At 73.4% G+C, this 226,156-nt stretch carries 215 protein-coding genes, 2 tRNA genes, 1 pseudogene and 1 riboswitch (2 of these 219 cut by a window edge); of the genes and pseudogenes, 130 read left to right on the top strand and 88 right to left on the bottom strand.

Translation table 11 applies throughout. The features are described from left to right. Window positions 1-1,119, bottom strand: the 5' portion of a protein-coding gene (locus tag MUK52_RS11385; protein WP_114053914.1) for a pyridoxal phosphate-dependent aminotransferase. It extends 93 nt beyond the left edge of the window; the window shows 1,119 of its 1,212 coding nt (coding positions 1-1,119); its start codon is at window positions 1,117-1,119; its stop codon lies beyond the left edge, outside the window. A gap of 351 nt (window positions 1,120-1,470) precedes the next feature. Here MUK52_RS11385 and MUK52_RS11380 point away from each other — a divergent pair, with 351 nt between their 5' ends. The 5 genes and pseudogenes from MUK52_RS11380 to MUK52_RS33290 all read left to right on the top strand — a co-directional run. Next, the gene (locus MUK52_RS11380; protein WP_284575869.1) at window positions 1,471-1,704 is read left to right on the top strand and encodes a hypothetical protein; all 234 of its coding nucleotides are present in this window, start codon (window positions 1,471-1,473) and stop codon (window positions 1,702-1,704) included. A 148-nt stretch (window positions 1,705-1,852) separates the two neighbouring features. Further along, window positions 1,853-2,473: a GNAT family N-acetyltransferase gene (locus MUK52_RS11375; RefSeq protein WP_284575868.1), complete on the top strand. Its 621-nt coding sequence runs from the start codon at window positions 1,853-1,855 to the stop codon at window positions 2,471-2,473. A 197-nt stretch (window positions 2,474-2,670) separates the two neighbouring features. Continuing rightward, window positions 2,671-4,611 (top strand): ABC transporter ATP-binding protein, encoded by a 1,941-nt coding sequence (locus tag MUK52_RS11370; RefSeq protein ID WP_284581693.1) that lies wholly within the window; start codon window positions 2,671-2,673, stop codon window positions 4,609-4,611. Then, window positions 4,608-5,039 carry a GNAT family N-acetyltransferase gene (locus MUK52_RS11365; RefSeq protein ID WP_114053917.1) on the top strand — a complete coding sequence of 144 codons (432 nt, stop codon included), beginning with the start codon at window positions 4,608-4,610 and terminating at the stop codon, window positions 5,037-5,039. Before MUK52_RS11370 ends, MUK52_RS11365 begins: the two co-directional genes overlap by 4 nt. A 62-nt stretch (window positions 5,040-5,101) precedes the next feature. Next, window positions 5,102-5,682 (top strand): annotated as a pseudogene (locus tag MUK52_RS33290) (IS5 family transposase); the annotation flags it as partial. Window positions 5,683-5,726: 44 nt separating this feature from the next. Here MUK52_RS33290 and MUK52_RS11355 read toward each other — a convergent pair. Continuing rightward, window positions 5,727-7,241 carry an RICIN domain-containing protein gene (locus MUK52_RS11355; protein ID WP_284575863.1) on the bottom strand — a complete coding sequence of 505 codons (1,515 nt, stop codon included), beginning with the start codon at window positions 7,239-7,241 and terminating at the stop codon, window positions 5,727-5,729. A 703-nt stretch (window positions 7,242-7,944) separates the two neighbouring features. Further along, the gene (locus tag MUK52_RS11350) at window positions 7,945-8,424 is read right to left on the bottom strand and encodes a nitroreductase/quinone reductase family protein (protein ID WP_284575861.1); all 480 of its coding nucleotides are present in this window, start codon (window positions 8,422-8,424) and stop codon (window positions 7,945-7,947) included. Window positions 8,425-8,534: 110 nt separating this feature from the next. On the opposite strand from MUK52_RS11350, the gene MUK52_RS11345 reads away from it, so the two are divergent. After that, window positions 8,535-9,464: a LysR family transcriptional regulator gene (locus MUK52_RS11345; protein ID WP_114053919.1), complete on the top strand. Its 930-nt coding sequence runs from the start codon at window positions 8,535-8,537 to the stop codon at window positions 9,462-9,464. 591 nt (window positions 9,465-10,055) lie between these two features. Here the strand turns inward: MUK52_RS11345 and MUK52_RS11340 are convergent. Then, window positions 10,056-10,250, bottom strand: coding sequence for a hypothetical protein (locus tag MUK52_RS11340; RefSeq protein WP_114053920.1), 195 nt, complete (start codon window positions 10,248-10,250; stop codon window positions 10,056-10,058). A gap of 204 nt (window positions 10,251-10,454) precedes the next feature. On the opposite strand from MUK52_RS11340, the gene MUK52_RS11335 reads away from it, so the two are divergent. Continuing rightward, entirely contained in the window at window positions 10,455-11,810 is a 1,356-nt protein-coding gene (locus tag MUK52_RS11335) for a carbohydrate-binding protein (RefSeq protein WP_284575856.1), read from the top strand. Between the two features lie 107 nt (window positions 11,811-11,917). On the opposite strand, the gene MUK52_RS11330 is transcribed toward MUK52_RS11335, so the two are convergent. From MUK52_RS11330 to MUK52_RS11310, 5 genes are all read right to left on the bottom strand, one after another. Then, a complete protein-coding gene (locus tag MUK52_RS11330; protein WP_114053922.1) occupies window positions 11,918-12,928 on the bottom strand; it encodes a YdcF family protein in 1,011 nt (336 codons plus the stop codon). Between the two features lie 20 nt (window positions 12,929-12,948). Beyond that, the gene (locus MUK52_RS11325; RefSeq protein ID WP_284575854.1) at window positions 12,949-14,520 is read right to left on the bottom strand and encodes an N-acyl-D-amino-acid deacylase family protein; all 1,572 of its coding nucleotides are present in this window, start codon (window positions 14,518-14,520) and stop codon (window positions 12,949-12,951) included. 47 nt (window positions 14,521-14,567) lie between these two features. Further along, the gene (locus tag MUK52_RS11320) at window positions 14,568-15,923 is read right to left on the bottom strand and encodes an alanine racemase (protein WP_284575853.1); all 1,356 of its coding nucleotides are present in this window, start codon (window positions 15,921-15,923) and stop codon (window positions 14,568-14,570) included. A gap of 217 nt (window positions 15,924-16,140) precedes the next feature. After that, entirely contained in the window at window positions 16,141-17,478 is a 1,338-nt protein-coding gene (locus MUK52_RS11315) for a M14 family metallopeptidase (protein ID WP_114053925.1), read from the bottom strand. Window positions 17,479-17,602: 124 nt separating this feature from the next. After that, complete coding sequence (locus MUK52_RS11310; RefSeq protein WP_284575850.1) at window positions 17,603-19,297, bottom strand: chitinase; 1,695 nt, start codon at window positions 19,295-19,297, stop codon at window positions 17,603-17,605. Window positions 19,298-19,681: 384 nt separating this feature from the next. Between MUK52_RS11310 and MUK52_RS11305 the strand changes: the two genes are divergently transcribed. From MUK52_RS11305 to MUK52_RS11245, 13 genes are all read left to right on the top strand, one after another. Beyond that, complete coding sequence (locus MUK52_RS11305; RefSeq protein WP_114058441.1) at window positions 19,682-20,665, top strand: hypothetical protein; 984 nt, start codon at window positions 19,682-19,684, stop codon at window positions 20,663-20,665. Between the two features lie 125 nt (window positions 20,666-20,790). Beyond that, entirely contained in the window at window positions 20,791-21,492 is a 702-nt protein-coding gene (cpaB, locus tag MUK52_RS11300) for a Flp pilus assembly protein CpaB (protein WP_114053927.1), read from the top strand. 7 nt (window positions 21,493-21,499) lie between these two features. Then, complete coding sequence (locus tag MUK52_RS11295; protein ID WP_284575848.1) at window positions 21,500-22,855, top strand: CpaE/TadZ family protein; 1,356 nt, start codon at window positions 21,500-21,502, stop codon at window positions 22,853-22,855. A 3-nt stretch (window positions 22,856-22,858) separates the two neighbouring features. After that, a complete protein-coding gene (locus MUK52_RS11290) occupies window positions 22,859-23,284 on the top strand; it encodes a TadE/TadG family type IV pilus assembly protein (protein WP_246042313.1) in 426 nt (141 codons plus the stop codon). Continuing rightward, window positions 23,285-23,683 (top strand): TadE/TadG family type IV pilus assembly protein, encoded by a 399-nt coding sequence (locus tag MUK52_RS11285; protein ID WP_284575847.1) that lies wholly within the window; start codon window positions 23,285-23,287, stop codon window positions 23,681-23,683. Then, on the top strand, window positions 23,680-25,017 hold the full coding sequence (locus MUK52_RS11280; RefSeq protein ID WP_114053930.1) for a TadA family conjugal transfer-associated ATPase: 1,338 nt from the start codon (window positions 23,680-23,682) through the stop codon (window positions 25,015-25,017). The genes MUK52_RS11285 and MUK52_RS11280 overlap by 4 nt, the downstream gene beginning before the upstream one ends. After that, the gene (locus MUK52_RS11275) at window positions 25,014-25,952 is read left to right on the top strand and encodes a type II secretion system F family protein (protein ID WP_114053931.1); all 939 of its coding nucleotides are present in this window, start codon (window positions 25,014-25,016) and stop codon (window positions 25,950-25,952) included. The genes MUK52_RS11280 and MUK52_RS11275 overlap by 4 nt, the downstream gene beginning before the upstream one ends. Window positions 25,953-25,968: 16 nt before the next feature. Beyond that, window positions 25,969-26,862 carry a DUF5936 domain-containing protein gene (locus tag MUK52_RS11270; protein WP_114053932.1) on the top strand — a complete coding sequence of 298 codons (894 nt, stop codon included), beginning with the start codon at window positions 25,969-25,971 and terminating at the stop codon, window positions 26,860-26,862. Continuing rightward, entirely contained in the window at window positions 26,862-27,548 is a 687-nt protein-coding gene (locus MUK52_RS11265) for a LuxR C-terminal-related transcriptional regulator (RefSeq protein WP_284575846.1), read from the top strand. The genes MUK52_RS11270 and MUK52_RS11265 overlap by 1 nt, the downstream gene beginning before the upstream one ends. Window positions 27,549-27,658: 110 nt before the next feature. Beyond that, window positions 27,659-27,859: a hypothetical protein gene (locus MUK52_RS11260; protein WP_284575845.1), complete on the top strand. Its 201-nt coding sequence runs from the start codon at window positions 27,659-27,661 to the stop codon at window positions 27,857-27,859. Further along, window positions 27,856-28,494 (top strand): pilus assembly protein TadG-related protein, encoded by a 639-nt coding sequence (locus tag MUK52_RS11255; RefSeq protein ID WP_284575844.1) that lies wholly within the window; start codon window positions 27,856-27,858, stop codon window positions 28,492-28,494. Before MUK52_RS11260 ends, MUK52_RS11255 begins: the two co-directional genes overlap by 4 nt. Window positions 28,495-28,523: 29 nt before the next feature. Beyond that, entirely contained in the window at window positions 28,524-29,105 is a 582-nt protein-coding gene (locus tag MUK52_RS11250) for a hypothetical protein (RefSeq protein ID WP_284575843.1), read from the top strand. Between the two features lie 4 nt (window positions 29,106-29,109). Beyond that, entirely contained in the window at window positions 29,110-29,772 is a 663-nt protein-coding gene (locus MUK52_RS11245) for an OmpA family protein (RefSeq protein ID WP_284575842.1), read from the top strand. Here MUK52_RS11245 and MUK52_RS11240 read toward each other — a convergent pair. Continuing rightward, window positions 29,769-30,332: a TetR/AcrR family transcriptional regulator gene (locus tag MUK52_RS11240; protein ID WP_284575841.1), complete on the bottom strand. Its 564-nt coding sequence runs from the start codon at window positions 30,330-30,332 to the stop codon at window positions 29,769-29,771. The two genes, MUK52_RS11245 and MUK52_RS11240, sit on opposite strands and share 4 nt — an antisense overlap. Before the next feature lie 150 nt (window positions 30,333-30,482). On the opposite strand from MUK52_RS11240, the gene MUK52_RS11235 reads away from it, so the two are divergent. Then, window positions 30,483-30,902 (top strand): nuclear transport factor 2 family protein, encoded by a 420-nt coding sequence (locus tag MUK52_RS11235; RefSeq protein WP_284575840.1) that lies wholly within the window; start codon window positions 30,483-30,485, stop codon window positions 30,900-30,902. Between the two features lie 211 nt (window positions 30,903-31,113). Beyond that, window positions 31,114-32,934: a CAP domain-containing protein gene (locus MUK52_RS11230; RefSeq protein WP_284575839.1), complete on the top strand. Its 1,821-nt coding sequence runs from the start codon at window positions 31,114-31,116 to the stop codon at window positions 32,932-32,934. Window positions 32,935-33,117: 183 nt separating this feature from the next. Here the strand turns inward: MUK52_RS11230 and MUK52_RS11225 are convergent, their stop codons facing one another. Continuing rightward, a complete protein-coding gene (locus tag MUK52_RS11225) occupies window positions 33,118-33,696 on the bottom strand; it encodes a TetR/AcrR family transcriptional regulator (protein ID WP_114053940.1) in 579 nt (192 codons plus the stop codon). A 159-nt stretch (window positions 33,697-33,855) separates the two neighbouring features. On the opposite strand from MUK52_RS11225, the gene MUK52_RS11220 reads away from it, so the two are divergent. The 4 genes from MUK52_RS11220 to MUK52_RS11205 all read left to right on the top strand — a co-directional run bounded on the left by MUK52_RS11220 (window position 33,856) and on the right by MUK52_RS11205 (window position 37,770). Then, window positions 33,856-35,454 carry an MDR family MFS transporter gene (locus MUK52_RS11220; RefSeq protein ID WP_284575838.1) on the top strand — a complete coding sequence of 533 codons (1,599 nt, stop codon included), beginning with the start codon at window positions 33,856-33,858 and terminating at the stop codon, window positions 35,452-35,454. Between the two features lie 259 nt (window positions 35,455-35,713). Further along, complete coding sequence (locus tag MUK52_RS11215; RefSeq protein WP_284575837.1) at window positions 35,714-36,562, top strand: polysaccharide deacetylase family protein; 849 nt, start codon at window positions 35,714-35,716, stop codon at window positions 36,560-36,562. Between the two features lie 137 nt (window positions 36,563-36,699). Continuing rightward, window positions 36,700-37,023, top strand: a complete 324-nt coding sequence (locus MUK52_RS11210) for a nuclear transport factor 2-like protein (RefSeq protein WP_125545552.1) — start codon at window positions 36,700-36,702, stop codon at window positions 37,021-37,023. Between the two features lie 126 nt (window positions 37,024-37,149). Continuing rightward, a complete protein-coding gene (locus MUK52_RS11205; RefSeq protein ID WP_114053943.1) occupies window positions 37,150-37,770 on the top strand; it encodes a hypothetical protein in 621 nt (206 codons plus the stop codon). Between the two features lie 25 nt (window positions 37,771-37,795). Here the strand turns inward: MUK52_RS11205 and MUK52_RS11200 are convergent, their stop codons facing one another. From MUK52_RS11200 to MUK52_RS11190, 3 genes are all read right to left on the bottom strand, one after another. Next, window positions 37,796-39,091, bottom strand: coding sequence for an extracellular solute-binding protein (locus MUK52_RS11200; RefSeq protein WP_284575834.1), 1,296 nt, complete (start codon window positions 39,089-39,091; stop codon window positions 37,796-37,798). 311 nt (window positions 39,092-39,402) lie between these two features. Continuing rightward, complete coding sequence (locus tag MUK52_RS11195) at window positions 39,403-40,020, bottom strand: SMI1/KNR4 family protein (protein WP_284575832.1); 618 nt, start codon at window positions 40,018-40,020, stop codon at window positions 39,403-39,405. An 89-nt stretch (window positions 40,021-40,109) separates the two neighbouring features. Next, a complete protein-coding gene (locus MUK52_RS11190) occupies window positions 40,110-40,493 on the bottom strand; it encodes a DUF192 domain-containing protein (protein ID WP_284575830.1) in 384 nt (127 codons plus the stop codon). An 87-nt stretch (window positions 40,494-40,580) separates the two neighbouring features. Here MUK52_RS11190 and MUK52_RS11185 point away from each other — a divergent pair, with 87 nt between their 5' ends. Further along, window positions 40,581-41,333: a prepilin peptidase gene (locus MUK52_RS11185; protein WP_284575828.1), complete on the top strand. Its 753-nt coding sequence runs from the start codon at window positions 40,581-40,583 to the stop codon at window positions 41,331-41,333. Window positions 41,334-41,471: 138 nt separating this feature from the next. Here MUK52_RS11185 and mgrA read toward each other — a convergent pair whose 3' ends face one another. After that, a complete protein-coding gene (gene mgrA / locus MUK52_RS11180; protein WP_114053948.1) occupies window positions 41,472-42,509 on the bottom strand; it encodes an L-glyceraldehyde 3-phosphate reductase in 1,038 nt (345 codons plus the stop codon). 128 nt (window positions 42,510-42,637) lie between these two features. On the opposite strand from mgrA, the gene MUK52_RS11175 reads away from it, so the two are divergent. From MUK52_RS11175 to MUK52_RS11155, 5 genes are all read left to right on the top strand, one after another. After that, the gene (locus tag MUK52_RS11175) at window positions 42,638-43,399 is read left to right on the top strand and encodes an isoprenyl transferase (protein WP_114053949.1); all 762 of its coding nucleotides are present in this window, start codon (window positions 42,638-42,640) and stop codon (window positions 43,397-43,399) included. A gap of 328 nt (window positions 43,400-43,727) precedes the next feature. After that, window positions 43,728-45,044 (top strand): RNA 5'-3' helicase PhoH2, encoded by a 1,317-nt coding sequence (phoH2, locus tag MUK52_RS11170; protein ID WP_114053950.1) that lies wholly within the window; start codon window positions 43,728-43,730, stop codon window positions 45,042-45,044. A gap of 415 nt (window positions 45,045-45,459) precedes the next feature. After that, window positions 45,460-46,158, top strand: coding sequence for an aggregation-promoting factor C-terminal-like domain-containing protein (locus MUK52_RS11165; protein ID WP_246042319.1), 699 nt, complete (start codon window positions 45,460-45,462; stop codon window positions 46,156-46,158). Between the two features lie 117 nt (window positions 46,159-46,275). Continuing rightward, window positions 46,276-47,652: an AI-2E family transporter gene (locus MUK52_RS11160; protein ID WP_114053952.1), complete on the top strand. Its 1,377-nt coding sequence runs from the start codon at window positions 46,276-46,278 to the stop codon at window positions 47,650-47,652. Then, window positions 47,636-48,355 carry a hypothetical protein gene (locus tag MUK52_RS11155; RefSeq protein WP_284575822.1) on the top strand — a complete coding sequence of 240 codons (720 nt, stop codon included), beginning with the start codon at window positions 47,636-47,638 and terminating at the stop codon, window positions 48,353-48,355. Before MUK52_RS11160 ends, MUK52_RS11155 begins: the two co-directional genes overlap by 17 nt. Window positions 48,356-48,438: 83 nt before the next feature. On the opposite strand, the gene MUK52_RS11150 is transcribed toward MUK52_RS11155, so the two are convergent. Both MUK52_RS11150 and MUK52_RS11145 read right to left on the bottom strand, forming a co-directional pair. Next, entirely contained in the window at window positions 48,439-48,975 is a 537-nt protein-coding gene (locus MUK52_RS11150; protein ID WP_114053954.1) for an alkyl hydroperoxide reductase, read from the bottom strand. Window positions 48,976-48,978: 3 nt separating this feature from the next. Continuing rightward, a complete protein-coding gene (locus MUK52_RS11145) occupies window positions 48,979-49,533 on the bottom strand; it encodes a peroxiredoxin (protein WP_114053955.1) in 555 nt (184 codons plus the stop codon). 135 nt (window positions 49,534-49,668) lie between these two features. On the opposite strand from MUK52_RS11145, the gene MUK52_RS11140 reads away from it, so the two are divergent. Both MUK52_RS11140 and MUK52_RS11135 read left to right on the top strand, forming a co-directional pair. After that, entirely contained in the window at window positions 49,669-50,616 is a 948-nt protein-coding gene (locus tag MUK52_RS11140) for a hydrogen peroxide-inducible genes activator (protein ID WP_114053956.1), read from the top strand. A gap of 153 nt (window positions 50,617-50,769) precedes the next feature. Next, window positions 50,770-52,272: a DUF2079 domain-containing protein gene (locus MUK52_RS11135; protein ID WP_114053957.1), complete on the top strand. Its 1,503-nt coding sequence runs from the start codon at window positions 50,770-50,772 to the stop codon at window positions 52,270-52,272. A 7-nt stretch (window positions 52,273-52,279) separates the two neighbouring features. Here the strand turns inward: MUK52_RS11135 and MUK52_RS11130 are convergent, their stop codons facing one another. Then, window positions 52,280-52,546 carry a type II toxin-antitoxin system antitoxin gene (locus MUK52_RS11130; RefSeq protein ID WP_284575818.1) on the bottom strand — a complete coding sequence of 89 codons (267 nt, stop codon included), beginning with the start codon at window positions 52,544-52,546 and terminating at the stop codon, window positions 52,280-52,282. Continuing rightward, window positions 52,543-53,451 carry an SPFH domain-containing protein gene (locus MUK52_RS11125; RefSeq protein WP_114053959.1) on the bottom strand — a complete coding sequence of 303 codons (909 nt, stop codon included), beginning with the start codon at window positions 53,449-53,451 and terminating at the stop codon, window positions 52,543-52,545. Before MUK52_RS11125 ends, MUK52_RS11130 begins: the two co-directional genes overlap by 4 nt. A gap of 232 nt (window positions 53,452-53,683) precedes the next feature. On the opposite strand from MUK52_RS11125, the gene MUK52_RS11120 reads away from it, so the two are divergent. Further along, window positions 53,684-55,948: a transglycosylase domain-containing protein gene (locus MUK52_RS11120; protein WP_284575817.1), complete on the top strand. Its 2,265-nt coding sequence runs from the start codon at window positions 53,684-53,686 to the stop codon at window positions 55,946-55,948. Window positions 55,949-56,036: 88 nt separating this feature from the next. Here the strand turns inward: MUK52_RS11120 and MUK52_RS11115 are convergent, their stop codons facing one another. The 3 genes from MUK52_RS11115 to MUK52_RS11105 all read right to left on the bottom strand — a co-directional run bounded on the left by MUK52_RS11115 (window position 56,037) and on the right by MUK52_RS11105 (window position 60,784). Continuing rightward, entirely contained in the window at window positions 56,037-57,962 is a 1,926-nt protein-coding gene (locus MUK52_RS11115) for a SpoIIE family protein phosphatase (RefSeq protein WP_502963624.1), read from the bottom strand. Between the two features lie 577 nt (window positions 57,963-58,539). Continuing rightward, the gene (fomD, locus tag MUK52_RS11110; RefSeq protein ID WP_114053962.1) at window positions 58,540-59,238 is read right to left on the bottom strand and encodes a cytidylyl-2-hydroxypropylphosphonate hydrolase; all 699 of its coding nucleotides are present in this window, start codon (window positions 59,236-59,238) and stop codon (window positions 58,540-58,542) included. Between the two features lie 112 nt (window positions 59,239-59,350). Then, on the bottom strand, window positions 59,351-60,784 hold the full coding sequence (locus MUK52_RS11105) for a class II fumarate hydratase (protein ID WP_284575811.1): 1,434 nt from the start codon (window positions 60,782-60,784) through the stop codon (window positions 59,351-59,353). 107 nt (window positions 60,785-60,891) lie between these two features. Between MUK52_RS11105 and MUK52_RS11100 the strand changes: the two genes are divergently transcribed. Continuing rightward, complete coding sequence (locus MUK52_RS11100) at window positions 60,892-62,451, top strand: ricin-type beta-trefoil lectin domain protein (RefSeq protein ID WP_114053964.1); 1,560 nt, start codon at window positions 60,892-60,894, stop codon at window positions 62,449-62,451. A gap of 28 nt (window positions 62,452-62,479) precedes the next feature. Here the strand turns inward: MUK52_RS11100 and MUK52_RS11095 are convergent, their stop codons facing one another. The 9 genes from MUK52_RS11095 to MUK52_RS11060 form a co-directional block, all read right to left on the bottom strand. Continuing rightward, on the bottom strand, window positions 62,480-63,247 hold the full coding sequence (locus MUK52_RS11095) for a glycerophosphodiester phosphodiesterase (protein ID WP_114053965.1): 768 nt from the start codon (window positions 63,245-63,247) through the stop codon (window positions 62,480-62,482). A gap of 105 nt (window positions 63,248-63,352) precedes the next feature. Then, a complete protein-coding gene (locus MUK52_RS11090; RefSeq protein ID WP_114053966.1) occupies window positions 63,353-63,781 on the bottom strand; it encodes a hypothetical protein in 429 nt (142 codons plus the stop codon). A gap of 103 nt (window positions 63,782-63,884) precedes the next feature. Further along, window positions 63,885-64,325 carry a UCP032817 domain-containing protein gene (locus MUK52_RS11085; protein WP_284575810.1) on the bottom strand — a complete coding sequence of 147 codons (441 nt, stop codon included), beginning with the start codon at window positions 64,323-64,325 and terminating at the stop codon, window positions 63,885-63,887. A gap of 168 nt (window positions 64,326-64,493) precedes the next feature. Beyond that, complete coding sequence (locus tag MUK52_RS33285) at window positions 64,494-64,730, bottom strand: DUF7848 domain-containing protein (protein ID WP_502963557.1); 237 nt, start codon at window positions 64,728-64,730, stop codon at window positions 64,494-64,496. Further along, window positions 64,727-64,915 carry a hypothetical protein gene (locus tag MUK52_RS11080; RefSeq protein ID WP_284575809.1) on the bottom strand — a complete coding sequence of 63 codons (189 nt, stop codon included), beginning with the start codon at window positions 64,913-64,915 and terminating at the stop codon, window positions 64,727-64,729. Before MUK52_RS11080 ends, MUK52_RS33285 begins: the two co-directional genes overlap by 4 nt. Before the next feature lie 91 nt (window positions 64,916-65,006). Further along, window positions 65,007-65,855, bottom strand: a complete 849-nt coding sequence (locus MUK52_RS11075; RefSeq protein ID WP_284575808.1) for a helix-turn-helix domain-containing protein — start codon at window positions 65,853-65,855, stop codon at window positions 65,007-65,009. A gap of 13 nt (window positions 65,856-65,868) precedes the next feature. Then, window positions 65,869-66,396 (bottom strand): DUF6879 family protein, encoded by a 528-nt coding sequence (locus tag MUK52_RS11070; RefSeq protein WP_284575806.1) that lies wholly within the window; start codon window positions 66,394-66,396, stop codon window positions 65,869-65,871. Next, a complete protein-coding gene (locus MUK52_RS11065) occupies window positions 66,374-66,601 on the bottom strand; it encodes a hypothetical protein (RefSeq protein ID WP_284575805.1) in 228 nt (75 codons plus the stop codon). Before MUK52_RS11065 ends, MUK52_RS11070 begins: the two co-directional genes overlap by 23 nt. A 233-nt stretch (window positions 66,602-66,834) precedes the next feature. Next, window positions 66,835-68,502: a fumarate hydratase gene (locus MUK52_RS11060; protein ID WP_114053969.1), complete on the bottom strand. Its 1,668-nt coding sequence runs from the start codon at window positions 68,500-68,502 to the stop codon at window positions 66,835-66,837. Window positions 68,503-68,648: 146 nt separating this feature from the next. Between MUK52_RS11060 and MUK52_RS11055 the strand changes: the two genes are divergently transcribed. Both MUK52_RS11055 and MUK52_RS11050 read left to right on the top strand, forming a co-directional pair. After that, window positions 68,649-69,362, top strand: a complete 714-nt coding sequence (locus MUK52_RS11055; protein ID WP_284575803.1) for a DUF1707 SHOCT-like domain-containing protein — start codon at window positions 68,649-68,651, stop codon at window positions 69,360-69,362. 170 nt (window positions 69,363-69,532) lie between these two features. Then, window positions 69,533-69,934: a WhiB family transcriptional regulator gene (locus MUK52_RS11050; protein WP_502963556.1), complete on the top strand. Its 402-nt coding sequence runs from the start codon at window positions 69,533-69,535 to the stop codon at window positions 69,932-69,934. 112 nt (window positions 69,935-70,046) lie between these two features. Here MUK52_RS11050 and glpX read toward each other — a convergent pair whose 3' ends face one another. Next, on the bottom strand, window positions 70,047-71,078 hold the full coding sequence (gene glpX, locus MUK52_RS11045; protein WP_114053972.1) for a class II fructose-bisphosphatase: 1,032 nt from the start codon (window positions 71,076-71,078) through the stop codon (window positions 70,047-70,049). Window positions 71,079-71,316: 238 nt separating this feature from the next. Between glpX and MUK52_RS11040 the strand changes: the two genes are divergently transcribed. Continuing rightward, a complete protein-coding gene (locus MUK52_RS11040; RefSeq protein ID WP_174250495.1) occupies window positions 71,317-71,862 on the top strand; it encodes a DUF4245 domain-containing protein in 546 nt (181 codons plus the stop codon). Window positions 71,863-71,964: 102 nt separating this feature from the next. Here the strand turns inward: MUK52_RS11040 and MUK52_RS11035 are convergent, their stop codons facing one another. From MUK52_RS11035 to xseA, 3 genes are all read right to left on the bottom strand, one after another. After that, on the bottom strand, window positions 71,965-72,555 hold the full coding sequence (locus MUK52_RS11035) for a malonic semialdehyde reductase (protein ID WP_114053974.1): 591 nt from the start codon (window positions 72,553-72,555) through the stop codon (window positions 71,965-71,967). 148 nt (window positions 72,556-72,703) lie between these two features. After that, window positions 72,704-72,940: an exodeoxyribonuclease VII small subunit gene (locus MUK52_RS11030; RefSeq protein WP_114053975.1), complete on the bottom strand. Its 237-nt coding sequence runs from the start codon at window positions 72,938-72,940 to the stop codon at window positions 72,704-72,706. A 145-nt stretch (window positions 72,941-73,085) separates the two neighbouring features. Further along, the gene (gene xseA, locus MUK52_RS11025) at window positions 73,086-74,315 is read right to left on the bottom strand and encodes an exodeoxyribonuclease VII large subunit (RefSeq protein WP_114053976.1); all 1,230 of its coding nucleotides are present in this window, start codon (window positions 74,313-74,315) and stop codon (window positions 73,086-73,088) included. A gap of 119 nt (window positions 74,316-74,434) precedes the next feature. Here xseA and MUK52_RS11020 point away from each other — a divergent pair, with 119 nt between their 5' ends. Then, window positions 74,435-75,442 carry a 4-hydroxy-3-methylbut-2-enyl diphosphate reductase gene (locus MUK52_RS11020; RefSeq protein WP_114053977.1) on the top strand — a complete coding sequence of 336 codons (1,008 nt, stop codon included), beginning with the start codon at window positions 74,435-74,437 and terminating at the stop codon, window positions 75,440-75,442. A gap of 21 nt (window positions 75,443-75,463) precedes the next feature. Continuing rightward, complete coding sequence (gene ppgK / locus MUK52_RS11015; protein WP_284575798.1) at window positions 75,464-76,213, top strand: polyphosphate--glucose phosphotransferase; 750 nt, start codon at window positions 75,464-75,466, stop codon at window positions 76,211-76,213. Between the two features lie 36 nt (window positions 76,214-76,249). On the opposite strand, the gene MUK52_RS11010 is transcribed toward ppgK, so the two are convergent. Then, window positions 76,250-76,780 carry a DUF6542 domain-containing protein gene (locus tag MUK52_RS11010; RefSeq protein ID WP_350205255.1) on the bottom strand — a complete coding sequence of 177 codons (531 nt, stop codon included), beginning with the start codon at window positions 76,778-76,780 and terminating at the stop codon, window positions 76,250-76,252. Window positions 76,781-76,915: 135 nt separating this feature from the next. Here MUK52_RS11010 and ychF point away from each other — a divergent pair, with 135 nt between their 5' ends. After that, the gene (gene ychF / locus MUK52_RS11005) at window positions 76,916-78,004 is read left to right on the top strand and encodes a redox-regulated ATPase YchF (RefSeq protein WP_114053980.1); all 1,089 of its coding nucleotides are present in this window, start codon (window positions 76,916-76,918) and stop codon (window positions 78,002-78,004) included. 134 nt (window positions 78,005-78,138) lie between these two features. Here the strand turns inward: ychF and MUK52_RS11000 are convergent, their stop codons facing one another. Both MUK52_RS11000 and MUK52_RS10995 read right to left on the bottom strand, forming a co-directional pair. Beyond that, complete coding sequence (locus MUK52_RS11000; RefSeq protein WP_284575796.1) at window positions 78,139-78,402, bottom strand: type II toxin-antitoxin system RelE family toxin; 264 nt, start codon at window positions 78,400-78,402, stop codon at window positions 78,139-78,141. Then, window positions 78,395-78,664 carry a type II toxin-antitoxin system Phd/YefM family antitoxin gene (locus tag MUK52_RS10995; RefSeq protein ID WP_114053981.1) on the bottom strand — a complete coding sequence of 90 codons (270 nt, stop codon included), beginning with the start codon at window positions 78,662-78,664 and terminating at the stop codon, window positions 78,395-78,397. Before MUK52_RS10995 ends, MUK52_RS11000 begins: the two co-directional genes overlap by 8 nt. Window positions 78,665-79,015: 351 nt before the next feature. Between MUK52_RS10995 and MUK52_RS10990 the strand changes: the two genes are divergently transcribed. After that, complete coding sequence (locus MUK52_RS10990) at window positions 79,016-80,155, top strand: Fic family protein (RefSeq protein WP_284575794.1); 1,140 nt, start codon at window positions 79,016-79,018, stop codon at window positions 80,153-80,155. A gap of 61 nt (window positions 80,156-80,216) precedes the next feature. Here MUK52_RS10990 and MUK52_RS10985 read toward each other — a convergent pair whose 3' ends face one another. The 3 genes from MUK52_RS10985 to MUK52_RS10975 are packed head-to-tail and all read right to left on the bottom strand — an operon-like array spanning window position 80,217 to window position 81,970. Beyond that, entirely contained in the window at window positions 80,217-80,852 is a 636-nt protein-coding gene (locus MUK52_RS10985) for a DUF6000 family protein (RefSeq protein WP_284575793.1), read from the bottom strand. A 3-nt stretch (window positions 80,853-80,855) separates the two neighbouring features. After that, entirely contained in the window at window positions 80,856-81,596 is a 741-nt protein-coding gene (locus tag MUK52_RS10980; protein WP_284575792.1) for a HEAT repeat domain-containing protein, read from the bottom strand. Beyond that, complete coding sequence (locus tag MUK52_RS10975; RefSeq protein ID WP_284575791.1) at window positions 81,593-81,970, bottom strand: CPCC family cysteine-rich protein; 378 nt, start codon at window positions 81,968-81,970, stop codon at window positions 81,593-81,595. The genes MUK52_RS10980 and MUK52_RS10975 overlap by 4 nt, the downstream gene beginning before the upstream one ends. Before the next feature lie 397 nt (window positions 81,971-82,367). Here MUK52_RS10975 and MUK52_RS10970 point away from each other — a divergent pair, with 397 nt between their 5' ends. Both MUK52_RS10970 and MUK52_RS10965 read left to right on the top strand, forming a co-directional pair. Continuing rightward, on the top strand, window positions 82,368-82,643 hold the full coding sequence (locus tag MUK52_RS10970) for a type II toxin-antitoxin system Phd/YefM family antitoxin (protein ID WP_284575789.1): 276 nt from the start codon (window positions 82,368-82,370) through the stop codon (window positions 82,641-82,643). Next, the gene (locus MUK52_RS10965; protein WP_284575788.1) at window positions 82,640-82,894 is read left to right on the top strand and encodes a Txe/YoeB family addiction module toxin; all 255 of its coding nucleotides are present in this window, start codon (window positions 82,640-82,642) and stop codon (window positions 82,892-82,894) included. The genes MUK52_RS10970 and MUK52_RS10965 overlap by 4 nt, the downstream gene beginning before the upstream one ends. A 291-nt stretch (window positions 82,895-83,185) precedes the next feature. On the opposite strand, the gene MUK52_RS10960 is transcribed toward MUK52_RS10965, so the two are convergent. Continuing rightward, on the bottom strand, window positions 83,186-84,196 hold the full coding sequence (locus MUK52_RS10960) for an SMP-30/gluconolactonase/LRE family protein (RefSeq protein ID WP_284575787.1): 1,011 nt from the start codon (window positions 84,194-84,196) through the stop codon (window positions 83,186-83,188). 77 nt (window positions 84,197-84,273) lie between these two features. On the opposite strand from MUK52_RS10960, the gene MUK52_RS10955 reads away from it, so the two are divergent. The 4 genes from MUK52_RS10955 to MUK52_RS10940 all read left to right on the top strand — a co-directional run bounded on the left by MUK52_RS10955 (window position 84,274) and on the right by MUK52_RS10940 (window position 88,354). Further along, on the top strand, window positions 84,274-84,711 hold the full coding sequence (locus MUK52_RS10955; RefSeq protein ID WP_174250342.1) for a MarR family winged helix-turn-helix transcriptional regulator: 438 nt from the start codon (window positions 84,274-84,276) through the stop codon (window positions 84,709-84,711). Window positions 84,712-84,863: 152 nt separating this feature from the next. Next, window positions 84,864-86,240, top strand: coding sequence for an alpha/beta hydrolase (locus MUK52_RS10950; protein WP_502963555.1), 1,377 nt, complete (start codon window positions 84,864-84,866; stop codon window positions 86,238-86,240). Between the two features lie 198 nt (window positions 86,241-86,438). Further along, window positions 86,439-87,548: an alpha/beta hydrolase gene (locus MUK52_RS10945; protein ID WP_284575785.1), complete on the top strand. Its 1,110-nt coding sequence runs from the start codon at window positions 86,439-86,441 to the stop codon at window positions 87,546-87,548. Between the two features lie 5 nt (window positions 87,549-87,553). Beyond that, window positions 87,554-88,354 (top strand): trypsin-like serine peptidase, encoded by an 801-nt coding sequence (locus MUK52_RS10940; RefSeq protein ID WP_246042322.1) that lies wholly within the window; start codon window positions 87,554-87,556, stop codon window positions 88,352-88,354. 44 nt (window positions 88,355-88,398) lie between these two features. Here MUK52_RS10940 and MUK52_RS10935 read toward each other — a convergent pair whose 3' ends face one another. Beyond that, window positions 88,399-89,208: an isocitrate lyase/PEP mutase family protein gene (locus tag MUK52_RS10935; protein ID WP_114053984.1), complete on the bottom strand. Its 810-nt coding sequence runs from the start codon at window positions 89,206-89,208 to the stop codon at window positions 88,399-88,401. Between the two features lie 139 nt (window positions 89,209-89,347). Next, on the bottom strand, window positions 89,348-90,460 hold the full coding sequence (locus MUK52_RS10930; protein ID WP_284575784.1) for a pyridoxal-phosphate dependent enzyme: 1,113 nt from the start codon (window positions 90,458-90,460) through the stop codon (window positions 89,348-89,350). A gap of 211 nt (window positions 90,461-90,671) precedes the next feature. Between MUK52_RS10930 and MUK52_RS10925 the strand changes: the two genes are divergently transcribed. The 7 genes from MUK52_RS10925 (at window position 90,672) to MUK52_RS10895 (ending at window position 98,932) form a co-directional block, all read left to right on the top strand. Continuing rightward, window positions 90,672-92,243 (top strand): S8 family peptidase, encoded by a 1,572-nt coding sequence (locus tag MUK52_RS10925; RefSeq protein ID WP_472913256.1) that lies wholly within the window; start codon window positions 90,672-90,674, stop codon window positions 92,241-92,243. A 160-nt stretch (window positions 92,244-92,403) separates the two neighbouring features. Continuing rightward, window positions 92,404-93,639, top strand: coding sequence for a DUF4190 domain-containing protein (locus tag MUK52_RS10920; RefSeq protein ID WP_114053987.1), 1,236 nt, complete (start codon window positions 92,404-92,406; stop codon window positions 93,637-93,639). A gap of 105 nt (window positions 93,640-93,744) precedes the next feature. Then, window positions 93,745-94,497, top strand: a complete 753-nt coding sequence (locus MUK52_RS10915; RefSeq protein ID WP_114053988.1) for a GntR family transcriptional regulator — start codon at window positions 93,745-93,747, stop codon at window positions 94,495-94,497. A gap of 386 nt (window positions 94,498-94,883) precedes the next feature. Next, window positions 94,884-95,069, top strand: coding sequence for an SPOR domain-containing protein (locus tag MUK52_RS10910; RefSeq protein ID WP_114053989.1), 186 nt, complete (start codon window positions 94,884-94,886; stop codon window positions 95,067-95,069). Window positions 95,070-95,098: 29 nt separating this feature from the next. Continuing rightward, a complete protein-coding gene (locus MUK52_RS10905; protein ID WP_114053990.1) occupies window positions 95,099-95,536 on the top strand; it encodes a (deoxy)nucleoside triphosphate pyrophosphohydrolase in 438 nt (145 codons plus the stop codon). Between the two features lie 196 nt (window positions 95,537-95,732). Then, a complete protein-coding gene (locus tag MUK52_RS10900; protein ID WP_114053991.1) occupies window positions 95,733-96,161 on the top strand; it encodes an ATP-binding protein in 429 nt (142 codons plus the stop codon). Window positions 96,162-96,310: 149 nt separating this feature from the next. After that, window positions 96,311-98,932 (top strand): SpoIIE family protein phosphatase, encoded by a 2,622-nt coding sequence (locus tag MUK52_RS10895; protein ID WP_428985388.1) that lies wholly within the window; start codon window positions 96,311-96,313, stop codon window positions 98,930-98,932. Between the two features lie 31 nt (window positions 98,933-98,963). Here MUK52_RS10895 and MUK52_RS10890 read toward each other — a convergent pair whose 3' ends face one another. The 6 genes from MUK52_RS10890 to MUK52_RS10865 form a co-directional block, all read right to left on the bottom strand. Continuing rightward, window positions 98,964-99,683 (bottom strand): PspA/IM30 family protein, encoded by a 720-nt coding sequence (locus MUK52_RS10890; RefSeq protein WP_114053993.1) that lies wholly within the window; start codon window positions 99,681-99,683, stop codon window positions 98,964-98,966. Between the two features lie 91 nt (window positions 99,684-99,774). Further along, window positions 99,775-101,919, bottom strand: a complete 2,145-nt coding sequence (locus MUK52_RS10885; protein WP_428985389.1) for a TPM domain-containing protein — start codon at window positions 101,917-101,919, stop codon at window positions 99,775-99,777. An 82-nt stretch (window positions 101,920-102,001) separates the two neighbouring features. Beyond that, window positions 102,002-102,781 carry a succinate dehydrogenase/fumarate reductase iron-sulfur subunit gene (locus tag MUK52_RS10880; RefSeq protein WP_114053994.1) on the bottom strand — a complete coding sequence of 260 codons (780 nt, stop codon included), beginning with the start codon at window positions 102,779-102,781 and terminating at the stop codon, window positions 102,002-102,004. Then, complete coding sequence (locus MUK52_RS10875) at window positions 102,778-104,679, bottom strand: fumarate reductase/succinate dehydrogenase flavoprotein subunit (RefSeq protein ID WP_284575779.1); 1,902 nt, start codon at window positions 104,677-104,679, stop codon at window positions 102,778-102,780. Before MUK52_RS10875 ends, MUK52_RS10880 begins: the two co-directional genes overlap by 4 nt. Before the next feature lies 1 nt (window position 104,680). After that, entirely contained in the window at window positions 104,681-105,502 is an 822-nt protein-coding gene (gene sdhC, locus MUK52_RS10870; protein WP_284575778.1) for a succinate dehydrogenase subunit SdhC, read from the bottom strand. Window positions 105,503-105,637: 135 nt separating this feature from the next. Beyond that, window positions 105,638-105,865 carry an Rv0250c family protein gene (locus MUK52_RS10865; protein WP_114053997.1) on the bottom strand — a complete coding sequence of 76 codons (228 nt, stop codon included), beginning with the start codon at window positions 105,863-105,865 and terminating at the stop codon, window positions 105,638-105,640. A gap of 363 nt (window positions 105,866-106,228) precedes the next feature. Between MUK52_RS10865 and MUK52_RS10860 the strand changes: the two genes are divergently transcribed. The 17 genes from MUK52_RS10860 (at window position 106,229) to MUK52_RS10780 (ending at window position 127,924) form a co-directional block, all read left to right on the top strand. Continuing rightward, a complete protein-coding gene (locus tag MUK52_RS10860) occupies window positions 106,229-108,541 on the top strand; it encodes an ABC transporter family substrate-binding protein (protein ID WP_284575777.1) in 2,313 nt (770 codons plus the stop codon). A gap of 314 nt (window positions 108,542-108,855) precedes the next feature. After that, a complete protein-coding gene (typA, locus tag MUK52_RS10855; RefSeq protein WP_114053999.1) occupies window positions 108,856-110,760 on the top strand; it encodes a translational GTPase TypA in 1,905 nt (634 codons plus the stop codon). 427 nt (window positions 110,761-111,187) lie between these two features. Beyond that, on the top strand, window positions 111,188-112,810 hold the full coding sequence (locus MUK52_RS10850) for a peptide ABC transporter substrate-binding protein (protein ID WP_284575776.1): 1,623 nt from the start codon (window positions 111,188-111,190) through the stop codon (window positions 112,808-112,810). Between the two features lie 98 nt (window positions 112,811-112,908). Continuing rightward, entirely contained in the window at window positions 112,909-113,850 is a 942-nt protein-coding gene (locus MUK52_RS10845; protein ID WP_114054001.1) for an ABC transporter permease, read from the top strand. Next, complete coding sequence (locus tag MUK52_RS10840) at window positions 113,843-114,811, top strand: ABC transporter permease (RefSeq protein WP_114054002.1); 969 nt, start codon at window positions 113,843-113,845, stop codon at window positions 114,809-114,811. Before MUK52_RS10845 ends, MUK52_RS10840 begins: the two co-directional genes overlap by 8 nt. Before the next feature lie 13 nt (window positions 114,812-114,824). Further along, window positions 114,825-115,880, top strand: coding sequence for an ABC transporter ATP-binding protein (locus MUK52_RS10835; protein ID WP_114054003.1), 1,056 nt, complete (start codon window positions 114,825-114,827; stop codon window positions 115,878-115,880). Beyond that, entirely contained in the window at window positions 115,873-116,919 is a 1,047-nt protein-coding gene (locus tag MUK52_RS10830) for an ABC transporter ATP-binding protein (RefSeq protein WP_114054004.1), read from the top strand. Before MUK52_RS10835 ends, MUK52_RS10830 begins: the two co-directional genes overlap by 8 nt. Window positions 116,920-117,049: 130 nt before the next feature. Further along, on the top strand, window positions 117,050-117,988 hold the full coding sequence (locus MUK52_RS10825) for a GNAT family N-acetyltransferase (protein ID WP_284575774.1): 939 nt from the start codon (window positions 117,050-117,052) through the stop codon (window positions 117,986-117,988). Between the two features lie 108 nt (window positions 117,989-118,096). Continuing rightward, on the top strand, window positions 118,097-119,719 hold the full coding sequence (locus MUK52_RS10820; protein WP_114054006.1) for a peptide ABC transporter substrate-binding protein: 1,623 nt from the start codon (window positions 118,097-118,099) through the stop codon (window positions 119,717-119,719). 45 nt (window positions 119,720-119,764) lie between these two features. After that, window positions 119,765-120,688 (top strand): ABC transporter permease, encoded by a 924-nt coding sequence (locus MUK52_RS10815; protein WP_114054007.1) that lies wholly within the window; start codon window positions 119,765-119,767, stop codon window positions 120,686-120,688. Next, window positions 120,681-121,676 (top strand): ABC transporter permease, encoded by a 996-nt coding sequence (locus MUK52_RS10810; protein WP_114054008.1) that lies wholly within the window; start codon window positions 120,681-120,683, stop codon window positions 121,674-121,676. The genes MUK52_RS10815 and MUK52_RS10810 overlap by 8 nt, the downstream gene beginning before the upstream one ends. Before the next feature lie 14 nt (window positions 121,677-121,690). Beyond that, window positions 121,691-122,674, top strand: a complete 984-nt coding sequence (locus tag MUK52_RS10805) for an ABC transporter ATP-binding protein (RefSeq protein WP_284575772.1) — start codon at window positions 121,691-121,693, stop codon at window positions 122,672-122,674. After that, window positions 122,667-123,737, top strand: a complete 1,071-nt coding sequence (locus tag MUK52_RS10800; RefSeq protein WP_114054010.1) for an ABC transporter ATP-binding protein — start codon at window positions 122,667-122,669, stop codon at window positions 123,735-123,737. The genes MUK52_RS10805 and MUK52_RS10800 overlap by 8 nt, the downstream gene beginning before the upstream one ends. 410 nt (window positions 123,738-124,147) lie before the next feature. Then, window positions 124,148-124,342 (top strand): hypothetical protein, encoded by a 195-nt coding sequence (locus MUK52_RS10795; RefSeq protein ID WP_114054011.1) that lies wholly within the window; start codon window positions 124,148-124,150, stop codon window positions 124,340-124,342. Between the two features lie 38 nt (window positions 124,343-124,380). After that, window positions 124,381-125,277: an N-acetyl-1-D-myo-inositol-2-amino-2-deoxy-alpha-D-glucopyranoside deacetylase gene (gene mshB, locus MUK52_RS10790; RefSeq protein ID WP_114054012.1), complete on the top strand. Its 897-nt coding sequence runs from the start codon at window positions 124,381-124,383 to the stop codon at window positions 125,275-125,277. Beyond that, window positions 125,274-125,657 carry a DUF6113 family protein gene (locus tag MUK52_RS10785; protein WP_114054013.1) on the top strand — a complete coding sequence of 128 codons (384 nt, stop codon included), beginning with the start codon at window positions 125,274-125,276 and terminating at the stop codon, window positions 125,655-125,657. The genes mshB and MUK52_RS10785 overlap by 4 nt, the downstream gene beginning before the upstream one ends. 206 nt (window positions 125,658-125,863) lie before the next feature. Further along, window positions 125,864-127,924, top strand: a complete 2,061-nt coding sequence (locus MUK52_RS10780; RefSeq protein ID WP_284575771.1) for a hypothetical protein — start codon at window positions 125,864-125,866, stop codon at window positions 127,922-127,924. A 105-nt stretch (window positions 127,925-128,029) separates the two neighbouring features. On the opposite strand, the gene MUK52_RS10775 is transcribed toward MUK52_RS10780, so the two are convergent. Both MUK52_RS10775 and MUK52_RS10770 read right to left on the bottom strand, forming a co-directional pair. Then, window positions 128,030-128,821 (bottom strand): transglutaminase-like domain-containing protein, encoded by a 792-nt coding sequence (locus MUK52_RS10775; protein ID WP_284575769.1) that lies wholly within the window; start codon window positions 128,819-128,821, stop codon window positions 128,030-128,032. Continuing rightward, window positions 128,818-129,801 (bottom strand): GNAT family N-acetyltransferase, encoded by a 984-nt coding sequence (locus MUK52_RS10770; RefSeq protein ID WP_284575767.1) that lies wholly within the window; start codon window positions 129,799-129,801, stop codon window positions 128,818-128,820. The genes MUK52_RS10775 and MUK52_RS10770 overlap by 4 nt, the downstream gene beginning before the upstream one ends. Window positions 129,802-129,918: 117 nt before the next feature. On the opposite strand from MUK52_RS10770, the gene fdxA reads away from it, so the two are divergent. Further along, a complete protein-coding gene (gene fdxA / locus MUK52_RS10765; RefSeq protein WP_114054017.1) occupies window positions 129,919-130,245 on the top strand; it encodes a ferredoxin in 327 nt (108 codons plus the stop codon). A gap of 110 nt (window positions 130,246-130,355) precedes the next feature. Beyond that, a complete protein-coding gene (dapC, locus tag MUK52_RS10760; RefSeq protein ID WP_114054018.1) occupies window positions 130,356-131,450 on the top strand; it encodes a succinyldiaminopimelate transaminase in 1,095 nt (364 codons plus the stop codon). Window positions 131,451-131,522: 72 nt separating this feature from the next. Here the strand turns inward: dapC and MUK52_RS10755 are convergent, their stop codons facing one another. Then, the gene (locus MUK52_RS10755) at window positions 131,523-131,909 is read right to left on the bottom strand and encodes an ATP-binding protein (protein WP_284575766.1); all 387 of its coding nucleotides are present in this window, start codon (window positions 131,907-131,909) and stop codon (window positions 131,523-131,525) included. Window positions 131,910-132,166: 257 nt separating this feature from the next. Continuing rightward, complete coding sequence (locus tag MUK52_RS10750; protein ID WP_284575765.1) at window positions 132,167-133,132, bottom strand: hypothetical protein; 966 nt, start codon at window positions 133,130-133,132, stop codon at window positions 132,167-132,169. 85 nt (window positions 133,133-133,217) lie between these two features. Between MUK52_RS10750 and dapE the strand changes: the two genes are divergently transcribed. Together dapE and MUK52_RS10740 are read left to right on the top strand one after the other, a co-directional pair. After that, on the top strand, window positions 133,218-134,297 hold the full coding sequence (gene dapE / locus MUK52_RS10745) for a succinyl-diaminopimelate desuccinylase (RefSeq protein ID WP_284575763.1): 1,080 nt from the start codon (window positions 133,218-133,220) through the stop codon (window positions 134,295-134,297). Window positions 134,298-134,361: 64 nt separating this feature from the next. Continuing rightward, window positions 134,362-135,126 (top strand): LOG family protein, encoded by a 765-nt coding sequence (locus MUK52_RS10740; RefSeq protein WP_114054022.1) that lies wholly within the window; start codon window positions 134,362-134,364, stop codon window positions 135,124-135,126. A 37-nt stretch (window positions 135,127-135,163) separates the two neighbouring features. Here MUK52_RS10740 and folP read toward each other — a convergent pair whose 3' ends face one another. After that, entirely contained in the window at window positions 135,164-136,024 is an 861-nt protein-coding gene (folP, locus tag MUK52_RS10735) for a dihydropteroate synthase (protein WP_114054023.1), read from the bottom strand. Window positions 136,025-136,140: 116 nt separating this feature from the next. On the opposite strand from folP, the gene MUK52_RS10730 reads away from it, so the two are divergent. Further along, window positions 136,141-136,602, top strand: coding sequence for a DivIVA domain-containing protein (locus tag MUK52_RS10730; RefSeq protein ID WP_428985390.1), 462 nt, complete (start codon window positions 136,141-136,143; stop codon window positions 136,600-136,602). Beyond that, entirely contained in the window at window positions 136,599-137,243 is a 645-nt protein-coding gene (locus tag MUK52_RS10725; RefSeq protein WP_114054025.1) for a DNA-3-methyladenine glycosylase I, read from the top strand. Before MUK52_RS10730 ends, MUK52_RS10725 begins: the two co-directional genes overlap by 4 nt. Here the strand turns inward: MUK52_RS10725 and chcB are convergent. After that, the gene (chcB, locus tag MUK52_RS10720; RefSeq protein ID WP_114054026.1) at window positions 137,228-138,031 is read right to left on the bottom strand and encodes a 2-cyclohexenylcarbonyl CoA isomerase; all 804 of its coding nucleotides are present in this window, start codon (window positions 138,029-138,031) and stop codon (window positions 137,228-137,230) included. The genes MUK52_RS10725 and chcB overlap by 16 nt on opposite strands. Before the next feature lie 332 nt (window positions 138,032-138,363). Between chcB and MUK52_RS10715 the strand changes: the two genes are divergently transcribed. Together MUK52_RS10715 and MUK52_RS10710 are read left to right on the top strand one after the other, a co-directional pair. Continuing rightward, window positions 138,364-138,531: a DUF3117 domain-containing protein gene (locus MUK52_RS10715; protein WP_003966491.1), complete on the top strand. Its 168-nt coding sequence runs from the start codon at window positions 138,364-138,366 to the stop codon at window positions 138,529-138,531. Between the two features lie 302 nt (window positions 138,532-138,833). Next, window positions 138,834-139,451: a hypothetical protein gene (locus MUK52_RS10710; RefSeq protein WP_284575724.1), complete on the top strand. Its 618-nt coding sequence runs from the start codon at window positions 138,834-138,836 to the stop codon at window positions 139,449-139,451. A 41-nt stretch (window positions 139,452-139,492) separates the two neighbouring features. Here MUK52_RS10710 and MUK52_RS10705 read toward each other — a convergent pair whose 3' ends face one another. Then, window positions 139,493-140,155 carry an O-methyltransferase gene (locus MUK52_RS10705; protein ID WP_114054028.1) on the bottom strand — a complete coding sequence of 221 codons (663 nt, stop codon included), beginning with the start codon at window positions 140,153-140,155 and terminating at the stop codon, window positions 139,493-139,495. 210 nt (window positions 140,156-140,365) lie between these two features. Here MUK52_RS10705 and sigE point away from each other — a divergent pair, with 210 nt between their 5' ends. The 5 genes from sigE (at window position 140,366) to MUK52_RS10680 (ending at window position 145,059) form a co-directional block, all read left to right on the top strand. Continuing rightward, window positions 140,366-141,145, top strand: coding sequence for an RNA polymerase sigma factor SigE (gene sigE, locus MUK52_RS10700; RefSeq protein WP_114054029.1), 780 nt, complete (start codon window positions 140,366-140,368; stop codon window positions 141,143-141,145). Then, window positions 141,142-141,801: an anti-sigma factor family protein gene (locus tag MUK52_RS10695; protein ID WP_284575723.1), complete on the top strand. Its 660-nt coding sequence runs from the start codon at window positions 141,142-141,144 to the stop codon at window positions 141,799-141,801. The genes sigE and MUK52_RS10695 overlap by 4 nt, the downstream gene beginning before the upstream one ends. A 320-nt stretch (window positions 141,802-142,121) precedes the next feature. Next, on the top strand, window positions 142,122-143,645 hold the full coding sequence (locus tag MUK52_RS10690; RefSeq protein ID WP_284575722.1) for a S1C family serine protease: 1,524 nt from the start codon (window positions 142,122-142,124) through the stop codon (window positions 143,643-143,645). A 104-nt stretch (window positions 143,646-143,749) separates the two neighbouring features. Further along, window positions 143,750-144,175 carry a sec-independent translocase gene (locus MUK52_RS10685; protein ID WP_284575721.1) on the top strand — a complete coding sequence of 142 codons (426 nt, stop codon included), beginning with the start codon at window positions 143,750-143,752 and terminating at the stop codon, window positions 144,173-144,175. Window positions 144,176-144,288: 113 nt separating this feature from the next. After that, on the top strand, window positions 144,289-145,059 hold the full coding sequence (locus tag MUK52_RS10680; RefSeq protein WP_114054032.1) for a hypothetical protein: 771 nt from the start codon (window positions 144,289-144,291) through the stop codon (window positions 145,057-145,059). Between the two features lie 61 nt (window positions 145,060-145,120). Here the strand turns inward: MUK52_RS10680 and MUK52_RS10675 are convergent, their stop codons facing one another. The 3 genes from MUK52_RS10675 to MUK52_RS10665 all read right to left on the bottom strand — a co-directional run bounded on the left by MUK52_RS10675 (window position 145,121) and on the right by MUK52_RS10665 (window position 148,274). Beyond that, window positions 145,121-146,281, bottom strand: a complete 1,161-nt coding sequence (locus MUK52_RS10675; RefSeq protein WP_284575720.1) for an Mrp/NBP35 family ATP-binding protein — start codon at window positions 146,279-146,281, stop codon at window positions 145,121-145,123. A gap of 42 nt (window positions 146,282-146,323) precedes the next feature. After that, window positions 146,324-146,902, bottom strand: coding sequence for a DUF1003 domain-containing protein (locus MUK52_RS10670; RefSeq protein ID WP_428985480.1), 579 nt, complete (start codon window positions 146,900-146,902; stop codon window positions 146,324-146,326). A gap of 100 nt (window positions 146,903-147,002) precedes the next feature. Further along, the gene (locus tag MUK52_RS10665; RefSeq protein WP_114054033.1) at window positions 147,003-148,274 is read right to left on the bottom strand and encodes a magnesium transporter MgtE N-terminal domain-containing protein; all 1,272 of its coding nucleotides are present in this window, start codon (window positions 148,272-148,274) and stop codon (window positions 147,003-147,005) included. Between the two features lie 205 nt (window positions 148,275-148,479). Here MUK52_RS10665 and MUK52_RS10660 point away from each other — a divergent pair, with 205 nt between their 5' ends. Next, window positions 148,480-149,274 carry a hypothetical protein gene (locus MUK52_RS10660; protein ID WP_114054034.1) on the top strand — a complete coding sequence of 265 codons (795 nt, stop codon included), beginning with the start codon at window positions 148,480-148,482 and terminating at the stop codon, window positions 149,272-149,274. A gap of 3 nt (window positions 149,275-149,277) precedes the next feature. Here the strand turns inward: MUK52_RS10660 and MUK52_RS10655 are convergent, their stop codons facing one another. Continuing rightward, complete coding sequence (locus tag MUK52_RS10655) at window positions 149,278-149,796, bottom strand: hypothetical protein (RefSeq protein ID WP_114054035.1); 519 nt, start codon at window positions 149,794-149,796, stop codon at window positions 149,278-149,280. A gap of 57 nt (window positions 149,797-149,853) precedes the next feature. Beyond that, window positions 149,854-150,969 (bottom strand): magnesium and cobalt transport protein CorA, encoded by a 1,116-nt coding sequence (locus MUK52_RS10650; RefSeq protein ID WP_114054036.1) that lies wholly within the window; start codon window positions 150,967-150,969, stop codon window positions 149,854-149,856. 390 nt (window positions 150,970-151,359) lie between these two features. On the opposite strand from MUK52_RS10650, the gene MUK52_RS10645 reads away from it, so the two are divergent. The 4 genes from MUK52_RS10645 (at window position 151,360) to MUK52_RS10630 (ending at window position 154,350) form a co-directional block, all read left to right on the top strand. After that, a complete protein-coding gene (locus tag MUK52_RS10645; RefSeq protein WP_114054037.1) occupies window positions 151,360-151,944 on the top strand; it encodes a suppressor of fused domain protein in 585 nt (194 codons plus the stop codon). A gap of 61 nt (window positions 151,945-152,005) precedes the next feature. After that, window positions 152,006-152,647 (top strand): DUF6758 family protein, encoded by a 642-nt coding sequence (locus MUK52_RS10640; protein WP_114054038.1) that lies wholly within the window; start codon window positions 152,006-152,008, stop codon window positions 152,645-152,647. A gap of 137 nt (window positions 152,648-152,784) precedes the next feature. Next, window positions 152,785-153,651: a PHP domain-containing protein gene (locus MUK52_RS10635; RefSeq protein WP_284581691.1), complete on the top strand. Its 867-nt coding sequence runs from the start codon at window positions 152,785-152,787 to the stop codon at window positions 153,649-153,651. Window positions 153,652-153,744: 93 nt separating this feature from the next. Continuing rightward, window positions 153,745-154,350 (top strand): MarC family protein, encoded by a 606-nt coding sequence (locus MUK52_RS10630; protein WP_114054039.1) that lies wholly within the window; start codon window positions 153,745-153,747, stop codon window positions 154,348-154,350. Window positions 154,351-154,425: 75 nt separating this feature from the next. On the opposite strand, the gene MUK52_RS10625 is transcribed toward MUK52_RS10630, so the two are convergent. From MUK52_RS10625 to MUK52_RS10615, 3 genes are all read right to left on the bottom strand, one after another. Then, window positions 154,426-154,578: a DUF8834 family protein gene (locus tag MUK52_RS10625; RefSeq protein ID WP_174250346.1), complete on the bottom strand. Its 153-nt coding sequence runs from the start codon at window positions 154,576-154,578 to the stop codon at window positions 154,426-154,428. 94 nt (window positions 154,579-154,672) lie between these two features. After that, window positions 154,673-155,533 carry an alpha/beta fold hydrolase gene (locus MUK52_RS10620; protein WP_284575719.1) on the bottom strand — a complete coding sequence of 287 codons (861 nt, stop codon included), beginning with the start codon at window positions 155,531-155,533 and terminating at the stop codon, window positions 154,673-154,675. A 120-nt stretch (window positions 155,534-155,653) separates the two neighbouring features. Then, window positions 155,654-157,600 carry a DEAD/DEAH box helicase gene (locus tag MUK52_RS10615; RefSeq protein WP_284575718.1) on the bottom strand — a complete coding sequence of 649 codons (1,947 nt, stop codon included), beginning with the start codon at window positions 157,598-157,600 and terminating at the stop codon, window positions 155,654-155,656. Between the two features lie 466 nt (window positions 157,601-158,066). Here MUK52_RS10615 and MUK52_RS10610 point away from each other — a divergent pair, with 466 nt between their 5' ends. Then, window positions 158,067-158,825 carry a ferritin-like fold-containing protein gene (locus MUK52_RS10610; RefSeq protein WP_114058456.1) on the top strand — a complete coding sequence of 253 codons (759 nt, stop codon included), beginning with the start codon at window positions 158,067-158,069 and terminating at the stop codon, window positions 158,823-158,825. 134 nt (window positions 158,826-158,959) lie between these two features. On the opposite strand, the gene MUK52_RS10605 is transcribed toward MUK52_RS10610, so the two are convergent. From MUK52_RS10605 to MUK52_RS10590, 4 genes are all read right to left on the bottom strand, one after another. Then, entirely contained in the window at window positions 158,960-159,259 is a 300-nt protein-coding gene (locus MUK52_RS10605) for a hypothetical protein (RefSeq protein ID WP_428985392.1), read from the bottom strand. A 140-nt stretch (window positions 159,260-159,399) separates the two neighbouring features. Next, window positions 159,400-159,627 carry a DUF3107 domain-containing protein gene (locus tag MUK52_RS10600; protein ID WP_216827122.1) on the bottom strand — a complete coding sequence of 76 codons (228 nt, stop codon included), beginning with the start codon at window positions 159,625-159,627 and terminating at the stop codon, window positions 159,400-159,402. Between the two features lie 166 nt (window positions 159,628-159,793). Continuing rightward, window positions 159,794-160,453, bottom strand: coding sequence for a TetR/AcrR family transcriptional regulator (locus MUK52_RS10595; RefSeq protein WP_114054042.1), 660 nt, complete (start codon window positions 160,451-160,453; stop codon window positions 159,794-159,796). A 176-nt stretch (window positions 160,454-160,629) separates the two neighbouring features. Next, window positions 160,630-160,857 carry an Rv3202a family protein gene (locus MUK52_RS10590; RefSeq protein WP_114054043.1) on the bottom strand — a complete coding sequence of 76 codons (228 nt, stop codon included), beginning with the start codon at window positions 160,855-160,857 and terminating at the stop codon, window positions 160,630-160,632. Window positions 160,858-160,998: 141 nt separating this feature from the next. On the opposite strand from MUK52_RS10590, the gene MUK52_RS10585 reads away from it, so the two are divergent. From MUK52_RS10585 to moeZ, 7 genes are all read left to right on the top strand, one after another. Next, entirely contained in the window at window positions 160,999-161,991 is a 993-nt protein-coding gene (locus MUK52_RS10585; protein WP_284575717.1) for an alpha/beta fold hydrolase, read from the top strand. Between the two features lie 5 nt (window positions 161,992-161,996). Further along, window positions 161,997-163,397, top strand: a complete 1,401-nt coding sequence (locus MUK52_RS10580; protein WP_284575716.1) for a DUF3152 domain-containing protein — start codon at window positions 161,997-161,999, stop codon at window positions 163,395-163,397. A gap of 278 nt (window positions 163,398-163,675) precedes the next feature. After that, on the top strand, window positions 163,676-165,325 hold the full coding sequence (locus MUK52_RS10575; protein WP_114054046.1) for a DUF3492 domain-containing protein: 1,650 nt from the start codon (window positions 163,676-163,678) through the stop codon (window positions 165,323-165,325). Then, on the top strand, window positions 165,322-166,227 hold the full coding sequence (locus MUK52_RS10570) for a hypothetical protein (RefSeq protein ID WP_284575715.1): 906 nt from the start codon (window positions 165,322-165,324) through the stop codon (window positions 166,225-166,227). The genes MUK52_RS10575 and MUK52_RS10570 overlap by 4 nt, the downstream gene beginning before the upstream one ends. A 123-nt stretch (window positions 166,228-166,350) precedes the next feature. Next, on the top strand, window positions 166,351-167,376 hold the full coding sequence (locus tag MUK52_RS10565) for an SDR family oxidoreductase (RefSeq protein ID WP_284575714.1): 1,026 nt from the start codon (window positions 166,351-166,353) through the stop codon (window positions 167,374-167,376). After that, window positions 167,364-168,113, top strand: coding sequence for a spherulation-specific family 4 protein (locus tag MUK52_RS10560; RefSeq protein WP_114054049.1), 750 nt, complete (start codon window positions 167,364-167,366; stop codon window positions 168,111-168,113). The genes MUK52_RS10565 and MUK52_RS10560 overlap by 13 nt, the downstream gene beginning before the upstream one ends. 63 nt (window positions 168,114-168,176) lie before the next feature. Continuing rightward, window positions 168,177-169,355 (top strand): adenylyltransferase/sulfurtransferase MoeZ, encoded by a 1,179-nt coding sequence (gene moeZ, locus MUK52_RS10555; protein ID WP_114054050.1) that lies wholly within the window; start codon window positions 168,177-168,179, stop codon window positions 169,353-169,355. Between the two features lie 91 nt (window positions 169,356-169,446). Here the strand turns inward: moeZ and MUK52_RS10550 are convergent, their stop codons facing one another. The 3 genes from MUK52_RS10550 to MUK52_RS10540 all read right to left on the bottom strand — a co-directional run bounded on the left by MUK52_RS10550 (window position 169,447) and on the right by MUK52_RS10540 (window position 174,510). Next, window positions 169,447-170,997: an alpha/beta hydrolase gene (locus MUK52_RS10550; RefSeq protein WP_284575713.1), complete on the bottom strand. Its 1,551-nt coding sequence runs from the start codon at window positions 170,995-170,997 to the stop codon at window positions 169,447-169,449. An 86-nt stretch (window positions 170,998-171,083) separates the two neighbouring features. Then, a complete protein-coding gene (locus MUK52_RS10545; protein ID WP_114054052.1) occupies window positions 171,084-171,536 on the bottom strand; it encodes an NUDIX hydrolase in 453 nt (150 codons plus the stop codon). Between the two features lie 181 nt (window positions 171,537-171,717). Then, window positions 171,718-174,510: a lysylphosphatidylglycerol synthase transmembrane domain-containing protein gene (locus tag MUK52_RS10540; RefSeq protein ID WP_502963554.1), complete on the bottom strand. Its 2,793-nt coding sequence runs from the start codon at window positions 174,508-174,510 to the stop codon at window positions 171,718-171,720. A 158-nt stretch (window positions 174,511-174,668) separates the two neighbouring features. Here MUK52_RS10540 and MUK52_RS10535 point away from each other — a divergent pair, with 158 nt between their 5' ends. The 5 genes from MUK52_RS10535 (at window position 174,669) to nudC (ending at window position 185,229) form a co-directional block, all read left to right on the top strand. After that, the gene (locus MUK52_RS10535; RefSeq protein WP_246042326.1) at window positions 174,669-175,025 is read left to right on the top strand and encodes an MGMT family protein; all 357 of its coding nucleotides are present in this window, start codon (window positions 174,669-174,671) and stop codon (window positions 175,023-175,025) included. A 327-nt stretch (window positions 175,026-175,352) separates the two neighbouring features. Further along, entirely contained in the window at window positions 175,353-178,736 is a 3,384-nt protein-coding gene (locus MUK52_RS10530) for an ATP-dependent helicase (RefSeq protein WP_284575712.1), read from the top strand. A 241-nt stretch (window positions 178,737-178,977) separates the two neighbouring features. Continuing rightward, on the top strand, window positions 178,978-182,748 hold the full coding sequence (locus MUK52_RS10525) for a UvrD-helicase domain-containing protein (RefSeq protein ID WP_284575711.1): 3,771 nt from the start codon (window positions 178,978-178,980) through the stop codon (window positions 182,746-182,748). Window positions 182,749-182,758: 10 nt separating this feature from the next. Beyond that, complete coding sequence (locus tag MUK52_RS10520) at window positions 182,759-184,165, top strand: dipeptidase (RefSeq protein ID WP_284575710.1); 1,407 nt, start codon at window positions 182,759-182,761, stop codon at window positions 184,163-184,165. 113 nt (window positions 184,166-184,278) lie between these two features. Continuing rightward, the gene (gene nudC / locus MUK52_RS10515) at window positions 184,279-185,229 is read left to right on the top strand and encodes an NAD(+) diphosphatase (protein WP_114054057.1); all 951 of its coding nucleotides are present in this window, start codon (window positions 184,279-184,281) and stop codon (window positions 185,227-185,229) included. Window positions 185,230-185,360: 131 nt separating this feature from the next. On the opposite strand, the gene MUK52_RS10510 is transcribed toward nudC, so the two are convergent. Next, window positions 185,361-185,621 (bottom strand): glutaredoxin family protein, encoded by a 261-nt coding sequence (locus MUK52_RS10510; protein WP_114054058.1) that lies wholly within the window; start codon window positions 185,619-185,621, stop codon window positions 185,361-185,363. 171 nt (window positions 185,622-185,792) lie between these two features. Between MUK52_RS10510 and MUK52_RS10505 the strand changes: the two genes are divergently transcribed. The 5 genes from MUK52_RS10505 to MUK52_RS10485 all read left to right on the top strand — a co-directional run bounded on the left by MUK52_RS10505 (window position 185,793) and on the right by MUK52_RS10485 (window position 189,722). Next, window positions 185,793-187,985 carry an ATP-dependent DNA helicase UvrD2 gene (locus tag MUK52_RS10505; protein ID WP_502963553.1) on the top strand — a complete coding sequence of 731 codons (2,193 nt, stop codon included), beginning with the start codon at window positions 185,793-185,795 and terminating at the stop codon, window positions 187,983-187,985. Between the two features lie 167 nt (window positions 187,986-188,152). Beyond that, window positions 188,153-188,485, top strand: coding sequence for a hypothetical protein (locus MUK52_RS10500; RefSeq protein ID WP_428985394.1), 333 nt, complete (start codon window positions 188,153-188,155; stop codon window positions 188,483-188,485). Window positions 188,486-188,669: 184 nt separating this feature from the next. Beyond that, a complete protein-coding gene (locus tag MUK52_RS10495; RefSeq protein WP_114054060.1) occupies window positions 188,670-189,041 on the top strand; it encodes a WhiB family transcriptional regulator in 372 nt (123 codons plus the stop codon). Then, window positions 189,038-189,367 (top strand): putative WhiB-interacting protein, encoded by a 330-nt coding sequence (locus MUK52_RS10490; protein ID WP_114054061.1) that lies wholly within the window; start codon window positions 189,038-189,040, stop codon window positions 189,365-189,367. The genes MUK52_RS10495 and MUK52_RS10490 overlap by 4 nt, the downstream gene beginning before the upstream one ends. 148 nt (window positions 189,368-189,515) lie before the next feature. After that, entirely contained in the window at window positions 189,516-189,722 is a 207-nt protein-coding gene (locus tag MUK52_RS10485; protein WP_114054062.1) for a hypothetical protein, read from the top strand. A 24-nt stretch (window positions 189,723-189,746) separates the two neighbouring features. Here MUK52_RS10485 and MUK52_RS10480 read toward each other — a convergent pair whose 3' ends face one another. Together MUK52_RS10480 and MUK52_RS10475 are read right to left on the bottom strand one after the other, a co-directional pair. Then, entirely contained in the window at window positions 189,747-191,075 is a 1,329-nt protein-coding gene (locus MUK52_RS10480; protein WP_284575709.1) for an ABC1 kinase family protein, read from the bottom strand. A 183-nt stretch (window positions 191,076-191,258) separates the two neighbouring features. After that, a complete protein-coding gene (locus tag MUK52_RS10475; protein ID WP_114054064.1) occupies window positions 191,259-192,365 on the bottom strand; it encodes a ThiF family adenylyltransferase in 1,107 nt (368 codons plus the stop codon). Between the two features lie 269 nt (window positions 192,366-192,634). Here MUK52_RS10475 and MUK52_RS10470 point away from each other — a divergent pair, with 269 nt between their 5' ends. The 4 genes from MUK52_RS10470 to MUK52_RS10455 all read left to right on the top strand — a co-directional run bounded on the left by MUK52_RS10470 (window position 192,635) and on the right by MUK52_RS10455 (window position 196,526). After that, on the top strand, window positions 192,635-193,174 hold the full coding sequence (locus MUK52_RS10470; protein WP_246042327.1) for a M48 metallopeptidase family protein: 540 nt from the start codon (window positions 192,635-192,637) through the stop codon (window positions 193,172-193,174). A 152-nt stretch (window positions 193,175-193,326) separates the two neighbouring features. Then, the gene (locus tag MUK52_RS10465; protein ID WP_284575708.1) at window positions 193,327-195,051 is read left to right on the top strand and encodes a TerD family protein; all 1,725 of its coding nucleotides are present in this window, start codon (window positions 193,327-193,329) and stop codon (window positions 195,049-195,051) included. Between the two features lie 20 nt (window positions 195,052-195,071). Further along, window positions 195,072-195,752: an AIM24 family protein gene (locus tag MUK52_RS10460; RefSeq protein WP_114054067.1), complete on the top strand. Its 681-nt coding sequence runs from the start codon at window positions 195,072-195,074 to the stop codon at window positions 195,750-195,752. Window positions 195,753-195,770: 18 nt separating this feature from the next. Further along, window positions 195,771-196,526 carry an AIM24 family protein gene (locus MUK52_RS10455; protein WP_114054068.1) on the top strand — a complete coding sequence of 252 codons (756 nt, stop codon included), beginning with the start codon at window positions 195,771-195,773 and terminating at the stop codon, window positions 196,524-196,526. 99 nt (window positions 196,527-196,625) lie between these two features. On the opposite strand, the gene MUK52_RS10450 is transcribed toward MUK52_RS10455, so the two are convergent. Together MUK52_RS10450 and MUK52_RS10445 are read right to left on the bottom strand one after the other, a co-directional pair. Beyond that, complete coding sequence (locus MUK52_RS10450) at window positions 196,626-197,162, bottom strand: NUDIX hydrolase (RefSeq protein WP_114054069.1); 537 nt, start codon at window positions 197,160-197,162, stop codon at window positions 196,626-196,628. After that, complete coding sequence (locus tag MUK52_RS10445; RefSeq protein ID WP_284575707.1) at window positions 197,159-198,655, bottom strand: zinc-dependent metalloprotease; 1,497 nt, start codon at window positions 198,653-198,655, stop codon at window positions 197,159-197,161. Before MUK52_RS10445 ends, MUK52_RS10450 begins: the two co-directional genes overlap by 4 nt. 194 nt (window positions 198,656-198,849) lie before the next feature. On the opposite strand from MUK52_RS10445, the gene MUK52_RS10440 reads away from it, so the two are divergent. The 4 genes from MUK52_RS10440 to MUK52_RS10425 all read left to right on the top strand — a co-directional run bounded on the left by MUK52_RS10440 (window position 198,850) and on the right by MUK52_RS10425 (window position 202,167). Further along, on the top strand, window positions 198,850-200,013 hold the full coding sequence (locus MUK52_RS10440; RefSeq protein ID WP_114054071.1) for an SDR family oxidoreductase: 1,164 nt from the start codon (window positions 198,850-198,852) through the stop codon (window positions 200,011-200,013). A 141-nt stretch (window positions 200,014-200,154) separates the two neighbouring features. Further along, window positions 200,155-200,616 carry a molybdenum cofactor biosynthesis protein MoaE gene (locus MUK52_RS10435; protein WP_114054072.1) on the top strand — a complete coding sequence of 154 codons (462 nt, stop codon included), beginning with the start codon at window positions 200,155-200,157 and terminating at the stop codon, window positions 200,614-200,616. Between the two features lie 171 nt (window positions 200,617-200,787). Then, entirely contained in the window at window positions 200,788-200,985 is a 198-nt protein-coding gene (locus MUK52_RS10430; protein ID WP_114054073.1) for a hypothetical protein, read from the top strand. A gap of 96 nt (window positions 200,986-201,081) precedes the next feature. Beyond that, the gene (locus MUK52_RS10425; protein WP_114054074.1) at window positions 201,082-202,167 is read left to right on the top strand and encodes a YlbL family protein; all 1,086 of its coding nucleotides are present in this window, start codon (window positions 201,082-201,084) and stop codon (window positions 202,165-202,167) included. 204 nt (window positions 202,168-202,371) lie between these two features. Here MUK52_RS10425 and MUK52_RS10420 read toward each other — a convergent pair whose 3' ends face one another. Next, window positions 202,372-202,941 carry a PPA1309 family protein gene (locus tag MUK52_RS10420; protein WP_284575706.1) on the bottom strand — a complete coding sequence of 190 codons (570 nt, stop codon included), beginning with the start codon at window positions 202,939-202,941 and terminating at the stop codon, window positions 202,372-202,374. Between the two features lie 140 nt (window positions 202,942-203,081). Here MUK52_RS10420 and MUK52_RS10415 point away from each other — a divergent pair, with 140 nt between their 5' ends. The 4 genes from MUK52_RS10415 (at window position 203,082) to MUK52_RS10400 (ending at window position 208,309) form a co-directional block, all read left to right on the top strand. Next, window positions 203,082-205,961 (top strand): UPF0182 family membrane protein, encoded by a 2,880-nt coding sequence (locus MUK52_RS10415; RefSeq protein WP_284581688.1) that lies wholly within the window; start codon window positions 203,082-203,084, stop codon window positions 205,959-205,961. Window positions 205,962-206,008: 47 nt separating this feature from the next. Continuing rightward, window positions 206,009-206,082 (top strand) — tRNA-Met (locus MUK52_RS10410). A 212-nt stretch (window positions 206,083-206,294) separates the two neighbouring features. After that, entirely contained in the window at window positions 206,295-208,142 is a 1,848-nt protein-coding gene (locus MUK52_RS10405; RefSeq protein ID WP_472912464.1) for an SEL1-like repeat protein, read from the top strand. Window positions 208,143-208,235: 93 nt separating this feature from the next. Further along, window positions 208,236-208,309 (top strand) — tRNA-Met (locus MUK52_RS10400). Between the two features lie 190 nt (window positions 208,310-208,499). Here the strand turns inward: MUK52_RS10400 and MUK52_RS10395 are convergent. Continuing rightward, on the bottom strand, window positions 208,500-208,916 hold the full coding sequence (locus MUK52_RS10395; protein ID WP_114054078.1) for a Fur family transcriptional regulator: 417 nt from the start codon (window positions 208,914-208,916) through the stop codon (window positions 208,500-208,502). 134 nt (window positions 208,917-209,050) lie between these two features. On the opposite strand from MUK52_RS10395, the gene MUK52_RS10390 reads away from it, so the two are divergent. Next, the gene (locus tag MUK52_RS10390; protein WP_284575704.1) at window positions 209,051-210,520 is read left to right on the top strand and encodes a catalase; all 1,470 of its coding nucleotides are present in this window, start codon (window positions 209,051-209,053) and stop codon (window positions 210,518-210,520) included. 102 nt (window positions 210,521-210,622) lie between these two features. On the opposite strand, the gene MUK52_RS10385 is transcribed toward MUK52_RS10390, so the two are convergent. Both MUK52_RS10385 and hisN read right to left on the bottom strand, forming a co-directional pair. Then, window positions 210,623-211,021: a CBS domain-containing protein gene (locus tag MUK52_RS10385; RefSeq protein WP_114054080.1), complete on the bottom strand. Its 399-nt coding sequence runs from the start codon at window positions 211,019-211,021 to the stop codon at window positions 210,623-210,625. A gap of 150 nt (window positions 211,022-211,171) precedes the next feature. After that, window positions 211,172-211,978, bottom strand: a complete 807-nt coding sequence (hisN, locus tag MUK52_RS10380; RefSeq protein ID WP_114054081.1) for a histidinol-phosphatase — start codon at window positions 211,976-211,978, stop codon at window positions 211,172-211,174. 126 nt (window positions 211,979-212,104) lie between these two features. Between hisN and MUK52_RS10375 the strand changes: the two genes are divergently transcribed. Beyond that, window positions 212,105-212,680, top strand: coding sequence for a TetR/AcrR family transcriptional regulator (locus MUK52_RS10375; protein WP_114054082.1), 576 nt, complete (start codon window positions 212,105-212,107; stop codon window positions 212,678-212,680). Here MUK52_RS10375 and MUK52_RS10370 read toward each other — a convergent pair. The 4 genes from MUK52_RS10370 to MUK52_RS10355 form a co-directional block, all read right to left on the bottom strand. After that, entirely contained in the window at window positions 212,646-212,969 is a 324-nt protein-coding gene (locus MUK52_RS10370; RefSeq protein ID WP_114054083.1) for a DMT family transporter, read from the bottom strand. The genes MUK52_RS10375 and MUK52_RS10370 overlap by 35 nt on opposite strands. 112 nt (window positions 212,970-213,081) lie before the next feature. Further along, window positions 213,082-214,092, bottom strand: coding sequence for a ribosome small subunit-dependent GTPase A (gene rsgA, locus MUK52_RS10365; protein ID WP_114054084.1), 1,011 nt, complete (start codon window positions 214,090-214,092; stop codon window positions 213,082-213,084). 9 nt (window positions 214,093-214,101) lie between these two features. Next, the gene (aroA, locus tag MUK52_RS10360) at window positions 214,102-215,439 is read right to left on the bottom strand and encodes a 3-phosphoshikimate 1-carboxyvinyltransferase (protein WP_114058460.1); all 1,338 of its coding nucleotides are present in this window, start codon (window positions 215,437-215,439) and stop codon (window positions 214,102-214,104) included. Between the two features lie 65 nt (window positions 215,440-215,504). Then, the gene (locus MUK52_RS10355) at window positions 215,505-216,218 is read right to left on the bottom strand and encodes a M50 family metallopeptidase (protein ID WP_114054085.1); all 714 of its coding nucleotides are present in this window, start codon (window positions 216,216-216,218) and stop codon (window positions 215,505-215,507) included. A 53-nt stretch (window positions 216,219-216,271) separates the two neighbouring features. On the opposite strand from MUK52_RS10355, the gene MUK52_RS10350 reads away from it, so the two are divergent. From MUK52_RS10350 to def, 6 genes are all read left to right on the top strand, one after another. Further along, window positions 216,272-217,090, top strand: a complete 819-nt coding sequence (locus tag MUK52_RS10350) for an SOS response-associated peptidase (RefSeq protein ID WP_114054086.1) — start codon at window positions 216,272-216,274, stop codon at window positions 217,088-217,090. Window positions 217,091-217,107: 17 nt separating this feature from the next. Further along, window positions 217,108-217,776, top strand: a complete 669-nt coding sequence (locus tag MUK52_RS10345) for an alpha/beta hydrolase family protein (protein ID WP_284575703.1) — start codon at window positions 217,108-217,110, stop codon at window positions 217,774-217,776. Between the two features lie 265 nt (window positions 217,777-218,041). Then, a complete protein-coding gene (locus MUK52_RS10340; RefSeq protein WP_174250349.1) occupies window positions 218,042-218,686 on the top strand; it encodes a sigma-70 family RNA polymerase sigma factor in 645 nt (214 codons plus the stop codon). Further along, window positions 218,683-218,985: a mycothiol system anti-sigma-R factor gene (rsrA, locus tag MUK52_RS10335; RefSeq protein ID WP_114054089.1), complete on the top strand. Its 303-nt coding sequence runs from the start codon at window positions 218,683-218,685 to the stop codon at window positions 218,983-218,985. The genes MUK52_RS10340 and rsrA overlap by 4 nt, the downstream gene beginning before the upstream one ends. 260 nt (window positions 218,986-219,245) lie before the next feature. Next, a complete protein-coding gene (locus tag MUK52_RS10330; RefSeq protein WP_114058461.1) occupies window positions 219,246-220,235 on the top strand; it encodes a tetratricopeptide repeat protein in 990 nt (329 codons plus the stop codon). Between the two features lie 67 nt (window positions 220,236-220,302). Next, window positions 220,303-220,938: a peptide deformylase gene (def, locus tag MUK52_RS10325; RefSeq protein WP_114054090.1), complete on the top strand. Its 636-nt coding sequence runs from the start codon at window positions 220,303-220,305 to the stop codon at window positions 220,936-220,938. Between the two features lie 44 nt (window positions 220,939-220,982). On the opposite strand, the gene MUK52_RS10320 is transcribed toward def, so the two are convergent. The 3 genes from MUK52_RS10320 to MUK52_RS10310 form a co-directional block, all read right to left on the bottom strand. Next, complete coding sequence (locus MUK52_RS10320) at window positions 220,983-221,954, bottom strand: helix-turn-helix domain-containing protein (RefSeq protein ID WP_284575701.1); 972 nt, start codon at window positions 221,952-221,954, stop codon at window positions 220,983-220,985. Between the two features lie 145 nt (window positions 221,955-222,099). Further along, on the bottom strand, window positions 222,100-223,107 hold the full coding sequence (locus MUK52_RS10315; RefSeq protein WP_114054091.1) for a ribonucleotide-diphosphate reductase subunit beta: 1,008 nt from the start codon (window positions 223,105-223,107) through the stop codon (window positions 222,100-222,102). 58 nt (window positions 223,108-223,165) lie between these two features. Continuing rightward, a complete protein-coding gene (locus MUK52_RS10310; RefSeq protein WP_114054092.1) occupies window positions 223,166-225,568 on the bottom strand; it encodes a ribonucleoside-diphosphate reductase subunit alpha in 2,403 nt (800 codons plus the stop codon). A gap of 147 nt (window positions 225,569-225,715) precedes the next feature. Beyond that, a riboswitch (cobalamin riboswitch) is annotated at window positions 225,716-225,838 on the bottom strand. Between the two features lie 176 nt (window positions 225,839-226,014). On the opposite strand from MUK52_RS10310, the gene MUK52_RS10305 reads away from it, so the two are divergent. Beyond that, on the top strand, window positions 226,015-226,156 hold the beginning of the coding sequence (locus MUK52_RS10305) for a Uma2 family endonuclease (protein WP_284575699.1). Its footprint extends 443 nt past the window's final position; only the first 142 of its 585 coding nucleotides appear in the window; the start codon lies at window positions 226,015-226,017; its stop codon lies off the right edge, out of view.

The following is a 226,156-nucleotide window of genomic DNA, read 5'->3' as shown; positions in this document are numbered from 1 at the left end:
GTCCGGCTCGGGCCAGTTGAAGCCCGTCCCGTGGACCACCATGATCTTCTCGGCCCGCAGCAGGTCGAGGACCATCTGCCGGTCGTCCTTGATCTTGTAGACGGCCGGGTCGAGCCGCGGGAACAGGTAGAGCGCCCCCTTCGGCTTCACGCAGGTGATGCCGGGGATCTGGGTCAGCAGGTCGTATGCGGTGTCGCGCTGCTCCAGCAGCCGCCCGCCCGGCAGCACCAGGTCCTGGATCGACTGCCGGCCGCCCAGGGCGGTCGCCACGGCGTGCTGCGAGGGCATGTTCGCGCACAGGCGCATGTTCGCCAGGATGGTCAGGCCCTCGATGTACGAGGCGGCGTGCTGCTTCGGGCCGCACACCGCCATCCAGCCGGCCCGGTAGCCGGCGACCCGGTAGTTCTTCGACAGGCCGTTGAAGGTGAGGGTCAGCAGGTCGGGCGCGATCGCCGCGGTGTTGGTGTGCGTGGCGCCGTCGTAGAGGATCCGGTCGTAGATCTCGTCCGAGCACACGATGAGGTTGTGGCGGCGCGCGATGTCGGTGAGGCCCCGCAGCATCTCGTCGTCGTAGACGGCGCCGGTGGGGTTGTTCGGGTTGATGATCACGATCGCGCGGGTGCGGTCGGTGACCTTCCGCTCGATGTCGGCCAGGTCCGGCATCCAGTCGGACTGCTCGTCGCAGCGGTAGTGCACGGCGGTACCGCCGGCCAGCGAGACGGACGCCGTCCACAGCGGGTAGTCCGGCGCGGGGACGAGGACCTCGTCGCCGTCGTCGAGCAGCGCCTGCATCGCCATCTGGATCAGCTCGGAGACGCCGTTGCCGAGGTAGATGTCCTCGACGTCCAGCTCGATGCCCTTGGTCTGGTAGTGCTGCATGACCGCGCGCCGCGCGGACAGCAGCCCCTTCGCGTCCCCGTAGCCGTGGGCGTCGCCCAGGTTGCGGAGCATGTCCTCCAGGATCTCCGGCGGGCACTCGAAGCCGAAGGCCGCGGGGTTGCCGGTGTTCAGCTTGAGGATGCGATGACCTGCCGCTTCGAGCCGCATCGCCTCTTCGAGGACGGGGCCGCGGATCTCGTAGCAGACATTGGCGAGTTTCGTTGACTGGATCACCTGCATGACGGGAGCTTACGGGCCCTGCGCCGGGCCCGCTGGGGATTCCGGCGCAGGATCGGAGGGGGGTATGTCCCGGTTCGCGCGATGGGAAGGGCGGGGGTGTGCTGGGCCTTGGAAACGGGGGCCGCGGCCGCGCTCCACCTGCGGAATCGGTGTGTCCGCATACGCCCGGCAGGGGTGGTGTTGCGCTCGTCACCCCGCTGCCGCGCGGGGCGCCGCCGGATGCGGGCACGGCTCCTGAGTACGGCTCCTGAGTACGCGCACTCATGCGGCCGGCCCGCGCCCTGGCGGAAGGTGTCCTTCCGGGAGCAGCGGGGACGGAGAGGCAGAGCAGTGGACTTCATAGTCGGCGACATGGCGATCACCACCGTGGGAACGGACGGGGACGACCGGGCGATCGAGTTCCTGGTACGGCCCCACCGCGACGGCCGCAGCGGCGGCCGGGTGCGCAGCGAGGGCTACTTCGCCATCTACCGCGAGCACGGCCAGGGCTGGGAGGGCGCCCGCCTCGCCGTCGACCCCCAGTCCGGGAGTGTCCCCGTCGCCGCGGTCGAATGGGCCGTGGAGTTCGCCCGCGAGTACCTCTAGAAGCCCGCCTGGCGCCGCGTCAGCTGACGCGGCGCCACTGTGGACGGCGGTGCGCCCGGGTCGGCGGGAACTTGCCCGGGGGGCCGGGGCGTTGTCCCGAACGGGTGGGTCCGACCCGGCCTGCGGAGGCCTGAAGGCGATGTGCAGAATGACCCGTATGTCGATAGCGAACATCCCGCAGGCGGCCACCGCCGCAGACGCCCCGGAGATCGGCCGCAACCTGGCCCGCGCCTTCGGTGACGACCCGATGATGTGCTGGTTCTTCCCCGACGCCGCCTCGCGCGAGGAGCGCCTGGCCCAGTACTTCACCACCCTCTTCACCCGGCACTACGTCCGGCACGGCGTCTGCGAGCGCACCGCCTCCGCAGCCGCCTTCTGGGTCGCCCCCGAGGCCGGCGAGCTGGGCGTGCCCGACGTGGAGACCCAGCAGGCCCTGCTGGAGGTGCTCGGCGACCGCGCCGGGCTGTTCCGCGACGCCATCGGCGCGGCCGCCGCCCACACCCCGCAGGAGCCGCACTGGTACCTCGCGGCCATCGGCGCCGACCCCGCCGCCCGCGGCCAGGGCCACGGCGCGGCCCTGCTGCGCTCCGGCCTCGCCAAGGCCGACGCGGCCGGCATGCCCGCGTACCTGGAGTCGTCCAAGGCGGACAACCTGCCCTTCTACGAGCACTTCGGCTTCACCGTCCGCGAGGAGATCGCCCTCCCCGGCGGCGGCCCCACCCTGTGGGCCATGTGGCGCGAGCCGCAGCAGGCGGCCGGCGCCGCCTGACCCCGCCGCGCCCCGGCGCACACGCGGGCGGCCCGGCGTCGCGTTCCGTAAACGCTTGGACGCGGAACGTGTCCCCACGGGACACTGCCTGTCTGCCCGCCCCCCGCACCGCCGCCCGGCACCGCGGGGCTTCCGGGGCGGCGGCCTCGCCCGGGAAGGCGGCCGGCGGGCTGCCGGTACGACACCCCGGGGTGGCGATGGGACCGTCCGCAACACGTTCCGCACCGCGCGGGGCGCCACCGGGCCGCGGCCCGGTGGCCCTCGCGCTCCGTTACTACGGCAGGGAGCTGGCCCGGCTCCGCCGGTTCGCGCTCCCCGCGATGCTGCTGCCGGCGCTCGGCAACATCGGCGTCAACTACCTGGCGCCGCTGGTCGTCGCCAAGCTCGTCGGCCGCATCGCCGACGGCGGCGCCGGCCTCTCCGCGAGCCTGCCCTACGTGCTCGGCTTCGCCGGCGTCCTGCTCCTCGCGGAAGCGCTCTGGCGGCTCGGCGTGCACTGCCTGAACCGGCTCGACGCCCTCGGCATCGAACGGCTCTACGTGATCGGCGTGGACGAGCTGTTCGCGAAGGACGCCGCCTTCTTCCACGACAACTTCGCCGGGTCGCTGACCAAGCGGGTCCTCGGCTTCGCCTCCCGCTTCGAGGAGTTCGTCGACACCCTCGCGTTCGCCGTCGTCGGCCGGTTCGTGCCGCTGCTGTTCGGGTCGGTCGTGCTGTGGCAGTACGAACCGCTGCTCGTCGCCGGGCTGCTGACGATGATCGCCGTCACCGCCCTGTGCGTGGCACCGCTCGTCCGCCGCCGGCAGGCGCTCGTCGACCGGCGCGAGGCGGCCATCGCCCGCGTCTCCGGGCACGTCTCCGACAGCCTGGCCAACATGGACACCGTCCGCGCGTTCGCCGCCGAGCGGCGCGAGGCCGAGGAGCACCGGTCGCGGGTCGCGGAATCGCGCCGGCTCACCCTGCGGGCCTGGGACTACGGCAACCTCCGCATCGACACGGTCGTCGCGCCGATGTCCGTCCTGACCAACGCCCTCGGCCTGCTCATCGCGGTCGCCGTCGTCGGCGGCAGCGTCGCCGCCGCGGGCGGCGGGGGCGGCACCGGACAGGGCGTGGAGGCCGTCGTCGTCGCCTTCACCTACTACAGCAACGCCACCCGCATCATGTTCGAGTTCAACCAGATCTACCGCCGCCTGGAGCGGTCGATGACGGAGGCCGCGCAGTTCACCGAGCTGCTGCGGGAGCCGCCGACCGTCCTCGACCCGGCGGAGCCCGAGCCGGCGCCGCCGCCGCGGGCCGCGGACGTCCGCTTCGAAGGCGTCACCTTCGCCCACAAGGGCGCCCGGCCGCTCTTCGAGGAACTCGACCTGGCCGTGCCCGGCGGCGCCAGGTTCGGGCTCGTCGGCCGGTCCGGCGGCGGCAAGAGCACCCTGACCAGGCTGCTGCTGCGGATGACGGACGTCGACGGCGGCCGCATCCTCGTCGGCGGCCGCGACATCAGCCGGCTGCGCCAGGCCGACCTGCGCAGCCTGATCGCGTACGTGCCGCAGGACCCGGCCATGTTCCACCGCACCCTCCGCGAGAACATCGCCTTCGCCCGCCCCGGCGCCACCGACGCGGAGGTCCGGCGCGCGGCCGAGGCCGCACACGTCACCGAGTTCGCCGACGTGCTGCCCGACGGCTTCGACACGCTCGTCGGCGAGCGCGGCGTCAAACTGTCCGGCGGGCAGCGGCAGCGGGTCGCGCTCGCCCGCGCCATCCTGCGCGACGCGCCGATCCTGCTGCTCGACGAGGCGACCAGCGCCCTCGACTCCGAGAGCGAGATCCTCGTCCAGGAAGCGCTGTGGCGGCTCATGGCCGGGCGCACGGCCCTCGTCGTCGCGCACCGGCTCAGCACCGTCGCCGCCATGGACCGGCTCATCGTCCTCGACCGCGGGCGGATCGTCGAACAGGGCCGCCACGAGGAGCTGCTCACCTCCGGCGGCGCCTACGCGCGGCTGTGGCGGCACCAGTCGGGAGGCTTCCTCGGCGGCGCGGACGGCGGCGGCGGTGGCGGCGGCCCGGAGGACCGCGGCCCGGCGGACGGCGGCCGCAGCGGCGCGGACGCCCCGGCCGACGGCCCGGGTACCGTGGGCCGATGAAGATCATCGACCTGGAGCCGGGCGACCCGCGGCTCACCGCCGACCTGCTGCCCGTACTGCGGGAGCTGCGCCCGCACCTGACCGCCGACCTCTTCGCCGAGATCCACGCCGAGGGCCACCCGCAGGGCCTGCGCTTCAGCGCGGCCTACGAGGACGGGGGCGCGTGTGTCGGCGCGGCCGGGTGGCGCATCGTCGCGAACACCGTCGACATCCGCCGCCTGTACGTCGACGACCTCGTCACCGCCGCCCGCGCCCGCTCCCGGGGCGTGGGCCGCGCCCTGCTCGCCCACCTGGAGGAGCGGGCCCGCGCGGCCGGCTGCCGCCTCCTGGACCTCGACTCGGGCACACACCGCACCGGGGCGCACCGCTTCTACCTCCGCGAGCGGTTCGACATCGTCGCGTTCCACTTCGCCAGGGAACTCGATTAGGGAGTGTCCTTCGGATCATCTGATCGTTGGTTGACGTGGGTCGTTGACGGACGCCCAGTGGGCACGGGCAGGTGATCGACGCGATCGCGTTCGCGTACCGCACCGGCACTCCGCGGATGGACCTGCCCGAGCACTTCGGGTCTTGGAAAGGCGCCCGTGACCGGCTGAGGAAGCGGGCCGCCGACGGCACCCGGGAGAAGGTCTTCACCGCCCTGCCCGCCCAGGCCGACGCCGAAGGCGACCTCGACCGGATCGTCTCGGTCGACTCCACCATCGTCCGGGCTCATCAGCACGCTGCCGGAGCCCGTCAAAAGGGGCCCTGGCCGGCGAGTCGAACGACCATGCCCTCGGCTCCCGCGGCGGGCTGACCACGAAGATCCACCTCGCCTCGGACAGACGATGTCGACCCCTGGCGTTTCTCCATACCCCGGGGCAGGCCGGTGACACACCGGCGTTTCCCGAGGCCATGGTCCGAGTGCGGGTGCCGCGGCAGATCGGCCGGCCCAGGACCACCCCGGAAATGGTCCTGGCCGACACGGCCTCTTCCTCTCGTGCGGTCCGCGCCCGTCTCCGCCGACGTGGGATCCGGGTGGTGATCCCGCGGCCTTCCGACCGGGCCGCGAACCGCAAACGGCGTGGCCGGTTCGCCGCCCTCTTCATCTGGTCAGCTGACCCGAAAGAACCGACCTAGGGGAGGATGGCCCAGCGCTGGGTCTTGTCGCTGCTGTCCGCCGACATGACGGTGGTCTGCGTGCCTCCCGGGCCGGTCACGGTGGTGAGGACGCGGCCGGTGGCCTGGCAGGTGAGGGTGAGGGTGCCGCTGTCGTTCTGGGCGAGCGTCCACTTCTGCCTCGCGTCCGCGGGGTCGATCGTCTGGACGGCCACCGCGTTGTACTGCCCGTAGGACGTCAGGGCCCGAGGGGTGGGGCAGCCGTCGGTGATCCGCACGGTGCCGTCCGCGTTGGCGTCCAGCTTCCAGCGCTGCTCGGGGACGGAGGTGTCGTAGGCGCTCATGTTCGTCCTGCTGGTGTTTCCCACCCAGCAGGGGTCCGCCCGTCGCAACGCGAGGTTGTTGCCGTTGGTCAGCCCGTGGTACTTGCCGTCGCCGACGACCGTCACGGCGTAGTGGATGGTGTGCCGGGCCGTCATGTGGAGCGCCGTGCCGGTGGTGGCGAGCGGCGGACTGGCGGCGGGGCGGACGTTCTTGAAGTACTCGGCGAAGGCGGCCGGCTTGTTGGCGGTCAGCGCCTTGATGGTGCCCTGCCATCCGCCGTCGACTTCCCGCCAGAGGCCGAGCAGCGCACCGGTCACGTTTCCGGGAACCTGGTCGCCGGTGTCCCAGCCGCCGCCGTAGACGTACTCGCTGCTGCTGCCGTCCGCCCAGACGTGGCGGTTGCCCCCGAGCAGGTAGGAGGCGGTGGCGTTGGCGAAGCCCTCGACCCACGCACAGGGCCGGGAACTGGCCTGCCAGATGATGTTCGGGGAGCAGACGCTGTTGGGCGGCATGGCACCGTTGTAGAGACGGTGCATGAGGAAGTGGCCGCCCTCGTGCAGGACGATGGTCTCGGAGTCGGGGTCGGTGTCGGGAAGGTAGACGGTGTTGTCGAGGCCGTAGCGCGGCCCGTCGGTCGAACCGGGGTACCACTTGACGGTGAGCTCGGTGCAGGACCAGTTGCTCGGCTCGTGAGCGCTCCAGCAATCGCTGACCGGGTTCTCGCGGTACCACCACAGCAGGTTGAGGGTGTCAAAGGCGTGCCAGGCCCGCGAGGTCTGCGACGGGGGTTTCAGGTCACCGACGGAGGTGCTCGCGGAGACGTTCTGCAGCACCGGCGAGTTCATGGTGTAGGTGGCGCCGTTGGCGTCCACGACCTTCCACAGCCGGGTGCTCTCGGCGTCGAACCGCACCCACATGCTGCTCATCGTGGTCGTGGTGACGGGCGTGTGGCAGAGGCTGAAGGAGCCGTCGTAGACCGAGGTGTAGTCCCAGGTCGTGCTGTTGAGCCGGCGCGCGGGATCGGTGGGCTTCTCGCGGCCCCACAGTTCGAGGTTGGCGTTGCGGACGGGCTTGGTGCGGGTGGGCTTGGACGGGCCCTCCTCGGCGGCCTGGTAGTCGTAGAGGAGCTTGCCGCTCAGACAGATCGGGTTGGCGGCGGCGGCGGGCGATGCCGTCAGCGGGACGGCCGCCACGGCGGCTAGGAGCACGGCGCCTAACGTGGCGATGCGGGTCAGGCGCGTGCGCGGGGGTGTGGCCAACACGGTCCTCTCGTAGGGGCCGTCGCCGCTGCCCGGAGCGGACTCCCGGCAGGTGCGGCGACGCGGGCGGGACGGGGCGTCGACAGGCAGGCCGGCGCCGCCGCTCGCCGGTGATCGTTCCGGCGGGCATGCTCATGGTCGGGGTGCGGTCCGGCTCGCGGGAGAGGCACGCGGGAGCATATGCAGGGCGCATGGGCGCAGCCGTCCCGCTGATCCAGGCGAAACACCCTAGGGCTCCTTGTGAGCGCCGCCTGGACATCTTGTCGAGGACGGGCAGGTAGTGGTCCTTCGGGACAATCCAGCACTCCCCGCGTAGGTCCCGCATCGGTTCTGTCCCCGTGTCCAACAGCTGCCCGATCGCCCTGACCTGCTCGTGTGACGGAGTCAGGGGCAGCCAGACCCGGACAGCGCCCGAAGCCGGCAGGGCAACCGATGCGAGATGCCCTGCTGCCAGGCGGGAAGCCAGACCGGCGCGGCCAGGGCCTCCGTGCGCGTGTCCGGCTCCGCAGCCGGCCTCTTCCGGGGGAGCCCGCCCATCGGCCGCAGGCAGCCCTTTCCCGACTTTGGGCAGGCGTGCAGTCGCACTGTCGGCCCCCGGCCCGGTCCGTCACGGCAGTCGACCGCGGCCCCTTCGCCGGGCGGGGCGGCAGACCTATCGCGGTGGCAGCGGGCCGGTGCGGCGGACGGGTTCCAGGATGACGAGCGGGATGGTGCGGGCCGGGCGGGCCCTGGCCTGGTAGTCCTCCAGAGCGGGCCAGAGGCCGGCCAGGGCCGGCCAGTAGACCTCGCGCTCGTCCGCTCCGGCCGTGCGGGCCAGGGCAGGCGCGATGTCCGGGCCGACCTGGACGCGGACCTCCGGGTGCGCGGCCAGGTTCCGGTACCAGTCCGGGTGCACGGGGGCGCCCCACGCGGCCGCGGCGACGACCAGGCGCGCCTCGTCCTCGGTGTAGATGAGGGGCGTGCGGGTGGTGCGGCCGGTGCGGCGGCCGACGGTGGTGAGCAGGAGCGTGGGCACGCCGTGCCAGAGCTGGCCGTCCTGGCCGCCGGTGGCCGCGTAGTCGCGGACGTGGTCGCGGACGGAGCCGGGGCGCGGATCGGCGGGGTGGTCCCAGTCGACGGTGATCGTCTGCATGCTGTGCCTCCGAGTAGCGGACCCCGGGAGCGTCAACGATCCTCCGGCGGATCCGGATACGGTCGTCCCACCCGTAGCGCAAGCGAGGTGGTCTGGACCAAGCTCTTTGCATGGATCTGGAGTTGAGGCATCTCAAGGTCATCCGGGCGGTCGCGGACGCCGGGAGTCTGACCCGCGCCGCGACCCGGCTCGGACTTGCCCAGCCGGCCCTCAGCACCCAGCTCAGACGGATCGAGCGGGCGCTCGGCGGGGCGCTGTTCGTCCGCGGACGGGACGGCGTACGGGCCACCGCGCTCGGCGAACTCGTCCTGGACCGGGCACGGGTCCTGCTGCCCGCGGTGTGCGAACTCCAGGAGGAGGCCACCCGGTTCGCCCGCCAGGGCACCGCCGGCCACCGCATCGGCGGGACGCACGGGCCGCTGCTCGGCGGGCTCGTCGACCGGCTCGCCCGGCAGGACCCCGGGGTGCCGGTGACGACCCACACCTCCTGGTCGGAGCGCGAGATCGCCGGATCCGTCGCCGACGGGCGGCTCGACTTCGCGCTGATCGGCGTGTGCGGGGAGAGCCCGCCGCCGGAGCCGGGGCGGCTCGCGTGGATGGAGGTCGCGCGGGACCCGGTGCACGTGATGCTCGCCGAGGACCACCCGCTGGCGCGGCGGGCCGAGATCGAGCTGACCGAGCTGGCGGCGGAGGCGTGGACCGACGTGCCGGGGGACGGGTGCTTCGGGGACTGCTTCGCCGCGGCGTGCGTGCGGGCCGGGTTCACGCCGGCCTGCGTGTACGAGGCGGACACCGCCTCCTGCGTGCATCTGGTGCAGGTGGGGCGGGCGGTGGGGTTGTGCCGGGCGACGTTCCCGGCGACCCCGGGGGTGGCCACCCGGCCGCTGGCCGGGACCCCGCTGGTGTGGCGGCACCTGCTGGGCTGGCACCCCGCCGGGCGGGCCGCGGCCCGCGCCGCCCACGTCCTGGCCCAGGCCCGCGCGGCCCACGCCGAGGCGATGACCCGCGCCTCGCCGACCCCCACGGCGGTGCACCCCTGATTCCGCCGCGGGATCCCGCACACCCCTGACCCCGGGAGGGCCCGGGCTCCTCCCGGTGCCGCGCCTCAAGCGCCGGCGGGGCTGGTCTTGGCGGCGGCGGGTCGGGGTCGGCCGGGTGCCGGGGTGTCGCGGGCTCTGCCCGGACCCGCGCCTCAAACGCCGGCGGGGCTGGGGTGGGTCGGCGTCGGCCGTTGACGTGGGACGGTGCCGGGTGTCGCGGGCTCTGGCCGGGCCGCGCCTCAGGCGCTGGCGGGGCTGGAGTCGGCCGGCGTCGGCCGTTGGCGTGGGCTGGGCGGCCTGCGGGGCCGGGTGCGGGGCGCGGCGCGGCGGGGTCCGTTGGTGCCGGGGGTGTGGGGGCTCCGGCCGGGGCCGCGCCTCAGGCGCCGGCGGGGCTGAGTCGGTCGGCGTCGGCCGTCGGCTTGTGTGTGGCCGAGGAGGCCGGAACCGCCTCGCGGGCTTCCGCGGCCGGGCGCGGCGACCTACGGCCCTGCCGGCGAGGGGGCCGCACGGGGTGGGTGTCGGGCCCGTTCCCCGGCTCGGGGCCGGTGGGCGGGCGGGGCCCGCCCCCGTGGGGGCGGGCCGGGGCCGCAGCTACGGGAGGTAGCGTTCGATGACCCTCGGGCCTTCCTTCTCGATCAGCTTCCGGGCCTTTTCGACCCGCTCCGGAGTCGGGTCGGCGCCCGTCGCCATGACGAGGTCCTCGGGGTCGTACGCCCGCTCCCCACCCGTGAACAGCTTCGACGAAGGGGTCACGGACTCACGCTGCTGGTCCGATTCTGTTCCCATCGGTTGCCTCCTAGGAGTACCTGCCTGGTGCCCCCATCCTCCGGCCGCACCCCCATGAACGCACGTCGGCGCCCGGCGCCCGCCCGGCGCCCGGCCCCGCCCGGCCGGGCATAACACCGGGGGAGGGGCCAACCGGCAGTACCCGCAAGCCTGTTGGGGTCCCTACGGTTTCCGCATCCCCGCCGAAGACCGAAGGGACCCCCCATGCCCAAGCGACACGCCCGGTCGGCGTGTACCGCCCTGGCCGCGGCCGGCCTGCTGCTCGCCGCAGCCGTCGGGACGGCCGCCGCCGAGCCGGCGGCCCGGACCGCCCCGGTGCCGACCGCCGCCGAGACCCTGCGCACCGCCGAGGCGCAGCCCGAGCTGCTGGCCGCCATGCAGCGCGACCTCGGGCTGAGCCCGGACCGGGCCAGGGCCCGCCTCGCGCACGAGGCCGAGGCCGGTGCCGCCGCCGCCCGCCTGCAGAGCCGCCTCGGCCCCGCCTTCGCCGGCGCCTGGGTCGACGGCTCGGACACGGCCGCCCTGTCCGTCGCCACGACCCGCGCCTCCGACACGGCCGCGATACGCGCCGCCGGCGCCCGGCCGGTCGTCGTCACCCGCTCCCTCGCCTCCCTCGACGCCGCGAAGGCCGCCCTCGACCGGGCCGCCACCCCCGGGACCCCGGTGCGCTACGTCGACCCCCGCACCAACACCCTCGTCGTCGAGGAGGCCGAGCCCGGCGCCGCGGCCCGCCTGCTCGCCGCGACCGGAACCGACACCTCCCTCGTCACCGTGGTGCCGACCGCGCAGGCCCCGCGCCCGCTGTACGACCTGCGCGGCGGCGACGCGTACTACATGAACGGCAGCGGCCGCTGCTCCGTCGGCTTCCCGGTGACCCGCGGCACCACCCACGGCTTCGCCACCGCCGGGCACTGCGGCCGGGCCGGGACGACGACGACCGGCTTCAACCGGGTCGCCCAGGGCTCCTTCCAGGCGTCGGTGTTCCCCGGCAGTGACATGGCCTGGGTCGCCGCGAACACGAACTGGACGGCCACCCCGTACGTCAAGGGCAGCGGCGGCGCGAACGTGCAGGTCACCGGCTCGGTCCTGCAGCCTGTCGGCGCGTCGGTCTGCCGCTCGGGCTCCACGACCGGCTGGCACTGCGGCACCATCCAGCAGCACAACACCAGCGTCACCTACCCCGAGGGCACCATCTCCGGCGTGACCCGCACGACGGTGTGCGCCGAGCCCGGCGACTCCGGAGGGTCCTACATCTCCGGCAGCCAGGCGCAGGGCGTCACCTCGGGCGGCTCCGGCAACTGCTCCAGCGGCGGCACCACCTTCTTCCAGCCGCTGAACCCGATCCTCTCCGCCTACGGGCTGACCCTGAAGACCACCGGCGGCGACCCGGGCCCCGGCCCCGGCGACCCCGAGCCGGGCGGCACCTGGAAGGCCGGCGCCGTCTACACGGCCGGCGCGACCGTCACGTACGGCGGCGCGAGCTACCGCTGCCTGCAGGGCCACCAGGCCCAGACGGGCTGGGAGCCGCCGAACGTCCCCGCGCTGTGGCAGCGCCTCTGACACGCCTCCCCGCGTGAGGACGGGGCGGGTGGCCCGCGGCTGCCAAGGGGGGAGCCGCGGTGCACCCGCCCCGTGCCCCCTTCTCCGCCCCGCTCCGCCCCCTCCCGCTACACCGCCAGCGCCGCCACCGCAGTCGCCGCCGCGATCGCCCCGCAGACCACCAGGTTGACCACCCGGTGCTCCCAGAAGACGGCGACGAACTCGCGGATGGTGGCGCTCGGCCAGAAGTAGCGGGCGGTCGGCGAACCGACCACCTGCCCGTTCACGCCCGCCTTCCGTGCCGTCATCGCGGCGCGGAAGGCGTGGAAGTTGTTGGTGACGACGACGCACCGGTAGTCCGGACCGGCCTCCGCCTCCATCACCTCCCGGCTGAAGGCGAGGTTCTCGTCCGTCGTCCGGGAGCGGTCCTCCAGCCGTACGAGCTCGGGCGCCGCGCCCTGGGCGAGCAGCCAGTCCGCCATCGCCCGCGCCTCGGGGACCTTCTCGTCCGGTCCCTGACCGCCCGACGCCAGCAGCAGCGGCACCCGCCCGCCGCGCGCCGCCTGCGCGGCCTGGAGCCGCAGGCCCTTCTCCAGGCGGGAGGCCAGCAGCGGCGGCACCCGCTCGCCGCCGAGCAGGCCGGATCCGAGGACCACCACGAAGTCGACGTCGCCGCGGACCGGGGTGCGCCCGTACAGGAAGGCGTACGCGAGGAAGCACACGAACAGGAACGAGACGTAGGCGACGAGCAGCACCAGCCCGCCGACGGCCGCGTCCATCGCGGGCGAGCCCCGGTCGGCGACGTACGCGACGAGCGCGATCAGCCCGAGGATCCCCGTCCCGGCGGCCAGCGACAGCAGGTTGGCGGGGCTGCGGCCCTCCCGCCGGAGCATCGTGATGCCGTTGCCGACGAGGAAGCCGGCGAGCGCGAGCGTGCCCAGCGCCGGCACCAGCAGGACCAGCGCCACCGCGACGACCCCCAGCAGCGGCGGCAGCGACGGGATCAGGAACAGCACCCCGATCGAGGCCCATATGAGGGTCAGGCCCAGCAGGACGGCGTTGCGGAAGCGCCGGCGGTCTGCCCACACACTCACCAGGAACAGCAGCAGCAGGACGGCCGCGGGCGCGAAAGCGATCATGCGCCCCAGCGTACGGCGCGTCAGCGCCCCCGGAACGGGGTGCGGCGCACCGCCCGCCCCGCCAGGACCCCGGTGCGCCGGCCCTCCCGCATCACGAACCGCCCGTCGACCAGGACGTGCGGGATTCCGGCGGGCAGCGCCCGCGGGTCCGCGTACGACGCGCCGGCGGCGACCGTCTCCGGGTCGAACAGCACCAGGTCGGCCCGGTACCCCGCCCGCACCAGCCCGCGGTCCGGCAGCCGCAGCCGGGCCGCCGGCCGGCCCGCCAGGTGCGCCACGCACTCCTCCAGCGACAGCACGCCCAGCTCGCGCACGTACCGGCCCAGGTAGTGCGGGAAGGTGCCGTACGCCCGCGGGTGCGGCTTCGCGCCCCGCAGGATGCCGTCGGAGCCGCCGGTGTGGACGCGGTGCCGCATGACCTCCCGCACGTTGCCCTCGTGTCCCACGTGCTGCAGGACGGTCGCCCCGAGCCGGTCGGCCAGCAGCAGCCGCCGCGCCTCCTCCCAGCCGCGCAGCCGCCGGCCCACCCACGCGCCGTTCGCCGGGTCCGCCGTCCCCGACACCTCCACCGCCGACCAGTCCACCGGCACGCCGTGGCAGCCGTCCGAGCCGTCGGCCTCCATCGTGTGCCGGATCCGCTCCGCCTCCGCGCCGTCGGCCAGCCGCGCCAGCAGCGCCCGCGGCCCGCCCGCGGCCGCCCAGCCCGGCAGGAGCGCGGCGAGCGTGGTGCAGCCCGGTGTGTACGGGTAGCTGTCGAGGGTGATGTCGGCGCCGCGGTCCAGCTCCGCGTCCAGCAGCGCCAGCAGCTCGGGCGCGCGGCCCGCGTTCTCCGGGAAGTTCATCACGGCGTGCGCCAGGTGCAGGGCGCAGCCCGCTTCCCGGGCCAGGGCGACGACCTCCGCGTACGCGTCGAGCGCGCCCCGCCCGTACGAGCGGTGGTGCGGGCACCAGTAGCCGCCGTACGCGGCGACGACCCGGCACAGTGCGGCCAGTTCGCCGGCGGAGGCGTACATGCCGGGCGCGTAGGTGAGCCCGGACGACATGCCGACCGCGCCCTGCGCGAGGCCCTCGGCGACCAGGGCGCGCATCCGGTCGAGCTCGGCGGGCGCGGCGGGCCGGTCCTCCCAGCCGACGGCGTACGCGCGCACGGTGCCCTGCGGGACGAGGTAGGCGGCGTTGACGGCGATGCCCGTGCGGTCGAGGCGGTCCAGGTAGCCGCCGACGGTGCGCCACGTGAAGTCGGCGTCCTCGCCGGGCCCGTTCCAGCCGGTGATCGCCGCCCGCACCTCGGCGAGGGTGCGGTCGTCGGCGGGTGCGTAGGAGAGGCCGTCCTGGCCGAGGACCTCCAGGGTGACGCCCTGGGCGGCCTTGGCGGTGTGGTCGGGGTCGTGGAGCAGCGCCAGGTCGCTGTGGGCGTGCATGTCGGTGAACCCGGGGGCCAGGGCCAGCCCGGCGGCGTCGACGGTCAGCCGGCCGCCGGACCGGATCCGGCCGATCCCGGCGATCCGGCCCCCGTGCACGGCGACGTCGGCCGTGTACGGGGGCCCGCCCGTGCCGTCGACGACGAGGGCCCCGCGGAACACCAGGTCCATGCCCTGCCCCCCCCGGGTGAGCGGATCGGGTGCGGTGGCGGCGCCGTTCAGAAGAAGGTGCGGACCAGTTCCGTGACGGTGCCGTCGGGCCCGGTCACCGGGATCAGCGGCCACTTCTCGAAGATCGTGCAGGGGTGCGCCATGCCGAGCGCGACGCGGTCGCCGACCTCCAGCCCGGTGCCGGGCGCCGTCTCCAGCCAGGCGTGCTGGTCGGACAGCTTCACGACGGTGATCCCGGTGCCGGGCCGCTCGGTGCCGTCGGCGCCGCGCACGGCGAGCACCTCGGGCAGGCCGAGGTCGTAGGCGATGTCGCGCTTGCCGGCGTTGACGAAGGCCTGGCCGGGGGTGGGCCGGGAGACGACCTGGGTCCACAGGCGGAAGGCCGGCAGCAGGCCGCCCTCCTCGGGGTGCCGGTTGAAGGGGGTGAGGCCGGAGTACCAGCCGTGGTCGTGCGAGACGTACGCGCCGGAGCGCAGCAGCCGCTGCACGGGCAGGGTGAGCTCGGGGATGCCGGCGAAGACCTCGGCGACCGCGTCGAACCACTCGCTGCCGCCGGCGCTGACGACGATCCGCTCCAGCCCGGTGCCCTTGAACAGCCCGGCGGCGTCGAAGTCGGCGGCGAGGGCGACGAGCCGGCGCAGCCACTCGCGGACGCTGTCGGCGTCGGCGCCGGGCATGGTGGCCTCGTAGCCGGCAACGCCGGCGAGCCGCAGGGTCGGCGCGGCGGCCACGGCGCGGGCGACCTCCAGGCACTCGGCCGCGGTGCGCACCCCGGTGCGGCCCTCGGCGCCGGCGCCGAGTTCCACGACGACGTCGACGGGGCGGGTGGTGCGGCCGGCGAGGGCGGCGTCCATGAGGGCGACCCCGCGGACGGAGTCGACGTACGCGACGAACTCGAACTCCGGGTCGGCGGCGAGCTCCGCGGCGACCCAGTGCAGGGCGGGGGCGTCGACGAGCTCGTTGGCGAGGAAGATCCGGCGGATGCCGAAGGCGCGGCAGACGCGGGCCTGGTGTGGCATGGCGACGGTGATGCCCCAGGCGCCCAGCTCCAGCTGCCGCTCGAAGAGGCGGGGGGCCATGCAGGTCTTGCCGTGCGGGGCGAACTCCAGGCCGTGCCGGTCGCAGAACGCGGCGAGCGCGGCCAGGTTGTGGTCCAGGGCCTCGCCGTCGAGGGTGAGGACGGGGGTGGTGAAGCCGCCGGTGTGCAGGTCGCGGTGCTGGGCGGCCAGCTCGCCGACGGTGAGCCCGGCGCCCGCGGCGTCCGGCGGGAGGCCCTTGAAGCGGTGGTCGACGCGTTCGCGGTCGAGTTCCCGCACCGCCTCCCGGACCGTCGTGCGGGCCGGCTGCCCGCCCGTTGCGGGGACCGGGTGCGGCTGCTGCCCGGCTGCCTCGGCGCTGGCCATGCGGATTCCTCCTCGCGCTGCGCCGGCCGCCGCGTCGGGCGGGCGGCCGGGGCGGCTGCTGTTCGGTGCTGTCTTACCTCCCCGAGGACGGCGGGGCAACGCCGGGCGGTTCCGGGCGCGGCGCGCGGGCGGCGGCGCGGCGCGGGCGCAGGCGCGGGCGGGGGCGTCCCGGTGAGGGGGTGCCCCCGCCCGCGCGGGGGCGGGGCGGGGGGCCGTGTCAGGCGGTGCAGTACTGCGCTTCCTTGCCGATGGAGCGGTACATGCAGTCGGCGTTCTCCAGGAGCTGGAGGACGGCGTCGCGGTTGCGGGAGGTCTCGCGGTCGATCACCTCGTCGGGCGGGTAGAAGCCGCCGCCGCCGAAGCCGGACGGGTACATCTCGAAGGTGTAGCCGAAGATCTTCTGGCTGCCCCACAGCCAGTCGTCGATCGAGCCGTCCGTGATGTAGAGGTCGCTGGACTGCTCGGGCGTGTAGCCGTTGCTGTTCGCCATGCGGGTGCCGACGGTCTTGAAGACGGCGTGGTCGTCGGCGGTCAGGCCGGGGGCGGTGTCGTTGTACGTCCACCCGTACGGCCAGAGCACGAGCTCGCTGTAGGTGTGGAAGTCGATGGCGGCCTTGATCTGCTGCTTGCCGCCGACGACGCGGCTGCGGACGAAGTCGGAGACGGCCTTCACCTCGGGTGCCGACTCGGGGGCGGAGCCGCGGTAGGTCTCGGAGCCCTTGCTGCCGCTGGAGCCGCCGCAGCAGCCCCACTTGTAGTTCCAGTTCCGGTTCTCGTCGGTGCCGACGTAGGAGGAGCCGGAGTTCGGCTGGCGGTTCTTGCGCCAGGAGCGGTAGGAGCCGGTGGCGATGTCGTACTCGCCGCCGTCGGGGTTGAGGTCCGGGATGATCCAGATCTCGCGGCTGTCGACCATGCGGGTGACGCGGGCGTCGGTCCCGTAGGTGGAGCCGAACTCCTTGAGCAGGTAGAGCGCCATCTCGACGGTGAGGTGCTCGCGGGCGTGCTGGTGGTGTGTGAAGAGGACCTCGGGCTCGTTCTCGTCGGCGGCGACGTTGTCGCTGATCTTGATGGCGACGATGTCGCGGCCCTGGTACGACCTGCCGATCACCCGCTTGCTCATGATGGCGGGGTACTGGGCGATGCGCTGGTCGATCTCGGCGCTCATCTCGGCGTAGTTGTGGTAGCGGGAGTCCGCGGACGGGAAGTCCGCCGGGCCCGCCTGGACGCCGCGCTCGGAGCGGTCGGGCGGGCCGCCGAGGGGGGTGAGCTCGTGGCCGAGGCGGCGCAGGGCCTTCGCCTGGAGGGGGTCGGCGCTGACGACGACCGAGCGGGCGTCGACCTCGTCGATGGAAACACCCGTACGGAGCAGGGCCGTTCGCTCGGCCGGAGTCGCCGGGCCCTTGATCTCGTACTGGGTGACGGACTCGTCGAGGGTGGCGGTGGAGGGGCTGGGCGGTGGGGCCGCCGTCGCGCTCATGCCGTAGGCGGGTGCGCCGAGCGCCAGGGCGAGCAGGGCCGCCGTGACGGCGGCCCTGCGTCGTGTGTGGAGCCGCATGCGTTCTCCTGGGTGGGGAGGTGGGGGTAGCCGTGCGGACGGGCACAGCGTGCTCTTGTGGCATGTCCAGGTCAAGAACCGGAAATCGGCCAGATTCCTTCGAAGCCACCCCCACTGGTACCGCCTACGGCAGACTGTGAACCTTCGGACCCACCGCGTTGGACCAGGCGTTGCCCGCCTTGGCGTCCCAGTTCGTCGACCAGGTCATCGCCCCGCGCAGCCCCGGGTACGTCTTCGACGGCTTGAAGGTCCCGCAGTTGGTGCCCCGGGTCAGGCAGTCCAGGGCGTTGTTGACGACCGTCGGCGAGACGTAGCCGCTGCCCGCTCCGCTCGGGGAGGCCGGCACGCCGATGCCGACCTGCGAGGGGTCGAGGCCGCCCTCCAGCTGGATGCAGGCCAGCGCGGTGAGGAAGTCGACCGAGCCCTGGGAGTACACCCTGCCGTCGCAGCCGTTCATCGAGCCGCTGTTGTAGTACTGCATGTTGACGACGGTGAGGATGTCCTTGATGTTCAGCGCCGTCCGGAAGTAGCTGCCCGAGGTGGACTGCATGTCGATGGTCTGCGGGGCCATCGTGATGACGAGCGAGGGCCCGGCCTTCGCCGACAGGGCGCGCATCGCCTGGGTCATGTAGGTGGGGTTGAGGCCGTTCTCCAGGTCGATGTCGATCCCGTTGAAGCCGTACTCCCGCATCAGGGCGTAGGCGGAGTCCGCCAGGTTCGCGGCGGAGGCCGCGTCGTTCACGGTGATCGTGCCCTTCTCGCCGCCGATGGAGAGGATCACCGACTTGCCGGCCGCCTTCTTCGCGGCGATGTCGGCCTTGAACCGGTCGACGGTGTAGCCGCCGAGGCCCGCGCTGTCCAGGTTGAAGGTGATCGCGCCGGGCGTCGCCGTGGCGTCGGCGAAGGAGACGGCGATGATGTCGTACTGCGGCGACACGTCGGAGAGCCGCTGGACAGCCGCGCCGTTGTCGAAGTTCTGCCAGTAGCCCGTCAGGGCGTGCCGCGGCACCGGCGGTCCGGGGGTGCCCGGGTCGCCGCCGGTCGTCGTGCCGGTCACCGGCGCCGACTGCGGCCCCTCCCCGGCCGCGTTGTACGCGCTCACCCGGAAGGAGTACGAGGTCGAGGCGGCGAGCCCGGTGATCTGCGCGGGCGGGCCGGAGACCGTCCGCACGCGGACGCCGTCCTGGTAGACGTGGTAGCCGGCGGCCCCGCCGACCGCGTCCCACGCCAGGGTGAGGGAGTTCGCGCTCTGGCCGGAAACGGCGGCCCCCGCCGGGGCGCCCGGCAGCGACGGGCCGGGGTCCGTCGGGCCGCCGCCGTCGGGGCCGACCACGCTGAACTCGTCGACGGCGTAGCCCGGCTGGCCGTACCAGCCGTGCGCGTACACGGTGACCTGCGTGGTGTTCGGGCCGGTGGTGAAAGTGGCCGACAGGCGCTGCCAGCCGCCGCCCGACCCGGGCGTCCAGGCCGACACGTCCTGCGTGCCGGTGCCGGAGGCGCCGACGTACACGTACGAGCCCTGGACCTGCGCGGCGATCGTGTACGTCGAGTTCGGCTTGACCGTGACGGTCTGGCTGCACCGGGCGTTGTCCAGGCCCGACGGCGCCGCGCGCAGCGCGGCGGCCCCGGTGTGGGCCGGGCCGGAGGCGGTGGCGCTGCTGCCGGGGCTGCAGGTCCAGTGTGTGAGCCCGGACTCGAAGCCGCCGTTGCGGGCGACGTCGACGTCTGCGGCCCGGGCGGTGCCGGCGGACAGGGCGGTCAGGCCGCCGGCGGTGAGGGTCGCGGCGCCCAGCAGGGCGAGTGCGCGTAAGCGGTTCACGAGGACTCCGTGGGGGGAGTAGGGGAGGTGAACAGGGATGCGGAAGGGGGCGCGGGAGGCCGTGGAGCGGCGGTGGGGGGCCGGCACTTCAACTTGGTCCAGACCAATCGTGCTGTCAATGGTCTTTGCAGTGTGGCTTGAACTGATCGGCCGCCCGATCCCGGTTGTCCGGGTTTCCGGCCACCTGCGACCGGTCCGCACCGCACGGGAATTCCCAAGGCCCTGCCCCGCCAGGGGAGACGCGGATATGGTGCTGGGGCACGGGGGAAAGCAGGTCGGCCGTTTGCGGTCGCGCAGGCCGCCGCGGCCGCCGCGGCCGTTCGGGGGCACCGTCCGGCGGAAGCCGGGGGAGGCGCGGTGCACGGGGTGAACAGGGGGATGCGCATGCCGGTCGCCATTGCCGTCACCAGCGCCGATCTGGTGCTGCCGGCCCCGGACCGGCACACCCCGCCGGCCGCCGTCCTCACCCCGCCCGACCGCATCGGCCTCGAAGACGCCCTCGCCGAGACCGCCTCCCTGCTGGAGCGGCACAGCCACGTCCTGGCCGTCGTACCGCCCTGGCTGCCGGCCGCGACCGTCCGCCGGCTGCGCACCGTCCGCGCCATCCTCGAAACCGACCGGATCGCGCTCCTCGACGTCGACCTGCCCCCGCTGGGCACCGCCCTGCTGGTCCGCCAGCTGCGCCAGCTCGCCGTCTGCGACTTCAGCCCCGGCGTCGTCGCCGCGGCCGCCCGCCTGCTCTCCCACTACGTCCACACCGGAGCCGTCCTCGGCTCCGTCGCCCGGCTCGACCGGGTCGACGTCAGCCTCAAGGCGCACGCCCGCTCCTGGTCCCCCGGCGCCCAGTTCGCCGTCCTCGCCCACCCCGTACCCCACCTGGCCCGCCTCGGCCAGGCCGCCGCCGCCGGATCCGGGAGCCGCCGGGCGCACGGCGCGGGCGGCCGCGGCCGGTCCCGCAAGGCCCCGGCCGCGGCGGGCGCCCTCCCCGAGGGCATGCCGCCCGGACCGGCCTACGCCACCCAGCTGACCTTCGCCCGCGGCCAGCTCTCCTCCGACTGGGTGACCGCCGCACTCGCCCCCGCCTGGCAGGTCCAGGGCGTCATGGAGAATCCGCTCCCGGCCGACTCGCCCGCCTGGTGGGGCACGCCGAAGCTCGTCGAGTTCGCCGCCGGCATCCCCGACCTGTCCGTCCTCTACCAACTCGTCGCCTCGGTACGCCGCGAGGAGTGCCGCTGGTGCGGCCTGGAGCTCATCGGCGACCGCTGCGGCTTCTGCGCCGCCCCGCTCCACGCACCGCCGCCGCCCGCCGCGGAGGCCGCCGCCCGCCCGGGCGCCCGTACGAGCGCCCGCACCGGCACCGCACGCTGAGCGGCCGGCCGCCCCGCCGGCCCCGCCGCCCGCCGAACCGCCGCCCCACCGGCACCGCACCACCGCCCCACCGCCCCACGACCGACCGGCCCGAACGAACGAAGAACGGCGAGGTAGTACGGCACATGAACTCACGCCAGCGCCGCGGCGTCATCCTGCTGCTCCTGTCGGTCCTGTGCGCCCTGGCGGCGTTCGGCGGGGTCCTCGTGGTGATCGGCGACGTCAACTCCAAGGTCGGCGCCGAAACCACCGCCTACCGCGCCAAGGCCGACATCGCGCCCTACAGCCCGCTGACCGCCGCCCAGTTCGAGGAGGTCAGCATCCCGAGGCGCTGGCTGTCCGAGACCGCCGTCGACGACCTCGCCACCCTCAAGGACAAGATCGCCCTGACCACCCTCAGGAAGGGCTCGCTGCTCCAGAGCGACATGTTCGTCGACAAACCCCAGCTGCAACCGGGGGAGCAGGAGATCGCCATCATGATCGACGCGGCGACCGGCGTCGCCGGCAAGATCTACTCCGGCGCCAAGGTCAACATCATCGCCACCTTCAAGGGCGCCAAGGAGGGCGACCCCTCCCGCTCCGTGATCATCGTGGCCAACGCCCGCGTCCTGAACGTCGGCAAGCTCACCCCCCTCGACAAGGACGCCGACCGCCGGGGCCCCGCCGAGGCCGTCCCCATCACCTTCGCGCTGAACACCAAGGACACCCAGCGCGTCGCGTACGCCGAGTCCTTCGCGGAGCACGTACGCCTGGCCCTCGTGGCGCCCGGCACCGACTCCGCGCCCGGCGCGGCCGACCGCACCTACACCCTCGACGGGGACAAGTGAGGCCCGGATGACCACCCGAATCCTCCCCGCCGCCGGCGACGCCGACGCCGCGCGCGCCCTCTCCGCCCTCCTCGGCCAGCTCCCGGACGCCGAGCCGGCCGCACCGCTCCCCGACTCCGGCGCGCTCCTCGACACCCTGGCCCGGCTGGCCGCCGGATCGGTCGACGAGCTGCCCGAGGTCGTCCTCGTCCACGAGCGCATCGGGCCCGTCCCCGCCCTCGACCTCATCCGCGAAGTCGCCCTCCGCTTCCCCGCCGTCGGTGTCGTGCTGCTCTCCTCCGACACCGGCCCCGCCCTCTTCTCCGCCGCCATGGACTCCGGCGCGCGCGGCCTGATCGGCCTCCCGCCCTCGTACGAGGAGCTCGCCGCACGCGTCCAGGCAGCCGCCCAGTGGTCCGCGGGCGTACGCCGCCACCTGGGCCGCCCCGCCGACGCGCCGGGCGGCCCCGGCGGGCGCGTCGTCACCGTCGCCGGAGCCAAGGGCGGCGTCGGCACCACCCTCGCCGCGGTCCAGTTCGCCCTCGCCGCGGCCGCCGCCGGGCGGCGCACCGTCCTCGTCGACATGGACCTCCAGGCCGGCGACGTCGGCTCGTACCTCGACGTGCAGTTCCGCCGCTCCATCGCCGACCTCGCCGGCATCCACGACATCTCCCCGCGCGTCCTCCAGGACGCCGTCTACGACGACCGGACCGGCCTCGCCCTGCTCCTCGCACCCGCCGAGGGCGAACGCGGCGAGGAGGTCGACGACCGGGCCGCCCGGCACGTCGTCACCGCCCTGTGCGGCCGCTACGAACTCGTCGTCGTCGACTGCGGCACCCAGGTGACCGGCGCGAACGCGGCCGTGGTGGAGATGGCGGACACCGCCGCGCTCGTCACCACCCCGGACGTGGTCTCCGTACGCGCCGCCAAGCGCATGGTCCGCATGTGGGAGCGGCTCCAGGTCCGCAAGGCCGAGGACACCGTGATGGTCGTCAACCGCTGGAGCAAGCACACCGAGATCCAGCCCTCCCTCATCGAGAAGATCACCAAGACGCGGGTGGCGAAGACGCCCGTGCCCGCGGCCTTCAAGGAGCTCCAGCCGGTCGTGGACGCGGGCCGCCTCCAGGACCTCGACAACCGGTCCGCCGTCAAACAGGCCCTGTGGACCGTCGCCGGCGAACTCGGCCTGCTCGCCGCCCCCGCCGACCCGGCAGGAGCCGACGGGCCGCAGGCCGCGCTCCCCGGCCGGGACACCGCGGGCGGCGGCCGGGCCTCCGGGGCCGCCCTCGCCGTGCGCGCCGCCGGCCCCGTCGCCCGGCTGCGCCGCGGCGGCGGCGACCGCGGCTCCCTCGGGCCCTGGCCGCGCCGCGGCCGGGAGGGCTGACCGGTGGCCGCGCGCAGACCGCCCGCCGGCCGCGGGCGCGGCCCCGGTTGCGGGCGCGGCGGTCCCGGCCGCATCCGCGCCGCGGCAGGCGACCGCGGGCAGGTCGCCGTCGAGTTCGCCGGGATGGTCCCGATGATCCTGCTGCTCGTCGCGGCGGTCTGGGAGTGCGTCCTCATCGGGTACGCCTTCTCCCTCGCCGGGAACGCGGCGGACGAGGCGGCCCGCGCGGGCGCCGTCAAGGGCGGCGCCGCGTGCGCGGCCGCCGCCGGCGAGCACATCGGCAGCGCCTGGGGCATGACAGCCGACTGCCGTGCGGAGGGCCGCCTGTACAAGGCGACCGTCAAGCTCGAAATCCCGGTGCTCCACCCGTCGCTGAGCTTCGGGTCCATCACCGGCGAGGCCGGCGCGGTGCGGGAGAAGGAGGACTAGATGCCCCGACCCCGACCCCGACCCGGGTTCCCACTCCGGCCCCCCCGGCCCGGCGACCGCGGGCAGGTCGCCCTGGAGTACATCGGGTTCATCCCGATCCTGCTGTTCGTCGCCCTGTGCGCGATCCAGCTCGGCTGGGTGGCGTACGTCCACGAGCAGGCCGACACCGCGGCGCGGACCGCCGCCCGCGCCGAGGCCCGCGAGCCCGGCACCGGGACCGCCGCCGGGGCGGCCGCCGTCCGGTCCGGGCTCGAACCGCGCGTCCAGGTCGCCGCCGACGCCGACGCCGTGACCGCCACCGTCACCATCCCGATCACGTCCCTCGTGCCCGGCCTGTCCCTCGACGACGCCCGGGCGACGGCCGTGATGCCCAACGACGACCCGGAGGTCGGACCATGAGCCTGCGTTCCCGGGTCGCCACACCCGACGACCGGCACGGCCCCCGCGAGGACGGCCTGCTGGTCTCCTCCTACCGCGCCAAGCTGCTGGAGGAGATCGACCTCGCCGAGATGTCCGCCCTCGCCCCCGCCGAGCGGCGGGGCCGGCTGGAGCGCGTCCTCGGCCACATCATCAGCCGCGAGGGGCCCGTCCTCTCCACCGCCGAACGGGCCCAGCTCATCCGCCGCGTCGTGGACGAGGCCCTCGGCCTCGGCGTCCTCGAACCGCTCCTGGAGGACCCGTCGATCTCCGAGATCATGGTCAACGGCCCCGACCAGATCTTCGTGGAGCGCGCCGGGCGGGTCGAGCAGCTCCCGCTCCGCTTCGCCTCGCACGAGCAGCTCATGCAGACCATCGAGCGCATCGTCTCCACCGTCAACCGGCGCGTGGACGAGGCCAACCCGATGGTCGACGCCCGCCTGCCCAGCGGGGAGCGCGTCAACGTCATCATCCCGCCGCTCTCCCTCACCGGCGCGACGCTGACCATCCGCCGCTTCCCGCGGGCCTTCACCCTGCACGAGATGATCTCCCTCGGCTCCCTCGACGAGCAGATGCTGATGCTGCTCGCCGGGCTGGTCCAGTCGAAGATGAACGTGATCGTCTCCGGCGCGACCGGCACCGGGAAGACCACCCTCCTCAACGCCCTCTCCGGCCTCATCCCGGACGGCGAGCGGATCATCACCATCGAGGACTCCGCCGAACTCCAGCTCCAGCAGGCACACGTCATCCGCCTGGAGTCCCGGCCCCCGAACGTCGAGGGCAAGGGCCAGATCACCATCCGCGACCTCGTACGCAACTCCCTGCGCATGCGCCCCGACCGCATCATCGTCGGCGAGGTCCGCGGCGGCGAGACCCTCGACATGCTCCAGGCCATGTCCACCGGCCACGACGGATCCCTCGCCACCGTCCACGCCAACAGCGCCGAGGACGCCCTCATGCGCCTGCAGACCCTCGCCTCCATGTCCGAGGTCGAGGTCCCCTTCGAGGCCCTCCAGGACCAGATCAACAGCGCCGTCGACATCGTCGTCCAGCTCACCCGCTTCGGCGACGGCTCCCGCCGCGTCACCGAGATCGCCGTCCTCGACTCGCACGGCCGCGAACCCTTCCGCATCACCACCGTCTGCCGCTTCGCGGCCCGGCCGATGGGCGCCGACGGCCGCGTCCACGGCTGGTTCGAGTACCACCCCCTGCCGCGCCGCGTCGCGGACCGCCTCTACATGAACAACCAGCCGATCCCGCAGGCCTTCGGCGTCGCCACGTCGGACGACCAGCTCGCCACCCGGACAGCCCTGTGAACCCACTCATCGCCGTCACGCTCGGCACCACCCTGCTGGCCTGCGTCCTCGTCATCGCGGGCGTCCACGTCTACCTCGCCGGCCGGGCCCAGCGCGCCGCCCTCATCGCCCGCCTCGCCTCCGACGGCGCCCCCGTGCCGGCCGGACGCCGCCGCCGCTTCCCCGGCGTCGACCGCCGACTGCGCGGGACGGCTCTCGGGCGGCGCATCGAGCGCAAGCTGGCCGTCACCGGCCTCGACCTCACCCCCGGCGAGTTCTTCGTCTACATGCTGATGTCCGTCGCCGGGATCTGGCTCCTCGCGGCGAGCTTGCTCGCCCCCTTCTTCGGCCCCGTCGCAGGCCTCGTCGGCCTGTGGGCGGCGGGCGCCTTCCTCGACTGGCAGCGCGCCCGGCGCACCGAGCGGTTCATCAACCAGCTTCCCGAACTCGCCCGCATCCTCGCCAACGCCACCCAGGCCGGACTCGCCCTGCGCACCGCCATCGCCATGGCCGCGGAGGAGCTCGAAGCGCCCGCCGGGGAGGAGCTGGCCCGCGTCGCCGACCGCCTCGCCGTCGGCCACTCCATCGAGGAGTCCCTCGGCGAGATCGCCGAACGGCTTCCCTCCCGCGAGCTCGTCGTCCTCGTCTCCACCCTGGTCCTCTCGGCCCGGGCCGGCGGCGCGCTCGTCGGCTCGCTGCGGAACCTGACGGTCACCCTGGAGCAGCGCAAGGAGACGCGGCGCGAGATCCGCACCCAGCTCTCCCAGGTCACCGTCACCGCCTACCTGGTCCCCGCGATCGGCCTGGGCTCCCTGCTGCTGGTGAACCTGATGATGCCCGGCGCACTGGACCGGATGACCGGCGCGTTCCTCGGCCAGAGCGCCGTGCTCGTCGCACTCGGCCTGTTCACCCTCGGGTTCGTGCTGATCCGCCGCCTATCGAAGATCGACGTGTGAGGGGGAGCGAGCCGACGTGACCGCCCTGCTGCTGGCCCTGGCCCTCGGAGCCTCCGTCCTCGGGATCTTCCACGGCATCCGGCTCTACCGGGCCGAGACGAAACTCCCGTCCGACCTGGCGCTCGCCCTGGAGGTCGGCGCCACCCGCACCACCGCCGTCGGCTCCGCCGTCGACCGGCTGGGCATCCGCTGGGCGCCGCTCGTGCTGCGCCTGATGGGGCCCGCCCGCGTGGCACGCAAACGCCGCCAGATCGACATGGCGGGCAACCCCGCCGGCCTCACCATCGACCGCTACGCGGCCCGCCGCGCCGTCTACGGCTTCCTCGGCGCCGTCGGCGCGTTCGCGATGCTGCTGAACGGGCAGCTCGTACCCGCGCTGCTGATGGTCGCCTTCGGCCTGTTCTGGATCGAGGCCGGACTGTGGTCGGCGATGCGGATGCGCCGCGACCACATCGAGCGGACCCTGCCCGACTTCCTCGACGTCCTCGCCGTCGTCGTCAGCGCCGGCCTCGGCTTCCGGCAGGCCCTGGAACGCGTCGCGGAGAAGTACGACGGCCCCTGGTCGGACGAGATCCGCATCACCCTCCAGCAGATGGACATGGGCGTCAGCCGCCGCCAGGCCTTCGACGAACTGCGCCGCCGCAACGACTCCGAACAGGTCGCCCAGTTCGTCACCGCCCTCCAGCAGGGCGAGGAACTCGGCTCCCCGATCGTGGACACCCTGATCGCCATCGCCGAGGACATGCGCCGCACCGACGCCCAGAACGCCCGCCGCCGCGCCGCCCGCGCCGTCCCCAAGGCCACCTTCGCGGTGACCATGTTCATGCTGCCCGGGACGCTGATCCTGCTCGTGTGCGGGTTCGTGTACGGGGCCGACGTCGACTTCGGCGCGCTGCTCGGAGGCGGCTGATGGCAGCGCTGAGCGTCCTCATCGCCGACGGCAACCCCGTCGTCCGCGCCGGCCTCGCCGCCCTCCTCAGCGCGGCGGGCGGCTTCGAGATCACCGCCGAGGCCGCCGACGGCCGCGAAGCCCTCAGCCTCACCCGCCGCCACGCCCCGGACGTCGTCCTGCTCGACGTCCGCATGCCCGGAGTCGACGGCATCTCGGCCCTCCCGCACCTGGTGCGGCTGGCGCCGGTGCTGATGCTGACGTACAGCTGCGAGGCCGAAATCATCCGGGAAACGCTCCTGCTGGGCGCCGGCGGCTACCTGGTGCACGGCGAATTCACGGCGGACGACCTGGTCCGGGCGGTCCGCGACGTCCGCGAGGGCCGCGCCCACTTCACGCCGACGGCCGCCGACGCGCTCCTCGCAGAACTCCGCGCCTCTTCGCAACCGCAACGAACTGTGGCACAGTTTCCGGAGCGGCTGCACAACTCTGTTCTGTTCGGGCTGAGTTCGCGGGAGGCGGAGATCATGGACCTGATCGCGTCCGGAATGAGCAACCAGCAGATCGCGGCCGCGTGCTTCATCAGCGAGAAGACGGTCAAGAACCACATCAACCGCATCTTCGCCAAGCTCCACAGCACCACCCGCAGCGAGGCGATAGCCCGCTGGCTGGGAACCGCCCGCCCGGGGGTGACGGGACGTGGCTAGACACCGCGCACAGTGGGTCCGCAATTGGGCCCCGGGACCCTTGGTGACGAACCGTAACGCGCCGTACGGTCCGCAGACCGACAGCGCCACCGGACCGGGAGGGACCCCTCATGATGCAGAGCACCCTGGCGCGGATGCGGAAGCGGTACACCACGCCCCGAACCCGCGACCGCGGCCAGACGGCCTTCGAGTACCTGGGAATCATCCTCGTGGTGGTGGTCATCATCGGCGCGATCGTGGGCACGGGCATCGGGCAGGACATCACCAACAAGATCAAGTCGCAGGTTGCAGGGATCACGGCGGGCAAGTGATCGCTTGGGGGCGTCGTGACCGTGGGCAGGCCTTCCCCATCTACATCGTGGTGATCACAGGGATGCTCTTCGCTTCCCTGGCCTTCTTCGTCGTGGGCAGGGGTGGGGTTGCCCGCAGCAATGCCCAGGGTGCGGCTGATGCTGCTGCACTTGCTGCCGCGGGCGAGGCGAGGGACCGCGTGTTCCTGGGCCTCGACTTATCCGGCCTGACGTTGGAGGGCTGGAGACAAGTCGCCCACGGGGATCTGCTCACGGGGCGCGGGGCTTGCGAGGAGGCGGTCGCTTTCGCTGCGCGGAACGGTGCCCGTGCGGACTGTCAAGCAGAGATCCCGCTCGTCACGGTCACCGCCACGACGGACGAAGCCATCGGTCAGTCGGTCGTTCCAGGTACGGAGGCCATGAGGGGCAAGGCAACAGCCAAGGCGCTCATCAAACCCCAATGCGAGTTGCGCTCCGCCCCGCAGCCAGCACCGACCTTGACGACACCCGGACCGACGCCCAGTCCAGGCCCCTCGCAGGGCGCGGGAAGCGTCAGCTTCATGTGCGACGGAAAGCTGCTCACCGTGGACCTCGCGAAACCGGGGTCGCTGACCCAACTGGCAAGGCGCCTCTTCACCGTGCGACTGGTCGACTGACAACGGACAACAGAGAAGGAAGCTGCAGGATGAGCATTCGGTACAGGGTGACGGTCCGCGGGGGAGCAGCCATCGCGGTTGCGGCGCTCTCCGCCCTGACGCTGGCCGGATGCGGGGGCAAGGGTGACGGCTCCGAGGGGGATCCCAAAGCGTCGGCCGCGCAGCCTCAGCCCGGCAGCTCACAAGGCAGTGCTCCCTCGGCCGCTGCCGACCCGGCGCAAGTCATCGCCACGGCGAACGGTGAGGGGGGTATGGTGCTTGCCATCAATTCGGCAATCCGTGAGTCCGGCGGCTTTCTGACCGTGAGCGGCCAACTGAAGAACACTGGCAACACTGCCTTCGTCAACACGACGGCGTGGCGGGGGAACGAACTCACAGCGAGCGGGACCTCTGTGGCCGGAGTGTCTCTCACTGACAAGGTCGGCAAGAAGCGGTATTACGTGCTTCGGGACACCGACGGACGGTGCCTCTGTACTACCGGGGTGTCCACCATCGAGGCCGGTCAGACGGTGCCGTTCTTCGCGCAGTTCCCGGCTCCGCCGGCCAGCACGACCGAGGTCGAGTTCAACCTCCCGACGTTCGCCTCGGCGACGATCAAGATTTCCGGGTGACCCCATGACGACACGCCACCGCGTCGCCGCGTCAGCAGCCCTGATCGGCATGCTCATGGCCGGATTCCAAGCCGCCGGCATCGGCGTCGGCACGGCCGCCGCCGACGACGTCAAGCCGTCCGTCCCGCCCGGCACGGAGCCCTCCGCCGCGGCCCCCGTCCCCATCGACTCCCAGGCCCCCGGCCTGAAGATCCCCCAGGGCGGGACGCTCGCGCCCGTCAAGGTGCTCGACATCGCCGAGGTCGTCGAGGACCTCGGCGGCGAGCAGCGCCGCCAGGAGACCAACCAGACCGTCATGATGGCCCTCCAGTCGGAGGTCCTCTTCCCCGAGAACAGCGCCGTCTTCAACGCGGCCGCCGCCGCCCGGATACAGGCCATCGCGCAGGAGATCAACACCCAGAAGGCCGTCCGCATCCGCGTCTTCGGCTTCACCGACGACCAGGGCAGTTACGAGCACGGCCAGGTGCTGTCCAAGCAGCGTGCGGACGCCGTGCAGGCCGAGCTGGCGAAGACGGTCACCGTCCCCGGCGTGGTCTACGACGTCCGCGGCTACAGCGAGGACTACCCGATCGCGGACAACAGCACGGAGGAAGGCCGCAAGAAGAACCGCCGGGTCGAGATCACCTTCCCCCGCAGCACCGGCTCCGGCGCCGTCACCGGCGGTTAGCCGGCACGGCCGTCCGCCGCCCGCAGGAGGGCCGCGGCGGTGGCAGCCGCGCGGCGGGCGGGTTCGGGGCCGGGAGCGAGGGCGGCCACCGCCGTCGCGCCCTCGACCAGGATCAGGAGCTGCTCGGTCAGCTCCCCGCGGTCCGGCCCTGGCGGGAGGGCGTCCGCCAGCAGCGCTCGCAGTTCCGCCTTGTGGCGGCGTACGGGGTTCAGGACCGCGGCCGGGCCGCCCGCGCCGAGTTCGCCGTACGCGTTCAGGAACGCGCACCCGCGGAACCCCGGCTCCGAGAACCATGCGGCCAGCCAGTCGAAGACGGCGGCCACCGGATCGGCGGGGGCCGCCGTGACCGCCGCCCGCAGGCTGCCGGTCCAGCGCCGGTCGCGCCGCTCCAGGTAGCCGGCGACCAGTGCCTCCTTCGCGGGGAACAGCCTGTAGAGCCGCTTCAGCGGTACCCCGGACTCCGCGCGGATGCGGTCCATGCCGACGGCCTGGATGCCCTCTGCGTAGAACAGCGCCTCCGCCGCGTCGAGCAGCCGGGTGCGGGCCTCTTCGTCGTCCATGGCGGCAGCGTAACCCAGTCCCCCTTGCGCTGAGAACGATCGTTCTCTAGCGTTGCGCCTGACTGAGAACGACCGTTCTCAGCTTTGTGTGCGCCCCTGCCCCGCGCCGGCGGCCTTCCGCTGCTGCGCCCTTGCCGAGAGGTGACCGCCGTGACCGACGCCGTCCGCCCGCCCCTGCCGCCCTTCACCGAGGAGTCCGCGCGCGCAAAGGTGCAGGCCGCCGAGGACGCCTGGAACAGCCGCGACCCCGAGCGGGTCGCCCTCGCCTATACGGAGGACTCCGTCTGGCGCAACCGCGACCGTTTCCTCACCGGCCGCGCCGAGATCCGCGCCTTCCTCGCGGACAAGTGGAGTCGAGAGCTCGACTACCGGCTCCGCAAGGAGCTGTGGGCGTACACGGGCAACCGGATCTCCGTCCGCTTCGAGTACGAGTGGCACGACGCCGACGGCCGCTGGTGGCGCAGCCACGGCAACGAGCAGTGGGAGTTCGACGCCAACGGCCTGATGTCCCGCCGCGAGGCCAGCATCAACGACGTCCCGATCCGCGAGGCGGACCGGCGCCTGCACTGAGTGCGCCTCGACAGGGGAGGGCGCGGGAGGGTGCGGGGGCATGCCGCAGAAGGTCGGCACATCCTCTGCGCCGAATTCACCCGAGTGGCGCAATGACGTTCTCGCCGGGCGGCCGATGTACGCCGAACGGGCGACGGTGGTCTCATCACCTGGAAGCGCGGTGACCTGCGCCCGGTGACCGGAGACCTCCACCGGAGTTCAGAGGTGCCCGATGAAACCGAACTCTTTCGCAACAGCGGCTGCACTCGCCTGCGGTCTGATCATGATGGGTCCGGCGTCGCCGCCCGCCTTCGGGCAGGGGGATCCGGCCCTTGGCCCCGTGGCCGGCACGGCCGGCACCGCCGGTGCCGTCCAGGCCAGGGGCGAGACCTGCCCGTCCTCCGACCCTCCGCCCGGTACGGGCTCGCAGATCAACGACGCCGATGCCGCTGCGATCGTCCGGGCCCACAACGACGCGCGCCGCGACGCCGCCCGGAAGTACAACCCCGGCCTCACCGCGACCCCCGTGGTCTGGGACGCCAAGGTCGCCTGCGACGCGCAGGCATGGGCCGACGATCCCGCCTCGAGCGCGGGCGGCGGGCTCCACCACAGCAGCCGCGCCACCAACGGCAACCAGGGGGAGAACCTGCTCAACTCCTCGCCGGGGCCGGCACGCCCCCTGGTTGCCTTCGACCCGTCGGTCTCCTTCAGCTGGATGGCGGAGAAGCCCGCGTTCGACGCCGACAACAACGCCCCGGTCAACAGCGGCGCGGCCGCCGGAACCAACTACAAGGCGTGGGGGCACTACTCGCAGATCGTGTGGATGAACCCGGCGTCGCCCACCACCAAGGTCGGCTGCGGGGTGAAGGAAGGCGTGCCGGTGGGGGACAGCGGCGCAACCGGCTGGATCCTGGTCTGCCGGTACCTCGCGGCAGGCAACATCGGCGGGCAGCAGGCCATCCCACCCGGCGGTGCCCCGGTCCCGCCGCCCCAGCAGCCGTCCACCGCCTTCTCCGGAGCGCGTCCGGCGATGGCGAAGCAGAACGACAACCTGTTGACCGCGCTCGCGGTGGACAGGGAGGGCTTTCTGAATGTGGCGTGGGTGGTGGGTACGCAGCCGTGGCATGCGCCGGTGCGGTTCGGTCCGGCGGTCTTCCCGCCGGGTGCGCCGGTGGCGATGGCGAAGCAGAACGACAACCTGTTGACCGCGCTCGCGGTGGACAGGGAGGGCTTTCTGAATGTGGCGTGGGTGGTGGGTACGCAGCCGTGGCATGCGCCGGTGCGGTTCGGTCCGGCGGTCTTCCCGCCGGGTGCGCCGGTGGCGATGGCGAAGCAGAACGACAACCTGTTGACCGCGCTCGCGGTGGACAGGGAGGGCTTTCTGAATGTGGCGTGGGTGGTGGGTACGCAGCCGTGGCACGCCCCGGTGCGGTTCGGCCCGGCGGTCTTCCCGCCCGGAGCCCCCGTCGCCATGGCGAACCAGGCGCGCGATCTGCTGACCGCGCTCGCCGTGGACAAGCAGGGCGCGCTGAACGTGGCCTGGGTGGTGGGTACGCAGCCGTGGCATGCGCCGGTGCGGTTCGGTCCGGCGGTCTTCCCGCCGGGTGCGCCGGTGGCGATGGCGAAGCAGAACGACAACCTGTTGACCGCGCTCGCGGTGGACAGGGAGGGCTTTCTGAATGTGGCGTGGGTGGTGGGTACGCAGCCGTGGCATGCGCCGGTGCGGTTCGGTCCGGCGGTCTTCCCGCCCGGTGCGCCGGTGGCCATGGCCAAGCAGCAGCCCAGCCTGCTGACCGCACTGGCGGTGGACGAGCAGGGCGCGCTGAATGTGGCGTGGGTGGTGGGTACGCAGCCGTGGCACGCCCCGGTGCGGTTCGGCCCGGCGGTCTTCCCGCCCGGAGCCCCCGTCGCCATGGCGAACCAGGCGCGCGATCTGCTGACCGCGCTCGCCGTGGACAAGCAGGGCGCGCTGAACGTGGCCTGGGTGGTCGGTACGCAGCCCTGGCACGCCCCGGTGCGCTTCGGTCCGGCGGTCTTCCCGGCATCGCCGTAGTACGCACCGTGGGCCGTACCGGTTCGCGCTCGCTTGCCGTCCCAGAGTGCCGGGGGCTGCGGCCAGTGCCCGGGTCGGCCGGATCCCGGTACGTACCGCGGCGCCGGCCTGCGGGCGGCTTCCCACAGGCCGGCGCCGCCCGAGCTGGCGGCCGAGCCCGCGGCTACGCCACCGTACGGCCCGTCAGGACGCGTGGTGGGCGCGGGTGATGAGGTCCGTGGCGACCTCCAGGGCCGCGACCCGGGTCTCCTCCGGGTCGCCCTCCACGTGCTGGAGGAACATCATCCCCGCGTGCAGGGTGAAGAGGGCGCTGACGCAGCGGACCTGGTCCGTCAGCGGGCCGTCGTCGTTGCGGAGCAGCTCGACCAGGGTGAACAGGCGGCGCTTGACCGTCTCGCCGATGCTCAGCTCCCGCATCGTCGCCTGGTTCTCCTGCATGAAGCGGTACAGCTGCGCGCCCGCCGCCATGGCCTCGCTGTAGCGGCGCAGCACCTCCCGCTTGGTCTCCAGGGTGCGCGGCTGCTGCTGCGCCCACTCGATCAGCTCGTCGATCGGGCGGGTGACGTCGTCGAAGACGCTGATGATGATGTCTTCCTTGGTCTTGAAGTGGTAGTACAGCGCCGCCTTCGTGACCTCCAGCCGCTCCGCGATCTCACGCAGCGACGTCTTCTCGTACCCCTGCTCGGCGAAGAGCTCCAGCGCGACGTCCTGGATGCGCTGGCGGGTGTTGCCTCGACGCCCCTGCGGACTGCTGCTGGACATGCCTCTCCCCACACTGCTTGCTTGACGCCCGGCTAGTGGCGGGCTTACCTTCCCCAGTGTAGTGAACTAGCCGGTCGGCAGGTAAGTACACCGCGTGCACGCAGGAGCGGGCCGCGCGGGACTGCCGTCCGGCAACCGGCATGCAACGGGGAGCGGATCATGGTCGACAATGCCACAGAGGCCGGGGCGGCGGCGGAGGGGGTGAAGCCGCGCAGCGTCCGGGTCGTCCTCATGGCGCTGATGATCGCCATGCTGCTGGCCATGCTCGACAACATGATCATCGGCACGGCGATGCCGACGATCGTCGGCGAGCTCGGCGGCCTGGAGCACCTGTCGTGGGTGGTCACCGCCTACACGCTGGCCACCGCCGCCTCCACCCCCATCTGGGGCAAGCTCGGCGACATGTACGGGCGCAAGGGCTCCTTCCTCGCCTCCATCGTGATCTTCCTGATCGGCTCCGCGCTCAGCGGCATGGCCCAGGACATGGGCCAGCTGATCGGCTTCCGCGCCGTCCAGGGCCTGGGCGCCGGCGGCCTGATGGTCGGCGTCATGGCGATCATCGGCGACCTGATCCCGCCCCGCGACCGCGGCAAGTACCAGGGCATGATGGCCGGCGTGATGGCCCTCGCCATGATCGGCGGCCCGCTGGTCGGCGGCACCATCACCGACCACATGGGCTGGCGCTGGTCCTTCTACATCAACCTGCCGCTCGGGGCCGTCGCGCTCGCCATGGTCACCGCCGTCCTGCACCTGCCGAAGAAGAAGGCCCAGGGCAGGATCGACTACCTGGGTGCGGCCCTGCTGACCGTCGCCATCACCTCCACCGTCCTCGTCACCACCTGGGGCGGCACCGAGTACGCCTGGGGCTCGGCCGAGATCGTCGGCCTGATCGCCGTCGGAGCGGTCTCCACGGCCGCGTTCCTGTTCGCCGAGACCAGGGCCGCCGAGCCCGTCATGCCGCTGCACATCTTCCGCAGCCGCAACTTCGCGCTCATGTCGGTGATCGGCTTCCTCGTCGGCTTCGCCATGTTCGGCGCCGTCCTCTACCTGCCGCTCTTCCAGCAGTCCGTGCAGGGGGCCTCCGCCACCAACTCCGGCCTGCTGCTCCTGCCCATGCTCCTGTCGATGATGGCCGTCTCGCTGATCGCGGGGCGCGTCACCACCAACAGCGGCAGGTACAAGGTGTTCCCCATCGCGGGCGGCGCCCTCATGGTCGCCGGGCTGTACCTGCTGGCGCAGATGGACACCGGCACCGGCCGCCTCCTCTCCGGCGTGTACATGGCCATCCTCGGCGCGGGCCTCGGCTTCCTCATGCAGATCACCATGCTGGTGGCGCAGAACAGCGTCGAGATGAAGGACATGGGCGTCGCCTCCTCGACGGCCACCCTCTTCCGCACCCTCGGCGGCTCGTTCGGCGTCGCACTCATGGGCTCCCTCTTCACCGGCCGGGTCACCGACGCGATGACCGAACGCCTCGGCCCCGAGGCCGCCGGCGCGGTCGGCTCCGCGCAGCTCGACGCGGCAAGCCTGGCGAAGCTGCCGGAGGCGGTGCGCGAGGCGTACCAGTACGCGGTCGCCGCCGGCACGCACTCCGCGTTCCTGCTCGGCGCGTTCGTCGCCGTACTGGGCTTCGCCGCGGCCTGGTTCGTCAAGGAGGTCCCGCTGCGCGGCTCCGGCCCCGCTCCGGCCGCCGATCCCGCGGGCGGCGCCCCCGGGTCGGCCCCCGCCGCGGCCCCGCAGGCGCCCGTCGCCCGCTGACCGGCCGCCGCCCGGCAGCCCGTACGACCCCGGCCCCGGCCCCCGCGGACCCCCGAGCGGGCCGGGGCCCTGCCGCAGGCGCCCCCTTCCCTCCGGCCCCGGCCGCCCCGCGGGGCGACAGGACTTTATTTCGTACGATCAAGGACCAAGGTCCTCTACCAGGCCTTTTGGGGCCATTGGTGGGAACCCCTCGCACGGGCGTGCACGTCCTGACCCACAGAAGGGCCGACGGGAACGCCGATCGGGGAGGGGACGCCTCATGGGCCTCAGGGAATTCACGGCACGAGCACGCCGGACGGGCGTGCGCACGCGGGTGGCCGTCGCGGCATCGGTCACGGCCGCGGCGATGACGGTGTGGGGGGTGGCCGCCTTCGCCGGCCCGGACCCCGCCGGCCCGGCCGGCACCGCCGAGGACGGCGCCAAGGGCGCTGCCGAAGACGGCGCCAAGGGCGGGCCCAAGGGCCCCGAGACCCCCGTACAGCGCATACCCGAGGACATAGCCCACGCCTCGGAAGGCGGCGCCGGCGCCGTCAACCTCACCATCGACGACGGCCCCGACCCCCGGTGGACCCCCCGCATCCTCGCCGTCCTGGAGCAGCACGGCGCCAAGGCCGTCTTCTGCATGGTCGGCCCCCGGGCCAAGGCCCACCCCGACCTCGTCAAGAAGGTCGTCGCCGGAGGCCACCGGCTCTGCAACCACGCCATGGACCACGACACGGCCATGGACCGCAAGCCCGTCGCCTACCAGGAGCAGCAGATCCTCGACGCGCAGAAGCTCATCGAGGAGGCGGCCGGCGAAGGCGCCCGCGTCGAGTACTACCGCGCCCCCGGCGGCGCGTTCACCCCCGACAGCCGGCGCATCGCCGCCGCAGCCGGAATGCGCCCCCTCGGCTGGAACGTCGACACCAAGGACTTCCGGAAGCCCGGAGCCCCCGCCATCGTCGGCACCGTCAAACGGGAGCTGGGCAACGGCCCGACCATCCTGCTCCACGACGGCGGCGGCGACCGCCGGCAGACCGTGGAGGCCCTCGGCCAGATCCTCGACTGGCTGGAGCAGCAGGGCCGCCCCACCGGCTTCCCCGTCCGCACCGCCCCCGACACGCCCTGACCCACCGGACCCTGACACACGCGGCCCCCTGACACGCCGCCGGGCGGCGAACGGGTGAGGATCGGCGGCGGCCGCGCCCGCCGGGTGTTCCCTGATCCTGCGCACACCCGTGCGCCCGCCCGACCAGGAGGTCCCCCGTGGCCATCGCGCCCGCCAAGCTGTCCGATCCCGTCGTCAGCGCCTTCGTCGCCGCCGTCAACGCACACGACAGGGACGCCTTCCTCGCCCTCCTCACCCCCGACGCAACCATGTCCGACGACGGCACCGACCGCGACCTGCACGAGTGGATCGACCGCGAGATCTTCGACTCCGGCGGCCACATGGACGTCCAGTCCGAGTCCGACGGCGGCCGCCGGCTCGTCGCCGACTACCGCAACGACACCTGGGGCGAGATGCGCACCGCCTGGCGCTTCACCGTCCAGGGCGACCGCATCAGCCGCTTCGAGACCGGCCAGGCGTAGCACGTCCCCGCCCGCGGCTCCGCCCCCGCGGGCGCGCGGACGGCGCCGCGGGCGTGCGGGCTCCCGTACGGGTGAAAGGGCGGCGGGCGTCGTTCCGGGCCGCCGCGGGGCCCCGTTGGACCGGGCATGAAGCGCACCCGTACCGCCGCCCTCACCGTCGCCGCCGCCGCGGCGGCCCTCGCGCCGCTCCTCGGCCAGGCCGCCACCGCCGCGCAGGGCACCTACCTCCAGGACCCGGCCGGCGCCGACAAGGCGATGAAGTCCCTGTGGACCAAGGACGAGATGCACAAGGTGGAGGCGCAGCTGCGCTTCTACCCCGGCATCCGGTACAAGACGGTGCCGCGCCCCGGCCACCCCGCCGCCCCCGACCACGAGCGGCGGACCGGCGACCCCAAGACCCTGGCGTGGGAGCCGGAGTTCGACTTCGGCTGGGCGGTGTCGGACTCGCTGCTGGTCAAGAAGGCCGTGACGACCAAGGACGGCCGGCACCCGATCGTGCTGCACGCCACCGTGCGCTCCGCTTCCCGCGGGACGGCCGTCGAGGTGCACCGGGAGCTCGCCGACCGGCCGGCGACGGGCCGCGAGAAGGTGCCCGGCGGCAAGCGGATCGCCTGCGACACCGGCGAGTACACGGTGGAGTGGTCCGTCACCCGGACCGGCTACGGGACCCTCCGGGGCTCCATGCCGTGGAACTCCAGCTGCGAGAACCACCGGACGGCGTTCTCGGCGGAGCACCGCGGGCACTGAGGGCGGGCCGCCGCCGGGGCGGCGGTCAGTTCCTCTTCCTGGCCTGGTACGTCTTCGCGGCGATCTCCTCCAGCACCGCCTTGGGGTCGCGGCCCGGCTCGACGGCCCGGCCTATGTTCCGCTTGATGGTGTCGCTGACCTCCACCCAGGCCGGGTCGTTCACCGGGTACAGCTGGGCGCCCCTCAGGGCCGTCAGGAACTGCTGGTCGTTGTCGTCGATCGCGCCGGCCGGGGTCCGCGTCGCCGACACCGTCGACGGCAGCAGGTGGTAGCGGCCCGCGAACTCCGACAGGTTCCTGTCCTGGTAGAGGAACTCCAGGAACCTGCCGATCGCGTCCCGCTTGCCGTTCTGCCGGAACGCCATGATCCAGTCGGCGACGCCCATGGTCGGCGGGGTCGCCCCGGAGGCCAGCGAGTCGGAGACCGGCATGGCGACGGCCCCGACGCCGATGCCCCGGGCGCGGGCCTCGTGGGCGAGCGAGGGGTAGCCGTTGAGCATGCCGACCTCGCCCCGCAGGAACGCGGCGAAGGCGTCCGCCCGGTTGAGCCCGGCCGGCGCCACCGGGCCCGTCAGGCCGGGGCCCACCAGGTTGTCCTGGATCCAGCGGAACGTCTCGATGTTCCGGTCCGAGGCCAGGCTGTAGTTGCCGGCGCTGTCGGAGTAGCCGCCGCCGTTGCTCAGCTCCCAGATCATCGCCTCGGCGTGCGCCTCCTCCGGGCCGAGCGGCATGGCGTACGGGAACTTCACGCCCTTGCTCTTCAGCGCCTTCGCCGCGTTCCTCAGCTCCGACCAGGTCTTCGGGGCGGCCGGCGCCCCCGAGGCGGTCGTCAGGCCCGCCTGCCTGAACAGGGCCTCGTTGTAGAAGAGCAGCCGGCTGCTCGCCACCCACGGCAGGCCGTACAGGGTGTTCCCGATCGAGCCGGCCTCGGCGAGCGGCGCGAGGAAGTTCGCCTCTGAGGCCACGGGGAGGATTTCGTCCGCGGAATACAGCCGGCCGTCCGCCGCGAAATCCGAATAGGAGCCCATGAGGGCGATGTCCGGCGCCTTTCCCTCCTTCACCATCCGCGACACCTCGCGGTCGACATCCGCCCACGGGAGAAGCCGAACCTCCACCGCGCTGCCGGGATGTGCGGCGGTGAACTCCTTCGCCACCCGGTCCCAGAAGGGCCTTGAGCTGGTGGCCTTGTCCCCGCCGTATTCCGCGGCGACCAGGCGGATCGTGCCGCTGTCGGAGCCGGCGCCGGATCCGCATCCGGCGAGCGGGGCCAGGAGTCCGAGCACGACTGCTGCCGCGCCCGCGCCGAAAGTTCTTCGTTGCACCGGTGTTCTTCCCTGAATTCTTCCGAGTTCCGTCGCTGCTTGCGGGGGCTCCGGACCGGGGTGTCCGCCGGTGGCCCGACGGCCGGAATTCTGCCCCGAGCCGGGCGGATTGGCCCCATGGGGGCGGAACTTGTGTCCATTGCTCCAAGCGCGGCTTTTACGGCTCGTATATTCCGCTGGCGGCCCGATTGTCCGGACGCGCGTAGAAATGTGGAAAGCCCGTTTCCGGCCGGTGCGGCCGGAAACGGGCTTCGGGTGCTGCGGGGGAGCGGATCAGGCCGCCGACGCCGGGGGCGCCGCGGGCCGCGCGGTCAGGGGCCGAACTCGCCGGCGTACGGGTCGGGGTCGCCGGTCTCCGGATTGCGGCCCTCCTGCCAGCGGCGCTGCGCCTTGCGCCAGTGGACGAAGCTCAGGTGCCCGCCGTCCCAGAAGGTCAGCCCGACGGGGCTCACGTCGAACTCGTCCGAGCACAGCCGGTAGAGGAACTCGGCCATCCCGTACGGGTACACCGCGAACGGCTCCGCGGTGTGCCGGCCGACGACCAGGACGGGCCACCGGTCCGGATCCGGGTCGCAGGCCAGCCAGCACAGGATGTCCGAACCGCCCGTGACCCCCCAGGCGATGATCGTGGCCGGGTCGGCGTCCAGCGCGGCCCGGCCGCCCGCGTCCCGCCACAACTGCCGGGCGTTCCCGGTCTCCTCGGCCATGCCCGGCGGGTCCCACTGCGGGCCGTGCTGGGGCAGCGGCGGCAGGATGCTCGCCTCGCCGTTGATGGAGCCCGCGCCGAAACGGCCCATGAACGCCACGAAATCCGCGGGGAAGCGGGTGTTCCAGAGGGCCTCCGCGGCCCGCCAGTCGATGTCCTCGTCGGCGCCGTGCGTCGCCGGCATGATCTGCTCCAGCGCCTTCACGCGCACGTTCTCCGTCATGCCGCTCCCCTGACACCCCAGCCCAACCGCCCCAACCTACCGCCGGCCGAGGCCGCGTCCCACCCCGGGCCGGGCGTCCGCGGGGGCGGCTACCCGGGCGCGGCAGGCCCCGGCTGCACCACCGCCACCCGCGTGCCGACCGCCAGCCCCCAGGCCGCCATGGCGCCCGCCTCCGCCTCCAGGACGTGCCGGGAGCGCAGCCGCGGCAGCCCCAGCCGGCCCGGCGCCATCGAGGCCAGTGCGAGCACCCGCAGGTCCCGGTCCAGGTAGGCCACGTCGATCGCGAACCGCATCCCGAAGGTGTGCACACTGCCCGCAGGGGTCAGGAGCAGCCCGCCCGCGATCCCGTCGCGGCCCAGCAGCCCGCGCGTCCGGGCCCGCCAGGACGCCGCCACCTCCAGCGGCACCCGCACGCCCCCGGCGCCGATCCGCAGCTCCGCCCCGCCGTCCGCCCACTGCCGCCCGCCCGCCATGCCGCCACAGTAGACCGGCCCGCCGGGCCGCCGGTTGGGTCCACGGGCCCATGCCCGGCGCGGGAGGCGGGGCCTACCTTCGGGCGGGTGGGCGTGGTCGTGATCATCGTTGCCGCCGGGTACGGGGCGGCCGCCGGGTGGCTGCTGCCGCGCGCCGCGTACCGGCTCTCCGTCGAGCCCGGCGCCTCCTGGCGCACCCACTGCCCGCAGGGGCACCCGCTGCGCGGGCGGCTCGGCCCCGCCCGCTGCCCCGGCCGCCCCGCCGGATCCGCCGCCGCGGGGGAGTGCGGGCTGCGCTACGGGGCGCGCAGCGGGACCACCGCGCTGGTCGCGGGCGGCGTCTGCGCCGCGCTCGCCGCCGCGGCCGGCCCGCGGCCGGAGGCCGCCGTCTTCGCGGGGCTGGCGCCCGTCCTCGTCCTGCTGGCCCTCGTCGACCTCGCCGTGCACCGGCTGCCCGACCTGCTGACCCTGCCGCTCGCCGCGGCCGCCGCGGCCGGGCTGGGAGCCGCCGCCCTCGCGCCGGGCGCCGCCGGCTCCTGGCGGCTCGCCCTGCTGGGCGGGGCCGCGCTGGGGGCGGCGTACCTGCTGCTGTTCCTGATCAACCCGGCCGGGATGGGCTTCGGGGACGTCAAGCTGGCGCTCGCCCTGGGCATCGCTCTTGGGTGGTACGGGTGGGGGGTATGGCTCTTCGGAGCCTTCCTGGGCTTCCTCTACGGCGCCCTGTACGGCCTCTTCCTGGTCCTGCGCAGCCCGAACGGGCGGAAGCAGGCCTTCCCCTTCGGGCCCTTCATGGCGGCCGGAGCCCTCACCGGATTGCTGCTGGGCGGTTTCGGAGCGTAATCGTCGGGCGCCGATGCACGCATCACGCTTTACGAAGGGTTATGGTGGAACCCCCTCGGGCCGGTCCGTATCCCCCCCACGGACCGGCCCGTTTTCCTTTTCCGGCCCCGCGACCGCCCCCCGCCGGAAAAGTGCAGGTCAGCCGCGCTGGGCCCAGATGTTCGTACCGGGCGTGGAGACCGCGAAGGAGTCGATCTCCGCCAGCTCCTCCCGCGTCAGAGGCGCACCGGCCAGCGCGGCCACGTTCTCCTCCAGCTGCCGGACGCTCGACGCGCCGATCAGCGCCGAGGTCATCCGCTCGTCCCGCAGCACCCACGTCAGCGCCAGCTGCGCCAGCGACTGCCCGCGCCGGTCCGCGATGCCCGCCAGGCCCTGCAGCCGCCGCAGCACGTCCTCCGAGAGCAGGCCCGGGTCGAGGGACTTGCCCTGCGAGGCGCGCGAGCCCTCCGGGATGCCCTGGAGGTACTTGCCCGTCAGGAGGCCCTGGGCGAGCGGCGCGAAGGCGATGCAGCCCATCCCCGCCGCCTCCAGGGTGTCGAGCAGGCCGTCCTCCTCCGTCCAGCGGTTGATCATGGAGTACGAGGGCTGGTGGATCAGCGCCGGCACGCCCATGCCGCGCAGGATCCGCGCCGCCTCCGCCGTCTGCTCCGCGGTGTAGGAGGAGACGCCGGCGTACAGCGCCTTGCCCTGGTGCACCGCGGACGCCAGGGCGCCCATGGTCTCCTCCAGCGGCGTCTGCGGATCGAAGCGGTGGGAGTAGAAGATGTCGACGTGGTCGGTGCCCATCCGCTTCAGCGAGGCGTCCAGCGAGTTCAGCAGGTACTTGCGGCTGCCCCACTCGCCGTACGGGCCGGGGTGCATGTAGTAGCCGGCCTTGGTCGAGATGACCAGCTCGTCCCGGTAGGGGGCGAAGTCCTGGGAAAGGATCTTGCCGAAGTTCAGTTCGGCCGAGCCGGGCGGCGGGCCGTAGTTGTTCGCCAGGTCGAAGTGGGTCACCCCGAGGTCGAAGGCCCGGCGGAGGATCGCCCGCTGGGTCTCCAGGGACTTGTCGTCGCCGAAGTTGTGCCAGAGGCCGAGGGAGATCGCGGGGAGCTTGAGGCCGCTGCGGCCCGTGCGCCGGTACTCCATGGCGTCGTAGCGCGTCGGCTCTGCCCGATAGGGATTGGTATCAGTCACGATGTCCTCCCTATCACGGACCTGTGACAGACCGAGTTGGGTACCCGATCCCGCCGCGCAGTAATGTGGCGGCCCGGGGGAGGGACCGCATTTCGCACGGGGGCACTGCACGGAGGGGCTGGAAGATCGTGAAGCTGCGCGACCTGGTGTACAGGCTGTACGCACGCCGGGTGGAAGGCCGCCTCGACCATGCCGCGTCGCCCAAGCACATCGGCGTGATCCTGGATGGCAACAGGCGCTGGGCGAAGGCGTCCGGCGGCACGACGGAGCAGGGCCACCAGGCGGGGGCCGACAAGATCTCCGAAATGCTCGGCTGGTGCACCGAGACCGACGTCGAGGTCGTCACCCTGTGGATGCTCTCCACGGACAACCTCGACCGGCCGGAGGTCGAGCTCCGCCCGCTCCTCCAGATCATCGAGAACACCGTCCTCGGCCTCGCCGCCGACGGCCGGTGGCGCGTCCACCACGTCGGCAACCTCGACATCCTCCCCGCGCAGACCCAGTCCGTGCTCAAGGAGGCCGAGCAGGCCACCCGCGACATCGACGGGATACTGGTCAACGTCGCCGTAGGCTACGGCGGCCGCCAGGAGATCACCGACGCCGTCCGCTCGCTGCTCCTGGAGCACGCCGAGAAGGGCACCACCATCGCGGAGCTCGCCGAGGTCCTCGACGTCGACCACATCGCCGAGCACCTCTACACCCGCGGCCAGCCCGACCCCGACCTCGTCATCCGCACCAGCGGCGAGCAGCGCCTGTCCGGATTCATGCTGTGGCAGAGCGCCCACTCCGAGTACTACTTCTGCGAGGTCTTCTGGCCGGCCTTCCGCAAGGTCGACTTCCTGCGCGCGCTGCGCGACTACGCAGCCCGCCACCGCCGCTACGGGGTCTGAGGCCGGGGGCTCCTGACGCCCCCTTACGCCCCCCTGCGCCCCCGCCGTCCGCCGCGAGGCTTTCACCTGGGGTTCACCGAGCGTCCGTCATATGCCAAGGCATGGCCGAGGCGGTTCGGGGAATACCCCTTTCAGGTCGACGCCCGATCCACGGGTGTCGAGTCTCAGCGGACGGCACGGGGTCGTCCGCCCGGGAGGCCCTTTGCACCAGGACGCGCGTGCGGCTCGCACGGACGGAACGGGAGGGCCGGAATTCGGCCCTCGCAGGGGTGCCGACGACCGGTCCGGTCTTCATGGCCCGACCTCTTCCGAGGGGGTACGTCCTTCCGTGGTGACCAGCACAAAGCGCCGCCTGCCCGACAGGCGGACCTACGTCCTCGACACCAGCGTCCTGCTGGCGGACCCCAACGCGGTCACGCGATTCGACGAGCACGAGGTCGTGCTCCCGATCGTCGTGATCACCGAGCTGGAGGCCAAGCGCCACCATCCGGAGCTCGGCTACTTCGCCCGCCAGGCCCTGCGCCTGCTGGACGACTTCCGCGTCCGCAACGGCCGCCTCGACGCCCCCCTCCCCGTCGGAGAGCTGGGCGGCACGCTGCGCGTCGAACTCAACCACTCCGACCCCGGCGTCCTCCCGGCCGGCTTCCGGCTGGGGGACAACGACTCGCGGATCCTCGCGGTCGCCCGGAACCTCCAGGCCGAGGGCTACGACGTCACGGTCGTCTCGAAGGACCTCCCGCTGCGCATCAAGGCCTCCTCCGTGGGGCTGCTCGCCGAGGAGTACCGCGCCGAGCTCGCCATCACCGACGGCGGCTGGACCGGCATGAGCGAGCTCGCCCTCTCCGGCGAACAGGTCGACCTCCTCTACTCCGAAGAGCGCCTGTACGTCCCCGAGGCCGCCGAACTGCCCGTGCACACCGGTCTCATCCTCCAGTCCGAGCGCGGCAAGGCGCTCGGCCGCATCACCGCCGACGGCAGCGTCCGCCTCGTGCGCGGCGACCGGGAGGCCTTCGGGCTGCACGGCCGCAGCGCCGAGCAGCGCGTCGCCCTCGACCTGCTGCTCGACCCCGAGGTCGGCATCATCTCCATGGGCGGCCGCGCCGGCACCGGCAAGTCGGCGCTGGCGCTGTGCGCGGGCCTGGAGGCGGTGCTGGAGCGCCGCCAGCACCGGAAGGTGATGGTCTTCCGGCCGCTGTACGCGGTCGGCGGGCAGGAACTCGGATACCTGCCCGGCGACCAGTCCGAGAAGATGAGCCCCTGGGCGCAGGCGGTCTTCGACACCCTCTCGGCGGTGGCCGGGCGGGAGGTCATCGAGGAGGTGCTGAACCGCGGGATGCTGGAGGTCCTGCCGCTCACGCACATCCGCGGCCGCTCCCTGCACGACGCGTTCGTCATCGTGGACGAGGCGCAGTCCCTCGAACGGAACGTGCTGCTGACCGTTCTGTCCCGGATCGGGGCCAACTCGCGGGTCGTCCTCACCCACGACGTGGCGCAGCGGGACAACCTGCGGGTCGGCCGGTACGACGGAGTCGTCGCCGTCGTCGAGAAACTGAAGGGCCATCCGCTCTTCGCGCACGTCACGCTCACCCGCTCGGAGCGCTCCCCGATCGCCGCCCTCGTCACGGAGATGCTGGAGACCCTGTAAGACACCGCGGGGCAAAACACCCATAGCGGCTGGCGGAGTTGGCGCCGCCCGGCAAAGGCACAGGAGCCTAGCCGGGCGGCGCCCCGCTGCACAGCCCTTCGTACGAAACAGCAGCGGTACGGCAGGTGTGACCTTTCCCACGCAACGCGGAATTGCCTTGCGGCGTCGGGGTCCGGCAGAGTCTGTTTTCCGTCAGGCCCCGCATACGGCACAGCCGTACCTCCTGTGAGGTGCGCGCGCAGCACCACAACTCCACAGTCGTTCCGCCGTATGCCGCCCGAGCATCACGCGGCAGCCCCCGCAGGGGAGTTGCCCACGGGTCCGCGCCTCCAGTGACCGAAGCTCCACGGAGGCCAGCGTCAAGGGGCACTCTTGCGCCCGCCCGGTCACGCGGACGCTGCTGGAAGGACATCGTGTGAGCCGGATCTCGGTCCGGGGGTTCGCAGTGGCCTCGGCCACCGCGGTCACCACCGTCGGCGCCGTCGTGGGCGTCGCCGCAGGCGACCCCGCCTCGAACGATCTCGAGACCACCGCGTCCGGGGCGACGCTCCTCACCGACATCCCGGTCGGCGAGCAGGCCCAGATCCAGAGCGGATCCCTGGCGCAGCAGGCCGACTCCCTCGCCCAGGGCGCCGACGCCGACGCCCGCCGCTCCGCCGAGGAGGCCGCCCGCCTCCAGGCAGCCGAGGACGCCAAGGCGAAGAAGGCCGAGGCGCAGAAGGCCGCGGACGAGAAGGCGAAGAAGGAGCGCGAGGAGAAGGAGCAGGCCGCGAGCCGCTCCGCGACCCGCAGCGCCTCGGACTTCGCACCGCAGAGCTCCTACACCGTGGCGCAGGTCAAGGAGATCGCCCGGCAGATCGTCCCGGCCGGCCAGTTCCAGTGCTTCTCCAACATCATCAACCAGGAGTCCACCTGGAACTACAAGGCCGTGAACCCGTCCTCGGGTGCCTACGGCCTGGTCCAGGCGCTCCCGGGGTCGAAGATGTCCTCGGTCGCCGACGACTGGCGCACCAACCCGGCCACCCAGATCCAGTGGGGCCTCAACTACATGAACGGCCGCTACGGCAGCCCCTGCGCGGCCTGGACCTTCCACCAGGCCAACGGCTGGTACTAGAGCCCGCAGCAGGGCGCGTACGCCCGGACCCCGGGGAGCCCCGCACCGTCCAACGGTGCGGGGCTCCCGCGTGTACGGTCGTTCGAGGCGTGTCCGAGGACGGGGGAGAGGAACGACATGGCGAAGAGGCCAGGCTGGCTGGGCCGGCTCGGGAGCAGACTGAGCCGGATGGAGGCGCGGCTCGAAGCGCGGCGCGCGTCCGTGGAGGCCGAGACCGCCGGTGTCGAGACGGTCGCCGCCCCCGCCCCTGCCGCCGCCCCCGCCGTGCCGCCCGCGCCCGCCGCCGTGCCGGACGCTCCCGCCGCTCACTGCGGCCACCCGGTCCGCCCCGGCCCGGACGGGCGGCCCCACCCCGCGGCGGTGATCCCGTGGGGGATGCGGGTCGCCGCCGAGGTGAGCTGGCGGCTGCTGCTGCTCGCCGGGATGCTGTGGGTGCTGATGAAGGTGATCAGCGAAGTCCGGCTGGTCGTCCTCGCGTTCGCCGCGGCCCTGCTCGTCACCGCGCTCCTCCAGCCGTTCGTCGTCCGGCTGCGCCGGCTCGGCCTGCCGCGCGGCCTCGCGACGTCGGTCACCGCGGTCCTGGGCTTCGTCGTCATCGGGCTCGTCGGCTGGTTCGTGGTCTGGCAGGTCATGGAGAACCTGGACGACCTCTCGGACCGGGTCCGCGACGGCATCGACGAGCTCAAACTCTGGGCGCTGGACAGTCCGTTCCACGTGACCGAGAAGCAGATCAACGACATTGCCAAGAACCTCAGCGAGACCATCGGCACCAACACCGAGCAGATCACCTCCGCCGGCCTCCAGGGCGTCACCGTCCTGGTGGAGGTGCTGACCGGGATCCTCCTCGCGATGTTCTCGACGCTGTTCCTGCTCTACGACGGCGGCCGGATCTGGACCTGGTCCCTGGGCCTGGTCCCGGCGGCCGCCCGCCCCGGCGTGGCCGGAGCCGGACCGCGCGCCTGGCGGACGCTGACCGCTTACGTGCGGGGCACGGTCCTCGTCGCGCTCATCGACGCCATCTTCATCGGCCTGGGCCTCTACGTCCTGAAGGTGCCGATGGCGGTGCCGCTCGCGGTGTTCATCTTCCTCTTCGCCTTCATCCCGCTCGTCGGCGCGGTCGTCTCCGGGGCGCTCGCGGTCGTCGTGGCCCTGGTGACGCAGGGCCCGGTCACCGCCCTGCTGGTGCTGGCCGTGGTGCTGGCCGTCCAGCAGATCGAGGGGCACGTCCTCCAGCCGTTCATCCTGGGCCGGGCCGTACGGGTCCACCCGCTCGCGGTGGTGCTGTCGGTGGCGGCGGGCGGCATGGTCGCCGGGATCGGCGGGGCGGTCGTCGCGGTCCCGCTGGTCGCGGTCACCAACACGGTCGTCGGCTACCTGAAGGCGTACTCGCGCGAGCAGCACCTGCTCGCGGCCGCCGCGATCGGCCCGGGGCCGCAGGGGGCGACGGCAGCGGAGCAGGCCGCCCCGGAGGCCGGCAGTGATCAGCGAGCCTGAGCTCGAAGGCGAGTGGGGCGCGGACCGGCCGGCCGGGCAGGCGGGGCGGCCCGCGCAGGCCCCGCCGGAGGAGGGCGACCGGGCCGGCGTACGCCGTCCGCGCGGGCCGTGGGCGTGGGCGCTGGCCGGGGCCGTGCTCGCGTCGGCGGGGTGGGCGGCCGTGCCGGAGCTGCGCGACCGCTACGCCACGACGCCCCGCATCGCGTACCGGCACGCGGAGAACCTGTGCCGGGAGACGGGCCTGGACACGCTGGTGAAGGCGACCGCGCCCGTGATGACCCGCCACCCCAGCCACCGGGAGGGCCCGGCCGTGGACTGGGCGCACTGCGAGTACTTCACGGAGTGGGAGGAGGGCGGCACCTCGTACCAGATGCAGGTCCTGGTCGAACTGCACAAGAAGGCGGACCCGGCGGTCGAGTTCGGCCAGGGCAGCGGCCTGTTCCCGGAGGCGCTGTCGGCGGCGGCGGCCGCGGAGGCGGCCGAGGTGCCGGGGCTCGGGGAACGGGCGCTGATGGTGGAGGCGCCCGCGTTCATCAGCGGGCCGAGGCTCCGGGTCCTCGACGGCGGGGCGGTGTTCACGCTGTCCGTGACCTGGCTGGGGGACGTCGACAAGAGAGGCGGCACACCCGGGCCCGACGAGGACGCCGTCAAGGCCGCGATGATCGAGGACATGCGCGCCCTGATGGGCGGCCTGCGGAAGTAGCTCCCGAACGCCAGGGGCCCCGCAGCCGGCGGACGGCTGCGGGGCCCCTCTCCCTGCACGGGTCTCCCTGCGCGGGGCGGCTGCTACTCGGCGGCGAGGGCGGCCTCCGCGTCGAGGGTGACCGCGACGGCCTGGATCACCGAGGCGATCTTGAAGGCCTCCTGGATCGTCTCGCGGTCGACGCCGGCCTTGCGCAGCACCTGCTCGTGCGAGTCGAGGCACTGGCCGCAGCCGTTGATCGCGGAGACCGCGAGCGACCACAGCTCGAAGTCGACCTTCTCCACGCCCGGGTTGCCGATGACGTTCATCCGCAGGCCGGCCCGCAGCGTGCCGTACTCCGGGTCGGAGAGCAGGTGGCGGGTGCGGTAGAAGACGTTGTTCATCGCCATGACGGCCGCGGCCGACTTGGCGGCCGTGTACGCCTCGGGCGACAGGGCGGCCTTCGCCTCCGGCTCCAGTTCACGCAGGACGCGCGGGGAGCGGGCGGCGATGGCGCAGGACAGGACCGTGCCCCACAGCTGCTGCTGCGGAAGGCCGCTGTTGCCGATGACCGAGCCCAGGTTGAGCTTCAGGTCCTTGGCGAAGTCCGGTATCGAGGCCTTCAGGGAGTCGAGGGACATCCGTCACTCACCGGCCAGGAGGGCGCCCGCGTCGAGGGTGTCCTCGCCCTTGGTCCAGTTGCAGGGGCACAGCTCGTCCGTCTGCAGGGCGTCGAGGACCCGCAGGACCTCCTTGGGGTTACGGCCGACGGAGCCGGCGGTCACCATGGAGAACTGGATCTCGTTGTTCTGGTCGACGATGAAGACGGCGCGCTGCGCGAAGCCGTCCGCACCCTGCACGCCGCAGGCCTGCATCAGCTCGTGCTTGGAGTCGGCCAGCATCGGGAAGGGCAGGTCGCGCAGGTCGGCGTGGTCCTTGCGCCAGGCGTGGTGGACGAACTCGGAGTCGCCGGAGACGCCGAGGACCTGGGCGTCGCGGTCGGCGAACTCGTCGTTCAGCTTGCCGAAGGCGGCGATCTCGGTCGGGCAGACGAAGGTGAAGTCCTTCGGCCAGAAGAACACCACGCGCCACTTGCCCTCGTAGGTCTTGTGGTCGATCTGCGCGAACTCCTTGCCGGCCTCGAGCGAGACGCAGGCGGTCAGATCGTAGGTGGGGAACTTGTCACCGACAGTGAGCACGTGCTCTCCTTGCAGCAGGAAAAACGCCCTTTCTGGGCGTCTTCCGAGGGGGTTGGACGTATCTCACATGCTGACACAGCTGCATTGATTGCAGAAATAGCTAGTCTTGTGCCGGGTGATCGGAGGTACCTATCAGTGGCGGTCAGTAATAAGGGGACCAAGCAGGCGACGCTCGCGCAGCTGCGCGCCTTCGCCGCCGTCGCCGAGCACCTGCACTTCCGCGACGCGGCCGCCGCCATCGGCATGAGCCAGCCCGCCCTCTCCGGCGCCGTCTCCGCGCTGGAGGAGGCCCTCGGCGTCCAGCTCCTGGAGCGCACCACCCGCAAGGTGCTCCTCTCCCCGGCCGGCGAGCGCATCGCCGCCCGCGCCCGCTCCGTCCTCGACGCCATGGGCGAGCTCCTGGAGGAGGCCGAGGCCGTACGCGCCCCCTTCACCGGGACTCTGCGCCTCGGCGTGATCCCCACCGTCGCCCCCTACCTGCTGCCGACCGTCCTGTCGCTGTTCCACCGGCGCTACCCCCGCATGGACCTCCAGGTCCACGAGGAGCAGACCTCCTCCCTCCTCGACGGCCTGGCCGCCGGCCGCCTGGACCTGCTGCTGCTCGCCGTCCCGCTGGGCGTCCCCGGCGTCACCGAACTGCCCCTCTTCGACGAGGACTTCGTCCTCCTCGCCCCCCGCGAGCACCCCCTCGCCGGGCGCCGCGACATCCCCCGCGAGGAGCTGCGCGGCCTCCAGCTGCTCCTGCTGGACGAGGGCCACTGCCTGCGCGACCAGGCCCTCGACATCTGCCGCGAGGCCGGGCGGACCGACGGGGCCGACGTCACCACGACCGCCGCCGGGCTCTCCACCCTCGTACAACTGGTCGCCGGGGGACTGGGCGTCACCCTGTTGCCGCGCACCGCGCTGCGCCTGGAGACCGCCCGCAACGAGCACCTGGCCACCGGCTGCTTCGCCGAGCCGGCCCCCTCCCGGCGGATCGCCCTCGCGATGCGGACCGGCACGGCCCGCCAGGAGGAGTTCCGGGCCGTCGCCGCCGCCCTGCGCGAGGCGGTCCGCCCGCTGCCGGTCTGGCCCGCCGAATAGGGGGTGCTGCTCCGGCCGCCGGCCGGCGCGGGGGAGAGCGTGCGGCCATTCGTGGGGACCCCGCGCGGCGGGCGCGGCGGCTCGGCCGCGGCCCGCGGGCCGGCTGGCACGTTGAGGGGCACCGGTCCGGTCCTGCTCCCCGAAAGGCGCGCCATGCACGCACCCCCCGCAGACACCGCCGCGCTCCCGCCGCAGCAGTCCGGTACGCCGGACCGGGCGGGCCCGCAGCCCGCCGGAGGCCCGCCGGCCGCCGGCCGGGGCGGGCCCCCGCCGCTGTGGATGTGGGCCCTCGTCTCGGGGCTCTTCCTCGCCTACGCCACGCTCTCGCTGCGCACCCACGAGCGGCTGCTGTCCCACAGCTTCGACCTGGCGATCTTCGAGCAGGCCGTCCGCTCGTACGCGGAGGGCCGCCTGCCGGTCTCCGAGGTCAAGGGACCCGGCTTCCCCGTCCTCGGCGACCACTTCTCCCCGGTCCTCGCCCTGCTGGCCCCCGCCTACCTGCTGTTCCCGTCGGCGCGGACGCTGCTCGTCGCGCAGGCCGCCCTGGTCGCGGCGAGTGTCCTGCCGCTCGCGCTGTGGGCGCGGCGGGTGCTCGGCGGCGCGGCGGCCGCCGTCGTCGGCCTGGCCTACGGGCTGTCCTGGGGTGTCGCGAACGCGGTCGGCTTCGACTTCCACGAATGGGCCTTCGCCGTCCCGCTCCTGGCGTGCTCGCTGGCGGCCCTCGGCCAGGACCGGCTGCGCGCCGCCGCGCTGTGGGCGCTGCCGCTCCTGCTGGTGAAGGAGGACATGGGCGCCACGGTCGCCGCCATCGGCCTGCTGATCGCCTGGCGCGGCGGGCCGGGCCGGCGGCGGCTCGGGCTCGCCACCGCCGCCGCGGGCGCGGCCTGGACCCTGCTCGCCGTGCTCGTCGTCCTGCCCGCCCTGAACCCGCGCGGGGAGTACTTCTACGCCGGGTTCCTCGGCGGATCCGACGGCGCGGGCGGCGGCTTCGCGGCGCTGCTGTACAAGGCGACGCTCGGGCTCGCCACCCCCGGGGAGAAGGCGGTGACGCTGGTGCTGCTCCTCGCCCCGACCCTCTTCCTCGCCCTGCGCTCGCCTCTGCTGCTGGTCGCGGTGCCGACGCTGCTGTGGCGGGGCCTGTCGGACTACGCGCCGCACTGGGGCACCGGCTACCACTACTCCCTCACGGCGATGCCGGTCGTCTTCGCGGCGTTCGTCCACGCCCTGGAGCGGCGCGGCACGGCCGGCGCGGGCCTGCACCGGGCCCTGGCCGGCGCGGCGGGCGTCTGCCTGCTGCTGCTCCCCGGGTCCTCGCTGGGCAGGCTGGCCGATCCGGACATGTGGCGGGCCGACCCGCGGATCGCGGCCGCCCACCGGATGATGGCGCGGATCCCCGACGGCGCGCGGGTCCAGGCCTCCGACGGGCTCGTGCCACACCTGGCGAACCGGACGAGCGTCAGCCTGTACGGGTGGCCGGCCGGCCGGCCCGACCCGGAGTGGATCCTGGTGGACACCCAGGTCGCGCCGCACCTGCGCTGGCCGCTGAGCGCCCGCGACGAAGCCCTCGCGCTCGCCCGGGACAGGGCTGCGGGCTACCGGACGGCGGCCCGGGAGCAGGGCTTCGTCCTGCTGGGCCGCACTCCCCGTACGGGCTGACGGCCGGTCAGGGGCCGGGGGAGGAGCGGGGCGGCCGGCCGCGCGGCGGAATGGGGGCGGCGCTGCCCGGCAGCCGCCCCGTCTCGGCCAGGGCGCGCCGCAGCAGGAACTCGATCTGCGCGTTGGCGCTGCGCAGTTCCTCGCCCGCCCAGCGGGCGAGGGCCTCGTACACCTGGGGGTCGAGGCGCAGCAGCACCTGCTTGCGGGCGGCGCGGCCGGCTGCCGCCCGCTGCCCGGCCGCCCGCTCCCCGCCGGCCCGCCCGGCGCCGCTCACTGGTAGAGCGTCCCCGTGTTCACGATGGGCTGGGCCGCGCGGTCGCCGCAGAGCACCACCATCAGGTTCGAGACCATGGCGGCCTTGCGCTCGGGGTCCAGTTCCACGATGTCCTCCTCCGTCAGGCGGTTCAGGGCCAGCTCGACCATGCCCACGGCGCCCTCGACGATCTGCTTGCGGGCCGCGACGACCGCGCCGGCCTGCTGGCGCTGGAGCATCGCCGAGGCGATCTCCGGAGCGTACGCGAGGTGGGTGAAGCGGGACTCGACGATGTGCACGCCGGCCGCCTCGACCCGGTTGTGCAGTTCGGCGGCGAGCTTCTCGGTGATCTCCTCGGCGTTGCCGCGCAGGGAGAGGCCGCCCTCGTCGTGGGCGTCGTAGGGGTACTCGATCGCGATGTGCCGGACGGCCGCCTCGGTCTGCGTCTCCACGAACTCGGTGAAGTCGTCCACCTCGAAGACGGCGCGCGCGGTGTCCTCGACCCGCCAGACGACGACCGCGGCCAGTTCGATGGGGTTGCCGTAGGCGTCGTTGACCTTCAGGACGGCCGTCTCGTGGTTGCGCACGCGGGTGGAGATCTTCTTCCGCGAGGTCAGCGGGTTCACCCAGCGCAGGCCGTCGGTGCGGACGGTGCCGCGGTAGCGGCCGAAGAGCTGGACCACGCGGGCCTCGCCCGGGGCCACCGTGTTCAGCCCGCACATCGCCAGCACGGCCAGCAGTACCAGGATGATCCCCCCTGCCACCAGGGCCGGTTGGGCGGTGGTCCCGTCCCCCTCCGCCCCGAGGGCGATGAGGCAGACGCCGCCCGCGACCCCCGCCAGGCCCGCCAGCAGGGCCAGCCCGCCGCCGACGCTGCGCGCCGGGAACTCGCGGATGCCGGTCCCGGCCTCTGTGGTTTTTGTCATGGTATGCCCCGTTCGCTTCGGTGGCGGCCCCCCGTGGGCCTAGCAAAGTGATATCACTTTTTGCGGTTTCCGCAACCCTGGGCGGCCGGTGCGCGTCGGTTCCCTTGATGTGGGTGCTGATTCTCACGTCCGAATTGACCGAAATTGGTCAGGCTTGGCAAACCTTTGTCACAACCTCCGGTGTTAGCTTTCAGAGCTGACGTCGGGGGGGAATTCGAGCGGAGCGGGAGCGATGGGCCGAGCAGATGCGCGTAGGGCGCAGCAGCAGCGCAGCGCGCGGCGGTCGCCGCGCGGGCGCGCGGACGGAAAGGGGCGCGCCGGCAAGCGGACCGGTATACGCCGCTTCTTCACCTGGAAGAAGGTCCTCGGGACCTTCTTCGGGTTGATGCTGCTGGGCATGGCAGCGCTCGTCGGCCTCTACTTCTATGTGGAGGAGCCCGACCCCAACGCCGAGGCGACCCTCCAGAGCAACACCTACAAGTACGCCGACGGCACCGTCATGGCCCGCGAGGGCAAGATGAACCGCGAGATCGTCACCCTCGACAAGGTGCCCGAGGAGGTCCAGAACGCCTTCATCGCCATCGAGAACAAGTCCTTCTACGAGGACCGGGGCGTCGACTTCATGGGCGTCGCCCGAGGCCTGTTCAACACGGTCACCGGCCGCGGCAAGGCAGGCGGCTCGACGATCACCCAGCAGTACGTCAAGAACTTCTACCTGACGCAGGACCAGACGCCGACGCGCAAGGTGAAGGAGCTGGTGATCTCCCTCAAGGTCGACCAGCGCATGGAGAAGCCGGACATCCTCGCCGGCTACCTGAACACCAGCTACTTCGGCCGCGGCGCGTACGGCATCCAGGCCGCCTCCCGGGCCTACTACGGCGTCGACTCCAGCAAGCTCACCCTGGAGCAGGGCGCCTACCTGGCGGCCCTCCTCCAGGCCCCCAGCGACTACGACTGGGCCACCGCGAGCGAGCGCGGCAAGAAGCTCGTCATGATCCGCTTCAACGGCGTCCTCGACAACATGGTCGAGATGGGCGCGCTGGACCAGGCCAAGCGCGAGACCCTGAAGTTCCAGGAGCCGATCAAGCCCAAGCCCGCCCCCGGCCTCGAAGGCCAGAAGGGCTACCTGAAGCAGGCCGCGGACGCCGAACTGCGCCGCCAGACCGGCATGAGCGCGGCCGAACTCCAGGCCGGCGGCTGGGAGATCGTCCTCAACATCGACCCCAAGAAGCAGGCCGCACTGGAGAAGGCCGTCGACGACGAGCTGGAGTCCAAGCTCAACCGCAAGGACCGCCCCGTCGACGCCTCCGTCCAGGCCGGCGCCACCTCCGTCGACCCCAAGACCGGCGCCATCGTCGCCATGTACGGCGGCACCGGCATGGCCGACCACTGGGCGAGCAACGCGCTGCGCACCGACTACCAGCCGGGCTCGACGTTCAAGCCGGTCGTGCTGGCCTCCGCCCTGGAGACCAAGGCCGTCACCCAGGACAAGAAGCCGATCACCCCGAACGCGCTCTACGACGGCACCAGCAAGCGCCCCGTCGTCGGCAGCAAGATCCCGTTCAACCCGCAGAACCAGGACAACAAGAACTACGGCGACCCGATGATGACGGTGCAGGAGGCCACTAACTACTCGGTGAACTCCGTCTACGCCCAGATGATCGTCGACGTGAAGCCGCAGAACGCGAAGAAGACCGCGCTCCAGCTCGGCATGAAGGACCGCGAGGGCTGGCCCGAGGACAAGCCGGCCATGTCGCTCGGCACGATGAGCGCCAACACCGTCGAGATGGCCGCCGTCTACGCCACCCTCGACAACCACGGCAAGAGGGTCACCCCCTCGATCATCAAGAGCGCCAAGCACAGCATCCGCGAGTTCCAGAAGGTCGAGGCCGTCGGCAGCCAGGCGATCACCCGCGAGACCGCCGACACCGTGACCAAGGTCCTCACCGGCGTCGTCAACGACGGCTCCGGCAAGGCCGTCAAGAGCTCCGCGTACGAGGCCGCCGGCAAGACCGGTACCACCGAGTCCAACGTGTCCGCCTGGTTCACCGCGTACACCCCCGAACTCGTCACCGTCGTCGCGATGTTCGGCGAGGAGCCGGGCACCGGCAAGCAGGTCACCCTCACCGGTACCGCGGGCGGCGGCCGCGCCGGCGGCTCCAGCTTCCCCGCCGACATCTGGAAGGCGTACACGCTGGCCGCCCTCAAGGGCGTGAACACCGCGAAGTTCGACCTCTCCGAGGCGGAGATGGGCGCCGTCCAGACCCCGTCCCGCAGCAGCTCCCCGTCGAACTCGCCCAGCTCGACGAGCCCCTCGCCGAGCGGCAGCCCGCTCTCGCCGAGCCCCGACCCGAGCAAGCTCTCGCCGAGCCCCGACCCGAGCAAGAGCTCCGGCAAGCCGGACCCGACCAAGAGCGGCTCGATCAAGCCGGACCCGACGAAGAGCTCGGCCAGCCCGCCCGTCCTGCCGCCCTTCCAGCAGCAGGAACAGCCGTGAACGACCGCCGCCCCGCAGCACTGATGCTGCGGGGCGGCGGTCTTTCCGCGGCCGTCTCCGCACGGCGGTCCTGCGGCGGCGGCCGGCGTCAGCGGCGGTCGCGCCCGGCGGGCAGCGACAGCTCGAACCAGACCACCTTGCCGCTGCTCAGCCGGGTCGCACCCCAGCGGCGGGCCATCCGGTTCACCAGGAACAGGCCGCGGCCGCCCTCGTCGGTCTCCCGGGCGCGGCGCTGCCGCGGCAGCTGCGGGGAGTCGTCGCCGACCTCGCAGCGCAGCACGTCCGTCCGCAGCAGGCGCAGCGTGACGGGCCGCTCCGCGTAGCGGACCGCGTTGGTGACGACCTCGCTGACGAGGAGCTCCACCGAGTCCTCCAGCTCCTCCAGCCCCCAGCGGGTCAGTGCGCGCCGCGCGAAGCGGCGGGCCCGCCCGGGCGCGGTCTCCTCCGGGTCGAGGAACCAGTACGCGACATCGCTCGGCGCGATCCCGTCGAAGCGGGCGGCGAGCAGCGCGATGTCGTCGTCCCGGTCGCCGGGGCCGAGCATGTCGAGGACGTCGTCGCAGAGGGCCTCCAGCGGCGGCGGGTGGTCCAGGCCCGTCAGCTGCGCGGTGGTGGCCAGGCGCTCCCGGAGCTGGTCGATGCCCGTCCACACGTCCCGCAGCCGGGACTCCACCAGCCCGTCGGTGTACAGCAGCAGGGTCGCCCCGGCGGGCGCGTCCAGCTCGACGGCCTCGAAGTCGACGCCGCCGACGCCGATGGGCGCACCCGGCGGCACCCGCAGCACCTCGGCCCGGCCGCCCAGGTGCAGCAGCACCGGCGGCGGGTGGCCGGCGTTGGCGATGGTGATGCGGTGCGAGACTGGGTCGTAGACGGCGTACAGGCAGGTGGCCATGCGGTCGGAGCCGAGCCGCTGCGCCTGCTCGTCCAGGTGGTGCAGCACCTCGGCCGGCGGCAGGTCGAGCTGGGCCAGCGTCTGCGCGGTGGTCCGCAGCTGGCCCATGATGGCCGCGGACGTCATGGAGTGCCCCATGACGTCGCCGACGACGAGCGCGACGCGGCTGCCGGGCAGGGGTATGGCGTCGTACCAGTCGCCGCCGACCCGGGCGGTCTCCGCGGCCGGCAGGTAGCGGGAGGCGAGCCTGACGCCCGTCGGCTGGGGCAGGCTGTCCGGGAGCATGGTGCGCTGCAGCTCGTCGGCGATGTAGGCCTCGCGGCCGTACAGCACGGCCTTGTCGATGCCGAGGGCGGTGTGCGTGGCGAGCTGGGCGGCGACCAGCAGGTCGTTCTGCTCGAACGCGGGGCGCTCCGGGCTGCGCAGGAACACGGCCGCGCCGATGACCCGGCGCCGGCCGCGCAGCGGGGCCAGGATGGCCCGCCGGCCGCGCGGGACGGGATGCCCGGCGCCCAGCAGCTCCGGCAGGGCGTCCTGGGCGCCCGCGGAGGAGCCGAAGACCGGGCGGACGCCGCGGAGGACCTCGGCGAGCGCCCCGCCGGGCATGATCTCGCAGAGCTCGGCGGCGGGCAGGTCCCCCTGCGGGCCGAGCAGCGGCAGCTGGCTGAAGTCGAGTTCGCCGGCGCCCCCCGCGGCCCCGGCACCCTCGGCTCCGGTCAGGTCGTCGATCGGCCGGAGGCGGTCGGTGCGGCGCAGCCTTAAAACGACCGGGCCGACGGGCCGCTCGTCGCCGACCGGGAGCGGGTCGCGCAGGTAGACGAGGATGGCGTCGGAGAAGGTCGGGACGGTGGCCCGGCACAGGCCGAGCACGATCTCGTCGAGGTCGATGCCGCGGGCGATCCGGCGCGTCGCGGCTCCCACGAAGCGCAGCCGGTCGCCCTCGCGGCGGGCCGGCGACGCGCCCTCGGCGGCGTCGGCGGTGTCGGCGGTGGCCTCCGGCAGGGGGCCGCAGGCGTCGTCGGGACCGGGCGGCCGAGCCTGCGGACCGGCGGGATCGGCGGGTGCGGCCGCGGCTGCTTCCGGGGCCGGGCCGGCGGCGGCGCCGGGCGCGGCGGCCGGCAGGGCGGATGCGGCCGCCGCGGACGCGTTGCGGGCGGCGGCGCCGTCGCGGGTGCGGCGCTGGCGCGGCACGTCGGGGCCGATGCCCCCGTCCGCGTGGGCACGGACCGGGCCGGCGCCGGAAGCCCCCGTGTCGCGTACGCCCTCGGCGGCCGGGGCCGGAGCCTTCCCGTGGCCGAGCTCGTCCGCGCAGCCGCCGCCGGACGCGCCGCGGCCCCGCCCGTCCGCGGCTCCGCCGGCCCCGGCGGGCAGGCCTGGGCCGCCCTGGGCCGGTGTCGCGGCGGCCGCGGCAGGCTGCGGGCCCTCCTGCGAGGTGGGGTACTCCGTCACGCGTGGCATTCCGTCCGTCTGCGCTCGATGTGCGCTGCACTCAACTCGGTCAGTCGCGGTATACCCGCTCAGCGGCGGGGGCACCACCGCCCCGCGGTTCCGCGTCCCGCTCGTTACCTCTCTCCGCGTTGACCTCCCGTCAAGTGCCGCGTACTGCGCGTGATTTGCGGCCGGGCGGCAGGGGTGCGGCGCGCAGGGGACCTTGCGGAGGGAGATATTACGGTTCAACCCCGGGGGCGCATCAAGGGTCTCATGAGGTCATATGCGCCGGGGTGCGGTCCCAGTCCCCGGGCAGGGCCGGAACCGTCCATGCCGGATCGGGGCGCCAGTCCTCCCACCCGTCCGAGAACGGCGACCCCCACGCCTTGACGGCTTCCAGCGCGGCCCGGCCGGCCTCCTGCACGCGGCGGGCCTGCTCCGGGCCCATCAGGCCCGCCCGCTGCGCCTGCGCGAACTCGTCCTCGTCGCGCCACGTCCAGGTGCGGTCGGGGTAGACGGAGATGTCGAGGAAGTGGTCGACGGAGTCGACGCCGCCCGACCAGCGCGACCGGGGCTCCTCCAGGTTCACGTACCAGCTCCTGAACCGCCAGCCCGGCTCCCAGAAGAGCCACACCGACCACGGGTCGGCGGGCCGGGCCAGCTTCAGCACGCCGGTGCCGAACCAGCGGGAGCGCACCGTGGTGCGCGGCGCCGTGTAGCGCGTCGCGAGCGGCTCCTCGTGGACGGGGGTGCCGTCGGCCAGGACCGGCTTGACGCACTCGGTGCCGGGCGCCATCCACACCGCCAGCAGCTCGTCGGTGTCCTCGACCACGGTAACCGGGCGGCAGATGTGGACCGCGCCCGCCAGGCCGCCGGGCGCGTGGTCGCGGTAGCGCCAGAGGACCTGCTCGCCCCGCCCCCACCGGACGCCCTGAGCCTCGCCGCCCCCGCGGCCTGCGGTACCTGTCATGCGCAGATACTAGGGCTGGGGCGGCCGCGGCCGCTGCGGTGCAGGTCACGGAGGGGTTCGCGGGCGGGAAACGACCGGATCCGGTCCCTGCGCCGTCCCCGGCGGGGCGGTGTCAGGGCCGGGTCATGCGCAGGACGTCGAGGGCCTCGTCGAGCTGCTCCAGGGTCAGGTCGCCGCGGTCGACGTAGCCGGACTCCAGGACCACCTCCCTGATCGTCTTCCGCTCCGCGAGCGCCCGCTTGGCGACCCGGGCGGCCTCCTCGTAGCCGATGTGGCGGTTGAGGGGGGTGACCACGGAGGGGGAGGACTCGGCGTACTCCCTGGCCCGTGCCGTGTTGGCGGTGATGCCGTCCACGGTGCGGTCGGCGAGGAGGCGGCTGCCGGAGCCGAGGAGCCGGATCGACTCCAGCAGGTTCCGGGCCATCACCGGGAGCATCACGTTGAGCTCGAAGTTGCCCGCCGCCCCGGCGACGGCGACCGCGGTGTCGTTCCCCGTCACCTGCGCCGCGATCATCAGGACGGCCTCCGGGACCACCGGATTGACCTTCCCCGGCATGATGGAGGAGCCCGGCTGCAGGTCCGGGAGGTTGATTTCGGCCAATCCCGTGCGCGGGCCGGAGGCCATCCAGCGCAGGTCGTTGCAGACCTTGGTCAGGGACACCGCGATCGTGCGGAGCACGCCGGAGGCCTCCACCAGCGCGTCGCGCGCCCCCTGGGCCTCGAAGTGGTTGCGGGCCTCCGTCAGCGGCAGCCCGGTCGCCGCGGCGACCTCGGCGATCACGGCCTCCGAGAAGCCGGCCGGGGTGTTGATGCCGGTGCCCACCGCGGTGCCGCCGAGCGGCAGTTCGGCCAGCCGGGGCAGCGCCGACTCCAGCCGCTCGATGCCGAGGCGCACCTGGGCGGCGTACCCGCCGAACTCCTGGCCCAGGGTGACCGGGGTGGCGTCCATCAGGTGCGTGCGGCCGGCCTTGACGACCTCGGCGAACTCGGCCGCCTTGCGTTCCAGGGCCAGTTCGAGGTGGCGCAGCGCCGGGATCAGCTCCCGGGTGACGGCGGCCGTCGCCGCGATGTGGATGGACGAGGGGAACACGTCGTTGGAGCTCTGCGAGGCGTTGACGTGGTCGTTGGGGTGCACGTCCCGGCCGAGGCGCTCGGTCGCGAGGGTGGCGATGACCTCGTTGGCGTTCATGTTGGACGAGGTGCCCGACCCGGTCTGGAAGACGTCCACCGGGAAGTGGTCGTCCCAGCGGCCCTCGGCGACCTCGGCGGCGGCCGCGGTGATCGCCTCGGCGACGTCGTCCGCGATGACGCCGAGGTCCGCGTTGACCTTGGCGGCGGCCGCCTTGATGCGGGCGAGGGCCTCGATGTGGGCGCGCTCCAGGCGCTGGCCGGAGAGGGGGAAGTTCTCCACCGCCCGCTGGGTCTGGGCCCGCCACTTGGCGTGCGCGGGGACCCTGACCTCGCCCATGGAGTCGCGCTCGATGCGGTGGGTGCCGGTACCGGTACCGGTACCGGTGCCGGCGTCCTGCTGGTGTCCGTCCGTCATGTTCGTTGCCTCCTTGCAAAGTTGAGCAATCGTCATGTCCGACGTGTTCCCTTCTCTCCTGCCGCTCGGTACATACCGGCGGTAACAGCGATCTCGGGGAGGCGTACATGACACGTACAGGTGCGAAACCCAGGCTCAGATCTACCCTCGCCGCCCTCGCGGCGGCCGCGGCCGCCCTCGGGGGCGCCACCGCCGTCACCCCACCGGCCCACGCGGCGCCGGCGGCCGCGGCGGCCGGCACCGCCAGCACCGCCACCACCACCGCCGGCAAGCCGCTGCCGGCCGCGCTGGAGGCCGTACGCGCCGCCGAGGCGACCCGCATCTACGGCGACCCGGCCGTCCGCCCCATGGCCGCGCGCAAGACCGCTCTGATCTCCCTCGGCGACAGCGAGATCTCCGGCGAGGGCACCGGCACCTACGACCCGGCCACCAACACCCCGGCCAACCAGTGCCACCGCTCGCCCGAGGCCGCCGTCCACCGCACCGGCATCCCCGCCGACCTCACCTTCAACGCGGCCTGCTCCGGCGCGTACACCGGCAACATCCGCATCGGCGGCACCCCCCAGTACGCCGATGAACTCGTCCAGAGCGACACCCTCGCCATCAAGGCCCGCAACACCCGCATCACCATGGTCCTGCTCGTCGCCGGCGCCAACGACGACCTCCAGTTCGGCCCTGTCATGACCGACTGCGTCACCCGCTGGATCCTCTCCCAAGGCGCCTGCGAGCCCGCGTACGCCCCCGGCTGGCAGGCCCGCGTCGACGCCCTGCGGCCCAAGGTCGAGGCCACCGTCGCCGACCTCAGGACCACCATGCGCGACGCCGGCTACGCCGACGGCGACTACCGCCTCGTCGTCATGGGATACCCGAGCCCCATCGGCCCGGACTTCCGCGACAACCCCGCCTTCCCGGGCAAGCTGCCCGGCGGCTGCGCCGGGTACGACTCCGACGCCGCCTGGGGCCGCAACCACGCCGTCCCCGCCTTCGAGGAGGGCATCCGCGCCGCCGCCCGCGCCTCCGGCGCCGTCTACCTCGACAACTCCCGGCTCTTCCACGGCCACGAGGTGTGCATGGAGGACACCTGGGCCCGCGGCCTGTACCTCGACCTCGCCGACCACTTCCCGTGGGACGAGGACACCGCCCGCCAGTCCTTCCACCCGAACACCCGCGGGCACGCCGCCTTCGCGTCCTGCCTCACCCAGCTGTACGCCTCCGGACTGCGCGAGGCCTCCTGCGCCGACCCCGCCTCCACCGGCACCCCGGTCCTCACCCCCGGTGCCTGGGACGACCTCTTCGGCCCCCTGCGCCACCCGGCCACCGCGAACTGCCTCGACGCGGACGGCGCCTCCAGCGCCAACGGCACCCGCGTCCTCGCCTGGGACTGCCACGGCGGCCGCAACCAGGGCTGGTGGTACGACGCCCACCGCCGCTCGCTCCACACCGAACTCACCCACGACCGCTGCCTCGACGTCCCCGGCGGCGACTACCGCGCGGGCACCGGCACCGTCCTGTGGAACTGCCACGGCGGGGCCAACCAGCAGTGGCTCCGCGACGGCGGCACCCTGCGGCCCGCCGCCGCCCCGGGCCTCTGCCTGACGGTCACGGACCCGCGCCGGCCGGCCCGCCTCCAACCGTGCGACGGCACGCCGGCCCAGCGCTTCACGTAAGGCGCCGGCCGCCGGACCGGCGGGTGTCTCACCGCCGGTCCAGGTACTCCCGTACCTCCCGGGGCCGGTTCGTGATCAGCGTGTCCACGCCGAGGCGCAGGCACAGCTCGACGTCCTCGACCTCGTCCACCGTCCACACCCGCACCCGCAGCCCCTTGGCCTTCAGCCGCCCCACCAGCCCCGGGTCCTTGCGGACGAGGTCGATGCCCGGCCCGGCGTGGCCCGCGAACGGCGGCCGCGGCGGGCGCACGGCCCGCTCGATCAGGTACACCGCGGGCAGCCCCGGCGCCAGCCGGTGCAGCCGCATCAGCGCGGTACGGGAGAAGCTCATCACCTCCACCAGCCCCTCCGCCCCGTCGGCCAGCCCGTGGTCCTTCAGGACCCGCACCAGCTCGGCCTCCAGCCGGCCCCCGGCCCGCGTCGGGTGCTTCGTCTCCACGGCGAGCCCGACGGGCCGGCCCGCGGCGAGGGCCTCCTTCAGCAGGTCCTCGAAGAGCAGCACCTGCGCGCCGCGGTGCCCGGCGCCCTTCCAGGAGCCGAAGTCGAGCGCGGCGAGCTGCTCGTACGTCATGGCGGAGACGATCCCCCGCCCGTCGGAGGTGCGGTCGACACGCCGGTCGTGCACGCACACCAGCCGCCCGTCGGCACTGAGCCGCACGTCGCACTCCAGCGCGTCGGCCCCGTCGGCGATGGCCTGCCGGTAGGCGGCGAGCGTGTGCTCGGGGTGCTCGTGCGAAGCCCCGCGGTGGGCGACGACCCGCACACCGCGGGCCCCGGAAAACGCCTGGTAGGTCATGCGCCCCACGCTATAGCCCCACCCCCCGGCCCCCCGACAGGGCACCGCCGGCACACGCCGCACCACCCGGCACCTCCGCACCCGGCCCACCGCCGCGGAAGGAGGTCAGGCCCGGTAGAGCGTCGGGCGCTCTGCCACCTGGTCCGGGGTGAGGCCTTCGACGGTCAGGTTCCCTGTCCACAGGTGGTCGCGGTTGGCGTAGACCGCATCGAACCGGACGCGCTTGCCGCCGGGCTCCAGCTTCCACCCCCGTTCCCGGAACTGCCCGATGCGGCCGCTGCCGCAGACGAAGGCGCGGGTGGCTTGAGTGAGCACCCATTGCGCCAGTTCGTTCTCGCTGGCGGTGGGCCGTCCGCAGATGCGGGCCATCTGCCACAGGCGTCCCCACTCGACTCCGGGGGTCAGAGGGCCGACGACTGCGACGTCTCCGATTCGCCGTCCGTCCAGGTGGTGCGTGGTGTAGCCGAAGACCACGCCGAACATGGCGAACACGGTGACCCGGCTGCTGCCGGTCAGACCCTCGTCGGATGCCATGGGCGGTACCTTCGCTCAGGGGAGGACCCGGGTACCTGTGACGTGCCCGGGCCCTCCTTCGTACGAGCGGATCACGACCTGACCCGCGTGTCCTGGGAGTGAGTCAGCACCCGTCGCCGTCGCCGCAGCAGGCGGGCGGGTTGCAGCCCTTCGCGGCGCCCCACATCCGCTCGTCGACGTAGAAGCCGGCCGCCTTGACGCGTTCGACCACGGAGCCGATCAGCGGCCGCGTGCGGACGGTGGCCTTCGGTTCGTGGTCCAGGAAGTAGCCGAACTGTTCCTGGCACCACGCGGCGTAGGCGCGGGTGTGGAGCGCGAACGAGTGCCAGCCCGGGTCAACGACCTGGGAGGGGGTCATGCCGAACGCGCGGGCGTCACCCATGACCTTGAGGAAGGCAAGGGCCTGGTCCACGATGTTGCGGGCCGTGGCCAGTTCGTGCCTGTACTCCTCGGCGCAGAACTCGGACACCTTCTCGAACAGCTCGGGACTGACGAGGTCCCGCCCCCGCCGTAAGGCGACGGGGCTTTCGACCATGGTCGTCATAGCGAGACTCCTTCTGTTGTGGGTGAGATCAGGCGGTAGGCGGGGGCGGGAACTGGTCCCCGCCGGTACCACCGGACTTGTCGCCCGGGTCGTTTACGCGCATCTCGGATCACCCCCTTCCTGTCGTGGCTTGCCTGCTACCCGCCCCCGTCGGGACGGGGGCCTGTGTCAGGTCGTACCGACCCGATGAACAAGGGCAATGTCCTCGAACCCTCGGAGAAAGCGGCCGTGACCAGCGTTCAGGCCCGTGTGCGTCATGCACTGCCGATCCACCTCGGCTACGTCGGGGCCGGGAACAGCAGCCCACCCGCAACCCTCGTAGAGGCAGCTCGCCACCACGGTGGGCGTGGATTCGGGGTCTCTGATGATTCGGTGCTCGGTGTGCCGGAGGACTGAGCGCGTCATCGGCGCGACCCGTCCGCGTTGACGCACCGGGTGTGCCAGTAGGCGACCTTCGGCGGGCCGTCCTTCTGCCCGAGCATTCCCCGTCGGGCGAGCTGGTGAAGGGGGATGGGCATGCTGCACGACGCACACGTCTCGCGTTTTGCGGTGTACGTCGCGTACTCGAACGTGTCCGTACTGGTGGCCACAGCACCCCTCCCGATGACTTCCCGGTCGATGTCATGACCCTAGGAAGGGGGCTAGGACGGCCTCAACGAACTTGCACGACCTTGCAGGGAATCACCCGAGTGCGGCGATGGCTTCCGCGATCAATGCGCGTGCGGGCCGCCCATGGCAGGCAAGTTTGGCCAGCTCAGCGAACATGTGGGCGTACGTCTCGATCTCGCTGGGCTGCTTCACGGTCACCTGTGCCGTGGCTAGCTCGATGATCACTTGGCTGTCGTCGTAGATCCAGAAGCCTTCAACGGGCCACATGACCCGTTCGGCGCTCATGGGGACCACGCCGAGGCTGACGTTGGGCAGCACGGCGATTTGAAGGAGGTGTCCGAGTTGGGCAGCCATGACGTCCGGGCCACCGAAACGGGAGCGCAACGCCGACTCCTCCAGCACGATCCCGAAGTGCCGATGGGCGTCGTGTAGGTAGCGCTGACGCAGCATGCGCACCTTGACCGCTGCTTCAACATCGTCCGGGATCTGCCTGAACGCCACGATCCGCTTCATGATGGCGGTCGCATAGTCGGCCGTCTGAAGCAGGCCCGGGATCACCCCGGGCTCGTAGATGCGGAAACGGCTCGTCCGGGCGTACAGGGGAACGTGGGCCTCTTGGGCGTGCTTGAGGCCGGCGCGCTGCAATCGCTTCCACTCCACGTACATCTCGTCGATGCCGTGGGCCGTGGCGCGTAGGTCCTCGTACTCTTCCAGGACGCCGCAGATGGTGACGTAGGCAAGGAGATCCTGGTCTGAGGGCGGAGTCTTGCCGTTCTCAATGCGAGAGGCCTTGGACTCGCTCCAACCCGCACGCGCGGCCAGCGCCCGCGCTGTCAGGCCGGTCGGCTTGCGAATGTCTCGCAGCCGCCTGCCGAGGGCGGCACGGGCGTCTTGGACTGCTGATGAAGGTGACGTGTTCACGGGCGGGCAGGCGTCAGGTGGGCTGGTACTCCGAGTGCGGCGTGGCCCGCTCCCAGACGGCTTCGAACGCGCCCACGCACAGCTTCAGGATCGTCGGGTCCTGGGTGATCTCCAACCAGTCGCCCGGGGCGCTCTCGCCGTTCCCGTCGAAGTGCAGGACGAGAACGGTCTTGTTGTCGAAGACCCAGAAGTCGTTGCCCGGGAAGGCGATGTCAGTAGCGTTGCGGCGCGGAAGCCACCGGATCTCCTCCCCAGCTTTCACGTTGGCGTCCGAGACGTGGTGCTCGAACCGGAGGTAGTCCGATTCCGGGACGGAGAACACCCGGGCTCGGCGGATGGACACGCCCCTGTCCGTGGCCTTGCGGACCCACTTCAGCCAGTGGCGGATCTCAGGGTCGTTGTCCTCGGGGAGGTCGCGGAGGCCCTGCTTCCAGGCCGTGAAGCTGGGATCGGACTCCATGTAGCCGTCCCGCATCTCCAGATGGATCGCGCTGTGCTCGGTGGAAGCGAGAAGCTCCTCAAACGACGGGACCGTCGGCACCCTTGACCTCCAAGAAGAACTGCACCATGCGTCGCGGCAGCTCGATGACATCCTCATGGTCGGGGATGTCCAGCAGTTGCCTGCGTTCCGCGCCCGTCACCTTGAACCCCTGGACCAGGTACGTGTCAGTGGCGTCGTCCAGGTAGATCGTGGGCGAGCCGCCGTCCTTGCTCTCAGGGTCCTTGCCAAGCTTGTGCAGAGCCATGGTGTCCTCCTCGCTCGGGGCTGACGATCTCTGTGTGCAAGCCTGCGCCGCAGGCACTCTCGGGCGCACCAGACTTGCACGAACTTGCGTGACAGATGCCCCTCTCAGGCCAGAAGCTGCCAGGGACAGACCTCTTGCGCGCCCTGGGCGGCTTCCCGCGGGCTGGGGAGGGGGCACGGCAAGAGCCCCCGGCGGTCGGCGCCGGGGGCTCTCTGGGGGCGGGGGAGTGCCGGCTACGCCAGGCCGGGGCCGCGGACCGGGATGTGGGTGAACGTCGGCTCCGGGGCCGGGTTCTGGAAGAAGTCGTTGCCCTTGTCGTCCACCACGATGAACGCCGGGAAGTCCTCCACCTCGATCTTCCAGACCGCCTCCATGCCGAGCTCCTCGTACTCCAGGACCTCGACCTTCTTGATGCAGTCCTGCGCCAGGCGCGCCGCCGGGCCGCCGATCGAGCCCAGGTAGAAGCCGCCGTGCGTGCCGCACGCGTCCGTGACCTGCTGCGAGCGGTTGCCCTTGGCCAGCATGACCTTCGAGCCGCCCGCCGCCTGGAACTGCTCGACGTACGAGTCCATGCGCCCCGCCGTGGTCGGGCCGAAGGAGCCCGAGGCGTAGCCCTCGGGGGTCTTCGCCGGGCCGGCGTAGTAGACGGGGTGGTCCTTGAGGTACTGCGGCATGTCCTCGCCCGCGTCCAGCCGCTCCTTGATCTTGGCGTGCGCGATGTCGCGCGCCACGACCAGCGGGCCGGTCAGCGACAGCCGGGTCTTGACCGGGTGCTTCGTCAGCGTCGCGAGGATCTCCTTCATCGGCTGGTTCAGGTCGATGGAGACGACGTCGGACGCGGAGTCCAGGTGCTCTTCGGTGGTGTCCGGCAGGAAGCGCGCCGGGTCCCGCTCCAGCTGCTCCAGGAAGACGCCCTCGGCGGTGATCTTCGCGACGGCCTGGCGGTCCGCGGAGCAGGACACGGCGATGGCGACGGGGCAGGACGCGCCGTGCCGGGGGAGGCGGACCACGCGGACGTCGTGGCAGAAGTACTTGCCGCCGAACTGGGCGCCGATGCCGAGCTTCTGCGTCAGCTCGAAGACCTTCTCCTCCAGCTCCAGGTCGCGGAAGCCGTGGCCGAGCGGCGAGCCCTCGGTGGGGAGCTCGTCCAGGTAGTGCGCGGAGGCGTACTTCGCGGTCTTCAGGGCGTGCTCGGCGGAGGTGCCGCCGACGACGATCGCCAGGTGGTACGGCGGGCAGGCCGCCGTGCCCAGCGAGCGGATCTTCTCCTCCAGGAACCTCATCATGGAGGCCTCGTTCAGGACGGCCTTGGTCTCCTGGTAGAGGAAGGACTTGTTCGCCGAGCCGCCGCCCTTGGCCATGAACAGGAACTTGTACGCGCCGCCGTCCGTCGCGTACAGCTCGATCTGCGCCGGCAGGTTCGAGCCGGTGTTCTTCTCGTCCCACATCGTCAGCGGGGCCATCTGCGAGTAGCGCAGGTTCAGCCGCGTGTACGCGTCGTAGATGCCGCGGGAGAGGGCCTCCTCGTCGCCGCCCGCGGTCAGGACGTTCTGGCCGCGCTTGCCCATCACGATCGCCGTGCCGGTGTCCTGGCACATCGGCAGCACCCCGGCGGCCGCGATGTTGGCGTTCTTCAGCAGGTCGAGGGCGACGAACTTGTCGTTCGCGGAGGCCTCGGGGTCGTCGATGATGCGGCGCAGCTGCGCGAGGTGGGCCGGGCGCAGGAAGTGCTGGATGTCGTGGATGGCCTCTTCGGCGAGCTTGCGCAGCGCCTCGGGCTCGACCTTGAGGAACGTACGGCCGTCGGCCTCGAAGGTCGAGACGCCCTCGGAGGTCACCAGCCTGTACGGCGTGGTGTCCTCGCCCAGGGGCAGCAGGTCGGTGTACGCAAACTCTGGCATGACGGCAGTCATCCTCACTCGGCGGGAGCGCTGGCGACCGGATTGGCAGCGCGCAACCAGCGTAGGACCTCCCTGTGGGCGCTTGTCTGTGAGGTAAGGCTCACTGGGAACTATCGCGATCTATCGTGTCTCGCTAGACTGCTGACATGGACCTGGAAAAGCACCCCGCCGCGCCCGCCGCGCCAGCTGCCCCCGCCGCGCCCGCGGCCCCGGCCCCGGGCGGCCTGCGCGCCTCCGACGCGGACCGGGACCGGATCGCGCGGATCCTGGCCGACGCCGTCGCCGAGGGCCGGCTCACGCCGGAGGAGCACTCCGAGCGCCTCGACTCGCTGTACGCCCGCAAGACCATCGCCGAGCTGGACGTGCTGGTCCAGGACCTCCCGGCACCGGGATCCGCCGCCGGGTCCGCGCCCGCCGGGGCCGCGTACGCCCCCGCGTACGCCGGCATGGGCTCCGGCGCGCGCCCCGGCCCTGCCGAGACGGTCGTCGCCGTGTTCAGCAGCAGCGCCCGCAAGGGCCGCTGGCGCCCGCCGGCGCACACCCGGGCCGTGTCGGTGATGGGCGACATCAGCATCGACCTCACCGAGGCCGTCTTCGAGCAGCAGGTCACCGAGATCGAGGTGACGTGCGTCCTCGGCAACGTGGAGGTCCTGGTCCCGGAGAACGTCACCCTCCGCGGCCACGGCAGCGGCGTCCTCGGGAACTTCGAGGTCAGCGGCAACACCGCCGGCAGCGTCGACCCGAACGCCCCCGTCGTGATCATCCGCGGATTCGCCCTGCTCGGGAACATCGAGGCCCGCCCGAAGCTCGGCGCCCGCCTCGTCGACCTCGCCCGCAAGCTCCGCAAGCACCTCCAGTAGACGCCGGACTCCGGGCGCCGGGCGCCGGGCGCCGGGCAGCTCCGAGGTCGCATTTCGGTCTACTTCCGCCGGAGTCCCGGCCGCGCCGCACGCAGTGCATAGGGCCGCGTACAGCGGGTAGGGACAGGTGCATCGTCTCTCGCTTGCGTATCCGTCGTCAGGAGTAGACCGTGCAGCATCCGCCGCATCAGTCCCTGCAGGTAGCCGCCGTACAGAGCCTTCAGGCGCGTCCGACAGCCGTGCCGAGGCCGCGGATGCCGGCGCGGCACGAAGAGGACGGCCCCTGGCACGCGGAGGCGGTGTGCCGCCGGGACGAAGCGGGACTGTTCTTTGCCCCCTCCAAGGAGCCCACGGCGGCCCGGCTCTCCCGCGAGGAGGCCGCCAAGCGGGTGTGCGCGCGCTGCCCCGTGATGGTCGCCTGCCGTGAGCACGCCCTGCTGCAGCCCGAGCCGTACGGCGTGTGGGGCGGGCTCACCGCCGCCGAGCGCCGCGTCGTGCTCGCCCGCAGGCGCCGCCGCGCGGCCGAACTCCGCCAGACCCCGGGCGCGGGGACGATAGCCGCCGCGGGCTGAGCCCCGTACACGGCACGCGAGAGGGGCGGTCCCGCCGCACACGGGAACCGCCCCTCTCGCTGTGCCGGCGGCAGCCGCCGGCCCGGGTGCGCTCGTACGGGCGCTCCAGCCGCTACTGCGCCCGGTCGAAGTCGATCGCGCTGTACGCGCGCAGCTTCGACAGGCGGTGCGTGGAGTCGATCTTGCGGATCGTGCCCGACTTCGAGCGCATGACCAGGGAGGACGTCGTCGCGGTCTCCGAGCGGTAGTGCACACCGCGCAGCAGCTCGCCGTCCGTGATGCCGGTGGCGACGAAGAAGACGTTCTCGCCGGACACCAGGTCGTTCGTGGTCAGGACGCGGTCCAGGTCGTGGCCCGCGTCGACGGCCTTCTGCCGCTCCGCCTCGTCCTTGGGCCACAGCTTGCCCTGGATGACACCGCCCAGGCACTTGATGGCGCAGGCCGAGATGATGCCCTCCGGGGTGCCGCCGATTCCCATCAGGAGGTCGACGCCGGTACCCTCGCGGACCGCCATGACCGAGCCGGCGACGTCGCCGTCGGAGATGAACTTGATGCGGGCGCCCGTCTCGCGGATCTCCCGGACGATTCCCTCGTGGCGGGGGCGGTCCAGGATGACGACGGTGACGTCCTCGACGGCCATGTTCTTGGCCTTCGCGACGCGGCGGATGTTCACCGACACCGGGGCGTTGATGTCGACGAAGTCGGCCGCCTCCGGGCCTGTGACCAGCTTCTCCATGTAGAACACCGCGGACGGGTCGAACATGGTGCCGCGGTCCGCGGCCGCCAGCACGGCGATCGCGTTCGGCATGCCCTTGGCGTTCAGGGTGGTGCCGTCGATCGGGTCGACGGCGATGTCGACCTCGGCGCCGGAGCCGTCGCCGACCCGCTCGCCGTTGTAGAGCATCGGGGCTTCGTCCTTCTCGCCCTCGCCGATGACGACGACGCCGTTCATCGAGACGGTGGAGATCAGGGTCCGCATCGCGTTGACCGCCGCACCGTCGGCGCCGATCTTGTCACCGCGCCCGACCCAGCGGCCCGCGGCCATGGCGGCGGCCTCGGTCACCCGGACGAGCTCCAGGGCGAGGTTGCGGTCGGGGGCCTCGGGGGCGACTTCGAGCTGGGGCGGCAGGTTGTGCTCGGTCATCGGAGCGCACCTTTCTGTACGACGACGGCCGGGAAGGTGAGGGTGTGGGAACTCTATCGTCACGTCGACAAACTGAGCAGACCGGGTCACGTATGAGCGGAATATCGGTCAGGGGTTTGTCCTGAGCGGACGCCTTGCGTACGCCATGGGTACGGCGCCCCGGCGCGCCGCGCGCCCGGCGCACCCACCCCGGCGGAGATCGCCGCCGGCGATGGGGGACGATGGGGGCGTGGCAGGTATGAAGGGCAAGCAGACGGTCTGGGACATGGTCCGGTCGCTGGCGGTCATCGGCGTGGTCGTGGCGGGGATCTACATGTTCGTCCCGCACGACGACGAGGCCGATCCGACGCACGTCGTCGACTACCGGGTGGAGACGCTCACCGCCCGGCGCGCGGCGCCGTACCCGCTCGCGGCGCCGGTGGGGCTGCCAAAGGAGTGGCGGGCGACCTCGGTGACGTTCGACCGGCGCGAGGCCCACCGCTGGCACCTCGGCTTCCTCGACCCGCGGAACCAGTACGTCGCCGTCGAGCAGTCCAGCGACTCCTCCGCCGGGTACCTGTCCGAGGTCACCCAGAAGGCGAAGGCCACCGGGCAGACGCAGCAGGTCGGCGGCGTGGAGTGGGAGCGCTGGGAGGGCGAGAAGTACGACGCCCTGGTCCGGCAGGAGCAGGGCCACGTGACGGTGGTGACCGGAACCGCGCCGTTCGAGGACCTCGGCACGATGGCGGCGGCGCTGGAGTTCAAGAAGGCCGACACGCCCGCTCCGGCCGGGCAGGCCGGGTAGGCCGACCGGGGCGCCAGGCGTCCCGACAGGCGGACGGCCCCGCACCCCCGGGGGAACCGGGAGGCGGGGCCTTCGCGTGCGTGCGGGGTGGGCGGGCGGCCGTCAGACGGTGGTGATGACCTCGTCGATGGCCAGGCGCGGGCCGCGCGGGTGCCAGGCGTCCGGGCCGGGCTTGCCGATGTTGACGACCATCAGCGGGGTGTGGTCGTCGTCGAGGAACTCCTTCTGGACGCCCGCGTAGTCCAGGCCGCCCATCGGGCCCGCGGCCAGGCCGGCGGCGCGGACGCCAACGATGAAGTACGCGGCCTGCATGGCTGCGTTCATCACCGCGGACTGCTCACGGGCCGGGCGCTCGCTGAAGAAGATGTCCTTGGCCTGCGGGAAGTGCGGCAGCAGGGCCGGCAGCTCCTCGTGGAACTCGTTGTCCGCGGAGAGGATCGCGACGAGCGGCGCGGCGGCGGTCTTGGCCTGGTTGCCCTCGGCCATCAGGTTCACGAGGCGCTCGCGGGCCTCGGGGGAGCGCACGAGCGTGATGCGCAGCGGCGTCGAGTTGAAGGCGGTGGGGCCGTACTTGACCAGGTCGTAGATCGCCTGGACCTGCTCCTCGGTCACCGGCTCGTCGGAGAAGGTGTTGGCGGTGCGAGCCTCGCGGAACAGCAGGTCCTGGGCGGCGGGGTCAAGAACGAGGGACATGGGAAAGCCTTCTTCCATGCGGAGAGGTGCAGCGATGCACTGACTGTACGCCGAAATTAGTCGAACTTTCAACTAAATCCGGCCGCCAGTGGCTAGGATCACCCTCCGGCCGACGGCCGCGGAGGCCCGGCTTCCGGCCCCGGCCGCCTCAGGCGTCCCCGCCCTCCCGGCCCTCCCCGGTCTCCTCGCGCGCGGCGATCGCCGAGTCCAGCCGGGCGCGGGCGCCCTCCAGCCAACGCCGGCACACTGCCGCCAGCTCCTCGCCCCGCTCCCAGAGCGCGAGCGACTCCTCCAGCGAGGTGCCTCCCGCCTCCAGCCTGCGGACGACCTCGATCAGCTCGTCGCGGGCCTGCTCGTAGCCCAGCGCAGTGTTCTCTGCTGCCATTCCCATTCCGCCTCGGATCTCGTCCACCCAGGTGCAACATGCACATGATTCGTCAAGTCGGCCGGGCAGCCGCCCGGTCGGAGCCCTCCCGCCGCCCGGTCGGAGCCCTCCCGCCGCCGGCCCGTCCGGCCGCCGCCCGGCCCGTTCAGCCGCCCGCCGCGGGCCCGCTGTCGGCCACCCGGACGCAGAACTCGCCCTCCGCGACCCGCGCCCGCAGCTCCTCGCCCGGCGGGGCCTCCTCAGGTGAGCGCACCACGTGCCCGTCCGCCCGCTGGAGCACCGCGTACCCGCGCTCCAGCGTCGCCGCCGGCGACAGCGCCACCACCCGCGCCAGCGTGTGCGCCAGCTCCGAGTCGGCCCGGTCCAGCAGGTGCCGCAGCGTCCGCCGGCTCCGCCCGAGCAGCGCCTCCAGCTCGTCCTCGCGGGCCTCCACCATCCGCTGCGGGTGCACGAAGACCGGCCGTGCCAGCGCATGCGCCAGCCCCCGCTCCTCCCGGTCGAGCAGCGCCCGCACGGCGCGCAGGCCCCGCCCGCGCAGCTGCTGCACCCGCTCCAGCTCCTCGCCGACGTCCGGTACGACCTTCTTCGCGGCGTCCGTGGGCGTCGAGGCGCGCAGGTCCGCGACCAGGTCCAGCAGCGGCGAGTCCGGCTCGTGCCCGATCGCCGAGACGACCGGCGTGCGGGCCGCGGCGACGGCCCGGACGACCTCCTCGTCGGAGAACGGCAGCAGGTCCTCCACGCTGCCGCCGCCGCGCGCCACGATGATCACGTCGACCTCGGGCAGGTCGTCGAGCTCCTTGACGGCCTGGACCACCTGCGGCACCGCGTGCACCCCCTGCACCGCCACGTTGCGCACCTCGAAGCGGACCGCCGGCCACCGCCGGCGCGCGTTCTCCAGGACGTCCCGCTCGGCCGCCGACGCCCGCCCCACCACCAGCCCGATCAGCTGCGGCAGGAACGGCAGCGGCTTCTTGCGGTCCAGCGCGAACAGCCCCTCGGAGGCCAGCGAGCGCTTGAGCCGCTCCAGCCGGGCCAGCAGCTCCCCGATCCCGACCGGCCTTATCTCCGCCGCGCGCAGCGACAGCTGCCCCCGCGGCGCGTACCACTCCGGCTTGGCCAGGACCACGACCCGCGAGCCCTCGGTCACGGCGTCCGCGACGTCGTCGAAGACCTGCCGGAAGCAGGTCACGCCGATCGAGACGTCGTGCGCGGGGTCGCGCAGCGTCAGGAACACCACCCCCGCCCCCGGCCGCCGCGACAGCTGGGTGATCTGCCCCTCCACCCACACCTGGCCGAGCCGGTCGATCCAGCCCCCGATGAGCCGGGACACCTGGCCGACGGGCAGCGGCGCCTCGGCCGACGTATTCAGACCCATGCAGGCAGGCTAGCCGCCCGCACCGACACCGTCTGCCGTACCCGCGCCGCGGCCCGCCCCGCCGCCCGCGCCGCCGCCGCGCCCGTACGGGCGTACCGGCTGCGCGGCACCCCCGTACGATGGACCGCATGAGTGCTGCCGCCGCCCCTGCTCCCGCTTCCCGCCGCGTCCTGCTCGCCGCCCCGCGCGGCTACTGCGCCGGCGTGGACCGAGCCGTGATCGCCGTCGAGAAGGCCCTGGAGCAGTACGGGGCGCCGGTGTACGTCCGCCACGAGATCGTGCACAACAAGTACGTCGTCGAGACGCTCCGCAAGAAGGGCGCCATCTTCGTCGAGAAGACGGAGGAGGTACCCCCGGGCAACATCGTGATGTTCTCGGCGCACGGCGTGGCCCCCGTCGTGCACGAGGAGGCGGCCCGCGGCAGGCTCGCCACGATCGACGCGACCTGCCCGCTCGTCACGAAGGTCCACAAGGAGGCCGTCCGGTACGCCAAGGACGACTTCGACATCCTCCTGATCGGCCACGAGGGCCACGAGGAGGTCATCGGCACCTCCGGCGAGGCCCCGGACCACATCACGATCGTCGACGGCCCCGACGACGTCGACAAGGTCGTCGTCCGCGACGAGTCCAAGGTCGTCTGGCTGTCGCAGACCACCCTGTCCGTCGACGAGACGATGCAGACGGTCGACGCGCTCAAGACCAAGTTCCCGCTGCTCGTCTCCCCCCCGAGCGACGACATCTGCTACGCCACCTCCAACCGGCAGGCCGCCGTCAAGGCGATGGGCGCCGACTCCGACCTCGTGATCGTCGTCGGCTCGAAGAACTCCTCCAACTCCATCCGCCTCGTCGAGGTCGCCCTCGACGCCGGCGCGCGCGCCGCCCACCTCGTCGACTACGCGAGCGAGATCGACGAGGCCTGGCTGGACGGCGTCACCACCATCGGCCTGACCTCCGGCGCCTCCGTCCCCGAGGTCCTCGTCGAGCAGGTGCTCGAATGGCTGGCCGAGCGGGGCTTCGCGGACGTCGAGATCGTCAAGACCGCCGAGGAGTCGATCACCTTCTCGCTGCCGAAGGAGCTCCGCCGGGACCTGCGCGCCGAAGCCGCGGGCCTGGTCGCAGACCAGTAGCGGGTTCCGTACCGTGAGTCCATGCAGCTCTTCGGTGTGGACATCGGCGGTACGGGGATCAAGGGCGCGCCCGTGGACCTCGACCGCGGCGACCTGGCGCAGGAGCGCCACAAAGTTCTGACACCGCAGCCGGCGACCCCCGACGGGGTGGCCGGCTGCGTCGTCGAGGTGGTCCGCCACTTCGACTGGGACGGCCCCGTCGGGGTGACCTTCCCCGGCGTCGTCACGGGCGGCACGATCCGTACGGCCGCCAACATGGACCCGGGATGGATCGGCGTCGCGGCGGCGGACGTGCTCTCGCAGCGGCTCGGCGGCCGGCCCGTCACCGTCCTCAACGACGCCGACGCGGCCGGGGTGGCCGAGATGGCGTACGGCGCCGGCAAGGGGCGCGGCGGCACCGTCATGATGCTCACGCTCGGCACCGGCATCGGCAGCGCCCTCTTCACGGACGGCAGGCTCGTCCCCAACACCGAGCTCGGACACCTGGAGCTCAGGGGGCACGACGCGGAGAAGCGCGCCTCGGTCAAGGCCAAGGAGGACCAGGACCTCAGCTGGGAGCGGTGGGCGCGCCGGCTGCAGCGGTACCTGGCGCACGTGGAGATGCTGTTCTCCCCGGACCTCTTCATCCTCGGCGGCGGCGTCAGCCGCAAGCCGGAGAAGTTCCTGCCGCTGATCGAGGGGATCCGGGCCGAGATCGTCCCGGCGGTGCTGCAGAACAACGCGGGCATCGTCGGCGCGGCGATGGCGGCGCGGACGTCGGCGCCGCGGTAGGGCGGGGGGCGGCGGCTTCGCCGGCCGGGCGGAAGGTCAGCCGGCCCGGCGGGGGACCCTCCGCCGCCCCATCAGCACCGCCTTGCGGACGACCGCGATGAGCGCGGCGGCGAGCGTGCCCGCGTACAGCCAGCCGGCGTGCAGCGACAGCGCGGACACCACGCCCATGACCTGCGCGCCGAAGCCGCCCGAGTCCCCGGAGATCGGCCAGACCCCGGCGGCGAAGGCGATCGGCGCGGAGATCGGCGCGGTCACCAGGTCGGCAGGCCGCACCCACAGGGCCGTCGCGGACGCCACCGGCACGAACAGTAGCCCGTACACGAACAGCGAGCCGCCGAACAGCAGCCAGGCGAGCCCGGCGACGAGCAGCATCGACGCGCACGCGAAGAGACCGCCGCCCAGCCCCGTCAACCGCGGCCGCGGCAGCCGGCCGCGCCGCACCGGCAGGGGCCGCGGCCGGCCGCCGCCCTGCGCGGGGACACCGGCCGCGGCGGGCCCGCCGCGGGCGGGGCGCCGCGGCTGCTGTCGCTGCGGGTGATCCGCCGGACGCGTCCTGTATGGCTCCACCCCACCAAACTAGGCGCGGCGGCCCTCCGATCCGTGCGGGGACACGCGTACACCGACCGCCGCTCATCGGAAAGTAAACTGTCCGGTGGCCCGCGCCCGGGCCGTCGCCCCCTCCAGCTACGGGAAGTCGCCAACGTGTCGCTCACGATCGGAATCGTCGGCCTGCCGAATGTCGGCAAGTCGACCCTGTTCAACGCCCTGACCAAGAACGACGTGCTGGCGGCCAACTACCCGTTCGCCACCATCGAGCCGAACGTCGGCGTCGTCGGTGTGCCCGACGCCCGCCTGGGCAAGCTGGCCGAGGTCTTCGGGTCGCAGCGGATCCTGCCCGCCACGGTCGACTTCGTCGACATCGCCGGCATCGTGCGCGGCGCGAGCGAGGGCGAGGGCCTGGGCAACAAGTTCCTGGCGAACATCCGCGAGTCGGACGCGATCTGCCAGGTCATCCGCGCGTTCAAGGACGAGAACGTCGTCCACGTCGACGGCAAGGTCTCGCCGAAGGACGACATCGAGACGATCAACACCGAGCTGATCCTCGCCGACCTGCAGACCATCGAGAAGGTCCTGCCGCGCCTGGCCAAGGAAGCCCGCATCAAGAAGGACATCGGCCCGAAGGTCGCGGCGGTCGAGGCCGCGAAGGAGATCCTGGAGAAGGGCGACACCCTCTTCTCGCAGGGCATCGTCCAGGGCTCCGACAAGGCCGAGCTGCTGCACGACCTGCACCTCCTGACGACCAAGCCCTTCCTCTACGTCTTCAACGTGGACGAGGACGAGCTGACGGACGACGCCTTCAAGGAGGAGCAGCGCGCGCTGGTCGCCCCGGCCGAGGCGATCTTCCTGAACGCCAAGCTGGAGGCGGACCTCGCCGAGCTCGACGAGGAGGACGCCATGGAGCTCCTCCAGTCCGTCGGCGCCGAGGAGCCCGGCCTGGCCACCCTGGCCCGCGTCGGCTTCGACACCCTGGGCCTCCAGACGTACCTGACGGCCGGCCCGAAGGAAGCCCGCGCCTGGACGATCAAGAAGGCCGCCACGGCCCCCGAGGCGGCCGGCGTGATCCACACCGACTTCCAGAAGGGCTTCATCAAGGCGGAGGTCATCTCCTTCCAGGACCTGGTCGACTGCGGCTCGGTGGCCGAGGCCCGCGCCAAGGGCAAGGCCCGCATGGAGGGCAAGGACTACGTCATGCAGGACGGCGACGTGGTGGAGTTCCGCTTCAACGTGTAGTCGTGCACTTGCTGTACGTGACGTGATTGGTCAAATGTGCAGCTCAGAAGGGGTCGGACTCTGTCGAGTCCGACCCCTTCGTCGTCACCGTGCTGGATGGGTGCTGGATGTTCTGACGTGGAGTCAGCGGGTGATCAGGTCTCGTAAACGGTGGACCGGTGTCCCACGTGAACGACCCAGATCGCCAACTCGCCGTTGTCGATCGTGTAGACGACGCGGTAGTCGCCGACGCGAAGACGGCGTCGTTCCGGCTGTGACGCGAGTGCGGTGGTGTTGAAGCCGAGAGGGTCGGTCTCCAGCTCGGTCAGCTTGGCCAGGATGCGCAGCGCCACGTCGCGGGGGATCTTCCGAAGCTCGGCCTGCGCCTCGGGGCGGAAGGCGGTTCGGTACTCACTCACCGCGCGCCAGCGTCTCCCTCATGATGTCCTCGATCGGGATGCCGGGTGCTGGGTTGGCCATGCGCTCGTCGATGATCCGATTGATCTCGCGCTCTTCCCACTCCTGGTACCTGCGCAGCACCTCAATGGAGACGACGGCCGCGACTTCCTTGCCTCGGCGCGTGATCACTGTGGGTACATCGTCGCGGTCTGCGCGCTCCACGACCTCCGCCAGGTGTGCTCGCACGTCGCGAATGGACTCTATGGGCAGTGGCTGCGTCATGCGCGCAAGCGTACCGAGTGTCCCATGTGTACACAATGTCGCCGGCGGGAGGCCTGCCCCCGCCGCGGACGCGCGTGCTGGATGTCCTGGATCAACCCGCACGGTGCTGGATTGGTGCTGGACAACCACTTCCAGAACCGCGTTTTCGCAGGTCATGGCCCTGCGCTGAACGTTCCGCTTCAATGTGTGATCGGTCAATCGCCGTACGCCATGACGATTGGCTTGGTGGGGATGCGGGGTCGACGCCTCTCGCGGGCTCGACCCCTCTTCTCGTTCTCGCGTGGACTCGGTGCCATCGTCGACACGCGGTGACGCATTGACGCAATATTTGCGTCAATCTATCGTGGGGTCGTGCTCTTTCCCACGCCCGCCCTCAAAGCCGAGGATCAACGTGTTCTCGGCGAGATCGACGACCTTCGCCGCTCGTTGCGCGTGCAGGTCCGGTCCGCTCCGGCGAAGTGGACCGACGGACTGCGCAAGTTCTTGACCGCGGATGCGGTGGCGGCCTCCAACTCGATCGAGGGCTTCAGAGTGTCCACGGTCGATGTCGAGGACCTTCTGGAAGGAGAGCGCGACGTCGACGTCTCCGATGAGGACCGGGAGGAGACGCTCGCTTGTCAGCGGATGATGACCTACATCCAGACGCTGCACGATGTCGCGGACTTCCGTTACAGCAAGGAGTTGCTCAACGCGCTCCACTGGATGTTGCAGGGACACCGGCACGCCCCGCGCAAGCCTGCCGGGCAGTGGCGGCGGGGACCGGTGTACGTCACGGACACTCGCGACCCCAGCATCGCGGCATACACGGCGCCGGAGGCGACCGACGTGCCTGCGCTGACAGGCGAACTGGTCGATTGGCTGAACGCGAACGATGGCAGCCACCCGCTGGTACGGGCCGCCATGGCGCATCTGCATCTTGTTTCCATCCACCCGTGGGCGGATGGAAACGGCCGTATGTCCCGGTCCCTCCAAACGCTCATGATCGCGAGGGAGGGAGAACTGGCCCCTGAGTTCTCCTCGATCGAGGCATGGCTGGGACGCCCCGGCAATACGTGGGAGTACTACCGCGAGCTGCAGCGCAGGGGAGCCAGCTACCGCCCCGACCAGGACGTCTCCGACTGGGTCCGTTTCAACCTCACCGCGTACCACCAGCAGGCGCAGACTGTACGCAGTCGCCTGGATCGCTCGAGTCGAGTGTGGCTTCTGCTGGGTGAGTTCGCGGAAGTCCGGGGGCTGGAGGAGAGGGTGGTTTCCGCTCTGCATGACGTGGCGATGTCCGGGCGGGTGCGTCGTACGCGCTACGAACGAGCGGAGGACCTGAGCCTGCAACGGGCTCAACGTGACCTGCGGGACCTGGTCGCGGGTGACGTCCTGACTCCGGTCGGCCGTACCCGTGCCCGCTTCTACACCGCTGGCCCGGCCTTTCCGGAGTCGGCTCTGGAGGCGGCTCGGACGCCGCTGCCGCTGACCGATCCGTACACGCGCTACTGAGTGCCCAAGCGGGACGTCGGGGGCAGCCGCGCGTGGACTTCACGGAACCGCAGGCAGATGTCTACGGCCATCGCGAGGTCCAGCCGTTGGCGAAGTCGCACTGGAGGTCCGTCCAGCGGTGTTGTTCGGCGGGGGTGTGGCTGGGGTAGCCGAGGCGTCCCACGCCCTTGACCCACTCGTCCCAGAGGCCGTCGGGCTCCGTGAAGCGGTCGGCGTGGTGGGTGCCGAGGTGGGCGTCGAGGCGGAGGAGGGCGCCCAGGGCGGCGGGCTGGTCGTAGTGGAGGTCGGTGCGGGGGAGGTAGTGGTCGAGGTAGGCGGTGAGGATCTCGGCGTCGGCGTGGGTGCCGAAGCGGGCCAGGGCGAAGCAGTAGGCGCTGCCGGAGTAGCAGACCTCGCTGGCCAGGAGCAGGTCGCCGATGCGTGCCCGGAACCGTTCGCGGCGGTCGACGCCGATCAGCCAGGCGGCGGTGAGGCGCGAGCGCCATTCGTACCCGAGGAGGGCTTCCAGTTCCTCGTCGGTGATTGCGGCGGCGTCATTCAGCAGGTGTCGGGTGAAGCGGGTGGTGTGCCACCACCGGGGGCCCAGGAACCGCCCGCCATTCAGTACGAGAAAGCGCGGGAGGCCGCCGTACGTCCTCGTCACGTAGCTCTCGACCACACGGCCGTAGCCGACTTCCTCGGGGTGCTGGGACGGCATCGGTCACCTCTCCGGGTGCAGGTCGGTCCGGTCGATCCAGGTGGGGGCGACGAAGATGTTGTCGCTGGCGGGGGCTTCGGAGGCTTCCAGCAGGGACCAGGTGCGGGACTCTTCGACCAGGTGTTCCCAGGGCGCGGTCCAGGCGAGTTCCCAGTCCAGGGCGGGGCCGGAGACGCCGTATGTGCCGCCGGCTTCCACTCGCCAGAACTGGGAGTAGAGGATCACCTGGGCGTGGTCGGTCAGGTCGTTGATGATCTCGGTGAACTGGGTCGAGGGCCAGCCTGGGGCGTTGTCCGCCGCGGTGGCTCGTAGGCGCGCGGTGAGCGGCGGGACGACAGGGGTGCGGGCGCTGAGTTCGGTCAGGGCCCAGCGGATGCCTTCCGGCTCGCTCCAGTCCGGTGGCGTCGCCCGTTCCAGGCAGGCGCGATAGGCGCGGCGTACGGGCTCGACCGCGCCGTCGATCTTCAGGCTCGCCAGGGCCATCGCCGCCCATTCCCGGACGGTGGAGTCGTCGCTGTCCAGGTGGGCGATCAGGGCGGGGCCGCAGCGTGGGTCCGCCACCTCTTCGAAGACTTCGATGGCGGTCAGCTGCCCGAAGCCGCCGAGGGAGGGCAGTCCGTCGATGATGGCGGGGACGGCGGGGATGGCGTCGGAGCCGATGCCGATCAGTTCTGCGCGGGCGTCGTAGGACGGGCCGGTCGAGTCGTCGAGCTGCTGGATGAGTCTCTCGATGTGAGTGGTCATGGGTGGTCCCGGCGCCAGAAAGTGGGGAGCCACCAGCAGAGCACCGAGCGGTCATCGGGCCACGGGGCGCGGTCCTCGGCTGTCCAGTCCTCGAAGGAATCCCGTGCCAGATCGATGGGGCGCCAGGCGGGGTCGAGGGGCTCGTCGTCGGCCGGAGGGCGGGCGTACCGCCGGCCGTGTTCGTCGCAGGCGCCGAAGTCCTGGTAGTTCCGCTGGGCCTCGATCAAGGAGACCTTGTTCGCGCCGGACATGGTCGGCCAGCGGAACTGGACCCCGTCGTTCTCCCAGAAGCAGACGGGGCAGATCTCGTACGAGCCGAGCATCGCGCCCAGCACGCGGTGCCCGCAGCACGGGCAGGGGCAGGAGTCGCTCACCTGCGCAGTCTCCTTGCAGGCCCCGCCGGTGCGCCATGGATTTCTCGGCCTCCGCCAGTCCGCAGCCAGTCCGCAGGACACCCGTAAACGGCCGTCGGGAGCCAACGCATGTCAACGAAGAACCCCCAGGTCAGGGCCCTGTGCGGGGCTCCGTCGCAGGTCAGGGTCGGGCCGCAGACATTCCGCTGCAACGTGTGAGCGGATGAAATAACACCACGTCGCTGACGTGGCAGACATGCAGGTCAGAAGGGGCCGACTCCGCCGGGAGCCGGCCCCTTGGCGCTGCCCGTGCTGGGATGGTGCTGGGAAATCTGACTACCCGGCAGCCGTACGGCCCGCCTGATGCGCGCCGAGAGTGGTACGTTATCAGGTACCACTTGAGGAGAGAGGTCAGGTCATGTCGATAACTGCGAGCGAAGCCCGCAAGGAACTCTTTCCGCTGATCAAGAAGGTCAACGAGAACCACGAGGCCATTGAGATCGTCTCCAAGCACGGCAACGCCGTACTTGTCTCGGCCGAGGACTATGCCGCGTTGCGTGAGGGCTCGTACCTGCTGCGCTCCCCGGCGAACGCCCGTCGCTTGCTCAAGGCGTACGAGAACGCCCTGGCGAACATCAACGTGTCGGAGCGCGAGCTGATCGATCCTGACTCGGCGGACACGGGTGCTGCGTGAGGCTTGTCTTCGAGGATCAGGGCTGGGAGGACTACACGTCCTGGCTCAAGAACGACCGCAAGATGCTCGCCCGGATCAACAGGCTCATCGAGGACGTCAGGCGTGACCCCTTCACGGGTATCGGCAAGCCGGAGCCGCTGAAGTACCACCTGCCCGGGGCGTGGTCGCGGCGGATCGACGATGAACACCGCCTCGTCTACCTGGTGACCGGCAAGGAGATCGTCATCCTCGCGGCCCGGTACCGCTACTGACCGCTCGCGCAGCGCGGGTCGTGCCGGGCTGCCCGCCCGTGCTGGGATGGTGCTGGGGTGAACCGCTCCTACCGCGCGCCGGCGTCTCGCCCACGAAGTCCTCGATCGGGATGCCCGGCGAGGGGTCGGCCATGCGCCCAAGAGTGCCGAGTGGCTGCTGTGGACAGGCCCGGTGCGGGCGGCGGCCCTCTTCGCGGTCCGTGTGGTGGATGGACGTGCACCATGCTCGATCGTTGCCGACTGGGGCTCCGGGCGGGCCGCCCGGCAGCCGTCCCGGGCCGCCTTCCGTGGTCAGAGGCCGCGGACCTCCGCGATCGTGAAGGCCGTGGGGTCGCCGTTGTTGCCGGCCGGGCCGCCCCTGTCGAACTGGGAGCGGACCACCAGGGTGCGGCCGCGGGTGTGGGCCAGGGTCGTCGGGATCTGGAGGGACGGGTCCGTGACCGTGCGGGTCAGGCGGGCTCGGGTGCCGTCCCCGTTCGTGCGCCAGCGGGTCAGGGTGTTCGTCGTGTTGTGGACGACGCGGAGGGTGCCGTCCGCGGCGAGGTCGATGCCGTCGCCGTTGCGGAGGTTGCCGCCCTCCAGGGCGACGCGCGTGATCGCGCCGCTGCACAGGTCGATCCGGAACAGCTCGCCCGCGACCATGTCGACCGTCAGCAGGTAGCGGCCGCGCGGGTCGGCCGTGATGCCGTTGAGGCTGAACCGGCGGTCCGGGAGGCGGGTGAGCGTGGGGGTCAGGTCGTACGCCGGTTGCAGGACGCCCCCGCCCGTCGCGAGCTGGGCGCGGGTGACGCGGTAGACCACGGCCCGGATGCTGTCCGTCAGGTATGCCGTTCCGTCCGGTGTGATCGTCAGGTCGTTGACGAAGCGCGGGCCGGTGCCCGGGACGTCGAAGCGGGCCAGGCGGGTTCCGGAGCGGGTGTCGTACACCGTGACGCCGGCGGTGGAGTCGGTCACCCACAGGCGCCCGCGGCCGTCGGTGCGCAGGCCGTTCGCCGTGCGGCGGCCGTCCGTGCCGGCCGGCAGGAACACCTCGGCGCGGGAACGGCCGGGAAGGGCCCGGTAGACGGTGCCGTCCGCGTACGAGCCGACGTACACGGCGCCGGTGCGCGGGTCGGCGGCTATGCCCTCGGGGTAGACCCGCTCGCCGGGGAGCGTGAAGGCGGTGGAGATGCGGGCGTGCGACGCCACCGTGTGCGCGGAGGGCGCGGCCGGGGCGGCCGCCGCCGGGCCGGCCCCGGCCGACACCGACGCGGCCAGCGCGAGCAGCGTTACGGCCAGATTCTTCTTCTGCTGCGACAGCATTGTGTGACCTCTTCCGAATTGGTGGGTGCGAATTTATGTTAGAGGTCTAATGAATGCAAGGGGCTTAGGATGGCCGCATGACCTCCATGTCCCCCGAGGAGCGGATCGGCTCGCACGTCAAGCGGGCCGAGCAGGCGCTGCTCGCGGCGAAGAACGCCGCGCTCAAGCCCGCCGGGGTGACGGTCCCCCAGTACGCGGCCCTGCTCTGGCTGGCCGAGAAGCCCGGCATCTCCGCCGCCGCCCTGGCGCGGCTGTGCGGGGTGACGCCGCCGACCATGACGACCGTGCTGAAGAACCTCCAGGAGCGCGGGCTCGTCGAGCGCAGCCCCCACGAGTGGCACCGCAACGTCCTGGAGACCCGCCTCACCGCCGAGGGCCGGGCCGTCATGGAGCAGGCCGACGCGGGCGCGGTGCGGGTGGAGCGGGCGCTCGCCGCCGCCTTCACCGACGAGGAGCGGGAGCTGCTGGTCCGGCTGCTGGGGCGGTGCGGCGAGGTGCTCGACGCCCAGAGGTGACGACGGGGCGGGAGGTGTCGCGAGGCTGCGGCCCGGCCAGGTTTTCTGCCGCGTTCGGGAACTGACTGCGCGATTCGCACATCAGAACCAGGGGGAAGTCCAGCCGTTTGTCCCAGCCCCGGGGGCAGCCATGACCGTTCGGAGCCAAGTTCGTGCACCAGTACCCGCAGCGCCCGCGGCCTGACGACCAGCCGCACCCGCAGCACAGGCCCGCAGGGCCGTACGAGGCCGGGCAGCCGCAGCAGCCGCAGCAGCCGTACGCCTCGCAGGGCGCGCCGTACGGGGCCCCGTACGGCGAGGCCGGGCAGCAGCAGTACGAGCAGCAGCAGTACGAGCAGCACGGGCGCGGGCCGTACCAGGCCGGCCCCCCGGTCCCGCCGCCCCCCGGCCCGCGTCCCCACCCGGACGGCGGCGACCGGTACGACGGCGGGTACGACGACGCGTACGACGACGAGCCGCGCCCCCGCCGCTCGCGCCGCGCGATATGGATCAGCGCCGTCGTGGTGCTCGCCCTGCTGCTCGGCGGCGGAGGCTTCGCCGCCTGGAAGCTGGAGTGGTTCTCCGGCAACGGCGAGGCCGTCAGCTTCGGCAAGACCCCTGCCTCCGGCTCCGGTGGCGAGGCCGGCAAGGCGGGCGGCGCGCCGACCGAGGCCGCGCCCAGCGGCGACCCTGACGTGCAGATGCCGACCGGCCCGAAGGCCCAGTTCAAGCAGACCGCCAAGCTCGACGACGGCACGATCGTCGCCAAGACGACGCTGGTGGGCGCCAAGTCCGGCTTCACCGGCGACGTGTGGGTGTGGGCGCCCAAGCAGTACGACGACCCGAAGTACGCCAAGAGCGGCTTCCCGGTGCTCATCGCGCTGCCCGGCGGCGAGGGCTACCCGACCAACTACTGGGCCGACCGCAGCCTCGGCCTGCACAAGGCCATCAGCGACGGAGTCGCGGCCGGCACCAGCCTGCCGTACGTCGTGATCATGCCGGTGCTGAACCCCGACAACAAGTACTACTACGACGGCTCCGACATCCCCGGCCGGCCCAAGATGGGCACCTGGATGGCCGAGGACGTCCCGGACTTCGCCAAGGCGAACTTCCGCACCTACAAGTCCCGCGACGGCTGGGCCTTCATGGGCTCCTCGTCCGGCGCCTTCGTCGGCATGAAGACCGTCCTCCAGCACCCGGACAAGTTCAAGGCCGTCATCGCCAGCGGCGGCGAGATCGTCCCGGACTCCCCGCTGTGGAAGGGCCACCAGGCGGAGATGGACGCGAACAACCCGGAGAAGCTCGCCAAGAAGCTGATCGACCGCAAGGGCCCGGAGGTGTACATCAACTTCCAGATCGGCACCAAGGAGGGCGGCAAGGACCGGATGGTCAAGTTCCAGCAGGAGTACGGCAAGGGACCCATCAAGACCACCATCCGCGACATCCAGAACGGCGAGCACAACGGCTGGCACTACGTCCGGGGCATGAAGGAGGGCTCCCTGGAGTGGATCAGCAAGGTGCTCAAGGCTCCCAAGCCCGAGGCCGGCTGACCTGCCCCCGGGATCCGCAGGACGCCGCGGCCCCGTCGCCCCCGCGTGCGGCGGGGCCGCCGCGGTTCACGCGCCCCACGTCACACCCGTCCCAGGCAACCCTCCCCGTCGTTGAGCCCTCTGTAAGGGGTGTAAGGGGGACCGATCGGTCCGACCCCGCGCCCCCAGCGGGCGCCGGAGAGGGAACGGGACAATTCCGTGCAGCATGACCAGCTTCAGGGCGAGCGCCGCGACGCGGCCGGGGAAGGCCCCGTGACCGCGGGCCGCCCCCGCCCCAGGCGCCTGCGCAGGCTTCTGATCGGCGGCGGGCTCGCCTTCGTGCTCACCGCCGGCGGCGGTGCGGCCGCCTACAAGTTCGGCCTCTTCTCGGACATAGGGGATCCCATGTCCTTCGAGAAGACCAAGAAGCCCGTGGCGGCCTCCGCCGAGGCCGTCCCGTCCGGGGTCAGCCTGCCGACCGGCCCGAAGGCCTCGTTCATCCGCACCAGCCGCCTGCCGGACGGCACGCAGATCGCCAAGACGACCCTGAAGGGGCCGAAGTCCGGGTTCACCGGCGACGTGTGGGTGTGGGTCCCCAAGGAGTACGACGACCCGAAGTACGCCAGGAGCGCCTTCCCGGTCCTGATCTCCCTGCCGGGCGGCCGCGGCTACCCGAAGAACTACTGGGGCACCGGCCCCGGCCTCGGCCTCCAGCAGGCCGTGGCAGACGGGGCGAAGGCCGGGAAGAGCCTGCCCTTCATCCTCGTCATGCCGGTGATCAACGCCGACACCAAGAACCACTTCGACGGCTCGGACATCCCCGGCCAGCCGAAGATGGGCACCTGGATGGCGGATGACGTCCCCGACTTCACCCGGGCCAACTTCCGCACCTTCACCTCCCGCGACGGGTGGGCCTTCATGGGCTCCTCCTCGGGCGGCTTCGGCGCCTTCAAGCACGTCCTGAAGCACCCCGACCGCTTCAAGGCGGTCATCGCGAGCGGCATCGACATCGTCCCCGACTCCCCGCTGTGGAAGGGGAACAGGCAGGCGATGGACGAGAACAACCCCGAGAAGCTCGCCGCCCGGCTGATCGCCGCCGGCGGCCCGGACGTCTACGTCAACTTCCAGATCGGCACCGCCGAGTCCGGCCGCGACAAGGCCGAGAAGTTCATGAAGGAGTACGGCAGGGGCCCCGTGCACACCCGGCTGCAGGTGATCCAGGATGGTCAGCACAACGGAAAGTCGTACGTGCGCGGCATGAGGGAGGGCTCCCTGGAGTGGATCAGCAAGGTGATGTCTGCACCGACCCCCGACCCCGGCGTGCGCTGACCGCCGTGAGGCGGGGGGCGTCCGCGGCGGCGGCCGCCGGGGTGGCGGCCGCCCTGGCCGTCGCCTTCGCCCAGGCGGTGGACGAGGACGCCGGCGCCGTCCACCCCTTCCCCGGAGTCGGCGTGCTCATGGCGAACGGGGAGCACTGGTGCACGGCGAGCGTCGTCGACAGCCCCAAGGGGACGGTCGTGGCGACGGCCGCGCACTGCGTCGCCCCGGCCGGGGAGGACGGCGAGCCCGGCGAGGTCGCGCACGACGGCCGCGAGATCGGCGACCTGTCCTTCGCCCCCGCCTTCACCGGCGAGGGCGCGGGCCGGCAGCCGCTCGGGGTGTGGAAGGTCAAAGCCGTCCACGTCGACGAGCGGTGGACGCGGTGGGGCGAGGACACCGCCGACTACGCCTTCCTCAGCGTCGAGCCGGACGAGGACGGCCGGACCGTCCAGCAGGCGGTCCAGGAGGCGGTCGGCGGCGCCCGGGAGGCGCCCGTCCCCGACTGGACCTCCGGGTACGAGCGGGAGGTCACCGTCGTCGGCTACCCGGAGTCGGCCCGCAACCCGGAGAACCGGCCCGTCTCCTGCTCCACCCGGACCGCCCACGACGAGGACGACCCGGCGATGCTGTACATCGGCTGCGCCGGCTTCTGGACGGGCACCAGCGGCAGCCCCTTCATCGCCGACCGGGGCGGCCCGGGCAGCCCCGGCCACCTGATCGGCGTACTGAGCGGCGGGGACACGGACGTGGACTCCACCGCGGCGCTCTTCGACGAGCGGGCCCGGGCGCTGTACGAGCGGGCCGCGCAGGACTGACGGCCCGCGCCCGCCCGTACCGCCCCGGGACCGCCCCGCTGCGCTCAGCCCTTGAGCAGGCCGTTCAGTGTGCCGTACGGCAGGGCGTCCGCGACCGCGGTGTACGTGCCGTGCGCGAGGAGCTCCTCCGCGGCGCGCCGTACGACGCCGTACGCGGCCTCCGCCACCCGGGAGCCGAGGCTGACCCGGGCCGCGCCGAGGGCGCCGAACGCGGCGACGGACGGGCCGCCGGGGCCGGCCAGCACGTTGAGGGGGGCGTCGATCCCCCTGGCGAGCTCGGCGACGACGGCCGGGTCGGCGGTGCCGGGCACGAAGATGCCGGAGGCGCCCGCGCGCAGGCAGGCGGAGGCGCGGGCCAGGGTCTCGTCGAGGCGGCCCGCGGGGTCGCCGAGGCCGAACAGGTAGGTGTCGATGCGGGCGTTGACGTACAGCGGGATCCCGGCGGCATCGGCGGCGGCCCGGGCGGCGGCGATGCGCTCGGCGTGCTCGGCGGGGGCCCGGCCGCCGTCCTCGATGTTGACGCCGACGGCCCCGGCGGCGAGGACCGCGGCGACGGTCTCCCCGACGGCCGCCGGGTCGGCGCCGAAGCCGCCCTCGATGTCGGCGGTGACGGGCACGGAGACGGCGGAGGCCACCCGGGCCACGAGGTCGACGGCCCGGTCGCGGGCCAGCGCGTCCCCGTCGGGTGCGCCGAGGGACCAGGCGACGCCGGCGCTGGTCGTGGCGACGGCGGGGGCACCGGCGGCCTCGACGAGGCGGGCGCTGACGACGTCCCAGGCATTGGCCAGGGCCAGCGGGGCGGCGGGGTCGTGAAGGGCGGTGAAGCGGCGGGCAAGGTCAACAGCACGGTTCATCAGGCCAGTTGACCAGCTCCCGGCGGCCGCGGCTGGCGGTTTTCCGCCATGTACGCGGTTGCCTGCGGCCGGTCCGCCCTGCGAGGCCGCCGGCCGGCCGGCTGCGGCGCCGGCGGTCCGCCGCGCCTGCCCGCCCCCCTCAGGCCGCCGTGGGCGCCGGCAGGCCCGCCCCGCACAGCGGCAGTACCGCCGTGCGCCCCTGGAGGGGGTCCGAGGGGGCCGCGGGGCCGACCGCGGCCCAGCAGGCGGCCGCCGTCGGCTCGACGAAGAGGCCGCGCCCGGCCAGGTCCCGGTGGGCGGCGGCCAGGGCCTCCTCCGAGACGGTCAGGAAGGTGCCGCCGGACTTGCGGACCGCGGCCAGGATCTGGCGGGCCCGCGGCGGCGCCGGGATCGCGATCCCCTCGGCGAGGGTGGGCCGCTGCTCCGCCGGGCCGGCGTCCTCGGCGCCGGCGGCGAACGCGGCGGCCAGCGGAGACACCGCCTCCGCCTGCACCGCGAACAGGGCCGGCGGGCGTACCCCGCGCCGGGCCAGCTCCTGCGCGGCCAGTGCGGCCCCCAGCAGCAGGGTGCCGTTGCCGACGGGGAGCACGAGGACCTCCGGCAGCCGGCCGCCGAGCTCCTCCCACACCTCGTAGGCGAACGTCTTGGTGCCGTGCAGGAAGTACGGGTTGTACACGTGGCTGGCGTAGAACACGCCCGGCAGGTCCGCCTCCGCGCGCGCCGCGGCCGCGGCGGCCTCGCGGCCGCCCGGAACCACCCGTACCGCCGCGCCGTGCGCGCGCATCCGGCCGGTCTTCCTCGCGGAGGTGCCCTCGGGCACGAAAACTTCACAACTCAGTCCGGCGCGTGCGCAGTACGCCGCCACGGCCGTTCCGGCGTTGCCGCTGCTGTCCGCGACGACCCGCTCGGGGCCCAGTCGCCGGGCCACTTCCGCGAGCATCACCGCGCCGCGGTCCTTGAACGACAGTGTGGGCATCAGGAAGTCGAGCTTGGCGTGAATCCGCTCCCCGAGCGGCAGCAGCGGGGTGTTCCCCTCCGACATGGTCACGGAGAACGCCCCCGGCAGGGGCAGCGCGGACCCGAAGCGCCAGAGCGAGTTGGGCCCGGACGCCGGGTCGAGGGAGCTGGCCGGATCCGGTGCGAAGTCGAGGTCCCAGGGGCCGCCGCAGACAGGGCAGCACCACGGGGCGGTCCGCACGTCCGCTCGGGTGCCGTCGTCGGGGCAGACGTATCCGGGGATTGCGTGCGTCATGTGCGGAGCACCTTTGCTCTTTCATGGCCGTTGTGTGGCACGGATGTTACGCGCCTGCCGTCCCCTTGTGGGATCCCGGCGGGCTGGGTCAACCTTTCGACAGGCGGCGCCGTGCCGGGCGTTCCCGGTCTTGTCATGTCCATGGCCTAATGTCCGCCGTTCCGCCGCCATCCCCAGAGCTCCACCGACGAGGAGGACCCCCCACATGTCCATGCGTCGCACCCGCCGGAAGGCCGCCGCCGTAGGCGTGACCGCCGTAGCGGCCCTCGCGCTCGGCGCCGCCGCCGCGCTCCCCGCGTCCGCGGCCGACCGCGCGCCCCAGGGCGTCATCGAGAACGCCGGCGCCCCCGGCGCCGTGGCGGGCAGCTACATCGTGACCCTGAAGGACTCCGCCGCCCGCTCCACCGCCGAGAGCGGCAAGGCCGTCGCCCGGAAGTACGGGGCGACCATCGACCGCACCTACAGCGCCGCGCTCAACGGCTACTCCGTCGAGGTCTCGGAGGCGCAGGCCCGCAAGCTCGCCGCCGACCCGGCGGTCAAGTCGGTCGTGCAGAACCGGGTCTTCACCATCGACGGCGCACAGGGCACCCAGCCCAGCCCGCCGTCCTGGGGCCTGGACCGCATCGACCAGCGGGCCCTCCCGCTGAACAGCAGCTACACGTACCCGGACAAGGCCGGCGAGGGCGTCACCGCCTACATCATCGACACCGGCGTGCGCATCACCCACACGGACTTCGGCGGCCGCGCCTCCTACGGCTACGACGCCGTCGACAACGACAACACCGCCCAGGACGGCCACGGCCACGGCACGCACGTCGCCGGCACCGTCGCCGGCGGCGCGTACGGCGTCGCCAAGAAGGCCAAGATCGTCGGCGTGCGCGTGCTGAACAACCAGGGCTCCGGCACGACCGCCCAGGTCGTCGCGGGCATCGACTGGGTCACCCGCAACGCCGTCAAGCCGGCCGTCGCCAACATGTCCCTCGGCGGAGGCGCCGACTCCGCGCTCGACACGGCCGTGCGCAACTCGATCGCCTCCGGCGTCACGTACGCGGTCGCCGCGGGCAACGAGAGCACCGACGCCAGCACGAAGTCCCCGGCCCGCGTCGCCGAGGCCCTCACGGTCGGCTCCACCACCAGCTCGGACGCCAAGTCCAGCTTCTCCAACTACGGCAGCATCCTCGACATATTCGCCCCCGGCTCCTCCATCACCTCCGCCTGGGCCACCGGCGACACCGCCACCAACACCATCTCCGGCACCTCGATGGCCGCGCCGCACGTCGCGGGCGCGGCCGCCCTGCACCTGGCGGACAACCCGGCGAGCACGCCGGCCCAGGTCGCCCAGGCCCTCACCGCCGCCGCCACCCCGAACGTGGTGACCGGCCCCGGCTCCGGCTCCCCGAACCGCCTGCTGTACGTCGGCGGCGGCACCACCACGCCTCCCGGCCCGCGGTTCGAGAACTCCGCCGACTACGCGATCAACGACAACGCGACCACCGAGTCCCCGGTCACCGTCAGCGGCGTGTCCGGCAGCGCCCCGGCGGCCCTGACCGTGGCGGTCGACATCAAGCACACCTACATCGGCGACCTCAAGGTCGACCTGATCGCCCCCGACGGCACGGCCTACAACCTGCACAACCGCTCGGGCGGCAGCGCGAACGACATCATCCGCACCTTCACCGTGAACGCCTCCTCGGAGACCGCGAACGGCACCTGGAAGCTGCGCGTGAACGACAACGCCCGCCTCGACACCGGCAAGATCGACTCGTGGGCGCTGCAGTTCTGATCCGGTACGGGGCCGCCTGCGGCCCGACCTGCACCGGCTGAGCCCGGACCGCCCGCAGGGGCGCCGGGCGAGCGGCGGGGCGACCGACACCGCGGTCGCCCCCGCTGCGTACTATTTCGCGCATTCGCCTCCGCACCCCCCGGGATGGAGCCCTGCGCCCGTGAGCACCCCGCCGCCGCACGCCTGGCCGCCGCCGCACCGACGGCCGGCGGCGTCGCCGCAGGCGGACGGGGACGCGGAGCTGAACGGGTTCGCGCCGGCCTCACTGCTCGTCGGGCTGCTGTGCCTGCCGCCGCTCGGCATCGTCCTCGCGGTCGTGGCGCTCGTACAGATCTCCCGCAAGGGCGAGCGCGGCCGGCCGCTGGCCCTCGCGGGCCTTGCCGTGTCGCTGGTGACCACCGTCGCGGCCCTGTTCACCGTCGTGCAGGCCGCCGGGCCGCTCTTCGAACGGCTCGACGCCCTGGAGCAGTACGAGAGCGTGGCGGGCGAGCTGGCCGTCCCCGAGGAGCTCCAGGCGGGCGACTGCTTCAACGTCCCCGGCGGCGACCTCCTCGACGAGGACCCGCTCTTCTACCGGATCGACTGCGCCGAGGTCCACCAGGGCGAGGTGACCTCCTCGACGCTGCTGGGCCGGCCGGCGTACCCGGGCGGCCGGAAGGCCAAGCGGAGCGCCGCGGAGGCCTGTTGGCGGGCGCAGGACGCGTACGCGATGGACACCTGGGCCCTGCCCCCGTACGCGGACATGTTCTACTTCGCCCCCTCCCGCGACTCGTGGGGCGACGGCGACCGGCACCTGCTGTGCGTCATCGGCACCACCGAGGAGGAGCACCGCGGCAGCCTGCGCAGGGACGCCGGCATGCTGCGGCCCGACCAGGCCGCCTACCTCGGCGCGGCGAACGAGGCGGAGCTGGCCCGGGGCGGCGCCCCCGACGAGGACCTCGACGAGGCGCTCCCGGCGTACCGGGAGTGGGCCCGGTCGGTGGAGCGGGCGCTGGCCCGCGAGGCGGGGGTGCTCCGGGAGGCGCTGGCGCGCCCGGAGCTCGCCGAGCCCGCCGGGGTCCGGCTGAAGGAGGTCGAGGCATCCCGGGCGGAGTGGAAGCGGGCCGGGGAGGCCGTGCGCCCGGACGGCTTCCGGGAGGCGTGGGAGCGCGCCGCGCGGGTGCTGACCGTGACGGCGGAGCGGAACCTGCGCGGGGCGTTCGGGCTCGCGACGACGGTGCCGGACTGGCTGGAGGAGCGGCCGGGGACGGGAGGGCCCGCGGAGCCGGAGGAGGATCCGGAGCCGGAGGGGGATCCGGACCCGGAAGCGGGCCCGGACTCCGCTCCGCAGCCGGAGCCGGAGCCGGAGCCGGCGCGGCGCCGGACGGGCGGGGACACCGTGCGGCAAGGGGTTTGACTGACCTGCCTTTCATCACTTCGGGTGAAACGGTGGCCTTCGCTTGCGGCGTACAACCGACCGTTGCCAGGGTGTGGCTGTCTGTCAACCTGATGGGAGTGCCCAGTGGCTTTCGGTGAGCAGCCGGCCTATCTCCGCGTCGCCGGGGATCTCCGACGGAAGATCGTCGATGGCTCCCTGCCCCCGCACGCCCGCCTCCCCTCCCAGGCCCGGATCCGCGAGGAGTACGGGGTCTCCGACACCGTGGCGCTGGAGGCCCGCAAGGTCCTGATGGCGGAGGGCCTCGTCGAGGGCCGCTCCGGGTCGGGGACGTACGTGCGGGAGCAGCCCGTGCCCCGGCGGGTGGCCCGCTCGGGGTACCGCGCGGGCGGGCCCTCCACCCCGTTCCGGCAGGAGCAGGCCGAGGCGGGTGCGCGCGGCACCTGGGACTCCAGCAGCGAGCAGGCCGGGGCGCCCGCGCCGATCGCCGAGCGCCTCGGCATCGAGCCGGGGGAGCGGGTCATGCGGACCCGGTACGTCTTCCGCGACGCCGGCGAGGCGATGATGCTGTCCACCTCCTGGGAGCCGCTGGCGCTCACCGGCCGGACCCCGGTCATGCTGCCGGAGGAGGGGCCGCTGGGCGGCTCGGGCGTCGTGGACCGCATGGCCGCCATCGACGTCGTCGTCGACAACGTGGTCGAGGAGGTCGGTGCGCGGCCCGGCCTCGCGGAGGAGCTGCTGGTCCTCGGCGGCGTCCCCGGGCACGTCGTCCTGGTGATTGGCCGTACCTACTACGCCTCCGGCCGCCCCGTGGAGACCGCCGACGTGGTCGTGCCCGCCGACCGCTACCGGCTCGCCTACCACCTGCCCGTGCGCTGAGGGAGCCGCCGGGCTGCCGGGCTGCCGGGCCGCCGCGCGGCGGCCCGGCAGGCGGCGGGTTTCGGTGCGATCGTGATCGCCCCGTCCTGCGCCGATGCCCCGGCGCACCGCTCCGTACGCGCCCCCGGCGCCGCCCCTGCCGCCCCGCGGCTCCGCAGACCAGGCCGGTCCGGCCCGCTGCCGGGCCCGCGTGCGCCGGTCCGCAGCCGGCGCGCACGGCTCACTCGTACGCATGGCCGGATGCGTACGCCTGCAAGGTATCTCTTCGTAAAAACCTGTATCCGCTCAGTAAAGGTCGGGCGTAAGCTCCGGCATATGCACCATGCGGTTTCCCGGGCCGGCGGACCGGCTGCCCGGGCACGTGGATCGGCGGAGGGTGAAACGCGATGAACGACAGCGGTGCCCTGCTTCCGTGGCTGGTCATACGTCAGGACGACAACGGCAACCGCTACCGGGTGGGCCGGTACCCCACCCGGGCCGAGGCCCAGAAGGTGGTCGAGAGCCTCGACCACCGTGGACACGAGCAGCTCTACTGGGTCGAGCGGATCGGCCAGACCGCCACGACGAACTGAGCATCACGGCAGTGGCATAGGCTCCGCCCATGACGGATCGAGTGGTCGTGGGCGGAGCCCTGTGCCGTGCGGGCCGCCTGCTGGCCGCCCGCCGCAGCGCGCCCCCCGAACTGGCGGGCCGCTGGGAGCTGCCCGGGGGCAAGGCCGAACCGGGCGAGTCCGCCCCCGACGCGCTGGTCCGCGAACTGCGCGAGGAGCTCGGCGTGCACACCGAGCCCGTCGAGCGCATCCCGGGGGAGTGGCCGCTGCGGCCGGGACTCGTCCTGCACGTGTGGACCGCCCGCCTGCTCGCCGGGGAGCCCGAGCCGCTGGAGGACCACGACGAACTGCGCTGGCTCGCCCCCGACGAACTGGCGTCGGTGGACTGGCTCGACCAGGACCGCCCCGCCGTCGCCGAGATCGGCCGCCGGCTGCGCGCCGCGCACGCCGCCGAGGAGGGGGCCGGCGGCACCCGGGCGGCGCCCTGACCCGGAGCACACCGGGTCGCACGGGGGCGCGCACCGCTCGTGCGCTCGGCCGTCCGCGCCACAGTGCGCCGGGGCATGCAAGTCGGGTGGTACGCCGCCACGATTATCGGGTATGTCGCTATTGGTCCTATTTGCGTAGTGAACCTCCAGGCGTCGTCCCCGCCGGACCGGACGGCCGCCGCCCCCGGCCCGGGAAGTGATCGGCGTGATCGACACAGACGGCGAATGCGCCGAATGGGCCTTCCCTGCCGAGCCCGGCGCGGTCCGCACCGCCCGCCACGCCGTGCGCGGCACGCTCCACTCCTGGGGGCTGGAGTCCGTCGGCGAGGTGACCGTCCTGCTGGTCAGCGAGCTGGTCACCAACTCGCTGCGGTACGCCTCCGGCCCCATCGGCGTCCGACTGGAACGCCGCAAGCAGGTCGACGGGGACCCCTCGCTCGGACCCGCCCTCCTCGTGGAAGTCTCCGATCCGCTTCCGGATCCGCCCCGCGAACGCGCCGCCGGAGCCGACGACGAGGGCGGCCGGGGCCTGTACCTGGTGGCCGTCTCCGCGCGCCGCTGGGGCACCCGCCACGGCAAGTCGGGCAAGACCGTGTGGTTCGAGTTGGCTCTTCCTGGTGAGTAACAAGGTGGAGGGTGGCTGACGATCACCGGGCATGGCTCGAAACAGTCGGGACCTTTTCGTGATCGGGGACGCCGTGCCGTCCGGGGCCGCGGTGCTGAATACTTCGGTCATGGCCGGTCCGGTTGCGGTGAGCTGGAGGGGACGGTCGCGTGAGCGAGATACCTGCGCAGGCACATCAGGCACGTGTGCCGGGGGAGGCGTGGCACGACTCCCTGTGGCACAGCAGCCCGCCCGGCTCGCTGTACGACCACGTCAAGGCCGCCTCCTTCTCGATCGGACCCGACGGCCTCATCGACCAGTGGAGCCTGCGCGCCGAGGAACTCTTCGGACTGGCCGCCGCGGAGGCCGTCGGCCGCGACCCCGTCGACGCCTTCATGCCGCCCGGCCTCCGCGCGGGCGCCCACCGCCGCGTCGCCGAGATCCTCGACGGCAAGGAGTGGACGGGCCACGTCCCCTTCCGCATCCCCGGCGGCGCCGGCGCCCACGGCATCGCCGAGATCTACGTCATGCCGACCCTCACCGAAGCCGCCGAGCGGGCCGCGCTGTGCCTCGTCGTCGACGTACGCGCCCTGCGCAGCATCGAATCCGACCTCGCCGCCTCACAGGCCATATTCGGCCAATCTCCCTTCGGCTTCCTCCTGTTCGGCACCGACCTCACCGTGCAGCGCGCCAACCGCCGCTTCGCCACCGTCTTCGGCGGCAACGCCGAGGAGCACCGCGGCCGCACCGTCCACGACTACCTCCCCCCGGAGGAGGCAGACCGCATGGCCGAGGCCCTGCGCCGCGTCCTGGAGACCGGGGAGTCCGTCACCGACCTCCAGATCAGCGGCGCCGCCCCCGGCAGCCGCGAGAACCGCCACTGGTCCATCAACCTCTACCGCCTCCACGGCGGCAGCGGCCGGCCCATCGGCGTCGCCGGCCTCGGCACCGACGTCACCCGGCGCCACCTCGCCGCCCGCGAAGCAGCCGGCGTCCGCCGCAACCTCGCCCTCCTCAACGAGGCCGGGCACCGCATCGGCAACTCCCTCGACCTGGAGACCACCGCCCGCGAACTGCTCGACGTCACCGTCCCCGGCTTCTGCGACCTCGCCGCCGTCGACCTCTACCAGGGCCTCCTCCTCGGCGACGACGACCGGCCCGCCCGCCCGCAGGGCCCCGGCGTGCCCTCCCTGCCGCCCGGACTCGGCGCCGGCCGCGCCCCGTCCGCACCGCTGCGGCGCGTCGCCTTCTCCTCCGCAGTCTCCGGCGCCCCCCTCTCCGGACCGGGCACCCCCGTCGCCGTCGGCGACGTCCACCGCTACCCGCCCGCCTCGCCCGGCGCGCTCGCCCTGCGCACCGCACGGCCCCGCCTCATCGAAAGCGGCGGACCCGACGACCTCGTCCAGTCCACCCTCGTCGTGCCGCTGGTGGCCCACGACACCGTCGTCGGCCTCGCCCAGTTCTCCCGCACCAAGGGCAGCGAGCCCTTCGGCGAACGCGACCGCGCCGTCGCCGTCGAACTCGCCGCCCGCGCCGCCGTATGCATCGACAACGCACGCCTCTACCGGCGCGAACACGAACGCGCCCTGATCCTCCAGCGCAGCCTGCTGCCGCCCGGCGACCCGGAGGCCGCAGGCCTCGACATCGCCTGCCGCTACCTCCCCGGCAACGCCGCCACCGAGGTCGGCGGCGACTGGTTCGACGTCATCGAACTGCCCGGCCACCGCACCGCCCTCGTCGTCGGCGACGTCATGGGCCGCGGACTGCGCGCCGCCGTCGCCATGGGCGAACTCCGCACCGCCGTGCGCACCCTGGCCCTGCTCGACCTGGAGCCCGCCGAAGTCCTCGCCGCCCTCGACGAGATCGCCCGCGGCCTCGGCGCCCCCGGCGGCTCCCAGCAGGCGTCCCGGGCCGCCCTCCACTCCCGCGACGCCGACCGCTCCGAGGTCTACCTCGCCACCTGCGTGTACGCCGTCTACGACCCGGTCACCCGGCGCTGCACCATCGCCAACGCCGGCCACATGCCCCCGGTCCTCGTCGAACCCGCCGAGCCGGGATCCGCCCCCCGCGCCGGACTGCTGCTGGAGGTGCCGCCCGGCATGCCGCTCGGCGTCGGCGGCGAACCCTTCGAGGAAGTCGAGGTCGACCTCCCCGAAGGCGCCCTCCTCGCCCTCTACACCGACGGCCTCGTCGAGTCCCGCGACCACCCCCTGGAGGAGGGGCTGCGCGGGCTGCGCCACGCCCTCACCGACCCGGCGCGGCCGCTGGAGGACATCTGCGACCACGTCCTGAACACGCTCGACACCCGGCACGGCGAGGACGACATCGCCCTCCTCATGGCCCGCGTCCAGGGGCTCCCCGTCGACGCGGTCGGCGACTGGCACCTCCCGCGCGACGCCCGCTCGGTGGGCCGCGCCCGGGAACTCGCCCGCGCCAAACTGCCCGCCTGGGGCCTCGAAGGGCTGCTCGACACCACCGAACTGCTCGTCAGCGAACTCGTCACCAACGCCCTGCGGTACGGCGAGGGCGACATCCGGCTGCGGCTGCTGCTGGACCGCACCCTCGTGTGCGAGGTGTGGGACGCCAACCTCGTCCAGCCGCGCCGCCGCCGCGCCCGCGACACCGACGAGGGCGGGCGCGGCCTGCAGCTGGTCGGCCTGCTGTCGGCGGGCTGGGGGACCCGGCGGACCCACCGCGGCAAGACGGTCTGGTTCGAACTCCCGCTGCCCGGCGCCTCCGCCGAACCGGAAGGCGGACTGTCGGCCGAGCAGCTCCTCGGCCTGTACGGCTGAACCGGGTGCGGGCCGGGCCGGAGCGGGCCGGTCAGGCCGGGCCCGCGGACTTCAGCGCCGCCAGCCGGGCCTCGACCTCCTCGGCCCGCGCCAGCCCGTCCAGCGCCTCGAACTGTGCGTCCAGGGAGGAGGCCGCCAGCTCCTCGCGGCCCAGCGCCCGCGCCTCCTCCCGCCGCACCTTGTCCTCGAAGCGGCCCAACTCGCTCGTCGGGTCCGTCACGTCGATGCTGCGCACGGCGTCCAGCATCCGGTTCTGCGCCTCCGCCGTCCGCGCCCGCGCCACCAGTTCGTCCCGCTTCGCCGTCAGCTCGGCCAGCTTGCCCCGCATGGAGTCCAGCCCCTCCCGGAGCCGGCCCGCCACCTCCGACTGCGCGGCGATCACCGGCTCCGCGTCGGCCGCCTCCCGCTCCGCCCGCAGCTGCCGCTCCAGCGCCACCCGGGCCAGCCCGTCGAAGCGGTCCGCCTCCGCCGCCGACCCGGCCGCCCGCAGCCCGTCCGCCCTGCGGCTGGCCGCGAGCGCCTTGCCGCCCCACTCCGCGGCCGCCGCCACGTCCTCGTCGCGGTCCGCCTCCAGCAGCCGCAGGCCGCCGAGGACCGTCGCGACGGCCTGATCGGCCTCCGAGATGCTGTTGGTGTAGTCCCTGATCAGCTGGTCCAGCATCGTCTGCGGGTCCTCCGCCTGGTCCAGCAGGGCGTGGATGTTGGCGCGCGCCAGCAGGGCGACGCGGCCGAGGACGGTCTGCTTGCTCATCGGTCCAGCGCTCCTCGGGTCGGGACGGGAGAACGAAGGGGACGGGGCGGGCGCCCCGCGGCGCACGCGGCGCACCGGCGTGCGGGGAGGCTCAGAAGCGGCCCCCGCCGCCCATCCGGCCGCGGGTGCCGCCCCCGCCGAACGAGCCCGGCCCGCCCCCGCCGCCGCCGAACACCCCGCCCCCGCCGAAGCCGCCCGGGAAGCCGCCGCCGTATCCGCCGCCGTACCCGCCGTGGCCGCCGCCGCGCAGGATCCCCCCGAGGATGATCCCGCCCAGCACCGCCCCGCCCATGCCGCCCCGCCCGCCGCCGGGCCCGCCCGGGCCGCCGTACGGGTCCCCGTACTCCCGTACGTCCCGCTCGGCCAGCTCCTGCGCCTGCCGGGCCAGTCCGTCCGCCTGCTGCGCCTCCGCCAGCGCGGCCGGCGGGTCCGGCTCGGCCAGCGCCTGCGCCCGCTCCAGGTGCCGGCGCGCCTCCGCCAGCCGCGTCCGGGCCTCGCTGCCCACCGCGCCGCGGGCCGTCACCACGTAGTCCGCCGCCGCCCCGATCGCGCTGCGCGCCGTCAGCAGCGCCCGGTCGAGCAGCGCGGCCGCCCGCCGCCGGCCCGACTCCTGCTCCCGGGCCCCCGCGAGGGCCTCGTCCAGGGCCGCGTCAGCCTCCTCGATCCGGCGCAGCGCGTCGAGCGGGTCGTACCGGCCGGCCGCGACCTCCTGCCGCACGGCGGCCGCCACCGCCTCCGCCCGCGCGATCCGCCCGCCGAGGTCCCCGGCGGGCGTCCCCGCCGCGGCCGCGGCGAGCAGCCCGCGCGCGTCGGCGAGGTCCGCGTCGGTCTCCGCGAGCGCCCCGGGCAGCTTCCCCGCGGCCTCCGCGAGCTCCTGCGCCCGCCGCTCCACCGCGTCCACCAGGATCGCCGCCTGGTCCACGGCCCCCTCGGCGGCCCGTACGTGCACGGCGGCCCGGCCGGTGTCCCCGGCCCCGACGGCGGCCCGCGCCGCGTCGAGCTGCTCCCCGGCGAACGCCAGCCGGTCCCCGGCCCGTTCGGCGTGGCCGGCGACCGGCCCGGACGCGGAGTCGGCGTACCGGCCGCGCAGCGCCGTCAGCGTCGCCGCGGCCGTCGCCGTGCGCCCCGCGAGGTCCCGCGCCCGCTCCTGCGCGGCGGCCAGCGCCTGCGGGGCGTTGCGCCCCAGGTCGCGCAGCCGGTCGAAGTCCGCCGCCTCCGCGTCCAGGCGCCGGTTCGCCTCGCTGCACCGGGCCACGATCTCGTCGAGCATCCGCCGCCGTGCCGCGTCGTCCTCCGGGTAGGCGTCGTCGAGCTGCTGGCGCAGCCGGAACGCGGCCGTCAACTCGCCCTCCGCGAACTCCACCGCCCGGGTGAAGGGGGCCACCGCCTCGTCACCGAACTCGGCGGCCGCGAAGCCGAGCTCCTCAGCGGACGTGCGGACCGCGTCGTCGGTCTCCACCAGCAGCGCCCGCGCCCGCGCGTCGAGCTGGAGCAGCGGCACCGCCGTCGCCGTCGCGGGCTGCGCGCCCCAGCCGGTCGTCGTCCGGTCGCCGCCCCGCCCGGCCCCGCGGCGGCGCCGGGAGTACGCGTACGCGGCGAGCGCCCCGGCCGCGCCGACGGCGACGACCGGGAGCACCAGGTCCCCCGCCCAGCCCGGGCCCGACCCGCCGCCGCCCGGGTCCGCCGGGCCCGGTGTGATCGGCGGCGGCGTGACGGGGCGGCCGGCCAGCACCGCGTCGTAGCCGTCGGCCGCGCCGATCGCCGCGCCCGCCCAGTCGTCGGCGCGCAGGGCGGGCTCGACGGCCTCGCGGGCGACCTCCGCCAGCTGGTCCTCGGTGAATCCGGAGGCGGTGTCGGCCGAATAGCCGTACTGCCGGTCGCCGGTCGCCACCGCGAGGAGCAGGTCGTCCCGCCCGAGGCCGTTCCGCTGCGCCGTGGCGTCGGCCCAGCCCTGCGGGGAGCGCCCGGAGAAGTCCCGTACGTACGCCACGAACAGCTGGATGCGGCGGCGGTCGTACAGCCGGTCCAGCGCGGCGGCGACCTCGGCCTCCCGGCCGCGCAGCGCCCCCACCCGGTCGGTGACCTGGCCCTGCTCCGACAGGCTGACGGGGTCCTCGGCCCGGGCGGCAGGCGCCCCGGCCACCGCGCAGCAGCCAAGGGCCAGCAGCGCGGCACCCAGCGCGAGCCCGGCCCGGGGGCCGGGCCTCCCGGCGGGGGTGCGTCTCGACGGGGTCACGCAGGGAGCGTATGACCGCCTCCGGGACGCCGCGACCGCAGCGCCGCCGCCCCGCCCGGCGGCGGGAGGGGCGGCGCAGGGCCTACTCGGTGTCGGGGCGGCGCCGGAGGATCCTGTTCCCCAGCCACACCAGGGGGTCGTACTTGCGGTCGGCGGCCCGCTCCTTCAGCGGGATCAGCGCGTTGTCGGTGATCCGGATGCCCTCGGGGCAGACCTCCGTGCAGCACTTGGTGATGTTGCAGTAGCCCAGCCCGTGCTCCTCCTGCGCCGTCCGCCGGCGGTCCAGGCCCGCCGCGGCCGCCGCGTCCAGGGGGTGCATGTCCAGCTCGGCGACGCGCATCAGGAAGCGCGGTCCGGCGAAGGCCTCCTTGTTCTCCTCGTGGTCGCGCACCACATGGCAGGTGTCCTGGCACAGGAAGCACTCGATGCACTTGCGGAACTCCTGTGAGCGGTCCACGTCGACCTGCTGCATCCGGTACTCGCCCGGCCCGACCCCCTGCGGCGGCACGAAGGCGGGCACCTCGAGCGCCTTGCGGTAGTTGAACGACACGTCCGTCACCAGGTCGCGGACCACCGGGAAGGCCCGCAGCGGGGTGATCACGACCGTCTCCGCCCGGTCGAAGACCGACATGCGGGTCATGCACATCAGCCGCGGCCGCCCGTTGACCTCCGCGCTGCACGACCCGCATTTGCCGGCCTTGCAGTTCCAGCGCACCGCCAGGTCCGGGGCCTGGGTGGCCTGGAGGCGGTGGACGACGTCCAGGACCACCTCGCCGTCGTGCACCTCGACCGTGAAGTCCCTCAGGTCCCCGCCGTCGGCGTCGCCCCGCCAGATCCGGAAGCGGGCGTCGTATGTCGTCACGCGGGGAGCTCCTCTTCGGCCAGGTACTTGACGAGTTCTTCCCTATCGAAGAGCGCGAGCAGGTCGGGGCGGATGGGCTCGGTGCGGACCCGCTCCAGCCGGATCCGGCCCGCGGCCGGGTCCGGCGGAGGCGGCTCGACCGGGCGGCACAGCAGGTTCACCGGCCGCCAGCTGCGCTCCATCGCCGGGCAGTCCTCGCGCGTGTGCCCGCCGCGGCTCTCGGTGCGCTCCAGGGCCGCGCGGGCCACGCACTCGCTGACCAGCAGCATGTTCCGCAGGTCCAGTGCGAGGTGCCAGCCGGGGTTGAACTGCCGGTGCCCCTCGACGCCCGCCCGGGCGGCCCGCTCCCGCAGCAGGGCCAGCCTGCGCAGCGCCTCCGCCATCTCGTCCTCGCGGCGGATGATGCCGACGAGGTCGTTCATCGCGCTCTGCAGCTCCTGGTGCAGGGTGTACGGGTTCTCCGCGCCCTCCCGCGCGTGGAACGGGGCCAGGGCCTCCGCCGCGGCGGCGTCCACCTGCTCCGGGGAGGCTTCCGGCCGCGGGCCCGGCGCCGCCGCGAGGGCCGCGGCGTGCAGTCCGGCCCGCCGCCCGAACACCAGCAGGTCCGACAGCGAGTTGCCGCCGAGCCGGTTCGAGCCGTGCATGCCGCCGGCGACCTCGCCCGCCGCGAACAGCCCGGGGACGCCCTGGGCCGCGGCCGTCTCGGAGTCGACCGCGACGCCGCCCATCACGTAGTGGCAGGTCGGCCCCACCTCCATCGGCTCGGCCGTGATGTCCACGTCCGCCAGCTCTTTGAACTGGTGGTACATGGACGGCAGTCGCCGCTTGATCATCTCGGGCGGCATCCGCGTCGACACGTCGAGGAAGACCCCGCCGTGCGGGGAGCCGCGGCCTGCCTTGACCTCGGCGTTGATGGCGCGGGCCACCTCGTCGCGGGGGAGCAGCTCGGGCGGGCGCCGGTTGCCGTCGGGGTCCTCGTACCAGCGGTCGGCTTCGTCCTCCGTCTGCGCGTACTTGTCCTTGAAGACGTCCGGGACGTAGTCGAACATGAAGCGCCTGCCGTCGCTGTTGCGCAGCACCCCGCCGTCGCCGCGCACCGACTCGGTGACCAGGATCCCCTTCACCGACGGCGGCCACACCATTCCCGTCGGGTGGAACTGCACGAACTCCATGTTCAGCAGGGGAGCGCCGGCGAGCAGCGCCAGCGCGTGCCCGTCGCCCGTGTACTCCCAGGAGTTCGAGGTGGTCTTGAACGACTTGCCGATGCCGCCGGTGGCGAGGACCACGGCCGGGGCCTCCAGGACGAAGAAGCGGCCGCTCTCCCGCTCGTAGCAGAAGGCGCCCGCGACGCGGCCGCCGTCCTTCAGGACGCGCGTGGCCGTGCACTCCTGGAAGACCTTCAGGCGCGCCTCGTGGTCCCCGTGCGCGGCGAGGTCCTCCTGCTGGAGGGCGGTCACCTTCTGCTGGAGGGTGCGGATCAGCTCCAGGCCCGTCCGGTCGCCGACGTGCGCCAGGCGCGGGTACTCGTGCCCGCCGAAGTTGCGCTGCGAGATCCGGCCGTCCGGGGTGCGGTCGAAGAGGGCGCCCCAGGTCTCCAGCTCCCAGACCCTGTCGGGGGCCTCCCGGGCGTGCAGCTCGGCCATCCGCCACTGGCCCAGGAACTTGCCGCCGCGCATCGTGTCGCGGAAGTGCACCTGCCAGTCGTCGCGCCCGTTGACGTTGCCCATGGAGGCGGCGATGCCGCCCTCCGCCATCACCGTGTGGGCCTTGCCGAACAGGGACTTGCAGACCACGGCCGTACGGGCGCCCCGCTCGCGTGCCTCGATGGCGGCCCGCAGGCCGGCGCCGCCCGCCCCGACCACGACGACGTCCCACTGCTGCCGGTCGACTTGGGCCATGTCAGAAGATCCTCGGGTCGGTGAAGGCTCCGGTGGCGAGCAGGTACACGTACAGGTCGCAGGCGGCCACGCTGACGAGCGAGGCCCAGGCGAGCTGCATGTGGCGGGCGTTCAGGCGGCTGACCCAGCCCCACAGCCGGTAGCGGACGGGATGCTTCGAGAAGTGCCTCAGGCGGCCGCCCATGATGTGCCGGCAGGAGTGGCAGGACAGCGTGTAGGCCCAGATGAGGACCGTGTTGAGGAGGAACAGCAGCGTCCCCGCCCCCATGTGGCCCCACGCGTAGTCCGCGTCGCGGAAGGTGAGGACGGTGTCGTACGTGAGGATCGCGGCGACCGGGACGGCCGCGTAGAAGAAGTAGCGGTGCAGGTTCTGCAGGACCAGCGGGAAGCGGGTCTCCCCGGTGTACCGGGAGTGCGGCTCGGCGACGGCGCAGGCGGGCGGCGAGGCCCAGAAGCCCCGGTAGTAGGCCTTCCGGTAGTAGTAGCAGGTCAGCCGGAAGCCGAGCGGGAAGACCAGGATCAGCAGCGCGGGGGACAGGCCCCACCAGCTGCCGACGAGGTCGAGGTTGGGGCCGCCGCGCATCTCCTCGCAGTTCTCCGCCAGGCAGGGGGAGTAGAAGGGGGAGACGTAGGGGGCCGCGTAGTAGTCGGCGTTCGCGAAGGCCCGCCACGTCGAGTAGGCGACGAAGGCGAGCAGCCCGGCCGCGGTGCCGGCGGGTGCCAGCCACCACCGGTCGGTGCGCAGGTGGCGGGCGCGGATCGCGGCGCGGGAGGCGCCGTGGACGCCGGACGGTGGGCGGGGAGGTCGGGTGCCTGTGGCCAAAGGGGACTCCGGGTGGAGTGGTCGGGGGTGGCCCGGGAGGCCCGGCCCGCGGGGGGCCGGGCCCGGGGGTGTGCGGCGGGGCACGGGCGGCGGCGGGCCGGCGGCGGCCGGCGCGCGCGGGGCGCCCGCGGGCGGTCAGGGAGCCCGGCGGCCGCGGGCGCCGAGGCCCTCGTCGTCGCTGTCGGTCCACAGCGCGCTGTCGTACGGGGCGTCCGGGATGGCCACCATCGGGAGCGGCTGCGCGGCCGCAGGCCGGGCGCGTTCAGGCGGCTGCGGCGCGGTCCGCCGCTCCAGCTGCTCCACCTTGCGCGCCAGCTCGTCGAGGCTGCGCCGGACGGCATCCAATTCGTCCTGCTGGGACATGACTTGCCCTCACTTCCGCGGGTAGCGGCGGCAACGTTCATGTGCGCCTGCGAGTGTCGCGCCTCCCGTCCCCGGTTGTGAAGGGGACGTGCACCGAATAGAGGCGCGCAGGCGCGATCCGTGCGCCCCTGCCCGCGCCCTCTCCCATCCCCCTCCCGGGCGAACGGCCGCCCCGCCGGCACCGGAATTGGTCCGCACGGGTGGGCTTCGCGGCGTGGCGGGGGCCGGCTGCCGGGGGCGCGCGGGGCGGTCGATTTCAGTGTGTCTCGGCACCCGGTGTGATCAGCCGCAAATACCGCCAAACGTGATCAAACCGCCGGCCCGCCGTCTCACGTCGTTCACGCCCGCCCGGAGGTGGCACCCATGTCCCGTAGAAGGCGCAGGCCCTTGGCGCTCCTGACCTCGGGAGTCCTCGCACTGCCGCTGCTCGCGGGCTGCGGCTCGGGCGACGACGCCGGCCCCGCCGCCGCGGGGCCGGACATCGCGCCCACCGCGCGCGAGAAGGTCGCCGACGGCGGTGTGCTGCGCTGGGCCGTCGACAGCCTCCCGGACACCCTGAACACCTTCCAGGCCGACGCCGACGCCACCACCGGCCGGATCGCCGGCGCGGTGCTGCCCCAGCTGTTCACGATGGACGCCAAGGGCCGCCCGGTGGCGAACCCGGACTTCCTGGAGAAGGCGGAGATCGTCGAGCGGGAGCCCAAGCAGGTCGTCCTGTACAAGCTCAACCAGCAGGCCGTCTGGAGCGACGGCCGGGAGATCGGCGCGGCCGACTTCGTCTCGCAGTGGCGGGCCCTGAGCGGCAAGGACTCCGCGTACTGGACCGCCCGCAACGCCGGCTACGAGCGGATCGAGAAGATCGAGAAGGGGAAGACCGACCTGGAGGTGCGGGTCACCTTCCTCAAGCCGTACACCGACTGGCGCTCGCTGTTCTCCCCGCTCTACCCCAAGCAGGTCACCGGCACGCCCGACGCCTTCAACGAGGGCGCCCGCGGCACGCTGAAGGTGACCGCGGGCCCCTTCAACCTGGGCGCCGTCGACAAGAAGACCGGCACCGCCGCGCTCACCCGCAACCCCCGCTGGTGGGGCCGGCCCGCCAAGCTGGACACCCTCGTCCTGACCGCGGTGCCCCGGGCCGAGCGCCCGGCGGCCCTCGCCGCCGGAAAGGTCGACATGGCCGAGGTCGACCGGGCCGGCGCCGACCGGATCGAGCGGGCCCGCAAGGAGGCGGGCACCCCGGCCGGCGCGGCAGGCGCCCCCGCCCCCGAGGCGGACCCGGCGGCCGCAGCGGCCGCGGCGACGCTGTCCTGGGCGGCCGCCCACGGCACCGACGAGGCGAAGGCCGCCGCGGAGGAGGAGCTGCGGGCGAAGGCCCAGGAGGCCGCCGCCCGCTACCCGGCCGAGCAGGCGGCCCTGCGCAACTTCACCGTGCGCCGGTCGCTGGAGCCCGCCTACACGCAGCTCGCCCTGAACGGGGCCTCCGGCCCGCTCGCCGACGAGCGGGTGCGCCGGGCCGTGGCCCGCGCCCTGGACCGCAAGGAGCTCGCCGAGCTCGTCCTCAAGCCCCTGGGCCTGCCGGCCCGGCCGGTCGGCAGCCATGTGGCGCTGGCCGGGCAGCGGGCGTACGCGGACAACAGCGACGCGCTCGGCGGCCAGGACACGAAGGCGGCGCAGGCGCTCCTCGCGGACGCCGGGTGGCGCCGGAACGGCCGGATCACCGAGCCGGCCGGCGCCAAGGCCGGCCCGGAGGCCGAGCCGCAGGACGACGGGAAGACGCCGTCCGCGGCGTCCGGCCCCGGCACCGGAAACGACGGCCTGTACATCGTGGGCCAGGACGACGGCCGCAACGGCGAGGCCCGCGGCACGGCGGCCGACCAGCCCTCCCCGGTCCTCGCGCCCGCCCCCTTCGCAGCGCAGCAGAAGGCGGTGCTGCTGGCCCAGGCGGCCGCGCTGTCCGCGGCGGCGGCCGGGACGCCGGCCGACGCCAAGGGCGCCCCGCAGCGCGCCGAGGACGCCGACGAAGCCGACGGAGCCGACGGCGACGCCTCGCCCGCCCCCGCCCCGGCGCAGCAGACCCGCACTTCCGGGTCCATGCTCGCCAAGGACGGCAGGATGCTGACGCTGCGCTTCGTGGTGCCCTCCGGCCCCGGCTCGGAGGCGCTGCGCACGGTCGGGGAGCGGATCTCGCAGATGCTCCGCAGGGTCGGCGTCAACACCGAGACGACGAAGGTGTCGGACGAGAGCTTCTTCAAGGACCACGTCGCCTCGGGCCAGTACGACCTCGCCCTGTACTCGTGGCCGGCGACCGCCTACCCGGCGACCGACGCGCGCCCCATCTTCGCCAAGCCGGAGCCGGCAGCCGACGGCTCGCTCATGGTCGAGCAGAACTACACGCGGGTCGGGACCGACCACATCGACCAGCTGTTCGACCAGGCGGTCGGCGAGCTGGACGAGGAGGCCTCCCGGGAGCTGATCCGCAAGGCCGACGCCCGGATCTGGGCGGCCGCCGGCTCCATCCCGCTCTTCCAGCGGCCGCAGCTGGTGGCCGTCAAGCCGAACGTGGCCAACGCGGGCGCCTTCGGCATGGCCGCCCCCCGCTACCAGGACATCGGGTGGAAGAAGCCCGCGAAGGCGGCCGGGACGGACAGCGGGGAGGCAAAGGAGAAGAACCGGTGACAATCCGGTGTACCCGGGGGTGACCCGCGGGTCACAAGCTCAGAAGTGACTCAATTCCCTTGCCCGCCGGATCCCCGGCGGGCAAGGTCGTGGATACCCGTTGACCCGCGGCAGTACCCGTTCCACCACGGCCGGAGCCCCCACCCCGCATCCCGGCCGGTCTCAGTCGTACGGCCTCTTGACAGACCCCCCGGCGGGCGGTTCCCGCCATCCGACGTAGGATGGGGTAAGGCCGTGGCAGGTTTTCCTCCCGGCCAGGGCGCGCGTGCCGGACCGTACGCGACGCCATCCACGATCCCGGGAGAAGCGCCGCAGTGCCCACGCGCCACGACATCCGCAACGTCGCCATCGTCGCCCACGTCGACCATGGCAAGACGACCATCGTCGACGCCATGCTCAAGCAGGCCGGCGCCTTCGCCGCCCACCAGCAGCTCGACGACCGCATGATGGACTCGAACGACCTGGAGCGTGAGAAGGGCATCACGATCCTCGCCAAGAACACGGCGGTGAAGTACCACCCCAAGGACGGCGGGGCCCCGATCACGATCAACATCATCGACACGCCCGGCCACGCCGACTTCGGCGGCGAGGTCGAGCGCGGCCTGTCGATGGTCGACGCCGTCGTCCTGCTGGTGGACGCCTCCGAGGGCCCGCTGCCGCAGACCCGCTTCGTGCTCCGCAAGGCCCTGCAGGCCCGGATGCCCGTCATCCTCTGCATCAACAAGACGGACCGCCCGGACTCCCGGATCGACGAGGTCGTCAACGAGACGTACGACCTGTTCCTGGACCTGGACGCGGACGAGGACCAGATCGAGTTCCCGATCGTCTACGCCTGCGGCCGTGACGGCATCGCCTCGCTGACCAAGCCGCAGGACGGCACCGTCCCCGCGGACAGCGACAACCTGGAGCCGTTCTTCTCCACCATCCTGGAGCACGTCCCGGCCCCGACGTACGAGGAGGACGCGCCGCTGCAGGCCCACGTCACCAACCTCGACGCCGACAACTTCCTCGGCCGCATCGCGCTGCTCCGCGTCGAGCAGGGCGAGCTGCGCAAGGGCCAGACGGTCGCGTGGATCAAGCGCGACGGCACGATCTCCAACGTGCGCATCACCGAGCTGATGATGACCGAGGCGCTCACCCGCAAGCCGGCCGAGGTGGCCGGCCCCGGTGACATCTGCGCCGTCGCCGGCATCCCCGACATCATGATCGGCGAGACGCTGGCCGACCCGGAGAACCCGGTCGCCCTGCCGCTGATCACGGTCGACGAGCCCGCGATCTCCATGGTCATCGGCACCAACACCTCCCCGCTGGTCGGCCGCGGCGGCTCCGGCAAGGGCGCCGACGCCAAGGCGGCGGTCAAGGACCGCAAGGTCACCGCCCGCCAGGTCAAGGACCGCCTGGACCGCGAGCTCATCGGCAACGTCTCGCTCCGCGTCCTCGACACCGACCGCCCGGACGCCTGGGAGGTCCAGGGCCGCGGTGAGCTCGCGCTCGCCATCCTGGTCGAGCAGATGCGCCGCGAGGGCTTCGAGCTGACCATCGGCAAGCCGCAGGTCGTCACCAAGGAGGTCGACGGCAAGGTCCACGAGCCCGTCGAGCGCATGACGATCGACGTGCCCGAGGAGCACATGGGCGCCGTCACCCAGCTCATGGGCGTCCGCAAGGGCCGTATGGACAACATGTCCAACCACGGCTCCGGCTGGGTCCGCATGGAGTTCGTCGTCCCGTCCCGCGGCCTGATCGGCTTCCGTACGGAGTTCCTGACGCAGACCCGCGGCACGGGCATCGCCCACTCCATCCACGAGGGCCACGAGCCGTGGTTCGGCCCGCTGCAGACGCGCAACAACGGCTCGCTGGTCGCCGACCGCGCCGGTGCGGTCACCGCCTTCGCGATGACCAACCTGCAGGAGCGCGGCGTGCTGTTCACCGACCCCGGCACCGAGGTGTACGAGGGCATGATCGTCGGCGAGAACTCGCGCTCCGACGACATGGACGTGAACATCACCAAGGAGAAGAAGCTCACGAACATGCGGTCCTCGTCGGCCGACTCGTTCGAGGCGATCGTTCCGCCGCGCAAGCTCTCCCTGGAGCAGTCCCTGGAGTTCTGCCGCGACGACGAGTGCGTCGAGGTGACCCCGGAGGCCGTCCGCATCCGCAAGGTCGTCCTGGACCAGAAGGAGCGCTCGCGCACCGCCTCGCGCGCCAAGGCCGCCAAGTAGTCCGGTAGTTGGCCGACCCGCCGGTCGCGCCGCACCGCAGGGCAGCCCCCCTCGCCACGCAGTCCCGTGGCGAGGGGGGCTGTTCGCGTTTGTCAAGCGGATTGTTGTGTTCAGTTGTCCGCATTCCGACCGTCGCGCTCCGGATGGTGAGTCAACCGTCCGTTTCGCGCGTGTCTGTCTCTGTTCCCTTTGTCCGGATTTCGGGTTTCTGGCGCGGATCGATGTTGTGAAAACGAGACCACTGAAGTGTGGTTTACGGTCGGGCGGTCCCTGAGGATGGCTCCATTGAGCTCGGGTCAATGGGTCACACGCTGTGGGGAGCGTCGACTCACGAGCACACACGATGGGGCCGGTTTTCGCTGTCAGGGGTGTCAGCGGGCCGGGTTCCGTCACGTATCGACAGTGACTCCTGAGGAGGCAATTACCCATGCGCGGAGCAACGAGCGCCAAGTGGGTCGCCGGTGCCGTCATCGTGGCGATGGCTGCAACGGCTTGCAGCACCAGCAAGGAAGGCGACGGCAAGGCCAAGTCCGGTGGCAACATCACCGTGGTGCTCGGCGAGCCGCAGCACGGCCTGATCGGTCAGAACACCGCCGAGTCCGAGGGCGCCGAGGTTCTCAACGCCCTCTTCACCGGCCTGGTGGACTACGACAACAAGACCAACGAGCCGAAGTATGCGGTGGCCGAGTCCATCGACACCCAGGACTCGAAGACCTGGACCATCAAGCTGAAGGACGGCTACACCTTCCACAACGGTGAGAAGGTCGACGCCCAGTCGTTCGTCCGCGCCTGGAACTGGGGCGCCAACCAGGAGAACGCCGCCGAGGGCCTGCCCTTCTTCTCCAAGATCGAGGGCTCCGACGAGCTGGCGCCGGGCAAGGACAAGAAGCCCACCGCCACCGAGCTCAAGGGCCTCAAGGTCGTCGACGAGAAGACCTTCACCGTCACGCTGAAGCAGCCCTTCTCGCAGTTCAAGACCATGCTGGGCTACAACGCCTTCTACCCGCTGCCGAAGGCGTTCGAGGCCGACCCGAAGAAGTTCGGCGAGGCCCCGATCGGCAACGGCCCGTTCCAGATGGACGGCGCCTGGGAGCACAACAAGCAGATCAAGGTCAAGCGCTTCGAGAACTACGCCGGCAGCAAGGCGAAGCTCGACGGCGTCACCTTCAAGATCTACGACAACCTGGACACGGCGTACAACGACCTGCGCGCCGACACCATCCAGATCGTCGACAAGCTCCCCACCTCGGCGATGGCCACCGTCTCCCAGGAGTTCGGCGAGCGCTACATCTACAAGCCGGAGTCGGGCGTCGGCTACGTCGGCCTGCCGATCTCCACCAACCCGGAGGCCTTCGGCAAGGTCGAGATCCGCAAGGCGATCTCCATGGCCATCGACCGGGAGGCGCTGACGAAGACCATCTTCAACAACACGCGCAAGCCGGCCGACGACTTCATCAGCCCCATCATCCCCGGCTACCGCAAGGGCGCCCTGGGCGAGGCGGGCACCTACAACCCGGCCAAGGCCAAGGAGCTGTGGACCCAGGCGGGCGGTGTTCCGGGCAACAAGATCGAGCTCGGCTACAACGCCGACGGCGGCCACAAGGAGTGGATCGAGGCCGTCGCCAACCAGCTGAAGGCGAACCTCGGCGTCGAGGTCACCCCCAAGCCGTTCGCCAAGTTCGGCGACATGCTCACCGACCTGGGCGACAAGAAGTACAAGGGCGCCTTCCGCATGGCGTGGTCCATGGACTACCCGGCCGCGGAGAACTACCTGCGTCCGATCTTCTCGAAGGTCGCGATCGACCACGGCTCGAACTACGGCGGCTACGTCAACGAAGAGTTCGAGAAGCTGATGGACGAGGCCGACAAGACCGTCGACCCGGCCGCCTCGATCAAGCTGTACCAGCAGGCCGATGACATCATCATCCGCGACCTGCCGTACATCCCGGTCTTCACCTACATGTCCTCCTCGGCCTACTCCAAGTCCGTGAAGAACGTCGAGATCGACGCCCAGGGCCGCATGGACCTGGCCAACGTCGAACTCAACTAACACGCTTCTTCACCAAGGGGAACTGACTCGGGGGCAAGCGGACGGAACAAGGGTTCCGTCCGCCTGCCCCCTGCCCCTGTTCAACTGCTGGAGGTCTGATGGGCCGCTACCTCATCCGCCGACTCATACAGGCGATCCCTGTTCTGCTCGGTGCCACTTTCCTGATCTACTTCCTCACCTTCGCGCTGGGCGGCGACCCCGTGCAGGCCCTCGCCGGCGAAAAGAAGGCCGACCCCCTCGTCGCCGCGATGCTGCGCGAGAAGTACCACCTCGACGACCCCTTCCTGGTCCAGTACTGGAACTACCTGACCGGTGTGCTCCAGGGGAACCTCGGCGAGACCCTGAACGGGCGCCAGGTCCTGGACCTCATCACCGAGGCCTTCCCGTACACGGTCAACCTCGCCATCGTGGCCTTCGCCATCGAGGCGCTCGTCGGCGTCACCGCCGGCATCATGGCCGCGCTGCGCCGCGGCAAGTTCCTCGACCAGCTGGTCCTCATCTCCACCCTGCTGGTCATCTCCATCCCGGTGTTCGTCACCGGCTTCGTCCTCCAGCTCCTCCTCGGAGTCGAGCTGAAGGAACTCGGGTTCGACTTCTTCCCGGTCTCCTTCAACGAGTCGGACGGGTTCAAGGCGTACCTGCTGCCCGGCTTCATCCTGGCCTCGACGTCCCTCGCGTACGTCACGCGCCTGACCCGGACCAGCCTGATGGAGACCATGCGCGCCGACTACGTGCGCACCGCGGTCGCCAAGGGCCTGCCCCGGCGCCGGGTGGTCGTGAACCACGCCCTGCGCAACGCGCTGATCCCGATCGTCACCTTCCTCGGCGCGGACCTCGGCTCCCTGATGGGCGGCGCGGTCATCACCGAGAACATCTTCAACATCAACGGCATCGGTGGCCTGATCGCCCAGGCCATCCGCCTCGACCAGGGCACCGTGCTCGTGGGCGTCGTGACGCTGCTCGTCCTCGTCTACCTGCTCGCCAACCTGATCGTGGACCTGCTCTACGCCGTGCTCGACCCGAGGATCCGCTATGCGTGACACGACTTCGGTGGAGGACTCGATGACCGACACCCAGACCGCCGGCGCCCCCTCCGCGGGCACCGCCGCCAGCGGCCCCGCGGGCGGGAAGAAGGACGAGAAGCCGGAGCGGATCGCCAGCCTCTGGTCCGACGCCTGGCGCGACCTGCGCAGCAACCCGATCTTCCTGATCGGCGCCTTCCTCGTCTTCTGCATGCTCGTGCTCTCCGCCGTGCCCGGCTGGTTCACCTCCGGCACCCCGTTCGCGGCGAACGCCTGCACCCTGCAGAACTCCCTGAAGCCGCCGACCGGCGAGAACTGGTTCGGCTTCGACGTCCAGGGCTGCGACATCTACACCCGCACCATCTGGGCCGCCCGCAACTCCGTCATCGTCGGTGTCGTGACCACCACCCTGGTCCTCACCGTCGGCGGCGCGCTCGGCCTGCTCGCCGGCTGGCTCGGCGGCCTCGTGGACAGCATCCTGTCCCGCATCACCGAGATCTTCTTCGCGATCCCGCTCCTCCTCGGCGGCATGCTGATCATGTCCGGCCGCGAGGGCAACGCCTGGACGGTCTCGGCGGTCCTCGCCACCCTGGGCTGGCCGCAGATCTTCCGCATCATGCGGTCGTCGGTGCTGCAGCACAAGAACAACGACTACGTCGTGGCGGCCCGCGCCCTCGGCGCGAGCACCATGCGCATCACGCTGCGGCACATCCTCCCGAACGCGGTGGCCCCCGTCATCGTGATCGGCGCGATCAGCCTCGGCGTGTACATCGGCGCGGAGGCGGCCCTGTCCTACCTCGGCATCGGCGTCCAGCCCCCGGAGATCTCCTGGGGCCTGATGATCAGCGACGCCAAGGACCGCTTCCTGCAGGCCCCGCACGTCCTGCTGTTCCCGGCCGCCGCCCTGAGCATCACCGTGCTCGCGTTCATCATGGTCGGCGACGCGGTCCGCGACGCCCTCGACCCGAAGCTGCGCTGAGGAAGGGCGTACGTTGACCAGCAACGACAAGACCACGAACGTCCCGGCGCCGCGCGCCGCGAGCGAGGGCACCCCCCTCCTCGAAGTGCGCGACCTGCACGTTGAGTTCCACACCCGCGACGGCGTCGCCAAGGCCGTCAACGGAGTCTCCTACTCCGTGGACGCCGGCGAGACCCTCGCCGTCCTCGGCGAGTCCGGCTCCGGCAAGTCCGTGACGGCGCAGGCCATCATGGGCATCCTCGACATGCCGCCCGGCAAGATCCCCTCCGGCGAGATCCTCTTCCGGGGCCAGGACCTGCTGAAGCTCCCGGCGGACGAGTACCGCAAGATCCGCGGCTCGAAGATCGCGATGATCTTCCAGGACGCGCTCTCCTCGCTGAACCCGGTGCACACCGTCGGCGCCCAGCTCGGGGAGATGTTCCGCGTCCACCGCGGCATGTCGAAGAAGGACTCGCTCGCCAAGGCCGTCGAACTGATGGACCGGGTGAAGATCCCCGCCGCCAAGGCGCGCGTGGGCGACTACCCGCACCAGTTCTCCGGCGGCATGCGCCAGCGCATCATGATCGCCATGGCGATGGCCCTGGAGCCCGACCTGATCATCGCCGACGAGCCGACCACGGCCCTCGACGTGACGGTCCAGGCCCAGGTCATGGACCTCCTCGCGGAACTCCAGCGCGAGATGAACATGGGCCTGATCCTGATCACCCACGACCTCGGCGTCGTCGCCGACGTCGCGGACAAGATCGCCGTCATGTACGGCGGCCGGATCGTCGAGACCGCCCCGGTCCACGAGATCTACAAGCGCCCCGCGCACCCGTACACCCGCGGCCTGCTCGACTCGATCCCGCGCCTGGACCTCAAGGGCCAGGAGCTGTACGCGATCAAGGGCCTGCCGCCCAACCTGCTGAACATCCCCTCGGGCTGCGCCTTCAACCCGCGCTGCCCGAAGGCGCAGGACGTCTGCCGCACCGACGTTCCGGTCCTGCACCGGGTGACCGAGCAGGACGGCACCGAGCTGCCGGGCCGCGGCAGCGCGTGCCACTTCTGGAAGGAGCAGATCCATGGCTGACCTCACCAAGGGCGAGCGCGAGCCGATCCTCCAGGTGCGCAACCTGGTCAAGCACTTCCCGCTGACCCAGGGCATCCTCTTCAAGAAGCAGGTCGGCGCGGTCAAGGCCGTCGACGGCGTCTCCTTCGACCTCTACCAGGGCGAGACCCTGGGCATCGTCGGCGAGTCCGGCTGCGGCAAGTCCACCGTCGCCAAGCTGCTGATGAGCCTGGAGCGCGCCACCTCCGGCGAGGTGTTCTACAAGGGCCAGGACATCACCAAGCTGTCCGGCCGCGCCCTCAAGGCCGTCCGCCGCAACATCCAGATGGTCTTCCAGGACCCGTACACCTCGCTGAACCCGCGCATGACGGTCGGCGACATCATCGGGGAGCCCTTCGAGATCCACCCCGAGGTGGCCCCGAAGGGCGACCGGCGCCGCAAGGTCCAGGAACTCCTGGACGTCGTCGGTCTGAACCCCGAGTACATCAACCGCTACCCGCACCAGTTCTCCGGCGGCCAGCGCCAGCGCATCGGCATCGCCCGCGGCCTCGCGCTCAACCCGGAGATCATCATCTGCGACGAGCCGGTCTCCGCGCTCGACGTGTCGGTGCAGGCGCAGGTCGTCAACCTGATGGAGAAGCTCCAGGACGAGTTCAACCTGTCGTACGTGTTCATCGCGCACGACCTGTCGATCGTCCGGCACATCTCCGACCGCGTCGGCGTGATGTACCTCGGCAAGATGGCCGAGATCGGCACCGACAACGAGATCTACGACCACCCGACGCACCCCTACACCCAGGCGCTGCTGTCGGCGGTCCCGGTCCCGGACCCGGAGGCCCGCGAAGGCCGCGAGCGGATCATCCTGACCGGCGACGTCCCGTCCCCGGCCAACCCGCCGTCGGGCTGCCGCTTCCGCACCCGCTGCTGGAAGGCGCAGGACATCTGCTCCACCGAGCAGCCGCTGCTCGCCGTCCCCGAGCGCTACCAGGGCCAGAACACCCTCGCGGCGCACGAGTCGGCCTGCCACTTCGCGGAGGAGCGGGCGGTCCTCGCCGTCTGACCTCCACCGCACCAGCGGACGCACCCGAGGGGCGCCCGGCACCGGACACGTCCGGAGCCGGGCGCCCCGGCGTTCCCCCGCCCCGGGAAAACGCGTTGCGGCGCGCGGGCGCCTCGCGGACAGTGGCCCGATGACCGACGTGATCACCGTGCGCCCCACCGGACCGGGGGACGCGGCCGACATCTGCGCCCTGCTCAATGCCGTCGACGAGATCGAGATAGGCAGGCCCGAGACCGACCTGGCCTCCGTCGAAGCCGACCTCAACCATCCCGGCGTGGACCTCTCCACGGACTCCTGGCTCGCCTTCCAGGACGGCCGGCTCGTCGGATACGGCATGGTCTGGGCCGACTCCGGGCCCGGGCGCGCGGACTGCGACCACTACGTGCTGCCCGGCCGCGACGCAGCGGCCACCGCCCTCTTCGAGCGGATCGAGGACCGCGCCCGCGAGATGGCCGCCGGGGCCCCGCAGGGCCGGCTGCGGCTCCAGCTCAACCGCGCCCCCACCCTGGACCTCGGCCTGCTGGCCGGCCGCGGCTACCGCACGATCCGCCACTACCAGGTGATGACCCGCGCCCTCGACCCGGCCGCCGACCTGCCGCCCGCCCCGCCCGCAGGGCTCGCCCTGCGGCACTGCGGCAGCGACCCGGCCGACCCGGCCCGCGCCCACGCCCTCGTCGAGGAGTCCTTCGCCGCCCACTTCGGGCATGTGGACCGCCCGTACGAGAACTGGCTCGACCACATCGACGGCCGCCGCCTCGACTGGTCCCTGGTGTGGATCGCGAGCCTGCCCGGCCACGGCGACGCCGCCGTCCTCCTCACCCGCGACGACCGCGCGAGCATGGCCTGGGTCAGCCACCTCGGCGTCCGCAAGGAGGTGCGCGGCCGCGGCATCGGCGGGTACCTGCTGCGCCACGCCTTCGCGGCCTACGCGGCCCGCGGCCGGGACACCCTCGGCCTCGGCGTCGACACCCGCAACGCGACCGGGGCGCTCGGCCTGTACGAGGCCCACGGCATGCGGCTGCACTACGCGGTGGACACCTGGGAGCTGCCCTTGCACCCGCTCGGGTGACAGCGGCTTTCCCCACGGGTGCAATCGGCCGAGCCGGGCGTGCGCCGGCACCCACATGGGGGGACATTGGCCCCGAAGCGAGTCCCGGGAGCCAGTAGGAGGCACTCCATGCGCGGAGCCACGCACGCCAGGTGGGCCGCAGCCGCGGTGGCCGTCGCCCTCGCGGCGACGGCCTGCGGCGGCGGCAGCGACAGCGGCGGCGAGGCGGGCATCGTCAGCTCCTCGTGGGGTGATCCGCAGAACCCGCTGGAGCCGGCCAACACCAACGAGGTGCAGGGCGGCAAGGTCCTCGACATGCTCTTCCGCGGGCTCGTGCGCTACGACCCGGCGACCGGCGAGGCGCAGAACATGCTGGCCGAGCGGATCGAGACGCAGGACAGCCAGAACTTCACCGTCACCCTGAAGGACGGCTGGACCTTCAGCAACGGCGAGCCCGTCACCGCCCAGTCCTTCGTGGACGCCTGGAACTACGGGGCGGACGTCCGCAACAAGCAGAACAACGCCCCGTTCTTCTCGGACATCGCCGGCTACGACGACGTCCACCCCTCCTCCGGCGACCCCACCGCCACGGCGATGAAGGGGCTGGTCGTCAAGGACGCCAAGACCTTCACCGTCGCGCTGGACAAGAAGTTCTCCACCTGGCCCGACACCCTCGGCTACCAGGCCTTCTCCCCGCTGCCGAAGGCCTTCTTCACCGACCACGCCGCCTGGCTGGACAAGCCCGTCGGCAACGGCCCGTACACGGTGGACTCCTACACCAAGGGCACCGGGATGAAGCTGCGCCGGTGGGACGGCTACCCCGGCGAGGACAAGGCCGTCAACGACGGCGTCGACCTCAAGGTCTACACCGACAACAACACCGCCTACACGGACCTGATCTCCGGCAACCTCGACCTCGTCGACGACATCCCCGCCCAGCAGCTGAAGAACGTCAAGAACGACCTCGGCGACCGGTACATCAACCAGCCCGCCCTGATCATCCAGACCCTCACCTTCCCGCTGTACGACCCGCAGTGGAGCAAGCCCGGCATGGAGAAGGTCCGCCGCGGCATCTCCATGGCCATCAACCGCGACGAGATCACCCGGCAGATCTTCCGGGAGACCCGCACCCCCGCCAAGGACTGGACCTCCCCCGCCCTCGGCGAGAAGGGCGGCTTCAACCCGGCCCTGTGCGGCGACGCCTGCACCTACGACCCGGCCGCGGCCAAGCAGCTGATCCAGGAGGGCGGCGGCCTGCCCGGCGGCAAGGTCACCCTCACGTCGAACGTGGACACCGGATCGCACCGCGACTGGATGGACGCCGTCTGCAACAGCATCAACAACGCCCTCGGCGAGGGCCCCGTGTGCACGGTCAACCCGGTCGGCACGTTCGCCGACTTCCGCAACCAGCAGAGCTCCTACAAGCTGACGGGCCCCTTCCGCTCGGGCTGGCAGGCGGACTACCCGCTGATCCAGAACTTCCTCCAGCCGCTCTACTACACGGGCGCCTCCTCCAACTACGGCAAGTTCAGCGACCCGCAGTTCGACAAGCTGGTCGACGAGGCCAACCAGGAGGCCGACCCGGCGCAGGCCATCGCCAAGTTCCAGGACGCGGAGAAGATCCTCGCCGCGCAGATGCCGTCCATCCCGCTCTGGTACCAGAACGGCAGCGCCGGGTACGCCGAGCGCCTCTCGGACGTCGCGCTCAACCAGTTCAGCGTCCCCGTCTACAACCGGATCAAGGTCAGCTGACCCGCCCGGCGGACACACCGGCCCACCCACCCCCCGGAGCAGTCCATGGGACGTTACGTGATCCGGCGGCTGCTCCAGATGATCCCGGTGTTCATCGGCAGCACGTTCCTGATCTTCATCATGGTGTACGCGCTCGGCGACCCGGTCGCCGCGCTGTTCGGCGACAAGGCCCCCGACCCGGCGACCGCCGCCCGCATCCGCAAGGACCTCTACCTCGACCGGCCGCTGTGGGAGCAGTACCTGCACTACATGGGCCAGATCTTCCAGGGCGACTTCGGCACCGCCTTCAACGGCCAGCCGGTCACCGAGCTGATGGCCTCGGCGTTCCCCGTCACCCTGCGCCTGACGCTCGTCGCCATCACGATCGAGATCGTCGTCGGCATCACCCTCGGCGTGGTCAGCGGACTGCGCCGGGGCCGGACCATCGACACCACCCTGCTGGTCCTGACCCTCGTCGTCATCTCCGTGCCGACCTTCGTCACCGGCTACCTGCTGCAGTACCTGCTGGGCGTCAAATGGGGCTGGGTCCGGCCCACCGTCTCCCCGGACGCCCCCCTGAACGAGCTGATCCTGCCCGGCATCGTCCTCGCGCTCGTCTCCCTCGCCTACGTCACCCGCCTCTCGCGCACCTCCATCGCCGAGAACACGAAGGCCGACTACGTCCGCACCGCCGTGGCCAAGGGCCTGCCCCGCCACCGGGTCATCACCCGCCACCTGCTGCGCAACTCGCTCATCCCCGTCGTCACCTTCATCGGCACCGACATCGGCGCCCTCATGGGCGGCGCGATCGTCACCGAGCGGATCTTCAACATCCACGGCGTCGGCTACCAGCTCTACCAGGGCATCCTGCGCAACAACTCCCCGACCGTCGTCGGCTTCGTCACCATCCTCGTCATCGTCTTCCTGCTGGCGAACCTGCTCGTCGACCTGCTCTACGCGGTCCTGGACCCGAGGATCCGCTATGCCTGAGCCGTACGACCCGCTGCAGCCCGGCGACAAGGAAGCCATCGCACCCACCGGAGCGGGCGGCGCCATGGACCTGGCCCTCGAAGAAGCGGAAAGCCTGGAGAAGCCCCTCGGAGGCGGCCCCGGCTCACCCGGACCCGGCACGAAGGCCCGCTCCCTGTGGTCCGACGCCTGGCACCAGCTGCGCCGCAACCCCGTCTTCGTCGTCTCCGCCCTGCTGATCGCCTTCCTCGTCGTCATCGCGATCTGGCCGCAGCTCATCGCGAGCGGCGACCCCCTGCAGTGCGACCTGTCCAAATCGCAGCAGGGATCCGCCCCCGGCCACCCCTTCGGCTACGACACCCAGGGCTGCGACGTCTACACCCGGACCGTGTACGGCGCCCGCGCCTCCATCACCGTCGGCGTCTGCGCCACCCTCGGCGCCGCCCTGCTCGGCTCGCTGCTCGGCGGCCTCGCCGGCTTCTTCGGAGGCTGGGGCGACGCGACGCTCTCCCGCGTCGCCGACATCTTCTTCGGCATCCCCGTCATCCTCGGCGGCCTGGTCTTCCTGTCCGTGGTCACCAGCACCACCGTCTGGCCGGTCGTCGGCTTCATCGTGCTCCTCGGCTGGCCGCAGATCGCCCGCATCGCCCGCGGCTCCGTCATCACCGCCAAACAGAACGACTACGTCCAGGCCGCCAGGGCGCTCGGCGCCGGCAACACCCGGCTGCTGCTGCGGCACGTCGCACCCAACGCCGTTGCGCCCGTCATCGTCGTCGCCACCATCGCGCTCGGCACGTACATCGCCCTGGAGGCCACCCTGTCCTTCCTCGGCGTGGGCCTGCGCCCGCCGACCGTCTCCTGGGGCATCGACATCTCCAACGCGGCCTCGCAGATCCGCAACGCCCCGCACATGCTGCTCTGGCCGGCCGGCGCGCTCAGCATCACCGTCCTGGCGTTCATCATGCTCGGCGACGCGGTGCGCGACGCCCTCGACCCCAAGCTGCGCTGAGGAGTGCCGGCCCCATGCTGCTCGAAGTCCGCGACCTCCACGTGGAGTTCCGCACCCGCGACGGCGTCGCCAAGGCCGTCAACGGCGTGAACTACTCCGTCGACGAAGGGGAGACGCTCGCCGTGCTCGGCGAGTCCGGCTCCGGGAAGTCCGTGACCGCCCAGGCGGTCATGGGCATCCTCGACGTGCCGCCCGGCCGCATCGCAGGCGGCGAGATCCTCTTCCAGGGCCGCGACCTGCTGCGGATGAAGGAGGACGAGCGGCGCCGGGTCCGCGGCGCCAGGATGGCGATGATCTTCCAGGACGCGCTGTCCGCGCTGAACCCGGTCCTCACCGTGGGCGCGCAGCTCGGCGAGATGTTCGAGGTGCACCGCGGGATGTCCCGCAAGGACTCCCGGGCGCGCGCCGTGGAGCTGATGGACCGGGTGCGGATCCCGGCGGCCCGGCAGCGCGCGGGGGACTACCCGCACCAGTTCTCCGGCGGCATGCGCCAGCGCATCATGATCGCGATGGCCCTCGCCCTGGAGCCCTCCCTGATCATCGCGGACGAGCCGACGACCGCCCTGGACGTGACGGTCCAGGCCCAGGTCATGGACCTCCTCGCGGAGCTGCAGCGCGAGCTGAACATGGGCCTGATCCTGATCACCCACGACCTCGGCGTCGTCGCCGACGTCGCGGACAAGATCGCCGTCATGTACGCGGGCCGGATCGTCGAGGCGGCACCCGTCCACGAGCTGTACCGGGCGCCCGCGCACCCGTACACGCGCGGCCTGCTCGACTCCATCCCGCGCCTGGACCAGATGGGCCAGGAGCTGTACGCCATCAAGGGCCTGCCGCCCAACCTCGTGGACATCCCGCCCGGCTGCGCCTTCAACCCGCGCTGCCCCATGGCCCAGGCGATCTGCCGCACCGACGTCCCGCCGCTGTACCCGGTCACCGGTACGCCCGCGCGCCGGACGAGCGCCTGCCACTTCTGGAAGGAGTGCCTCGGTGGCTGAGCCGATCCTGGAGGTCCGCGACCTCGTCAAGCACTACCCGCTGACCCGCGGCATCCTCTTCAAGAAGCAGATCGGCGCGGTCAAGGCGGTCGACGGGGTCTCCTTCGGCCTGGCCCGCGGCGAGACCCTCGGCATCGTCGGCGAGTCCGGCTGCGGCAAGTCGACCGTCGCGCGGATGCTGGTCAACCTGGAGCGCCCGACGGCCGGCGCGATCTCGTACAAGGGCGAGGACATCACGAAGCTGTCCGGCCGGGCGCTCAAAGCCGTCCGCCGCAACATCCAGATGGTCTTCCAGGACCCGTACACCTCGCTGAACCCGCGCATGACGGTCGGCGACATCATCGGGGAGCCCTTCGAGATCCACCCCGAGGCGGCCCCCAAGGGCGACCGGCGCCGCAGGGTGCAGGAGCTGCTGGACGTCGTCGGGCTCAACCCCGAGTACGTCAACCGCTACCCGCACCAGTTCTCCGGCGGCCAGCGCCAGCGCATCGGCATCGCCCGCGGCCTCGCCCTGCGGCCGGAGGTGATCGTGGCCGACGAGCCGGTCTCCGCGCTCGACGTGTCGGTGCAGGCGCAGGTCGTCAACCTGCTGGAGCGGCTCCAGGACGAGTTCGACCTGAGCTACGTCTTCATCGCGCACGACCTGTCGATCGTCCGCCACATCTCCGACCGCGTCGGCGTGATGTACCTGGGGCGGGTCGTGGAGACCGGGACGGACGCGGAGATCTACGACCACCCGACGCACCCGTACACGCAGGCGCTGCTGTCGGCCGTCCCGGTGCCGGACCCGCAGGCCCGCGCGCACCGGGAGCGGATCATCCTCACCGGGGACGTGCCCTCGCCGGCGAACCCGCCGTCGGGCTGCCGCTTCCGCACCCGCTGCTGGAAGGCGCAGCAGCGGTGCGCCGACGAGGTGCCGCTGCTGGCGGTGCCGCAGGCCTTCCCCGAGGGGCCGGCGGCGCACCCGTCGGCCTGTCACTTCGCCGCCGAGAAGCACGTCGTGCCGGCGGAGGGCGAGCTGCCCCCGCCCCCGCCGCCGCCGGGGCCGCTGCACGGCGGCTAGGCCCTGTCGGGCCGCAACCGGTTCCCGCACCGATCATTTCCAGCCACCGAGATGGTTTCGCCGCGTGGCGGCGGCACCCTCTCCGATACCCCGGCGCCCCTGCCGCGGCTGCCCCAATTCGCTTGCCAACAAGGCGAATCGGTGGCATCTGTCATGAGATGCGGGCTTCTCCGTGCGGATGCCGGGCGGCCGTGCGGGCACCGGCAACCGGCCGAGCCGGCGTACGCGCCCCGCGCGCGGCCGTCCCCGTGACCCTGCGCATGCGCGGGGTGCGCCCCTCGTGCTGCCGGAATTCGATCGATGCGCTGGTACGGATAGTTATGATCCGTAGCGCACGGTGGGTATGACTCCGCCGAGCACTGAGTACGAGTACGCGTACCGATGTCCGCTCGACGTGGAGGTGAAACGCCGTGGCACTCTCGATCTCGGCCGTGGTGCTGCTGGCGATCGTCGTCTTCCTGCTGGTCCGGCGATCGGGCCTGAAGGCGGGACACGCCGCCGTCTGTGTGCTCCTCGGCTTCTACCTGGCGAGCTCGACCATCGCGCCGACGCTCACCCAGCTCACCTCGAACGTGGCCAGCATGATCAGCGGTCTCAAGCTCTGAAGCCCCGGGCCGCCGGTCACCGCACTACGCTTGGCCCCATGAACGGTCTTCCCGCCCGTCGTCTGCTCCTCGTGCACGCACACCCGGACGACGAGTCGATCAACAACGGCCTCACCATGGCCAAGTACGCGGCCGAGGGTGCCCACGTCGCTCTGGTGACCTGCACCCTCGGAGAGGAGGGGGAGGTCATCCCGCCCTCCCTCGCCCACCTGGCGGCCGACCGCGACGACGCCCTGGGCGCCCACCGCACCGGCGAACTCGCCGCCGCGATGGCCGAACTGGGCGTCACCGACCACCGGTTCCTCGGCGGCCCCGGCCGCTTCCGCGACTCCGGGATGATGGGCCTGCCCCAGAACAGCCGGCCCGGCTCCTTCTGGTCCGCCGACGTGGACGAGGCCGCCGCACACCTCGTCGAGGTCATCCGGGAGCTGCGCCCGCAGGTCCTCGTCACCTACGACCCGGACGGCGGCTACGGCCACCCGGACCACATCCAGGCCCACCGCGTCGCCATGCGCGCCGCCGAACTCGCCGCCGAGGGCGCGTACCGGCGCGACCTGGGCGAGCCGCACCGGATCGGGAAGGTCTACTGGAACCGGGTGCCGCGCTCCGCGGTCGAGGAGGGCTTCGCGCGGCTGCGGGAGGCGGGGGAGAAGGTGCCGTTCCCCGGAGTGGCCTCGCCCGAGGACGTCCCCGGCGTCGTGCCCGACGAGCGCATCACCGCCGAAATCACCGCGGACGAGCGCTTCGTCGCCGCCAAGGCGGCCGCGATGCGCGCGCACGCCACCCAGATCGCCGTGGACGGCCCCTTCTTCGCGCTCTCCAACGACCTGGCGCAGCCGCTGTTCGCGCAGGAGTTCTACGAGCTGGTGCAGGGCGCCCCGGGCGCCGGCCCCGGCGGGCGCGAGCACGACCTCTTCGCGGGAGTCGAGGCGTGACCCGGCCCTGGACCGCCGGCCGGATCGCGCTGCTGGCCGGGCTGTTGGTGCTCGGCGCGGTGGTCGGCCTGGCCGGCTGGCTCGTCGTCGACCTGTGGTTCCCGGGCGGGCTGGTGCTCGCGGTGCTGGCCGCCTTCGGCCTGTTCCTCGGCGGCAGGATCGCCGACGGCAGCGGCCTCGGGGTGGGCGCCGGCGCGGTCGGCTGGTTCCTCGCGTACGTGGTGGTCGGCACCCCGCGCCCCGAAGGGGACTTCCTGCTCGGTTCGTCCGGAATCGCCATGTACGCCTACCTTTTGGGCGGCACGGTGGCCGCTGTGATCTGTGCCACGCTCTCCGGTCCGCTCCACCGCCCCGTTCAGGCCGCCCCGTCCGCGGAGTGACGTGCCGTTGAACTCGGTCGCGGTGTCAGTTGCGGGCCGTTGGGCGGCCTGCGGGGCGGCCCGCGCCGGGGGCTTGGGGAAGATGAAGGGGAACCTGGGATTCCACCAGCTCAGTTGCTTCCGTGCCGCGGACAGTATGGTGGTCGGGCCGCCGAGCTGCCCGAGCATGCAACGACGGGCGGCGGAGCCAACCGGGAGAACCTGCCTTGAGTCGTGAAACCGACAGTCCGTCCACCGGGCCCCAGGGGGGCGGTGGAGCCGCCTACCCCTCGGGCACGCAGCCGTACGGATCCGGCCAGTACCCGTCCACGGACCCAGCGGCGACTGCCTCGGAGGAGAACTCTGTGACCTCGAACCCGTCCACGCCCGACACCGACGGGCCGAAGACCGAGACCACCCTGACGACCCGGATCCGGATCAACATCCCGGGTTCGCGGCCGATCCCGCCGGTGGTCGTGCGCAAGCCCGTCGCCGAAGCGGAGGCGGAGGCCGAGGCCGCCGCGGCCCCGGCCGACCGGCCCCGCGCCGAGCCCGAGCCGCCGCGGGCGTCCGCGCCGGCCGCGCCGCCCGCGCCCGCGCCCGCGGCGCCTGAGCCGGCGGCCGAGCCGGAAGCGCAGGCGAACAACTGGTTCGCCCCGCGCAAGCCGCCCCAGGCGGCCGCAGCCTCCACCGCCGCCCCGGCGGCCCCGCGCTGCCGAAGCGCGCCCCGCCGCGGAGGGCCCCGCTCCGCGCTGCCCGCGCGCACCCCGGCCGCCCCGAACCGCTGCCGGTCCGCACCCCGCCCCGCCCGTGCGCGGCGGTGCCCCGGGTGCCGGCTTCGCCCCGCCCGCCGCCCCCGCGGCCGGCGGCGCCCCCCAGGGCTTCGCCCGCCGCCGCCCGCCCCGGCCGGCCCCGGCTTCGCCGGCCCGCCGGTCCCGCCGCCGACAGGGCCCGGCGCCGGCGTCGGCGCCACGCAGGGCTTCCCCGCCTTCCCCGGCGACGGCGGACCCGCCGCCGAGCCCTTCCCCGGCGACGGCGGCCCCGCCACCGAGCCGTTCCCCGCCTTCGGCGCCCCCGAGGGCCCCGGCCGCCCGGCCGGCCCCACCGGCGGCCCCGCCCTCGGGTCCTTCCCCGTCGACGGCCCGCGCCCCGACGCCTCCCCGCACTGGCCCGGCCCCGACACGGGTGCCGCTCCGCGCACCCCGGTCCCGCCGCCCGGCCCCGCCGCCCCGTCCGGCCCGGCCGCGCCGGCCGGCGCCGCGGCTCCCCGCGCCCCGCAGCCGTCCGCCGACCGGCCTGCGGCGCCCCGGCCCGCCAAGGCGGCCGCGCCGAAGCCGACGAAGGTCGCCAAGGCCCGCTCGAAGCTGGTCCTGCTCGGCGGCGGCGCCGTCTCCCTCGTCGCCGTGGCGTACGGAGCCGGCCTGCTGCTGAACCACTCGGACGTCCCCAAGGGCACCACCGTCCTCGGCGTCGACATCAGCGGCAGCCGCGACGAGGCCGTCGCCAAGCTCCAGACGGCATTCGGCAACCGCGCGGCCACGCCGCTCCAGCTCACCGTCGCCGGCAAGCCGGTCGAGCTGAAGCCGGAGAAGGCCGGCCTGAGCCTGGACGCCCAGACCACCGTCCGCAACGCCGCGGGCAGCGACTACAACCCGGTCACCGTCATCGGCTCGCTCCTCGGCAACGAGCGCGTCGCCGACCCGGTCATGCCGGTCGACGAGGAGAAGCTCCAGGTCGCCCTGCAGGAGCTGGCGGGCACCGCCGGCACCGTCACCGAGGGCACCATCAAGTTCGACACGGGCAAGGCCGTCGCCGTCCCCGGCAAGGCCGGCACCACCCTCGACACGGGCGCCTCCGCCGAGCTCGTCACCAAGGCGTTCCGCGACATGGTCGCCACCGGTTCGGCCGCCGCCGTCGAACTCCCGGTCACGACCAAGGAGCCGGCCGTGAACCAGGCCGAACTCGACCGGGCCATGAAGGAGTTCGCCGAGCCCGCCATGTCCGGCATCGCCACCGTCAAGGCCGGGCCCAAGTCCATCCCGTTCGGCCCCAAGTCGCTGCCGAAGATCCTCAGCATGCAGGCCGTGGACGGCAAGCTCGTCGAGAAGTACGACCTGGAGGCCCTCAAGGCCATCTACGGCAACAGCTTCGACGGCGTGCTGATCACCCGCGGCACGGGCGAGAAGACCCCGGTCTCCCCGCAGGACGTCGCCGGGGCCCTCGGCAAGGCCCTGCGCGGCAAGACCGCTGCCGAACGCACCGTCACCATCGACACCAACCCCAACTGACGGCGTCGCCCGCCGCCCGGCACGGACACGGACACCGCCCCCGCCCCGCGAGACCGGGGGCGGGGGCCGCCGCCGTCCGTACGCCGGTCCGCTCCCCGCGGGCGGTCAGTTCAGCAGGGCGCGCGCCGCGCGGGCCTCGGACCGGATCCGCGCCGCGGCCTCGGCGTCCACCGCCTCCACCACCTGCGCGTACGCCTCCAGCTCGGCCGCCCCGGCGGTGAACCGGCCGCGATCCACCAGCAGCTTCGCCCGCTCGTAGCGCAGCGACGCCGGGTGCGAGGGGAGCAGCAGCGACAGCTCCAGCGCCCACAGCGCGACCCCCGACTGCTCGGGCCGCGCGGCCGCCCACGCCCGGATGTTGTTCAGGATCCGCAGCACGATGTCCAGCGTCCGGGCGGGCGTGCGCGGCCCCGCCGCCTGCTCCGCGGGCCCCGTCCCCAGCGAGGCGCCGCCCGCGAACGGGTCCACCACCACGCCCTCCTCCGGGTCGCCGAAGCCCACGACGAAATGCCCCGGCAGCCCGAGCCCGTACACCGGCGCGCCCGCCCGCCGGGCGACCTCCAGCCACACCACGGACAGCAGGATCGGCAGGCCGCGCCGGCGCCGCAGCACCTCGTGCAGCAGCGAGGACGACAGCCTCTCGTAGTCCGCGGGCGTGCCGTGGAAGCCCATCCGGCCGCCGAGCAGCTCCGTCACGGCCGACGCCCACGCCCGCGCCCCGCGCAGCCCGTAGGGCAGCATGCCGGCCAGCCGGTCCAGCTCGATCTGGGCCGCGTCCACCCCCCGCTCGTCCAGCGCCGGGTCGGCCTCGGCCGCCAGCAGCAGGCACAGCACCGCCAGGTCGGGCCGCTCCGCGCGGGCCTCCTCGGCGAACTGCTCCCGGCTCCCCGGGATCACGTCCGGGCCTGCCGGTAGTGGTGGTAGGCGTGGTGCGGGGCGAAGCCCAGGCCGTCGTAGAGCGCGCAGGCCGCGGCGTTGCCGGCCTCGACCTGGAGCCACGCCGCGGAGGCGCCCTCCTCCAGGGCCCGTGCGGCCAGCGAGGCCATCACCGCCGTCGCCAGCCCCTCGCGCCGCCGCTCCGGGGCGACCTCGACGGCCGCGAAGCCGGCCCACCGGCCGTCCACGACCAGGCGGCCGATCGCGGCCCCGGGCACGGTCGCGAACCACACCGACGGCCCGGCCTCCAGCACCCGGCGCGCCGTCTCCGGGTCGCCGACCCGCCCGTAGCGCGAGAGCCACTCCCCGTCCGGAGTCCGGGACAGGCGTACGGCCGCGGTGTCCGCGGAGGTGTCGGCCAGCGGCGCCAGCGCGGCGGTGCGGACCTCCGCCGACACCTCGCGCCGCCAGCCGCGCCGCTCCAGCTCCGCGAGGAGCACCTCCTGGGTGCCCGCGGCCCCCGTCGCCCCCTGCACATAGGGCGGAAGTCCTCGTTCCGCGTACCAGGCCGTCACCCGGGCGAGTGCTTCACCGAGCGGTATCCCCGGGTCGCCGAGCGCCAGGACGGAGTTGGCGCGCCGCGTGAACCCGGCGGCCGCCCGCAGCGTCCACCCGCCCAGCCGCTCGCTCTCCAGCGGCTGCCAGGCCCGCGCGCCGACCCGCGCCAGCTCCTCGAAGGAGGCCGCCGGCCCCCTGCGGCGGGCCGGCGCGGCGGGCACGACCTTGCCCGCCACCAGCGAGGATTCCGCGATGCGGACGGATTCCCCGCTCTTGCGTGTGATCGTGAGCACACCCCGGTCCCAGGATGTGAGAACCCCTACCGTGTCCGTGAACGCGGGCCTGCCGTCCGGCCCCTCGTCCGACCGTCGTACGGAGACTCGTTTACCCACGTCAGCGGGGGTGATACGGATCTCCAGCAGCCCACCGGCAGTGATTTCCACAGCTCTGTCCGCCCCTCCTGTTCGGATCGTGCCCGGGAACGGAGATACTAGGCGTGGGCATCGACGACGCCGCGCTCCCGCGCGATATGGACAGCCCTACCGAGGAGGAACGAGAGCGTGACCTACGTCATCGCGGAGCCTTGTGTCGACGTCAAGGACAAGGCATGCATCGAAGAGTGCCCCGTCGACTGCATCTACGAGGGCCAGCGGTCCTTGTACATCCACCCGGACGAATGCGTCGACTGCGGCGCCTGTGAGCCGGTCTGCCCGGTCGAGGCCATCTTCTACGAGGACGACACTCCGGAGGAGTGGAAGGAGTACTACAAGGCGAACGTCGAGTTCTTCGACGAGCTCGGTTCGCCCGGTGGTGCCTCGAAGCTGGGTCTGATCGAGCGTGATCACCCCTTCATCGCCGCGCTGCCGCCCATGGGCGAAGGCCACTGACGGCTGCCCCCACGCGGGCGGAACGCACCTCGGTCCCGTACGGCCCCGCGCCGCGCGGGACCGAGCCGTTCACCCGCCGCACCGGACCGCACGAGAGAGCAGAGAGCACCGTGGCCGCAGTATCCTCACGCCTTCCCGTCTTCCCGTGGGACAAGCTGGAGCCGTACAAGGCGACGGCCGCGGCGCACCCCGACGGCATCGTCGACCTCTCCGTCGGCACGCCCGTGGACCCGGTGCCCCGGCTGATCCGCGAGGCCCTCGTCGCCGCCGCGGACTCCCCGGGCTACCCCACCGTGTGGGGGACGACCGCCCTGCGCGACGCGATCACCGGCTGGCTGCGCGGCCGCCTCGGCGCGAGCGCCGCCGGCCACCGCAACGTCCTGCCCGTCGTCGGCTCCAAGGAGCTCGTCGCCTGGCTCCCCACGCAGCTCGGCCTGGGCCCCGGCGACAAGGTCGCCTACCCGCGGCTCGCCTACCCCACGTACGAGGTCGGCGCGCGGCTCTGCGGCGCCGAGGCCGTCGTCTACGACGACCCCACCGAGCTCGACCCGGCCGGCCTGAAGCTGCTGTGGCTCAACTCGCCCTCCAACCCGACCGGCGCGGTCATCCCCAAGGACGAGCTCATCCGCATCGTGGCCTGGGCGCGGGAGCACTCGGTCCTGGTCTTCAGCGACGAGTGCTACCTGGAGCTCGGCTGGGAGGCCGAGCCCGTCTCGGTCCTGCACGACGACGTCTGCGGCGGCTCCTACGAGGGCCTCGTCGCCGTCCACTCCCTGTCCAAGCGGTCCAACCTGGCGGGCTACCGGGCGGCGTTCGCCGCCGGCGACGCGGACGTCCTCGGCGAGCTCCTCCAGATCCGCAAGCACGGCGGCATGATGACGCCGGCCCCGGTGCAGGCGGCCACCGTGGCGGCCCTCGGCGACGACGCGCACGTCGCGGAGCAGCGCGGCCGCTACGCCGCCCGGCGCGCGGCGCTGCGGGCGGCCCTGGAGGCGCACGGCTTCCGCGTCGAGCACAGCGAGGCCAGCCTCTACCTGTGGGTGACCCGCGACGAGCCCTGCTGGGACACCGTCGCCCACCTCGCAGACCTGGGCATCCTCGTCGCCCCCGGCGACTTCTACGGCGAGGCGGGCGCCCGGCACGTGCGCGTCGCGTTCACCGCGACGGACGAGCGCGTCGGTGCGGCGGTCAAGCGGCTCGCCTGACGGCGGGCGCGGACAGGCCGAGGGGCCGGGAGCGGCAAGCGCTCCCGGCCCCCTCGGCGTCCTGCGGGTCCGTCAGCCGGCGAGGCCGTTCAGGGGCAGGGAGCCCAGCGGCAGCGAGTCCGTCGGCAGGGAGCCGGTCGGCAGGGCGTCCGTCGGCAGGCCCTGCGCCGGGACCGCGCCTGCGAGGTCGCCGGCCGGGACGGCGCCGGTCGGCAGGCCCTCGGAGGCCGGCAGCCCGCCCAGGAGGGCGCCCGCGGTGTCGGCGACCTGGCCGGGCGCGGCCGGGACGGCCTCGGAGGCGGTGTCCGCGGCCTGCGGCCCGGTGAGGGCGCCCAGCTGCGGCAGGGACGAGTCCAGGCCCGCGGCGCTGGCCGCGCCGGCCGCACCGACCACGGGAGCGGCCCCGGCTGCGAGCAGCAGCGCGGTACGGGCGATCCGGCGGGTCAGGGGGAGGGACATGTTGCTCCTAAGCGGTAGCGGCTGAGTACGCCCGCTACAACCGCCCGCGGGGCGGGGCGGGTTGCGGCGCCCTTCGGTAAAGGATCGGTAACGCATCGTTTAATCGGCTTCCGGGACAAGCCCATTGGATGCCGACCGACCAGCGCTTCCTCGCCCCGGAAGCCGCCCCGGAAGCCGCCCCGCGCCCACCCGCGATCCGCCCCCTGCGGGGGACATCCCGTACGCGCGAGCGGGCGGCCGGGAGCCCCGTCCCCGGCTCAGCCCTTCACGAAGATGCGGACCTGGCCCCGCTGCGCCCCGCGCGTGTCCGCGCCGCCCTTCGCGTCCGCGCCCGCGGGCTGCCAGCGGCCCTTCTTCTCGCCGGCCACCCAGCTGCGGTCCGCGTACGAGACCCGCGCGATGCCCAGCGACGGCGCGTTCGCGATCGCCCAGCCGGCGACGGCCCGGCTGCCGCGCGCCGCCTGCTCCCCGCCGTCCGGCTTCTCCGCCAGCGCGACCTCGGCGTCCGCCGCCTGCGCGCCGCCGGCCGCCGCGGCCGGCTTCTCGGGGAAGGCGTGCAGCCCGCTCCTGCCGAGGATCCGCTCCAGCTCGCCCCGCACCCGCTGCGGATCCCCCGGCGCCGCCGGCGCGGGCCCGCCGCAGGTCAGCTCGCCGGACCCGGCGAACGCAGCCGTCAGCACCGTCGCGTCCGGCTCGTGCTTGGCGTACGCCTGCGGATAACCGCTCAGCTGCACCTTCTGCGCCGCCTCGGTCAGCGGCAGCCGCGAGTACCCCTTCACCTTGACGAGCCGGTCGTAGAAGATCCCCGCCGAGTACACGGGGTCCCTGATCTGCTCCGGCGTCCCCCAGCCCTGTGAGGGCCGCTGCTGGAACAGCCCGAGCGAATCCCGGTCGCCGTGGTCGAGGTTGCGCAGGGCCGACTCCTGCATCGCCGTCGCCAGCGCGATGGTCACCGCCCGGTCGGGCAGCCCCTTGGCCACCCCGACCGCGGCTATCGTCGCCGCGTTCGCCGCCTGCTCGGGCGTCATGTCGTACGTACGGCGGCTGCCTCCGGGGGAGCCGTCCCCGGCCGAATCCGCGGCCGTGCAGTGCGGTGCGCCGCCCCCGCCCATCGACTCGAAGCGGACGACGAGGTAGCCGGCGAGCGCGAGCAGGACGCACAGGCCGGCAGCCGTGCGGAGCCTACGGCGGCGGCGGGGGCGGGAGTGATCGCTTCGTGACACGCGGCCCACCGTACTTGAGCCACGTCGCACGTCCACCGGTCGGACGTGAGACGTTCGCCGCAGCACGGCGCGTTAGGGTCGGGGCATGTCCGAAACCGAGCTCGACCTCACCCTCGACGCAGCCCGGCTGACCGCGAGGCTCGTCGACATCCCGTCCGTGAGCGGCGACGAGAAGGCCCTCGCCGACCTCGTCGAACACGCCCTGCGGGGCCTGCCCCACCTCGCGGTCGACCGGTACGGCAACAACGTCGTGGCCCGCACCCGCCTCGGCCGCGCCGAGCGCGTCGTCCTCGCCGGGCACCTCGACACCGTGCCCATCGCCGGGAACGTCCCCTCCCGCCTCGACGGCGACGGCGTCCTGTGGGGCTGCGGCACCACCGACATGAAGTCCGGCGTCGCCGTCCAGCTGCGCATCGCCGCGACCGTGCCCGAGCCCAACCGCGACCTCACCTTCGTCTTCTACGACCAGGAGGAGGTGGCCTCCCACCTCAACGGCCTGGGCCGGATCGCCGAGGCCCACCCCGACTGGCTCGCCGGGGACTTCGCGGTCCTCCTGGAGCCCTCGGACGCCGAGGTCGAGGGCGGCTGCCAGGGCACCCTGCGCGTCCTGCTGCACACCTCCGGCGAGCGCGCCCACTCCGCCCGCAGCTGGATGGGCTCCAACGCCATCCACGCCGCGGCCCCCATCCTGGCCAGGCTGGCCGCGTACGAGCCGCGCCGGCCCGTCATCGACGGCCTGGAGTACCACGAGGGCCTCAACGCGGTCCGCATCGAGGGCGGCGTCGCCAACAACGTCATCCCCGACGCCTGCACCGTGACCGTCAACTTCCGCTACGCGCCCGACCGCAGCGAGGCCGACGCCCTCGCCCACGTCGAGGAGGTCTTCGCGGACTGCGGCGTCACCGCCCTCACTGTCGACGACTCCTCCGGCGGCGCCCTCCCCGGGCTCTCGCACCCCGCCGCGAAGGCCTTCATGGAGGCCGTCGGCGGCCGCGCCATGCCCAAGTTCGGCTGGACCGACGTCTCCCGCTTCAGCGCGCTCGGCGTCCCCGCCGTCAACTACGGCCCGGGCGACGCCCTGCTGGCCCACAAGGTCGACGAACGGGTCGACACCAAGGCGATCCTGCACTGCGAGGAACGACTCCGCGCCTGGCTGACCTCCTGAATTACCCTTCCCGTCACCTCCGTGCGCCTACCCTGATCAAACGATCAGCAGGAGGGAGCACATCATGGGCAACCACCGCGATGCCGAGGGAGGCGTCCGCCGACCCGAGGAGCAGCAGCTCGGACCGGTGCTGCGCCGCCGGAGCCAGGTGCAGGCGGGCAGCACGACCGACCAGCGGCTGCTGGACACGGTCGGGCCCTCCGAGTGGGTGCACACCGATCCCTGGCGGGTCCTGCGCATCCAGTCGGAGTTCATCGAGGGCTTCGGCACGCTGGCGGAGCTGCCGCCCGCGATCAGCGTGTTCGGCTCGGCGCGCACCCCGGCGGGCTCGCCCGAGTACGAGGCCGGCGTCCGCATCGGCAGCGCGCTCGTCGAGGCCGGCTTCGCCGTGATCACCGGCGGCGGCCCCGGCGCCATGGAGGCCGCCAACAAGGGCGCCCGGGAGGCGAACGGGGTCTCCGTCGGCCTCGGCATCGAGCTGCCCTTCGAGCAGGGGCTCAACCAGCACGTCGACCTCGGGCTGAACTTCCGGTACTTCTTCGTCCGCAAGACGATGTTCGTGAAGTACAGCCAGGGCTTCGTCGTCCTGCCGGGCGGACTCGGCACGCTGGACGAGCTGTTCGAGGCCCTGACCCTGGTCCAGACCCAGAAGATCACCCGCTTCCCGATCGTGCTCTTCGGCACGGACTACTGGAACGGGCTCGTCGAGTGGCTCCGGAACACGGTCATCGCCCAGGGCAAGGCCTCCGAGCGCGACCTGTACCTCTTCCACGTCACCGACGACGTGGAAGAGGCCATCGCGCTCGTCACCAAGGAAGTCGGCAAGTGAACGCCGGCACGTAGTGCCGTGACCGCCGGGGCCCGGCTCAGGCCAGTCCCCGGCGGGCCACCGCCGGCTCCCGGTGCCCCTGGATCGCCCGGACCATCTCCAGGACCTGCCGCGTCTCGGCGACCTCGTGCACCCGGTAGACCTGCGCGCCCAGCCAGGCCGACACCGCGGTCGTGGCGAGCGTGCCGAGCAGGCGCTCCTTGACCGGCCGGTCCAGGGTCTCGCCGACGAAGTCCTTGTTGGACAGCGACACCAGCACCGGCCAGCCGGTCTCCGCCATCTCGGCCAGGCGCCGGGTCGCCTCCAGGGAGTGCCGGGTGTTCTTCCCGAAGTCGTGCCCCGGATCGATCATGATCGCGTCGCGGCGGACGCCGAGGGCCGCCGCCCGCTCGGCCAGACCCACCGTGACCCGCAGGATGTCCGCCATCACGTCGTCGTACGCGGTCCGGTGCGGCCGGGTCCGCGGCTCGACCCCGCCCGCGTGCGTGCACACCAGGCCCGCGCCGTACCGGGCGGCGACCTCGGCCAGCTTCGGGTCGACCCCGCCCCAGGCGTCGTTCAGCAGGTCCGCGCCGGCCTCGCAGACCGCCTCGCCGACCTCGTGCCGCCAGGTGTCGACGCTGATCACGACGTCCGGGTGGCGGCGCCGGACCTCGGCGACGAAGCCGACCGTCCGCCGGGCCTCCTCGGCCGCGTCCACGTGCTCGCCCGGCCCCGCCTTGACCCCGCCGATGTCGATGATCGCCGCGCCCTCGGCCACCGCCTGCTCCACGCGCTCCAGGGCCGGCTCGTCGCGGAACGTCGCGCCCTGGTCGTAGAAGGAGTCGGGCGTCCGGTTCACGATCGCCATGATCACCGGCTCGTGGGTGTCGAACTCGCGCCTGCCCAGTCGCAGCATCCCGTTCTTTCCTCCTCAGGGGGCCCTCGCGCCCCGTCTGCGACCTTAACCTGGTCATCTGGTGGTCCACCGGCCGCCGCCGGGAGGTGCCCCGCAAGTCTCTCAGGGAGTTGATCGTGTTCTGGTTCCTGCTGATCGCGCTGGTCGTGGTCGTCACCGCGGTCACCCTGGCCGTGATCGGGGGCGGCTCGGAGGCCGTCCTGCCCGAGGCGGAGCCCGACCGGGTCGCCGACGCCCTCCCCGAGACCCGCCCCGTCGCCCCGGCCGACGTCGCGGCGCTGCGGCTGCCGGTCGCGCCGCGCGGCTACCGGATGGCCGAGGTGGACGACGTACTGGAGCGCCTCGCAGCCGAACTCGCCGAGCGGGACTCCCGGATCGCCGAGCTGGCGGCGTCGGTGGCGACGGCCGGGCGGCCGGCGGCCGCCGGATCCGCTGCCGGGGCTGCGGCCGCCGCCGGGGGCGCCCCCGGGGAGCCCGGGAAGTCCGAGGCGTCCGCGGAGTCCGGGGAGGCGGAGGCCGCGGAGCCCGAGCAGGACCACGAGCCCACCGCGGTCGACCTCTCCAAGGACGCCCGGTGACCGCCCTCGCCGGCGCCGACGGCGCCCTGCGCTGCCCCTGGGCCCTGGCCACCGAGGACTACACCGCCTACCACGACACCGAGTGGGGCCGCGCCGTCCACGGGGACGACGCCCTGTACGAGCGGCTGTGCCTGGAGGCCTTCCAGTCCGGGCTGTCCTGGCTGACCATCCTGCGGCGCCGCGAGGGCTTCCGCGCGGCCTTCGCGAACTTCGAGATCGCGGCCGTCGCCGCCTTCGACCACCGGGACGCCGAGCGGCTGCTCGCCGACGAGCGGATCATCCGCAACCGCGCCAAGATCGACGCGACGCTCGCCAACGCGCGGGTGCTCGCCGACTGGGAGCCCGGCGAGCTGGACACCCTGGTCTGGTCGCACGCCCCGGAGCCGGGCCGCCCCGCCCCGGCGTCGATCGCGGACGTCCCCGCGGTGACACCGGAGTCGACGGCGCTCGCCAAGGCGCTGAAGAAGGCCGGCATCCGCTTCGTCGGGCCCACCACCGCCTACGCGCTGATGCAGGCCTGCGGGCTCGTCAACGACCACCTGGCCGACTGCACCGCCCGCACCCCGGCCGCTCCGGAGGCCCCGGCCGCTCCGGAGGGCGGCGCGGGGCGGGAGCCGGCGCCGGGTCAGCGGCCGAGGTAGACCGGGGGCTGCTTCGCCAGGAAGGCCTGGACGGCGATGCCGTGGTCCTCGGAGGCGCCCGCCCGGGTCTGCAGGACGTCCTCGCGCTCCAGGGCGTCCGCGAGGGAGTGCGAGGCCCCGTACGCAAGGGACTCCTTCAGCGCGGCGTAGGCGACGGTGGGCCCGGCGGCCAGCGTGCGCGCCACCGCCTCGGCCTGCGCGTGCAGCTCCTGCGCCGGGACCAGCCGGTTGGCGATGCCCAGCTCGTACGCCTCCTGCGCCTTCACCGAGCGGGGGAAGAGCAGCAGGTCGGCGGCGCGCGAGGCGCCGATCAGGCGGGGCAGCGTCCAGGAGACCCCCGAGTCGGCGGTCAGCGCCACCCCGGCGAAGGACGTGTTGAAGGACGCGGTCTCGGAGACGACCCGGAAGTCCGCGGCGAGGGCGAAGCCGAAGCCCGCACCGGCCGCGACGCCGTTCACGCCCGCCACGACCGGCTTCGGCATCTCCGCCAGCGCCCGCACGATCGGGTTGTAGTGCTCGGAGACCGTGGCCATGGTCAGCGACGAGCCGGTCTCCCGGTCGGCCTGGAGGTTCTGCACGTGCTCCCTGAGGTCCTGGCCGACGCAGAAGGCGCGGTCGCCGGCCGCGGTCAGCAGCACGGCTCGTACCGCCGCGTCGCCGGCGGCCGCCCGGACGGCGTCGCGGAGCGCGACCTTCGCCTCGGTGTTCATGGCGTTCATGGCGTCGGGACGGTTGATCGTGATGGTGGCGAGTCCGTCGGTGACGTCGTAGAGCACGCTGTCGGCCATGTCGGGGGTCCCCCTTCGTCGCGGGCTGGGCTACCGGCCGGTACCGGCTGGTGCAAGGGCCAGCATGGCGGACCGGGCCGCCCGGGGGCATGTGATGTGCGTCAAAGAAAGCGGCCGCGGCGCCCGCGCGGAGCGCGCGCAGTATCGCAGGCAGGTCCCCGAAATGAGTGGTTTTGGCAGAGCGCGTTGCCCAAGCGTTCCCTTCCGATGTTGGTCATCGGGTCCTGACATGCGGGATAATGGCCGGGAAGCAATGTGTTCGATGCCGGGTTCCAGGCGCCTGAATGGGGCCGTCGGCTGACGATGAGCTGGTTTCAGGAAGGGGAACGAGCATGGCGGCCATGAAGCCGCGGACGGGCGACGGCCCGCTCGAGGTCACCAAGGAGGGGCGGGGCATCGTCATGCGCGTACCGCTCGAGGGCGGCGGTCGGCTGGTCGTCGAGCTGACGCCGGACGAGGCGGACGCCCTGGGTGACGCCCTGAAGAAGGTCGTCGGCTGACCCGTCGGCAAGACCGACTGCACTCTGCATACTCTGCGCTGCCCCGCCCGCGATCCGCGGCCGGGGCAGCGTTGTCCGTACGGTGCGCACGCCGGAGCGCGAGCACCGCACAGCGCCCGGCCGCCGCAGCCGCTGCGACCGCCGCGACAGCGCCCGCACGGCCCGCGTGCCTGCCGCCGCGCGCCGCATCCACCCCCGACCGTGCCGCGTCCGCCCTGCCCGGCCCCTCCGGATCCCTTCCCCCGGTGCCGCGGCCCGTTCCGCGCCGGGGCGGGCGTACGCCGCCTCCCGAAAGCCGAGCCGTGACCGCCGCCCCTCCCGCCCCGCCCGTCTTCGCCGACTGCACGCCCCGCCAGAAGGCCGCCCGGGTCCTGTCCGACGCCCTCGCGCCGGCCCACCTCGTCGTCCTGCTGCTGCTGGCGATCGGCCTGCACAGCACCGGGACGGCGGCCGGCCTCGGCTGGGGCCTGCTCGCCGCCCTGTTCTGCGGCGCGGTGCCGATCGGCATCGTCCGGATCGGGGTCCGCCGCGGCGCCCTCACCGACCAGCACATACGGGTCCGGCGCCAGCGCATCGTGCCGATGGGGCTGAGCCTGGGCTCGGTCGCCGCGGCGATGGCCCTGGGCCACGCCTTCGGCGCGCCCCGCGAGGTGCTCGCCCTGGTCGCCGCAATGCTCGTCGGGCTCGCGACGACCCTGCTGGTCACCGTGGGCTGGCAGATATCCGTGCACATGTCGGTGGCCGGCGGCACCGTCGTGGTCCTCTTCCTGGCGTGGGGGCCGGCCGCGCTTCTCGCGGCGCTGCCCGCCGCGGCCGTCGGCTGGTCCCGGCTCGTCCTGCGGGCGCACACGCCCGCCCAGGTCGCCGCGGGCACCGCCCTCGGGGCGGTCACCGGGCTCACCTTCGCCCTGCTGCGCTGATCCCGGGCGGCGGGTGCACCCCCGGTGCCGTACGGCTGCGGTCAGCGCCGCACGGCGCACAGCAGGCCGTCGCCGACCGGCAGCAGGGCCCCTTCCAGCGCCGGGCTCTCCCGGACGCTGCGCAGCAGCTCGCGGACGCGCAGGACGTCCGCCTCCTGGGCTGCGGAGTCGACCGTGCGGCCGTCGCAGAAGACGCCCTCGAAGCACACCAGCCCGCCGGGGCGCAGCAGGCGCAACGATTCGGCGAGGTAGTCCAGGGACTCGGTGGGGTCGCCGTCGCAGAAGACGAGGTCGTACCCGCCGTCGGCGAGGCGGGGCAGCACGTCGAGGGCGCGGCCGGGGATGAAGCGGGCGCGGTTGCCCGCGAAGCCGGCGGCGCGGAACGCCTGGCGGGCGAAGGCCTGCCGGTCGGCTTCCGGGTCGACGGTGGTCAGCACCCCGTCCGGGCGCATGCCGTGCAGGAGGTGGATACCGGAGACGCCGGTGCCCGTGCCGATCTCGGCGACCGCCTTGGCGTCGGCACTGGCGGCGAGCAGGCGCAGCGCGGCGCCGGTGCCGGGCGAGACGGAGCGCAGGCCCGCCTCCCTGGCCCGGTCGCGGGCCCACCGCAGAGCGTCGTCCTCGGCGACAAACGCGTCGGCGAACGCCCAGCTCGTCTGCCGGTTGCCGGTAATGACCCTCTCCTGTCCCCTTAGTTGGCGCAACGGTGACTGTATCCGCTGGCGTCGGGAACCCGCAGATGGGACCGGGCGTTGGAAAGGGCAGCGGACCTATGCCGGAAGGCGGGAAGGGCCCCGGGCGGGGCGCAGAGGGGATGGATGGGGCGGCACCGGTCAGAACGGTGCGGCGGCCCCCGACACCCAAGGCAAAGTTAGGGCAAAAAAGCTTATCCGGAGCTGACGGGAGGGGTGGCTATGGTAGGGGCTCCACTGGACACCACCAGAGCCGATAGGGGAGGTGCGGCTGCGCCTGTGGATCGTGGGGGCGTCTGGAGACGCCTCTTCTGGTCGGCGGGTGAGCCGAAATCCGTGACTGACACCGCTGACCGTTTCCACTCCGCCGTGACCGCACCCACCGCGACCTTTGCCGCCGATGCGGGCCCGCAGGCGTGGACCCCTCCTACGTGGGAGGAGATCGTCAGCACGCACAGTGCCCGGGTGTACCGCCTCGCCTACCGCCTGACGGGCAATCAGCACGATGCCGAGGACCTCACGCAGGAGGTCTTCGTCCGGGTCTTCCGCTCGCTGTCCACCTACACCCCCGGCACGTTCGAGGGCTGGCTGCACCGGATCACCACGAACCTGTTCCTCGACATGGTCCGCCGCAAGCAGCGGATCCGGTTCGACGCGCTCGGGGAGGACGCCGCGGAGCGGCTGGCAAGCCGCGAGCCGTCCCCGCAGCAGGTGCTCCACGACACGCACTTCGACGCGGACGTGCAGCAGGCGCTGGACACCCTCGCGCCCGAGTTCCGCGCGGCGGTGGTGCTCTGCGACATCGAGGGCCTGTCCTACGAGGAGATCGCCGCAACGCTCGGCGTGAAGCTGGGCACCGTCCGCAGCCGCATCCACCGGGGCCGCTCGCACCTGCGCAAGGCGCTCAAGCACCGCTCGCCCGAGGCCAGGGCCGAGCAGCGGGCGCTGGCCGGGGTGGCCGTGGGCGTCCCGGGCAGCGGGGGAGAGGGCGGAGCCCCGTGACCGGAGTCAGTCCGTCCCCTGCCGAGCAGCACCTGGGCGACCGCCTTGCCGCCCTGGTGGACGGGGAGTTGAGCCACGACACGCGGGAGCGGGTGCTGGCGCACCTCGCGACCTGCCCCAAGTGCAGGGCGGAGGCGGATGCGCAGCGCCGCCTCAAGGCCATGTTCGTCGAGAGCGCGCCGCCGCCGCTGTCCGCCGGGCTGCTGGCCCGGCTCCAGGGACTGCCCGGCGAGGGGCCTGCGGGACCGCCCGGCGGGGACCTGTTCGGGTACCGGGTGCCCGAACCGCCGCAGGAGGGCTTCCGCATCGCCGAGGTCGGGCGGCCCCGGCGGCGCCTCGCCTTCGTCGCCGCCGGAGCGGTGTCCCTGGCGGCGATCGCCCTGGGCGGGACGTACCCGCTGAACACGATCGAGCCGAACGTGCGGGGCGAGTCACCCGCGACCCGGCCCGGCACCGCCGTGCCGGCGGCCCCCGCCTCCGGGTCCGGCCCGGCCCCCGGCAGCGCTCCGGGCGGCGCCGTGTCCGTTGCCGACGCGGTCGTGCGCGACCGGGCGCGGCGCCCCGGCCCCACCGCCGACCCCCAGGAGGAAGGCCCGCTCCCTCCGCTCCACCCGTCCGCCCACACACCCTCCCGCCCGGTCTCGCTCCTCCGCTGACCCGGGCCGCCCGCCCGTCCTGTCCCGGCCCGGCCGGGACAGGACGCGGCTGCCGCCTCCGGGGAACCCCTGGGCCCTGCCGCCGGGGGCGCCGGGCCTGCGGGGTCCGGCAGGGGCACCCGCCGCGCTGTCGGGCCGTCCGCGCTGTCGGGCCGTCCGCGCGGCCCACCGCCCTGCGGCGCAGGGCGCCGGCACCGCGGGCAGGACCGGCGCACCTGCGACGAGCGGACCTCGGGCCGCCATCCTCCGCCGCGCGCCGACCTGGTTGAATCTCCGGCAGGTGCGCCGCCCTGCGGCGGCAGGCAATCCGGGGAGCGCCCATGGCCGACGAGCAACAGTCCCAGCCGACTCCGCCACGGCGGACCGGCCCCGCCGAGGCCCCGGCGGCGGCACCGGCAGCCGCCGCATGCCCGAACCCCGCCCCACCCGCCGAGCCGGGCCCGGTCCCGGCCGCCGAGCCCGCTGCCGTCCCGGCCGCTGCCGCGGACGGACGGCCCGCCGGGCCCGATCCCGTACCGCTCGCGAAGGCCGGCCCCGTGCCCGCCGGTTCGGACGGGCATCCCGCCGACGCCCGGCCGGTTCCGCCGGCTGCCTCGGAGGAGCCGTCCGTCGAACCCGGGCCGGTGGTGCTCCCCGCTCAGGACGCGGCCCCCGCCGAGGGCTGGTCCGGCTCGGGGGCCGGGCAGCGCGCGTACGACCCGTGGCAGGCGGGGGCGTTCAGCATGCCCGATCGGGGCGCGGCGGCTCGGGGGACGGTCGTACGGCTGCGGCATGCCGTCGCCCTCGGGCTCGGGATCGCCCTGCTCGCCGGCGGCACCGGCGGCTGGCTCGGGGTGCTCGCCGAGCGGCGCAGCAGCACCCGCCTCGAACTCCAGCAGGCCGCGGCCGAGAACAGGGACCGGGCCCCGGACAGCGTCGCCGGGATCGCCGCGGCCGCGCTGCCCGGCGTCGTCACCCTCCACGTCCGCGGCAGCGGTTCCGGCGGCACCGGCACCGGGTTCGTCCTCGACGGCCAGGGCCACATCCTCACCAACCACCACGTCGTGGCCGGAGCCAAGGACGTCACCGTCACCTTCAGCACCGGCGAGAGCACCACCGCCTCCGTCGTCGGCCGCGACAGCGGCTACGACCTCGCCGTCGTCCGCGTCTCCGGCGTCCGCGGGCTGAAGCCCCTGGCCCTCGGCAACTCCGACGGCGTCCGGGTCGGCGACCCCGTCGTCGCCATCGGCGCCCCCTTCGACCTGTCCAACACCGTCACCGCCGGCATCATCAGCGCCACCGGCCGGCCCATCACCGCCGGCGGCGACAAGGACGGCAGCGACATCAGCTACGTCGACGCCCTCCAGACCGACGCGCCGATCAACCCCGGCAACTCCGGCGGCCCGCTGCTCGACGCCCAGGCCCGTGTGATCGGCATCAACAGCGCCATACGCGGGGCCGAGAAGACCGGTTCCGACCGGCAGAGCGGCAGTATCGGCCTCGGCTTCGCCATCCCCGTGAACCAGGGCAAGCGCGTCGCCGAGGAGCTCATCCGCACCGGCCGCGCCACCCACCCCGTCATCGGCGTCACCCTCGACATGCAGTACCCCGGCGCCGGCGCCCGCGTCGGCGCGCAGGGCGAGGGCGGCAGGCCCGCCGTCACCCCCGGCGGGCCCGCCGCCCGGGCCGGCATCCGACCCGGCGACGTGATCACCAAGGTCGACGGTGTGCGCGTGCACGGCGGGGACGAGCTCATCGTCAAGGTCCGCGCCCGCCGCCCCGGCGACCCGCTCCGCCTCACCCTCGTGCGGGACGGCCGCGAGCAGACCGTCCGGCTCGTGCTCGGTTCCGCGGAAGGGTCGTGACCCGCTGCCGAACCGGGGATGATGGTGGACCGATGTAGGGCCCGGGGCGCCCGGCCGGGTACCGTTGTCGTGGCCCGACGTGGAGAGAGCCGAGGAGCGGCAAGGTGTTCAACGACATAGGCGCACTCGAGCTGGTCACCATCGTGGTCCTCGCCATCCTCGTCTTCGGACCGGACAAACTGCCGAAGGTCGTCCAGGACGTCGCCGGCTTCGTCCGCAAGATCCGCGCCTTCTCCGACAGCGCCAAGCAGGACATCCGCTCCGAGCTCGGACCGGACTTCAAGGACTTCGAGTTCGAGGACCTCAACCCCAAGACGTTCATCCGCAAGCAGCTCTCCACCAACGAGGACCTCAGCGACATCCGCAGCAGCTTCGACCTCCGCCAGGAGCTGAACGACGTCACCGACGCCGTCAACGGCCGCGACCCGGAGCCCGCGCAGGCTCCCGCAGGCTCCGGCCCGGACCTGGTGAAGAAGCCCGCCGCCCCGTCCTCCGAGCAGCGCACTCCGTTCGACGCCGACGCCACCTGAGCCCCGTCCTGCCCGGCGATCCGCGGTCCGGTGGCTATCCTCCATGAGTCCGGACCCAGGACGCCCGAGGGGGGCGGGCCGTTCCGGACCCCACGGAACGAGAGGCCCCATCGATGGAGACGACGAGCAGTAGCCGGGTCGGCGCACAGCCCGCCGAAGCACCCGAAGCACCCGCCGCCGCACCCGCCGCGACCGCCCCGCCGGCCACACCCGCCGCCCCTGCCGCGGCGGTCCCGCACACCGCCGCTCCGCCCCACGAGGAGACCGCGGCCGCCCCCGTCCCGGCCGCCCGACGCACCGCCGGCGACGGCTTCCGCCGCGCCGGCTTCCCCTGGTACGGGCTGGACGACGCCTTCACCGGACACCGCTGGCTGATGCAGGTCGGCACCGGCGCCGACGGCAGCGTCGAGCACGGCTCCACCGGCCACGGCGACGAACCGTCCGTCCGCGGCGAACTCGCCACCGGCGAGAAGGAGCGCTTCGCGGTCGTCGTGACCGTCGCGGCGAACCCGCTGCGCCGCAGCAGCGACGGCACGGGAGTCCTGGAGGCCACCTCGGTCTCCTCCGCCGCCTGGCTGGCCGGCTCCGGCCTGCTCGCGTACAGCTGGCCCGGCCAGATGGACCACACCCTGCGCGACGACTGGCTGGAGCAGCAGACCGAGGCGGCCTGGGAGCTCGCCGACCACCTCGACGGCCCGGACTGGTCGACGCTGTCGCTGCCCGTCGACGGCGAGCCGACCCCCTTCCACTACCGCGAGTCCGAGTTCGGCTGGGTCCTCGCCGGCACCACCCCCGCGGGCGTCCACCTCGGCGCGTACGGCCGCGGCATGAGCGCCTACGGGATCGGCTTCGCCGTCATCGGCGACCTCGCCGCGTACGAGTAGCCGCACCCGGACACGCCGAAGGGGGCACCGCCGCCGGCGGTGCCCCCTTCGTCCGAACGCCTCAGAACTTGTTGCGCGGGGTGATCCCCAGCGACATGCCGGCCAGGCCGCGCGCCCGGCCGCCCAGCTTGCCCGCGATCGTGCGCAGCGCCGCACCCGCCGGGGAGTCCGGGTCGGACAGGACGACCGGCCTGCCCTCGTCGCCGCCCTCCCGCAGCCGGACGTCGATCGGGATGCAGCCCAGGACCGGCACGGTCGCGCCGACCGTCTTCGTCAGGCCGTCGGCGACCTTCTGGCCGCCGCCGGTGCCGAACACGTCGACCATCTCGTCGCAGTGCGGGCACGGCAGCCCGGACATGTTCTCCACCACGCCGACGATCTTCTGGTGGGTCTGGACGGCGATCGAGCCGGCCCGCTCGGCGACCTCGGCCGCGGCCTGCTGCGGGGTCGTCACGACGAGGATCTCCGCGTTCGGCACGAGCTGCGCCACCGAGATCGCGATGTCGCCGGTGCCCGGCGGCAGGTCCAGCAGCAGCACGTCCAGGTCGCCCCAGAAGACGTCCGCGAGGAACTGCTGGAGCGCGCGGTGCAGCATCGGGCCGCGCCAGACGACCGGCGCGTTGCCCGGGGTGAACATGCCGATGGAGATGACCTTCACGCCGTTCGCCGACGGCGGCATGATCATGTTCTCGACCTGGGTGGGCCGCCCGTCCACGCCGAGCATGCGGGGCACGCTGTGGCCGTAGATGTCCGCGTCGACGACACCGACCTTCAGGCCGTCCGCCGCCATCGCCGCAGCGAGGTTCACCGTCACCGACGACTTGCCGACGCCGCCCTTGCCGGACGCGACCGCGTACACGCGGGTCAGCGAGCCCGGCTTGGCGAACGGCACCTCGCGCTCGGCGGTGCCGCCGCGCAGGGTGGCCGCCAGCTCCTTGCGCTGCTCGTCGCTCATCACGTCCAGCGTCACCTCCACGGAGGTGACCCCGGGGACCTTCGCGACCGCGTCCGAGACGTTCTTGGTGATGGTCTCCCGCATGGGGCAGCCCGACACCGTGAGGTAGACCGTGACCGCGACCGCGCCGCCGTCGCCGATCTCCACCGATTTGACCATGCCGAGCTCGGTGATCGGCCGGTGGATCTCGGGGTCGTTCACCGTCGCCAGCGCGTCCAGGATCGCGTCCTGCTCGGGCACGGCGGCGGAGCTTGTGTCGGTAGCCATGCGTCGATGGTACGGCGCGGTAGCGTGCCTCCGGAAAGGCCGCTAGCGGTCGCCTTCGTCACTCTCCTGCGGGAACATCCGCCGGTCGTCCATCTCCTTGATCAGGTCCTGGAACTCCGAGCGGATCCAGTCGCGTGTCGCGACCTCGCCCAGGCCCATCCGCAGCGCCGCGATCTCCCGCGTCAGGTACTCGGTGTCGGCGATGGACCGCTCGTTCTGCTTGCGGTCCTGCTCCAGGTTGACGCGGTCGCGGTCGTCCTGCCGGTTCTGCGCGAGGAGGATCAGCGGGGCCGCGTACGAGGCCTGAAGCGACAGCATGAGCGTCAGGAAGATGAAGGGGTACTGGTCCCAGCGCAGGTGCGCCGGCGCGAACACGTTCCACAGCACCCAGAGCACGATGACCAGCGTCATCCAGACGATGAACCGGCCCGTGCCGAGGAAGCGCGCCACCCGCTCCGACAGCCGGCCGAACGCCTCCGGGTCGTACACCGGCAGCAGCCGCCGCCGGTCCGCGCGCGGCTGGTCCAGCCGTACGCGCGCCGAGCGGGTCAGTGCGCTCGACCCCGTCGCGGCGGCCCGCGACCGCAGCCGCTCGGAGGCCTCCTCCTCCCGGCCGCTCAGCCCGTGCTCCCGCGCGTCCTCGCGGGCGTGCTCCCGCGCCAGCTCGCGCCGCACCCGCAGCTGCTCGCGGCGCCGCTCGCGCGCCGGGTCGCCCCGCCGCTCACCGCCCACCGGAGACCTCCTCGGAGTGGAGGTCCGTCTCCCGCCAGTCGTCCGGCAGCAGGTGGTCCAGCACGTCGTCCACGGTCACCGCGCCCAGCAGCGCGCCGCCCTCGTCGACGACGGGCACGGCGACCATGTTGTACGCGGCCAGGTAGCTCGTCACGGCCGGCAGCGAGGCGTCCGGCCGCAGCGGCGGCAGGTCCGTGTCGACGATCGAGCTGACCAGCGTGAACGGCGGATCGCGCAGCAGCCGCTGGAAGTGCACCGTGCCCAGGTACTTGCCCGTCGGCGTCTCGTCCGGCGGCCGGCACACGTACACCTGCGCGGCCAGCGCCGGCGACAGGTCGGCCTGCCGGACCCGCGCCAGGGCGTCCGCGACCGTGGCGTCGGGCCGCAGCACGATCGGCTCCGTCGTCATCAGGCCGCCGGCCGTGTTCTCCTCGTACGACAGCAGCCGGCGCATGTCCGCGGCGTCGTCCGGCCGCATCAGGGTCAGCAGCCGCTCCTTGTCGTCCTCGGGCAGCTCCGACAGCAGGTCGGCGGCGTCGTCCGGGTCCATCGCCTCCAGGACGTCCGCGGCGCGCTCCTCCTTCAGCTTGCCGATGATCTCGACCTGCTCGTCCTCGGGCAGCTCCTCCAGGACGTCCGCGAGCCGGTCGTCGTCGAGGGCGCTCGCCACCTCGGCGCGCCGCTTCGGCGTCAGGTGGTGCAGGACGTTCGCCACGTCCGCCGGGCGCATCTGCTCGAAGGTGGCGACCAGGTTCTCGGCGCCCTGCCCCTCCTCCTCCAGCGAGAAGCCGGTCACGGCCGACCACTCCACGGTCAGCGTCTCGCCGCGGCGGCGCAGCGCGCCCCCCTTGCCCTTGCGTACGAAGATCTTGTCGATCTCCCAGTCGCGGCGGGCCGGCAGCTGCTGGATGGCCACGTCCAGGACGGTCGCCTCCTCGCCGGTCGCGGTCAGCCGCACCCGCCGGTCCAGGAGCTCGCCGAGGACCAGGCGCTCCGTCGGCCGCTGCTCGAACCGCCGCATGTTCACCACGCCGGTGGTGATGACCTGGCCCGACTCCACGCCCGTCACCCGCGTCATCGGCAGGAAGATCCGGCGCCGGCTGACCACCTCGACCACCAGCCCCAGCAGCCGCGGCGGCCGCCCGCCGACGCGCAGCATCGCCACGAGGTCGCGGACCCGGCCCACCCGGTCGCCGTTGGGATCGAACACGGGCACACCCGACAGATGCGAGACGAAGATCCGCGGGGCGCCTCCGGCCATTCCAGCGCCTCCCAGAGTGTCGGTCCACGGTCCTGCCTGCCGTCCCTCAGGCTAGCCCGTGGGCTGTACGGCCGTCCTGGTGGGGCCGTCCGCCCGGGGTGCGCCGCCGGCCGCCCGCCCGCCGGCCGCGGGCACCCTCCGACCGACGGCCTACGGGCGGGTACGCTGCCTGCTGCCCCAGCAAGCACGACGAGAGGCACCCGCCGTGACCGCCCATTCCCCCGCCGCACGGCTGCGCCGCGCCGCCGTCGCCGGTGTCGTCCTCGCGGGCCTCGCTGTCGCCGGGACGGGCTGCGGCGCGGACCCCGACGAAGGCACCAACGGCGTCGGCAAGCTCTCTGCGGCCCAGATCGAGGGCAAGGCGAAGGCCGCCGCCGGCGCCGCCTCCTCCGTGCACCTGTCGGGCACCCTCGTCAGCAGCGGAAAAACCTTCACCCTCGACATGCGCCTCGGCAAGGAGGGCGGCTCCGGCGAGGTGAAGTCCAAGGAGGACACCTTCCAGCTGCTCCGCATCGGCGACCAGCTCTACCTCAAGGCGAGCGCCGCCTTCTGGGGGACCTCCGAGGCGGCCGGGAAGCTCGGCGACAAGTACGTGAAGGTCCCCGAGAGCGACCCCACCTACAAGCAGTTCCGCGGCTTCACCGACATGCACGTCCTGCTCGACGGGCTCCTCGGCCTCGATGGCAAGCTCGCCAAGGGCGACTACACCAAGGTCGGCCCCACGCGCGCCGTCCAGGTCACCGCCGACAAGGGCAGGGGCGGAAAGCTGGCGGTCTCCCTGGAGGGCACCCCCTACCCGCTGCGGATGGAGCGCGCCGGCGGAGCGGGCACCGTCGACCTGGGCGACTGGGGGCAGCCGGTGCAGCTGGACCCGCCGCCGGCGGACCAGACCCTCGACTACGGCTCCCAGCTGCCGACGACGAAGGAGTCCGGCAGCGGCAGCCCGGCCCCGGCGCCGACCGGCAAGGGGTCGGGGCAGGGCTCCAACCCGACGGGGTAGGCCCTACGCCCCGCGGTCGGCCTTCCGCCGCTTCAGCAGCAGCTTCGGCAGGCCCGCCGGGACGGGCCGCCGCGTCACCGCCGGCGAGCCGACCGGCACGGCGGCCAGCGACCCGTCGGGCAGGTCGGTGCTCGCCGCGACCGGCTCCAGGCGCAGCACCCGGCACTCGCGCGCCCAGCGCGCCGTCATCTCCTCGGAGTCGGGGGCGTTCAGCCGCTTGCCCTTCAGCTCCGCCACCGCCGCCTCCCACGCGCCGCCGCCGGGGGGCAGCTCCCGTACGGCCGCGGTCCAGGCCACCAGCCGGCCGCCCTTGTCCTTGCTGCGGACGGTGACCTCGGCCGTCGCCCCGTCGGCGAGGCCCGGCAGCGGCTGCTCGCCGGGGCCGTCGCCCAGCACGTGCGCCGCGCCGTCCACCCAGGCGTGCCACAGGGCGCGGTCGGCGCCGGCGCCGCGGACCCAGATCAGGCCGGACTTCTTGGTGGCCTCCTCGACGAGGGCCAGGTCGAGCGTGCTGAGAGTCATGCGGACCAGGGTAGGGGAGGGCTCGGACGGGTCCGGCGGCCGGCGCCCCGGCGGGTGCTACAGCCAGCCGTGGCGGCGCAGTGCCCGGTGGATGGTGAAGCAGATGCCGACGATGCTCGCCATCACCATCGGGTAGCCGTACTCCCACTTGAGCTCGGGCATGTGCTCGAAGTTCATCCCGTACACGCCGCAGATCATGGTCGGCACGGCGATGATGGCCGCCCAGGAGGTGATCTTGCGCATGTCCTCGTTCTGCGCGACGGTCGCCTGGGCGAGGTTGGCCTGGAGGATCGAGTTCAGCAGCTCGTCGAAGCCGACGACCTGCTCGTGGACGCGCGCCAGGTGGTCGGCGACGTCGCGGAAGTACTTCTGGATGTCCGGGTCCACCAGCCGCATCGGGCGCTCGCTGAGCAGCTCCATCGGCCGCAGCAGCGGGGCCACGGCCCGCTTGAACTCCAGCACCTCCCGCTTGAGCTGGTAGATGCGGCCGGCGTCGCCGCCGCGCGCGACGCCCTTGGCGGGCGCGGCGAACACCGCGTTCTCCACCTCGTCGATGTCGTCCTGCACCGCCGCCGCGACCGCGATGTACCCGTCGACGACGTGGTCGGCGATCGAGTGCAGGACCGCCGAGGGGCCCTTGGCCAGCAGCTCGGGGTCGTCCTGGAGGCGGTGGCGCAGGCCCCGCAGCGAGCCCTGCCCGCCGTGCCGGACCGTGATCACGAAGTCGGTGCCGGTGAAGCACATCACCTCGCCGGTCTCCACGACCTCGCTGGTCGCCGTCAGTTCCGCGTGCTCCACGTAGTGGATCGTCTTGAACACGGTGAAGAGGGTGTCGTCGTAGCGCTCCAGCTTCGGCCGCTGGTGGGCGTGGACGGCGTCCTCGACGGCCAGCGGGTGCAGGCCGAAGACGGCGGCGATCCCCGCGAACTCCTCCTCCGTCGGCTCGTGCAGGCCGATCCAGGCGAAGCCGCCGTCCTCGCGGACCCGCCGGATCGCCTCACGGGGCGTCAGGCAGGCCGAGCCGAGGGCGCGCCGGCCGTCGCGGTACACCGCGCAGTCGACCACGGCGCTGCTCGCCGAGGGGTCGCGGGTGGCGTCGTAGCCGGGCTGGACGGGGTTGGACCTGCGCAGCGCCGGTCGGACGGCGGCACGGAGGTAGGGCAGCATCGACATGGCAGGCTCCTTCGCACGCACGGCCGCGGCCGTGCGGGGTGGGAGATCCCTCCGGTGGACGCGGACTGCCGGCGGCGGGCGCGCCGGCAGGGGCGGAGGGAAAGGGACGGGAGGACAGACGTTCCGCCGTCGCTCTTCTGCTGATCGGATGATCAAACGGGGCAGGGTGCGCCCGTACCAGGGGCGGAAGAGCGATTGGTACTGCACGATCGACTTCGGTCCACGGCAGTCCCCACCTCCTCCGGCCGGTCCCCCGTGGGGGACGTCCTGTCGCCGGGGCCCCGAGGCACCGCTTCTGCGGTGCGGCCCCGACCAGCGGTCAACACTATCAGCCGACGGATGGTCAAGACCCGCCCTTTACCCGCCTGATACGAGTTCTATGCTCGGCGCATGGCAGAAATTCTGGCTCTCGTCGAAGCCCGGCTGCGCAGCGCCCTCGGCGAGCCCGACGCCCGCGCCGCCGTCACGTTCCTCGGCACCGACCGCATCGAGGTGCTCCGCTTCACCGGGGACGGCCTGGTGCGGTACGCGACCCTCGGCATGTCCGCGTCCCCGATGGCCGACCCGACCGCCGTGGTCGCCGACCCGCTGCGCGGGCCGCGGGCCGAGCTGGTGCTGACGGTGCGGGCGGGCCTGGCGCCCACCGACCGGGTGCTGCGGCCGCTCGCCGTGCTCGCCGCCTCGCCGCAGGTCGAGGGGCTGGTGGTGGCGCCCGGTGCGTCGCTCGACGTGGGCGAGCCGCTGTGGGAGGGCGCGCCGTTCACCTCGGTGCTCGTCGCGGAGCCCGGCGGGCTCGTCGAGGACCTCGAACTGGACGAGCCGATGGAGCCGGTGCGGTTCCTTCCGCTCCTGCCGATGACGGCGAACGAGGCCGCCTGGAAGCGGGTCCACGGCGCGGCGGCCCTCCAGGAGAGGTGGCTGGCGCGGGGGACGGACCTGCGCGACCCGCTGCGTACGTCCGTGGCGCTGGACTGAGGCATCCGACCGGGTGATCGTGTCTTGACGGGGCGCCGGGCGGGGAGGAGCGTGGCTTCCTATGAGGGGCGAACCGAGTTGCCCGAAGTGCGGTGGCCGGGTCAGGGCGCCCGGACTCTTCTCCGACTCCTGGCAGTGCGCGGTGCACGGCGCGGTGCACCCCCTGCAGCCCGTCGTCCCGCCCAGCGTCGAGGCCCTGGAGGTCGTCGTGCACCGGGCCCGGGTCCCGGTGTGGATGCCGTGGCCGCTGCCGGTGGGGTGGCTGTTCACGGGGGTGGCGGCGGCGGGTGACGACCGCAGCGGGGGCAGGGCGACCGCCGTGGCCTGCTCCGGGCCCGGACCGCTGGGCGGCCCCGGCGAGTTGCTGCTGATCGCCGAGGAGCTGGGCGTCGGGCTCGGCTCCCGCTACGCCGGCATCGACGGCCCCGACCCCGGTTCCGCCATCGACGTCTCCTCCCCGCCGCACGCCAAGGTCGTCGCGGGCGGCCGGCCGACACCGCTGTGGCACGTGAACGGGGCCCCCGAGGACCGGGCCGTCTTCGCCGGGGAGGCGCGGGGCCTGTGGCTGTGGGCCGTCGCCTGGCCCGAGCAGTCGGGCCTCCTGATGTACGACGAACTGGTCCTGACGGACCTGCGCGAGGCGGGTGCGGAGGTGGACATGCTGCCCTGCGGGGCCCTCAGCCCGCGGATCCTCGGCCCGTAGGCGTCCGCCGCAGTGCCGTCGCCGCCGCCCTGGGCGGGGCGGTCGCCGGGGCGCCGCGGCGGACCGGGGGACGGAGGGGCCGCGGCCGGGCGTTATCCTGGGGTGTCCCCGCAACCCCGACCCCTGGAGCCATGGCCGTGCGCATCGACCTGCACGCCCACTCCACGGCGTCCGACGGGACCGACACCCCCGCCGAGCTGGTCCGCGCCGCGGCCGCCGCCGGGCTGGACGTCGTCGCGCTCACCGACCACGACACCGTCGCGGGGCACGCCGAGGCCATCGCGGCCGCCCCTGCCGGGCTGACCGTCGTCCCCGGCATGGAGCTCTCCTGCCGCCTCGACGGTATCGGCATGCACATGCTCGCGTACCTCTTCGACCCCGAGGAGCCCGAGCTCGCCCGCGAGCGGGAGCTCGTCCGCGACGACCGCACCCCGCGCGCCCAGGCGATGATCGCCAAGCTGCGCGGCCTCGGCGTGGACGTCACCTGGGAGCAGGTCTCCCGGATCGCCGCCGGCGGCTCCGTCGGCCGGCCCCACATCGCCACCGCCCTCGTCGAGCTCGGCGTCGTGCCCACCGTGTCGGACGCGTTCACTCCGGACTGGCTCGCGGACGGCGGGCGCGCCTACGCCGAGAAGCACGAGCTCGACCCGTTCGAGGCCGTACGCCTGGTCAAGGCGGCCGGCGGCGTCACCGTGTTCGCGCACCCCGCCGCCGTCAAGCGCGGCCGCTGTGTGCCCGAGTCGGCGATAGCCGAACTCGCCGCCGCCGGACTGGACGGCATCGAGGTCGACCACATGGACCACGACGACGCCACGCGCGCCCGGCTGCGCGGCCTGGCAGGCGACCTCGGTCTGCTCGTGACCGGCTCCAGCGACTACCACGGCAGCCGCAAGACCTGCCGCCTCGGTGACTACACCACCGACCCGGAGGTCTACGGCGAGATCACGCGCCGCGCGGCGGGGGCCTTCCCCGTCCCGGGCGCCGGCGGAGACACGCGCGCGTAAGGCCGCCCCGCCCGGCAGCCGCCGGGCCCGCGCCCGCACGCCCCGCCCCCAGCACCCTCCTGCGAAACACCCCTCTCTCTGCAAGGCATCACTGTGTTCGACTTCGCCGTCTTCGGATCCCTATTTCTCACGCTTTTTGTGATTATGGACCCTCCGGGGATCACGCCGATCTTCCTCGCCCTGACCTCCGGCCGCCCCGTCAAGGTGCAGCGCCGGATGGCCTGGCAGGCCGTCTGCGTGGCCTTCGGCGTCATCGCCGTCTTCGGTATCTGCGGCCAGCAGATCCTCGACTACCTGCACGTCTCCGTCCCGGCGCTGATGATCGCCGGCGGTCTGCTGCTCCTGCTCATCGCCCTCGACCTGCTGACCGGGAAGACGGACGAGCCGAAGCAGACCAAGGACGTCAACGTCGCCCTCGTCCCGCTCGGCATGCCGCTGCTCGCCGGTCCGGGTGCCATCGTCTCCGTCATCCTGGCCGTGCAGAAGGCCGACGGCGTCGCGGGGCAGGTCTCGGTCTGGGCCGCGATCGTCGCGATGCACGCGGTCCTGTGGCTGACGATGCGCTACTCGCTGGTGATCATCCGGGTCATCAAGGACGGCGGCGTCGTCCTCGTGACGCGGCTCGCGGGCATGATGCTCTCCGCCATCGCCGTCCAGCAGATCATCAACGGCGTGCTCCAGGTCGTCCGCGGCGCCTGACGCCCCGCGCGCCCGCGCATGCGAACGCCCCCGCACCGGATGGTGCGGGGGCGTTCGGCGTGTGCGGGCGAAGCGTCAGGAGGACGCACTCTCGGCCGGTCGGATCAGGATGCGCTGGCCGATCGAGGCCGCCTGCTGCACGATCCGGTTGACGGAGGCCGCGTCCACGACGGTGCTGTCCACGGCCGATCCGTCGACGTCGTCCAGGCGCAGAATCTCGAAGCGCACGGCTTCTCCCTTCGTCAGTGTTCTCCTTGCACTGTTCCAACCGAGGGGAGGAGAGAAACATTCCCTACGCTAAAGAAATTTTTTCCCAGGCTAACTACCTGTGGTCCACGGACGCCCAGAACGATGCCAGGGCCCTGGCCGTGGCCTGCGGGTTCTCCGCGTTCGGGGAGTGCTCCGCCCCCGCCACGACCACCCGCCGCGCCCCGAGACGATCCGCCATGTCGTCGAGCAGCGGCACCGGCCACGCGTAGTCCACCTCGCCGGAGACGACCATCTTGGGCAGGTCCACGGCGGCGAGCCCGTCGACCCGGTCCGGCTCGGAGACGAGCACCCGCCCCGTGGCGATCAACTGCTCCGGCACGGTCGCCAGCCAGCGGCCGCGCAGGAACTCCTCCAGCTCCGGCGCGTCCGGCAGCGCGTCCTCCGGATCGTACGAGCGCATCGCGGTCCACACGCCTGCCATGTCCTCGCGCATCGCCTCCAGCGCCGCCACCAGCAGCTTCGTCCGCGCCTGCTGCTCCTCGGAGATCGCGCCCGGCCCGCTGCTCATCAGCGTCAGCGAGGCGAACGGCGCAGGGTCCCGCAGCACCGCGGCCCGCGCGACCAGGCCGCCCAGCGAGTGCCCCAGCAGGTGGAGCGGCCCCGCGCCGCCGAGTACGGCGGCCTGCGCGAGGACGTCGCGCGCCAGCTCCTCCAAGGCGTACGCGGACTCCTCGCGCGGCCCCGGCGTCTCGTGCTGCCCGCGCCCGTCGACCGCGACGACCCGGTACCCGGCCGCGGCCAGCGGCTCCAGCAGCCCGATGAAGTCCTCCTTGCTCCCGGTGAACCCGGGAACCAGCAGGGCGGTGCCGCGCTCCGGCGCACCCGCCTCGTGCACGGCGAAGTCGCCGCGGGCGGTGGTCAGGCGGTACGCGCGGGCGTCGGACGGGAGGGTCAGGCGGGGCGGCTTGCTCATGGCCCGAGGTTACCGGCCCGTAGGAAGGCGTCCACTCCGAGGGCCGCCCTGCCCGGGAACGCCGAGGGCCCGGCCCCCCGAGAGGGGAGCCGGGCCCGTGCCACGGTGCTACGGGGGCCCTCAGGCCTCCGCGGCGGGTGCGACGGCCTTGCGGGTGCGGGTGCGCTTCGGCTTGGCCGGCGCCTCCTCGGCGGCAGCGGCGGCCTCGGCGACCGGAGCCTCCGCGGCGGGTGCGACGGCCTTGCGGGTGCGGGTGCGCTTCGGCTTGGCCGGCGCCTCCTCGGCCGCAGGGGCCTCGGCGACCGCTGCGGGCGCCGCGGCCGGAGCGGCAGCGGCGGCCTTGCGCGGGGCACGCGTGGTGCGGCGGGCCCGGACGGGCTCGGCCGGCGGCGCGATCTGGAAGTCCGGCTCCGGCCCGGCGGGCAGCACCGGCGCCTCGACGGGCGCGGCCGCGGCCGCCGCCAGGATCGAGGTCTGGGTGGGCTTGCGGGTCCGGGCGGCCCGGCGCGGCGCGGCAGCGGCCTTGGCCGGCGCAGCCTTGGCAGGAGCCTCGGCGGCGGGCACGCCGGCGACCGGAGCCTCGACGGCCGGAGCCGTGGCGACGGCGGCAGCGGCGGCGTCCGCCGCCGACACCCGGGTCCGCCGGCGGCGCGGCCTGCGCGGCTCGTCCGCGACCGCGGCGGGCGCCTCGGCGGCGGAAACCTCGGCCACCGCGGCGGGAGCCGCGGCCGCAGCCGCCTCGGCCGCCTCGGCCACCTCGGCACCGCCGCGCGTACGCCGGCGCTGGCGCGGAGTCCGCGTCCGGGCCGGGCGCTCCGCCTCGGCGGAGGCCGCCGGACGGCGCTCGCCGCGGCCGCCCCGGCCGCCGCGGCCGCCGGTCTCGCCCAGGTCCTCGATCTCCTCGGCGTCCAGACCGGCCCGCACGCGCTCGGCGCGCGGCAGGACACCCTTGGTGCCGGCGGGGATCCCCAGCTCCTCGTAGAGGTGCGCGGAGGTGGAGTACGTCTCGACCGGGTTGTGGAAGTCGAGCTCCAGCGCCTTGTTGATCAGCTGCCAGCGCGGGATGTCGTCCCAGTCGACCAGCGTGATCGCGGTGCCCTTGTTGCCCGCGCGGCCGGTGCGGCCGACCCGGTGCAGGAAGGTCTTCTCGTCCTCGGGCGTCTGGTAGTTGATGACGTGCGTCACGCCCTCGACGTCGATGCCGCGCGCGGCGACGTCGGTGCACACCAGGACGTCGACCTTGCCGTTGCGGAACGCGCGCAGCGCCTGCTCGCGCGCCCCCTGGCCCAGGTCGCCGTGGACGGCGCCGGCCGCGAAGCCGCGCCGCTCCAGCTGCTCGGCGATGTCCGCCGCGGTGCGCTTGGTCCGGCAGAAGATCATGGCGAGTCCGCGGCCCTCGGCCTGCAGGACGCGGGCCACGAGCTCCGGCTTGTCCATGTTGTGCGCGCGGTAGACGCGCTGCGTGATGTTGGCGACGGTCGCGCCCTCGTCGTCGGGCGAGGTGGCGCGGATGTGCGTCGGCTGCGTCATGTAGCGGCGGGCCAGGCCGATGACGGCGCCCGGCATGGTCGCCGAGAACAGCATCGTCTGCCGCTTGGCCGGCAGGTGGTTGATGATCTTCTCGACGTCGGGCAGGAAGCCCAGGTCGAGCATCTCGTCGGCCTCGTCCAGCACCAGCGCCTTGACGCGCGACAGGTCGAGCTTGCGCTGGCCGGCCAGGTCGAGCAGGCGGCCGGGCGTGCCGACGATGACGTCGACGCCCTTCTTGAGCGCCTCGACCTGCGGCTCGTACGCGCGTCCGCCGTATATGGCGAGGACCCGGACGTTGCGGACCTTTCCGGCGGTCAGCAGGTCGTTCGTCACCTGGGTGCACAGCTCGCGCGTCGGGACGACGACGAGGGCCTGGGGGGAGTCGGTGAGCTGGTCGGGCGTGGCCCGGCCGGCCTCGACGTCCGCGGGGACGACGACGCGCTCCAGCAGCGGAAGGCCGAAACCGAGCGTCTTGCCGGTTCCGGTCTTGGCCTGTCCGATGACGTCCGTGCCGGAGAGGGCGACGGGGAGGGTCATCTCCTGGATGGGGAAGGGGGTCGTGATGCCGACGGCTTCGAGGGCCTCGGCGGTCTCGGGAAAGATCCCGAGTTCTCGGAACGTAGTCAGGGTGCTGCCTCTTCTGTGAGACGCGGTGCGAGGCGGCGAGGGGGTCCACCGTGCCGTGCTTGCCGTACTGCGACGTGCGAAGCTGCGCGGGACCACTGCCTTCGCTCAAGCGCTTGCGCCGCTGAGGGGGCCCCTCTCGGACGCGGTACGCATGGACGTACGCATCACCGAGGGCGGTCGGGTTGGAGCCGATCGGGCCACCGACCGGGCATCCTCATTCGGGTGGCCCGCCGAGTATCCGGCAGGCGCATTACCACTGTACCCCGGATTCCCGCAGGCGTGTCTGGTGAATTCACCTGGTCGTCGCGTCCGGGTGTACGGGACGTCGTGCGACGTGGTGGCCTCGGCGTCCCCGGGGCGGGCTATTGTGCGGACCATGTCGACCGTAGAAAACGCAACGCCCGCCGACGACGGCGCCTCCGCCGGGTCCGGCGGCATCGCCGCCCAGGACTGGGCGACCGCCTCGGCCTCGCCGCAGTACCGGGCCGCCGTCGTGGACCTCCTGGGCGCGCTCGCGTACGGCGAGCTGGCCGCATTCGAGCGCCTCGCGGAGGACGCGAAGCTCGCGCCCACCCTCGACGACAAGGCCGAGCTCGCGAAGATGGCCGCCGCCGAGTTCCACCACTTCGAGCGGCTGCGCGACCGGCTCGCCGCGATCGACGCCGAGCCGACCGCCGCGATGGAGCCCTTCGCCAAGGGCGTCGACGACTTCCACCGCCAGACCGCCCCGTCGGACTGGCTGGAGGGCCTGGTCAAGGCGTACGTGGGCGACTCGATCGCCAGTGACTTCTACCGCGAGGTCGCCAGCCACCTGGACGCGGACACCCGCGCCCTGGTGCTGGGCGTGCTCGACGACACCGGCCACGGCGGCTTCGCCGTGGAGAAGGTCCGCGCCGCCATCGAGGCCGACCCGCGCTGCGGCGGCCGGCTCGCCCTGTGGGCGCGCCGCCTGATGGGCGAGGCCCTCTCGCAGGCGCAGCGGGTCGTCGCCGAGCGCGACGCCCTGTCGACCATGCTCGTCGGCGGGGTCGACGGGATGGCGGCCGGCTTCGACCTGGCAGCCGTCGGCGAGATGTTCGCCCGCATCACCAAGGCGCACACCAAGCGGATGGCGGCCCTGGGCCTCGCCGCCTGACACCGGCGGTTCCGGCTGCGGCCGTACGGCGGCCCCGGCGCGCGCACCGCGCACCGGGGCCGAGGCGTCAGGATCCGCCGGAGGGGCCGCCGGGCGGGCGGCGTCCGGTGCGGGATCGGGGCGCGCGGGGACGGTCAGCCCCGCGACGGAAGCGAAAACGGAGCCCGGCGGGGGCCGCCGGCGGACCCGCCCGGCCGCAGCAGCAGCGACAGCACCACGGCGGACACCAGCACCGCGCCGGCCAGCGTCGCCATCGGACTGGCGTGCCCCGGGCCGAGCGCGTACCCCGTCAGCCAGGCCCCGAACAGGGCGCCGAGCACCCCGCTGGCGAGCACCAGCCGGGCGGCCGGCAGGCGCCGGGCGAGCAGGCGCACCGCCGCCGCGGCCAGGGCCAGGCCCAACAGGGCGGAGCCGAGCGCTTCCAGCAGCAGCATGAGGGCCTCCCGCAGGCCGGAGCCGAACCAGGTCAGAGCCGTCCTACCCGAAGCGGAAGACGCGGAAACGGCCCGGCGGAAGCAACCGCCGGGCCGTTTCGGCCAGTTCCCGGACGCCCTTGCAGACGCCCGACACCGCGTCAGAGCGCGCCGAAGCCGACCTTGCGGACGTTCGGCTCGCCCAGGTCCACGTACGACAGGCGGTCGGACGGCACCAGGACCCGGCGGCCCTTGGTGTCGGTGAGGCTGAGCAGCGGCTCCGAACCGGTCAGCGCGGCCGCGACGATGCGCTCCAGCTCCTCGGCGCTCAGGTCGCTCTCCAGCACGATCTCCCGGGGTGCGTGCTGCACGCCGATCTTGACCTCCACGGCTTCGTCCCTCCGACGGTCGTTGTGCGCGATCAGCCGCGCCGTACCGGTCCACATTAGCCCGCAGAGGGGACGGGCGAGCCGTGCTCCGGGCACGCTCGCAGCGAACAGCGCGGGGCGGCGCGGACCGGTGCGGCCGGCGCCGCCCCGCGGCCGGTCCGGGCGGTCAGGCGGCCGGGCCCGCCGCGGCGCCGTCCGCGCCGTGCAGGGGGAAGCCGGCGATGCCGCGCCAGGCCAGCGACGTCAGCAGGCCCACCGCCTTGTCGCGGGCGACCGGGCTCTCGCTGGAGAGCCAGTACCGGGCCACCACCTGCGAGACGCCGCCCAGGCCCACCGCCAGCAGCATCGACTCGTCCTGGGACAGCCCCGTGTCCTCCGCGATCACGTCGGAGATCGCCTCCGCGCACTGCAGCGACACCCGGTCGACGCGCTCGCGCACCGCGGGCTCGTTGGTCAGGTCGGACTCGAACACCAGGCGGAACGCGCCGCCCTCCTCCTCCACGTACGCGAAGTAGGCGTCCATGGTCGCGGCGACCCGCAGCTTGTTGTCCGTCGTCGACTCCAGCGCCCCGCGCACCGCCTGGAGCAGGTTCTCGCAGTGCTGGTCCAGCAGCGCCAGGTACAGGTCCAGCTTGCCGGGGAAGTGCTGGTAGAGCACCGGCTTGCTGACCCCGGCCCGCTCGGCGATGTCGTCCATCGCCGCCGCGTGGTACCCCTGCGCGACGAAGACCTCCTGGGCCGCGCCCAGGAGCTGGTTGCGTCGGGCTCGGCGCGGCAGGCGCGTGCCCCGAGGACGCGCTGCCTCCGTCTGCTCGATGGCTGTCACGCCGCCTCCCACTTTCTCTCATGCACAGTGCGCTCTGCGCCGCGCCCGCCATCGTACTTTTCGGTAACCGCATGCGGGGGGTTCCGGCCGAGTTTTCTCGCTCTGCGGACCACCCGGAGGCGCTGGTCAGAACGCCCTGGCGGGTTACCGGGCGGTAGTGGGCAGCGGTGGACGGCTCAGCGGTAGTCCTCCTCGTCCAGGGGCACCACGCGCGCCTGCTCGGCGGCGTCGCCGTCGGCCGCCTCGCCGCGCTCCACCCCCGTGACACGCTCGTCCTCGTCCTCGTCGTCATCGGGCCGGAGTTCCGCCAGCTGCTCCGCCGCGTCGGCCTCCGGCGCCTCCGCGTCCAGCGACTCCCGGAACTGGTCCCGGAAGGTGTCCGGCTCTGCGGGGTCGACACTCATCAGGCTCTCCACCTTCCCTCACCCCTGGTCCTGCCTACCCCAAAGCCTAGGAGGATCGCCCGTGCACCGCTACGCGGCCGTCCCCGGCCTGTGACGCCGAACACAGGAGTCCGGACGTGATCCTCTCGTAACATTGCCCGCATGTCTTCGACCGAGCTGCCGGGTGTGCGCTCCGCCGCCGAGCCGTCCTCCCGGGCCGGCGCCGCCCGGGTGGCCGAGGGGGAGCAGCTGCGCACCGACCGGCTGCCGGGCCTCGAACTCGCCGTCCGGTTCCGCCCCGCCACCGCCGGCGCCGGACTGCCGCCCGCCCTGTTCGTGCACGGCCTCGGCGGCTCCTCCACCAACTGGTCCGCCCTCATGGCCCGCCTGGAGGACCGCGTCGACGGCGAGGCCGTCGACCTGCCCGGCTTCGGCTGGTCGCCGCCGCCCGCCGACCGGAACTACTCGGTCACCGCGATGGCCCGCGCCGTCATCCGGCACCTCGACGCCGCCGGCCGCGGCCCCGTCCACCTCGTCGGCAACTCCCTCGGCGGCGCCGTCACCACCCGCGTCGCTGCCGCCCGCCCCGACCTGGTGCGCACCCTGACCCTGGTCTCGCCCGCCCTCCCCGAGCTGCGCGTGCAGCGGTCGGCCGTGCCGACCGGCCTCCTCGCCCTGCCCGGGACCGCCGCGCTGGTCGACCGGCTCACCCGCGGCCTCACCGCCGAGCAGCGCACCCGCGGCGTCACCGAGCTCTGCTACGGCGACCCCTCGCTGGTGCCGCCGGAGGCCTTCGCCCAGGCCGTCGAGGAGATGGAGCGGCGCATGGCGCTCCCCTACTTCTGGGACGCGATGAGCCGCACCGCCCGCGGCATCGTCGACGCCTACACCCTCGGCGGACAGCACGGACTGTGGCGGCAGGCCCAGCGCGTGCTGGCCCCGACGCTGCTCGTCTACGGCGGCCGCGACCAGCTCGTCTCCTACCGCATGGCCCGCAAGGCCGCCGCCGCGTTCCGCGGCGCGCGCCTGCTGTGCCTGCCCGCCGCCGGGCACGTGGCGATGATGGAGTGCCCCGACGTCGTGGCCAGGGCGTTCCGGGAACTCCTGGACGACACCGGGAAACATGTCCGATATACCGACGACGGCAGAGGCTGAGCACCTTGGGACGACACAGCCGCAAGGGCCCCGCTCCGGCAGGCCGGCCCCCCGAGGCCGCCCCCGCCGCGCCGCCGGCCGCCGGGCAGCAGGACCCGTACGGGCAGGGCCGCGCCCGCGAGGAGTACGGGTACGGACAGGACGGGTACGGGCAGCACCAGCCGTACGGGCAGTCCTGCGGGCAGCAGTACCAGAACGAGCAGCACGAGCAGCACGAGCAGTACGAGCACGGGCAGTACGGATACGGCGAGCACGCCTTCCCCGGCGGGCACGCTGCGTACCGGGAGCAGCGCTCACCGTACGACCGGCGCCCGGGCCACCCCGAGCAGCGCGAGCCCGGCGGGGCGTGGGGCGCCGGCCCCGACCCGGTGTACGGCGACTGGCAGGGCTTCCCGGGCGGCGGCGCGGACTCCGCCCGCGGCCCCCGGTCCGCAGCCGAAACCGTTCTCCACGACTCCGGCCCCGGCGCGGACGCCCCCGACGACCCCGCCTCCACCGGCCCGCAGCGCCGGGTGCCCGCCCCGCGCGCGGACGACGCCGAGGAACCGCAGGCCGGTGCCGCCGGCACGGGGCGCGGCCGCAAGGCCCTCACCTACACCGGCATGGCCGCCGCGGCTGTCACCACCGTCCTCGCCGTCGTCGTCGCCGGCCACATGAGCGCCGACACCGACGGCAAGTCCGCCTCCCCGCGCGCCGCGGGCACGGCCGGCGACCGGGCCATGCCCGGCCAGTCCGCGGCCTCCCGCTCCGACGGCCGGGCCGTCCCGCAGGCGCCGCCCGCGGCCCCGGCGCCCGCGCCGGAGCTCACGTACGAGCAGAAGATGGCCCAGCAGCTCCCGATCGACGAGAAGCTCAAGGGGCCCGGGACCTTCGAGACGGTCCCCGGCGTCGCCGCCGCCCCCGGCAAGGGCGACGTGGTCCGCTACCGGGTCGACGTCGAGACCGGGCTCGGCATGGACGCGCAGCTCTTCGCCGAGGCCGTGCACCGCACCCTCAACGACGACCGCAGCTGGGCCCACGGCGGCCGCAAGACCTTCGAGCGGGTTCCCGGCGGCAGCGCCGACTTCGTCATCACCCTCGCCAGCCCCGGCACCACCGGCGTGTGGTGCGCGAAGTCCGGGCTGGACACCACCATCGAGAACGTCTCCTGCGACTCGGCCAACACCGACCGCGTGATGATCAACGCGTTCCGGTGGGCGCAGGGCTCGCCGACGTACGGGGCGGACCAGATCTTCGCCTACCGGCAGATGCTCATCAACCACGAGGTCGGCCACCGGCTCGGCCACGGGCACGTGAACTGCCAGACCCCGGGCGCCCCCGCCCCGATCATGCAGCAGCAGACCAAGTCGCTGGAGATCAACGGGATCCGCTGCAAGCCCAACCCCTGGGTGTTCCCCGGCAACTGACGGTCGGCCGGACAGGCGGACGGCAGGCGGGAAGTCGGCCCGCCGGACAGCCCGGCAGCCGCAAAGCGCTTCGCTCCGCGGCTTGCCGACCCTCGCGGTGCCCCTACAGGTAGCGCGCTCGAACGCGAACCGTACGGGAAAGTTACGACTCTTCACCCCTTCCGGTGGCGCGACGGACAACCGTCCGCCGCGCCACCGGCGCATCCGCTTGGCTTCTCCCGCGGCCGGTCGCCGGACCGGCGGCCGCCGCCACGACCGGAGATTCGGGGGTGCCATTCGTGCGGATCGGACTGCTCACCGAAGGCGGCTATCCGTATGCCGCGGGCGAGGGCCGGCTGTGGTGCGAGCGCCTCGTGCGCGGGCTGCCGCAGCACGAGTTCGAGCTCTACGCACTGAGCCGCAGCGCCGAACAGGAGGAGCGCGGCCGGGTCGTGCTCCCCGAGCACGTCACCCGCGTCTGGACCGCCCCGCTGTGGGCGCCCGCCGACGACGGCCGCACCCACTCCCGGCGCGAGCGCCGCCGGTTCGCCGACTCCTACGGGGAGCTGGTGGACGGCATCTGCACCGGCCGCGCCGAGCCCTTCGCCGCCGGACTGTACGGGCTCGCCGAACTCGCCCGCGAACAGGGCGGCATGTACGCGGCCCTCCGCTCGGAGACCGCCGTGCGGACGGTGGAGTCCGCCTGCCGGGCACCCGGCGCCCGCCGCTCCGTCCGGCAGGCCCAGGTGGCCGACCTGCTGGAGTTCGCCGACGCCCTGGAGCGGCTGCTGCGCCCGCTGTCCCTCGACTGGTACGAGGACCTCCGCGAGGTGGACGTCTGCCACGCCGCCGCGGGCGGGGTCGCCGCCCTCCCCGGACTGCTGGCCAAACGCTTCTTCGGAGTGCCGCTCCTGGTCACCGAGTACGGGGTGCGGCTGCGCGCCCACTACCTGGACCGCCCCGAAGGCGGCCGGCCCGCCGTGCGCGCCCTCCTCGCCGCCTTCCACGTCCGGCTCGCCTGCGAGATCTACGCCCGCGCCGACCTCCTCACGCCCGGCAACGCCCACGCCCGCCGCTGGCAGGAGCGGTGCGGCGCCACCCGGGACCGGATGGAGACCGTCTACCCGGGCATGGAGGCGGACCGATTCGCCGCCGTCGGCGAGGACCCCGCCTGCGGCGACCCCGACACGCTCGTGTGGGTCGGCCGGATCGAGCCCGGCAAGGACCTCGTCGGGCTGCTCCACGCCTTCGCGGAGGTCCGCAAGGCCGCCCCCGGCACCCGGCTGCGGATCTTCGGGACCGCCGCCGCGGTCCCCGGCTACCTCGCCGACTGCCGCTCGCTGGCCGCCCAGCTCTTCCCCGACGAGGCCGCCGACGCCGTCTCCGCCGGGGAGAACCCCGTCTCGTTCGAGGACCTCGGCGGGCCCGGGACGGCAACGGCCGCAGAGGCCTACGGCAGCGGCCGCGTCGCCGTCCTCTCCTCCGTCGTCGAAGGCTTCCCCGCCGGGCTCGCCGAGGCGATGTTCTGCGGCCGGGCCACCGTCTCCACCGACGTCGGCGCGGTGTGCGAGGTCATCGGCGGCACCGGCCTCGTCGTCCCGCCCCGCAACCCGCGCGCCCTCGCCGACGCCTGCCTCTCCCTGCTGCGCGACCCCGAACGGGCCCAGCGGCTCGGCGCGGCCGCCCGGGCCCGCGCCCTGGAGCTGTTCACCGTCGAGCAGAACGTCGCCGCCTTCCGGGCGGCCTACCTGCGGCTCCTCGCCCGCGGACCCGCCCGGCCCGGCGCCGGCGTCCCCTTCGGGCAGCCCCCCGAGGCCCGCGTCCCCGGCCACTGGACCAGCCCCGGCTGGGCCGACCCCGACCCGGATCCCGACCCCGACGCGGCGGCCGCCGCGGGGGACCCCGCCGGCGCACCCGCCCCGGCCCCCACCACGGAGGCGACCGTATGACCCCCGACGAAGCCGTGGCTGCGGCGCCCGTCGCCGCCGCCCCCCGCCGGCGGGCGGCCGGAGACCCCGTCAAGACCCTGCTGCACCGGCACCGGGCGCTGTGCGAGCAGGCCGTGGACCCGCTGGAGATCGCCGCCGGCCTGGAGGCCCGCGGCATCACCGACCGCACCGCCGCCCGCTTCCGCCACCGGGACGTCTTCTCCCTCGCCGAGGAGCTCTACGCCCGCACCCCCCGCGGCCACGAGCCCGCAGAGCCCGCCGCGGCCCGCCCCCGCGACGCCCGCGCCCTGCGCGGCATCGGCCTCGCCCTGCTGCCCGGCGCCGCCGCCCTCGCCGCGGCCGCCGCCGCCCTGCCGTACGCGGGCGCCCTCGCCGTCGCCGCCACCGTCGCCGCCCTCGCCCGGCCCTCCGCCACCGGGCGGGCCCCCCGCGGCCGCGGCTCCCTCGCCGTCCACCTCGCCGCCGCGGCCGCCGCCGGGTGGGCCGTCCACCGCCACGGCACCCCCCTCGGCGTCGCCCTCGCGCTCGCCGCCGCCCCCGGCCACCTCGCCGCCGCGGCGTTCGCCGCCCGCGCCCGCCGCCGGCTCGCCGCCAGCCGCGCCCTGGAGGACTTCGCCGCCTCCGCCCGGCCGCTGCTCCTCGCGGCCGCCGCCGCCCAGACCGCCGCCGCAGCGGGCGCCGCCGCCCTCGCCGGGGCGCCGCTCGCCGCCGCCGTGCCGCTCGCCGTGCTGTTGTTCCTGGCACGGCTGCTCCTCTGCCACGGCGCCCCCTGGCCGCCCGTCGCCGCGGCGCTCGCCGTCGCCGCGGTCCCCGCCGCGCCCGCGGCGCCCGCCGCCGCGGCCGGCCTCCTCGCCCTCGCCCTGCCCGTCCTGGCGCGCGCCTCCGCGCACACCCGGACCTGAGGGCCGCCCGCCCCCGCGCCGACCGGAAGCGGCGAAGGCCCGCCCCGCCCCACCCCTCCCGCCCGACCCAAGAAGAAGGAGACACCGCATGACCGGCCAGCCAACCAACCGAGGGACCGCGCGATGAGGGTGCTGCTGATCGGAGCCAACGGATACCTCGGCCGCTACGTCGCCGACCGGCTGCTCGCCGACCCCGCCGTCCAGCTGACCGCGCTCGGCCGCGGCGACGACGCCGACGTCCGGTTCGACCTCGCCACCGGCAGCCCCGGCGCGCTCACCCGCTTCCTCGACGCCGTCCACCCGGGCGTCGTCATCAACTGCGCGGGCGCCACCCGCGGCGGCGCCCGCGAGCTGACCCGGCACAACACCGTCGCCGTCGCCACCATCTGCGAGTCCCTGCGCCGCAGCGGCTGCGGGGCCCGCCTCGTCCAGCTCGGCTGCGCCGCCGAGTACGGGCCCAGCCAGCCCGGCTCGTCCACCGCCGAGGACGCCGTCCCGAGACCCGGCGGGCCGTACGGGGTCAGCAAGCTCGCCGCCACCGAGCTCGTCCTCGGCTCCGGCCTCGACGCCGTCGTCCTGCGCGTCTTCTCGCCCGTCGGGCCCGGCACCCCCGCCGGCTCCCCGCTCGGCCGGCTCGCCGAGGCGATGCGGCGCGCCATGCAGTCCGGGGACGGCGAGCTGAAGCTCAGCGGCCTCGGGGTCCAGCGGGACTTCGTCGACGTCCGGGACGTGGCGCGCGCCGTGCACGCCGCCTCCCTGTCCGCCGCGCAGGGCGTCGTCAACATCGGGACCGGGCGCGCCGTCCGGCTCCGCGACGCCGCCGCCGTCCTCGCCCGGGTCGCGGGCTACGGCGGCGCCCTCCATGAGATCGACGTCCCACAGGGCGGACACCCCCAGGGCCACGGGCCGCTCCACGGCAGCCACGGCCGGGCCCCCTCCCTCGCCGCGATCGGCGCTCCCCGCTCCGAGGCCACCGCCGAGCAGCTGGCCGCCGCCCCGCCCGCAGCCGCGTACCCCTACCCGGACGGCTGCGGCGCCTGGCAGCAGGCGGACGTCCGCACCGCCCGGGACCGGCTCGGCTGGCGGCCCCGGATCAACCTGGAGGAGTCCCTCGCGGACATCTGGATGGAGGCGGCGTGCCGCATCTGACCACGCCCGCCCCGGCCGCCGCCGCCACCGGCTCCGGCCGCGTCGGCCTCGGCATCCCCGGCTACGCGCACCCGCTCCTCGCGCCCGTCGAGTGGGCCGAGCTGACCCGGCCCGGCACGCCCCTGCACTGGGCCGTGCTGAACGTCACCGACGGCCCCGGCTCCCGGCCCGACCCGCACTGCACCGAGGCGGTGGGCCGGCTCCGCGGGGCCGGCGGCACCGTCCTCGGGCATCTCGCGATGCGGGGCGGCGAGCGGACGTTCGGCGAGCTGGTCTCCGACGCCCACCGCTTCGCCGACTGGTACCGGGTCGACGGGTTCTACCTGGACGGGGCCCCGGCCGACCGGTCCGGGCTCGCCGAAGTGCGCCGGGTCGCCGACACCCTGCGCGGCCTCGGCGAGGACGTGCGGATCGTGCTCGGCCACGGCACCCACCCCCACGAGGGCTACGCGGACATCGCCGACCAGCTGGTCACCTTCGCCGGGGCCTGGACGGACTACCGCTGGTCGCAGGTGGCGGAGTGGACCGCCGACCACCCGCCGGAGCGGTTCTGCCACCTCGTCCACGGGGTGCCGCGCACGCACCTGGAGGAGGCGCTGCGGATCGCCCGCTGGCAGGGCGCCGGGACGATCTGGTTCACCGACCGGCGCGGCGCCCCCAACGGAGACCCCTGGGCGTCAATGCCCGCGTACTGGGACGAAATCGTCTCACGCATCGGACCGGGTGTCTCGGAATGAAGAAGGGCGTGGCAGTGTTACGGGAAGAACCACCGTTCACGCATACCGATCTACGGAGTCCCCGTGTCGCTGCCACCCCTGGTCGAGCCGGCTGCCGAGCTCACCGTCGACGAGGTCCGTCGGTACTCCCGCCACCTGATCATCCCTGACGTCGGGATGGACGGCCAGAAGCGCCTGAAGAACGCGAAGGTGCTGGCCGTGGGCGCGGGGGGCCTCGGCTCGCCCGCCCTCATGTACCTGGCCGCGGCCGGCGTCGGAACGCTGGGCATCGTGGAGTTCGACGAGGTCGACGAGTCGAACCTCCAGCGCCAGATCATCCACAGCCAGTCGGACATCGGCCGCTCCAAGGCCGAGTCCGCCCGCGACTCCGTGCTCGGCATCAACCCGTACGTGAACGTCGTCCTCCACGAAGAGCGGCTCGAAGCCGACAACGTGATGGACATCTTCTCCCAGTACGACCTCATCGTCGACGGCACCGACAACTTCGCCACGCGCTACCTCGTCAACGACGCCTGCGTCCTCCTCGGCAAGCCGTACGTGTGGGGCTCCATCTACCGCTTCGACGGCCAGGCTTCCGTCTTCTGGTCCGAGCACGGCCCCTGCTACCGCTGCCTCTACCCGGAGCCCCCGCCGCCGGGCATGGTCCCGAGCTGCGCCGAGGGCGGCGTCCTGGGCGTGCTCTGCGCGTCCATCGGCTCCATCCAGGTCACCGAGGCCATCAAGGTCCTCACCGGCGTCGGCGAGCCGCTGGTCGGCCGCCTGATGATCTACGACGCCCTGGAGATGCAGTACCGCCAGGTCAAGGTCCGCAAGGACCCCGACTGCGCGGTGTGCGGCCCGAACGCGACCGTCAAGGAGCTCATCGACTACGAGGCCTTCTGCGGCGTCGTGTCCGAGGAGGCCCAGGAGGCGGCCGCCGGCTCGACGATCACTCCGAAGCAGCTCAAGGAGTGGATCGACGAGGGCGAGAACATCGAGATCATCGACGTCCGAGAGAAGAACGAGTACGAGATCGTCTCCATCCCGGGCGCGCGGCTGATCCCCAAGGGCGACTTCCTGATGGGCACCGCCCTCCAGGACCTCCCGCAGGACAAGCGGATCGTCCTGCACTGCAAGACGGGTGTCCGCAGTGCGGAAGTCCTGGCGGTCCTGAAGTCCGCCGGCTTCGCGGACGCGGTCCACGTCGGCGGCGGCGTCATCGGCTGGGTCCACCAGGTCGAGCCCCAGAAGCCCGTCTACTAGCAGGCCCGCCCGCAGGCCCGTCCGTTCTTCCGGCCCCTGCCCCCGCGCGCGACGGCGCGGGGGCAGGGGCCGGCCGGTGGCCGCCGCCCGGTCAGGCGGCCTTGCAGACGGTGCCGCCGGACGGCACCGTCCCGTCCAGCAGGTAGGCGTCGACCGCCTTCTGCACGCACGGGTCGCCGCTGTTGTACGCGCCGTGCCCCTGGCCCTCGTACGTCAGCTCCACCCCGACCCCCGGTCCGAGGCGCTCCACCATGCGCCGCGCCCCCTCGTACGGGGTCGCCGGGTCGCCGGTGTTGCCGATCACCAGGATCGGCGCGGAGCCGGGCGCCGACACGTCGGGCGTCTCCCAGGCGCCCTTGACCGGCCAGCCGGTGCAGCCCATCAGCGCCCAGCCGAGGAAGTCCCCGAAGACGGGGGAGGCCTTGCGGAACTCCGCCAGCCGCTCCTTGGTCTGCTCCAGCGTGAACCGCTGCTTGGAGTCCGCGCAGTTGACCGCCGTGTTGGCGGCCCCGATGTTGCTGTAGCGGCCGTTCTCCTGCCGCCCGTTCAGCGCGTCGGACAGTGCCATCAGCAGCTGGCCCTGCCCGCCCTCCGCCTCGTCGATGCCCTGCTCCAGCAGCGGCCACAGCTCCTGGGAGTACAGGGCCTGCGCGATGCCGTTCGTCGCCGCGGAGTCGGTCAGCATGCGCCCGCCGAGGCCCGGGATGGGCTGCTGCGCCAGGCTCTCCTGCAGCCGGACCACCGTGTCCTCGACCTCCTGGGCGGTGGCGCCCTGGAGGCGGCACTCGTCGCCGCGGTCCACGCAGTCCTGCGCGAAGTTCTCCAGCGCCAGCTGGAAGCCCTTCGCCTGGCCGAGCGCGCTCTCCTCGGAGGTCTTCGTCGGGTCGACGACCGCGTCGAAGACGGCCCGCCCGACCTTCTCCGGGAACAGGTGGGCGTAGACCCCGCCCAGCTCGGTGCCGTACGAGATGCCGAAGTAGTTCAGCTTCTCGTCGCCCAGCGCCTGGCGGATCCGGTCCAGGTCCCGGGCGGCGTTCTCCGTGCCGACGTACGGCAGCACCTTCCCCGACCGGGCCTCGCAGGCCTGGTGGTAGCGGCGGATCCCGTCCGCGAACTCCTTCTCCTCCGCCGGCGTCTCCGGCGTGTTGTCCGCGGCGTAGTACGCGTCCAGCTGCTTGTCGGTCTGGCACAGCACGGGCGCGCTGGCGCCGACCCCGCGCGGGTCGAAGCTCACCAGGTCGTAGCGCGAGCGCAGCGCCTGGTACTCCTCGGCCGCGCCGGGCAGCGTGCTGACGCCGGAGCCGCCCGGGCCGCCGAAGTTGAACACGAGGGAGCCGAGGCGCCGCTCCTTGTCCCGGGCAGGGGCCCGGATCAGCGCGAGCGGGATCGTCTCCCCGCCGGGGTCGGCGTAGTCGAGCGGCACCTGCAGCGTGGCGCACTGCCAGTCCTTCGGCGGAGCGGGACCGCCGCCCTGGGCGGCGGTCGGGGCGGCGCAGGCGCCCCACTTCAGCGGCGGCGGCGCCGACCCGGTCCCGTCGGCGCGGGACGGGGCGCCGCCTCCGCCGCCGGAGCAGCCGGCGACCCCGGCCACGGCGAGGACGACGGCGCCGGCGGCGGCCGTCCGGAGGACGTGTCTCGACATGCCCCCATCCTCCGCCGCCCCCGCACACCCCGCCCCCGCACGAGCCCGTTCGGGTGCCGGGGCCCGCGGCGCGGCTCCCCGCAGGACTAATGCCAGCCGTGTTCGGTGAGAACCCGGTCGCCGTCGCGGTTCAGGTAGCCGAGCAGCCCTGCCGCGGGGTATTCGATGATGTCGTCGGGCAGCGCGTGAACGGCCCACCAGCGGAGATCGAGGCACTTCTCGGGCTCGCGGTTGACGGGCTCGCCGTTCCACACGGTGGCCTCGAAGAACAGGCCGATGCGCTCGACCTCGGGGCTCTGCCTGTGGTGCACGACGTGCACGAGCCGCAGGTGCGCCGGGTCCACCTCGACGCCGGTTTCCTCGCGCAGCTCACGTGCAGCGCCCACGGTGAGCGGCTCGCCGGCGTCGAGCTTGCCCGAGGGGGCGTGCCACCGGCCGTAGCCATACGGTCCGCCGCGCTGCGACAAGAGAATTCTGTCGCCGTCGCGCAGGATCACATGCGTGTCGATCACCGGGGTTGCCGGTGCTGCCGCGTTCATGAGTTCACCGTGGGGTCGTCGGTCCGGTTGGCGCTTTCGACGCTACCTCCGGGCGCGGGCACGGCGTCGGCGATTCGCTTCGCTACGTCCGTGGAGGTGGTTCGCCTCGGCTCGGGTGAGTTCGCCGAGCTCGCTCGTCGAGGGCTCTGCCGGCCGCTCGTGCCGCTTCCTGCGGCGGCACCTAGATCGCTTCCTTGCGGGTGAGGTAGTTGAACGACACCCAGCCCGGCAGGACCGGCAGCCAGAACGTCATCAGCCGGAACAGCAGGACCGCCGAGATCGCGACCTCCTTGTCCAGGCCCGCCGCGATCAGGCCCAGCGTCAGCGTCGTCTCCACGGCGCCGATGCCGCCCGGCGTCGGCGCGGCCGAGCCGAGGGCGTTGCCCGCGAGGAACACGACGGCGATGCTCGCGTAGCTCAGCGCCTCGCCGCCGCCGAAGGCGCGGATCGACGCGTCCAGGCACATCACGAAGCAGCCGGTCAGCAGGAGCATCCCGCCGATGCCCGTCATCAGCTTCTGCGGCCGCTGGAGGACGTCCAGCATGCGCGGCACGACACCGGCGAACAGCGCCCGCACCCGCGTCACGACGAACTTCCGCAGGAACGGCACCGCCGTCACGACGAGGACCAGCACGGCCACCGTCAGCAGGCCGGCGATGACCGTCCGGGACGGCGTCATCTCCGGGGTCTTCTCCGTGCCCGTCAGGTAGCCGAACGCCAGCAGCAGCAGGACGTGCGCCGCCAGCCCGAACAGCTGCGAGGCGCCCACACTGGCCACCGCCAGCCCCGGCCGAACCCCCGCCCGCTGGAGGAACCGCGTGTTCAGCGCGACACCGCCGACGGCCGCCGGGGCGACCAGCTTGACGAACGAGCCGGCCACCTGGGCCACCACCGTCCGCAGGAACGGCACCCGCTCCGGCACGAACCCGAGCAGGCTCATCGCCGCGGCGAAGTACGTCAGCGCCGAGAACGCCAGCGCCGCCCCCACCCAGCCCCACTCGGCCCCGCCGACGATCGTCGCGAAGTCCACGTGGGCCAGCTGCGTCAGCAGGAAGTACGCGCCGAACGCGCCCGCGATGAACGACACCAGGGTGCGCGGCCGGATCCGCTCCAGCCGGGCCGGCTCCACCGGCGCCTGCGGCCGGATCAGCAGCACCTGCTTGCGGATCTGGCTGAGCAGGTCCTCCTCGCGGGCATCCTCCAGCGCATCGTCCAGCGCCCGCTTCTCCGCCTTCCGCTCGGCCGCCGACGTGGCGGGGACCGCCTTGGCGCCCGCCTTCCCGGCCGCCGCCTCGCGGGCCGCCTTCGCCGCGCGCGAGGACTCCAGCACGGCCTCCCGCTGCCGGTCCGCCCGCTCCCGGGCGAGCCGGCGCAGCGTGGCCCGCGTCGACCGGCTCAGCGCGATCGGCTGGAGCAGCGGCAGGCAGTCCGCCACCGCGTCCGGCCCGAGCACCGACACCGCCGACGCGACCGCGCGCTGCGCGCCGACCCGCAGGCCGAGCGTGGTCAGCAGCTGCGCGATGTCCATCCGCAGCACCAGGTCGCCGGCCGCGATCTCGCCGCCGCGCAGATCCGTGAGGATGACCCTGCCGGAACGATCCACCAGCAGGGCGTCGCCCGTCAGCCGGCGGTGCGCGATCCGGCGCGACTGCAGGGCGCGTACCTGCTCCCAGGCGTGGCGGGCCAGCTCGTCGGTGATCTCCTCGTCCGGGACGGCGTCCAGCGGCCGGCCCTCCAGGTGCTCGTACACGAGCATCACGGCGTCCGGGCCGAGCTCGGAGGTCGCGATCAGCTTGTGCGCGTTCGCGCCGGCCGCGATCGCCGCGTACGCGAGGAGCGCCTCCTGCTCCAGCGCCTGGCGCAGCGACTGCAGGGAGCGGCGCGTCGTGATCCCGCGCAGGGTCATGCGGCGCCACACCCGGTAGAAGAACCCGTGCGCCTGCTGCTCCCGGTCGACGACGGTGACGTCGAGCGGCGATCCGTCCTCCAGGGTGACGTGGTAGCGGCGCCCCCGGTCGCTGGCATCCGAGGCGTCGCCCTCCGGGACCTCGGCGCGCGCCGCGCTCACCGGCTGGAAGCCGACCCGGCGCAGGCCCGCGAGGAGGTTCTGCCCGGTGGGGCGCACGTTCGGGGAGCCGACCGCGTAGAGGGTGCCGTACGCGACGCTCCAGCCGATCAGCACCGTCAGGATGATCGAGAACGGGGTGGTGTAGCCGCTGACCAGCATCGCGAAGGCGTCGAGCAGCAGCACCACCCACAGGGCGACCCGCCAGCGCGGCCTGCGCGTCATCCCGACGGCGGTCATGTACGCGATCACGGGCGCGAGGTAGCCGTGCACGGGGTCGGTGGGCGCGCCGCCGGCGCCCGCGGCGCGGGTCAGGGCGTCCTGGATGGTGGCCGGGGCGGCCTGGGAGACCCAGAGGTCGGTCGCGAGGGTGACGCCGTGGGCGAGGACGGCGGCGAGGACGCCGTCGGCGATGCGCAGCCCGTCGCGTTTGATCAGCCGTTCGATCGCGAAGGCGACGGGGACGAGGAGGACGGCGATGCTGGACACCAGGCCCGCGACCTTGATCAGGAGGTCGGGGGCGGCCTGGGTGCCCTGGCTGATGTCGTCCTCCAGGCCGGCGGTGGTGCCGTGCGCGAAGGCGGCGATGGCGAGGACGACGGCGATGCCGAGCAGGCCGACGAGGAAGCGGACGAGGTCGGAGGGACGGTGCACGCGGGCGGCGAGCAGCGGCTCGTCGACCTCGACCTCGTCGGCACCGGCCGCGGCGGCGTCAACGGCGGCGGCGTCAACGGCGGAGGCATTCGCGGCGGCGGCGTCCCCGGCGGTGCGGGCCGCGTCCGCGGCGGCGGCCGCCGGGCCGTCTGCGGGCGCGCCGGGAGCCTCGTCGCGGGGCATGCCGGGGTGCGGCTCCGGGCCCGGCTCTGGGCGCGCGCCGTCGTCCTCGGTCGCGCCGTCCGGAGGGCTCACACCCTGCTCCTTCGTCGTCACAGCCGTCTCTTCTTGATCGCGTATCACCACTCACCGCCCGGAAGATGGTGGCACGGCCGGGCGGCCCCGGGGGGCGGCAGGGTGCGCGCCGGTGTGGAGGGAAACGCTCCGCACAGCGGTCCGCCCCGTCCGGCACCATGGGCGGAATGAGCGAGGAGCTGCCCGCTTACGCGGAGCGCGTACTGGACGCGGCCGAGCGGATTCCGCCCGGCCGGGTGATGACCTACGGGGACGTCGCCGAATGGCTCGGGGAGGGCGGCCCGCGCCAAGTCGGCCGCGTCATGGCCCTGTACGGCGGCGCCGTCCCCTGGTGGCGCGTGGTGCGCGCCGACGGCCGGCCCCTGCCCGGCAGCGAGCCCCGCGCCCTGGAGCACTACCGGGCCGAGTCCACCCCGCTGCGCCTCACCGCCGGCGGCGAGGCCCGGCTCGACATGCCGCGGGCACGCTGGGACGGCGGCGGGGACGGCGCGGCGGGCGACGAGGGTCACATCTGACAGCTTCCGCCACGGAGCACCCCGCGCGCCGGTCGAGAGCCGGCCCCGGGGCCCGGACGGGGGACCGCCGCCCGCCCGCCCGGACTCCCGCGCACCCGCCCGCTCCGCCCCGCGGCGGGGCCCCGGCGCGCGGTCCGCGGCCGCCGCGGCCGCCGTGCCGGGCGCATCCGGGGCCGGACCTCGGGGAACTGCACGGGGTGCGCCGCTTGCCGTAGCGTTGCCTCTTCGGCGGTCGCGGCCGGCCCCCCGGCGGGCGCCCGCTCGGCGACCGCGGACGCCGCAGGACCCGTACGCCCCGCAGCACGAACACCAGGACCGGCACCTCACGTGATCACCTCTTCCACCGACCGCCCCGAGCGGCTGCGTACGCGAACCCCCGACGCGTACCGTCTCGTGCGCAGCGGGCCGGGGCGAGCGGAGCCCCCTGTGCTGGACGCAGCGCAGCAGGCGGTGGTTGACCACACCCGCGGACCGCTGCTCGTCCTCGCCGGGCCGGGCACCGGCAAGACCACCACCCTGGTCGAGGCCGCCGCCGCCCGCGTCGAGGCCGGCACCGACCCCGCCCGGATCCTGATCCTCACCTTCAGCCGCAAGGCCGCCGTCGAGCTGCGCGACCGCGCCGCCCTCCGGCTCGGCGGCGCCCGCGCCCCGCAGGCCACCACCTTCCACTCCTTCTGCTACGGGCTGGTCCGCGCCCACCAGGACACCGACCTGTTCGCCGACCCGCTGCGCCTGCTGTCCGGGCCCGAGCAGGACGTCATGGTCCGCACCCTGCTGGAGGGGCAGCGCGAGATCCGCTCCATCCGCTGGCCCGACGACCTGCGGGCCGCCCTCACCACCCGGGGCTTCGCCGACGAGGTGCGCGCCGTCCTCGCCCGCGCCCGCGAGCTCGGCCTCGGCCCGGCCGCCCTCGACGCGTTCGCCTCCCGCATCGGCCGGCCCGACTGGAAGGCGGCCGCCGCCTTCCTCGCCGAGTACCTCGACGTCCTGGACATGCAGGGCACCCTCGACTACGCCGAGCTCCTGCACCGCGCCGTGCTGCTCGCCGAGCGGACGCCCGGCCTGGCCGCCGCGTACGACGTGATCTACGTGGACGAGTTCCAGGACACCGACGCCTCGCAGCTGCGGCTGCTGCGTGCGCTGGCCGGGCCCGGCGGCACGCTGGTCGCCTTCGGCGACCCCGACCAGTCGATCTACGCCTTCCGCGGCGCCGACATCAACAACATCCTCGACTTCGAGGGCGCGTTCCCCGGCGCGGCCGTACGGGCCCTGACGGTCGGCCGCCGCTCCGCCTCCGCCGTCCTGGCCGCCACCCGGCTGCTGACCACCCGCATGCCGGTGCCGCGGCTGCCCGCGGACGCGGTCCGCGCACACCGGGGGCTCACGCCGACGCGGGAGGGCGGCCGCGTCGAGGTGTACACGTACCCGACGGCCGGCGCCGAGCTCGACAACATCGCGGACATCCTGCGCCGCGCCCACCTGGAGGACGGCGTTCCCTGGCAGGACATGGCCGTCCTGGTCCGCGCCGGCGGCCGCACCCTGCCGGCGATGCGGCGGGCCCTGATCGCGGCGGGCGTCCCCGCCGAGACGGACGGCACGGACATCCCCCTCCGCCACGAACCGGCGGTCGCCCCCCTCCTGACGGCCCTCCGCACGGTGGCCCTGGCGACCCCGCAGGCCGCCACCGCGGGCACCCCCGGCCCCGCCGACGCCGCCGACGGCCGTACCGCCACGCCGGCGCACGACCCCGACGCGGCGGCCCCCGCCGGCGCCGGCGCGCCGGACGCCGACGGGCAGAGTGCCCACGGCGGCGGGGGCGACACCGGGTGGATCGGGGCCGAGGCGGCGCTGTCGCTGCTCGCCTCGCCGCTCGGCGGGATGGACGCCGCCGACCTGCGGCGGCTCGGGCGGGCCCTGCGCGACGAGGAGCGCGCGGCCGGCACCGCCGTGCCCGCTCCCTCCGACGTGCTGCTCGCCCGCGCCCTCGCCGAGCCGGAGCGCCTCGTCGCGCACGACCCGGCGTACGCGCGGGGCGCCCAGCGCCTCGGCCTGCTCCTGCGCAAGACACGCGAGCTCCTCCAGGGCGGCGGCACCGCCGAAGAGGCCCTGTGGACCCTCTGGGACGGCACGCCCTGGCCGCAGCGCCTGGAGCGCAGCGCCCGCCGCGGCGGGCCCGCCGGCCGCAACGCCGACCGCGACCTCGACGCGGTCTGCGCCCTCTTCGACACCGCCGCCCGCGCCGAGGAGCGCACCGGCGGCCGCGGCGCCCTCAACTTCCTCGAACAGCTCGAAGCCGAGGACATCGCCGCCGACACCCTCACCCGCCGCGCCAGCCGCCGTGAGGCGGTCCGGCTGATGACCGCGCACCGCTCCAAGGGCCTCGAATGGCGCCTCGTCGTCGTCGCCGGAGTCCAGGAGGGCCTCTGGCCCGACCTCCGCCGCCGCGGCTCCCTCCTCGAAGCCGACCGCATCGGCCGCGACGGCCTCGCCGAGCCCCTCGGCGCCGGCTCGCTCCTCGCCGAGGAGCGCCGCCTCTTCTACGTGGCCGCGACCCGCGCCCGCGACCGCCTCGTCGTCACCGCCGTCAAGGCCGCCGCCGAGGACGGCGACCAGCCCTCCCGCTTCCTCACCGAGCTCGGCGTGCCCCCCAAGGACGTCGCGGGCCGGCCCCGCCGCCCCCTCGCCGTCCCGGCGCTCGTCGCCGAGCTGCGCGCCACCACCGTCGACCCGGCCGCCTCGCCCGCGCTGCGGGACGCCGCCGCGCGCCGCCTCGCCCGCCTCGCCGCGCTCACCGACGAGGACGGCCGCCCGCTGGTGCCCGCCGCGCACCCGCAGCGCTGGTGGGGGCTGTACGAGCCCACCCGCAGCCGGGTGCCGCTGCGGGACCGCAGCCGGCCCGTCGCCCTGTCCGGCAGCGCCCTGGACCAGCTCGCCAACACGTGCTCCCTCCAGTGGTTCCTCGGCCGCGAGGTCAAGGCCGACGCCCCCGCCACCGCCGCCCAGGGCTTCGGCAACGTCGTCCACGTCCTCGCCGACGAGGTCGCCTCCGGCCGCACCCCCGCCGACCTGGACGTCCTCATGGAGCGCCTCGACTCCGTGTGGGACGCCCTCGCCTTCGACGCCCCCTGGAAGTCCCGCCAGGAGAAGGACAGCGCCCGCGCCGCGCTGGAGCGCTTCCTGCGCTGGCACACCACCGACCGCGGGGGCCGGACGGCCGTCGCCACGGAGCACGACTTCGACGTCACGCTCGAGGCGGGCGAGTACGCCGTCCGGATCCGGGGCTCCATGGACCGCGTCGAGGCGGACCCGCAGGGGCGGGCGTACGTCGTCGACTTCAAGACCGGCAAGGCGGCGCCGACGAAGGACGAGGTGGCCCGGCACCCGCAGCTCGCCGTCTACCAGCTCGCCGTCCGCGAGGGCGCCGTCGACGAGGTCTTCGACGGGCTGCGCCCCGAGCCCGGCGGCGCCGAGCTCGTCCAGCTGCGGCAGGGCGCCGCCAAGCGCGACGGCGGCGACACCGCGCCCAAGGTGCAGGCGCAGGAGGCGCTGCCGCCCGGGCCGTCCGGCGAGTGGGTCGGGGACCTGCTGGCCACGGCCGCCGGGCGGGTCCTGGACGAGCGCTTCGCCCCCGCCCCCGGCCGCCACTGCGACCACTGCTCCTTCCGCAGCTCGTGCAGCGCCCGCCCCGAGGGCCGCCAGACGGTGGAGTGAGCTGCCGCACAGCCCGCCCCGGCCGGGCAGGCCGCGCGAGCCGCCCGGCCGCCGCCGTCCACCGGCCGCACCGCGCCGTCACCCCCGGCGCGCCACGGCCTCCGCGGCCCCGGAGCGGCCCCGGAGCGCCTCCGGGGGCCGTACCGGAGCCCGGTCCGCGGCGCCCCGCAAACGCCCGCCCGCACCCGGCGGTGTGAGCCGCGTCGCGGGCGGTGTCGGCCCGGACGGCTAGCCTTTCCGGGTGTCCGCGCGCCCGTCCCCCCTCACCGACCCCGAGCAGCTCAAGGAGCTCCTCGGCATCCCGTTCACCCCCGAACAGCTGGACTGCATCACCGCGCCGCCCGCCCCGCAGGTCATCGTGGCCGGCGCCGGATCCGGCAAGACGACCGTCATGGCCGCCCGCGTGGTCTGGCTCGTCGGCACGGGCACGGTCGCACCGGGCGAGGTCCTCGGCCTCACCTTCACCAACAAGGCCGCAGGCGAGCTCGCCGAACGCGTCCGGACCGCCCTCGCCCGCGCCGGCGTCACCGACCCCGACCCGGCCCCGGCAGCCGGGCCCGACGCCGCGGACGCCGCCGGCGGCGAGCCCCGCATCTCCACCTACCACGCCTTCGCCGGGCAGCTCCTGAAGGACCACGGCCTGCGCATCGGCCTGGAGCCCAGCGCCCGCCTCCTCGCCGACGCCACCCGCTTCCAGCTCGCCGCCCGCGTCCTGCGCGAGGCGCCCGGCCCCTACCCGGCCCTCACCAAATCGCTGCCCGACCTCGTCAGCGACCTGCTCGCCCTCGACTCCGAACTCTCCGAACACCTCGTCGGCCCCGACCGGCTGCGCGCGTACGACACCGCGCTGCTCGACGAGCTGGCCGGCACCCGGCTGACCAACGAGGACCTCCGCAAGGTCCCCGAGGCCGTCCGCGGCCGCCTCGAACTGCTGGAGCTGACCGAGCGCTACCGCGCCGCCAAACGCTCCCGCGACCTCCTCGACTTCAGCGACCAGATAGCCCTGTGCGCGGAGCTCGCCACCACCCGGCCCGAGGTGGGGGCGCTGCTGCGCGACGAGTTCCGCGTCGTCCTCCTCGACGAGTACCAGGACACCTCCGTAGCGCAGCGGCTGCTGCTGTCCGGGCTGTTCGGCGGCGGCACCGGGCACGCCGTCACCGCCGTCGGCGACCCCTGCCAGGCCATCTACGGCTGGCGCGGCGCCTCCGTCGCCAACCTCGACGACTTCCCCGAGCACTTCCCGCACGCCGACGGCACCCCCGCCACCCGCTTCTCCCTCAGCGAGAACCGGCGCAGCGGCGGCCGCCTCCTCGACCTCGCCAACGGGCTCGCCGCCCCGCTGCGCGCCATGCACGAAGGCGTCGAGGCGCTGCGGCCCGCGCCGGGGGAGGAGCAGGCCGGGTCCGTCCGCTGCGCGCTGCACGCCACGCACGCCGAGGAGCTCGACTGGCTCGGCGACTCCGTCGCCCACCTGGTCCGCACCGGCACCGAACCGCGGGACATCGCCGTGCTGTGCCGCTCCGCCGGGGACTTCGCGCAGATCCAGGCCGCGCTCGCGGCCCGCGAGGTGCCCGTCGAGGTCGTCGGCCTGTCCGGGCTGCTCCACCTGCCCGAGGTCGCCGACCTGATCGCCGTCTGCGAGGTGCTCCAGGACCCGGGCGCCAACGCCTCCCTCGTCCGGCTGCTGATCGGCCCGCGCTGGCGCATCGGCGCCCGCGACCTGGCGCTGCTGGGCCGGCGCGCCCGCCTGCTCGTCGGCCGGGCGCGCGGCGAGGCCGACCCGGACGGGCGGCTCGCCGCCGCCGTGGAGGGGGTCGACCCGGCCGAGGTCGTCTCGCTGGCCGACGCCCTCGACACCTTCCTCGACGGCCAGGGCGGCTCCGGCGGCTCCGGCGGCTCCGGCGGGGACGACGGGCTGCCGTTCTCCGCGGACGCCCGCGTCCGCTTCGCCCACCTGGCGCAGGAGCTGCGCGACCTGCGGCGCTCCCTCGCCGACCCGCTGATGGACGTCCTGCACCGGGTGCTGGCCGCGACCGGCCTCGACGTCGAGCTGTCGGCCTCCCCGCACGCCCTGGCCGCGCGCCGCCGCGAGACCCTGTCGTCGTTCCTCGACGTCGCGGCCGGCTTCGCCTCCCTCGACGGCGAGGCCTCCCTGCTGGCCTTCCTCGGGTTCCTGCGGACCGCCGTCCAGTACGAGAAGGGCCTCGACCACGCACTGCCCGGCGGGGACAACACGGTGAAGGTGCTCACCGCCCACAAGTCCAAGGGGCTGGAGTGGGACGTCGTCGTCGTACCCGACCTGTGCGCGGGCTCCTTCCCGAAGCAGAAGCCGCCGGAGGCGTGGACCTCGTACCCGAAGGTCCTGCCGTACGCGCTGCGCGGCGACGCGGCCACCCTGCCCGGGGACCCCGAGTGGACCTCGGCGGGCCTGAAGTCGTTCAAGGCGGCGCTGAAGGAGCACAAGGCGGTCGAGGAGCTCCGCCTCGGCTACGTCACCTTCACCCGCCCGCGCTCCCTGCTGCTCGCCTCCGGGCACTGGTGGGGTCCGTCGCAGAAGAAGCCGCGGGGGCCGTCGCCGTTCCTGGAGGCCCTGTACGCGCACTGTGCCGCCGGGCACGGTGAGATCGAGGCCTGGGCCCCCGAACCGGAACCGGAGGAGGAGAACCCGTCGCTGACGGCGGCGAAGGAGGCGGAGCACGCCTGGCCGCTGCCACTGGACCGGAACTCCCTGGAGATGCGGCGCAGGGCCGCGGCCCTGGTGGAATCCCACCTGTCCGCCGCCGGCCGCACCGCCCCCGAAGCGGAACCGGACCCGCAGCGCCGGGCCGCCGCCGTACCGGCGGACCTGCCGGCCGACGACCTGTGGCCCGAGGACTGGGCCGACGCCCCGGCCGACGGGCAGCGGCCGCAGGCGGGCCCCGCCGTGCCCGCGCCCGTGGAGCCGTCCGGGCCCCCGTCCGGGCCGGGGGCCGCTGCCGTGCATCCGGCCGCGCCGGCCGACGACCTGTGGGACGGGGACTGGGCCGACGCCCCGGCCGACGGGCAGCGGCCGCAGGCGGGCCCCGCCGTGCCCGCGCCCGTGGAGCCGTCCGGGCCCCCGTCCGGGCCGGGGGCCGCTGCCGTGCATCCGGCCGCGCCCGCCGACGACCTGTGGGACGGGGAGTGGGAGGCCCCGGCCGACGAGCCGCAGCCCGAGGAGGGCGCCGGCGTGCCCGCACGCACCGTGCCCGCCGCCCGTCGAGGCGGCTCCGGCGGGGGGCCCGGGCACGCGGAGGCCGGGCTCAGCCCCGAGGAGGCGCGGGCCGTCGCCTCCTGGGACCGGGACCTCGACGCCCTGGAGGGCGAGCTGCGCCGTTCGCGGGCCGCCGTCCGCGACGTCGAGCTGCCCGCCTCGCTGTCCGCGAGCCAGCTGCTCCGCCTCGCCGCCGACGAGCAGGGCTTCGCCCGGGACCTGGCCCGCCCGATGCCCCGGCCGCCGCAGCCCGCCGCCCGCCAGGGCACCCGCTTCCACGCGTGGGTGGAGTCCCGCTTCACCGAGCTCCCGCTGCCCTTCCTCGACGTCCTCGACCCGGCGGCCGACCTCCCCGGCTCCGACCAGGAGGTCGCCGACGAGGCCGACCTCGCCGGCCTCAAGGAGGCCTTCGAGCGGAGCCCGTACGCCGAGCGCGTCCCGCACCGCCTGGAGGTGCCCGTCCAGCTCACCCTGGCCGGGCGGGTCGTCCGCGGCCGCATCGACGCCGTCTACCGCGCCCCCGCCGGCTCCCCGTACGCGTACGAGATCGTCGACTGGAAGACCGGCCGCGGCACCGACGCGGACCCCCTCCAGCTCGCCGTGTACCGCCTGGCCTGGGCCGAGACCACCGGCACCCCGCTGCGCCGGGTGTCCGCCGCCTTCCTGCACGTCCGCAGCGGCCGCGTCATCCGGCCCCGCAACCTGCCCGGCCGGGACCGCCTTGAGCGGATCCTCCAAGGCAGAATGGGCCCGGACAGCGGCCGCCGGACGGGCGGATAGGCTCGTGGACATGAGCGAAACCCCGGCGGACAACGTCGTCCGCACGTACATCGACACCCACCGCGACGCCTTCCTCGAGGACCTCGCCGAGTGGCTGCGCATCCCGTCGGTCTCCGCCCAGCCGGAGCACGCGGACGACGTACGACGCAGCGCCGAGTGGCTCGCCGCCCACCTCGCCAAGACCGGCTTCCCCGTCGCCGAGGTGTGGGAGACCCCCGGCGCCCCCGCCGTGTTCGCCGAATGGCCCAGCGACGACCCGGGGGCGCCGACCGTGCTGGTCTACGGCCACCACGACGTGCAGCCCGCCGAGCTCGCCGACGGCTGGCACACCGAGCCGTTCGAGCCCGTCGTCAAGGACGGCCGCATGTACGCCCGGGGTGCCGCGGACGACAAGGGCCAGGTGTTCTTCCACACGCTCGGCGTCCGCGCGCACCTCGCCGCGACCGGCGCCGAAGCGCCCGCCGTCCACCTGAAGCTGCTGGTCGAGGGCGAGGAGGAGTCAGGGTCGGCGCACTTCCGAGCCCTCGTCGAGCGCGAGGCCGCCCGGCTCGCCGCGGACGTCGTGATCGTCTCCGACACCGGCATGTGGTCCGAGACCACCCCGACCGTCTGCACCGGCATGCGCGGCGTCGCCGACTGCGAGATCGACCTGCACGGCCCCGACCAGGACATCCACTCCGGGGCCTTCGGCGGGGCCGTGCCCAACCCGGCCACCGTCGCCGCCCGCCTCGTCGCCGCGCTGCACGACGCCGACGAGAAGGTCGCCATCCCCGGCTTCTACGACAACGTCGCCGAGCTGACGGACGAGGAGCGGCAGCTGATCGCCGAGCTGCCGTTCGACGAGGACGAGTGGCTGCGCACCGCCAAGTCGCACGCCGCGGCCGGCGAGAAGGGCTACTCGACGCTGGAGCGCGTCTGGGCCCGCCCCACCGCCGAGGTCAACGGCATCGGCGGCGGCTACCAGGGCCCCGGCGGCAAGACCATCGTCCCCGCCTCCGCCCACCTGAAGCTGTCGTTCCGCCTGGTGTCGGGGCAGGACCCGTACGAGATCGAGGCCGCCGTGCGGGACTGGGTCGCGGCCCGCGTCCCCGACGGCATCCGCCACTCCCTCGTCTTCGGCGCCCCGACCCGGCCCTGCCTGACCCCGCTCGGCCACCCGGCGCTGCGGTCCGTCGTCCGCGCCATGGAGCGCGCCTTCGGCCAGAAGGTCCGCTTCACCCGCGAGGGCGGCTCCGGGCCCGCCGCCGATCTCCAGGACGTCCTCGGTGCGCCCGTGCTGTTCCTCGGCATCTCCGTGCCGTCGGACGGCTGGCACGCGCCGAACGAGAAGGTCGAACTCGACCTGCTCCTCAAGGGCGTCGAGACCGCCGCCCACCTGTGGACCGACCTCGCCGCCCACTGGAGGCCCGCCGCCTAGACCGGCGCGCCGGCCGGCCCGCCCGCCCCGCTGCCCGCGCCGCGCACCGCACCGCACCCAAGAGCCGCACGAGTCACGCGCCACCCAGCCTGCCCGACCACGCCCCGGGGGAATTGGAAGCACCTGTGAGCACCCACACCGAGCACCCGATCACGCTCGCCGAGCCCGGCGGCATCGACCGCGCCGCGCACCACCGCCTCGACGAGGCCTGGCTCGCCGCCGCCTGGAGCCACCCGACGACGCGGGTCTTCGTGGTCTCCGGCGGCCAGGTCCTGATCGACGACACCCCCGACGGGGGCACCGGCATCGTCATGACCCCGGCCTTCGAGGCGCCGCTCACCGAAACGCACCGCTACTTCCTGGGCACCGACGAGGACGGCGTGCGGTACTTCGCGCTCCAGAAGGACTCCCTGCCCGGCCGTATGGACCAGTCGGCCCGCCCCGCCGGCCTGCGCGAGGCCGGGATGCTGCTGTCGCCGCGCGACGCCGGGCTGATGGTCCACGCCGTCGCCCTGGAGAACTGGCAGCGGATGCACCGCTTCTGCTCCCGCTGCGGCGAGCGCACCGTCGTCGCGGCCGCCGGGCACATCCGCCGCTGCCCCGGCTGCGGCGCCGAGCACTACCCCCGCACCGACCCGGCGGTGATCATGCTGGTCACCGACGGGCAGGACCGGGCGCTGCTGGGCCGGCAGGTCCACTGGCCGGAGGGGCGCTTCTCGACGCTGGCCGGGTTCGTGGAGCCCGGCGAGTCGATAGAGCAGTCGGTGGTCCGCGAGGTCTGGGAGGAGGCGGGCGTCCGGGTCGGGGAGGTCGAGTACGTCGCCAGCCAGCCCTGGCCGTTCCCGTACAGCCTGATGCTGGGCTTCACGGCCCGCGCCGTCTCCTCCGAGATAGCCGTCGACGGCGAGGAGATCGAGGAGGCCCGCTGGTTCTCCCGGGAGGACCTGCGGCAGGCGATCGAGTCGGGCGAGGTGCTGCCCCCGTCGGGGATCTCCATCGCGGCCCGGCTGGTCGAGCGCTGGTACGGCAAGCCCCTGCCGCGGCCGCTCGCACGCACCGCGTAACCGACCGCACCCGCCCCCGCCCCCGCTCGCGCCCCCGCTCGCGCCCCCGCTCGCGGACGCGGACGCGCGAAGGCCCCCGCCGGCGGGCGGGGGCCTTCCGCACTCGGGCCCGTCCGCGGACGGGGCCGCGGTCAGACGGCGAGCGCCTGCTGCACCTGGGCCAGGCTGGGGTTCGTCATGACCGACTCGGTGCCGGCCGGCGAGACGACGAGCACGGTCGGGACGGTCTGGTTCCCGCCGTTCGCCTTCTCGACGAACGCCGCGGACTCCGGGTCCAGCTCGATGTTGATCTCGTTGTACGCGATGCCTTCCCGGTCCAGCTGGCTCTTCAGCCGGCGGCAGTAGCCGCACCAGGTCGTGCTGTACATCGTCACGGAACCCGTGTCCTGCATGCTGCGCTCCTTCGTGGGGTGTGGGCCTGGGGTGGTCCGAGTACTCGAACGTACGGGACCCCGGAGCCATTCCCGCACCCGCGGGGCGCCCGGTACGTCAAGTACGACCGCGGCGGCCCGCCTGTGGACGGCCGGTCCCGCCCGCACCGGCGGACCTGGCAGCATGGCGGGGTGACAGCAGCAACGCCCTTCCCGTCCTTCCCTTCCGGCACCGGGGGGTCCGACGGCCCGGCCGACGCGGTGCTCCAGGGCCTGGACCCGGAGCAGCGCGAGGTCGCCACGACCCTGCGCGGACCGGTGTGCGTGCTGGCCGGAGCCGGTACCGGCAAGACCCGGGCGATCACCCACCGCATCGCCTACGGCGTCCGGTCCGGGCAGCTCGCCCCGGCCAGTGTGCTGGCCGTCACCTTCACCAACCGGGCGGCCGGCGAGATGCGCGGCCGGCTGAGGGCGCTCGGCGCGGGCGGGGTCCAGGCGCGGACCTTCCACTCGGCCGCCCTGCGCCAGCTCCAGTACTTCTGGCCCCGGGCGATCGGCGGGGAGCCGCCCCGCCTCGTCGAGCGGAAGGTGCAGCTCGTCGCCGAGGCGGGCGCCCGCTGCGGCATCCGCCTCGACCGCGGCGAGCTGCGCGACGCCACCGGCGAGATCGAGTGGGCGAAGGCCACCCAGACCGTCCCCGCCGACTACCCGGCGGCCGCCCGGAAGGCGGGCCGCGAGGCCCCCCGGGACCCGGCCGAGATCGCCCAGCTGTACGGGATGTACGAGCAGCTCAAGCGCGACCGCGTCCTGATCGACTTCGAGGACGTGCTGCTGCTGACCGTGGGCATCCTCCAGGACCGCCACGACATCGCCGAGCAGGTCCGCAGCCAGTACCAGCACTTCGTCGTCGACGAGTACCAGGACGTCAGCCCCCTCCAGCAGCGGCTGCTGGAGCTGTGGCTCGGCGACCGCGACAGCCTGTGCGTCGTGGGCGACGCCGGCCAGACCATCTACTCCTTCACCGGCGCCACCCCCGACCACCTGCTGGACTTCCGCCGCCGCTACCCGCACGCCACCGTCGTCAGGCTGGTCCGCGACTACCGCTCCACCCCGCAGGTCGTCCACCTCGCGAACGGGCTGCTGGCCCAGGCGAGCGGCCGGGCCGCCGACCACCGCCTCGAACTGGTCTCCCAGCGCGAGCCCGGACCCGACCCGGTCTACGCCGAGTACGCCGACGAGCCCGCCGAGGCCGAGGGCACCGCCGCCCGGATCCGCGACCTCATCGCCGCCGGCGTGCCCGCCGGCGAGATCGCCGTCCTCTTCCGCATCAACGCCCAGTCCGAGGTCTACGAGCAGGCCCTCGCCGATGCCGGCGTCCCCTACCGGCTGCGCGGCGCCGAGCGGTTCTTCGAGCGGGCCGAGGTGCAGAGGGCGCTGCTCGCCCTGCGCGGCGCCGCCCGCTCCGCCGGCAACGACCCCCTCCTCGACGACGTCGTCGAGCTCGGCGCCCAGGTCCGCGCCGTCCTCGGCTCCACCGGCTGGCGCCCCGAGCCGCCCGCCGGCTCGGGGGCCGTCCGCGAGCAGTGGGAGTCCCTGGCCGCGCTGGTCCGCCTCGCCGAGGACTTCGCCCGCGCCCGGCCCGGGGCCACCCTGGCGGACCTCGCCGTGGAGCTGGAGGAGCGCCGGGCCGCGCAGCACGCCCCGACCGTCCAGGGCGTCACCCTGGCCTCGCTGCACGCGGCGAAGGGCCTGGAGTGGGACGCCGTCTTCCTCGTCGGCCTCACCGACGGCATGCTGCCGATCACCTACGCCAAGACCGACGAGCAGGTGGAGGAGGAGCGCCGCCTCCTCTACGTCGGGGTTACCCGCGCCCGCCACCACCTGACCCTCTCCTGGGCCCTCTCGCGCTCCCCGGGCGGCAGGCCCTCCCGCGTGCCCAGCCGCTTCCTGAACGGCCTGCGCCCGGGCTCCGGCGGCCGCGCCTCCCGCCCCGGAAGCGGCGGAGGAGCGGGCGTCGAGCGCGGCCCGGCCCGCGGGCGGGCCCGCCGCGGGCCCGTCCGGTGCCGGGTCTGCGGCCGGACGCTGACCGAGGCCGGCGAGATGAAGCTGATGCGCTGCGAGGACTGCCCGTCCGACATGGACGAGGGCCTGTACGAGCGGCTGCGCGCGTGGCGCGGGATCCAGGCCGGCCGGCAGGGCCTGCCCGCCTACTGCGTCTTCACCGACAAGACGCTGATGGCGATCGCGGAAGCGGCGCCCGGCGAGGCGGGGGAGCTGGCGGTGATCCCCGGAGTCGGCGGCCGCAAGCTCGACCGGTACGGGGCCGACGTCCTCGCCATCTGCGCAGGCAGGGAGCCCGCCGGAGGGGGCGGCGCCGACGCGTGAAAACTCGTCGGAAAAATAGTTTGCACATGCCCGCCGGATCCCCATAGGTTCTTAGCAACGGAAACGGTGGCTTCTGAGAAGCTCCGGCTCTGTGCTGTACTTATCCGAATACGCATGGGACAGGCCCCCGGGCCCCGTCCCCGAGACGCCGAGAGGAGGCGAGACCAGTGACCAGCTTCATCAACACCACCGCAATGACCGATCGCTCGGTCGCCGCTTCCTGCACGCTCGGCTCCTCCTCGCTCCTCCCGCTCACGGGTACCGGTCTGTCCGCGATTTCCGCCGACAGCTGCGTCCTGCCTGCCGCGCCCGCCGCGCTGCTCGCGAGCGAGCGGAATGAGCGACCGACCCAGGCACCGGTGGCAGTAAAGGCAGAAGCCCAGGCTCACGCCTATGGCTTTGCCGCGGCCGGTGCCGGATCCAAGACGAAGCAGACGAAGCAGCAGCACCACCTGATGTGGGCCTTCCGTGGGCTCGAACCCTGGAGTGATCCAGCCTGATCCAGCGATCAGGCCGGCGCCTTCAGGGCCGCGGAACCCCACCCGGGATCCGCGGCCCTTCTGTTTGTCCCCGAACGGGGACGGCAGACCGAAGGAGCCTCGGGACTGGCAAGACCAGGTACCAGCCGCCCCCGGCCGAACCGGGCCGGAACGACTAGACGAACAAGACGAGGAAGAAAACACCGTGCAACTCGAAGCGCACGCCCCGTCCGTACCGCAGACCCAGACGATCTCCCCGCCCGCAGTCCCGGAGGACTCCGCCTTGACTCCCCTCACCGCGCTGACCGCGCTCGACGACGCCATCGAGAACCTCGGCGTACCCGTCGCCTGCCGCACCTACGACCCGGAGGTCTTCTTCGCCGAGTCCCCGGCCGACGTCGAGTACGCGAAGTCCCTCTGCCGCACCTGCCCGCTCGTCGAGGCCTGCCTCGCCGGCGCGCTGGAGCGCCGCGAGCCCTGGGGCGTCTGGGGCGGCGAGCTCTTCGTCCAGGGCGTGGTCGTGGCCCGCAAGCGGCCCCGCGGCCGCCCGCGCAAGAACCCGGTTGCCTCGGCATGAAAGCCACCGGAACCATCGACCGCCCCCTGACGCACGACCCCCTGAAGCAGGCCCCCATGACCGCCCACACGACGAGCGAGAAGCCGCACGGCTCCGCCCCCGCAGACTTCACCACCACCGGCGCGATCACCTCGCGTCAGAACAGGACCCGCGAAATGCAACTCATCCCAGAAGCCCTGGCCCGTGCCCATATGGAGGACCGGATGCGTGAGGCCGACGCCGAGCGTCGCGCCCTGCGCCTGGTCGCCGCCCGCCGCATGCAGCGGCGAGCCGAGCGCGTCTCGCTGCGCGCCCGGCGGGCCCTCGCCATGGCCGTCATGCACTGACGAGCAGCAGCCGCCGCGCCGCCCCGCCGCCACCACCCCGGCGGCGAACCGGCGGCGCACCGGCCACTCCGGGGGGACCGGTCCGCACGGACCGGTCCCCCCGGTGCGTTGCGGTGCCGCGCAGCCGCGGCGGGGATATCGTCTGGAGGTGGACCAGCAGACCCCCCCTCCCGACCCGTCGGGAACCGAGCCCGAGCCCGCCGTCTGCGCGCGCTGCGGCACACGGTCCCCCGGCGGCGCCCCGCCCACCTGGACCTGCTCCGTCGAGAACGGGACCAGACAGTACTTCTGCGTGGACTGCGCCCGCGCCAACCTCCGCGCGATCGAGGGCCGCCTCGACTCGTCCTGGTGGTGACCGCCGGCCGCTGCCCCCGCCCGCTCACTCCCCCGGCAGGAACCCCGGCAGCCACGACTCCAGTTCGCCGCGCAGCCGCACCGTCGCCCCGAGCTGGCACAGCACCCCGATGGTGCTCAGCGTCACCCGGTGGATCAGCAGATACGACGGCGGCAGGTTGATCTGCCGGCCCAACTGGTGTGCGGGGGACCGCGGATCGGCGATGCGGGCCGCCTGCCCGCGCAGCCACGACCGCGTGAAGGTGAACTCCTCCGCCTCGACGGGCTCGACGATCGGCTTGAGGTACTCCAGCACCGCCTGCGGATCCAGCTCGATGGACTCCCGCACGAACCCCTCGCCGCACAGGTGCCCGTATATCCCCTCGGCGTCCTCCTCCAGCGTCATCCGCAGCGAGGTGCCGATCGGCTCCGGCCAGCCGCCCGGCAGCCGGTCGACCGTGCCGAAGTCCAGCACGCCCAGCCTCAGCCGGCCCTCTTCCCCCTCGATGAGCCGGAAGTTGCCCGGATGCGGATCCGCGTGCAGCAGCCCCGTCCGCGCCGGGCCGGTGAAGAGGAACCGGGCCAGCAACTGCCCCGCACGGTCCCGCTCCTCCCGGGTGCCGCCGGATATCACTTCCGACAGCGGGGTCCCCTCCAGCCACTCCGTCACCAGTACCTGCTCGCCCTGGTGCACCACCCGCGGCACCACCACGTCCGGATCGTCCTCGAACGCCTCCGCGTGCGTCCGCTGCGCCTCGGCCTCCAGGGCGTAGTCGAGCTCCTCCGCCACCCGCTCCTGCATCTCGTGGATCAGCGGCTTGAGGTCCATCCCCGGCACCAGAGGCCCCAGCAGCCCCGCGAACCGCCCCAGTTGGCGCAGGTCCGACAGCAGTGCCTCCCCGGCCCCCGGGTACTGCACCTTGACGGCCACCTCCCGGCCGTCGTGCCACACCGCCCGGTGCACCTGCCCGATCGACGCCGCCGCGGCCGGCTCGTCCTCGAACTCCCGGAACGACTCACGCCACTCCGGCCCGAGGCGCTCGGCCAGCACCTGGTGGACCGTCTGCGCGGGCAGCGGCGGCGCCGCCTCCTGAAGCTTGGTCAGAGCCGCCCGGTAGGGACCGGCGAAGTCCTCCGGCAGGGCCGACTCGAAGACGGAGAGCGCCTGCCCCAGCTTCATGGCACCGCCCTTCAGCTCGCCGAGGGTGCGGAACAGCTGGTCGGCGGTGCGCTGTTGGATCTCGCGCGCGACGATCTCCGCCGACTTGCCGCCGATCCGCTTCCCCAGCCCCCAGGTGGCCCGGCCCGCGATGCCGAGCGGCAGAGCGGCCAGCTTGACGGTACGGGTGACCGCCTTCCGGGGAAGATCAGACATGCGCCCCTCCAATTCCCAGAGTGCCGTGCCGCAGGCGGCGGTTCGGGGTGCCCTCCCCGCACCTGCGTCACAGCGCATCCTGTCATGGCCCCTCCCGGCCCCTCCCGGCCCCTCCCGGCCCCTCCGGCCCGCATCCGCCGGCCCGCGGGCAGCCGCCGCCCGCCGCCCTCACGCCCGCCGCCCTCATGCCCCCGCCTCCTGCCCCGCCGGCACAACCGCCGCCGCACACGGGCAGTCCGGATGCGGCGCCACGGCCGTCCGCTCCCAGTGCAGGGCCGGCAGGGCAGCCTCCCAGCGGGCGGCCGTGGAGGCCGGCAGCTCCCCGTCGAGGAACGACAGCGCATGGGCCGCGGCCAGCCCCGCGACGGCCGTGGCCAGCCCGAGATCGCAGGCGGCCGCCGTCCGGCGCCGGTGGGCCGAGCGCCACTGCACCAGCATCCGCGGCCAGGCCGGATCCCGGTCGACGCGCTCCCGCTCCATGCATCCCGCGCACGCCGTGACCCCCGGCAGCACCAGCGGACCCACCACCCCCGTGCCCTCCAGTACCCCCGCGTACAGGTGCGGTACCCCGGTCGCGATCCAGTCGGCCGCCACCCCCGGATCCGGCGCCCAGGACTGGAGCCCGTCCCGGGGCGCGACCACCACCAGCGCCGGCCCCGTCTCGTACCCGCCCCTCCCGGCCGACCGCGGAGCCCGCCCCGGGGCCGCCTCCCGCACCAGCGCCGCCGCCGCCTCGGCCCTGAGCCGGCCGACACTGCCGGGCCCCAGCCCGCCCGGAGCGACATCGGCCGGCTCCACCCGGCCCCCGTCGAGCACCTCGATCCGGCCCACACCCGCAGCCGCCAGCACCGCCGCAAGCACACCGCCCACCCGGCCGCTGCCCCGCACCACAACCCGTATCGCCCGCCGCGCCGCCACCCCGCGCAGGTCGCCCCCCGGCTCCCGGTGCACCAGCGACAGCGACCCCAGGTCGGGCCCGAGCCGCTCCAGCGTCTCCGGCCTGCTGCGCACCGCCTGGGCCGGCGGGCCGCCCGCCGTGGCGTCGTCGAGCAGCCCGGCCGCCGCCAGCCGCCGCACCAGCCCGTCCGCCTGCCCCGCCGGCAGGCCCATCGCCGACGCCTCCTCGCGGAGCCGGTCCATGCCCCGCGTCCCGTCGATCCGGTCGATCAGCGACCCCGTCGCCGTGTCCACCGGGCCCAGCACCACCGCGTGCGCCGGTGTCACCCCGAACTGGACCGTCTGCAGATCGCGCCACGCCCTCGCCAGGGCCGGCTTCACCTTCGGATACACGGCTTCCCCTTCCTCCGGTACGTCCGCCCATCGCCCCGCACCGCCTCGGCCACCCGTCCCCGCAACAGTGCCCGCACCCGGCCCCGGCCGCCCGTATTTGTCCACAGGCAAGGCCTATAAGGCATATGAGATGGAGAACGGGCACGTATTTCACGCCGTTCCGCGCCGTTCCGCGCCGTTCCGCGCTCTTCCGCACCGTTTCCCGTCGGCCCCGTCCGAACCGCGGAGCGCGGACCCCCCGCCCGCCGCGACCGGGTACGGTCGAAGGCGTGTCCGCCGACCCACCGCAGCGCGCCGTCGAAGTCCGCCGCAGCGCCCGCCGCAGCAAGACCGTGTCCGCCTACCGGGAGGGCGACCGCACCATCGTCCTCATCCCCGCCCGGATGTCCGAGGCGGAGGAGCGGCGCTGGGTCGGGGCCATGCTCGACAAGCTCGCCGCCCGCGAGAGCCGGAACACCGTGGGCGACGGGGAACTGATCGGGCGCGCCGAGCGTCTGTCCGGGCAGTACCTCGGCGGCCGCGCCCGCCCGAGCTCGGTGCGCTGGGTCGCCAACCAGAACACCCGCTGGGGCTCCTGCACCCCCGCCGAGGGCAGCATCCGGCTCTCGCACCGCCTCCAGGGGATGCCCGAGTACGTGGTCGACTACGTGCTGCTGCACGAGCTCGCCCACCTCCTCGTGGCCGGCCACGGACCGCGCTTCTGGGAACTCCTGGAGGCGTACCCCCGCACCGAGCGGGCCCGCGGCTACCTGGAAGGGGTGGCCGCGGCGGAACGGCACCCCAACGTGCCGCCCGCGCGCGGAGGATGAGCCGGAAGGGCGGCGCGCACCCGCACGCCGCCGGGGCCTGCCCGCCGCTGGCGCCGGATACCGGGTTGATACCGGCTTGGCCGGATGTCGTCGGATGCGGCTAGCCTGTGCGCCACGCAATTCACTGTCGGGATGGGGGACGGTCGTTACGTATGGCCAGGGAATTCCAACGCGGTCACAAGGCCAGGATCAGCGATCTCACGGCGGGCACCGACCTGTACGTGGGTGTGCAGATCGCCGGCCCCGGGCTCGCCTTCGACATCAGCTGCTTCGGCCTCGACGCCGATGAGCGGCTCTCGGACGACCGCTACTTCGTCTTCTACAACCAGCCGAAGTCGCCGGAGGAGTCCATCCAGCAGCTCGGCGCGCAGGCCGGCGACACCGAGTCGTTCCGCGTGACGCTGGACCGCATCCCGGCGAACATCCACAAGCTGTCCTTCACCGCCACCATCGACGGCGACGGACAGATGTCGCAGATCGGACCGGGCTACATCCGGATCGTGGCCGGCGGCGAGGAGGTCGTCCGGTACTCCTTCTCCGGCGCCGAGTTCAGCACCGAGCGGGCCGTGATGCTCGGCGACTTCTACCTGAAGGACGTCTGGCGCTTCGCCGCCGTCGGCCAGGGCTTCGACGGCGGGCTCGCCGCCCTGCTGCAGAACTTCGGCGGCGAGGTCGCCGAGGAGCCGGAGCAGCAGGCGCCGGCGGCCGCCGCCCCCGCCGCGGCGCCCGGCTTCGCGCCGCCGCAGGCCGCCGCCCCGGCGCCGTCGTTCGCCGCCCCCGCCGCCCCGGCGCCGTCGTTCGCCGCCCCCGCCGCCCCGGCGCCCCAGGCTCCGCCCGCCCCGCAGCAGCCGCAGGCCCCGCAGCAGCCGCAGGCCCCCCAGCAGCCCCAGGCTCCCGTACCGCAGTACCAGCAGCCGGCCCCCGCCGCCCCGGTGCACTCGGCCCCCACCATGGCCGCGCCGATCGCCCCGCCGGCCCCGCCGGCCCAGGCTCCGTACGGCCAGCAGCCCGGCACCCCGTCCTACGGCCAGGCACCGCAGCCCTCGTACGGCCAGGTCCCGCAGCCCTACGGCCAGCAGCCCCCGCACCAGCCCCAGCCCTCCTTCGGCGGCCAGGTCCCCGGCCAGCCGGCCCCGTACGGCCAGGCCCCGGTCCCGGCACAGGCCCCGGGCCCGTACCCGCAGCCCGTCCCCGGCCAGGCCCCCCGGGCCGCCGGCCCCGGCCTCGGCGCAGCACTGCAGGTGTACAAGGAGGCCCCCACCGGCGCCCGCTGGACCGCGCAGAACCAGCAGCTCGTCCGCGTCGACCTCGCCATGGGCGGCCAGCCCGTCCTCGCCCGCCAGGGCAGCATGGTCCTCTACCAGGGCAAGGTCGACTTCAGCTACAAGGGCGCCGGCTTCGCCGGCCGCGTCGTCGGCAACGCCACCGGCCAGGAGATGCAGCTGATGCGCTGCACCGGCCGCGGCCAGGTCTTCCTCGCCGAGAACGGCGCCCACCTGCACACCGTCGAGCTCCAGGGCGACGGCATCTGCGTCTCCGCCGAGAACGTCCTCGCCTTCGACGAGTCGCTGCACCACGAGGTCCGCCGCATCGAGGGCCACGGCATCCCCGGCGGCGCCCTCTTCACCATGCTCTTCCAGGGCACCGGCACCGTGGTCGTCAAGACGCACGGCACGCCCGTCGTGCTTCCCGTCACCCCGACCACCTTCGCCGACAGCAACGCGATCGTGGCCTGGTCGGCCGCCTCCCAGGTGATCGTTTCCAGTCAGGTCCGACTGCGGCGCAACGCCTACCCCGGCCACAGCGGGGAGACCGTGAACCTCCAGTTCCGCGGCGCACCCGGCAACTTCATCGTCGTCCAGCCGTACGAGGTCTGAGGGAGCCCGTCATGAACGCAATGAACCAGCAGCTCGCGGGCTACGCCCCCACCCCCGTCACGGCCCGCATGGAGAACCACGGCCCGTCCATGCTCAAGGTCGCCATGCAGACCGGCCAGGACCTCTTCGCCCGCACCGGGTCGATGGTCGCCTACGAGGGCTTCATCCAGTACGAGCCGAACCCGCCGGCCCTGCGCCAGATGGCCTCGCAGTGGCTGACCGGCGAGGGCGCGCCGGTGATGAAGTGCAGCGGCGACGGCCTGCTCTACCTCGCCGACTACGGCGCGGACGTCGTCGTCGTCAACCTCGACAACGACGCCCTCTCGGTCAACGGCACCAACCTCCTCGCCTTCGACGCCCACCTCCAGTGGGGTGTCGAGCGCGTCAAGGGCCTGGCCAAGTTCGCCGGCCAGGGCCTGTTCAACGTGCAGGTCGCCGGCACCGGATGGGTCGCGATCACCTCGCGCGGCACCCCGATCGTCGTCGACTGCGGCCGCGGCGAGGACGAGACGTACGTCGACCCGGACGCGCTCGTCGCCTGGTCCCCGAACCTCAAGGTGAAGGGCAAGCGCAGCTTCAAGGCCTCGTCGATGATCGGCCGGGGCAGCGGGGAGGCCTACCAGATGGCCTTCTCCGGCCAGGGCATCGTCGTCGTACAGCCCAGCGAGGACAGCAGCGACCGGCTCCGGACCCGGGGCTGAGGGGGAGCGGACACCACCATGCAGAGCTCACTTTTCGCACACGCCGAGCAGCAGTCCCCGGACCGCTACGCCGTCCAGAACCCGCAGCTGCTGCGGGTCTCCCTGACCGGCACCGACGACGTCCTGGCCCGCAAGGGCGCCATGGTCGCCTACCAGGGCCTGATCGACTTCGACGGCGAGTACCAGAGCGGCAGCCAGCGCAGCGCCCGCCGCAACACCGGCGAGGGCCTCGACCTGATGCGCTGCTCCGGCCAGGGCACCGTCTACCTGGCGAACCTGGCCCAGTACGTCCACGTCGTCGACGTCGACCACGAGGGCCTCACCGTCGACAGCAGCTACGTCCTCGCACTGGACTCCGCCCTGCACACCGAGGTCATCGCGGTGGACAGCCAGTACGGCATCTCCGGCTCCGGCAAGTACCAGCTGAACATCTCGGGCCGCGGCAAGGTCGCCCTGATGACCTCCGGGCAGCCGCTGATGCTCCAGGTCACGCCCGAGAAGTACGTCAACGCCGACGCCGACGCCGTCGTCGCCTGGTCCACCTCGCTGCGCGTGCAGATGCAGGCCCAGACCCACTCCAGCGGGGTGTGGCGCCGCCGCGGCAGCACCGGCGAGGGCTGGGAGCTCAGCTTCCTCGGCACCGGCTTCGCCCTGGTGCAGCCCAGCGAGGTGCTGCCCCCGCAGAACGCCCAGCTCGGACAGGGCGTCGCCGCACAGTTCGGCGTGGGCCAGCACGGGGCGCGCGGCCAGAACCAGAACAACGCCTGGAACTGACCGCGACGGCCCGACGGCCGCACCTGCGGCCCCGAGTACGGCGCGAGGGGCGGCCCGCACACCGCGGGCCGCCCCTCGCCTGCCTTCACATCCGGCCGGTCAGAGCCGTGCCAGCGTCGCCTCCACCAGCCGCACGACCGAGGTGTCGGCCACGGCGCCGACCTCCGCGTACGGGAACCAGCGCAGGTCGAGCGACTCGTCGCTGATCTCCGCCTCGACACCGGCCGGCGCGAGCGCCGCGTACTGCACGTCCAGGTGCCAGTTGCACGGCGCCGGGATCGGGTGCCGGTCGAGCCGCACCGGCCCGCCCGGCAGCAGCGCCAGGCCGGAGCCGATGCCGGACTCCTCGACGGCCTCGCGCAGCGCGGCCGCCTCCAGCGTCGCGTCGCCCGGCTCGCAGTGGCCGCCCATCTGCAGCCACATGCCGAGCTTGCGGTGCAGGGTCAGCAGCACCCGGCCGCGCGACGGGTCGACCACCAGCGCGCTGCCGGTGACGTGCCCCGCCCGGCACGGCTTGTACATCCCGTCCGGGTGCGCGGCGAGGTGCTCCAGGTAGACGTCGCGCAGGGCGCGCTGCTCCCCGTCGACGCCCTCGTACCCCTTGAGGGTCAGGACCGCGTCCTCGTGGAGGCTCACTTCGCTCCTTCGCCCTCGCCGCCGTCCTCGCCTTCCCGGCCGTCCGGGCCATCCGGGCCGTTCTGCCCGCCCTGCCCGCCCTGCCCGTCCTTGGCGTCCTGCCCGCCCTTGCCGTCCCGGCCGCGCCGCTCTGCGGCCTCGCCGAGCATCTTGTCGAGCTCGGAGAAGTCCAGGTGCTCGCGGTGCACGAAGCCGTCCGGGTCGTCGAGGTCGGTGGCCGTGGGCAGCATGTCCGGGTGCTCCCACAGGCCGTCGCGGCCGTCGACGCCGCGGGCGTCCGTCAGCGAGGCCCACAGCCGGGAGGCGTCCCGCAGCCGGCGCGGCCGCAGCTCCAGCCCGATCAGCGTCGCGAAGGTCTGCTCCGCGGGGCCGCCCGAGGCGCGGCGGCGGCGCATGGTCTCGCGCATGGCGTCCGCCGAGGAGAGGCGGGGCTTGGCCGCCGCGTGGACAACGGCGTCCACCCAGCCCTCGACCAGCGCGAGCGCCGTTTCCAGGCGGGCCAGCGCGGCCTTCTGCTCGGGGGTGTCCTGGGGCTGGAACATGCCGCCCTGGAGCGCCTCCTGCAGCTGCTCCGGGTTGGTCGGGTCGATCTGCCCGACGACGTCCTCCAGCTTGGAGGTGTCGACCTTGATCCCGCGGGCGTACCCCTCGACCGCGCCGAACAGGTGCGAGCGCAGCCACGGCACGTGCGCGAAGAGCCTGGCGTGCGCCGCCTCACGCAGTGCGAGGTACAGCCGCACCTCCTCCGACGGGACGCCGAGGTCCTTGCCGAACCCCTCGATGTTCAGCGGCAGCAGGGCCGCCTTCCCCGCCGGGCCCAGCGGCAGCCCGATGTCGGTGGAGCCGACGACCTCGCCGGCGAGGACGCCCACGGCCTGGCCGATCTGCTGCCCGAACATGGCCCCGCCCATGGAGCGCATCATGCCGAGCAGCGGGCCCGCCATGGCCTGCATCTCCTCCGGCAGGACACCGCCCATGGCCGCACCGACCCGCTCGGCGACGGGGTCGACGAGCTCCTTCCACACCGGCAGGGTCGCCTCGACCCACTCGGCGCGGCTCCACGCCACGGCCGTCGTGGCGCCGGAGGGCAGCGAGGTCACGTCGTCCAGCCAGTGGTCGGCGAGGCGCACGGCCTCCTCCACGGCGGAGCGCTCCGCGATGCCGACGCTGGTGTCCTTCACGCCGTCCGGGGTGCCCTGCGCGACGGTCCGGCGGGCGACGTCCTTGGCCATGTCCCAGTTGACGGGGCCGCCCTCGTAGCTGAGCATCTGGCCCAGCTGCTGGAAGGCCGCGCCGAGGTCGGCCGGGTTCATCGCGCCGAACATGGCCGCGAACGGGTTGTCCCCGGCGCCCGGGCCGCCCGGACCGCCGGGCAGGCCGAAGCCGCCGAACCCGAACGGATTCGGGCCGCCCTGCCCGCCCTTCTTCTTGCCCTCGTCGCCGTTCTCCGGCTCCTCCGGCGGAAGGCCGAATCCGAATGGGGTGTCGCTCACGGGTTTCCTCGGCTCGTAGGGCCGCCGGCGGGAGCCGGCGGGCAAGTGGTCCGACAACACCAACCAGCGTAGACACCACTCCCGGTTCCGGGCTCGGTGCTCCGCCGACTCCTGGGCTGCGGCAGGATGGACATCACCTGGTGGGTACGCGTCACGGGCGCGTCCCTACTGAAGACAACCGCTGGAGACGCCTGGTGAGTTCCCCAGATCCGCAGGTTCACGAGCCCGACGACGCCGAGAACCGCCCCGAGCACGGTGACAGCGCCCACGGCGTTCGCCAGCCGCGAAACCACGCGGGCCCCCGCCGGAACAGCCCGGTGATCGCCGTGACCGGCGCCGCCTCCGGCGTCGGCGCCGCCCTGGTCCGCCGCCTCGCCGCCTCCGACGAGGTCAAGCAGGTCGTCGCCATCGACGAGCGGCGCGGCGACTGCGCCGCCGCCCAGTGGCACGTCCTCGACGTCCGCGACCCCGCCATCGCCGAGAAGCTGCGCGGCAGCGACGTCGTCGTCCACCTCGCCCTCGACCTCGACCTGGAGACGGACCCCGCGGCCCGCACCGCGTACAACGTCCGGGGGACCCAGACCGTCCTGACCGCGGCCGCCGCGGCCGGCGTCCACCGGGTCGTCCTCTGTACCTCCGCCATGGTCTACGGAGCCCTGCCCGACAACGACCTCCCCCTCTCGGAGGACTCCGAGCTGCGGGCCACCGCCGAGGCCACCGGCGTCGGCGACCTGCTGGAGATCGAGCGGCTGGGCCGCCGCGCGCCGCGCGCCCACCCGGGCCTCAACGTGACCGTCGTCCGCCCCGCCGTCCTCGTCGGCGGCACCGACACCGCCCTGACCCGCTACTTCGAGTCCCCGCGCCTCCTCGTCGTGGCCGGATCCCGCCCGACCTGGCAGTTCTGCCACGTCGAGGACCTCGTCAGCGCCCTGGAGTACGCGGCGCTGGAGAAGGTCGAGGGCGAGCTCGCCGTCGGCTGCGAGGGCTGGCTGGAGCAGGACGAGGTCGAGGAGCTGAGCGGCATCCGCCGCATGGAGCTGCCCTCGGCGGTCGCGCTCGGCGCGGCGGCCCGGCTGCACCGGATCGGCCTGACGCCGTCCCCGGCCGGCGACCTCGCCTACACCATGCACCCCTGGGTGGTCAGCGTCAGCCGGCTGCACGCCGCCGGCTGGCGGCCGCGCTGGACCAACGAGGAGGTGCTGGCCGAACTCCTCCAGGAGGTCGCGGGCCGGCACACGGTCGCGGGCCGGCGGCTCGGCCGCAAGGACGCCACCGCCGCGGGCGCCGCGGGCGCGACGGTGGCGCTGCTCGGCGCGGCCGCGGTCGTCCGCCGGGCGCGCCGCCGCCGCGGCATCTGACGGACGTCCTGCCGCACCCCGTCCGGCCCGCCCCCGCGGGCCGGCCGCGGCCGGCCCTGTAGGAGGCTCCATACGCCGGGCCGGCACAGCCGGTCGAAACGGCTATACCGCGCGGTGGGAGCGGTGGTGCACGATGGCCCCATGGCACCGCACTTCGACCACCCCGGCGAGCAGGCCGCCCAGGACCCGATCCGGCTGCTCGCGATCCGCGACACCCCCCTCTCCGTCGACGAGGTCTTCCGGGCCGTCGGCGACGACGAGACCGGCGGCACGACGCTCTTCGTCGGCACGGTGCGCAACCACGACGGGGGCGCGGACGTCGAATCGCTCGGCTACTCCTGCCACCCCTCGGCCGAGGCGGAGATGCGCCGCATCGCCGAGCGCGTCGCCGCCAAGTACCCGGTGCGGGCGCTGGCAGCCGTCCACCGCGTCGGCGACCTGTCCGTCGGCGACCTGGCGGTCGTCGTCGCCGTGTCGTGCCCGCACCGCGGCGAGGCCTTCGAGGCCTGCCGGATGCTGATCGACGACCTCAAGCACGAGGTGCCGATCTGGAAGCACCAGCGCTTCTCCGACGGCACCGAGGAGTGGGTCGGGGCCTGCTGAGCCGGCCCCCGCACGCCGGGGGGACCCCGCCCGCGGCGCCGGCCGGACGAGGCGGTACTGTCCCACCCGTTCGGCCGCGCAACACGCCCTCGATTTGCGTAACCCCCCCTTGGGCAGGAGCGTTGAAGCCACCAACGACACGCACATTCCCAGGGGCAGGGAGGCACGTCCATGGCGTCACTGGCGTGGTTGCTGATTCCGCTGTTCGCCGCGATCGGCGCGGCGATATGGGGCAGCTGGGCGGCCCGCGACCGCACCCAAGGCGACATATCCGAACTTGCCGGCTACGCCCGCTTCCGCGAGGCGATGGACCGGCCCGACGGCGCCCGGGCCGGGGCGGCGGCGCACTCCGCGACCGACTCCGCCTGAGCCCCCGCCGGCACCGCCCGCCGCACCCCGCGCACACCGGCCGGGGCGAACGGCCCGGGCGGCCGCCGCACAGGACCGTCCCGTACTGTCGATTGCATGCCACGCCGCACAGCGACGATGCTCGCCGCCACCCTCATGCTGTTCGCGCTGCTCTGCGCCGGGGTGTTCGTCAAGGTTCCGTACTCGGAGATGAGCCCCGGTCCGACCGTGAACACGCTGGGCGAGTCGCGCGGCGCGCCCGTCATCAGCATCGGCGACCGCACGACGTACCCGACGACGGGCCACCTCAACATGACGACCGTCCGGGTCACCGGCGCGGACTACGACATGAACCTGCTCGAAGCGGTGCACGGCTGGCTCTCCGGCGACAACATCGTCGTCCCGCACGAGAACCTCTACCCGAACGGGAAGACCGAGGAGCAGTCCACCCAGGAGAACGCCGAGGAGTTCAGCCAGTCGCAGGAGAGCGCGAAGGTCGCCGCGCTGAAGCAGCTCGGCATCTCCGTCCCCACCCGCGTCGTGGTCTCCTCCGTCGTCAAGGGCAGCCCCTCCGAGGGCCGGCTGCACGCCGGGGACGAGGTCAAGACGGTCGACGGCACCCCGGTCACCGCCCCGGCGGACGTCGCCAAGCTCGTCACCAGGCACAAGGCCGGCGAGCCCGTCGAGTTCGCGGTCGTACCCGCCGCCGAGGCCGAAGAGGCCCGGAAGGCGGGCCGCGCGCCCGCGACCCGGAAGGTCGGGATCACGACGGCGAAGGCCGAGGGCGACGGGCACGCCATCGTCGGCATCCGGGCCGGCACCGCGCACACCTTCCCGTTCCCGATCGACATCAAGCTCGCCGACGTCGGCGGCCCGAGCGCGGGCCTCATGTTCGCCCTCGGCATCGTCGACAAGCTGACGCCCGGCGACCTCACCGGCGGCCGCTTCGTCGCGGGCACCGGCACCATCGACGACGCCGGCAAGGTCGGGCCCATCGGCGGCATCCAGATGAAGACGATCGGCGCCCGCAAGGCAGGCGCCCGCTACTTCCTGACCCCCGCGGACAACTGCGCCTCGGCGGCGGCCAACGTCCCCGACGGCCTGACCCTCGTCAAGGTCTCCGCCATCGGGGACGCCGTGCAGTCCCTGGAGAAGATCGCCAAGGGGGACACGGCCGGCGTGCCGCAGTGCGGCGACTCCTGACCGGCGCCCCGCAGGCGGCGCCGAGGGGGCGGTACAGGCCCAGGGCCTGTATTGAGTTGCCCCGCGGCGTCGCGACGCCCGGCACGCACCCTCGGCGCACGAGCCGAATGTCCTAGTAGCTCCGCTACGAGGACATTCGTCCCGCACACCGAGGGCACGCACCGAACGCCGCTCCTTGCTCCACGGGGCAACTCAATACAGGCCCTAGGAGAACGTCGCGGCGAGCGCCTCCGCCAGCCCCGGCACCAGGCTCGCGCCCGTGAGCACCTCGGTCGGGGAGTCCTTCTCGCGCAGCCGGACCGCCGACTCGCGCGAGCCGTCGCGCAGCACGGCCACGGTCAGGCGGACCTCCTGGCGCTCCGGGTGCGCGGCGACCCACTTCGCGAGCTGCTTGTCGCTCAGCCCCTGCGGTACGGACGCCTCCGCGGACGGGGGCAGCATCAGCCGCTCCACGGTCAGGGCGCAGCCGACGACGGCATCGGGCCAGGCGATGGTGCCGAGGAACTTGTCCAGGGGCATCCCGGCGGGCAGCTCGTCCTGCTCGACGGGGGTCAGCGAGGTCCGGCCGGCGTCGTCCGCGTCGACTCCGAGCTGGTGGGCGAGGCGCGGCTCCTGCCGGCGCAGCCGGGCGGTGTCGACCAGGGCGAACAGCCGGGCGGGCCGGTCCCAGCCCAGTCCGGCCGCGTACTCGTCGATCTCGAGGCAGGCGCGGGTGAGCGGGCTGGCCGCCATCGGCGTGCCGGGGGAGGGGGAAACGTTGGACATGGACAACATCCTGCCTCCTTTCCGGCGCATACCGGGAACTGACGGAAGCCTCCGTAAGTTGCAGGAGTGGGCTTTACCATCAAGGGCCCAGGTAAAGAAACGTCCAGTAACGAGACCCAGCTTTCGAGGTGCCCACCTTGGCTTTCCAGATGCCGGACCGCGGCTCAGGCCCTTCGGGGCCACGGATGAGAGTCGGCCGCCCGTCCAGGCGCGCCCGCACTCTTCTGATGACCTTGGGCGTGCTGGCCGTCCTCGGCATGGCCTTCATCATGTTCGCGGGCTTCTGGACGGACTGGCTCTGGTTCCGCTCCGTGAAGTACTCGAGCGTGTTCACCACCACCCTGTGGACCAGGATCGGCCTGTTCGCGGTCTTCGGCCTGCTGATGGCAGGGGCGGTCGGCTTCAACATCTGGCTGGCCCACCGGCTGCGGCCGCCGCTGAGCGCGATGTCGGTGGAGCAGCAGAGCCTCGACCGCTACCGGATGAGCGTCGCGCCGTACAAGAAGTGGCTGCTCCTGGGCATCTCCGCGCTCGTTGGCATGATCGCCGGCGCCTCCGCGGCGGGCCAGTGGAAGACGTGGCTCATGTACGTGAACGGGGTGCCCTTCGGCAAGAAGGACCCCCAGTTCGGGCTGGACGTCTCCTTCTACGCCTTCGACCTGCCCTGGTACCGCTTCCTCCTCGGCTTCGGCTTCGCCGCGGCCGTGCTCTCGGTGATCGCCGCCGTCGTCGTGCACTACCTGTACGGCGGCCTGCGCGTGACCAGCCCCGGCGCCCGCGCCACGGCCGCCGCCACGGGGCACCTGTCGGTGCTGCTGGGCCTCTTCGTCACGCTGAAGGCGGTCGCGTACTGGCTCGACCGGTACGGCCTGGCCGTGAAGTCCAGTGACTTCAAGGCCGCGGACAACTGGACCGGCCTGCGCTACGTCGACGCCAACGCCTACCTGCCGGCGAAGACGATCCTCGTCGCGATCGCCGCGATCTGCGCGGTGCTGTTCTTCGCGACGCTGTGGCGCCGCACCTGGCAGCTGCCCGTGATCGGCTTCGGCCTGATGGTGCTCTCCGCGATCCTGATCGGCGGGCTGTACCCGGCCATCGTGCAGAAGTTCCAGGTCCAGCCGAACGAGCAGGCCAAGGAGTCCCCGTACGTCCAGAAGAACATCCAGGCCACGCGGGACGCCTACGGCATCGACAAGTCCGACGTCACGGACTACCCGGACAGCGAGCAGGAGCAGGACAAGGCCAAGCTGCGCCAGGAGGCCGCCACCACGGCGAGCATCCGCCTGCTCGACCCGAACATCGTCTCCCCGGCCTTCCAGCAGCTCCAGCAGGTCAAGGGCTACTACGCCTTCCCGTCGACGCTGGCCGTCGACCGCTACAACGGCCAGGACACGGTCATCGGCCTGCGCGAGCTGAACATCGGCGGCATCCCGAAGAACAACTGGATCAACGACCACTTCAAGTACACGCACGGGTACGGCGTGGTCGCGGCCAAGGGCACCACGGTCGGCGACCAGGGCGCCCCGGACTTCACCCAGTCCGACCTGCCCTCCCGCGGCCAGTTCGGGACGGACTTCGAGCAGCGGATCTACTACGGCGAGCGGACGACGCAGTACTCGATCGTCGGCGGGCCGCAGAAGGAGCTCGACTACTCGGACGACAGGGGCGAGAAGGAGACGAGCTACGAGGGCAAGTCGGGCGTCAACCTCGACAACCCGGTCAACCGCGCCGCGTACGCCCTCGCCTTCAGCGAGCCGCAGATCCTGTACTCCGGTGCCATCGGCGACGGCTCGCGGATCCTCTACAACCGCACCCCGAAGGAGCGGATCGAGGCCGTCGCCCCGTGGCTGACGATCGACGGCGCCCCCTACCCGGCGGTGATCGACGGCCGGATCAAGTGGATCGTCGACGCGTACACGACGACCAACGGCTACCCGTACGCCTCGCGCACCACGCTGGGCCAGAGCACCGCGGACTCGCTGACCAACAGCCAGCGCGCGGTGGTGGCGCAGGAGAACCAGGTCAACTACATCCGCAACTCGGTCAAGGCCACCGTCGACGCCTACGACGGCGCCGTCAGCCTCTACCAGTGGGACACCCAGGACCCGGTCCTGAAGACCTGGATGAAGGCCTTCCCCGGCACGGTCAAGCCGAAGTCCGAGATCTCCAAGCCGCTCATGGACCACCTGCGCTACCCGCAGGACCTCTTCAAGGTCCAGCGCGAGCTGCTCACCCGCTACCACGTCACCGACCCGCAGACCTTCCTCAGCGGCAGTGAGGCCTGGGCCGTCCCGGACGACCCGACCAACAAGGCCGGCACGGCGGTTCCGCCGTACTACCTGTCGCTGAAGACGCCGGGCCAGGCGGAGAAGGACCAGGTCTTCTCGCTCACGACGACGTTCACGCCGAACGAGCGGGACAACCTGAGCGCGTTCATGTCGGTCAACGCCGACCCGGGCTCCAAGGACTACGGCAAGATCCGCATCCTGAAGATGCCGACGAGCAAGCCGGTCGACGGCCCGAAGCAGGTGCAGAGCAAGTTCCAGTCGGAGCCGAAGATCGCCGAGTCGATCCGGCTGCTGCGCGGCGGCGACTCCGAGGTGGAGTACGGCAACCTCCTCGCCGTCCCGATCGAGGGCAAGATGCTCTACGTGGAGCCCGTGTACGTGCGCAGCTCCGGCCTGAAGTACCCGCTGCTGCGCAAGGTGCTGGTGACGTACGGCACGCAGACGGCCTTCGAGGACACCCTCGACAAGGCGCTGAACGTGGTCTTCGGGGCGGAGGCGCCGACGACGCCGGTGCCGCCGAACCAGCCGGGTGACGGGACGGCGCAGCAGCCTCCGGCCCCGCAGGACCCGACGGTCAAGGCCGCCCTCTCCGACGCCCAGAAGGCGATCGAGGAGGCGGACAAGGCGATGAAGGCCGGAGACTGGGCGGCCTACGGCAAGGCCCAGGCCGACCTGCAGGCGGCGCTGAAGCGGGCGATCGACGCGGAGGCGAAGACGGCGGCCCCCAAGCCGGCCGGCTGAACGCGGTAATGGCTCGGTCCCGTGTCGTGATACTGTGGTGTCACCGACGCGGGGTGGAGCAGCTCGGTAGCTCGCTGGGCTCATAACCCAGAGGTCGCAGGTTCAAATCCTGTCCCCGCTACTGAAAACGAAGGCCCGGATCCCATGGGATCCGGGCCTTCGTCATGTCCGGAATCGACGCGTGGGGGCATGAGGTAGCTGAGACGGGTGAGTTGACGTGGGAGCGTGTTTGACTTGTCTCTCTGTGGGCATGTCGACAAAACGCTGTAGTGACCTCACAGGCTGCGACATACCAGGTGTACGCGGGTAGCAGGTGATGCGACGATGGGATATATGGGGGACAGGTCAACTCTGCTGGAGACAGGGCGGTTTGTGAGGTCGGCCGAAACCGGATCGGGTGCAGCAGTCAAAGAGGAGGCTCGGGCCGTTAACGCGCAGACCGCCCCGACCGATGCGGGCTTCGCGGAAGAAGTCCTCGCCGAGGCCGACGGGGCGAGCGACGCCGAACTGGAGGCGCGCCACCGCGTGGCGGCCGACCGAGGCGACCCCGGAGCGATGAGCGTGCTCGGAGCCCTGCTGCTGCGCCGCGGCGACCTGGACGGGGCCGAGCCCTACCTGCGCGGCGCGACGGCGGAGGGGGACCGCGCCGCCGCCAACAACCTGGGCGTCCTGCTGCTCCAGCGCGGCTACCCCGAGGAGGCCGCCGGCTGGTGGCGCGTCGCGGCCGTCGCAGGCTCCGCGCCCGCCGCGCACGCCCTGGGCCGCCACTTCCGCGAGCGCGGCGACGAGCCCGCCGCCGAGTACTGGCTCCGCCAGGCGGCGGAATCCGGCCATGCCCTCGGTGCGTACGGGCTCGCCGAGCTCCTGGAGCACCGCGGCGACAGGGGCGTCGAGCGGTGGCTGCGGCAGGCCGCCGAGCAGGGACACCGCGAGGCCGCCTACCGCCTGGCCCGCCACCTGCGCAAGGGCGACCCCGCCGAAGCCGAGCAGTGGTACCGGCAGGCCGCCGCCCGCGGGCACCGGCGCGCCGCCCTGCACCTGGGAGCCCTGCTGGAAGCCCGCGGCGAGCTCAAGGAGGCCGGGCGCTGGTACCTGACCTCCGCCAAGCAGGGCGAGGCCCGCGCCGCCTGCGCCCTGGGCTTCCTGCTGCGCGACGCGGGCGACGAGGAGGGCGCCGTCTCCTGGTGGAAGCGGGCCGCCCAGGACGGCGACGGCAACGCCGCCAACGCGCTCGGCGCCCTGCACGCCGCCCGCGGGGAGACCGAGACCGCGGAGAAGTGGTACCGCATCGCCATGGACGCGGGCGACCAGAACGGGGCGTACAACCTTGCTTTGCTGTGCGCGGCACAGGACCGCACCGCGCAGGCCGAGCAGTGGTACCGCCGGGCCGCCTACGCGGGGCACCGCGAGGCGGCCAACGCGCTCGCGATCATGCTGCTCCAGGTCGGCGACGCCGCGGGGGCCGAGCCGTGGTTCTCCAAGGCCGCCGAGGCGGGCAGCGTCGACGCCGCCTTCAACCTGGGGATCCTCTACGCCGGCCGCGACGACGACCGGACCGCGCTGAAGTGGTACGAGCGGGCGGCCGCCGCCGGCCACACCGACGCCGCGCTCCAGGTCGGCATCGCGCTCGTCCGCGACGGCGAGGAGCGCGCGGCCGAACGGCACCTGCGGTGCGCGGCCGGCGGCGGCAGCGCCGAAGCCGCGTTCCGGCTGGCCGCGCTGCTGGAGTCGCTGGCCCCGCCTCCGGAGCCGCCGGCCCTGGGGGAGCCGGTCGGCGCCGCGCGCACCGAGAGCGAGGAGTGGTACGAGCGCGCCGCCGAGCTCGGGCACCGGCGCGCCCAGGTCCGGGTCGGCATGCTGGCGGCGGCCCGCGGGGACACGGCGGTCGCGGCCCGCTGGTACCGGGAGGCGGCGGAGGCCGGCTCCCGCAACGGCGCGTTCAACCTCGGGCTGCTGCTGGCCCGGGAGGGTGACGAGCCGGAGGCGGCCCTGTGGTGGACCCGCGCCGCCGTCGCCGGCCACGGCCGGGCCGCGCTGCGCCTGGCCCTGCTCGCCGCCCGCCACGGCGACCTCGCGGAGGGGCAGAAGTGGTGCCTGCGCGCCATGGAGCTCGGGCCGGCCGAGGTCGCCGAGCGGGCCGCCCGGCTGCGCGACGCGCTGGCCGAGGAGCTGTCCGCCTGACCCCCGCCGCGCGCGCCCGCAGCCGTGCGGCCGGTGCGGCACCCAATGGATTTGCATCTGCGGCGATCCCTCGCGTACGGTGGGGTCTACCGACGCGGGGTGGAGCAGCTCGGTAGCTCGCTGGGCTCATAACCCAGAGGTCGCAGGTTCAAATCCTGTCCCCGCTACTAGACGAAGGCCCGGATCCTCTGGATCCGGGCCTTCGGCGTTCCCACGGTCGGGCGCATCGCAACCGCAAGCCCGCCGCCGCGGCCCCGCCCGCCGCGCACATGCGCACATGCCGGAGGGCCGGCGGCGGTTGTCCGCCCCCGGCCCTCCTCGTGTTCCTTCGCTCTCCCTGCGGCCGCGGCCGCGCGGCTACACGCCCGCGCAGTCCGGGCAGAGGCCGCGGTAGGTCACCTCGACCGCCGACACGGTGAAGCCGAAGCGCTCCGCGTCCGGCAGGTCGGCCAGCGGGTTGCCCGAGGGGTGCACGTCCCGGATCGCCCCGCACTGCGCGCACACGAGGTGCTGGTGGGGCCGGTGGGCGTTCGGGTCGTACCGCTTGGCCCGGCGGTCCGTGGACACCTCCAGGACCTCGCCGAGGGTCACGAGCTCGCCGAGGGTGTTGTAGACGGTCGCGCGGGAGATCTCGGGCAGCTTGTCCACGGCGCGGGCGTGCACCTCGTCGGCCGTGAGGTGCACGTGGTCGCCGTCGAGCACCTCCGCCACCACGCGCCGCTGTGCGGTCATGCGCCATCCGCGTGCGCGAAGTCGTTCCAGCAGGTCACTCATGCACACCAGCCTAACAGTGAGGGGACCGGGTGTAAGTCCCGATCCCGTGTGGACTTGGATCTCTGCTTGACTTGGACAAAGTCCATCGTAGGATCGTGTGTAAGACGAACGCACCACGGACAGGACATGGCGCGATGACGCAGGAGGCGCACGTGACGCAGGGACCGCTCACCACGGAGGCCGGGGCTCCGGTCGCGGACAACCAGAACAGCGAGACCGCGGGCCTCGGCGGGCCGGTCCTCGTCCAGGACCAGCTGCTGCTGGAGAAGCTCGCCCACTTCAACCGCGAGCGCATACCGGAGCGCGTCGTCCACGCCCGCGGGGCCGGCGCGTACGGCACCTTCACCGTCACCCGCGACGTCACGCAGTGGACCCGGGCGAAGTTCCTGTCGGAGGTCGGCAAGCAGACCGAGACCTTCCTGCGCTTCTCCACCGTCGCCGGCAACCTCGGCGCCGCCGACGCCGTCCGCGACCCGCGCGGCTGGGCGCTGAAGTTCTACACCGAAGAGGGCAACTACGACCTCGTCGGCAACAACACCCCGGTGTTCTTCATCAAGGACGCCATCAAGTTCCCGGACTTCATCCACACCCAGAAGCGCGACCCGTACACCGGCTCCACCGAGGCCGACAACGTCTGGGACTTCTGGAGCCTGTCGCCCGAGTCCACCCACCAGGTCACCTGGCTGTTCGGCGACCGCGGCATCCCCGCCTCGTACCGCCACATGAACGGCTACGGCTCGCACACCTACCAGTGGAACAACGAGGCCGGCGAGGTCTTCTGGGTCAAGTACCACTTCAAGACCGACCAGGGCATCCGGAGCCTCACCCAGGCCGAGGCCGACAGGCTCGCCGGCGAGGACCCCGACAGCCACCAGCGCGACCTGCGCCAGGCCATCGAGCGGGGCGACTTCCCGACCTGGACCGTGCAGGTGCAGATCATGCCCGCGGCCGACGCGGCGGCGTACCGCTTCAACCCGTTCGACCTCACCAAGGTGTGGCCGCACGAGGACTACCCGCCGATCGAGATCGGCCGGCTGGAGCTCAACCGCAACCCCGAGAACATCTTCGCCGAGGTCGAGCAGGCGATCTTCTCCCCGGCCCACTTCGTGCCCGGCATCGGCCCGTCCCCCGACAAGATGCTCCAGGGCCGCCTCTTCGCCTACGGCGACGCCCACCGCTACCGGGTCGGCATCAACGCCGACCACCTGCCGGTGAACCGCCCGCACGCGACCGTGGCGCGCACCAACTCCCGCGACGGGATCCTCTACGACGGCCGCCACGGCGGTGCGAAGAACTACGAGCCGAACAGCTTCGGCGGCCCGCACCAGACCGACCGCCCGCTGTGGCAGCCGGTCCCGGTCGCCGGCGCCACCGGCAACCACGCCGCCCCGGTGCACGCCGAGGACAACGACTTCGTCCAGGCCGGCGCCCTCTACCGCCTCATGTCCGAGGACGAGAAGGCCCGCCTCGTGGAGAACCTCGCCGGCTTCATCGCCAAGGTCTCCCGCGACGACATCGTCGAGCGGGCGATCGGCAACTTCCGCCAGGCCGACGGCGACTTCGGCAAGCGGCTGGACGCCGCGGTCCAGGCCCTGCGCGGCTGACGAGCCGCTGCCGTGGCGCGCGACGGGCCGGCAGCCCCTCGGGGGCTCGCCGGCCCGTCGCCGTTCTGCCGTTCTGCCGTTCCCGCGCCTGTCCCCGGGCCGCTAGGCCGGTACGGCGGCGCCGCGCCGGGCCGGCACCCAGCAGCGGATGATGTCGCGGACGGACACGATGCCCACTGGCCCGCCGTCCTCCAGCACGATCAGGTGCCGGAAGCCGCCGTGGGCCATCGCCTCGGCGGCTTCCACGAGGGGCGCCTCGGGGGTGCAGAACACGACGTTGTTCGTGGTGTGCGCACCTACGGACTCGCGGTCGGGGTCGTGCCCCGCGCCTATGGAGTTGAGGACGTCCCGTTCGGTCAGGATGCCGATGCCGCTGTGCTCGGGGTCGAGGACGACGGCTGCGCCGACCCGGCGGCCGGACATCAGGCAGGCCGCCTGGCGCAGGGTGTGGGTGGGGCCGAGGGTGAGGATCACGGTGCTCATGGCGTCACGGACGAGCATGAAGAGGCCACCTCCTGGATGAAGTCCTCCGCCCGCACTTCGAGAAGGCATTCACAAGCGCACAAGGGGAGGAGTTTCAGACTCCCACGCGCGCCGGGGGCCAACAAGAGGGCGTGCACCCGGTTCCCGGTATGCGGCCCGCGTGCGCCGTCAGGCGCGGGGGCGCAGGTATCCGAGCATCTCCTCGTGCAGCAGCCCGTTCGACGCCGCCGCGTTGCCGCCGTGTACGCCGTCCACCCCGTCCAGGCTGGTGAACCGGCCGCCCGCCTCCTGCACCACGGCCGCGATCGCCGCCATGTCCCAAAGACTCAGCTCCGGCTCCGCGCACAGGTCCAGCGACCCCTCCGCGACCATCATGTACGGCCAGAAGTCGCCGTACCCGCGGGTGCGCCAGCACTGCCGGCTCAGCTCCAGGAACCCCTCCAGCCGGCCCTGCTCCTCCCACCCGCCCAGCGAGGAGTACGCGAACGACGCGTCCCGCAGGGAGCCCACCCGCGAGACCCCGATCCGCTGCGGCTCGCCGCCCAGCGCCCCGCCGGCGTACGCGCCCGAGCCCTCGGCCGCCCACCAGCGCCGGCCCAGGGCGGGCGCCGAGACCACGCCGACCACGGGCCGGAACCCGCCGTCGGCGCCCTCCTCCATCAGCGAGACGAGCGTCGCCCACACCGGGACCCCGCGCACGTAGTTCTTCGTCCCGTCGATCGGGTCGACCACCCACCGGCGGGGGCCGCTGCCCTTCAGCCCGTACTCCTCGCCCAGGATCGCGTCCTCGGGCCGCGCGGCCTCGATGCCGGCCCGGACCGCCTCCTCCGCCGCCCGGTCCGCCTCGGTCACCGGCGTCATGTCCGGCTTCGTCTCCACCTGGAGGTCGAGGGCACGGAACCGCTGCATGGTCACGGCGTCCGCGGCGTCGGCGAGTTCGAGGGCGAGGCGCAGGTCATCGTCATAAGAGGGCATGTCCGGCACTTTATCGGGACGGCCGGGGCCCGGCGAGGGGTGTCCGCGGTGCGGGCTCCGGGGCGCCCTTGACAGGATCTGTCGGCCCGTCAACTCTGGCGGTCAGTCAAGCAGGGAGGGGCACAGATGCCGACAGCCCGGGAGTCCTTGCTGGAGGCGGCGGGAGCGGCGCTCTCGGCGCGCCCCTGGCCCTCCGTGCGGATGGTCGACGTGGCGGCCGCCGCCGGGGTGTCGCGGCAGACCCTCTACAACGAGTTCGGGGGCAAGGCGGGCCTCGGCCGCGCCCTCGTACGCCGCGAGGCCGACTGGTACCTCGACGGCGTCGACCGGGTCCTGCGCGCCCCCGCCGCCGGGAGCGGCGACCGCCTCGCCTCCCTCGCCGAGTGGACCGTGCGGGCCGCCGCGGCCCGGCCCCTCGTACGCGCCCTGCTGACCGGGCACTGGGACGGCAACCTCCCGGCCCCGCCCGGCCGCGGGGCGCGGCCCGGAGTACCCGCGCCCGGTCCGGGGGAGCTGGCCGGTGCGGTGCGCGACCGGGCCGCCGAGGTGCTCGCCGCGCCCGACGCCGCGCACCGGTGCGAGCTCGCCGTGCGCCTCGCGCTGTCGTACGTGGTCGCGCCCGCGCGCGAGAGCGGGCTGGGGGAGCTGCTCGGGCTGCTGCGGCTGCTCAGTGGGCCGACCCGGACAGCTGGAGTCCGATGACGCCGAGGATGACCAGCGAAATCGAGACGATCTTGAGGGTGGAGACCAGGTCGCCGAGGAACACCATGCCGTAGACGGCCGTGCCCGCCGCCCCGATGCCCGTCCACACCGCGTACGCCGGGCCCACGTCCAGCTTCTTCAGGGCCATCGTCAGGAGCCCGAAGCTGCCGACCGCGAAGGCGGCGAAGGCGATCGTCGGCCACAGCCGGGTGAACCCGTGCGACAGCTTCAGGCAGACCGCGAAACCGGTCTCCAACAGTCCGGCGACGACGACCAGCAGCCACGCCATGGCGAATGCCTCCCCGCCTCAAGGTGACATCGCGTCACTCGGTGCGCTTATGCATTCACCGGACGGCGGCCGCGGCAAACCCCGGCGGATCCCGCCGAACCCCGCCGGACGATCAGTCCCCTTCGCGGCGCTCGCGGGTGCGCAGCAGCCGGCGCAGCGAATCCAGCCGCGCCGGATCGGCGTGCCCCTCCTCCACCCACGCGTCCAGCGCGCAGTCCTGCTCGTCGTGGCTGCACGCCCGCGGGCAGTCCTCGGTGCCGGGCACCAGGTCGGGGAAGGCGAGGATCACCCGCGACGGGTCCACGTGGTGCAGGCCGAACGAGCGCACGCCCGGGGTGTCGATGACCCAGCCGTCACCCGACGGCAGCGGCAGCGCCAGCGCCGAGGTGGTGGTGTGCCGGCCGCGGCCCGTCACCGCGTTGACGTGGCCCGTGGCACGCTGGCGGCCCTCGCCGACCAGCGAGTTCACCAGAGTCGTCTTGCCGACGCCCGAGTGCCCCACGAAGGCGGTGATCCGGCCCGCCAGCCGCTCGCGCACCCGCTCGGCGGCCTCGCCAACAGCCAGCTCCTCGCGGTTGGTCACCACGTACGCCAGGCCGAACGAGGCGTACACCTCAAGGAGCTTGTCCGGGGACGTCAGATCGGACTTGGTCAGCACCAGCAGCGGCTCCAGTCCCGCGTCGTACGCGGCCACCAGGCAGCGGTCGATCATCCGCGGCCGCGGCTCGGGGTCCGCCAGCGCCGTGACGATCGCCAGCTGGTCGGCGTTGGCGACGACCACCCGCTCGTACGGGTCGTCGTCGTCCGCGGTGCGCCGCAGCACCGACCTGCGCTCCTCGATCCGCACGATCCGCGCGAGGGTGTCCTTCCCGCCCGACAGGTCGCCGACGAGCCACACCCGGTCGCCGACCACGGCCGCCTTGCGGCCCAGCTCGCGGGCCTTCATCGCGACGACCGTGCGGTCCTCCACCAGGCAGGTCAGCCGGCCGCGGTCGACGGTGAGGACGAAGCCCTCGGCCGCGTCCTCGTGCTTGGGCCGCTTGCTGGTCCGGGGCCGGTTGCCCTTCGGGTTGGGCCGCGCCCGGATGTCGTCCTCGTCGGTGTGCTTGCCGTACCTGCGCATGACCGGGCCCTACGCTCCCGCTCCCGCGAGCATGTCCGTCCACATCCTGGGGAAGTCGGGCAGGGTCTTCGCGGTCGTCGCCACGTTCTCGATCTGCACGCCCTCGACGGCCAGGCCGATCACCGCGCCCGCGGTGGCCATCCGGTGGTCGTCGTAGGTGCGGAACACCCCGCCGTGCAGCGGCCGCGGACGGATGTGCAGTCCGTCGGCGGTCTCGGTGACGTCGCCGCCGAGACCGTTGATCTCCGCGGTCAGCGCCGCCAGCCGGTCCGTCTCGTGCAGCCGCAGGTGCGCCACCCCGCGCAGCGTGGACGGCGAGTCGGCCAGCGCCGCCACGGCCGCGATGCCCGGGGTCAGCTCGCCGACCTCGCCGAGGTCCACGTCGATGCCGTGGATCTTGCCGCTGCCGGTGAAGACCAGGCCCGCGTCGGTCACCTCGCAGGAACCGCCCATTTCGGTGAAGATGCGGCGCAGCTCGTCACCGGGCTGGGTGGTGCGGCGCGGCCAGTCGGGGATGGTGACCGTGCCGCCGGTGATCAGGGCCGCGGCGAGGAACGGCTGCGCGTTCGACAGGTCCGGCTCCACCACCAGGTCGCGGCCGAGCAGCGCGCCCGGCGAGACCCGCCACACGTTCTTCTCGCCGCCCGCCTCCGGGGTGTCGACCTGGGCGCCCGCCGCGCGCAGCATCTCCACCGTCATCCGGATGTGCGGCATCGACGGCAGGGTCGCGCCGGTGTGCCGCACCTCCACGCCCTGGTTGAAGCGGGGCGCCGACAGCAGCAGCGCGGAGACGAACTGCGAGGAGTTGCTCGCGTCCAGCTCGATCGGGCCGCCCTCCAGGGCGCCGCCGCCGTGGACGGTCATGGGCAGCGCGCCGCGGCCGCCGTCGTCGATACGGGCGCCCAGGCCGCGCAGGGCGTTGATGACCTGGCCGAGGGGGCGCTCGTAGGAGCGCGGGTCGCCGTCGAAGCGGATGTCGCCGGAGGCGAGCGTCGCGACGGGCGGCAGGAACCGCATGACAGTGCCCGCGTTGCCGACGTCCACGGAGGCCGGGCCGTGCAGGGCCGCGGGGATGATCCGCCAGGCCTCGCCGCCGGCGGCGTCGCCGGAGCTGGAGGAGGCGGTCTCCTCGATGCCGACGCCCATGGCGCGCAGCGCGTCCGCCATGAGCTGCGAGTCGCGCGAGCGCAGCGGGCGGCGCACCCAGCCGGGCTCGGCGGCGAGCGCGGCCAGCACCAGGGCGCGGTTGGTGACCGACTTCGACCCGGGCACGGTGACGGTGGCGTGGACGGTCCCGTCTGCGTGCGGGGCAGGCCAGAGGGCGGGAGGCGCGGGGGTGTCGGTCATGGCCACCACTTTAGTGGCTCCCCGAAGGGCCCGATCGTGTTCGAGCCTCGCCCCGGGGCGCGGTCTCAGAGGTTGAGAAGCCAGCGCCCGCCGCCGATGAGCGAGCACAGCGCCACCGCGTGGAAGAGGAACAGCCACAGCACCGCAGGGGTGTGCGTCAGGCGCCCCAGCTGGTCCGCGTCCGAATCGGGCGCCCCGCCGTGCCGGCGCTTGGCGCCCAGCTCGAAGACCGGCCGGACCCCGCCCAGCAGCAGGAACCAGACGGCCGCGTAGGCGAACGCCGCCTGCACCTGCGCCGGGGCCAGCCAGGAGACCAGGACGAACGTTCCGCCGGTGAGCACCATCGTCAGCGCCCCGTACGCGTTGCGGATCATCAGGAGCATCGCCAGCAGCAGGGCCGTCGCCGCCCACAGCAGGAGCGTGATCCGGTGCGCGGACAGCAGCGCCGCCCCGCCGAGGCCGAGCAGGGACGGCGCGGTGTAGCCGGCGGCCGCCGTGAGGATCATGCCGGGGCCGGTCGGCTTGCCGCGGCTGACGGTGACCCCGCTGGTGTCCGAGTGCAGCCGTATCCCGTCCAGGCGGCGGCCCGTCAGCAGGGCCAGCAGCCCGTGGCCGCCCTCGTGCGCGATGGTGACCGCGTTGCGGGACACCCGCCACACGGGCCCGGGCGTGACCAGCACCAGCGCGGCCAGGCCCGTCGCGATCACCAGCCACGTGGCCGGCGCCTCCTGTATTCCGGTGAGCCGGTCCCACAGGCCGGCGGTCGTGCTGCTGTCCATGGGGTGGCGGGCTCCTTGCGGTGGTGGTCGGGTGACATGGCAGTGTGGCAGCCATGTGCGGACGGTATGCAGCGAGTCGCAGCCCCGAGGAGCTGGCGGAACTCTTCGGCGTCGAGCGCTGGGAGCCCGAGGAGGCCCTGGCACCCGACTGGAACGTGGCACCCACCAAGCAGGTCCGCATCGTCCTCGACCGCCCCCTGAAGGACGCCGCCGGCCCGCGTCCGGTTCGCCAGCTGCGCGTCGTGAAGTGGGGGCTCGTGCCCTCCTGGGCCGCGAACGCCGACGGAGCCGCCCGGATGATCAACGCCCGGGCGGAGACCCTTGCCGAGAAGCCGTCCTTCCGCCGCCCCTTCGCCCAGCGCCGCTGCATCGTCCCCGCCGACGGCTACTACGAGTGGGCCACCGGGCACGACGAGCGCCGCCTGGAGGTCGAAGGCCTCGGGAAGCGCTCCCGCAAGCAGCCCTACTTCGTCCTCCCCGCCGACGGCTCCGTCCTGGCCATGGCCGGCATCTACGAGTTCTGGCGCGACCCGGCCGTGCCCGCCGGCCGCCCCGGCGCCTGGTGGGCCACCTGCTCGGTGGTCACCACGGAGGCCGAGACCGCCCCGCTGGCCGCGGCCCCCGCCGACGGGCCGCGCTCGCTCTCCGAGATCCACCCGCGGATGCCGCTCGCGCTCACCCCCGACCGGTGGGACGCCTGGCTGGACCCGGCGAACACCGACGCGGACGGCGCGCTCCAGGAGCTCCTCGCACCCCCGCCCGCCGGGCTGATGCGCGCCTACCCGGTCTCCACCGCGGTCAGCAGCGTCCGCAACAACGGCCCCGGGCTGCTGGCCGAACTCGACGCGCCGGAAGAGGCGACCCTGTTCTGAAACGGCAGGATGGGGCCATGACCACGCGCACCCGGAGCGTCGAGACCCCCGCGGGCGAGGCCCGCATCACCTGGTACCCCGCGGCCGGCGGGGCCCGGCTCGTCCTGGCCCTCGGCCACGGTGCGGGCGGCGGCATCGAGGCCCGCGACCTGCAGGCGCTGGCCGCCGGCCTGCCCGGCCGCGGCGTCACGGTCGCCCTCGTCGAGCAGCCCTGGAGGGTCGCCGGCCGGAGGGTCGCGGCCGCTCCCAAGGTGCTCGACGAGGGCTGGCGCGGCCTGTGGCCGGCACTGGCCGAGCCCGGCCTGCCGGTCGTGGCCGGCGGGCGCAGCGCGGGCGCCCGGGTGGCCTGCCGCACCGGGGCCGGCCTCGGCGCCGCCGGGGTGCTGGCGCTGGCGTTCCCGCTGCACCCGCCGGGCCGCCCCGAGCGGTCCCGGGCCGCGGAGCTGACCGGGGCGGGCCTGCCCGTCCTGGTCGTCCAGGGAGGCCGGGACCCGTTCGGGCGGCCCGAGGAGTTCCCGCCGCCCGGCCCGCCGGCGTACGAACTGCTGGAGGCGGCCGGGGCCGACCACGGCTTCGCGGTGCCGAAGAAGGGATCCCGCACCCAGGAGGAGGCCCTGGAGGCGATCACCGAGGGCGTTGCCGACTGGCTGGACCGGCTGGTCCCGGCCGCAGCCGCCGCGACCTGACGGATTCGGCAGAGCCCGCCCGGGAGGGGAATGCGCGGCCCGGCCATGGCGTTGTCCGGATGTCGGAACGCAGGGGACCGCGTCGGAGGAGAGCAAGCGCATGACCCAGGTCATCAGCCAGAGCCGTCCGCAGGCCGAAGGGCTCGAATGGACGGTCCTGCCCGGGCCCAGGCGGGGCCCGCTCCGGGCGGCGGAGGGCCGGGATGGTCGACTATTCTCCGATTCGAGCGGGTCCGCACTCGGAGCCGCCACGCAGTCGGAGGAGGTGGGTCCTGTCGCTGGGACCGACGGAGGCCAGGCGGAGGAGACGGCCGCCGAGCGCAATGCGCGCTTCGAGCGGGACGCCCTCGGCTACCTCGACCAGATGTACTCGGCCGCGCTGCGCATGACGCGCAATCCGGCCGACGCCGAGGACCTGGTCCAGGAGACGTACGCGAAGGCGTACGCGTCCTTCCACCAGTTCCGTGAGGGCACCAACCTGAAGGCGTGGCTCTACCGCATTCTGACCAACACCTTCATCAACTCCTACCGCAAGAAGCAGCGCGAGCCGCAGCGCAGTGCGGCGGAGGAGATCGAGGACTGGCAGCTGGCGCGCGCCGAGTCGCACATGTCCACGGGCCTGAGGTCGGCCGAGTCGCAGGCACTCGACCACCTGCCCGACTCGGACGTGAAGGAGGCGCTCCAGGCCATTCCGGAGGAGTTCCGCATCGCGGTCTACCTTGCCGACGTGGAGGGCTTTGCGTACAAGGAGATCGCGGACATCATGGGTACACCCATCGGTACGGTCATGTCCCGGCTGCACCGTGGCCGCCGTCAACTCCGCGGAATGCTGGAGGACTACGCCCGCGAGCGCGGGCTGGTCCCCGCCGGCGCGGGAGAGTCGAACGACCTGAAAGGCTCGGGCTCATGAGCTGCGGAGAGCCGCACGAGACGGAGTGCTCCGAGGTCCTGGACCACCTGTACGAGTTCCTGGACCACGAGATGCCCGACAGCGACTGCACGAAGTTCGAGACGCATTTCGGCGAGTGCAATCCCTGTCTGGAGAAGTACGGCCTGGAAAAGGCCGTGAAGAAGCTGGTGAAGCGGTGCTGCGGCTCGGACGACGTGCCGAGCGACCTGCGCGCCAAGGTGATGGGGCGGATCGACCTGATCCGCTCCGGGCAGGCGGTGCCCGAGCACGACGTGACCGCCGATCCCGCCGCCGGCTGACCGCGCCGCGGGCGGCCCCGCCGCCCCGTTCACCCGAAGGCGCCAATCCGCGGGCGTTCGTACGGAGCGGCGCCGGAAACCGGCCCCCGCATCAGGGGGCCGAGCCGTTTTTCCGGGCCGGACGTGACGGAGTCACCCCCCTCCCGCCGGGGTAACCCATGGGTAATGAGCGGCCGTCCGAGTGGGCATGGTTGGATGCGAGTAGGAGCGTCCGTGAGGGTGTCCGCAAGGCTTCACCGTTGGACCGGCAGGCGGGAATCGTGAGGATCTTCGGGAAGGTACGGCATAGGCCCTCCGCCTCGTGGCGGCAGGCCACCGACCGAGCGTTCACACTGATCGGCGACGGTCGGTACGAGGACGCGGGTGCGCTGCTGACCAGAGCCGCCGACCTGGAGCCCTGGCTGTCCGAGTCGTGGTTCAACCTGGCGCTGCTGCACAAGTTCCGGCACGACTGGGAGCAGGCGCGCGCCGCGGGCCTGCGGGCGGTCGCCCTCCTGGACCGGGAGGCCGGCGCCCCCGACTGGTGGAACGTCGGCATCGCGGCGACCGCCCTCCAGGACTGGCCGCTGGCCCGGCGGGCCTGGCAGGCGTACGGGCTGAAGGTGCCCGGCGACCCGTACGGCAAGGGCGGCGAACCGGTCGGCATGGAACTCGGCAGCGCGGCCGTGCGGCTCTCCCCCGAGGGGGAGGCCGAGGTCGTCTGGGGCCGCCGGCTCGATCCGGCCCGCATCGAGGTCCTGTCGATCCCGCTGCCCTCCTCGGGGCGGCGCTGGGGCGAGGTCGTCCTGCACGACGGCGTGCCGAACGGCGAGCGCATCACCGCGGCAGGCCCCTCCTACCCCGTCTTCGACGAGATCGAGCTGTGGGCGCCCTCGCCGGTGCCGACCTGGGTCGTGCTGCTGGAGGCCGCCGCCGAGTCCGACCGGGACGCGCTCGAACAGCTCGCGTCCGACGCGGGGTTCGCCGCCGAGGACTGGTCCTCCTCCGTACGGCTGCTGTGCCGGACCTGCTCCGAGAGCGCGATGCCGAGCGGCGAGGGCGACGGGGAGCACCTCGACCCGCACGACCACAGCGAACCGGGCCACCCCGGGCCGCTCGGGCACCGCACGGCCGGATCGGGCTCCCTGTGGGTGCCGGAGCGGGAGTGCGGCATCGCGGCGCCCGCCGGCCTGGTGCAGGGGCTCCTCGACGGCTGGGTCGCGGACAGCCCCGACACCCGTGCTTGGCGGGATCTCGAAGAAGTCTGCTGACCGGGCACCGTAGGCTGTACCGGCACAATCGGTGAACGGGTCGACCCACGGAAGGCTTACGGCGGACATGGCGCAGCAGGAGAACGAGGTCATCGCGGTGGACGACGACGGTTACGTCGTGGACACCGAGGACTGTGAGGCGCGCGAGCTCGCCCACCGCGAGCGCGGCACCGCCCGTCCCATCACGGTGGTCGGCAACCCGGTGCTGCACCGCGAGTGCAAGGACGTCACCGAGTTCGGCGACGAACTGGCCAAGCTGATCGACGACATGTTCGCCAGCCAGAAGGCCGCCGAGGGCGTCGGACTCGCCGCGAACCAGATCGGCGTGGACGCCAAGGTCTTCGTCTACGACTGCCCGGACGACGAGGGCGTCCGCCACACCGGCGTTGTCGTCAACCCCAGGCTCGTGGAGCTGCCCGCCGGCTCCCGCGTCCTCGACGACTCCAACGAGGGCTGCCTGTCCGTCCCGACCGCCTACGCCTCGCTGGCCCGCCCGGACTACGCCGAGGTCACCGGGCAGGACGCCCAGGGCAACCCGATCAAGGTGAGGGGCACCGGCTACTTCGCGCGCTGCCTCCAGCACGAGACGGACCACCTGTACGGCTACCTGTACATCGACCGCCTCTCCAAGCGGGACCGCAAGGACGCCCTGCGGCAGATGGCCGAGGGCACCCCGCGCTACGAGACCGTGCCGAACGACTGACGCGGCGAGGCGGTCCGCGGCGGCGCGGCGGCCGGCCCCCGGCCTCAGGCCGCCGTGCCGCCCGGACCGCGGAAGGTGCGGCGGAAGGCGTTCGGCGTCGTGCCGAGGGTCCGCAGGAAGTGGTGGCGCAGTGCGGCCGCGCTGCCGAAGCCGCAGCGGCCCGCGATGGCGTCCACCGTGTCGTCCGTGGCTTCCAGAAGCTCCTGCGCCAGCAGCACGCGCTGCCGCAGCACCCACTGGTAGGGGGTCGTCCCCGTCTCCTGCAGGAAGCGGCGCGCGAAGGTCCGCGGGGACATCCGGGCCCGCTCCGCGAGCTGCTCGACGGTGATCTCCTCGGCCAGGTGGCCTGCCATCCACGCGATCACCCCGCCGACCGCGTCGCCGGACGCACGGGGCAGCGGGCGGCGGATGTACTGGGCCTGGCCGCCGTCCCGGTGCGGCGGCACCACCATCCGCCGGGCCACCACCCCCGCCGCCTCCGCGCCGTGCTCCTGCCGCAGCAGGTGCAGGCAGGCGTCGATCCCCGAGGCCGTGCCCGCGGCGGTCACCACCGGGCCCTCGTCCACGTACAGCACGCCGGGGTCGACGACGGCCCGCGGGAAGCGACGCGCCAGGGTCTCGGCGTGCATCCAGTGCGTCGTGCAGCGCCGGCCGTCGAGCAGCCCGGCCGCGCCCAGCACGAAGGCGCCGCTGCACACGCTGAGTACCCGCGCCCCGCGGTCCACGGCCCGGCGCAGGGCCGCCAGCAGCGGCTCCGGGTACGTGCGCGCGGCGGCGCCGCGGTCGGCCGGGACGCAGACCAGGTCCGCCTCGTCCAGGCGCTCCACCCCGTGTGGGGCGACCACGTCGAAGTGCCCGTCGCCGGCGGGGGTGCGGCGGTCGCCCGCCGCGCAGACCGCGAAGTCGAACGCCGGCAGCCCCTCCGCACTGCGGTCGATGCCGAACACCTCGCAGAAGATGCCCAGCTCGAAGGGGGCCACCCCGGGCATCAGCGCCACAGCCACGTTCTTCAGCACGACCACAGTCTGGCAGGAACCCAGGCGTACGTGGATCTCCTGCCATGCGGTCTGCTCGGAAACGCCGGATCGGCCGGCCGCTGCGCGAGGCAGCCGCCGGCCGATCCGGAGGTGGTGCGGGAGCGGCCGCGGCGGGCCGCAGCCGTCAGAAGTCCTCGTCCAGGTCGACGGTGCCCTCGACCGCGACCTGGTACGCCGACGGGCGGCGCTCGAAGAAGTTCGTCAGCTCCTGCACGCCCTGGAGCTCCATGAACGAGAACGGGTTCTGCGAGCCGTACACCGGCGGGAAGCCGAGGCGCACCAGGCGCTGGTCGGCGACGCACTCCAGGTACTCGCGCATCGACTCGGTGTTCATGCCGGGCAGGCCGTCGCCGCACAGGTCGCGGCCGAACTGGAGCTCCGCCTCGACGGCTTCCTTCAGCATGTCCGTGACCTGCTGCCGCAGCGCGTCGTCGAAGAGCTCCGGCTCCTCCTTGCGGACCGTGTCCACGACCTCGAACGCGAAGTTCATGTGCATGGTCTCGTCGCGGAAGACCCAGTTCGTGCCGGTCGCCAGGCCGTGCAGCAGGCCGCGCGAGCGGAACCAGTACACGTACGCGAAGGCGCCGTAGAAGAACAGGCCCTCGATGCACGCGGCGAAGCAGATCAGGTTCAGCAGGAAGCGGCGGCGGTCGGCCTGCGTCTCCAGCCGGTCGATCTTCTCGACCGAGTCCATCCACTTGAAGCAGAACTGCGCCTTCTCGCGGATGGAGGGGATGTTCTCCACCGCCGCGAAGGCGGCCGCGCGGTCGTCCGGATCGGGCAGGTAGGTGTCGAGCAGCGTCAGGTAGAACTGGACGTGCACGGCCTCCTCGAACAGCTGGCGCGACAGGTACAGGCGCGCCTCCGGGGAGTTGATGTGCTTGTACAGCGTCAGGACCAGGTTGTTCGCCACGATCGAGTCGCCCGTCGCGAAGAACGCGACCAGGCGGCCGATCATGTGCTGCTCGGCGGGCGTCAGCTTCGCCAGGTCGGCCACGTCCGAGTGGAGGTCGACCTCCTCCACCGTCCACGTGTTCTTGATCGCGTCCCGGTAGCGCTCGTAGAAGTCCGGGTAGCGCATCGGGCGGAGCGTCAGCTCGAAGCCGGGGTCGAGCAGGTTCTTGTCGGTCATAGCAGTCGGCGCGCGCGGCGCCGTCCTCCAGGAGTGGTGGTCGGGTGGCGGGAGCGGGTTACTGGCAGGCTTCGCAGGACTCGGGGTTCTCCAGCGAGCAGGCCAGCGCGTCGGCGTCCACGGCCTGCGGCAGCGGGGTCGCGGCGGCCGGGACGGCGGCGCCCGACGCGGCCCGGGCGATCTTCGTCGCCGGACGCGACCGCAGGTAGTAGGTCGTCTTCAGACCCTGCTTCCAGGCGTACGCGTACATCGACGACAGCTTGCCGATGGTCGGCGTCTCCATGAACAGGTTCAGCGACTGCGACTGGTCCAGGTACGGGGTCCGGGCCGCCGCCATGTCGATCAGGCCGCGCTGCGGGATCTCCCACGCCGTCCGGTACAGCTCGCGGACGTCGGCCGGGATCCAGTTGAAGCCCTGAACCGAGCCGGACGAGTCGCGCAGCGCCTCGCGGGTCTGCGCGTCCCACACGCCGAGCTTCTTCAGGTCCTCCACCAGGTAGGCGTTGACCTGGAGGAACTCACCCGACAGCGTCTCGCGCTTGAACAGGTTCGACACCTGCGGCTCGATGCACTCGTACACGCCCGCGATCGAGGCGATCGTCGCCGTCGGCGCGATGGCCAGCAGCAGCGAGTTGCGCATGCCGGTCTCGGCGATCCGGGTGCGCAGCGCCTCCCAGCGCTCCGGCCAGGCCCGCTCGGTGCCGTAGTGGTCGGGGTGCAGCACACCCTGCGCGGTACGGGTCTCCGCCCACGCCGGGACGGGGCCGTGCTTCTCCGCGAGGTCCGCGGAGGCCTCGTACGCCGCGAGCATGATGCGCTCGGCGATCTTCGTGGACAGCGCCTTCGCCTCGGCGGAGTCGAAGGGCAGGCGCAGCTTGAAGAAGACGTCCTGCAGGCCCATCGCACCCAGGCCCACCGGGCGCCACTTGGCGTTGGAGCGGCCGGCCTGCTCCGTCGGGTAGAAGTTGATGTCCACCACGCGGTCGAGGAAGGTCACGGCCGTGCGGACGGTCTCGTCCAGGCGCTCCCAGTCCATCTCGCCGGTCTCGGCGAGCACGAACGCGCCGAGGTTGACCGAGCCGAGGTTGCAGACGGCGGTCTCGCCGTCGTTGGTGACCTCGATGATCTCGGTGCACAGGTTGGAGGAGTGGACGACCGTGCCGGGGAGCGCGGTCTGGTTCGCGGTCCGGTTGGAGGCGTCCTTGAACGTCATCCAGCCCTGGCCGGTCTGCGCGAGGGTGCGCATCATGCGGCCGTACAGCTCGCGGGCGGGCATGGTCTTCTTGGCGAGCCCGGCCTGCTCGGCCTTGGTGTAGGCGGCGTCGAACTCCTCGCCGTACAGGTCGACCAGCTCGGGGACGTCGGACGGGGAGAACAGCGACCACTCGCCGTCGGCGTTCACGCGGCGCATGAACTCGTCGGGGATCCAGTGCGCGAGGTTCAGGTTGTGCGTGCGGCGGGCGTCCTCGCCGGTGTTGTCGCGCAGCTCCAGGAACTCCTCGATGTCCGCGTGCCAGGTCTCCAGGTAGACGGCGGCGGCGCCCTTGCGGCGGCCGCCCTGGTTCACGGCGGCGACGGAGGCGTCGAGGGTCTTCAGGAACGGGACGATGCCGTTGGAGTGGCCGTTCGTGCCGCGGATCAGGGAGCCGCGGGCGCGGATGCGCGAGTACGACAGGCCGATGCCGCCGGCGTGCTTCGACAGGCGCGCCACCTGGTGGTAGCGGTCGTAGATCGAGTCGAGCTCGTCCAGCGGGGAGTCCAGCAGGTAGCAGGAGGACATCTGCGGGTGCCGGGTGCCGGAGTTGAAGAGGGTGGGCGAGGACGGCAGGTAGTCCAGGCGGCTCATCAGCCGGTAGAGGGAGGCGACTTCCTCGACGGCGGCGGCGCTGTCGTCGGCGGCGAGGCCGCAGGCGACGCGCAGCATGAAGTGCTGCGGGGTCTCGATGACCTGGCGGGTGATCGGGTGGCGCAGCAGGTAGCGGCTGTGCAGGGTGCGCAGGCCGAAGAAGCCGAAGCGGTCGTCGGCGCCCTCGGCGAGGGTGTGCTCGACGAGCGCGTCGAGGCGGCTCGCGTGGAGGCGGACGAACTCGGCGGTGCGGTCGGCGATCAGGCCCTCGCGGTGGCCGACCTCGACGGACGCGGAGAAGGAGGTCGAGCCCTGGCTCGCGGCCTCCTCGGCGACGGCGACCGTCAGCAGCCGGGCGGCGAGCCGGGAGTACGCCGGGTCCTCCGAGATCAGGCCGGCGGCGGCCTCGGTGGCCAGCCCGCGCAGCTCGGCCTCGTCGGCGGCGGCGCTGCGGCCGCGGAGCGCGGCGGCGGCGACACGGCCGGGGTCGGTGTCGGGAAGGTCGGCGGTCAGCTCGGTGAGGGTGCGCAGCAGCGCGGCCCCGGGGCCCCCGGCCTCAGCTCCGTGGTCGGACGGGTCGGACTCGGCGCGCGGTGCGGAAGGCGCGATGGTCACGGGGGGAGCTCTCCCTCGCTCGGCTCCGGGGCACCGGCGGTGCGGGCGCGAGCGGGCGCGCGCGGGCAGGGCCCGGCAAGGGCGGCACCGCGCGTCGTCCGCAGGCCCTACCGCGAGGCCCGGACGTGGTCGGCACCCGGTTCGGTCGAGCCGGGCGCACTGTCGGCAGGTCGTCGGACTTCGGTGACACCGATGGGTGTACTTCATACCGTTGCGGGACAGTTCCGGATTCCCACCGGATTCCCCTGCGGCGACAGCGAGGATGAGCATACATGTGGTGGGCGCCCTCTGTGTGACCCCCTAGATGTTGTGTCTGCCTTCGCTGAGCGTGTCCTCACAGCTCCAGTCGGTAGGTGAGGGGCGTCAGCTCCGCCGAGAGTGCCGGACGGGGGTGGGCGCCCGGCGCTATCGTCGGAAGCAGCACCGCCGAGGAAAGCGAGCGAGGCATGACCGTGATGGCTGACCGCCCCCAGATCCTGACCGAAGAGTTCGAGACCCTCGCCCGGATAGCAGCCCGCGAGATCGAGGGGTTGCGTCTGGAGTTGATCGGCGGGAAGTTGGGGGTCAAGGCGATGCCGGATGGGGATC

This window comes from Streptomyces sp. 2P-4, assembly GCF_030167965.1.
In the GTDB taxonomy this organism is placed as follows: Bacteria; Actinomycetota; Actinomycetes; order Streptomycetales; family Streptomycetaceae; genus Streptomyces; species Streptomyces globosus_A.
Note: the sequence above shows the minus strand (reverse complement) of the source record. Positions and strands in the feature narration are given on the sequence as shown.

Coding starts and splice junctions, on each gene's coding strand:
- MUK52_RS11380 (WP_284575869.1), top strand. CDS start 1,471: ATGGCGATCACCACCGTGGGAACGGACGGGGACGACCGGGCGATCGAG.
- MUK52_RS11375 (WP_284575868.1), top strand. CDS start 1,853: ATGACCCGTATGTCGATAGCGAACATCCCGCAGGCGGCCACCGCCGCA.
- MUK52_RS11370 (WP_284581693.1), top strand. CDS start 2,671: ATGGGACCGTCCGCAACACGTTCCGCACCGCGCGGGGCGCCACCGGGC.
- MUK52_RS11365 (WP_114053917.1), top strand. CDS start 4,608: ATGAAGATCATCGACCTGGAGCCGGGCGACCCGCGGCTCACCGCCGAC.
- MUK52_RS11350 (WP_284575861.1), bottom strand. CDS start 8,424: ATGCAGACGATCACCGTCGACTGGGACCACCCCGCCGATCCGCGCCCC.
- MUK52_RS11345 (WP_114053919.1), top strand. CDS start 8,535: ATGGATCTGGAGTTGAGGCATCTCAAGGTCATCCGGGCGGTCGCGGAC.
- MUK52_RS11340 (WP_114053920.1), bottom strand. CDS start 10,250: ATGGGAACAGAATCGGACCAGCAGCGTGAGTCCGTGACCCCTTCGTCG.
- MUK52_RS11335 (WP_284575856.1), top strand. CDS start 10,455: ATGCCCAAGCGACACGCCCGGTCGGCGTGTACCGCCCTGGCCGCGGCC.
- MUK52_RS11330 (WP_114053922.1), bottom strand. CDS start 12,928: ATGATCGCTTTCGCGCCCGCGGCCGTCCTGCTGCTGCTGTTCCTGGTG.
- MUK52_RS11325 (WP_284575854.1), bottom strand. CDS start 14,520: ATGGACCTGGTGTTCCGCGGGGCCCTCGTCGTCGACGGCACGGGCGGG.
- MUK52_RS11320 (WP_284575853.1), bottom strand. CDS start 15,923: ATGGCCAGCGCCGAGGCAGCCGGGCAGCAGCCGCACCCGGTCCCCGCA.
- MUK52_RS11315 (WP_114053925.1), bottom strand. CDS start 17,478: ATGCGGCTCCACACACGACGCAGGGCCGCCGTCACGGCGGCCCTGCTC.
- MUK52_RS11305 (WP_114058441.1), top strand. CDS start 19,682: ATGCCGGTCGCCATTGCCGTCACCAGCGCCGATCTGGTGCTGCCGGCC.
- cpaB (WP_114053927.1), top strand. CDS start 20,791: ATGAACTCACGCCAGCGCCGCGGCGTCATCCTGCTGCTCCTGTCGGTC.
- MUK52_RS11295 (WP_284575848.1), top strand. CDS start 21,500: ATGACCACCCGAATCCTCCCCGCCGCCGGCGACGCCGACGCCGCGCGC.
- MUK52_RS11285 (WP_284575847.1), top strand. CDS start 23,285: ATGCCCCGACCCCGACCCCGACCCGGGTTCCCACTCCGGCCCCCCCGG.
- MUK52_RS11280 (WP_114053930.1), top strand. CDS start 23,680: ATGAGCCTGCGTTCCCGGGTCGCCACACCCGACGACCGGCACGGCCCC.
- MUK52_RS11265 (WP_284575846.1), top strand. CDS start 26,862: ATGGCAGCGCTGAGCGTCCTCATCGCCGACGGCAACCCCGTCGTCCGC.
- MUK52_RS11260 (WP_284575845.1), top strand. CDS start 27,659: ATGATGCAGAGCACCCTGGCGCGGATGCGGAAGCGGTACACCACGCCC.
- MUK52_RS11250 (WP_284575843.1), top strand. CDS start 28,524: ATGAGCATTCGGTACAGGGTGACGGTCCGCGGGGGAGCAGCCATCGCG.
- MUK52_RS11245 (WP_284575842.1), top strand. CDS start 29,110: ATGACGACACGCCACCGCGTCGCCGCGTCAGCAGCCCTGATCGGCATG.
- MUK52_RS11240 (WP_284575841.1), bottom strand. CDS start 30,332: ATGGACGACGAAGAGGCCCGCACCCGGCTGCTCGACGCGGCGGAGGCG.
- MUK52_RS11230 (WP_284575839.1), top strand. CDS start 31,114: ATGAAACCGAACTCTTTCGCAACAGCGGCTGCACTCGCCTGCGGTCTG.
- MUK52_RS11225 (WP_114053940.1), bottom strand. CDS start 33,696: ATGTCCAGCAGCAGTCCGCAGGGGCGTCGAGGCAACACCCGCCAGCGC.
- MUK52_RS11220 (WP_284575838.1), top strand. CDS start 33,856: ATGGTCGACAATGCCACAGAGGCCGGGGCGGCGGCGGAGGGGGTGAAG.
- MUK52_RS11215 (WP_284575837.1), top strand. CDS start 35,714: ATGGGCCTCAGGGAATTCACGGCACGAGCACGCCGGACGGGCGTGCGC.
- MUK52_RS11205 (WP_114053943.1), top strand. CDS start 37,150: ATGAAGCGCACCCGTACCGCCGCCCTCACCGTCGCCGCCGCCGCGGCG.
- MUK52_RS11195 (WP_284575832.1), bottom strand. CDS start 40,020: ATGACGGAGAACGTGCGCGTGAAGGCGCTGGAGCAGATCATGCCGGCG.
- MUK52_RS11190 (WP_284575830.1), bottom strand. CDS start 40,493: ATGGCGGGCGGGCGGCAGTGGGCGGACGGCGGGGCGGAGCTGCGGATC.
- MUK52_RS11160 (WP_114053952.1), top strand. CDS start 46,276: ATGGCGAAGAGGCCAGGCTGGCTGGGCCGGCTCGGGAGCAGACTGAGC.
- MUK52_RS11150 (WP_114053954.1), bottom strand. CDS start 48,975: ATGTCCCTCGACTCCCTGAAGGCCTCGATACCGGACTTCGCCAAGGAC.
- MUK52_RS11135 (WP_114053957.1), top strand. CDS start 50,770: ATGCACGCACCCCCCGCAGACACCGCCGCGCTCCCGCCGCAGCAGTCC.
- MUK52_RS11125 (WP_114053959.1), bottom strand. CDS start 53,451: ATGACAAAAACCACAGAGGCCGGGACCGGCATCCGCGAGTTCCCGGCG.
- MUK52_RS11120 (WP_284575817.1), top strand. CDS start 53,684: ATGGGCCGAGCAGATGCGCGTAGGGCGCAGCAGCAGCGCAGCGCGCGG.
- fomD (WP_114053962.1), bottom strand. CDS start 59,238: ATGACAGGTACCGCAGGCCGCGGGGGCGGCGAGGCTCAGGGCGTCCGG.
- MUK52_RS11105 (WP_284575811.1), bottom strand. CDS start 60,784: ATGACGGACGGACACCAGCAGGACGCCGGCACCGGTACCGGTACCGGT.
- MUK52_RS11100 (WP_114053964.1), top strand. CDS start 60,892: ATGACACGTACAGGTGCGAAACCCAGGCTCAGATCTACCCTCGCCGCC.
- MUK52_RS11095 (WP_114053965.1), bottom strand. CDS start 63,247: ATGACCTACCAGGCGTTTTCCGGGGCCCGCGGTGTGCGGGTCGTCGCC.
- MUK52_RS11090 (WP_114053966.1), bottom strand. CDS start 63,781: ATGGCATCCGACGAGGGTCTGACCGGCAGCAGCCGGGTCACCGTGTTC.
- MUK52_RS11085 (WP_284575810.1), bottom strand. CDS start 64,325: ATGACGACCATGGTCGAAAGCCCCGTCGCCTTACGGCGGGGGCGGGAC.
- MUK52_RS33285 (WP_502963557.1), bottom strand. CDS start 64,730: ATGACGCGCTCAGTCCTCCGGCACACCGAGCACCGAATCATCAGAGAC.
- MUK52_RS11065 (WP_284575805.1), bottom strand. CDS start 66,601: ATGGCTCTGCACAAGCTTGGCAAGGACCCTGAGAGCAAGGACGGCGGC.
- MUK52_RS11060 (WP_114053969.1), bottom strand. CDS start 68,502: ATGCCAGAGTTTGCGTACACCGACCTGCTGCCCCTGGGCGAGGACACC.
- MUK52_RS11055 (WP_284575803.1), top strand. CDS start 68,649: ATGGACCTGGAAAAGCACCCCGCCGCGCCCGCCGCGCCAGCTGCCCCC.
- glpX (WP_114053972.1), bottom strand. CDS start 71,078: ATGACCGAGCACAACCTGCCGCCCCAGCTCGAAGTCGCCCCCGAGGCC.
- MUK52_RS11040 (WP_174250495.1), top strand. CDS start 71,317: ATGAAGGGCAAGCAGACGGTCTGGGACATGGTCCGGTCGCTGGCGGTC.
- MUK52_RS11035 (WP_114053974.1), bottom strand. CDS start 72,555: ATGTCCCTCGTTCTTGACCCCGCCGCCCAGGACCTGCTGTTCCGCGAG.
- MUK52_RS11030 (WP_114053975.1), bottom strand. CDS start 72,940: ATGGCAGCAGAGAACACTGCGCTGGGCTACGAGCAGGCCCGCGACGAG.
- xseA (WP_114053976.1), bottom strand. CDS start 74,315: ATGGGTCTGAATACGTCGGCCGAGGCGCCGCTGCCCGTCGGCCAGGTG.
- MUK52_RS11020 (WP_114053977.1), top strand. CDS start 74,435: ATGGACCGCATGAGTGCTGCCGCCGCCCCTGCTCCCGCTTCCCGCCGC.
- ppgK (WP_284575798.1), top strand. CDS start 75,464: ATGCAGCTCTTCGGTGTGGACATCGGCGGTACGGGGATCAAGGGCGCG.
- MUK52_RS10995 (WP_114053981.1), bottom strand. CDS start 78,664: ATGACGCAGCCACTGCCCATAGAGTCCATTCGCGACGTGCGAGCACAC.
- MUK52_RS10985 (WP_284575793.1), bottom strand. CDS start 80,852: ATGCCGTCCCAGCACCCCGAGGAAGTCGGCTACGGCCGTGTGGTCGAG.
- MUK52_RS10980 (WP_284575792.1), bottom strand. CDS start 81,596: ATGACCACTCACATCGAGAGACTCATCCAGCAGCTCGACGACTCGACC.
- MUK52_RS10970 (WP_284575789.1), top strand. CDS start 82,368: ATGTCGATAACTGCGAGCGAAGCCCGCAAGGAACTCTTTCCGCTGATC.
- MUK52_RS10960 (WP_284575787.1), bottom strand. CDS start 84,196: ATGCTGTCGCAGCAGAAGAAGAATCTGGCCGTAACGCTGCTCGCGCTG.
- MUK52_RS10955 (WP_174250342.1), top strand. CDS start 84,274: ATGACCTCCATGTCCCCCGAGGAGCGGATCGGCTCGCACGTCAAGCGG.
- MUK52_RS10935 (WP_114053984.1), bottom strand. CDS start 89,208: ATGAACCGTGCTGTTGACCTTGCCCGCCGCTTCACCGCCCTTCACGAC.
- MUK52_RS10930 (WP_284575784.1), bottom strand. CDS start 90,460: ATGACGCACGCAATCCCCGGATACGTCTGCCCCGACGACGGCACCCGA.
- MUK52_RS10925 (WP_472913256.1), top strand. CDS start 90,672: ATGCGTCGCACCCGCCGGAAGGCCGCCGCCGTAGGCGTGACCGCCGTA.
- MUK52_RS10910 (WP_114053989.1), top strand. CDS start 94,884: ATGAACGACAGCGGTGCCCTGCTTCCGTGGCTGGTCATACGTCAGGAC.
- MUK52_RS10905 (WP_114053990.1), top strand. CDS start 95,099: ATGACGGATCGAGTGGTCGTGGGCGGAGCCCTGTGCCGTGCGGGCCGC.
- MUK52_RS10890 (WP_114053993.1), bottom strand. CDS start 99,683: ATGAGCAAGCAGACCGTCCTCGGCCGCGTCGCCCTGCTGGCGCGCGCC.
- MUK52_RS10875 (WP_284575779.1), bottom strand. CDS start 104,679: ATGGCCCAAGTCGACCGGCAGCAGTGGGACGTCGTCGTGGTCGGGGCG.
- MUK52_RS10865 (WP_114053997.1), bottom strand. CDS start 105,865: ATGTCCCAGCAGGACGAATTGGATGCCGTCCGGCGCAGCCTCGACGAG.
- MUK52_RS10860 (WP_284575777.1), top strand. CDS start 106,229: ATGTCCCGTAGAAGGCGCAGGCCCTTGGCGCTCCTGACCTCGGGAGTC.
- MUK52_RS10850 (WP_284575776.1), top strand. CDS start 111,188: ATGCGCGGAGCAACGAGCGCCAAGTGGGTCGCCGGTGCCGTCATCGTG.
- MUK52_RS10845 (WP_114054001.1), top strand. CDS start 112,909: ATGGGCCGCTACCTCATCCGCCGACTCATACAGGCGATCCCTGTTCTG.
- MUK52_RS10840 (WP_114054002.1), top strand. CDS start 113,843: ATGCGTGACACGACTTCGGTGGAGGACTCGATGACCGACACCCAGACC.
- MUK52_RS10830 (WP_114054004.1), top strand. CDS start 115,873: ATGGCTGACCTCACCAAGGGCGAGCGCGAGCCGATCCTCCAGGTGCGC.
- MUK52_RS10825 (WP_284575774.1), top strand. CDS start 117,050: ATGACCGACGTGATCACCGTGCGCCCCACCGGACCGGGGGACGCGGCC.
- MUK52_RS10820 (WP_114054006.1), top strand. CDS start 118,097: ATGCGCGGAGCCACGCACGCCAGGTGGGCCGCAGCCGCGGTGGCCGTC.
- MUK52_RS10815 (WP_114054007.1), top strand. CDS start 119,765: ATGGGACGTTACGTGATCCGGCGGCTGCTCCAGATGATCCCGGTGTTC.
- MUK52_RS10810 (WP_114054008.1), top strand. CDS start 120,681: ATGCCTGAGCCGTACGACCCGCTGCAGCCCGGCGACAAGGAAGCCATC.
- MUK52_RS10805 (WP_284575772.1), top strand. CDS start 121,691: ATGCTGCTCGAAGTCCGCGACCTCCACGTGGAGTTCCGCACCCGCGAC.
- mshB (WP_114054012.1), top strand. CDS start 124,381: ATGAACGGTCTTCCCGCCCGTCGTCTGCTCCTCGTGCACGCACACCCG.
- MUK52_RS10755 (WP_284575766.1), bottom strand. CDS start 131,909: ATGTCCCTCCCCCTGACCCGCCGGATCGCCCGTACCGCGCTGCTGCTC.
- dapE (WP_284575763.1), top strand. CDS start 133,218: ATGTCCGAAACCGAGCTCGACCTCACCCTCGACGCAGCCCGGCTGACC.
- MUK52_RS10740 (WP_114054022.1), top strand. CDS start 134,362: ATGGGCAACCACCGCGATGCCGAGGGAGGCGTCCGCCGACCCGAGGAG.
- folP (WP_114054023.1), bottom strand. CDS start 136,024: ATGCTGCGACTGGGCAGGCGCGAGTTCGACACCCACGAGCCGGTGATC.
- chcB (WP_114054026.1), bottom strand. CDS start 138,031: ATGGCCGACAGCGTGCTCTACGACGTCACCGACGGACTCGCCACCATC.
- MUK52_RS10715 (WP_003966491.1), top strand. CDS start 138,364: ATGGCGGCCATGAAGCCGCGGACGGGCGACGGCCCGCTCGAGGTCACC.
- sigE (WP_114054029.1), top strand. CDS start 140,366: ATGGTAGGGGCTCCACTGGACACCACCAGAGCCGATAGGGGAGGTGCG.
- MUK52_RS10690 (WP_284575722.1), top strand. CDS start 142,122: ATGGCCGACGAGCAACAGTCCCAGCCGACTCCGCCACGGCGGACCGGC.
- MUK52_RS10680 (WP_114054032.1), top strand. CDS start 144,289: ATGGAGACGACGAGCAGTAGCCGGGTCGGCGCACAGCCCGCCGAAGCA.
- MUK52_RS10675 (WP_284575720.1), bottom strand. CDS start 146,281: ATGGCTACCGACACAAGCTCCGCCGCCGTGCCCGAGCAGGACGCGATC.
- MUK52_RS10665 (WP_114054033.1), bottom strand. CDS start 148,274: ATGGCCGGAGGCGCCCCGCGGATCTTCGTCTCGCATCTGTCGGGTGTG.
- MUK52_RS10655 (WP_114054035.1), bottom strand. CDS start 149,796: ATGACTCTCAGCACGCTCGACCTGGCCCTCGTCGAGGAGGCCACCAAG.
- MUK52_RS10650 (WP_114054036.1), bottom strand. CDS start 150,969: ATGTCGATGCTGCCCTACCTCCGTGCCGCCGTCCGACCGGCGCTGCGC.
- MUK52_RS10645 (WP_114054037.1), top strand. CDS start 151,360: ATGGCAGAAATTCTGGCTCTCGTCGAAGCCCGGCTGCGCAGCGCCCTC.
- MUK52_RS10640 (WP_114054038.1), top strand. CDS start 152,006: ATGAGGGGCGAACCGAGTTGCCCGAAGTGCGGTGGCCGGGTCAGGGCG.
- MUK52_RS10620 (WP_284575719.1), bottom strand. CDS start 155,533: ATGAGCAAGCCGCCCCGCCTGACCCTCCCGTCCGACGCCCGCGCGTAC.
- MUK52_RS10615 (WP_284575718.1), bottom strand. CDS start 157,600: ATGACCCTCCCCGTCGCCCTCTCCGGCACGGACGTCATCGGACAGGCC.
- MUK52_RS10610 (WP_114058456.1), top strand. CDS start 158,067: ATGTCGACCGTAGAAAACGCAACGCCCGCCGACGACGGCGCCTCCGCC.
- MUK52_RS10605 (WP_428985392.1), bottom strand. CDS start 159,259: ATGCTGCTGCTGGAAGCGCTCGGCTCCGCCCTGTTGGGCCTGGCCCTG.
- MUK52_RS10590 (WP_114054043.1), bottom strand. CDS start 160,857: ATGAGTGTCGACCCCGCAGAGCCGGACACCTTCCGGGACCAGTTCCGG.
- MUK52_RS10585 (WP_284575717.1), top strand. CDS start 160,999: ATGTCTTCGACCGAGCTGCCGGGTGTGCGCTCCGCCGCCGAGCCGTCC.
- MUK52_RS10570 (WP_284575715.1), top strand. CDS start 165,322: ATGACCCCCGACGAAGCCGTGGCTGCGGCGCCCGTCGCCGCCGCCCCC.
- MUK52_RS10565 (WP_284575714.1), top strand. CDS start 166,351: ATGAGGGTGCTGCTGATCGGAGCCAACGGATACCTCGGCCGCTACGTC.
- MUK52_RS10550 (WP_284575713.1), bottom strand. CDS start 170,997: ATGTCGAGACACGTCCTCCGGACGGCCGCCGCCGGCGCCGTCGTCCTC.
- MUK52_RS10545 (WP_114054052.1), bottom strand. CDS start 171,536: ATGAACGCGGCAGCACCGGCAACCCCGGTGATCGACACGCATGTGATC.
- MUK52_RS10535 (WP_246042326.1), top strand. CDS start 174,669: ATGGGCGGAATGAGCGAGGAGCTGCCCGCTTACGCGGAGCGCGTACTG.
- MUK52_RS10520 (WP_284575710.1), top strand. CDS start 182,759: ATGAGCGAAACCCCGGCGGACAACGTCGTCCGCACGTACATCGACACC.
- MUK52_RS10510 (WP_114054058.1), bottom strand. CDS start 185,621: ATGCAGGACACGGGTTCCGTGACGATGTACAGCACGACCTGGTGCGGC.
- MUK52_RS10490 (WP_114054061.1), top strand. CDS start 189,038: ATGAAAGCCACCGGAACCATCGACCGCCCCCTGACGCACGACCCCCTG.
- MUK52_RS10480 (WP_284575709.1), bottom strand. CDS start 191,075: ATGTCTGATCTTCCCCGGAAGGCGGTCACCCGTACCGTCAAGCTGGCC.
- MUK52_RS10465 (WP_284575708.1), top strand. CDS start 193,327: ATGGCCAGGGAATTCCAACGCGGTCACAAGGCCAGGATCAGCGATCTC.
- MUK52_RS10460 (WP_114054067.1), top strand. CDS start 195,072: ATGAACCAGCAGCTCGCGGGCTACGCCCCCACCCCCGTCACGGCCCGC.
- MUK52_RS10455 (WP_114054068.1), top strand. CDS start 195,771: ATGCAGAGCTCACTTTTCGCACACGCCGAGCAGCAGTCCCCGGACCGC.
- MUK52_RS10435 (WP_114054072.1), top strand. CDS start 200,155: ATGGCACCGCACTTCGACCACCCCGGCGAGCAGGCCGCCCAGGACCCG.
- MUK52_RS10430 (WP_114054073.1), top strand. CDS start 200,788: ATGGCGTCACTGGCGTGGTTGCTGATTCCGCTGTTCGCCGCGATCGGC.
- MUK52_RS10425 (WP_114054074.1), top strand. CDS start 201,082: ATGCCACGCCGCACAGCGACGATGCTCGCCGCCACCCTCATGCTGTTC.
- MUK52_RS10420 (WP_284575706.1), bottom strand. CDS start 202,941: ATGTTGTCCATGTCCAACGTTTCCCCCTCCCCCGGCACGCCGATGGCG.
- MUK52_RS10415 (WP_284581688.1), top strand. CDS start 203,082: ATGCCGGACCGCGGCTCAGGCCCTTCGGGGCCACGGATGAGAGTCGGC.
- MUK52_RS10405 (WP_472912464.1), top strand. CDS start 206,295: ATGGGGGACAGGTCAACTCTGCTGGAGACAGGGCGGTTTGTGAGGTCG.
- MUK52_RS10395 (WP_114054078.1), bottom strand. CDS start 208,916: ATGAGTGACCTGCTGGAACGACTTCGCGCACGCGGATGGCGCATGACC.
- MUK52_RS10390 (WP_284575704.1), top strand. CDS start 209,051: ATGACGCAGGAGGCGCACGTGACGCAGGGACCGCTCACCACGGAGGCC.
- MUK52_RS10385 (WP_114054080.1), bottom strand. CDS start 211,021: ATGCTCGTCCGTGACGCCATGAGCACCGTGATCCTCACCCTCGGCCCC.
- hisN (WP_114054081.1), bottom strand. CDS start 211,978: ATGCCCTCTTATGACGATGACCTGCGCCTCGCCCTCGAACTCGCCGAC.
- MUK52_RS10375 (WP_114054082.1), top strand. CDS start 212,105: ATGCCGACAGCCCGGGAGTCCTTGCTGGAGGCGGCGGGAGCGGCGCTC.
- MUK52_RS10370 (WP_114054083.1), bottom strand. CDS start 212,969: ATGGCGTGGCTGCTGGTCGTCGTCGCCGGACTGTTGGAGACCGGTTTC.
- rsgA (WP_114054084.1), bottom strand. CDS start 214,092: ATGCGCAGGTACGGCAAGCACACCGACGAGGACGACATCCGGGCGCGG.
- aroA (WP_114058460.1), bottom strand. CDS start 215,439: ATGACCGACACCCCCGCGCCTCCCGCCCTCTGGCCTGCCCCGCACGCA.
- MUK52_RS10355 (WP_114054085.1), bottom strand. CDS start 216,218: ATGGACAGCAGCACGACCGCCGGCCTGTGGGACCGGCTCACCGGAATA.
- MUK52_RS10350 (WP_114054086.1), top strand. CDS start 216,272: ATGTGCGGACGGTATGCAGCGAGTCGCAGCCCCGAGGAGCTGGCGGAA.
- MUK52_RS10345 (WP_284575703.1), top strand. CDS start 217,108: ATGACCACGCGCACCCGGAGCGTCGAGACCCCCGCGGGCGAGGCCCGC.
- rsrA (WP_114054089.1), top strand. CDS start 218,683: ATGAGCTGCGGAGAGCCGCACGAGACGGAGTGCTCCGAGGTCCTGGAC.
- def (WP_114054090.1), top strand. CDS start 220,303: ATGGCGCAGCAGGAGAACGAGGTCATCGCGGTGGACGACGACGGTTAC.
- MUK52_RS10315 (WP_114054091.1), bottom strand. CDS start 223,107: ATGACCGACAAGAACCTGCTCGACCCCGGCTTCGAGCTGACGCTCCGC.